Here is a 193,369-nt window from a genome sequence, read left to right as displayed (position 1 = left end):
GGAACAGTTTTGTCGTGTCCTTCCTCCTCCCCCCCTTGCCCCCCCCCCACGGCCCTCAACCGTGGTAGCGGGGACAGGATTTGAACCTGCGACCTCTGGGTTATGAGCCCAGCGAGCTACCGAGCTGCTCCACCCCGCGTCGGTAAACACGACACTACGGCATCGGGAGCGAATCACCGAATCGGCGGCCGAAGTCGACAGCCGCCCCCGACTCGACCCCGATGGAGTGCGTCAAGTATTGGTAAATATAAGATCAAGACATACCTATCCTTTGGGGGCTATTTTCGGATTACCCAGGAAGCAGGTTGAGCTGATGAAGTTGGCCCGTGTTTCGGCGGTCCTCGCCGCCGTCGCGATCGCGCCGGCCGTCCTCCTCCCGTCGGCCGCGCATGCCGCCGATCTCGGTCAGACCCCCGGCAGCTCGGCGCCCGACGCCACCCCGGCGACCACCGCAGAGCCCACCCCCGACGCGAAGCCGGGCCAGAGCGCCCAGGACCAGGCCGCCGAGGACGACCGGGTCGCCGTCCTGCGGATCCTCGCCGACAAGAGCACGGGCATCAGCGTCCGAGAGGCCGCGCAGAAGGCGCTGAACGGGACGCCGCAGGATGTCCGGCACTTCCTGGAAGTCGGTCAGAACGACGCCCGGGTGGTGGACAACCGGGTCCTGGCGACCCAGCTCTACGCCGCCGGCGGCCCCGGGGTGAAGGAGGCAGCCCTCGCCGCGCTCCACGGCACCCCCGAGGACGTCAAGCAGTTCCTGGAGGTCGGCCAGTTCAAGGCCCGCGAACAGGACAACCGCGTGCTGGTCACCCAGATCTACAGCGCCGGCGGCCCTGCGGTGCAGGCGGCGGCTCGGGCCGCGATCAACGGCAGCGCGGACGATATCAAGCGCTTCCTGGAGGTCGGCCAGTTCGAGGCCCGTGCGAAGGACAAGGCGGCCCAGGACGCGGCCACCAGCACGCCGTCCCCGAGCACGAGCACGAGCACGAGCGCGAGTCCGAGCACCGGCGGCAGCCCGGCCGTCCAGCCGACCCCGGTCACCCCGACCGCACCGGCCACCGTCGGCTCCGAGGTCAAGCCGGTGGCGGTGACGACCCCGCAGGCCGTCCCGTCCACGGGCGCCACGGTCACGGCCGCGCCCACCCCCGCGCCCACCCCCACGGCCACCGCCAGCGCTCCGTTCTCAGTCGCCGGTCACACCGTGCTCGCCTCCACCGGTGGCGGCTCCGAGCTCCCGTGGCTGGTGGGCGGCGCCGTCGTCGCCCTGGGCGCCGGCGCGGCGCTGGCCGGTACGGCGCGCCGCCGGTCCTCCTCCGAGGGCTGAGCGCCACCTCCCGGTGACTCCCGGTCGGGGCGCTGGCTCGTATGGTCGTACGGCGGGCGGCCGAAGCCAGTTGCGATGGCTTCTGTCGAACTATCGGGAGAGAGAAAAGAGGAGCGGAAGAGGAGAGGAGTTCCCTCCCCCCCCCCCCCCCCCTCCCTCCCCCCCCCCCCCCCCCCCCCCCCCCCCCCCCCCCCCCCCGCTGCCATCAGGCGAGCTTGCCGCGCAGCCACCACGTGCTGAAGCCGGCCAGACCGGCGGCGAGGACGAGGTAGAGCGCCGTTTCGTACCACTGGAACGTCCAGTAGCGGTCGGCGGGCTGGTAGGAGACCGTCACGTGCAGGTCGGCCTTGACGAGGCAGGCGCTGTGGGCGGCTCCGTCCGTGATCCCCGCGCACGGCTGGGTCGCCATGGTGAGCGCCTGGCCGGACGCGTTCCTGACCGGCTCGGCCCCCGAGAGGACCCACGCCCCGCCCGGCATGCCCAGGTCCGCGACGAACGGGGCCGTGGGACCGGTTCCGCCCGTGAAGCCGATGAGCGTGGCGGAGTCCATCGTCGTCTGGGTGAGCGCGACGTCCCCGCGGACCGGCGACTCCAGGTGCGGCCGGACCGCCACCGGCATGAGGAACTGGATGGCGGCGAAGGCCACCAGCGTGACGGCCATCGCGGGCACGGTGCGCCGGATCAGCATGCCGAGGCAGGCCCCGAGCGTCACCGCGAAGGCGGCGTAGCCGAGCGGCACGACGCCGCGGCCCGCGAAGAGCAGCGGCAGGAACCGGTTGTGGTTGATCTTGTCGAGCGGAGCGGTGGACCAGGAGACCAGCAGGCTCAGCAGCCCGGTCGTCACAACGGCGGTGAGGCCGACGAACAGGAGCTTGACCGCGAGCCAGCGGGTGCGGGTGATGCTCTGGTTCCAGACCAGCCGGTGGGTGCCCGCCTCCAGCTCCCGGGCGATCAGCGGCGCTCCCCAGAAGATCCCGATCAGGCCCGGCACCAGCAGCACGAGTGCGCTGGCCAGGTAGTACGGAAAGCTGTACTCAGTGGCCAGTTGGGACAGGCCCGAGCCACTGACCAGGTCGCTGTGGTAGGCGGTGCGCAGCTGCGTCCCCGACATCACGAGGTAGACCGCGACGGCGGCCAGTGCGGCTGCGGCGGCCAGTATCTGGATCCGGAATTGACGCCAGGTCAGCCAGGTCATCGCTGTGCCTCCAGCACGCGTCGGTGGTCGGTCCCGGCGGCGCCGTCGGCGGCCCGGGTCATGTAGGAGAGGACGAGGTCCTCCAGGGCGAGCGGCTCCATCACCCAGGAGGGATCGTCGATCGCCGCGTCGGCGCGCACGATGAAGGTGCTCTGCCGGTCGGTGTGGTCGGCCTGGAGGACCTGTATGCCCGCAGGCAGCGTGTCGGGCTCGCGGCGGCCCGTGGTGAGCCGGAAGTGGGTGGCCAGCAGGTCGTCCATCTCGCCGTCGGCCTGAACCCGGGAGGCGACCAGGACGATCAGGTGGTCACAGACCCGCTCCAGGTCGGAGACCAGGTGGGAGGAGAGCACGACGGTCGCCTCGGTCTCGGCCACGAACTCCATCAGGCTCTGCAGGAACCCGCGCCGGGCCAGCGGGTCGAGCGCCGCGACGGGCTCGTCGAGCAGCAGCAGCTCCGGGCGCTTGGCCACGGCGAGGGTCAGCGCCAACTGGGCGCGCTGGCCGCCGGAGAGCCGACCGGCGCGCTGCGCCGGGTCGAGGCCCAGCTGCTTGATCCGGCACTCCGCCAGCCCGGCGTCCCAGCGCGGGTTGAGCCTGGCGCCCAGCTGCAGGTGCTCGGCGATCGTCAGCGCGGCATAGGTGGGCGTGTCCTGGGCGACGAAGCCGACCCTGGCCATCTGCACGGTGCTGGACGCGGGGCGTTCGCCGAGGACTTCGATGCTGCCGGTGCTCGGGGTGAGCATGCCGCAGGCCAGTTGCAGCAGGGTGGACTTGCCCGCGCCGTTCGGGCCGACCAGCCCGACGACCCGGCCGGCCGGGATGCTCAGCGTGCAGTCGGACAGCGCCTGACGGCGGCCGTAGCGTTTGCCCAGCCCTCGGGCTTCGATGATCGCGGTCATTTCTCCTCTTCGGTGGAGTTGCGGAACGTGTTGAGGAACAGGGCCTCGATGCTCTCCTCGTCCAGCCCGGCGCCGCGTGCCTTGGCGAGCCAGCGCTGCAACTCCTGCCGCAGCGGCCCGTGTTCGGACGGCGAAGGGTCGCCGAGCGTGCCGGTGACGAAGGTGCCGACGCCGGGCTTGGGAGAGACCAGGCCCTCGTTCTCCAGTTGCCGATAAGCCTTGAGCACGGTGTTGGGGTTGATCGCGACCTTGGCCGCGACGTCCTTGACCTTCGGCAGGCGGTCACCCTCGGACAGCAGGCCCAACCGGAGGGCCTGGCGTACCTGGTGGACCAACTGCATGTAGGGCGCGACACCGGACCGTGCCTCGATGTGGAACTCGATCACCACAACCTCATTTATCTAGCTTCATAGCACTATAGAACTATGGTGCTGACGACCTGTCAAGCGAACTGATCAACGCCGATTCCGGACATGACGGATCATCAGGACGGTCCCGGGCGACACGGCGACACATGCGTGAGCCCTCGACCACGGTCACGTGATCGAGGGCTCCGGCGGACTCGGCGCTCAGACTGCTTCCTCTTCCACTCGCTCCGTCGCCGTCGGCAGGCAGCGGGGGCAGGCGCAGACCGGCCACATGTCGGTGATCGGGCGGGTGTACGGCTCACCGAGACGGACGGTCGAGCGGGAGAGCTCGATCCGCCGGCCGGTGTCGGTGAGCCGGTAGACGCGCAGGGTCATGGCGCTCTTGCGGCGCTGCTTCATCATCATTCGGTGCCTCAACTCATCGTGCAGCGTGCATGTCTGCATCTGTGCAGATCGGGCAGTCGGGCCAGCCCAGCGGACAGGGCTCGACCCGGTCGACGGCCCCGGGCGGACGGCGGCGCAGCCACTGAGCCGCCCAACCGGCCATCACTCTTCTCAACTCGTGTTCTCATGGCGCGAGTTCAAGCCATCGCGGAGCAGCCCGGCGATCATCCTGATGACATCGGCGCGGGCCCGGCCGAGGTCCACCAGCACTTCGCCGGTGAACCATCCGTTGTTCGAATCGACGCACGCCGACGGCAGGATGACCTCCGCCAGCGCGAGCAGGGCCACCAGCTCCTCCAGCGCGCCTGTGGCCTCCGCCCGCTTCTGCGCCGGGATCCGCGCGAGCCGCGAGCCCTCCTTGCGCTCCTCCACCACCACTCCTCTCATTGCAACCTGTTACCAAGCATCGGCACCGCGTAGTACGTTGGCGAGATCCAGCCCGTGACACCGGCTTCTCGTCAGGGAAATCCGAACCAGAGGTGGGGACTTGGCGACCGGACGTTCGAACGAGCACCTTCCGCTCACCCCCGAGGCGTGGGGCTGGATGCTGAGGGACTGGCGCACCTTCAGGGGCCTCAAGACCGCCGTGCTGGCGCGTCAGATCCCGTGCGACGCATCGCTGCTGTCACGCTTCGAGGCCGCCGAGCGGAACCCGCAGGAGGGGACGGTGCTGCGGCTGGACCAGCTACTCCAGGCGAACGATGCGCTGGTGCGGGCGTGGAAGGACGTGGACTGGGAGCGGGAGATCGTCCATCCGGACTGGTTCAAGCGATACGCCGGGCTGGAGGCGGCAGCGGAACTGATGAGGGGCTACCACGTCAAGCGTGTCTGGGGTCTGCTGCAGACTCCGGCCTACGCACGAGCGCTCTTCCGATTCGCGAAGCCTGACGCAAGCGAGGCGGAGATCGCCAACATGGTTGCGGCCCGCATGAGTCGGCAGAGGCGCTTCTTCAAGCCGGACGGACCCCAGCTCGTATCGATCCTTGACGAGGCCACGATCTGGCGTTCGGTCGGCGGCGCTGCTGTGATGCGCGAGGAACTCCAGCACCTTCTCGATGTCGGGCAGCGATACCCCAACATCGTGATCCAAGTGGCCCCATTCGCCCTGGGCGAGCGAACCGGCGCGACCGGCAGCAGCATGACCCTCCTGACCATGCCTGGTGGGGAGCACTGGGGTTATTCGGAGAGCATGAGCAAGGGCTACTTCGTAACCGATTCGCAAGCCCTCAGGGAGCGTTCACGGTTCTATGATCGGCTCAGGGCAGAGTCACTGTCCGCGCCGGACTCGGCGCGCCTGATCCGCCGTGTGATGAGAGGGCTCTACAACGTGACTACCACCAACCCTCCGAAGCCCGTCGCGTACTCGAACCGCAAGGCGGACTGGAAGACCAGCAGCTACAGCGAAGGCGACGGCGGAGACTGCGTCGAAGTCGCGCTCAACCTCGACAGCACCGTCCCTGTCCGCGACAGCAAAGACCGCCAAGGCCCGCAGCTCGACTTCACCTCCACCGCCTGGACCACCTTCATCCACGGCATCAACGACGGCGGCTTCGGCACCTCCTGAGAGGACACGCCAACATGGAGCAGTGGCAGACCAGCAGCTACAGCCAGGGCGACGGCGGGAACTGCATTGAGGTCGCGCTCAACCTCGACAGCATCATCCCCGTGCGCGACAGCAAGGACCGCCAAGGCCCACAGCTCGACTTCACCCCCACCGCCTGGTCCACCTTCATCCACGGCATCAACGACGGAGACTTCAGCACCTCCTGAGAGGACACGCCAACATGGAGCAGTGGCAGACCAGCAGCTACAGCGAAGGCGACGGCGGGAACTGCATTGAGGTCGCGCTCAACCTCGACAGCATCGTCCCTGTCCGTGACAGCAAGGACCGCCAGGGACCGCAGCTCGACTTCACCTCCACCGCCTGGACCACCTTCATCCAGGGCATCAACGACGGAGACCTCAGCACCTCCTGAGAGGACACGCCAGCATGGAGCAGTGGCAGACCAGCAGCTACAGCGGGGGTGACGGGGGTGAGTGCGTCGAGGTCGCGCTCAACGTCGACGGCGCAGTGCCCGTACGCGACAGCAAAGACCGCCAAGGCTCGCAGCTCGACTTCACCAGCAACGCCTGGACCACCTTCATCCAGGGCATCAACGACGGAGACTTCGGTACCACCTGAGAGGACACCTCAGCATGGAGCACTGGAAGACCAGCAGCTACAGCCAGGGTGACGGCGGAGACTGCGTCGAAGTCGCGCTCAACCTCCACAACACCATCCCCGTCCGCGACAGCAAGGACCGCCAAGGCCCACAGCTCGACTTCACCCCCACCGCCTGGACCACTTTCATCCACGGCATCGGCAACGGCGACTTCGGCACCGCCTGACGGTCACCCTGACCACTGCGCCCGGCGGAAGTCCCCCGGGGTGCAGCCGGTCTCGCGGGTGAAGAACTTGCCGAAGTTGGTGGCCTCGGTGAAGCCGAGTCCACGGCCGATCGCGGCCACCGGCAGGTCGGTATGGGCGAGCAGTCGCTGGGCCTGCAACGCGACGCGGGCGTTCGCGAGTTGCTTCGCGCTGCGCCCGGTGGCGGCGACGCACGCGCGGGACAGGGTTCGGGCGGAGTATCCGAGCCGCTCGGCGTACTCCTCCACCGAGCGCGTGGTGGCGAACGAGCGTTCCAGCTCCCGCCGGAAGGCGCGGTAGACCTCGACGCCCGGCGAGGCGGGCGCCGGGTGGCCGAACGGCGCGGCGAGGCGCGCCATGCGGATCAGCAGCGCGCCGAGGAGCTGACGCAGCAGCGCGCCGGTCAGCTCGACGTCAACGGCAGCAGCCCCGTCCCGCAGTGTCCGGTACTCCGCCTCCAGCTCCGACACTGCCCGATCGAAGGCGTCGAACTCGCCCGGCGGCAGCCGCCATCCGACCGACCCGAAGCCGTCGAGCACCTCGCCCGTCCCGTGCAGCGGCGGCGGGAAGTCGGCGGTGAACAGCACCAGCACGGCGTCGAGCTCCGCCGGACGCCCGTCCGCACCGGCCGGCAGGCGCTGCACCTGGCCCGGTCGCAGGTAGAGCAGCGTGCCACGGGCACACGGGTAGCTGACGAAATCGACCATCGCGGCACCCTCGCCACCTCGCACCAGCATGACCTGGTGGAAGTCGAGACGGCTCGGCCGGCGCGCGACCGAGCTCTTCAACCGCTGCTTCAACGCGTCGAAGGTCAGTACCTCGATGCCGGTGTGCACCCGGTCGGGGTTGTCGTAGGCGATGTCGATGACGTCGCGCTGTCCACTTTCGACCATCACAGGGCGCGACTCTACCTCGCCCGCAGAACAGCCGCAGGGGCATCGTGGACGCACGGCCGACCGGCCGTCACCACTCCCTCGTGAGGTAAGGACTCTCCACCATGCACCCTGTCGTCACCGCCCCCACCGAGCTGCCGATCCTCTTCCAGGACGCCCTGAACGCCGGCGACATCGACGCCGTGCTCGCCCTGTTCGCCCCGGGCGCGGGCATGCGCACGGTGACCGGCGAGCAGATCGCCGGCGCCGAGGCGCTGCGTGCGGAGATCACCGGAACCGTCGCCGCCCACGGCCGACTGACGAACGTCTCCCGGCACGCGCTCATCGGCGCGGACACCGCGCTCCTGGTCACCGACTGGACCCTGGAGATCGACGGCCCCGACGGCGAGCGGATCGCGCCGACCGGCACCACCGCCAACATCGCCCGCCAGGGCACCGACGGCGGCTGGCGCTTCACCCTCCTCAACCCGCTCGGCATCGCCTGAGCCGCCTGAACGGCCTGAACGGCCCGACCCGCCACGGTCAGCCGGAGTAGGACGCCCGCCGGGCCCGGATGACCCGCCGCAGCGCGGGCGCCGCCGGGCCGGTGAGCTGCGTCAACTCGTCGATCCGGAGCCGGTGTTCGCGGCGCCGGCGGCCGTCCAGCACCCGGCGCAGGTCGGCCGCCACGGCGAGGCCGACCAGAGCGGCCTCGCCCGGCCGCACGTCCGCCAGCGGGTCGGTGAGCGCCCGTCCGACGGCGGCGGTCAGGAGCTCGCGCGGCGCCGGATCGCACAACTGCGGGCGGAGCACCGGGAAGAGGCCGAGCACCCGGCGCTCCGCCAGCTCCAGCACGCCCCGCTCGACGAGTTGGTCACGCACCGCCTCGACGATGCCGCGGTTGTCGGCCTTGATCCAGTACTGCCAGCCGCGCGGCCTGGCGAGCGAGAGCTGCTCCAGCGCACCCGCGAGCACCGGGTCGAGCCGGGCCGGAGCCGGACGGTCGGTGAACAGCACGCCGTCCCGGTCGAGCAGCAGGCCGCGCTGGAGCAGGTCGGTCAGCGCCGCCGCGCGCAGCAGCGGCCCGAGCTCGGAGGTGTGAGGGACCCGGCCGTTGTCGGGCCGGTAGGCCAGCAGGTAGAGCCTGCCCGGCAGCGTGTCGGGGAGGTCCATGGGGTGTTCCTCTCGGTCGGGGCTACTCGATGGCGGGTGCTTCCGGGTCGGGGGTTTCACTGTCGGGCGCGTCCGCCTCGGTGGATTCCGTGTCGCCGACCGATGCCTCCCCCTTGGGCGGGCGCCCCCGGCGGGCGATGCCGGCGGCGTCCGTCGGCATCCGGCCGGCGGCGCCGAGTGCGCGCCGGAGCAGGAACTCGATCTGCGCGTTCGTACTGCGCAGTTCGTCGCCCGCCCACCGGGCCAGCGCGTCGTGCACTGCGGGGTCGAGCCGCAGCAGGATCTTCTTCCGTTCAGCCGCCACCAGGCGCGCTCACTGATAGAGCGAGCCGGTGTTGACCACCGGCTGCGTGCCACGGTCGCCACAGAGCACCACCAGCAGGTTGCTCACCATGGCGGCCTTGCGCTCCTCGTCGAGCTCCACGACGTCGTGCTCGGCGAGCCGGGCGAGCGCCAGCTCGACCATCCCGACCGCTCCCTCGACGATCCGCCGGCGGGCGGCGACGACCGCACCGGCCTGCTGGCGCTGCAACATGACCTGGGCGATCTCCGGCGCGTACGCAAGCCGGGTGATCCGGGACTCGACCACGTGGACGCCGGCCGAGGCGACCCGGGCGGAGATCTCCGCGGAGAGCTTGCGGGTGATCTCGTCGGCGCTGTCGCGCAGCGAGAGCTGGCCGTCCTGCCGGGCGTCGTACGGGTAGCTGTTCGCGATGTGCCGCACGGCGGTCTCGGACTGGATCGCGACGAACTGGCGGAAGTCCTCGACCTCGAAGACGGCCTTCGCGGTGTCCTCGACGTTCCACACCACGACGGCGGCCATCACGATCGGGTTGCCGTCGGCGTCGTTGACCTTGGCCGGCTCGGTCTCCAGGTTGCGGATCCTGGTGGACACCGTGCGACGGGTGGTGAACGGGTTGACCCAGGTCAGGCCGGGGGTGCGCAGCGTGCCGCGGTAGCGGCCGAGCAGCTGGACCACCCGGGCCTGGCCGGGTGCGACCGCGGTGAGGCCGCGCAGGCAGAGCACCCCGCTGAGCATGACCAGCAGGCCGCAGCCCATCACGGCGGCGGCGCCACCGCCGTGCGCGACGGCCGAGCCGACCGCGATCAGCGTGATGCCGCCGAGCAGCAGCAGCACGCAGACGCCGAGCATCGGCAGCCCGGGGGCGCCGCTGACGGTGCGCTCCTCGACCTTGGGCGCGGGCATGCTCGGGATGCCGGGGACGGGTGGTTGCTGGAGATCGCTCATGGCGAGCCTTCCTTCCGCAGCTTCCGCTGCCGCTTCTGCTGCTTCCATTGCTTCCGTTGGCACAGGACTAGCATAGTGATATCACTTTATCGAGCGACTCAAACCGGAGCCACCGAAAGCGGGAGGGACCCAACATGAGCGACGCAGAGCCGGGCGGCACGCGGCCGGACACACCAAGCAGGCCGCAGCCGGGCGGGCCGCGACTGGAGGTCGATCGGCTCTCCAAGCGGTACGGCGCGACCGTCGCGCTCGACGGGATGACCTTCGACGTCCGGGCCGGCGAGATCTTCGGCTTCGTCGGCAGCAACGGCGCGGGCAAGACCACGACCATGCGGATCGTGCTCGGGGTGCTCGCGGCGGACGCCGGCGAGGTCCGCTGGGACGGCGCGCCGGTCACCCGGGAGACCCGCCGCCGGATCGGCTACATGCCGGAGGAACGCGGGCTCTACCCCCGGATGCGGGTCGGCGAGCAGCTGGAGTACCTGGCCCGGTTGCACGGCCTCGACGCGGCCCGCGCCGCCCGGGCCACCCGGGAGTGGACCGAGCGGCTCGGCATCGCGGCCCGGATCGGCGACGAGGTGCAGCGGCTCAGCCTCGGCAACCAGCAGCGGGTCCAGCTCGCCGCCGCGCTCGTCCACCACCCGGACATCCTGGTGCTGGACGAGCCGTTCTCCGGCCTCGACCCGGTGGCCGTGGACGTGATGAGCGAGGTGCTCCGCGACAAGGCGGCGGACGGCGTGCCGGTGATCTTCTCCAGCCACCAGCTGGATCTGGTCGAACGGCTCTGCGACCGGGTCGGCATCATCCGCTCCGGCTCGATGCTCGCCTGCGGCACGGTCGGCGAACTCCGCTCCGGTGGAGCCGACTTGCTGGTGGTCGACGCGCCGCGGGCGGCGCCCGGCTGGGCCGACGGCCTGCCGGGGGTCACGGCCGCCGGCACCGAGGGCAGCCGCACGGTCCTCGAACTGGCCCCCGGCGCGGACGATCAGGCCGTTCTGGCGGCGGCCCTGGCCACCGGCCCGGTCCGGGAGTTCGCGCGCCGGCAGCGCTCGCTGACCGAGCTGTTCCGGCACGTGGTGAGCGAGCAGGGCGAGCAGCGTGCACAGGACGAGCAGCAGCAGCAGGAGGTGGCGGCATGAGCAGCGCAGAGAACACCGGCGCCGGCACACGTGACGCGATAGCCCTGGTCGCCCGGAGGGAGTTGACCACCCGGCTGCGCACCCGGGCGTACCGGATCGCGCTCGGTGTGATGGTGCTGCTGGTGGTCGCGAGCAGCGTGGTGCTGCACTTCGTGCACGCCGGCGGGCCGAGCACCGACACCGTCGGCCTGCTGCGCCAGGACGCCGCGCTGGCAGCGCCGTTGGAGGCCGCCGGCACCGCCACCGGGCAGCGCATCGTCACCCGGACCGTCCCCGATCAGGCGAGCGGCGAGGCGCAGGTGCGCAGCGGCGACCTGACCGCCCTGGTGGTGAGCGTCCCCCAGGGCTTCCAGGTGACGGTCGACAAGTCGCTGGACGCCACGCTGCGCGGGGTGCTCGGCGCGATCGCCCGCGAGCAGGTGCTGGACGCCCAGATCACCCGGCTCGGTGGCAGCCCGGTGCAGGTGGCCGAGGCCGAGCGCGCGGCGAGCGTCCAGGTGGCCGCACTGCAACCGCCCAAGGCCGAGCACGGCCAGCACATCGCGGTCGGGATCATCGCCGGCCTGCTGATCTACCTGACGCTGCTGACGGTGGGCCCGATGATCGCGCAGGGCGTGGTCGAGGAGAAGAGCAGCCGGGTCGTCGAGCTGCTGCTGGCCGCGATCCGGCCGTGGCAGCTGATGGCCGGCAAGGTGCTCGGGATCGGGCTGCTCGGGCTGCTCCAGGTCGCGCTGGTCAGCGGCGCCGGGGTTCTCGCGGCCCGGCTGACCGGCACCCTGACGCTGTCGTTCGGCGGCTCGGCGGGCGTCGCGCTCTGGGCGGTGGCCTGGTATCTGGGCGGATTCGCGCTGTACGCGCTGCTCTTCGCGGCCGCCGGTGCGCTGGTCTCCCGCCAGGAGGACCTGAGCAGCGTGCAGTTCCCGGTCATGATGCCGCTGATGGCGGCCTGGATCCTGGGCATCAGCGTGCTGCCGAGCCATCCGGACAACGCGCTGGTGGCGGCGCTCTCGATGGTGCCGCTGCTCGCCCCGGTGCTGATGCCGATCCGCATCGCGCTCGGCGTGGTGCCGCTCTGGCAGAGCGTTTCGGCACTCGTGCTGACGCTGCTGGTCGCGGTGGTGCTGGTCCGGTTCGCGGCGCGGATCTACCGCAACTCCGTGCTGCGCACCGGTGCCCGGGTCGGCTGGCGCGAGGCGCTCCGCGAGGCGTGAGGGGCGAGGCGTGACCGGTGCGGAAACGCGCGGGTGTCCCGCCGCCGGCATCGGCGGCCGGACACCCGCACTGCCCCGCCGATCAGCCCGAAGCGGGCACCAGCGCCGCGGTCTGGCGCCAGATCAGGCCGTCCCGCAGGACCCAGGTGCCGACGAGGCCCAGCCGGTTGCCGTCGATCTCGATCGTCGAGTGGTACACCACGCAGTCGCCGTCCTGCTCGATCGAGATGACCTCGATGATCTGCGGGTCGAGTGCGACGTACTCCTCCAGGAACGTGCGGATCTGCTCCTCGCCGTTGGCGACCACGTCGGGCAGCCGCAGGATGTGGGCGTCCTGGTGGTAGTTCCTGAGCATGCCGTCGATGTCACCGGCGCGCATCTGGTCGAGGTCCCGCCGGAACAGCTCGGGCAGTTCGGGCAGTTCGGTTGCTGACATGGCTCCCCCTTGTTGGAAATTCGGTTACGCCGTACCGCCGTTGACGCGGATGTTCTGTGCCGTCACCCACCCCGCGGCGTCGCTCGCCAGGAAGGCCACCACGGCGGCGATCTCCTCCGGCCGGCCGAGCCTCCCGAAGGCGCTCAACGCCTCCAGCCCGGCCAGGAACTGCTCGCTCTTGCCGTTGCGGTACGTCTCGGTCTCCGTCGCACCGGGGCTGACCGTGTTGACGGTGATCCGCCGGTGGCCGAACTCCTTGGACAGGATGTGGGTGAACTGCTCGACCGCCCCCTTGGTCGCGTCGTAGACCGCGTATCCGGGCAGCATCAGCGCGGTCGTCGAGCTGGAGATCGAGATGATCCGGCCCGCGTCCGCCAGGTGCTGCCAGGCCAGTTGGAGGCCGTGGAAGGCTCCCTTGACGTTGACCGCGAAGCTCAGGTCGAACTCGGCCTCGGACACCTCCGCGAACGGCTTGGTGACCGCGACGGCGGCGTTGTTGACCAGGACGTCCCAGCGGCCGAACTCGGCGAGCAGCCGTTCCACCATCGCCTGGTACTCGGCGCGGTTGCTGACGTCGGCCGCGATCGCGAGCGCCGTGCCGCCGGCCGCCTCGATCTCGGCGACTGCCTTGGCCGCGGGCTCCGGCGTGTGCGGGTGGTTGATCACCACCCGCGCGCCGGCCGTGGCCAGCGCGAGTGCGATGGCCTTCCCGATCCCGGTCGCCCCGCCGGTCACCAGGGCGGTCTTGCCGGTGAGTGATGTGGGCGTGTTCATCGTGAGCCCTCTCTCGATGGTTTCGGCTCGGTCCGGGTGCCCGGCCCGTACAACTCGCCTGCCGTACGGGCGTGCAGGCGTACGGCCGTGCGGGCCGGGCACCACGGGGGATCAACTCACTCGAACCAGTGGTCGAGCGTGATGTCGGCGCCCTCGCCCAGGTTCGCGCGGAAGCCGCCGGTACCGCGCAGGCCGGTCAGCTCGCCGGTGCCGGAGCCCGGCACCACGAACCACTCGCCGCTGACGACGTTGCCCTCGAGGGTTCCGGAGTCCTGCAGGAGGAACGTGCCCTCGCGGCCGTGCAGCTTGCCGGTCACCCGCTCCAGTCCGACGAAACTGGCCGTCCCGTCGGCGCGGTAGACCTGGAGGAACTCGACCACGCCCTCGCCCTCGATGTCGCCGCTGAAGCTCTCCTCGACGTGGATCCGGTTCAGGATCCCGCCCTCGGCCGGCGAGTCGTACGCCTCCGGCTCGTACTTGTGCACGGTGATCTTCGCGACCGCCTGCTTCTTCTCAGCACTCATGACTGCTTGCCTCTCGTTGCCGGTTGGTAGTCCTGACATGTCGGTCAGGTGGCTGTGATGGACATCGGGTGCCGGAAGACGTTCTGCGGGTCCCACTTCGCCTTGACCTGCTGGAGGCGGGGGTAGTTGCTCCCGTAGTAGAGCGTCTGCCAGGGCACGCCCGAGGTGTTGATGGCCGGGTCGGCGGCGTCCGGGTCCGGCAGGTTGATGACGCAGCCCTCGTAGGACTGGCCCGGCACCGGGAAGCCGCCGGTGCTCGCGAACGTCTGGCTGTAGAGGTCGCGCAGCCAGCCGATGTGCACGGCGTCGTCCGCCGGATCGGCCCAGTAGACCTGGTAGAAGGCCAGCATCGCCGAGTTGCGGTACGAGATGGCGGTGGCGTCCTGCGCGACCGCGTTGATCCGGCCGCCGGCCATGGCACCGAGCTGGAGCACCGCGGAGACCGGGTTCGAGTAGTCGGTCCGCGTCACGTTGGCGTAGAGCGCGGCGATCTGGTCGGGCGTGAAATTCACCTTGAGATTCGCGCTCTTCACCGCGTTGCGCAGGCTCGCGTTGGTCTCGTTCATCGGCATCGCGTTGTTGATGGTGTCCCACGCCTCGGCCCAGGCCAGCGTCCGGTAGGGCAGGTCGGGTGCGATTCCGGTGCTGGCGGTCAACTGGCCGTGGTAATTCCGGATCAGCTGCTGGGCATCCGGGACGGTGGCGTCGATGAAGGTGGTCAGCGCCACCGGGCCGGACGACACATGCGGAATCTGGAGTACCGAGGAGAGCGCCGTGTAGGGCGAGTCGGGCGAGCTGTTCGCGACGAAGAAATCGCCCAGATTGCTCACCAGATTGCCGAACTGGGTCTGGGTCAGCGAATCCCACGGAAAGATCGCGGTCGTCAGGAAAACACTCTCCGGCGGCCTCGGGAGTTGCCGGCCGGGATCGTTCCCGGTGGCACCCGGCGACTGGAACCAGTATTTGGTGATGATGCCGAAGTTGTTCCCGCCGCCGCCGCACAGCGCCCAGTAGAGGTCGCTGTTACACCCGTCCCGCTGCGCGATCACGGTACTGACGTTGTCGTACGCGTCGACGGTCACCACCTCCATGGCCTGGATGTGGTCGGTGATCAGGCCGAACTGCCGGGAGAGCAGACCGTGGCCGCCGCCGGTCGCGTGACCGCCGACGCCGGTTCCCGGGCAGTGCCCGCCCGGCAGCGTGACGCCGTACCCCCGGTACAGCGTGTCGTAGACGTCGCCGAGCTTGGCGCCGGCCTCCACCGCGAAGGCGTTCTGGCGGGTGTCGAAGTAGATCTTGTTCATCAGCGAGAGGTCGATGACCGTCTGCACCGAGCTGTTGTAGACGAAGTCCGCGTAGCAGTGGCCGCCGCTGCGGACCGAGAGGAACTGGCCGCTCCAGACCGCGCGCTGGACGGCCGCGGCGACCTGCTCGGTCGTGCTGACCAGCTGGACGCTCGACGGCGTCCCGACCCAGCGCCGGTTGAAGGCGGTGACCAGCTCGGTGAACCGCGGGTCGCCCGGCGTCACGACGACCGGGCCGTAGACCGGCGGCGGGCAGCTGAACGCCGCTCCGACGGAGCCGGTGGCGCCGGCGCCCGCCGCGGGCGCCGCTGCGGCCGGCGGCGTCGGCGCGGCCTGGGCGGGCAGCTGCCCCAGGCTGAGGATCCCGGCGGTACCGGCCCCGCCGAGGACGGCCGATCTGAGCACGAAGTTGCGTCTGGACACGTTGGCCATGACAGTTGTCCCCCGTCTGGTGAGCAGAACGTGACGTGCGACCCGGAGCCGGCCGGACTCACGGGCGGAAATCACAGGTGAAGTGGTGCGGAAACACTGCGTCCACTGGTCGCCGATATCGGCCGGGCCGCTGGGCAGCGGAGATCGCGGATCGGGAGGGAAAACACGATCCGCGCCGTGCCGCATACCTGCCGCGAATACGCGGCGCGAAATATGCGCGGGCGCTCCGGAACTCAGACCGCCCGCAGCCCCCCGCGGCCGGAATGCGCGCGGTTTCTCGACCGGCCGGACCGGCCGTCGCCTATTACCCGGTTCATGGTGCAGTCCCCCGACTGAGCCGACATTCAGGACCGGACGGACCAGTGGTCACATCGGGCCGATGGGGCGGAGCTCCCGCTGCCCATGGGTCACAGTATTGACCTTTGACTGCACTGGAGTCAATGCCGGTGATCAGACTGGGTCATGTTGCTATTGATCAATCACTGGAACTGTGTACAGAATTCTCAGATATCCGAAAACCGCAGGTCGCGAAACGACCCCGGGCGGAATTCTGTCCGGGGTCGTTCAATTTAGCGGAACCGATAGTCCTCAATTCCGGAACGGGTGCACCGGAGAACTCCGTCAGGCCCCGCCGAGTGCCGCCGCCACCAGCTCGCCGACCTGGCTCAGCGGCCGGATCAGCTCCTGCGGCACCTCGAAGCGCCGCCGGAGGTCGGCCGGGTCCTGGTAGCTGACCCAGACCCGCGAACGGTCGTCCGCCCAGACCAGCACGCGCAGCGGCAGCTCCAGCGCGAGCAGCGGGGCGGCCACCATCGCGGGCGTGCCGGCGACCGGATTGCCGAAGATCAGCACCTTGGTCTCGTTCATCGCCAACCCGACGCCCTTCGCGGCGCCGCTGTGGTCCACCGTCGCGAACAGGCCCAGCCCCTTGGCCTCGATGACGCTTTCGAGCCGGTCCACCGTCTGCGACACCGTGAGCGGGCTGGGCACGCTCACCGTTCCGGAGCCGGCCGCCGCCGGGGACGCGGGTGCGAAGTCGGCCATGAGCTGCGGCCTCCCTGATAGGTCCGATGGTTCCGCTGGGGCACCGGAGGATTCTGATCGGGCAACAGGTCTACCAGCCCGCAGCGGTGGCACGGGGGACGACACTCACGGCCTGTGTGCCGACCGAAATTCGCTCGCCCGTGCCGCGCGGCGGTCGATAGCTTGTGCCGCCCGCGCACATCACCCCACGGACACAGGATTCGAGGCCGCCGAATGACGTCGGAGCAGACCGCCGGGACCGAGCAGACCGAGCAGACCGAGCAGGGCCCCCAGATCGACATGGCTCGCAGCAAGGTCTTCGGAGAGGTGGCCGACCAGTACCACTTCGGCCGCACCGGTTACGCCGACGCACTCGTCGACGAGGTACTGGCCTACGCGGCACTGGGCGACCGGAGGGCCGTCGAGATCGGCGCGGGCACCGGAAAGGCGACCCGCCAGTTCGCCGCACACGGCATACCGGTGCTCTGCGTCGAGCCCGACCCCCGGATGGCCGAGGTACTCAGCCACACCACCGGTCGCTATCCCCATGTCCAGATCGAGGTCTCCGACTTCGAGGCGTGGCAGCCGGCCGGCCGGCGCTTCGGTCTGCTGTACGCCGCCACGGCCTGGCACTGGTTCGACCCGCAGCAGCGCTGGGACAAGGTGCACGAGGCGCTGGAGCCCGGCGGCACGGTCGCGCTGCTCTGGAACCCGCACGGCATCGTCGATCCCGGCCTGCGGGCCGAACTCGCCGAGATCGACCGCCGCCACGGCGTCGAGGACAGCCCGCACAGCGTGCTCGGCTCCGACTACGGGCCCGAGGCGGGCATGTGGGCCCGCGGGAAGGACGAGGTGGACGACGGCTGGCCGGCGGACGAGTGCCGCCGCGACGGCCGCTTCACCGACCTGCGTTCGGTCCGCTTCCGCGAGGACGTGCACTACAGCACCACTCGCTACCTCAACTACCTCACCTCGATCTCCACCTACCGCGTGCTGCCCGAGGAGCACCGCGAGCAGGCGCTGGCCGAGACCGCCGCGCTGCTCGACGCGCGCGGCGGCGGCATCGACATGCACCGGATCAGCGACGTCTTCCTCGCCCGCGCCATGGCCTGACGGCCTGCGCCCCAACTCGTCCACCGGGTGGTGAACCTGCCGAAGTACCAGCTGCGTGTGTTCGTTTGTAGGGCAGCTTGCAGAGTTGCCTTGCATCCGTCCAACCATCTGGAAACGAAAGGGAGATCCAAAGATGAAGATCCTGTTCGCCATCCGTGACGCGTCGTTCGCCAAGAAGAGCCTGAAGGCCAGCGCTTGGTACCACTGGTACTAGGCCGAACTGATCACGACCTCGGGTACCTCGCCTGACTCGGGTACCTGACCAGCTGATCCGTTCCCGCCCCCGGCCCCGTCCCGGCCTCCGTCAGGAGCCCGGGCAACGGGGACGGGGGCGGGGTCCGTCCGGCCCCCGGCAGAGTCTCGGAGACTTCACATGGCGCTCTCCCCCGCCCTCTCGCGTTCCCGAACCACCGTCTTCTCGCCCCGACTTGAAGCCCTGCTCCGGGACCACCGGGGCAAGGACGCCGTGCGGCTCGAACCCGACACGATCGGAGTCGCCGGACCCGAGCTCACCGACCGGATCCTCGCCGCCCGGCGCGCCACCGAGCTCGAACGGCCCACGTTCAAGCCGCTGCACGGGCGTTCGATCACCCGCACCGAGGCGTCCTCGGTGATGCGGACGATCGGCAGCGACGTACGCGAGGCGCTGAGCGCTCCGCTGCCGGAGCGGATCGACCTGTCCGGCCCGTGGCCGCTCACCGGCCACCTCTTCCTGCGCGACCTCATCCTCGGCCAGGACCCGTACCGGCTGCGCATCCTGATGAGCCGAAACCTCGAACTCACGCCCGTACTCACCTGGTTGGTGATCGCGGCCGGTGCCGCACTGCCCGGGCAGCCCAAGCCCGGCGACAAGCTGACCGAGCTCGCCAAGCTCACCGCCGAGGCGACCGGCTACCACGACCGGCGATACGCGATGGGCATCTACCGCCGGGCCGCCGCGCCGGTCTGCTTCACCGTCTCGACGCTGGTCGCGAACGCGCTCTGGCTCGGTGCGCCGTTCGACGACAGCACATCGAACCGGAACATCATCTTCGAGTCGCTGCGGATGCTGCCGCCGTCCTGGAACATCCTGCGCTACGCCTCGCCCGAGTACCCCGCGATCGATTCGCGGATCGGCGCGGGCGACGACATCCTCATCCTGCCGCTGCTCTCGCAGCGCGACCCGGCGCTGTGGGAGGACCCGGACGAGTTCCGCCCCGAGCGCTGGGACCACCTCGACCCGGACGACACCCCCGGCTACCTGCCGTTCGGCCACTCCTCCGAACGCTGCTGGGGCCGGCACATGGTGATGCCGTTCGCCGAGCTGCTGCTTGACCAGGTCCGCTCCGCCGGCCTGGTCGTCGACCCCGACCAGCGGACCGCCAAGGTGCCGCTGCTCGGCCTGCTCGGCGTCGACGAGGTCCGACTCGTGAAGGCACGCGGTGCACACTGAACCCGAGGCCGCAGGCATCGAGCTCGCCGACGGCCCGTTCTACGCCGATCCGCACGCCGCCTACCGCCGCTGGCACGCCGAGGGCGGCGTGCGCAGGGTCCGGTTCGGCGGCTCGGCCGGGCTCGAGGGCTGGGTCGTCACCGGCCACGCCGAGTGCCGGGCCGCGCTCGCCGATCCCCGGCTGAGCAAGCGCGCCGTCACCGAGGCGTTCGCCCGGCACGTCGGCAACGACGAGGGCGGCCCCGGCCGCGAGTTGACGACGCACATGCTCAACTCCGACCCGCCGGAGCACACCCGGCTGCGCAGGCTCGTCCAGCAGGCCTTCACCGGACGGCAGGTGGCAACCCTGCGGCCGATGATCGAGCGCCAGGTCGGCGAACTGCTCGACCAGCTGGCGGGGCTCGACTCGGCCGAGCTGATCAGCGAGTTCGCCCTACCGCTGCCGCTCTCGGTGATCTTCGAGCTGTTCGGCGCGCCGCAGGCCGAACGGGAGAACCTCCAGGTCCGGGGCAGTTCGGTGGACGGCGGCACGGCGGACGGGGAGGTCTCCGTCATGACCGCCGAGGGCATGGCCGAGTACCTGCGCGCGCTCGTCCGGCACAAGCGCGCCCACCCGGGCGACGACCTGATCTCCGCCCTGATCACCGCCCAGGCGGACGGCGACCGGCTGACCGAGTCCGAGATCACCTCGATGGCCTTCCTGCTCGCCATCGCCGGCCACCAGACCACCGCCAACCTGATCGCCAACACCGTTCACGCCCTGCTCGGCTACCCCGGACAACTCGCGGCGCTGCGCGCGGATCCGGCTCTGCTGCCCGGCGCGATCGAGGAAGTCCTGCGCCACGAAAGCCCGTTCGCCATCGCCTCGATGCGGCGCAGCACCGAGCCGGTGACCATCGCGGGCACCACGATCCCGGCCGGTGAGTTCGTCCAGATCGCACTGCTCGCCGCCAACCGCGATCCGGCCGTCTTCACCGACCCCGACCGCTTCGACATCACCCGCCCGGACGCCGCGCGACACCTCGCCTTCGGCCACGGCATCCACCACTGCCTCGGCGCACCACTGGGCCGTCTGCAGGCCGAAGTCGCGGTCGGCGAACTGCTGCGCCGTTTCCCGGCGTTGCGGCCGGCCGAGCCGACCGGTGCCGCGCCCTGGCAGGAGAATCCGCGGCACCGGGGGCTGCTCAGTCTGCCGGTGCTGCTGCGCTGACGGCGCTGACGGCCGGCGCGGGCGCCTGCTCGGCCACCACCGCCCGCTCGTGCTCGTGCTCGTGCCCCTGCCCGTGCTCGGCGGAGCGTTCACGGCGGCCGGCCTTGCCGACCCGGCCGGCGGCAGTGGCGACCCAGGCAACCAGCTGGACCAGGCCCGCCATGGCGAACAGCAGCGTCGGGCTGAGGTCGGTGGCCATCCAGCCGCCGAGCAGCGCGGCCGGCAGGATCGCCGAGAACGAGAGCGCGCGGTTGACCGCGACCACCCGCCCCATGAACTCGGCACTGACCACCTTCTGGCGGTAGGTGAACCAGCCCACGACGATGAGCGAGGTCGCGGCCCCCGCGAGCGCCCAGGCCGGCGCGAGCAGCAGCGCGTTCGCCGTGACGACCGGGGCGAGCAGGGCGATCGCCAGCGCGCCCATGCCGACCGACAGCATGGTGCCCTCGGTCAGGCGGTGCAGCAGGCGTGGGACGGCGGCGGCGCCGACCACCGCGCCGGCCCCCTGGGCGGCGACGATCAGCGCCAGGGCGAGTTTCGACTGGTGGGTGGCGTCGGTGACCACGTAGACCAGGTTCGCCTCGACGGCGTAGACGGCGAAGTTGGTGAGGGTCAGCAGAATGGTGCCCGAGCGCAGCACCGGGTCGGCGAAGAGCAGCCGGAACCCGGTCAGCAGGTCGGGAGCCATGCCGCGCACCGCCTGGCGCACCGTGGTGACCGCCTTGGTGGCCACCGCCGTCCTGGTGAGCAGCACGAGCAGCGCGGAGCCGGCGAACGAGACCGCGTTGACGGCGCTGGCCACCGCCGGGCCGAGGTAGGCGACGATGCTGATGCCGACGATCGGGCCGAGCATGTTGAGCAGGCTGTCCGAGCCCTGCACCCAGGCGTTCATCACCGCGCGGCGCCCGACAGGCACCCGGTCCATCAGGAAGCCCTGGAAGGCCGGGAAGTAGAGCGGGCGCACGCAGGCCAGCAGGAACGCGGCCGCGTACACGAGGGCGACCTGCGGATGGTGGAACAGGCAGATCAGCGCGATGCCGCCGACCACGACGGCCGAGGTGAGGTCGCAGCCGATCATGAGCCGGCGCCGGTCGGCCCGGTCGGCCAGCACGCCGCTGAACAGGCCGACCAGGACGTAGGGGACGAACTCCAGCGCGTAGGTGAAGGCGGCGAAGAACGCCGAGTTCGTCAGTTGCAGCACCAGCAGCGGCATGGCGAACCGGAACACCCAGTCGCCGGTGCTGGAGACGATGTAGGCGGTGCGCAGCAGGGTCTCGTCCCGGCGTTCAGACATCGCGGCCGCCCGCGGAGGTGGTGGGGGTGTCCAGGGCGGTGGGGGCGTCCAGCGGCAGCAGGGGGTCCTCGGCGGCCTTCTCCAGCAGATTGACCAGCGCGTCGAGCAGCGCGGTCACGAACTCGTCGGGCAGCCGGTCGGCCTGGTAGTAGGCGGACAGGGTGAGTTCACCCGGACCGGCCTCGCCGACCAGCATGAGCGCGCTGCGCGGGCGGAAGCCCTCGTCCGACAGCGGCAGCGCGGTGGTGACGGCGGGTGCCAGGTCCAGCCCGGAGCCGTGCAGTTGGGCGTACAGCATGTTGAGGACGACGCCGATGGGGGCGTCGGGGTCGGCGTACTCGTCGGGGTTGAACGCCTTGACCAGTTCGGCGAACGGCACCGCGCCGTGCTCCTGCGCGTCGAGGCTGGCGGTCCGGACCCGGGCGAGTGCGCTGCGGAAGCTGTCGGCGCCGGCCAAGTCGGTGCGCACCACCAGGAGTTCGGCCAGCGGGGCGACCAGGTGCTCGCGGCCGTCGGTCTCGCGGTTGTAGACGTTGACGGCCACCGCCTGGTCGTCCTCCCCGGTGTGCTCGCGCAGGGTCAGGTGCAGCGCGCACAGCACGAGCATGAAGAGCGTGACGCGTTCGCGGGCGGCCAGGCGCACGACGGCGGCGGCCAGGTCGGCGGGCAGCGGGCGGGCCTGGTAGCCGCCCCGGGGCGGGCGCGCCGGAGTGCCGGCGGTGTTCAGCGAGGGGATCTCCAGGCGTGGGATGGCGCCACTGCCGGCCAGCCGGGCCCGCCAGAAGTCCATCAGCTGCCGGCCGTCCGCGCCGTCCAGTAGCCGCTGCTGGTCCGCCACGTGGTCCTGGTAGGTGTAGTCGACCGGCGCCAGCTCCGGCTCCCGGCCGGCGGCCAACGCGCCGTAGACGGCGGACAGTTCGTCGAGCAGCACGCCCCGCGCCCAGCCGTCCACGATCAGGTGGTCGAAGACGACGACGACGAGGTGCTCGGCCTCGTCCACCCGCACGACACTGATCCGCCAGCGCTCGGGCGCCTCGGCGGGCAGCGGTCGGTCGGCCTCGGCGCGGACCAGCTCCAGCGCCGCGCCCTCGTCACCGTGGGCGTCGAACGACTCGACGCGGCTGGTGACGTGCGCCTGCACGCTCTGCCGGTAGGGGTCCGGGAAGCTCGTGCGCAGCGCCTGGTGGCGCTCGGTGAGCCTGGCCTGCGCCTGCTCCAGCAGCGACAGGTCGAGGGGGCCGCGCACGCGGTAGGCCTGGGCGATGGTGCGGATCGAGGGGACGCCCGAAGCGCGGGCGCGCTGGTCCATCAGGAGCCTGCCTTCCTGGTAGCTCAGGGTCGGCAGCGGCAGCGGTGCGGGCATGGCGCGGGCTCCTAAGCGCGAGGGGAGGCGGCGGTACCGGCGGGAGCGCCGGCGCGGGCGGTGACCAGGTCGGCGAACTCGCCGAACTCGGCGTTGTCGAGGACCTCGCGCATGGAGACCTTCACGCCCAGCGCACTCTCCAGCCGGGCCACCATCTGGGTGGCCAGCAGGGAGTGGCCGCCGAGCAGGAAGAAGTCGGACTCCTCGTCGATGTCGGTGCCCAGCACCTCGGACCAGATCCGGGCAACGGTCTGACGCACGGTCTCGCTCATCGGGACTCACTCTCTCCGGCCAGCAGCCGGACTCGGTCGATCTTGCCGTTGGCGGTCAACGGCAGGCGGTCGGTGACGATGTAGCGGGCCGGGACCAGGTAGGCGGGCAGCGCGGCGCGCAGGGACGCGCGCACGGCCTTGGCCAGCTCCTTGGCGCCGGGCCCGGACCCTGACCCGGACCCGGGCTCACCGGGCTCGCCGGGCTCCGGCGCGTCGGCGGCGATGTGGGCGGCGAGGCGCTTGCCGCCCAGCGGGTCGCTCTCGACCAGGACGCACGCGCCGCGCACGCCGGGCTGGGCGAGGATCGCCCGCTCGATCTCACCGGGTTCGATCCGGTGGCCGTTCACCTTGACCTGGCTGTCCTCGCGGCCGAGGAACTCCAGCGTGCCGTCCTGGCGGAAGCGCGCGAGATCGCCGGTGCGGTAGCAGCGCACCGAGCGCAGCCGGCCGTGCTCGGGCACCGGGAACCGCTCGCGGCTCAGCTCGGGCAGGCCCAGGTAGCCGGCGGCCAGGCCGTCGCCGGCCGTCCACAGTTCGCCGACCGCGCCGGGCGGCACCGGGTGGCCCGCCCGGTCGACGACGAAGACCCGGGTGTTGGCGACGGGCACGCCGATCGGCACGCTCGTCGCGGTCGCGGGCAGCGGCTCGCGCAGCAGCTGGCAGCAGGTGAAGGTGGTGTTCTCGGTGGGGCCGTAGCCGTTGACCAGGGTGAGCCCCGGGTGCCGGGTGAGCAGCGCGTTGACGTGGTGCGGGGAGACCACGTCGCCGCCGGTGAAGAGCCGGCGCACCCGGGCGAAGGCCTGCGGCTGGTGCTCGGCCATCTGGTGGAACAGGCCGGCGGTCAACCACAGCACGGTGACACCGCGTTCGGTGATCACCTCGGCCAGCTCGGCCAGGGTGAGCGGGCCGGGCGGAGCGATCTCCAGGCGGGCGCCGCGGGTCAGCGCGCCCCACACCTCCAGCAGCGCGGCGTCGAAGGTGGCGGGCGCCAGGTGCAGGGCGACGTCGCCGGGGCCGAAGTCGATGTGCCGGTCGCGGGTGAGGCGGGCGATGCCGCGGTGGGTGAGCTGGACGCCCTTGGGCTGCCCGGTGGAGCCGGAGGTGTACATCACGGTGGCGACCTCGGGCACGTCCTCCGCCACGGACGGCCCGGACGTGGACGGCTCGGTGGCGGACGGCCCGTCAACGGAGTCCACCAGCACGGTGGCACCGGTGGGGACGCGGTCGGCGAGGTCCGCGCTGGTCAGCGTCAGTCGCACCGCCGGCCCCGCCAGCATCGTGCGCAGCCGCGGCGCGGGGTAGTTCGGATCCAGCGGCACGGCGGTGGCCGCGGCGAGGGCGACGGCCAGCGTGGCGGTCACCGACGCGATGCCGCGCTCCAGCATGACGCCCACCGCCTCCCCCGGCCGCACGCCGCGTTCGCGCAGCTCTCGGGCGATCCCGCCGGCCCGCTCCAGCAGCTGACGGTAGGTCAACTGCCGCTTGCCGTCGGCCAGGGCCACCGCGTCGGGGGTGCGACGCGCCCAGTCGGCGACCATCAGGTGCACCGGCTCGCCGGCGGGAACCGTGGGGCCACCGGACCAGGCGGAGAGCCGCGCCCAGTCGGCGTCGTCGATCAACTCGACTTCGCCCAAAAGGGTTTGCGGAGCGGCGAGGGCGGCGGTGACGAACCGGGCGGCGTGTGCGTCCAGCTCCGGGCCGAGCAGGTCCGCGATGCCGACGGCCGAGCGCAGCAGGCACTGCGCGCTGCCGTCGGGCAGCAGCCGGGTGGGCAGCGCGTCGGCGGCGGCATCGGCGAGGGTGGCGGTCAGCGTCCGGCTGTCGGTGCGCAGCAGCCGGGCCGCGAGGGCGGCGCAGGCCGCGCCGAGGATGCGTTCGGTGGTGCTCCCGGCGGTGGCGGCGAAGGCCCCGGCGGCGGTGACCACCGGGGCGCCCAGACGGATGCTGGGGGCGCCGGGGGTGCTCGTCCCGTCCGGGACGCTGCGGCCGCTCATGCCGGGACCTGCCCGGCTGCGGTGAGCTGCTCGGCGACCGCGCCGCAGAGCCGTTCGAAGCGGCCGACGTCGGCGAGGTGGGCCGCCGGCAGCCGGATGCCGAACTCCTGCTCCACGGCCAGCACGATCTGGATCTGGCCGAGCGAGTCCCAGCCCGGGGTGAGCCCGACGCCGCCGCCGCGCACCTGGGCCTGGGGGCCGAGCACCCGGCGCACAGCGGCCTCGACACGGTCCTGAGGATCACCGGCAGCGGGCGCGGTCGGCGACGACCCGCCCGCCACCGGCGTCGCCCCGGCCGGGGTCGTCCCGGCCTGGGTCGCAGCGGACTGGGTCACAGCGGGCTGAGTCGCAGCAGCAGCCTGGGTGGACCCGTCGAGCGGAAGCCTGGTGACACCGTCGGTGGTCAGCCAGATCCGCCGCGCCGGTGCGTCCGGGTCGGCCAGCTCGGCCGCCACCACGTCGGCGACCTCCTCCGGCAGCAGACCCAGCTCGCCCGCCGGTCGCACCGCCGCGGAGTAACTGCCCTGTACGTAGCCGGGCTCCAGCAGCACCGCGCGCACCCCCGAACCGCCGTGGTGGCGCTCGATGCCGTGCAGCACGGTCACGGCGGCGGCCTTGGCGGCGACGTAGTCATCCCAGCCGTGCGGGTGGTAGCGCGAGGCCTGGGAGCCGAGCAGGACCACGCTGCCCCGCTGCCGCAGCAGCATCCCCGCCAGCACGGCATCGGTCAGCTCGCGGAACGCGGCGTAGCCGATCTCCAGGTGTTCCTGGTGTCCGGCCGCCAGCGGCGGTGCGGCGGCGTGCACCAGGGCGAGCGGGTCGAGCGCGGCGATCTTGCGGGCCGCGGCGGCGCGCTGCTCGGGTACGGCCAGATCGGCGGCGACGCTGTGCACGGTGGCGCCGGCCTGCTCGCAGTCCCGGGCCAGCTCGTCGATGCCGCCGCGCTGCAGCAGTGCCAGATCCCAGCCCTGCCGGGCGAGTTGACGGGCGACGGCGGAGCCGATGGCGCCGGCCGCGCCGGTGACCACGGCGAGCCTGGGCGCGTCCGCCGGGATCAGTCGGCCGCCGGTGGTCTCGTCCGGGCGCGGGCGTGGGGCTCGTACGGTGGTCTGGACCTCGCCGTCCAGCACGAGGCGGCGGTCCTGGTAGGCGACGACCCGGCAGCTGAGCACGCCGGTGGAGGCGCTGACCTGGCGCACCCGCAGCGAGTAGTCGACCGGGCGGTCGAAGGCGACCGCCCGGCGCGGGTGGAACGCGGTGTCGAGGATGACCGCCCCCGGGCCGGGCAGGACCATGCCGATCAGTGCGGAGATCGGGCCCAGCACCATCGCGAGCGGCACGATCGGCGCGCCGAACTCGGTCTCGGCGGCCTGCTGCGGGTCGTGGTGGATCGGGTTGTGGTCGCCGGTGGCCGCGGCGAAGGCGGCGAAGTCTGCCGGGGTGAAGGTACGGGTGCTCTGGGCGAGGTCGCCCGGTGCGAAGTCATGCACTGCGAAGTCATGCACGGTGCGTCTCCGATCCGATGAGGCCGACTGCGCTGTGTCCGACCGTGCTGCGTCCGACCGCCGTGTGCTCGACGGTCCGGAGCCAGCCGGGGGCGGTGCGGGCGCCACTGAGGTCCAGCTGCCAGCTGCCGTCCGCGTCGCCGGGGGTGAAGCCCGCATCGGCGAAGACCGTGCGGCACGGGGTGTTGCGCTCGGTGGGCAGCACCAGGCCGTGCAGCCGGGTGCGGCTGGCCGCGGCCAGGTGGGCGGCCAGCCACTCCAGCACGCCGGTCTCCACCCCTCGGCCCAGCACCCGGCAGGAGAGCAGGTAGGAGTCCACCGTGGTCTCGGCGCCCTGGTGGGTGAGCACCAGCAGGCCCAGGTCCTCGCGCTCGCTGAACTTGTCGGCCACGCCCAGCACCAGCACGTCGGAGTCGGCGGCGGCGGCCAGCCGGCGCAGCTCGGTGCGCTGCTGGCGGCGGGTCGTGGTGTTGAACTGGTTGGTCTTGGCGCAGAGTTGCTCGGCGCGGGCGGCGTTGGCCTCGGTCAGCGCGCTGATGTGCAGTTCGGTGCCGAGCGAGGCGTAGAAGTCCTCGATCCGCTCGAAGCCGGCCCGCTCGCGCTGGACCCGCTCGCGGGCCCGGTACTGCTCGGTGCGCCGGAGGTCGGCCTGGGTGACGTTGAAGACGGTGGTGAACGGATCCGCCAGCAGCAGGTCCGCGTAGCCGGCCGGGTCGGCGGGCAGTTCGGGGACGTGCACCTCGGGCAGGAACTCGCGGACCCGGGCGCGTTCGACCGGGTTGTCGTCCAGGAAGAGGACGTTGGCCAGGCCCACGTTCAGCCGGGCGGCGAGGTCGGCGATCGCCTCGGCCTTGGGGCGCCAGCCGATCTCGGTGGCGACGAAGTCGTCCTCGCGCAGCAGCATCCCCGCGTGTTCGCGGATCGCGCGCAGCGCGAGGTCCTCGTCGTTCTTGCTGCAGATCGCGAGTGCGACGCCGCGTTCGCGCAGCGACTTGAGGACGCGTTGCAGGCGCCGGTGCGCGTTGCCGGGGTGGTCGGTGCCGACCTGGATGCCCTCGATGCCGTCCTCGCCGACCACGCCGTGCCACAGCGTGTTGTCGAGGTCGGTGACGATCAGCCGGGCGGTGCGGCCCAGCGTGGCCAGGGTGAGCCCCCAGATCCGGCGGGCCAGCGCCGCGCTCAGGGCCGCGCTGTGCGGGATCCGGCCGACCAGCCAGAGCCGCTGGTCGACCAGCGGACCACCCGTGCCGGCCACCGCCTGGGCCAGGTCGAGCAGGTGGACGTGGTCGAGGCCGGCCAGGCCCTCGCCCAGCAGCCGGTTCGCCTCGCGCAGCAGCTCGCCGCTCTCGCCGACGGTGGGCTGGAGGGCCGCGAACGAGCAGACGAAGACCGGGCGGTCGGTGCTGCCCGCGTAGGCGGTCACCAGGGCGGCGTACCGGTCGACGGCCTCGGCGAGCCGGTCCGTGGCGGCGGCCTCGTCCAACTCGTCGACGCCGAGCACGTCCTCCAGGCGGTCGGTGAAGAAGCTCGCGTGCGCCTGGAAGCGGTGCAGTTCGGAGCCGGGATCGTGGATCTCGCGGGCGAGCATGCCGTAGGGCGGCACGTGCAGCCGGTGCGGCTCCAGGCCGAGCAGGCGTCCGCCCTCGGCGGTGAGCGCGCCGGCCAGCAGCTCCTGGTTGCGATTGCCGAGCACCGCCAACCGGACGCCCTCCCGGGCCAGTTGGCGCGCCCGGTGCTCGATCGTCCGCGGCTCGCGCAGCAGGACGTACGGGTCCTGGGTGATCAACTCGTCGCAGACCCGGGCCAGGTCGGTGGTGGCGACCGACTCCACCCGCGCACCCCACAGCTCGGCGCCCGCCAGCGCCCCGCGCTCGCGCAGCCGCTCGAAGACGGGCGCGAAGTCGAGGGTGGCGTCGAGCGCGGTGTCGCGCACGATCATCCGCAGGTCGAGCGGGACCGGACCAGCGCCGAAGTCGGCGGTACCGCTCACCTGCATCGGCTGCCGGTAGGGGACTTGAGCCAGCTCCTCGTAACGGTGCACCTGGGTGGTGGAGTTCCAGCTCGCGCCGAGGGTGACGATGCGAGCCCGCTCGCGCTCGAACACCTCGAAGACGGTGCCCTCGCCGAACGCGGTGTCGGACCGGCAGGCCATGAGCTCCTCGGTCAGCGGGCCCGCCACCGCGAAGGAGTAGACCGGGTGCGGAGTGCGGCGCACCTCGGGCAGCTCCAGGAACCATTCGACCAGCACGCCGGTGTTCGGCACCGAGCGCCGGTGGTGGTACTCCTTGGTGCGGCAGAACTCGAAGGTCACCGCCGGCAGCGCGAGGGTCAACCCGTCGGCCAGCAGGGCGCGCAAGGCGGCGAGCAGGTCGCCGCGCAGTCCCTCGGTGCCGCGCAGTCCCTCGGTGAGGGTGCGGAAGGCGAACAGCGAGGAGTGCAGCACCACCACCCGGTCGGCGGGGTCGAGGACGGCGCGCAGCGCGGCGTACAGCTCGTCGCGGCGGGCGCGGCGGGCAGGGGCGGAGGGGGTGAGTGCGCGCATCAGGAGGCCTTCGCGGCCGACGGGACGCCGCGCCGCTTCAGCACGGCGGCCAGCGCCGCGACCAGGCGCGCGTTCTCCAGCGGCGTGCGGCAGGAGAGCCGCAGGTACCGGTCGCCGTCGGGCATCGACTTGCCGAGGCAGCCCTTGATCAGGATGTTGTGCTCGGCGAAGGTGCGGTGCACCACGTCGCGGGCGGAGACGCCCGCCGGCAGCCGCACCATCACGTAGTTGGCGTCCGGCGGATAGACCCGGGCGCCGGGCAGCTTGTCGGCGAGCATCGCCACCATCTCGTCGCGGTCGCGGCGCACCCGTTGGCAGCTGACGGCCAGCGCGCCCTGGTAGCGCGGCAGCAGGCGCAGGAACGACTCGGCGAAGCCGTTGACGTTCCAGATCGGCAGCTCGGCGCGGACGTCGGCGACGAAGTCGAGGTCGGCCGAGAGCAGGTAGCCCAGGCGCAGGCCGCCGATGCCGTAGACCTTGCTCATGCTCTTGATCACGGTCAGGCCCGGCAGTTGTTCGAGGTCCGGCTCCAGGCTCTGGCCCGGGTCGCAGAAGTCGACGAAGGACTCGTCCACCACCAGGCGGATGCCCGCCTCGCCCAACTCGCGGGCCAGCGTGACCAGATCGGCACGCGGCACGGCCATCGAGGTGGGGTTGTTCGGGGAGGTGACGATGACCGCGGCGACACCGGCGCGCCGCGCCTCGCGGGCGACCTGGTGCGGGTCCATGGTGAAGTCGGGGGCGGGCAGCTGGATGCGGTGGATGTCGGCTTCGGCGAACACCGCCTCGTACTCGTTGAAGCCGGGCACCACCAGCCCGACCCGGCCGAGCAGACCGCCGAGGATCTTGATCAGCTCGGACGCGCCGTTCGCGACCACCAGCCGCTCGGGCGCCTGGTGCAGGACCGCGCCGAGCAGCCGCTGCAGCGTGTGGTGGCCGGTCGGGTAGTGCACCAGCGCGTTGCGGAACTCGCCCATCAGGTCCTGGACCAGTTGCTCGGGCGGGAAGTAGAGGTTGTAGAGCAGGCAGTGGTCGACCATCTCGTAGCGCCAGTAGCCGCCGTGCAGGTCCTGCAGCATGTCCAGCCGGCCCGCGGCGTCATGGAAGAGGTACTCGGCGGCGCCGTGGTCGGTCAGGTCGTCCACCTCGTACCAGCGCAGGTCCTGGCAGTTGACGCCGCGCACCGGGAACCGGCCGGCGGCCACCGTGTCGGCGATGACCAGCTCGTAGTAGGAGCCGTGGCCGCCATCGGCGATCAGTGTCTCCAGGCCGGGCACGAACTCCTTGCGCAGGTAGGCCTCACGCAGCAGGTGCACGTTGACGGTCTTGAACGTCCCGGTCAGGTCCAGGTCGGGACCGTGCCGGTCGGGCAGCAGCATCGCCTCGACCGTCCCGTCGCCCTGCAGCGTGACGACGGTGCCGTTCATCACCGACTGGTACGGCGCGACCGCGCTGACCACCTCGCCCTCGGCCGCGGCGAGGGCCTCGATCAGGTCCCGGTCGAAGACCACATCGCCCTCGACCAGGTAGAGGTCCTCGTCGAGGTGCTCGCGGGCCAGCCAGAGCGAGTAGGCGTTGTTGGTGGTGCGGTAGGCGTCGGACTCGACGTAGCGCACCGCCATGCCGGCGAAGTCGCCACCCACGGCCGCGCGGACGTCCTGTGCGCAGTGGCCGACGACCAGCACCACCTCGCTCACCCCGGCGGCGGCCAGGTTCTCCAGCGTGCGGATCAGGATCGGCTTGCCCGCCACCGGCGTGAGCGGCTTGGCCCCGCCCAGTCCGAGCCTGCGGCCCAGCCCCGCGGCCAGCACCACGGCCTTGGCGGGCGGGCGTGCCGATTTGCCTGCCCACGTCGGTATGCCTGCCAGTGTGCTCATGAGGCGGTCCCCCCTGTGGTCCGCGCACCGGCGGTCGGTGCGCTCTGCAACAGGTCGGCGAGCACGATGTCGCCGATGTCGTGCTGGTAGAGCCAGACCCCGTCGGCCCGGCGGGTGTAGCTCGGCTCGCCACCGATCTCGGCCGAGGGGGCCAGGCCCGCGCCCAGCCCGTAGCTGATCAGCCGCGGGTGGGCGGTGCCGGCGGTGTCGACCAGGTGCCCCTCGGCGGTGACCACCGTGCCGGTGGCACCGAGGGCCGCGGTCAGCACGGTGCCGTCGGCGTGGTGCAGCGGTGGCAGGTCGGCCTCGAAACCGTTGGCCATGATGACGACCTCGGCCTCGGCGAGCGCGCGCCGCGCAGCCTGCACGGCCTCGGCGGTCTCGGTCGGCTGCGGGTTGTCCAGCCGCAGCAGGCGCACCGGCCGCGGGCCCACAGCTGTGCCCGCGCCTGTGCCTGTGCCTGTGCCTGCCAACCCCAGGGCGGCCCGGGCGAGTTCGTGGGCCCGCCCGCGCAGTCCGCCGTAGCGGTTGACCCGTCCGTTGGCCGGGCAGACGTCGAGCACCGGGTCGAAGGCGTAGCCGTCGGCGCTCGCCTGGTCCGCGCTGTCGTAGAAGAGCCGGATCCCGCTGCGGTGGACGACGGTGAGCTGCGCCGCCTGGCCGGCCAGCAGGTCGGCGACCGACCAGGCGCTGTGCGAGCCGCCGACGATGACGACCTTCTTGCCGCGCACCTCGGGGCCCGCCTTGCGGGTGTCGACGAACGACTCGGAGTGCCAGACCCGGTCGCGGTACGGAGCCAGGCTCAGCCCGGGAACGATCTCGGCGCCGGCGAAGTCGCCGATCGGGCGCCCGCCGGTGGCGATCACCGCCCGGCGGGCCCGCAGCGGCTGCCCGCCCAGGCTGGTGAGCACCTCGACCGTCTCCTCCGCCGCCGCGCCGGAGGCACCGTCGCGCAGCCGGATCCCGACCACCCTGGCGGGGACCACGGCGCACCGCGGATGGGCCTCCAGCAGCTCGCGGACCACCGCACCGAGGCGGGCCAGGAACGGCGCGACCACCGAGAGCGGCGGGTTCTGGTCGGCCAGCGCCCGTAACCGCCGGGTCTCGGGCTCGTCGCGCAGCACGGCGAACGGTGTGTCGTCCGCCAGGCACTCCAGGAACGGCCCGCCCAGCGAGTTGGCGTTGATGCGGTAGTGCGCCAGGCCGCCGGGGCCGATCGGGCCGGGTTCGACGACGGCGACGCCCTGGTCCAGCAGTTCATCGAGCCGGCCGGTTCTGGCCGCGGTGACGATCGGTCCGAGTGCGGCAGGACCACCGCCGCAGAAGACGAAACCGAAGGAATCGTCGAAGGATTTATCGACGGAACTGTCGATGGACGGCAAGAAGATCCCCCCCTTCAGGAAAGCGGGCGCGGCCCGCTGACAGGTGACCGAGGAACCACATCCGGATGAAATCAGGTTTACCAGCGACCAAATGGGGCGTCCAGGGCAGCCGTATCGGTCACCGGACTCGATGATGTTCGTGCATCGACAGCATCACGTCGCGCCGTGCTGAACCGAATACGGATTTCCTTCTGCCACAGTTCACGCGAGCACTCTCGATATTGCCGCCCGCACGGCGGCGACCTGCGATCCTCTCTCCACGACAAGCACCTGCGGCCTCAATGAACAATCCGGAGAGAAAGGGTGTGGAAATGGCGAAGGTCAGTATCTGCGTGCCGGTGTACAACCGACCGCAGGAGGTGGAACGTGCGGTGCGCAGCGCACTCGAACAGACCTGGCGCGATATCGAAATCGTGATCGTCGACAATGCGAGCACGGACACCACCTGGGAGGTGGTCACGAAACTCGCGCAGTCCGATCCGCGCGTCCGGGCGTACCGGAACGAGATGTTGCTCCCGCGCGTGCAGAACTGGCGCCGCGCCGTCGAACTCGCCGGCGGCGAGTACGTGAAGCTGCTCTTCTCCGATGACTGGATCTCGCCGCAGGCCGTCGCCCGCTCGCTGGAGGTGCTCGACTCCTCCCCCGACGTCGGCTTCGTCTACACGGCGATGACGTGGCACTACGCGGTACCCGAGACCTGCTACCGCCGGCGTGCGGGGCGGCTGTCCTCGCTGGAGTTCCTGGCCCGCTCGGCGACCGTCGAGGACCAGGTCCCGGTCAGCGCGTCCTGCACGCTGATGCGGCGCACCGACCTGCTGGAAGCCATCCAGGACGAGGTCCCCAACCCACTGCCGTTCGAGTTCAGCCACGGCCTCGGCCTGGACGGCACACTGCTCTGGCGGGTGGCCGACCGCTACCGCAACGTCCACCACATCCCGGACGACCTCGCCCACTCCGCCGACCCGCACGCGGGCCAGCCGAACACGCGGATGGAGATCGGCGCGCAGCAGCAGGAGATGATGTGGTGGGCCTACCGCAACGCCTTCGCCCAGTCGCTACTGGCCTCGCGCCGGCCGGCCGCCGAACTGCGCGCGCTGCGCACGGCGCTGGCGGTGTCCTGCGTCCCGCTGCGGCCGACCGCCTTGGCGCGGCGCAACCTCGGGCTGTTCCGGCAGCTGTTCCCCGGGCAGTGGTGGGCGCTCGCGCCGCTGGCCGCTCCGGTGCGCGGCCTGGTCTGGCGACGGCTGCGCGAGCCGCTCGACCCGACGATCCCGCTATAGCGTCCAGCCCGCCGGTGAACTACTCCGCAGCGGTGGGCTCGTAGTCGAGGGTGATCGCCGACTCGATGGCGGCGATCACCGCTCGCAGCCGCTCGTGGTCGGCGGCGGCGCCGTGGATGGTACCCAGGTGCCCCTCGGTGCCGTCCCGCCAGTTCAGCGAACGGCCCGCCGCCGCATCGACCTTGACCTGCCACACCTCGTCCAGGGCGGCCACCTCGGCCAGCCCGCGGATGCCCGCCAGCGTCGCCCCGGCGTCCACCGGCGGCGTCACCAGGTAGACGAACTCCACGGCCGGGAACACCGGTTCCGGGATCTCCGGGGCCAACGACAGCGCCTCGCGCAGTGCGGCGCGCAGCAGGTCGAAGCGGGTCGAGCGACGCAGCAGCGCACCGACGTAGCCACCGAGGCGCCCGTTGACCTCGATCAGCCGCGGGCCGTCGGGTGTCAGCTTGATCTCCACGTGCGTGACGCCCGTGGTGATGCCCAGGCCGCGCACGGCCGAGCCGGCCAGCTCCAGCACCTGCGCGGCCAACGGCTCGGGCAGGGCCGCGGGCTGGAACATGCCCGTCTCTCGGAACGGCTCGGCCAGCGGCAGCTTGCCCGTCACGCAGACGTGGCGCACCACGCCGCCTGAGGTGAGCGACTCCACCGAGACGTAGTCGCCGAAGCCCTTCCCCGCCGCCTCCGGATCGCCGACCAGCAGCTCCTCCAGCACGAACTCCCCGTCGCCGTCGGCCATGAACTCCGCAGCCGCCGCCATCGCCTGCTCGGCCGTGTCCACCCGGCAGGTGTTGACGCTGCCCGCGCCGCTGCGCGGCTTGATCACCGCGGGCAGCCCGACACCCGCCAGCGCCGCCGGCACCTGCTCGGCCGAACTCACCGCCACGCACCGGGTCGACTCCACCCCGGCCTCGCGCAGCCGCGCGCGCTGGAGCTGCTTGTCCACCAACGCGGCCACCACCTGCGGGCTGTGGAAGACCAGCCCGCACTCCTGGGCCAACTCGGCCGTGGCTGCCAGCTGGTGCTCGCTGAAGGTGACGATCCCCGCCACCCCCAGCGCCGTCAGCGCCGCGCCGCGCTCGCGCGGCGACATGCCGGTGACGTCCAGGGTCCGGGCCAGCTCGCCCAACTCCCCCGGCTCCCCTGGCTCGGCGCCGGCCGTGACCGATCGGCTGTGCTCCCGGTCGTGGACGAACACGACCGAGCACAGCTTCCTGGCCGAGGCCAGGATCTCCACGGCACCGGCGGACCCACGGTCGTACACCACGGCGAGAAGCGGAAGCGTAGCCATGCACCGACGCTACGACACCCGTCGGCGCAGCCGTACGCTCAACTGCCCCGCGCGGCAATCATGGTGAACTCCGTCCCGGTACTACCGGAGTACCCGGCACGCGCGGCGGTACTGTGCGGCCTCCACCGCCCCGGTGTCCTCTACGATCGGGCCTGTTGGCGTTCGTGACCGAAGGAGCGACGCGTGGGCACCCTGATCGTCTTCGACATCGACGGCACGCTGCTGCGCAGTGTCGCCCCGCACCAGGAGGCGTTCGCCGGTGCGCTGGCCGACCTCGGGCTGGCCGAGGCCGACGACGCGTGGGGCGGATACGCGCACCACACCGACTCGTGGATCTTCGGCGAGGTCTTCCGGCGCGCGCGGGGCCGGCTGCCGCAGGACGGCGAGCGGCAGGCGTTCGCCGACCGGCTGCTGGCGCGGTTCGCGGCCGCCGTCGAGCGTGAGCCGCTGGTGCAGGTGCCGGGAGCGGGCGCGTTCGTGCAGGCGCTCGCCGGGTCGCCGCAGTACACGGTGGCGTTCGCGACCGGGGGCCTGCGCGAGGTCACCGCGCTGAAGCTGGCCGCACTGGGCGTGCCGCGGGCGAAGCCGGTGGGGCCGGTGTCCACCGGCAGTGAGCACACCTTCCGCGAGCACGTGGTGCGCGAGGCCGTCCACCGGGCGGGCACCGGCTTCGAGCGGGTCGTCTCGGTCGGCGACGGGCCCTGGGACGTCCGGGCGGCGGTGGCCACCGGCAGTCAGTTCATCGGGATCGGCTCCTCGACCGCGCCGTTCGGCGACTGGTTCCCGACCACGCAGCTGTTCGACTCGTTCGAGAAGCTCGACCCGTCGGCGGACTACAGCCTCACCCCGCCCGCCGGGCAGGTCGCCGCGGCACCGGACCAGGAGACGGCGTTCACCGCGGGCCCGGGGCGCTGCGCCTGCTGGGGGTAGCCATGGACTGTGCGACGCGGACCTGTCGCACAACCCCCGTTCCCTGCTACGATGTTCAGCACCAAATCAAGCACTCAAGCCTTCTCGGAGCGGACGCGGATCCGCCGAGGAGGCTTTTTTCATGCCCTCATTCAGACCTTCCCCGACACTGCGCCCCTACCCCCGAAGGATGTGCGGCCGACCATGACTCTGGAGACGAACCCCGCTGCAAGCGCCGGCACTTGGCAGCTCGGCGACCTGACCGTCAACCGGCTCGGATTCGGCGCGATGCGACTGTCCGGCAGCCCGGCCTTCGACCCCGGCCTGCCCTCCGCCGACCCGGAGCGGTCGGTCGGGGTCCTGCGGCGCGCGGTCGAGCTCGGCGTGAACCACATCGACACGGCCGCGTTCTACTTCTCGACTCAGGCGTCCGCCAACGAGTTGATCCGCCGGGCGCTGGCGCCGTACCCGGACGGGCTGGTCATCACGACCAAGGTGTGGCCGGCCCGGGACCCGTCCGGCGCGTGGTGGTGGGCCACACCGGAGCAGCTGCGCGGGCAGGTCGAGCAGAACCTGCGCCAACTCGGCCGCGACCGGCTGGACATCGTGAACCTGCGGATACCGCCGAGCCGCCGCACCGGCTCGATCGCCGAGCACTTCGGCGCGCTGGCCGAGCTGCGCGACGCCGGGCTCATCCGGCACCTCGGGATCTCCAACACCACGCCCGCGCAACTGGCCGAGGCCAGGTCGATCGCGCCGGTCATCTGCGTGCAGAACCGTTTCGGCGTCGGCGCGACGCGCGCGGAGCAGTCGTTCGTGCGCTCCTGCGGCGCGGCCGGGACGGCGTTCGTACCGTTCTTCGCGATCGCCGGCAGCCGGGGCGCGGCGGGAGCCGCCGGCCGGCAGAGCACAGAGAGCCGCAGCGCCGAGAGCGCGGCCGTGCTCTCCGTCGCCATGGCGCACGGCGCGACGCCCGCGCAGGTCCGGCTCGCCTGGACGCTCCAGCAGGGGCCGCACGTGCTCGCCATCCCGGGCACCAGCGACCCGGAGCACCTCGCCGAGAACGTCGCCGCCGGCGCCCTGCGGCTCTCCGAGGCGGAGCTGGCGCAGCTCGCCGACCCGGCTCTCGCCAACCCCGGCCCCACTAACCCAGCTTGAGCCCGGAGTGCATCTCCCAGAGCAGCAGCTCGGCGCCGTGCTCCCCGGCCATCGGCGCGGCGAAGGCCTCGCCGGTGATCCGCACGGCGTCGCCCGGCTCCATCGCGCGGCCCTGGCCGCGCGGGCCGGGGATCGTGCGGTAGCCGAGCGAGCCGGCCGTCAGGTGCGCGTAACGGTACGGCGCCTCGGGCAGCTCGGGCAGCGCCTCCCACGGGCCGGCGGTGACCAGGTGCAGCGCGGCGTCCGAGCGGCGCAGCCGCAGCGCGTCGGTGCCGGCGTGCCGCTCCATGCCGGAGGCCAGCAGCGTCACCTCGTCCACGGTCGGCGGCACCTTGCGCAGACCGTAGGCGGGCGGCGCGCCGAAGACGTCCGGCTGCAGCCACATCTGCACGAACCTGACCGGAACGTCAGCCCCGCCGACGTTGCGTTCCGTATGGGTGATCCCGCTGCCGGCGCTCTGGTGCTGGAGCATGCCGGGGCGCACCACGCCGGCGTGTCCGTCGGCGTCGCGGTGCGCGAGTGCGCCGTCGAGCACCCAGGTGAGCAGCTCGACATCGCGGTGGCGGTGCTCGGCGAAACCGGCTCCGGGGGCGAGGGTCTCCTCGTTGCAGGCCTGCAGCGCGCCGAAGTGGGTGTTCTTCGGGTCGTAGTGGCCGGAGAAGGAGAAGGCGTGCCGGGTCTGCACCCCGGGCTCGGGGGTGGAGTGGTAGCGCTCGGCGGCACGGCGCAGGTCGGCGCGGGGGCGGGCGGGGTCGATCACCCGACCCACCGTAGCGTGCCGCGTTGACGCGATGTGAGCAGCACCACCAGGGCCCGGCTGCGGGGGTCGGGCGCGAAGAAGGCGTGCCGTGAGGCAGCATGTCCCTGTGCCAGCCCCAGCAGCTCCATCCCCCTCAGCAAACTCGGCGAACTCGGCGAGCTCCGCGAATTCCGCGCACTCCGCGAACTCGCCGGGCGCGGCGAACCCGGCGAGCACCGCGAACGGCGAGGCCGCTCCGGCGCCCGCCAAGCGCGCGGTGCGCAAGTCGGCGACCTCCGGCGGTACCGCCTCGGAACGCAGACTCGCGGCCGAGCGCGCCGAGCTGCGCGCGGCCACCCTGAAGCGGCTGGAGAAGTCCGCCGGCAAGCTGGCCACCGCCGCGATCGCCCGGATGGACGACCAGCTCGGCTGGTACCGCCGGATGCCGCCGGAGCACCGCTCCTGGATCGGCCTGGTCGCCCAGGCCGGTATCGCCGCCTTCACCGAGTGGTACCGCCACCCGGAGGCACCGCAGGCGATCAGCACCGACGTCTTCGGCACCGCGCCGCGCGAGCTGACCCGGGCGATCACGCTGCGCCAGACCGTGGAGCTGATCCGCACCACGATCGAGGTGATGGAGGAGGCGATCCCCGAGGTCGCGGCGCCGGGCGACGAGGCCGGGATGCGCGAGTCGGTGCTGGTCTACGCCCGCGAGATCGCCTTCGCGACCGCCCAGGTCTACGCCCAGGCCGCCGAGGCGCGCGGCGCCTGGGACGCCCGGCTGGAGGCGCTGGTGGTGAACTCGCTGCTCTCCGGCGACGCCGACGAGGGCGTGCTCTCCCGGGCCGCCGCACTCGGCTGGGGCCAGCCGAGCCAGGTCCGGGTGGTGATGGGCAGCGCGCCGGACGGGGACAGCGAGGCGGTCGTCGAGGCGATCCGCCGGGCCGCCCGGTACGCCCGGCTGCACGTGCTGACCGGCGTGCTCGGCAAGCGGCTGGTGGTCGTGGTCGGTGGCGACAAGGAGCCGGTGCACGCCGCCCGCGCGCTGATCGGCCAGTTCGCGCCCGGCCCGGTGGTGGTCGGCCCGACCGTGGACGACCTGCTCTCGGCGACCCGCTCGGCCCACGCCGCCGCCGCCGGACTGCGCGCCTGCGCGGCCTGGCCGGACGCCCCGCGCCCGGTGCTCGCCGACGACCTGCTGCCCGAGCGTGCGCTGGCGGGGGATCAGGTGGCTCGCCATCAGCTGGTGGAGGAGATCTACACACCGCTGGACGAAGCCGGCTCGGCACTCCTGGAGACGCTCAGTGTCTATCTGGAGCAGGCCTCCTCCCTGGAGGGAGCCGCCCGGATGCTCTTCGTTCACCCGAACACCGTGCGCTACCGGCTTCGTCGTGTGACTGACGTCACTGGCTACGCGCCTTCGGACGTACGTTCGGCGTTCACGCTGCGCATCGCGCTGGCTCTGGGCAGGCTTGAGGCAGAAGCGGAATAAGCCGGGCACGCTGTAGAGATTCCACAAGACGACGTCGTTTTCTTCGTTACCGTCGCCTACCCGCCCCCGGGCGCCTGGCGAGAGAGGGTTGAACCGTGCTCGTAATCGTCGCCCCTGGACAGGGTGCCCAGACTCCCGGATTCCTCAGCCCCTGGCTGGAGCTGGACGGCGTGGCCGACCGGCTGCGCAAGTGGTCCGAGGTGGCCGGCATCGACCTGGTGCACTTCGGCACCGAGGCCGGTGCGGAGGAGATCAAGGAGACCGACGTCGCCCAGCCGCTGCTGGTCGCCGCCGGTCTGGTCACCGCCCGCGCGCTCTTCCCGGACGAGGAGGAGGCCCGCCGGCTGGTCGGTGCCGTCGCCGGCCACAGCGTCGGTGAGATCACCGCCGCGGCGTGCGCCGGCGTGCTCAGCGGCCCCGACGCGCTGAAGTTCGTCAGCGAGCGCGGCCGCGCGATGGCCGAGGCCGCCAAGGTGACCGAGACCGGGATGACCGCCGTGCTCGGCGGCGACCCGGAGGAGGTCGCGGCCAAGCTGGCCGAGCACGGCCTCACCCCCGCGAACAACAACGGCGGCGGCCAGATCGTCGCGGCCGGCACGCTGGACCAGCTGGCCGCGCTGAAGGCCGACCCACCGGCCAAGGCGAAGATGGTCGCGCTCAAGGTGGCCGGTGCCTTCCACACCGAGCACATGGCGCCCGGCGTGGCCCGGCTGGCCGCGCTCGCGCCGAGCCTGACCGTGCAGGACCCGGCCGTCGCGTACGTCTCCAACAAGGACGGCGAGGTCGTGCAGTCCGGCGCCGAGGTGCTGGCCCGGCTGGTCTCGCAGGTCTCCAACCCGGTCCGCTGGGACCTGTGCATGGAGACGCTGCAGCAGCTCGGCGCGACCTGCGTGATCGAGCTGTCCCCGGCCGGCACGCTGACCGGCCTGATCAAGCGGAACGTCAAGGGTGTCGCGACGCTGGCCCTGAAGACCCCGGCGGACCTGGAGAAGGCCCGTCTGCTGGTTGCCGAGCACACCGGTGAGGAGACCGCCGCATGACCGATCCGCAGACCGAGTCGCAGAACGCACCGCGGATCCGCCCGGCCACCGGCGCCGCGTACTCCCGCATCCACGGTGTGGGCGGCTACCGTCCGGTCCGGGTGATCCCGAACTCCGAGGTGCTGAACTGGATCGACTCCTCGGACGAGTGGATCCGCACCCGCAGCGGCATCACCGAGCGCCGCTGGGCCGGTCCGGAGGAGACCGTCACCGAGATGTCGGTGCAGGCGGCCGGCAAGGCGATCGCGCAGGCGGGCATCGACCCGTCGCTGATCGGCGGCGTGATCGTGGCGACCGTCTCGCACTTCAAGCAGACTCCGGCGGTCGCCACCGAGATCGCGCTGCGGCTCGGCTGCGGCACCGCGCCGGCCTTCGACATCTCCGCGGCCTGCGCGGGCTTCGGCTACGGCCTGAGCCTGGCCGACGGCATGATCCGCGGCGGCAGCGCCGCGTACGTGCTGGTGATCGGTGTCGAGCGGCTCAGCGACCTGACCGACGTGCATGACCGTTCCACCGCCTTCATCTTCGGTGACGGCGCCGGTGCGGCCATCGTGGGCCCGTCCGACACTCCCGGGATCGGCAAGGTCATCTGGGGTTCGGACGCCTCGCAGAAGGACGTCATCACGCAGACCGAGGCCTGGGACACCGCGTTCGGCAAGCCGGACGCGATCAACGGGCCCGGCACCGAGCCGAAGAAGTGGCCGGCGCTGCGGATGGACGGCCAGCCCGTCTTCCGCTGGGCGGTCTGGGAGATGGCCAAGGTGGCTCAGGAGGCGCTGGACGCCGCCGGGATCACCGCGGACCAGCTCGGTGCGTTCATCCCGCACCAGGCGAACATGCGGATCACCGACGCCATGATCAAGGCGCTCAAGCTGCCCACCTCGGTGCCGGTCGCCCGCGACATCGCCGAGACCGGGAACACCTCCGCGGCCTCGATCCCGCTGGCCATGGAACGCATGCTGGAGGCTGGTGAAGCCAAGAGCGGCGACCTCGCGCTGATCATCGGGTTCGGGGCGGGTCTGGTCTACGCCGCGGCAGTAGTTACCCTCCCTTAGGCACGATAAACGCCTTACGCATCATCAACCGGCGCTCCGCACCCGCGAGGCACCGGGCCAATACACCGAATCACCTTCACATGAGGAGCAGCCAGATGGCGGCCACGCAGGAAGAGATCATCGAGGGCCTCGCCGAGATCGTCAACGAGATCGCGGGCATCCCGGTCGAGGACGTTCAGATCGAGAAGTCCTTCACCGACGACCTGGACGTCGACTCGCTGTCCATGGTCGAGGTCGTCGTGGCCGCTGAGGAGCGCTTCGACGTCAAGATCCCGGACGAGGACGTCAAGAACCTCAAGACGGTCGGCGACGCCGCGGACTACATCCTCAAGCACCAGGCCTGATCCCTCCCGGTGGGAGCGGCAGCCAGCCGCTCCCACCGGAGCCCCACCCCTCCGTCCTTCCAGGTCGGCCGCACATCCCCCGCACAGTGAGAGAAGAACACCAGTGACCGCTGAAAACCGCACCGTGGTCGTCACGGGCATCGGCGCCTTCACGCCGCTGGGCGGCGACGCCGCCACCACCTGGGAGGGACTGCTCGCCGGCCGTTCCGGCGTCAGTGCGCTGACCGAGGAATGGGCCGCCGAGCTCCCGGTCCGGATCGCCGCGCGCACCGCGGTCGACCCGGGCGAGGTGCTGCCCCGGCCGCTCACCCGCAAGCTGGACCGCTCGGCGCAGTTCGCGCTGATCGCGGCCCGCGAGGCGTGGGCCGACGCCGGCTTCAAGACTTCCGCCACCGACGAGTCCTCCGAGCTCGCCCCCGAGCGCCTGGGCGCCGTGATCGCGTCCGGCATCGGTGGCGTCACCACGCTGCTCGACCAGTACGACGTGCTCAAGGAGAAGGGCGTCCGCAAGGTCTCCCCGCACACCGTGCCGATGCTGATGCCGAACAGCCCCTCCGCCAACGTCGGCATCGAGGTCGGCGCCCGGGCCGGTGTGCACACCCCCGTCTCCGCCTGCGCCTCCGGCGCCGAGGCGATCGGCTACGCGATCGAGATGATCCGCACCGGCCGCGCCGACGTCGTAGTGGCCGGCGGCACCGAGGCGGCGATCCACCCGCTGCCGATCGTGGCGTTCGCCAACATGATGGCGATGTCCAAGAACAACGACGAGCCGCAGCGCGCGTCCCGCCCGTACGACAAGGCCCGCGACGGCTTCGTGCTCGGCGAGGGCGCCGGCGTGGTCGTGCTGGAGTCGGCCGAGCACGCCGCCAAGCGCGGCGTCCGGGTCTACTGCGAGGCGGTCGGCCAGGGCCTCTCCTCGGACGCCCACCACATCGCCCAGCCCGAGCCGACCGGCTCCGGCGTGGCCCGCGCGCTGGCCCACCTGTTCGAGCAGACCGGCCTGGACAAGGCCGAGGTGGTGCACGTCAACGCGCACGCCACCTCGACCCCGCAGGGCGACGTCGCGGAGATCAAGGCGCTGCGCAAGGAGCTCGGCGAGCACCTGAACCACGTCGCGATCTCGGCCACCAAGTCGATGACCGGCCACCTGCTGGGCGGCGCGGGCGGCATCGAGACGGTCGCCACCGTGCTCGCGCTGCACACCCGGCTGGCCCCGCCGACGATCAACGTCGAGGACCTGGACGACGAGGTGGACGCCGACATCGTGCGCTTCGAGCCGCGTGAGCTGCCGGCCGGCCAGATCGCCGCGCTGAACAACTCGTTCGGCTTCGGCGGCCACAACGTGGTGCTGGCCTTCCGCACCGTCTGACCGAATGACCGAATGACCGTATGACTGAAGGGGCTCGCGCAGGCGGGCCCCTTCGGTGCGTTCAGACGACCTCGCGTTCAGACGACCTGGTGCAGCCAGCGCACCGGGGCGCCCTCGCCCGCGTAGCGGAACGGCTCCAGCTCGTCGTCCCACGGCTTGCCGAGCAGCCTGGACAGCTCGGCCTCCAGGTCGGTGCCCTCGCTGCGCGCCCGCAGCAGCACGGCGCGCAGCCGGTCCTCGGGGATCAGGATGTCCCCGTGGATCCCGGTCAGGGCGTGGAAGATGCCCAGCGCCGGGGTGCTGCTGAACCGCTCACCCTCGACGCCGGCGCACGGCTCGCTGGTCACCTCGTAGCGCATCAACTGCCAGCCGCGCAGCGCGGAGGCGAGCCGGGACGCGGTGCCCACCTCGCCCTGCCAGGAGAACTCCGAGCGCCACTGGCCGGCCGCGGCCGGCTGGCGGATCCAGTCGAGGCTGACCCGCACGCCTAGCACGCCCGCCACCGCCCATTCGACGTGCGGGCACAGCGCGCGGGGCGCGGAGTGGATGTACAGGACTCCACGTGTCGTCACCGGGACCTCCAGGCTGTGGACGAGGGTCGCCTTCCCCAGCTGCCTCGTGCCGGTGGCCGGTTGGTCCTGGGCGCCACTTGGCCGACTCCTGTCCGATGAGCACTCAAGTCAATCGACATTAGGTAACTAACTTGAGCAAAACGGACAGGCTTGAACCATGGTAGTCAGTTCCGCAGGGAGGTCTACCCCTGATCGGTATCTCTCCCCCGAACGGCCCCATCGTGGTGCGCTGCGGCGGTGCGGTCACGCTATCGCGCGGCGCGCCAACACGTCTGACGCTCCGTCGGAACCGGCTGGAATCAGCCAGTCGGGGTCGCGCACACAAGCCCGCGCGCCCCAACCGACCTTGCGGTCCGCCGGGGCGCGCGGTGTTCTGACGCTGCGTCAGCCGAGCCGTCAGTCGGCGAGGCGGACCACCATCTTGCCGGTGTTCTCGCCACCGAGCAGGCCGATGAAGGCCTCGACGGTGTGCTCCACGCCGTCCACCACGGTCTCGTCGTAGTGCAGGCTGCCGTCCTTCAGCCAGCCCGCGACCTCGGCGACGAACTGCGGCTGCAGCGCGGCGTGGTCGCCGACCAGCATGCCCTCCAGGCGCAGCCGCTTGCCGATCGCCATGGCCAGGTTGCGCGGAGCGGCCGGCGCCGTGGTGTCGTTGTACTGCGCGATCGCGCCGCAGAGCACCGCCCGGCCGTGCACGTTGAGCGCGCCGATCGCGGCCTCCAGGTGCTCGCCGCCGACGTTGTCGAAGTAGAGGTCGATGCCCTCCGGCGCCGCCTTCTCGAGCTGCTCGCGGACCGGTCCGTCCTTGTAGTTGAACGCGGCGTCGAAGCCGTAGTCGTCCACCAGCTTGGCCACCTTCGCCGCCGAGCCGGCCGAGCCGATCACCCGGGAGGCACCCTTGAGCCGGGCGATCTGGCCCACCAGCGAGCCGACCGCGCCGGCCGCGCCGGAGACGAAGACGACGTCGCCCTCCTTGATCCGGGCCACCGAGACCAGACCGGCGTAGGCGGTCATGCCGGGCATGCCGAGCACGCCGAGGTAGTACGAGAGCGGCGCGTGCGCCGGGTCCACCTTCACCGCGTGCTTGACCGCGACGGTCGCGTACTCCCGCCAGCCCTGGCCGTGCAGCACGGCGTCGCCGACCTCGAAGCCCTCGGCCGCCGAGGCCACCACGTAGCCGACCGCGCCGCCGTCCATCGGCGCGCCGAGCTGGTACGGCGGGGCGTAGGACTTCACGTCGTTCATCCGGCCGCGCATGTACGGGTCGACCGAGAGGAAGGCGTTGCGGACCACGACCTCGCCGGGCTCGGGGCGGCGGACCGGCGCCTCGACCAGGTCGAAGTCGGCGGGGACCGGCCAGCCGCTCGGGCGGGCCTTCAGGTGCCACTCGCGGGCTGCGGCGGGTACGGGCTGCTCTGCCATCGGACTGCTCCTTGCTGGGCTCTCTGTTGCCGGTGTCGCCGCTCCACCTGAAAGGTTGAGCCGCTGAAGCAACGATGGACATGAAAGGTTCAGGTTGTCAAATATTCAGGTAGACTGGACGCATGACGAGCCAAGCTGATCCCACCCAGGCCGCGCCCGCGGTCGGCGCCTCGGCCGACGACCTCACCCGAGAGGTCGTCGACCTGCTGGCGGGCCTGGTCGCGCTCTTCCACCGCGAGTACGAGGAGGCCGCCGCCGCCCGCTCGCTGACCGGCGCGCAGGCCAAGGTGCTCGCGCTGCTGCGCCGCGGCCCGATGCCGATGCGCCAGATCGCGCAGACGCTGAGCTGCGAGCCGTCCAACATCACCGGCATCGTGGACCGGCTGGAGGCGCGCGGCTTCGTCACCCGGCAGGCCGATCCGCAGGACCGCCGGGTCAAGCTGGTCGCCGCCACCGACGCGGGCCAGGTCGCGAACGAGGACCTGCGCGAGTCGCTGAACTTCGCCCGGGAGCCGCTCGCCGCGCTCGCCGAGGATGAGCGCACCACTCTGCGGGACATGCTGCGCCGGATGCTGACCGGCGCGAACGTCTGACGGGTCCGACCGCTCAGGGCTGAGCGGGCCCGCTCAGAGCTGGGTCCGCGCGGTGCGGCTCGTGTACAGCCGCCAGAGCGAGCGCCCGGCCCAGAGCAGGCCCGCGTAGCCGGAGACCACCAGGGCCAGCGGCCCGTACGCGCCCAGCGGCAGCTCCTCGAAGCCGAGCAGCTCGCCCAGCGGTGACGCCGGCAGCAGCAGCCCGACCAGCGCCAGCACGCCCGCCGCGCACCAGACCGCGCGCGGCGGGCGCGGCCGGGTGCGGCTCAGCCCGTACAGCACTGGCAGTGCGAGCGCCTGGGTGACCAGGTTCTCGGTGAACCACGCTGTGTGGAACATCGCCTCCGCGTCCGGCACCGAGAATCCGTGCGTCACCCCGCGCATGGTCGCGAACATCGCGAGGTCGGCGGCCGAGTTGAGCAGCCCGAAGACGACCGCGAAGATCGCCAGCGTGCCCCAGCGCAGCTTGACCGGCCGCGCCCCGGCCGGCGCCGCCCGCCCGCTCACCGCGAACGAGAGCTGGGCCGCGTCGAAGAAGAGGTTCTGCAGCAGCACCTGGGCGGGCTGCATCGGCAGGAACGGCAGCATCACACCGCCGACCAGCATCGAGACGGCGTTGCCGAGGTTGCAGGAGAGCGCGATCCGCAGATAGGCACCGACCCGGGTCACCGCGCCCCGGCCGACCGCCACCGCCCGGCCGAGCAGCGCCAGGTCCGGCCCCTCCAGCACCAGGTCGGCCCACTCGCGGACGGCGCCGACCGCACTGCCCGCGCTGATCGGCAGGTCGGCGGCGCGCAGCGCGGGGATGTCGTTGACGCCGTCGCCGAGGAACCCGACGGTCCGGCCGTCCGCCCGCAGCGCCCGCACCACGAGCGCCTTCTGCTCCGGGGTGCAGCGGGCGAAGAGCGCACCGTCGGCGGCCGCGGCGGCGAGCTGCGCCGCACCGAGCGCGGCCAGCTCGTCGCCGAGCAGCACCGGGCCGGGCGGCAGGCCCAGGCCGCGCGCCAGCCGCAGTGCGGTCTGCGGGTGGTCGCCCGTGAGCAGCGTGACGCCGACCCCGGCCTCGGCCAGCACGGCCAGCGCCTCGGCCGCCGAGTCGACCGCCTCGTCCTGCAGCGCCACGAAGCCGAGCAGCGTCATGGCGCACTCGTCGGCCGGGCGGTGCGGCCCGAGCCGGGCCGGGCCCTCGGCGCGGGCCACCGCGAGCAGCCGCAGGCCCTGGTCCGCGCGGTCGGCGACCAGGCGGAGCAGCGCGGCCCGGGTCGCGGTGTCGATCGGCAGCAGGTCCTCGCGCGGGTCGTCGCCCGCGACCCCACCCCGGGCCAGCGTCGTGCAACGGTCCAGGATCGCCTCGGGCGCGCCCTTGAGCACCAGCAGGCGCCGACCGCGCTCGCGCAGCACCGCGCCGGCCCGGCGCCGGACCGGGTCGAACGGGATCGCCGCGAGCACCGCGGGCAGCGGCCCGTCCAGCAGGCCGTCCGCGTCGGCGGCGGTCAGCAGCGCCTCGTCGGCGGGGTCGAGCAGGCCGGGCTCGGCCTCCAGCAGGACGGCCTCGGCGGCCAGCGCCGCCCAGCGCAACGGGCTCGGGTCCGGCTCGCCGAACGGATCGAGCGAACCGGCGACGATCGGCTCGCCGGTGGTCAGCGTGCCGGTCTTGTCGACGCAGAGCACGTCCAGCGCACCGATCTCGCTGACCGCCGGCAGCCGGCGCACCAGCAGGCCATCCGCCGCCAGCTGGTGGCTGCCGCGGGCCAGCACCGCGCTGAGCACCAGCGGCAGCAGCTCCGGGGTCAGGCCGACCGCCGACGCCACCGCGAACGGCAGTAGCCCGCCACTCCAACCGTGCAGCAGGGTGTCCGCGCCGACCGTCGCCGGGACGGCGGCGAGCATGAAGAGGACCAGTGCCAGCACCGCACGGCGCACCCCGCGCTCGACCGCCGAGCGGCCGCGCTCGGGCCGGCCGCCGGGTCCGGCGGGCTGGGTGCGGTGCGCGGCACCGAACCGGGTCGCGGCGCCGGTCGCCAGCACCACGGCGGTCGCGCTGCCGCTGACCACCCGGCTGCCGGCGTGGCAGAGCTGTGGCTGGTCGAACGGTCCGCGCGGTCGCGCCGCCGGGCCCACCGCGCCTGCCGTGCTCGCCGGGCCCGCTGACAGATGGCCGGGCAGATCGCCGGGCAGCCGCTCGACCGGCGTGCTCTCGCCGGTCAGCGCGGACTGGTCCACCAGCAGCCCCTCGGCGCGCAGCAGCCGCAGGTCGGCCGGGACGGCGTCACCGGCGACCAGGCGCACCACGTCGCCCGGCACCAGCTGCTCGACCGGGATCTCCCGGGGCTCCGGCAGCTCGGCGTCGTCGAACCGGCGCAGCACGGTCACGGTGCTCGGCACCAGAGCGCGCAACGCGCGCAGCGCGTGCGCCGTACGCCGCTCGCCGAGGAACCGGAGCAGACAGGCGGTCAGCACCAGGGTGCCGAGTATCGCCGCGCTACCGAAGGAGCCGATCAGCGCGCAGACCATGGCCAGGCCGGCCAGCAGCGCGGCGAACGGGTCGGTCAGCGGGACCAGCACCCGGTGCCGCCAGGCGGGCTCGGGCGGCGGCAGCACGGTGTTCTCGCCGTGCTCGGCCAGCCGCACCTCGGCCTCGGCCTCGGTCAGGCCGCGCGGCGAGGCGGCCAGCGCGCGCAGTGCCTGGAGCCGGGTCAGCGGCTGGAGCGCGAGCTGCGCCCGGAGCTCGTCGGCCTCGACCGGAGCCGTCGCGGCACCGGCGCCTGGCCTGGGCCGGCGCTCGGGGAACGGGAGCAGGCGTGCCCCGTCCTCAGGCACCGCTGCTCCGGAACCTGCGGATCTCGGCGCCACCGGAGAACCGGTCGCCGCCCGGCCCACCCTGACCGCTCACACCGTGACCGCTCACACCGCTCGTACCGTCGGCGCTGCTCGGGTAGCGGCCGGCGCCGGTGTCACCGCTGGAGGTGTCGAGCTTCTCGATCATCAGCCGGACCAGCGTCGCGACCTGCGGGTCGTCAACGCCGTACACCTGGCGGCGTCCCTCGCGGCGGTTGGTGACCATGCCGGCCAGCTTGAGCTTGGCCAGGTGCTGGCTGACCGCCTGGAGCGTGCCGCCGACCCGGTCCGCCAGCGTGCCGACGTCAGCCTCGCCCTGGGTCAGCACCCAGACGATGTGCAACCGCATCGTGGAGGCGAGCAGGCCGAAGGAGGCCGCGGCCTGTTGGAGGAGTGGCGGCGACGGGTCGTCGAGCCTGTTCCAGCCCGTCATCCTTATCGCCTTCTCCCTCGGGTGAGCTTGCGGTACCGGCGCCGCGCGGGGGCTTCACCGCCTGCCCCGCCCCGCGGAGCGGCTCAGTCTAACCGCGTCGCTCACGCGTGTGCAGGGGCATCGGCAGCTCGCCCGATCCAGGCCGGTGGCCTGCGCGCCATCGCGGACGTGCGAGAATTCGGCGGTCCATAGTGCCGTGCCGGTGGGGAGTTCGTGTGATAGGCAGCCAGCGGACCGAGGGGCGTCGCGGAGCCGACCGGCGCCGCAACCTGGAACTGGTCTTCCTGGCCTTCGCCCTCCTGGTCTGCCTCTTCGCGTACATCGCCGCCGACGAGGCGATGAACGACAAGCTCCCGCCGGGCCTGCTGGTCTACGGCGCGATGTTCGCCGCGCTGATCGGCGCCGCGCACCTCGCCGTGCGGCGGTGGGCGCCGTACGCCGACCCGCTGATCCTGCCGTCGGCGGTGCTGCTCACCGGGTTCGGCCTGGTGCTGCTGCACCGGCTCGACGAGTCCTACGCGATCGTGGACAAGGGCAACTACCAGGCCCTGCCGGCCGCCCCGTCGCAGGTGATGTGGATCTTCATCTCGGTCGCGGTCGCCGTCGCGCTGATCGCGCTGGTCAAGCACCACCGGTTCTTCCAGCGATACGTCTACATCCTGATGGTCGGCGCGCTGGTGCTGCTGATGGCGCCCGCGTTCTTCCCCGGCGACGCCGCCAACTTCGGCGCCAAGCGCTGGATCCGGCTGCCCGGCATCACGCTGGAGCCGGACGAGTTCGTCAAGCTCGCGATCTGCATCTTCTTCGCCGGCTACCTGATGGTCAGCCGGGACGCGCTGGCGCTGGTCGGCCGCAAGTTCCTCGGCCTGAGCCTGCCGCGCGGGCGCAACGCCGGGCCGGTGCTGGCGATCTGGGTGATCAGCCTGCTGGTGCTGATCTTCGAGCGCGACCTGGGCACCTCGCTGATCTTCTTCGGCGTCTTCATCGTGATGCTCTACGTCGCCACCGAACGGACCAGCTGGACGGTGCTCGGCCTGATCATGGCGGTCGGCGGCGCGGCGCTGGTCGGCACGCTGGAGCCGCACGTGCACGGCCGCGTCGAGGCGTGGCTGCACCCGCTGGACATCTACAAGCCGCACCACAACGCGGCGCTGATCTCCGACCAGCCGGCCCAGGCGCTGTTCAGCTTCGGCACCGGGCACCTGCTCGGCACCGGCCTCGGGCAGGGCCGGCCGTGGATGGTCGGCTTCGCCGGGCGAAGCGACTTCATCTTCACCACGGTCGGCGAGGAGCTCGGCCTGGCCGGCGTGACGGCGGTGCTGCTGGTCTACGTGCTCTTCATCCAGCGCGGCCTGAAGACCGCGCTGACGCTGACCGACCCGTTCGGCAAGCTGCTCGCGACCGGGCTCTCGGCGTCGATCGCGCTGCAGGTCTTCGTCGTGGTCGGCGGCGTCAGCGGGCTGATCCCGCTGACCGGCAAGGCGCTGCCGTTCCTGGCGGCCGGTGGGTCCTCGACGACCTCGAACTGGCTGCTGGTCGGACTGCTGATCAAGCTGAGCGACGCCGCCGGACGGACCCAGCTGGAGCCCGAGCCGGAACCGTCCGGCACGATCGCGCCGATCCCGCAGCCGGCCGCGGCGGTGCCCGGCCAGGTCGGCGCGGCCGCCGCCGAGGCGCCGGCGTACGGCGCGGCGACGCTGCACGGCAGCGCGACGGGGTCGTCGCGGCAGAGCGACGGGGCGGACGCCGCCGGCCCGAACGGCACGCTGGGCGGGCAGCCGACGGGCGGGCAGACGCTGGGCGGGCCGGGCGGACCCGACGAGGGCGCAGCCCCGGGTACAGGTGCGGGTGCGGGCGAGGCGGCGCCGGGCGTCGGCAACCTGTCGCTGACCGACACCTCGGTGCCCGAGTACCAGTCGGCCACCGAGACCGGGTTCACGGCCGAGCCGGGATACCCCCAGGCTTCGCCCTACCAGCAGCCCTCGCCGTACCAGGAAGGTGCCCCCTACGCCCAGGGCTCGCCGTACGCCCAGGACTCGTCCTACACCCAGGGGGCTCCCTACGGCGGCTCCCCGTACAGCCAGGGCGAGCAGAGCTACGGCGCCGGCCTGCCGTACCAGGCCGGGCAGCCCGGCCACCCCGGCCCGACCGACCAGCAGCAGCAGCAGCAGCAGCAGCAGCAGCAGCAGCAGCAGGGCAACGGCCAGCACTACTGACCCGACACGGCGGCTGAGCCAGCCGATCCGAGCCGATCCCGCGGCCGTCCGGTGGTCCACCGGACGGCCGTCGGCGTACCTCCCCGGCCCCGTCCGACTGCCGCCGTCCCACCCGGTTGGCGGTGTCCCCCGGGTTTGCACGCCGCGCAATACTTGCTAAATTGCGCAACTGTGCAACCGGACTGTTGGACCATCTGTCATATCTGAGCACGAGCCAAGGATCTGAGCAACGAGCCCCGGCCCGCCGGCGACCGCACGGAGACCCTGATGACCGACCCCGAGGCCGGCCCCAGCCTAGGGCCCGCGCCCGCCACGACGCCCGCCGTCACCCACCCGCGGCGGCGCCGTGTCGCGAAGATCGCCGGCCTGACCTGCGCCGCGCTGGTGCTGCTCACCGCCGGCACCGGCGCCTGGTTCTACCAGCGCCTGGGTGGCAACCTGAACGTCTTCGACCGTGCCGGCATCTCCGGCGACCGCCCACCGGCCGGCCCCGCCGACGCCGCCGGCGGCCGCCCCGTGAACGTCCTGCTGCTCGGCTCGGACAGCCGGGCGGCCGGCAACGAGGAGCTGGCCGGCGGCGGCATCGGCCCCGGCAACTCGGACACCGCGATCCTGCTGCACGTCTACGCCGACCACCGGCACGCCGTCGGCGTCTCGATCCCGCGCGACGCACTGGTGGACATCCCGCCCTGCCTGCTGCCGAACGGCAAGTGGACCAGCCCGCAGCACGAGCAGATGTTCAACTCCGCGTTCGGGATCGGCGCGGGCGCCCAGGGCAACCCGGCCTGCTCGCAGAACACCGTGGAGACGCTGACCGGCCTGCGGGTCGACCACACCGTGGTGGTGGACTTCAAGGGCTTCGCCTCGATCACCGACGCGGTCGGCGGCGTCCCGGTCTGCGTGCCGAACGACGTGGACGGCTACGGCATCCACCTGAAGCGCGGCCGGCAGACCGTGGCCGGCCAGCAGGCGCTGGACTACGTGCGGGCCCGGCACGGGATCGGCGACGGCTCGGACATCGGCCGGATGCGCCGTCAGCAGGCCTTCCTCGCGGCCCTGACCAAGAAGGTGCAGGACCAGGGCTTCGACCTCACCACGTTACTCCCGCTCGCCGACGCGGCGACCAGGTCGCTCACCGTCGACGCGGACCTGGGCACACCGATGAAGCTCGTCTCGTTCCTCCAGTCGCTCAGCGGCATCAAGCTCGCCGGCGTCAACTTCGTCACCGCGCCCTGGCGTTACGCCGGCGACCGGGTGGCCCTGATCCACCCCGACGTGGATACCCTGTGGACGCTGCTGCGCCAGGACCGTACCCTCGACGGCCGGAGCACCGGCACGGCGGCCTCGCCGTCCGCAGCCGCCTCACCGGCGGTCCCGCCGAGCGGTGACCTCGGCGCGGCGGTCACCGTGCAGAACAGCACCCGGACGTACGGCCTCTCGCTCAAGGCGGCGCAGCAACTGCGCGCGCTCGGCTACCAGGACGTCAGCGCGGGTGACGGCGCGATCGCCCACGCCGTCACCACGATCAGCTACCCGCCGGGCCGCCAGGCCGACGCCGCGCAGCTCGCGCTCGCCTTTCCCGGTGCGCAGACCCAGCCCGACCAGCAGGGTGAGGGCCTGACGGTGATCCTCGGCGAGGACTACGCGACGGCCGCCGCAGCCGCCGCCTCCCCCTCGGCACCGAGCGCTCCTCCGAGCGGGCTCCCGAGCGGGCTCCCGGGCGGGATCGCGCAGAACACCAGACCCGCCGACGCGGACCCCTGCACCGGCCTGACGTACGGCTCCTGACCACATGTCAAAGCCCGTACTCGACTGATCCGAACCTACGGAAGGAGACCCCGTCGATGCCTTCGGGGGAGCGCGAGACCGCCGCCCGACTGCGGCTGGCCGCCGCGGTGGCCGAGATCGAGGGCCTGCACACCGCCCTGCTGCACACCACCGACCCGGCCCGTCGCCGGCGACTGCTCGCACGGCTCTCCGAGGCCGCCCGCCGGCTGTCCGACCTGGCCCGCCCGAGCACCGCCGTGATCCCGCCGCAGACCCGGCTGGTCTCGGCCCGCCAGCGCCGCCGGGCCGCCTTCGCCCGCGGCGCCCGGTGGCTCAGCCGCGCGACCGATCCGACCGACCAACCCTGACGGCCCGCGCCGGCGCGCGGCGTCAGGGCTGGTCGTACCAGGAGAACGCGGCGATCCGCCAGCCCTCGGAGGTGCGGACGAACTGGATCGTCTGGGTCCCGCCGCCCTCGAACGGCTCACCGTCCAGGACCCCGGACTTGCGGTACTCGCCGAACCGGGAGGCGATGTCACCCACGATGTCGGTGCGCTCGGACGTCTCCCACTCGCTGAACTCGACCAGCCGGCCCTCGCTCAGCACCTGCTCACGCGGCGCGATGAACTCCTCCACGGTGTAGCTGGTGAACTGCGGGCCGGTCAGCACGATCACACCGCCCGGCAGCATCAGCCGCCGGATCCGGCCCACGTCGGCGGTCTTGCCGCCCCGGTTGTCGAAGGCGCCGAAGAAGTCGGCGGTCAACGCGTCTATCTCGCTCTTGGACATGGCGGGACAGTAACAGCGGCCTGATCGGGCGGGGGCTGCGGCGGACCCGGCCGTGCCGTGGGCGCCGAAGGCAGCCCATACGAGTGAATCCCGGCGAGGCGCCCTTGGTGCGCACCTGTCCATACTCTACGATCTGCGGCAGAGGCCGGGGCGTTTGCGCAGGTCAGGGCCCGGATTCCGGTGATGATCCATCAGGATTCAAAGTAGGGCGGGTGGGACTCGAACCCACGACCCAGGGATTATGAGTCCCCTGCTCTAACCGGCTGAGCTACCGCCCCGACTCGCCGCGTTGGACTTCCGGCCACCACCGTGGCCCTCCACCGCAGCACAGACGGCCCTGCTGGGCCGCCTCGGGCAGCATATCCGGTCGATCAGCCGTGGTGCGCGCCGGGGGGCGCACCACGAGTGCGCTCCCCGGGCCCTCCGCAGGTGGCGGCGGCCCGGGCGGGGGCGCGGGGGCTGGGTGGCGAGGCTGGGTGGCGGGGCGCTTTCGGCTGGGTGAGGCTGGGCCGAGGAGCGACGGAGGGAGCGGCATGGCAGCGCGCAGGCTGGCACTCGGGCTGGCGGTCGCCCTGGTGGTCCCGGCGGCCGTGGCGGGCTGCGGCTCCGGTGACGGCAAGTCGGCCGGGGCGCTCTGGCTGACCCCCTCGCCCGGTGCGAGCTCGTCCGCCGCGTCGAGTGCCGCCGCCGCGTCCGGTTCGCCCCTCTCGCACGTGTGGAACCGGGAGCGGTTCCTGAAGGCCTTCGACCGGCACCGGGACACCACCAGAACGGCCCCGCCGACCCCGCTCAACGGGCTGGTCGGCGCACTGTTCACGAACAGCGCCTCGGGCGACCACTTCTGCACGGCCAGCGTGGTGGACAGCGCGGGCCGGAACCTGATCGTCACCGCCGCGCACTGCGTCTACGACCCGGGCGTCGGGCAGCGCGGCGACCTGGTCTTCGTGCCCGGCTACCGCGGTGGTGAGACGCCGAACGGGGTGTGGCCGCTGGCCGCGATCACCGTGGACCAGAGCTGGGCGAGCAGCGGGAACCCGGATCTGGACGTGGCCTTCGCGGTCGTCCAGCCGCAGGGCGGCAAGCAGGTGCAGCAGGTGATCGGCGCGAACAAGCTCGGCATCAACCGGGGCTTCGAGCTGCCGGTGAAGCTGACCGGCTACCCGAGCAGCGCCGACGTGCCGATCACCTGCATGAACCAGACCACCCGGCAGAGCGCCACCCAGCTGCGGATCGACTGCCCGGACTACACCGGCGGCACCAGCGGCAGCCCGTGGGTGACCGACTTCGACCCGCAGACCCACACCGGGACCGTGGTCGGCGTGATCGGCGGCTACCAGCAGGGCGGCAACAGCGCGAACACGTCGTACACCAGCTACTTCGGCAATGCCGTGGCGGCGCTGTTCAACCGCGCGGCCGGCTGAGCCGGTCGCCACCGGGCCGTGAACACCGGCCCACGAATACCGGTCGGGTCTGGCGTCGAACCGTCCTGGCCTGGTAGATCTTGGTTCCGACGACCGGCGCGGCCCGCGCCGGACACGACCGAGAGGCGGCGCCGGATGGCCGGGCGGGGGCACCTTCGACGCTTCGCCGTGCCGGCGGGCGTCGTGGCGGCGCTGCTCGCGGCGACCGGCTGCGGGGGCGGACACCACCCGGCGAGGAGCGCGATGATCGCGCCGGCCGACGCCGCCGCCGACCGGATCGGCGTGCTCTGGCAGCCCGACGAGGGCGGCGCCCGGGGCTGCACGGCCAGTGTGGTGGACAGCCCGCAGCGCAACCTGCTGGTGACCGCCGCGCACTGCGTCTACCAGTCCGGCACCGGAGCGGTCGGCGGCCTGGCGTTCCAGCCGGGCTACCGGAACGGCAACGCGCCGCACGGAAGCTGGGCGGTGAACCAGATCACCGTGGACCCGCACTGGCGGGACGGCGCCGATCCGGAGTACGACGTGGCCTTCCTCACCGTCAGCCCGCAGAGCGGGGAGCAGATCGAGGACGCGGTGGGCGGCGGCAACGTGCTCGGCCTGAACCGCGGCTTCGACCTGGCCGTCACGGTCACCGGCTACCCGTTCGACCACGAGGAGCCGATCACCTGCTCGACCCGGACGCTGGCGCAGAGCTCCACCCAGGAACGGTTCGACTGCGGGGGCTTCACCGACGGCACCAGCGGCAGCCCGTGGCTGGTCGGGGTCGACCCGGTCACCGGGACCGGCACCGTGGTCGGCGTGATCGGCGGCTACCAGGCGGGCGGGGACACGCCGGACATCTCCTACAGCGTCAGCTTCGACGACCGGGTCGCCGCGCTGTACGACCAGGCGACCGCCTGAGCACTGGTCATCCGCTCGTTGGTCATCCACTCGTTCACGGCCGGCGCGTGCCCGGCCGGAAACGGCGAACGCCCCCCGGTGGACCGGAGGGCGTTCGACTGCTGAGCTCCCCCAATTGGACTCGAACCAATAACCTGCCGATTAACAGTCGGCTGCTCTGCCAATTGAGCTATGGGGGATCATCCGGACAAGCCGTGCACACCGGCCGAGACCGGGGCACTGCTTGAGCTCCCGCAATTGGACTCGAACCAATAACCTGCCGATTAACAGTCGGCTGCTCTGCCAATTGAGCTATGCGGGATTGAGTTGTCCGCTTCGGCGACACTGTGTGGCGCTTGCTGCGGGACATACATTAGCGCATCCAGGGGGGTGGTCCGCCAATCGCTTTCGCCGGGCGATCTCGGCCCCGGCCCCGAACCGCCTGCTGAGCCCGCTTCCGCCTCCCCCGCGCACCCCCTCGGGCGAGCTCCCGCGCCGCTCCTGCGCCGTCCCCGCGCCCCCGCGGAACCCCCGCCGCGCCCCTGCCGCGCCCCCGCCGGGCGCGTCCGGCGGGCGGCCGGGCGCGCGGCCGGGGATGCTGGGGAACGTGCCGAACGGTTCGCCGACGGCCGGGACGGGTAGGGCATCGCGGCAGAGCGCCACGAGAGAGGGTGGAGACCGAAAGATGTGGAAGCTGACGTTCGTCGTGGGGGCGGCCACCGGGTACGTCCTGGGGGCCCGGGCCGGCCGCGAGCGCTACGAGCAGATCGCGGCGGCCGCGCAGCGGTTCGCGCAGAGCCCCAAGGTCCAGGACGCCACCCAACGGGCCCGGGAGAGCGCGGGCTCGGCCGCCGGCAAGGCGGTCGGCGCGGTCACCGACCGGGTCGGTGACCGGCTGCCGAACGCGCTCACCGACCGGGTGCCGTACTTCAACCGGCCACGTGACGCGGACGACAGCTGGGGCACGGTGCGCCGCTAGCGCCCGTCGTCACCTCCGGCCTGCGGGCCGGAGCTGTACCGAGTGGGCAACACTTGGCCGGTGCGACACCGGCAGTGCCCCCGGCAGTGCCCCGGCTGCGGCATGATCTCCCCATGGCCATCGTCGCAGGCATCGACAGCTCGACCCTCCGCACCAGGATCGTCGCGTGCGACGCGGACACCGGCGCCGTGCTGCGCTCGGGCAAGGCCCAGCACCCGGCCTCCGAGGCGTCCCAGGCGCGCGCCACCGAGGCCGATCCGCAGTCCTGGCTGCACTCGCTCGGCGAGGCGGCCACCGGCGGCCTGCTGGAGAGCGTCCGGGCGATCGGCGTGTCCGCGCAGCAGCACAGCATGATCGGACTGGACGCCGGCGGTGTGCTGGTCCGCCCCGCACTGCTCTGGACCGACCCGCGCTCCTCCGGTGCGGCCGCCTCGCTGGTGGACGCGCTGGGCGGCCCGGCCGCCTGGATCGAGGCGATCGGTTCGGTGCCCGCCGCCAACTACACGATCGCCAAGCTGCGCTGGCTCGCCGAGTTCGAGCCGGCCAACGCCCGCCGGATCGCCGAGGTGCTGCTGCCGCACGACTGGCTGGTCTGGCAGTTGCTGGGCCACCCGCAGCGGCGCACCACCGACCGGGGCGACGCCTCCGGCACCGGCTACTGGTCGCCGATCACCGGGGAGTACCGCCAGGACCTGGTCGAACTCGCGCTCGGCCACGAGCTGCTGCGACTGCCCGAGGTGCTCGGCCCCGCCGAGCCCGCCGGGCACACCCCCGAGGGCCTGCTGATCTCGGCCGGCACCGGCGAGAACATGGCCGCCGCGCTCGGCCTGGGGCTGCGTCCGGGCGACGCGGTGGTCTCGCTCGGCGCGAACGGCACCATCTTCGCCGTGCACGAGCAGCCGGTGGTCGATCCGAGCGGCACGGTCTCCTCGTTCGCCGACGCGACCGGCCACCACCTGCCGATGGTCGGCACGCTGAACGCCGCTCAGGTGCTGCGCGCCACCGCCCAGTTGCTCGGGCGCGATCTGGAAGGCCTCAGCGAGCTGGCCCTGCAGTCCTCGCCGGGCTCGTACGGGCTGGTGCTGCTGCCCTACCTGGACGGCGAGCGCACGCCCAGACTGCCGCACGCGGCGGGCACCCTGACCGGGCTGCGGGCCGACGCGATGCGGGCCGAGCACCTGGCCAGGGCGGCCGTCGAGGGCATGCTGTGCAACATCGCGGACGCGCTGGACGCGATGCGGGCCAGGGGCGTCGCGGTGCGCCGGGTGGTGCTGCTCGGCGCGGTCGGGCGGCTCGCGGCGGTGCGCGAGATCGCGCCGATGGTCTTCGGCTGCCCGGTGGTGATACCGCCGCCCGGTGACCACGCGGCGCGCGGCGCGGCCCGTCAGGCGGCCTGGGCGCTGGCCGGCACGCCCGAGCCGCCGCAGTGGGAACTGCCCGACGCGGTCGTGCTGGAGGCCGACCCCGACATGCCATACGGCAACGCAATTCGGCAGCAATACGGCGCGGTTCGTGACCAGGTCCACCCTGAGATCGCTGAGAGGGCCTAGCTTGGGAGGATCGGTTCCCGATCGAAGGGCATTCCCGGCATGGCGCTGCACCACGGCAACGGCGGAGAACACCGACTGAGCGTCAATCCGCTGTTGGGCGAGGCGGATCCCATCGGGGCGATGCGGATGGCACCGCCGAAACACCGGCTGCACCACGTCCCGATCCCGCCGCGCACGGCTTACCAGTTGATCCACGACGAGCTGATGCTGGACGGCAACGCCAGGCTCAACCTCGCCACCTTCGTCACCACCCAGATGGAGCCCGAGGCCGACCGGCTGATGGCCGAGTGCTCCGACAAGAACATGATCGACAAGGACGAGTACCCGCAGACCGCCGAGCTGGAGAAGCGCTGCGTCTCGATCCTCGCCGACCTGTGGCACGCGCCGGACCCGGAGCAGGCGGTGGGCTGCTCCACCACCGGTTCCAGCGAGGCCTGCATGCTGGCCGGCCTCGCCCTGAAGCGCCGCTGGATGCGCAAGAACCAGGCCCGCTACGACGCCGGGGCCAAGCCCAACCTCATCATGGGCGTGAACGTCCAGGTCTGCTGGGAGAAGTTCGCGAACTTCTGGGAGGTGGAGATGCGCCTCGTCCCGATGGACGGCGAGCGCTACCACCTGGGCGCCGCCGAGGCGGTGGCGCTCTGCGACGAGAACACCATCGGCATCGTCGGCGTGCTGGGCTCCACCTTCGACGGCTCCTACGAGCCGATCGAGGAGATCTGCGCCGCGCTGGACGAGTTGCAGCGCAGCACCGGCCTGGACATCCCGGTCCACGTGGACGGCGCCTCGGGTGCCATGGTGGCACCGTTCCTCGACCCCGATCTGGTCTGGGACTTCCGGCTGCCGCGGGTCGCCTCGATCAACACCAGCGGGCACAAGTTCGGCCTGGTCTACCCGGGCGTCGGCTGGGCACTCTGGCGCGACCGCGAGGCGCTGCCGGAGGAGCTGGTCTTCAAGGTCAACTACCTGGGCGGCGACATGCCGACCTTCGCGCTGAACTTCTCCCGGCCCGGCGCCGAAGTGGTCGCGCAGTACTACAACTTCCTGCGACTGGGCCGCGAGGGCTACCGCGCCGTGCAGCAGTCCTGCCGCCACGTCGCCCAGCACATGGCCCTCGGCATCGAGAAGCTGGGCGCCTTCCGCCTGCTCACCCGGGGCGACGAACTGCCGGTCTTCGCCTTCACGGTGGCCGACGGGATCACCCACTTCGACGTCTTCGACGTCTCGCGGCGGCTGCGCGAGCGCGGCTGGCAGGTGCCCGCCTACACCTTCCCGGAGAACCGGACCGACCTGTCGGTGCTGCGGGTGGTCTGCCGCAACGGCTTCACGATCGACCTCGCCGACATACTGCTTGCGGACCTGGCCCGGATCCTGCCCGAGCTCCAGCTGCAGTCGGCGCCGCTGCAGGACCGTGGCATCGAACCGGAGAGCGCCTTCCACCACTGATCCACGGAAGATGAAGAGGGCATCCAACACCATCGACTGACGGTACGTCAACAGGTGGTGCGAGAACTGGTGCTGAACAGATGACTGATCCTCCGAGTTATCACGCTATGCGTGGGCACACTGACGTTGAGTCAGGAGGAGGGATCCCTTGCGCATCCTGCGACGCCAGAAAACCTCGCACCACCTGCGGCCCCCTCGGCCACCGCGCCCGCAGCGCCCGTCCCGCCCGTCGGCCCCGGCCCGCGCGCCACGCCCGCCACGCGCCACCGGCTCGTTCCAGCGCTCGCGACGCGCCGGCGGCGTCGCGCTGATGGCCTGTGCCGCACTGATCACCGCGAGTTGCGTGCAGGCCTCCGGCACGCCGCCGCACGGCTCGGCCGCGATGGCGTCGTCCGCCACGAAGGTGACCGTCAACGACCCGGCGCAGTACGTGAACCCGTTCATCGGGACCGAGCACGGCCCGTTCGACGACGGCAACGGCGGCGAGGCCGGCACCACGTTCCCCGGCGCGACCGCGCCACTGGGTATGGTCCAGTGGAGCCCGGACACCGTGGACTACCAGCCGGGCGGCTACAACCACGACGACAACCGGATCCGCGGCTTCAGCCTGACCCACATATCCGGCGCGGGCTGCGGTGCCTACCTGGACATCCCGTTCATGCCGGCACTCGGCTCCGGCCCGGTCGACTACTCGAGCTTCTCGCACGCGAACGAGACGGCCTCGCCGGGCCGTTACACGGTCACCTTCGACAACGGGCTGACCACCGACCTGGCCGCCACCCAGCGCACGGGCATCGCCCGGTTCGGCTATCCGGCCGGGCAGGGCGCCACGCTCAGCGTGGACGCGGGCTCGGCGGCCTACGGCGCCACCGGCAGCATCAGCATCGGCGGCAGCACGATCTCCGGCTACACCGACAGCGGTGGCTTCTGCGGGGCCGGCAACCACTACCGGATCTACTTCACGGCCGTCTTCGACCACGCGTTCACCGGTACGACCGGCAGCACCGGCTCGCGCGCGGTGGTCTCCTTCGACACCTCCTCGAACCGCACGGTGACCGCGCGCGTCGGCATCTCGTTCACCAGCGCGGCCGGCGCGGTGGCCAACCTCCAGGCCGAACAGGGTTCCGAGAGCTTCGACCAGATCGCGGCCGGCTCCCGCGCCACCTGGGACGGCATGCTGGGCCGGATCGCCGTCGCCGGCGGCAGCGCGCAGGACACCGGGACGTTCTACACCGCGCTCTACCACTCGCTGCTGCACCCCAGCGTGCTGAGCGACGTGAACGGGCAGTACGCCGGTTTCGACGGGCAGATCCACTCGGTGGCGGCCGGCCATGCCCAGTACGCCGACTTCTCCGGCTGGGACATCTACCGCTCACAGGCCCAGTTGCTCGCACTGCTCGCACCGCAACAGGCCTCGGACGTCGCCCAGTCGATCGTCAACCAGGGTGAACAGGGCGGCTACCTGGACCGCTGGACGCTGGCCAACGGCGGCACCGGCGTGATGATCGGCGACCCGATGCCGATCATCGCCGCCGACCTCTACGCCTTCGGGGCAACCGACTTCGACGCCCAGGGGCTGCTCTCGCTCGCCCTGGACGGCACCACCAAGGACAACGAACGCAGCGGGAACGAGAGTTACGACGCCGAGGGATTCGTCCCGCTCGGCAACGAGCCGTGGCCGGCCTCGGAGACCCTGGAGTACGCGAGCGCCGACTTCGCGATCTCACAACTCGCGCTCCGTCTGGGCGACTCCACGGTGCACGACACCTACCTGCACCGCGCGCAGAACTGGCGCAACGTGTTCAACATCGACAGCCGCTACATCCAGCCGCGTTTCGCCGACCACAGCTGGCAGCCGTTCTACCCGAGTTGGCCGAACGGCTTCGTCGAGGGCGACAGCTCGCAGTACACCTGGATGGTCCCGCAGAACCCGCGCGGCCTCTTCGACGCCATCGGCGGCAACGCGGCGGTGGTCAGCCGGCTGGACGCCTACTTCGGTCAGCTCAACGCCGGCCCCGAGGCGCCCAACGCCTACCTGGGCAACGAGCCTTCGCTCGCCGACCCGTGGCTCTACGACTACGCGGGCCGCCCGGACCGCACCCAGGCCGTGGTCCGCCAGGCGCTGACCACGCTCTTCTCCGACACCCCGAGCGGCGAGCCCGGCAACGACGACCTCGGCGAGATGTCCTCCTGGGCCGTCTGGGCGGCGCTCGGGATGTACCCGCAGGTGCCGGGCCGAGCCGAACTCGTCCTGTCCAGCCCGCTCTTCCCGGCAGTGACGATCACCCGCGGCAACGGAGTGGTGATCGACATCAGCGCCCCCGGTGCCTCGGACGGCACTCCGTACGTCACCGGTCTGAAGGTCAACGGCACGGCCTCGCAGCAGCCGTGGCTCGGCGAGGGCTTCGTCGGCTCCGGCGGGACCCTGGAGTACACGCTGAGCGGCAGCCCGGCGCCGTGGGGCTCGGCGGCGGCCGACGCGCCACCGTCCTTCGACGTCGGCCCGGCCACCCCGGTCACCGGGACGGTCACCGGGACCGGCGGCGTGTGCATGGACGTCGACCACAGCCAGACCTACAACGGCACCCCGGTGCAGGCCTGGTACTGCAACGGCACCGCCGCCCAGCAGTGGACGCTCGCCTCGGACGGTACGGTCCAGGCGCTCGGCCACTGCCTGGACCTCAACCAGAGCGGCAGCGGCAACGGCACGGCGGTGCAGTTGGTGACCTGCGACGGCACCGGCGCGCAGCAGTGGTGGCCGCGGCCGGACGGCACGCTGGTCAACCCACCGTCCGGACGCTGCCTCGACCTGCCCTACGACGGCGCCCCGGTCGGCACCCAGCTACGGCTCTGGGACTGCACCGGCAGCGCCACCCAGCGCTGGACCGTTCCCTAGGATCCATCGGGCCACCGTTCGTCGGGCTACGGTCCGTCGGGCTGCAGCCCGTCCGCCGCTCCCCCGTGCCAGCTGGACCAGAGCGCCGCGTACGCGCCGCCGTCGGCCACCAGCTGGTCGTGCGGGCCGAGTTCGACCAGGTGGCCGTCCGCCAGGACGGCCACCTGGTCCGCGTCGTGGGCGGTGTGCAGGCGGTGGGCGATGGCGATCACGGTGCGGCCGGACAGCACGGCGGCCAGGGCGCGTTCGGCGTGCCGGGCGGTGGCGGGGGCGAGCAGCGCGGTCGCCTCGTCCAGGATCACCGTGTGCGGGTCGGCCAACAGCACGCGGGCCAGCGCGAGTTGCTGGGCCTGGGCACCGTCGGGGCGGTATCCGGCGGGGCCCAGCTCGGTGTCCAGCCCGGCCGACGGCCCGTCGGACCCCTCCGCCCCGTCGGCCCAGTCGGCGCCGACGGCGGCCAGCGCCTGGGTGAGCTCGGCGTCGGTGGCGTTCGGTGCGGCGATCAGCAGGTTCTCCCGGACCGTGCCGAGGAAGACGTGCTGCTCCTGGGTCACCAGCACCACCTGGCGGCGCAGCTGATCCGGGTCCAGCTCGGCGATCGGCACACCGCCGACCGTCACCGAGCCGCTGCGCGGGGCCTCGACACCGGCCAGCAGCCGGCCCAGCGTCGATTTGCCCGCGCCGGACGGGCCGACCAGCGCGAGCCGCTCGCCGGGGCGGACCGTCAGGCTGACCCGGTGCAGCACGTCGGGCGCGCCGGCGCCGTCGTAGGCGAAGCTGACGTCGGCCACCTCGATCCGGTCGTCGGCCGGAACGCCCGCACGCCGGTCGGCGCTTGCGTCGGCATCGGTGTCGGCCAGGCCCACGTCGGTCTGGGCCAGGCCCGCCACCCGGGCGAACGCGGCCATACTGCTCTGGAGCCCCTCGACGCGGAACATCACCGCCTCCATCGGCCCGTCCAGCTGGCGCAGGTACAGCGCCACCGAGACCACCGCGCCCAGGCTCACCGAGCCGCGCGCGTGCAGCAGGCCGCCGAGCAGCAGCACGCCGACCACCGGCAGTGCGTAGCAGGTGTCCACGATCGGGAAGAGCACGTTGCGCAGGAAGAGGGTGCGCAGCCGGGCCGTCCTGGCGGTGTCGAGCACCCGGCCGCTGACCGCCAGGCGCTGCCGCTGGAGCCCGAGCGCCTCGACGGTGCGGGCGCCGCCGGCGGTCGCGGCGAGCATCTCGGCGAGCGCCGAGTTGCTCGCGCCCTCGGCGAGGTAGGCGGCGGGCGCGCGGCGCAGGTACCAGCGGGTGGCGAGCGTGATGCCGAACAGGCCGAGCAGCCCGCAGGCGCCGAGCCGGGGGTCGACGGCGAGCGCGGCGGCCAGGATGAACAGTGCCTGCACCAGCGCGATCAGCACGTCGGGGCCCAGGTCGCGCAGCGTCGCCGCGACGGCGTCCACATCGGCGGTGCCGCGGGTGGTCAGGTCACCGGTGCCGGCCCGCTCGACGGTCGCGGCGGGCAGCGCGAGTGCCCGGTCGAGGAACTGCTCGCGGATCCGGGCGGCCGTCCGCTCGCCGAAGCGGTGGGCCAGCAGGCGGGCGAACCGGGAGAGCAGCAGCTGGACGAGCGTGCAGCCGAGCAGGGCGAGCGCGAGCCGGTCCACCGGGCCGGTGCCGCCGTGCGCCTTGACGGAGTCGATGATCCGGCCGAGCAGCCACGGACCGGCCAGGCCGGTCGCCGCGGCGAGCGCGCTGAGCAGCAGCACGGCGGCGAACGCCCAACCGTCCAGCCGGACCAGGCGCAGTGCGGCCCGGCGGGTGACGGGCGGGGTGGCTATCGGGAGGTGACGGTTCATCGGAGCACCCCACTCTCGGACGACGTACTCCCGGACGACATACGGTCTGTCGGCTCGCCGGCGCCGCGGGCGACCAGGGCGCGATAGGCCGGTTCGGTGCGCAGCAGTTCGCGGTGCGTGCCGGCGACCGCCGGCTCGCCGTCCACCAGGAAGTACACGGTGTCCGCCCGCTCCAGCAGCAGCGGGGAGGTGCTGGTCACCAGCGTGGTGCGGCCGCCCCGGGCCGCGCGCAGCCGTTCGGCCAGCGCGGCCTCGGTGTGCGCGTCGAGCGCCGAGGTGGGCTCGACCGCCAGCAGCACCTCGGGCTCGGCCAGCAACGCCCGGGCCAGCCGCAGTCGCTGGCGCTGACCGCCGGACAGGTTGCGGCCCTGCGCCTCGATCAGCGTGTCCAGCCCGTCCGGCAGGCCGGTCAGCACGTCCTGCGCGACGGCCGCGTGCACGGCCCGCGCGATCGCCGGCTCGTCCGGCTCGCCGCGCCCGGCGAGCAGTTCGCGCAGCGGTCCGGCGAACAGGTCGGCCTCGTTGTCGGCGACCAGGATCCGCTCGCGCACGCGGGCCGCCGAGATCTCGCCGAGCCGGACCCCGCCCCAGCTCGCCGCCGACTCGGCGAACCGGCCGAGCCGCTCCACCACCGCCGCCGCGTCCGCCGGGCGGGCGGCGACGAGCGCGGTGAAGCTGCCCGGCACCAGCCGCACGCCCGTCTCCGGGTCGTCCAGCACCGCCGGTCCGGCCGGCGCCGGCGCGCTGCCCGCCGCCGACTCGGGTTCGAGCCCGAGGAACCGCACCACCCGGGCGGCCGCGACCAGCCCGCGGCTGATGTCGTAACCGCCCTCGATCAGCGCCGAGACCGGCACCACCAGCACCGCGACGTAGCCGTAGACGGCGACCAGCTGGCCCACCGTGATCTGCCCCTGAGCGGCCATCCGGGCCGCCGGCCAGGTGACCGCGGCCAGGAAGAGCGCCGGCAGGCCGATCCCGAGCGCCTGGATCCAGCTGGTCACCGTGCCGACCCGGTAGCCCTGCGCCCGCAGTTCCTGCGACTCGCGCCGGTAGCGGTCGGCGAACAGCTCCTTGCCGCCCAGGCCGTTCAGCACCCGCAGTCCGCCGACCAGGTCCGCCAGCCGGGCGGCCAGCGCGCCCTGCCGGCCGCGGTAGACGGTCTCGGCCCCGATCAGGCGGCCGAGCAGCGGGCCGACCAGCAACGCGAGCAGCGGCACGCCGACCAGGGCCAGCACGGCCAGCAGCGCCGAGATGCGCAGCAGCAGCGCGGCCACCACCAGGTAGGCCAGCACCGCGCCGACGCCGGGGCCGGTGGGGGTCAGCGCCATGCCGATGGTCCGGACGTCGGAGATGCCGATCGTGACCACTTCGCCCGCGGTGACCCGGCGGGGCAGCGTGGCGCCGAGCCGGACGGCCTGGCGGACCACCGCGTCGACCGTGCGCAGCAGCGCGTCGGTGCGCACCAGCGTCATGGTGCGGTGGCGCAGACCGGCCAGCAGGGCGTTGAGCACGCCGACGCCGAGCAGCGCGGCCGTCCAGCCGAACAGCGCGCGGGTGTCGCCGGGTTGCAGGCCCTGGTCGATCGCCCGGGAGAGCAGGTACGGCGGCAGCGTGAGACAGACCATCCACAGGCTGCCGAGCAGCCCGCCGGCCGCGACCCGGCCGCGCTGGCTGGTGATCAGCCACCACAGGTAGCGCCGGGCGCTGCGAGTGTCCGGGGCCGGCGGCGCCGGCGTCGGCGTCGGCGTCGGCGGACGCGGCACGTCACCGGGCCGCGAACTGTCCGATTCTGTACGTACGATCGTCACACTGCGGACTCTAGTAAGTGATCGTCAATCCAGATAGCCGCGCAGCTGGTCGGCGAACGCGTGGTCGCGCAGCTTCGCGAGCGTCTTGGACTCGATCTGCCGGATCCGCTCCCGGGTCACGCCGAACAGCACGCCGATCTCCTCCAGCGTGCGCGGCCGCCCGTCCACCAGGCCGTACCGCAGCTCGACCACCTTGCGCTCGCGCTCCCCCAGCGTGGCCAGCACCGCCTCCAGATGCTCGCGCAGCAGCAGGAAGGCGGCGCTCTCCACCGGTGAGGCGGCGTCGGCGTCCTCGATCAGGTCGCCGAGCGCGACGTCGTCCTCCTCGCCGACCGGGGTGTGCAGCGAGACCGGCTCCTGGGCCAGCCGCAGCACCTCGCGCACCCGGACCTCGGTCAGTTCCAGCACCACGCCGACCTCGGCGGGCGTCGGCTCGCTGCCGCGCTCCTGGAGCAGCCGGCGCTGCACCCGCAGCACCCGGTTGATCAGCTCGACCACGTGCACCGGGACCCGGATGGTGCGCGCCTGGTCGGCCAGCGCGCGGCTCATCGACTGGCGGATCCACCAGGTCGCGTACGTGGAGAACTTGTAGCCGCGGGTGTAGTCGAACTTCTCGACGGCGCGGATCAGGCCGAGGTTGCCCTCCTGGACCAGGTCGAGCATGGTCAGCCCGCGGCCGATGTAGCGCTTGGCGACCGAGACGACCAGCCGCAGGTTCGCCTCGATCAGGCGGCGTTTGGCGATCCGGCCGAGCACCACCAGGCGGTCCAGCTCGTCGGCGAGCCGGACCTGCTCGTCGGACAGCCCGGCGGACAGCCCGGCGGACGGGCCGGCGGACGGCGCTGCGGACAGCTCGCCGCCCGGCAGGCCGCGCTCGTTCAGCCGGGCCTCGGCGAACAGCCCGGCCTCGACCTGGCGGGCCAGCTCGACCTCCTCGGCCGCGGAGAGCAGCCGGATCCGGCCGATCTCGTGCAGGTACTGGCGGAACAGGTCGGCAGCCGGGCCGGTGGGCTCGTCGAGCAGCGCGACCGGGCGGAGCTCCTGCTCCAGCTCCTGCTTCAGCTCCTGTTCCAGCTCCGGGTCCTGCTCCAGCTCCGACGCGGCGGGGTCGCCCCCTGGTCCGGGTCCTGGTCCGGGGTCCGCCCCGGGGCCCCCGGTCGGCTCCACGCCGGGCCCGGGGTCGGAGTCGGGATCGGGCAAGGGCTCGAACTCGGGCACGAGCAGCGGCTCAAGCTCGGGCACGAGCGCGCCGGCAGGCGCTTGCTCGGGCGCTCTGGCCATCTCCAAAGGGGCCCACCTCCGCGGGCCGGCGGGCCCGCAATCCGACGGACTGATGCCCCTTCAGTGTGGGGTACGCCACACTCCGGCGCCGAGAGCCGTGCGGTGATTTTCCGTGGCCGCTGCCCGGGTCCGCCCGCAGCGCCGTGCCTCAGAGCCCGGCAGCGCCCCGGGTGCGCAGGTTGTCGTCGTACTGCTGGAGCGCCCAGAGCTCCTGCTGCACCGGCGCCAACTGCTCGGCGGTGGCCCGGTTCCCGAGTCGCTGCAGGTGCCCGCGGACCTCGTCCACCCGGCGCTTCACCGAGGCGCGGCGCAGGTTGACCAGGAACTCGCCCGCGTAGATCTCGTCCGGCTTGCGCCGGGTGCGGATCGGCTCCACCGTCAATTCCAGTACCAGCGAACGCACCTGGTCGTTCTCGGCAGCCTCGCGGACGGCCCCGACGAAGTCCGGCAGCCCGGTCCCGAAGAGCGTGCCGCCGGCCTTGCCGATCGCCCGCCGGACCGCCGCGTACGGCGGCGCCGGGAACTCCTCCTCGCCGTACTGGTCGAACGCCGGGCTGACCAACTCCGGATGCTGAAGCGCGAGTTTGAGCAGCTCGCGCTCGACGAACTGGACCGGATCGCGCGGGTCGAGGCGGAACTGCGGCCGCTGCTGGACCGGTTGGACGGCCTGCGGCTCGATCCGGCGCGGCGCCTGCCGCCCCTGCTGCGGCGACTCACGCTGCCAGCGGGCGATCTGCCCGACCCGGCGCACCACGAACTGCTCGTCCAGGATGCCCAGCAGGCCGGCCAGCTGCACGGCGTACTCGTGCCGGATCGACGGGTCCTTGATCTTGGCGACGATCGGCGCGGCCTCCTCCAGCGCCGCCGCCCGCCCCTCGGCCGCATCGACCCGGTGCCGGGCGACCGCCGAGCGCAGCGCGAACTCGAAGAGCGGGACGGGGTTCTCGATCAGCTCGCGGACCGCGTCGTCACCCTGGGCGAGCCGCAGTTCGCACGGGTCCATGCCGCCCGGGGTGATCGCGATCGAGGTGCGGGCGGCGAACTTCTGGTCGTCCTCGAAGGCGCGCAGGGCGGCCTTCTGGCCGGCCGCGTCGCCGTCGAAGGTGAAGACCGTCTCGCCGCGGTACTGACTGGTGTCCATCAGCAGCCGGCGGATGATCTTGATGTGGTCCTCGGCGAACGCGGTGCCGCAGGTGGCCACCGCGGTCGTCACGCCGGCCAGATGACAGGCCATCACGTCGGTGTAGCCCTCGACCACCACCGCACGGCCGGACTTGGCGATCTCCTTCTTCGCCAGGTCGATGCCGTACAGCACGTGCGACTTCTTGTAGATCGGCGTCTCGGGCGTGTTGAGGTACTTCGGCCCGTTGTCGTCCTCGCGCAGCCGGCGCGCGCCGAAGCCGACCACCTCGCCGGCCACGTCGCGGATCGGCCAGACCAGCCGGCCGCGGAACCGGTCGATCAGCCCGCCACGCTGCCCCTGCGAGGCCAGCCCGCCGAGCAGGATCTCCTTGTCACTGAAGCCCTTGCCGCGCAGGTAGCGGACCAGGTGCTCCCAGCCGGCCGGCGCGTAGCCGACGCCGAACCGGGCGGCCGCCTCCGCGTCGAAACCGCGCTCGGCCAGGAAGCCGCGGCCGATCTCACCCTCCGGCGACTGCAACTGCTCCTGGTACCAGGCGGAGGCCACCTTGTGCGCATCGACCAGCCTGGTCCGCTCGCCCTGCTGGGCGCGCGGCGAGTAGCCGCCCTCCTCGTAGCGCAGCGTGATGTTGGCCTGGGCGGCCATCCGCTCGACGGCCTCGGCGAACGAGAAGTGCTCGATCTTCATCAGGAAGGAGATCGTGTCGCCGCTCTCCTGGCACCCGAAGCAGTGGAACACGCCCTTGCTCGGGCTGACGTAGAAGGACGCCGACTTCTCGTCGTGGAACGGGCAGACGCCCTTCAGCTGGCCGCCGCCACCGTTCGTCAGCTGTACGTAGTCGCCGACCACCACGTCGATGGGCAGCGCGCTGCGCACCGCCTGCACGTCTTCATCCCGGATCCGCCCTGCCACTCGGCGAGTGTACGGGAGGAGGGGTGCCCGGCGGCGACCTCAGCGCCGGGCCTGGCACCGGGCCTGGCAGCCGGCCTAGGGCTTGTCTGACAATTCGCGTCGGATAGCGCGCGGCGTTGGGCGCCCGGCTGGGCGTGCCGGCGAAGCGTCCTCGTACTGGGCCGTACTTGGATGCTTCGCCGGTGCGTCCAGCCGGGATGCCCGGCGTCGCGCGCCCGGCGGGAATTGTCAGACAAGCCCTAGCGCCAGGCCTGGCCGACCAGCCGGGCGTGCAGCGCGAGCGCCGAGGCGTCGGTCAGGGTGGCGATCTGGTCGATCACCGCGCGCTGCGCCGCCCGGTCGTCCTCGGCCTCCTCGTACATCGTCCGGAAGACCTGGTCCAGGCCCTCCGGCGCGCGCTTGCCGAGCACGTACGCGAGCTCGGCGATCACGATCCGCTGGGTGGCCCGCAGCTGCTCCTGCTCGTCGCGCTGCATCACGTAGCGGACCGCGACCGCCTTGAGCACCGCGCACTCCAGCCGCACCGGCCGCGGCACCACCAGCTCGGCGGCGTACCGGGTGAGCCGGCCGGGTCCGTAGCGGGCCCGGGTGGCCTGTTCGGCGGCCAGGCAGAACCGGCCGATCAGCTGGCTGGTCAGATCCTTGAGCCCGGCCCGGCCACGGCTGGAGCCGTCGTACCCGCGCGGCCACCAGTCCTCGGCCTGGAGGCGGTCCAGCGCCTCGTCGAACTCCGCGGGCTCGGCGTCCGGCGCGTACCGCGCGGCGACCTCGAAGAGCCCGGCCCGCTCGGCCCGGCTGGCCAGCGCCGCCGGGTCGATGTGGCCGGCGAACAGGCCGTCCTCGACGTCATGGGTCGAGTACGCGACGTCGTCCGACCAGTCCATCACGGTCGCCTCGAAGCACTTGCGGCCCTGCGGCGCGCCGGACCGCAGCCAGCGGAAGACCGGCAGGTCGTCGGTGTAGACGCCGAACTTCGTGGACGCCGGGTCGCTCGGGTGGCCGCCCCTGGCCCACGGGTACTTGGTGGCGGCGTCCAGCGCGGCCCGGGTCAGGTTGAGGCCGACGCTGCGGCCCGGCCAGGGCGCGAGGCGCGCCGGCTCCTCGTCGAGCGGGGCGAACCGCTTCGGTTCGAGGCGGGTCAGGATCCGCAGCGACTGCGCGTTGCCCTCGAACCCGCCGCAGGCCTCGGCGGCCTGGTCGAGGGCCTCCTCGCCGGTGTGACCGAACGGCGGGTGGCCGATGTCGTGCGCCAGGCACGCGGTCTCCACCAGGTCCGGGTCGCAGCCCAGCGCGGCGCCCAACTCCCGCCCGACCTGCGCGCATTCGAGCGAGTGGGTGAGCCGGGTGCGGGGGAAGTCGCTGCGCATCGGGGCCACCACCTGGGTGGTGCCGGCGAGCCGGCGCAGCGCGGCGGAGTGCAGGACGCGGGCCCGGTCGCGCTGGAACGCGGTGCGGCCGGGGCGCTTGTCCGGCTCGGGCACCCAGCGGGCCTCGGCGAGCTCGGTGCGGCTCAGGTCGTCAACGGGTCCGTCGCTCGGGTTCGGCGTGGTGGCGTCCATAGAGCTGTCACGGTACGCCGCCGGTACGACGAATGGCCGGTGCCGCGCTCGAATGGGCGCAGTGGCCATGATGCAGAGAACTCTCTGCAGATTGTCCTATGCAGAGACTCCTCTGCAAGATAGAGTCCTCAGCATGAACCACGGCACGGACGACACCGAAGACAGCGACGGCCCCGAGGGCACCGAGCCCACCGACGCGCCCGACTCCCGGGTCGTGGATCCGCGCAGCCTGCGGGCGCTGGCCCACCCGCTGCGGATGCGGATCCTGGACCAGCTCACCGACCAGGGCCCGGCCACCTCCGCCCGGCTCGCCGCGAGCCTCGGCGAGAACACCGGCACCGTCAGCTGGCACCTGCGCCACCTCGCCGAGCACGGCTACATCGAGGAGGAGGAGGGGCGCGGCACCAAGCGCGAGCGCTGGTGGCGGCGCAAGAGCCGCAAGCTGGTCTTCAACCTCAGCGAGCTGACGGTGGACGAGCAGACCCGCGCGGCCATGTCGGTCTACCAGCAGCACTACCTGGAGCGGACCTTCCGCCGAGCCGCCCAGGCGCTGTCGGTGCCGGTCACCGGCGAGTGGGTCGGCGCCGGGAACATGTCCGACTGGGGCGACGTCAGGATGACGCCCGCGCAGCTCAAGGCACTCGGCACCGAGCTGCTGGCGGTGATCAAGCGGCACGTCCCCGATCCCGAGGCACCCGTCCCCGCCGACGCGCAGCCCGTACTGATCCAGTTCCAGGCCCTGCCGATGCTGCCCGCGTCACCTGCCGAGCCGCCCCTGCCGCTGCCCCTGTCCGAGTCACCGACGCCCGAGGACGACCGATGACGACCACCGCCGACACCGCCGACACTGCCGAAGCCCCCGACACCGCCGATATCGGCGACACCGCAGGCACCGCAGGCACCGTGCTCGACCCTGCCGCCGGCCGCCGGCGCAGCCTGCTGCTGCGCCACCGCGACTTCCGGCTCCTCTTCACCGGCGAGACGGCCGACAAGTACGGCTCCTCGGTCACCGGCCTGGCGTTACCCCTCATCGCGCTCGGCGTGCTGCACGCCGACGCCTTCCAGGTCAGCGCGCTGACCGCGGCCACCTGGGCGCCCTGGCTGCTGATCGGCCTACCGGTCGGCGCCTGGGTGGACCGGATGCGCCGGCGGGTCGTGATGCTGGTGGCGGCCGCCGTGCAGCTGCTGCTCTACCTGACCGTCCCGGTCGCCGCCGCGCTCGGCCTGCTGACGTACGGCCAGTTGCTCGCGGTCGCGCTCTGCGCCGGCACCGGCGCGGTCTTCTTCGAGACCGCCTACACCGCGTACCTGCCCAGCCTGGTCGCCGAGGCCGACCGCGCCGAGGGCAACGCGAAGCTCCAGGGCAGCGCATCGGCCGCCCGGATCGTCGGACTGGGCTCCGGCGGCACGCTGGCCCAGGTCTTCGGCCCGGTCAACAGCCTGCTCGCGAACACCGTGACGTTCCTGATCGCGCTGGCCTGCACCGCCTCGATCAAGCAGCGCGAGCCGGCTGCCGAACCGGCCGGCGCATCGACCGGCGCATCGGCCGAGCAGCCGCGACGCGAGCGGCGGCGGCTGCGCGACGAGGTCGGCGAGGGTCTGCGGATCGTCGCCCGGGACCCGTGGCTGCGCCCGTTCGCCATCTACGGCGCACTCGGCAACCTGGCCCTGACGGCGTACCAGTCGATCCAGGTGGTCTTCCTGATCGGCCGGGCCGGCCTGCCGGAGAGCGTCATCGGCACCCTGATCGGGGCCGCCGGCCTCGGCGGCATCCTCGGCGCGACGTTCGCCCGCCGGATCGGCAGGGCGCTCGGCACCGCCCGCGCGACGCTGCTCCTGCTGCTCGTGCTGCCGAGCCTCGCCGTGCTGATCCCGCTCACCGGCCGCGGCCCCGGCATGCTCTGCTACCTGGCCGGCGGCTTCTCGGTCTCCGCCGGCATCGTGGCCGGCAACGTGCTGCGCGCCACCTTCACCCAGAGTTACACCAGGCCCGAACTGCGCGGCCGGATCTCCGCGAGCACCGCGTTCCTCGTCTACGGCACCATGCCGATCGGCGCCCTGCTCGGCGGCGCCCTCGCCGCCACCCTCGGCCTGACCCCCGCCATGTGGCTCACCACGGCCGCGGTCCCGCTCGCGGCGGGCGTCCTCTGGTTCTCGCCGCTGCGCCACTGCCGCGACCTGCCGACCGGAGTGCTGATGCCGGCCCCCGCCGCGTGAAGCCCCCCGCTGGGACGCCGTCCCGCACCCATCGCGTTAGCAGAGTATGGATCGCTCACAACCGAGTACCGCGCCACCGGAGCCACTGGACTTCCGGGACTTCGCCGCGGCGCGCGGCCGTCATCTGATTCGCACGGCCTACCTGCTGACGGGTGGTGACGCCCACCTGGCCGAAGACCTCGCCCAGGAGGCGCTGGGGCGGATCTTCGGCAAGTGGCGGAAGATATCCCGCCTCGACAACCCCGCCGGCTACGCACAGGCCGTGCTGGTCAACACCTTCCTCTCGCACCGCCGCCGGCGCAGCGCGAGCGAACAGGTCACCGACAGCTTCGCCGAGGTGGCGGTCAGCGACCCCGACCCCTCGCTGCGGCTCGCCCTGCTCCGGGCCCTGGCCGAACTGCCCCCACAGGACCGCGCGGTCCTGGTCCTGCGGTTCTGGGAGGACCGCAGCCCCGAGGAGACGGCCACCCTGCTGCGGCTCAGCCCGAGCGGCGTCCGCTCACGCAGCAGCCGGGCCCTGGCGCGACTGCGCGAGGTGCTCGGCGAGGAACTGGACGAGCTCGCGCAGCACTGAGCGGCCACTCGGCGACACCGAGCGGCAGTCAGCCGCCGCAGCGTCAGGCACTTCGACCACCACGGACCAGGGGCTTCGCCACGATGTCTTCCTTTGACGACCGATTCACCCAACTGCTGCACTCCGCAGCCGATCTGGCACCGGACACCCCCGGCGAGCTGCTGGCCGACGCGGCCGAACGCCGCAGCCGCCGCCACACCGCCCGCCGCCGCACCGCCGTCGCCGCAGGCGTCGCGCTGGTGGCACTGGCCGGCCTGGCCGTCGGCGAACTCCGGCCGGGCAGCGCGACGACGGCTTCGAGCCAGGGCTGGACCACCACGGTCACCGGGCCGAGGATGGTCGAGCTCCTCACCTCGCTGCTCCCCTCCGGAGCGGTCAGCGAAGCGGGCGGAGCCGGCCTCAACCGCCAACTCAGCATGGGTCCGTCGGCCCACCTCGTCCTCGACGACGGCCACGGCGGCTCACTGATGGTCCTCACCACCGACCGGGTCGGCCTGCCGATCGGCCCGGGGAGCGAAGGCACCCAGTGCCAGGACTCGTTCCTGACGCCCACCGCGAGCTGCACCCGGTCCGTTCGGCCCGACGGCTCGATCCTGGTCATCGACAAGTTCGCGCCGCGGCCGCCGTCCCCGGTCACCCACTGGACCGCGACCTACACCGGCACGGACGGCCGGCAGGTGCGGCTGGACGAGTACAACGCCACGAGCGCGGGCAGCGCCGTCACCCGTGACGAACCCGCGCTGGACGGCGAGAAGTTGACCGCCGTGGTGACCAGCAGCGCCTGGGACCCGGTGTTCACCGGGTTCACCACCTCGACCAACCCGCCCGCGCCGCCGCAGGGCGCCGCAGGAGCGGCGCCGCTGCCGGCCGACATGCTGGCCGAGGCGGTCAAGTACCTCCCTGCCGGCGCCCGGCACGACGAGGGCAGCGGCGAGCAGACCACCCCGGGCAAGGCGCACATGTCGGTCACCTTCGGCGGGCACACCAGCCAGCTCTCGATCACCGTGTACCCGCAGTGGGACCAGGGCGGCGGCAGCACCCTGTCACCGCGCGCGATCTTCGAGGCCGGCGCCGCGTCGCGGGGCACGCTCACCCACACCGCGGACGGCACCAGCGTGCTGAACTCCACGTCCAAGCCGGGTGGTGGCAGCGGCAAGAGCGGCGGCTCCGTGAACGGCTACCAGTGCGACACCCTGCACCCGGACGGCACCCGCGTCGAGGTCGACGAGTGGAGCGGGCCGAACGGCTACCAGTTCACCGACGACCCGCCGGCACTCACACCGGACCAGTTGACGGCGATCGCCACCGCGCCCGGCTGGCTGCACTGACCGCCCCCGTGCGCCGGACCCGCAACTCCGGCCCGGCGCACGGCGGTACGGTCTTGGACCGTCTCAAACTGTCGGGCGCCCGCTCACCGTGGACTCCGGGACCTCCTCCGTGACGTCCCAGTGCTCGACGATCAGGCCGTCGACGATCCGGAAGACGTCCACCACCGCCAGGCCGCGCTGGCCGGGGACCGGAATGAAGTGCATGTGGGCGAAGGCCAGGTCGCCCTCGGCGGCGACCCGGAGCAGTTCGATGCGGGCCTCGGGGAACTGGGCGCGCAGGCCGTCCACGAGGGTGGCCAGGGCGGCGCTCCCGTCCAGGAGCTTGGGGTTGTGCTGGATCAGGTCGGCGGCGAGGTACTTGCCGGCCAGGTCGGTGCGACCCTGGATCCAGACGGTCTCCAGGTAGTCCCGGACCAGCGCTGAGTTCTGATTCATAGTCATAGTCCCTCCCGATCAAGGCAGTTGGCGCAACCACGGCAACCCCGGGGCGGACAGTCGGGCATGTCGCCGGGCGCACTGCGGCGGTACGCGGGTCGTGATCAGCCCCGGATGGTCTTCAGCACCGCGGCCGCCATCGCGCTCTCCCCCGCCGCGTTCGGGTGCAGCGGCGCGCGCCCGGCGGCGGGGATCGGCGGCTCGATCCACCGCTGCTGCTCGCCCGCGCACATGTCGTGGCCCATCGACGGGGTGTAGGTGTCGACGAAGGTGGCGCCGGCCGCGCCGGCCCCGGTGCGCAGCACATCGTTCAGTTGCCGCTCCTTCTCCGCCAGGTACGCCAGGTCCCCGGCGGTCACCGTGCCGCCCAGCACCGGCCGGCAGCTCGCCGGATCGGCGGGCAGCAGGGCGGGGTAGCCGACCACGTAGACCCTGGCCTGCGGGGCGCGCTGCCGGACCTGCGCCAGCACGCCGGTCAGCCGGGTGCCGACGGTCTCCAGCACGCCGTCCAGCCGGTCCGCTCCGGCGGCGTCCGTGTTGTGGGCCCGGCACGGCGAGTCCGCGGGCTGGGCGCTCGGGTCGGACCTGCCCAGCTTGTCGAGCGCGGAGCGCAGCGACTGCAGCACCCCCGCCTCCGCGCACTGCTCGACGACGTGCACGAAGTCCGCGTCGTTGCCGCCGATACCGACCGTGACCAGCCCGGTCCGGCCGTTCAGCGCGTCCAGCTGGGGCGGGTTCGAGCCGTCGTCGAGCGCCTGCGGCGCCGTCAGGTCGGCGGTCGTCGCGCTGGAGCAGCTGGCGTCGGTGAAGTCGGATCCGGTCAGGCCCAGGCCCTGGGCGACCAGTGCGGGGTAGTTGACCGCGGACCGGCCACAGCCGGCCGGACCGCCACCGGCCGGGGTGACCTGCAACCCGGCGGTGTAGGAGTCGCCGAGCGCCGCGTACGGGCCCTTCGGCGGTGCGGGCGGGGGTGTCGGCGCCGCCGAGGAGCCGTGCGAGGCCCGGACGGCAGGCGGCACGGAGGCGCCCGAGCAGCCGGCCAGCGAGAGTGCCGCGCTCAAACCGACGCAGTACGCGGCGATTTTCAGTCGGCCGGTCCCCTGTTCACCCCGCGAAGTCATACCGGCACCAACGAACGGACGTCCGCGAATGACTCCCGGGCTCGACTCACCACGCCGAGCCACGCCGCACAGAGCCGCTCCGCGCCGCTACTCCGCCTCGCGCTCCTGGTCGGCCAGGAACTTCTCGAACTGCCGCCCCAGCTCGTCCGCCGAGGGCAGCTCGGCCGCCTCGGCCAGCAGGCTCTCCCGGCTCTCCGCCCCGGCCACGGCGTCGTACTGCCCCTCCATGCCGCGGATCGCCGAGCTCAGCTCGCCGTCGCCCTGGGCCAGCTGCTCCTCGATGTCGGCGTAGACCTCGCCGACCTTGTCCCGCAGCTCCTGGCCGGGCAGCACCAGACCGGTGGCCGCCGTCACGGCCTCCAGAATCAGCACCGCCGCCGCCGGATAGGCCGAGCGGGCGACGTAGTGCGGCACGTGCACGGCGAAGCCGAGCACGTCGTGGCCGGCCTCGGCCAAGCGGTACTCGACCAGTGCCTGAGCGCTGCCCGGCACCTGCGCCTGCTCGAACCACTGCGGGTAGCCGGTGGCCAGGTCGAGCCGGTTGCCGTGTGGGGTCAGACCGACCGGGCGGGTGTGCGGCACGCCCATCGGGATGCCGTGGAAGTCCACCGCGAGGCGCACCCGGAAGCGCTCGACCAGGCCGCCGATGGCGGCCGCGAAGGCCTCCCACTCGACATCTGGCTCGGGCCCGGTCAGCACCAGGAACGGCGCGCCGGTCGCGTCCCGCACCAGCTGGAGCAGGATCTCCGGCGGGTCGTAGGACGTCCAGCTCTCGCGGTCGAAGGTCATCGCGGGCCGGCGGGCGCGGTAGTCCACCAGACGATCGTGGTCGAACCGGGCCACCACCACGGGGCTGCCCTGCTCCAGCAGGTGGGAGACCACCTGGCCGCCGGCCTCCCCGGCGTCCATGAAGCCCTCGAAGTGGTAGAGCAGCACCAGGCCGCCGGCCGGCTCGTCCTCGCCGGCCTGGCCGGTGGAGGTCAGCGCGGCATTGGCCGCGGACACCGCCGCCACACCCAGCGGCTCCAGCTCGTACAGCGCCTCGGGATCACGCACCGCGCAGCCCACCCGTTTCTCCTCGTCGGTCCCGACCGCCGCTCCCATCGATCGATCGGCGTCGATCACCCGGGTCCATCCTGCGGCAGTCAGGCGGTTCTCAAGCATTAGCGTGCCGCATGGTGCCGACATTCCCGCTCGCGCCCCCCTGGACTGGATCATCTCATCACCGGTTCGCCGAGCCGAGCGGTTTTCGGCGGCTGACCGGGCGGTGTCATCGCAGGTCAAAGGCCCTGCGACGGTCCCCGGCGGAGGGCGCCGACACGCCGGTGCACACGGTTGGCGCACCGCGAAGTGACGAGCGGGGCCAAGCCGGGTATCGTCCTCTCGCTGCCTCGCATCAGTCGCGTCGTCGCCACGTCGTCCGTCACGTCGTGGGCCGGTCCCGACATCATGTACGGTCAGCCACGACACGCACCTTGCCTTCATCTGGCCGCCTGCTTCCCTTCGCGCTCTCTTCCCCCTCACGGCCATCTCGCGGACGCACACTGTCCCCTCGCACTTCCCCGCCGGACCGGTCCATGTGAACCGTGCCCGCTCCGGCACCGCGCTGCCCGCCGTCGGGCCGCCCCCTCCCGCGTATGGCCGATGCTCCGGCGTACCCGCGAGCGGCGGACCTCCCCCGACGACGGGGCGACTGTCCTCCCGACCGCCCGCACCCTGGGCGCGAGGGCCCTCCGAAGCCGAAGGACCGAAGGTTCCGTGCCAGCACCTGTCACCCTCACCGGCCGCACCGTTCGGCTGGAGCCCCTCACCGAGCAGCACGCCGAGGCAATCGCCGAGGCCGCCGCCGGGGACCGGACCTCCTACGGCTTCACCGCCGTCCCGCAGGACCTGGACGCCGCCCGCGCGTTCATCGCCGCCGCGCAGGCCGACCAGGAAGCCGGCCGCTCGCTGGTCTTCGCCACGGTCCGCGCCGCCGACGGCCTCGTGGTCGGCTCGACCCGGTTCCTGGAGCTGGACTACTGGCAGGGCCCGGTGGTCTGGCCGCCGCTGCCCTCCGGCCCGATCGGGGACCCGGCCACCGCCACCCCGGACGCCGCCGAGATCGGCCGCACCTGGCTCTCGCCGGCCGCCCAGGGCACCGGGATCAACACCGAGGCCAAGCTGCTGATGCTCCGGCACGCCTTCGAGACCTGGGGCGTGCAGCGGATCTCGCTGCGGGCCGACGCCCGCAACCTGCGCTCGCGGGCCGCGATCGAGCGGCTCGGCGCCACCTCCGAGGGCGTCCGCCGGGCGCACAGCCGGGGGCTGGACGGCGTGGTCCGCAGCACGGCGTTCTACTCGATCCTGGCGGAGGAGTGGCCGGCCGTGCGCGACATCATCGAGCTGCGGATCGCCGCCGCGACCTCGCCGAGCGCCCCGGACCGCCGGCTGCCGCGCGGCATGGGCCGCGAACTCGACCAGGAGTGCGTCAGACACGCCGGCTCGCTGCTGCCGGTCTGAGCCGCTGCACGCGGCCTGAGCCGAGTCCGGCCGCCTGTCGGGACACCTGACAGGCCGGCCCGACACGTGGCTCGACGGCTGGTCAACCTGGTGCGCGAGTAGCCACCTCCGGGGGATATTTCGCATACTTACGGTCCGGAGGGGCACGCCCCCTCCATGACCGCTCTCACCTTCACCGCCCACGCGCCGACCGCACTCCAGTCCGTCCAGCTGCTCGGCGCCGACCAGCAGCACATCGTCACCCGTGCCCAGCTGATCGAACACGGTGTCCCGTCCGGGACCATCGCGCACCGGCTGCGCCCCGGCGGCCCCTGGCAACGGGTGCTGCCCCGGGTGATCTGCCTGCAGAGCGGGCGCCTGACACCGCATCAACGCCTGCGCGCCGCAATCGGCTACGCCGCCCCCAAGGGCCAGGGGCCGCAGCCCGGATCGGTGCTGCTGACCGGGCTCGCGGTGCTCGCCGACGCGGGCCTCGCCTCGGCCGGCCACCCGGCCGACGTCGAGGTGGTCGACGTGCTGATCCCGGCCGGTCGCCGGGTGGCCAGCCGGGACTTCGTCCGGGTGCACCGCGCGGCGGCGCTGCCCGGCGGCATGCCGGCCGGCTTCGAGCGGGACGACGGACTGTGGAGCGTCGGCGTGGCCCGCGCGCTCGCCGACCTGGCCCCGCACCTGCCCGGCACCCGGGAGTTCCGCGCGCTCTGCGCGGAGGCGGTCCAGGCGCGGCACTGCGAACGCGCCGAGCTGCTCACCAGACTCCTCGCCGGCCCACCCAGCACCGCGCTGCTGCCGCACGTCCAGCGGGTGGCCGACGAGCTGACCTGCGGCGTCTACTCGATCGCCGAGAGCGAGGCCCGCGAGGTGCTGCGCAAGGGCGGGCTGCCGGAGCCGCTGTGGAACCCGGTACTGCTGCTGGACGGCCGGTTCCTGGCGATCCCGGACGCGTTCTGGCCGGACGCCTGCGTGGCGCTGGAGATCGACTCGCGCGCCTGGCACCTGCGGCCCTCCGACTACGAGCGCACGCTGACCCGCGGCAACCGCCTGCAGGCCGCCCGGCTCGCGGTGGTCCGCGCGACGCCGACCCAGCTGCGCACCAACGCGGCGCCGATGCTGCAGGACCTGCGCACGCTGCTGGCCACCGGCCCGCACGGGCCGTACCACCGGATCACCTACCGCCCGGCGGCCTGACCGGGTGCGCCGGTCAGCAGCGCGGGTCGATCGACTGGAACGTGGCGTAGTGGTCGCCCGTCCAGTACTCCTCCCCCGCACCGCCGGTGACGATCCGCCGGGTGCCGCGGTCGCCGGAGCCCGGGGTGACCACCGTGTACTCGTGGTAGTAGCCGCTCGCGTGCTTGGGCAGCCGGCCCTCGCGGTTGTCGAAGACGATGCCGTCGGTGCGGTACGGGTACGGGCCGCCCTTGGCGATCAGCGCCAGGGTGTCCCTGGCCTGGCCGGGCAGCCCGCTCTGGCACACCCCGCCCGCACCTGCGGCCGCAGCCGCGGTGGCGGAGCGCCCGGCGGCGGTACGCCCGGCGGCGGCCGGTGCGGAGGTGTGCCGCGCCGCCAGCGCGTACACCCCGGCGGCGACGACCGCGCAGAGCAGCAGGGCGGCGACGGAGATCAGGCGGAAACGGCTGGTCGAACGACTGGTCATGGGCCTCAGCTTGCCGGTGCCGGAGATCCGGTGAACGGGCGGGGCCCGGCCTTCACCCGAAAAGCGCAGGGCCGGGGTGGTGCGGACGCCATTGTCCGCACCACCCCGGCCCCAGTACGTCCGGCGGTTCTCCTGCGCCGAGCACCGCCGGACGCCCCTCCCCGTCGGAGGGCGAGCGGTCAGCGAGAGTCGCTGGCCGCAGTCTCGATGGCGGCGCGACCGGCCTCCAGGCGCGCCACCGGGATCCGGAACGGCGAGCAGGAGACGTAGTCCAGGCCCGCCTCGTGGAAGAAGTGCACCGACTCCGGGTCACCGCCGTGCTCGCCGCAGACGCCGAGCTTGAGGTCGGGGCGGGTCGCCCGGCCCTCCTTCACCGCGTGCTTGACCAGCGCGCCGACGCCGTCCCGGTCGATCGTCTCGAACGGCGAGACACCGAAGATGCCCTTCTCCAGGTACGCGGTGAAGAACGAGGCCTCGACGTCGTCACGGGAGAAGCCCCAGACCGTCTGGGTCAGGTCGTTGGTGCCGAACGAGAAGAACTCGGCGGCCTCGGCGATCTGGCCGGCGGTCACGGCGGCACGCGGCAGTTCGATCATGGTACCGAGCTTGATGTCCAGCTGGACGCCGGTCGAAACGGCGACCTCGGCGAGAACCCGCTCACACTCGTCCCGGACGATCTCCAGCTCCTGGACGGTGCCGACCAGCGGGATCATCACCTCGGGGCGCGGGTCGCCACCGGCCAGCTTGCGCTCGGCGGCCGCCTCGGCGATCGCCCGTACCTGCATCCCGAACAGGCCCGGGATGACCAGGCCCAGACGCACGCCGCGCAGGCCGAGCATCGGGTTGGCCTCGTGCAGCTTGTGCACCGCCTGGAGCAGGCGCAGGTCGTTCTCGTTCGGGTCCTTGCGGGCCTCGGCGAGCGCGACGCGCACCGAGAGCTCGGTGATGTCGGGCAGGAACTCGTGCAGCGGCGGGTCGAGCAGCCGGACGGTGACCGGCAGGCCGTCCATCGACTGGAAGAGCTCGAGGAAGTCGCCCTTCTGCAGCGGCAGCAGGGTGGAGAGCGCCTGCTCGCGGTCCTTGTCGTTGTCCGCCAGGATCAGGTGCTCGACCTCCTTGCGGCGCTCCTCACCGAGGAACATGTGCTCGGTGCGGCACAGGCCGATGCCCTGGGCGCCGTAGCGGCGGGCGCGGTTCGCGTCCTCGGCGTTGTCCGCGTTGGCCCGCACGGCGAGCCGGCGGCGGCCGTCGGCGTGCGACATCAGCCGGTGCACGGCCTGGACCAGACCGCCCTGGACGTCGGCGCCGGCGTGCAGCGTGCCCTCGAAGTACTCGACGACCGGGGACGGCAGGACCGGGACCTCGCCCACGTAGACCTTGCCGGTGCCGCCGTCGACCGAGACGACGTCGCCCTCCTCGATGACCAGGCCGTCGGCGGTGGTCATCCTGCGGCGCTTGGTGTCGACCTCGAGCTCCTCGGCGCCGCAGACACAGGTCTTGCCCATGCCACGGGCGACCACGGCCGCGTGCGAGGTCTTGCCGCCGCGCGAGGTCAGGATGCCCTCGGCGGCGATCATGCCGTCCAGGTCGTCCGGGTTGGTCTCCCGGCGGACCAGGATCACCTTCTCGCCGGAGCGGGACCACTTGACCGCGGTGTACGAGTCGAAGACGACCTTGCCGATCGCGGCGCCGGGCGAGGCCGCCAGGCCGCGGGCGATCTGCTTGGAGCTCGCCTCGGGGGCGAACCGCGGGAACATCAGCTGGGCGAGCTGGGCGCCGGTGACGCGCTGGAGCGCCTCGTCCTGGTCGATCAGGCCCTGGTCCACCAGCTGGACGGCGATCCGGAACGCGGCCGCGGCGGTGCGCTTGCCGATCCGGGTCTGCAGCATCCAGAGCTTGCCGCGCTCGATGGTGAACTCGATGTCGCAGAGGTCGCGGTAGTGCAGCTCGAGCTTCTGCATGATCGCCATGAGCTCGTCGTACGACTTCTTGTCGAGCTGCTCCAGGTCGGCGAGCGTCAGCGTGTTGCGGATGCCGGCCACCACGTCCTCGCCCTGGGCGTTGGAGAGGTAGTCGCCGTAGACGCCGACCGCGCCGGTGGAGGGGTCACGGGTGAACGCGACACCGGTGCCGGAGTCCTCGCCGAGGTTGCCGAAGACCATGCTGCAGACGTTGACCGCGGTGCCCAGGTCGTTCGGGATCCGCTCCTGGCGGCGGTACAGCCGGGCCCGGTCGCCGTTCCAGGAGTGGAAGACGGCGTGGATCGCGAGGTCCATCTGCTCGCGCGGGTCCTGCGGGAACGCCCGGCCGGTCTCGCGCTGGACGATCGCCTTGAACGTCTCCACCAGACCCTGCAGGTCGGCGGCGTCCAGGTCCAGGTCGTTGACGGTGCCCTTGGCGTGCTTGGCCTCGTCGAGGGCGTCCTCGAACAGCTCGCCGTCCACGCCCAGCACGGTCTTGCCGAACATCTGGACCAGGCGGCGGTAGGAGTCCCAGGCGAAGCGCTCGTTGCCGGACTGGGCCACCAGGCCGAGCACCGAGGTGTCCGAGAGGCCGATGTTCAGGACCGTGTCCATCATGCCGGGCATCGAGAACTTCGCGCCCGAGCGGACCGAGACGAGCAGCGGGTTGTCGGCCTGGCCGAGCTTCTTGCCCATGTGCTCTTCGAGCGCCACCAGGTGCTCGCTGACCTCCTGGTGCAGCGAGTCCGGCTCGGCGCCGGTCTCCAGGAACACCTTGCAGGCCTCGGTGGTGAGGGTGAACCCCGGAGGGACGGGGAGCCCCAGGTTGGTCATCTCGGCGAGGTTCGCACCCTTGCCGCCAAGAAGGTCCTTGAGGTCCTTGTTTCCTTCGGTGAAGGAGTAAACAAACTTCTGCGTCGCCGCCACGGGTCGGTCTCCTCGCACGGGGTTGGCCCTGACGCCGGAGAACATACCCATTTCAAAGGCGGTTTTGCGCCCTCGATAGGCCGTCCGATCCCGGATAAGCGGGATGACCCACGAGATCAAAAGCTTGTGAAGGCGTTCACCTCTGTTGTCGAAATCGTCCGGTTGACGCTAGCGATCGTTCAAGTCTTGAAGGCAAGGAAACGTGAAGATCACATAGGTCGGACAGAGGGTAATGGCAGATGGACTGCCGTGTTGCTCCGGCTTGATTTCCTGCAGTCAGCGAGCCGGTTCCGCTCCGACGCCCGTTCGGGAAGCGATTTGGACATCATGGCGACTTAGGCACCCCTGACAGGCCGTCAGTCGCAGCTCGGTGTGGCCAGAGTCACGGACGCGGCTCGCTCATCGTACGTATCGGAACTCGTCCTCCTGTCGCTCAACGCGCCCATCTCTCTACGCAACGTGAGTATTTTCTGCCAAGAAGGAGCCCTCTTGGCCAGATTGTCCAAGAGGGCTGGGCCGGGCTGTCCCGGTGCCGTTCACGGCCTATTTCGCCGCAGTGGATGAATCAGCCGCCGGAGCTGTCCGATTCGGCGTCAACGCTCGGCACGGCGCAGTCGTACGGATCGTCCAACCAGCCTTCCGGCAGGACCACCCGTCCGTTGCCGCTGGTGCGCCCGCGCGGGCCGTCCGCGCCGGCCGGCCAGACCTGCTCCTGGCCGACCTGCGCGAGCAGACCGGACAGCTCGTCGAGCGAACCTGCCATCGCCAGCTTGACCCGCAGTTCAGAACCGACGGAGAACCCCTTGGTGTACCAGGCCACGTGCTTGCGGAAGTCCACCACGCCGCGGTGCTCGTCACCCATCCACTGCCCGAGCAGCTCGGCGTGCCGGTACATCGCGCGGGCCACGTCCGCGAAGGTCGGGCGGGCGTAGTCGGTGTCGCCCTCGAAGACGGCGACCAGGTCCTTGAAGAGCCACGGCCGGCCCAGGCAGCCGCGGCCGACCACCACGCCGTCGCAGCCGGTCTCGCGCATCATCCGCAGCGCGTCGCCGGCCGACCAGATGTCGCCGTTGCCGAGCACCGGGACGTGCGCCGGGACGGCCTCGCGCAGCCGGGCGATCGCCGACCAGTCGGCCGTGCCGCCGTAGTGCTGCGAGGCGGTGCGCCCGTGCAGCGCGATCGCACTGACCCCCTCCTCGGCGCCGATCCGGCCGGCGTCCAGGTAGGTCAGGTGGTCGTCGTCGATGCCCTTGCGCATCTTCATGGTGACCGGCAGCGCGCCGGCCCCGGCGACCGCCTCGCGCAGCAGCTCGCGCAGCAGGTTGCGCTTGTACGGCAGCGCGGAGCCGCCGCCCTTGCGGGTCACCTTGGGGACCGGGCAGCCGAAGTTGAGGTCGATGTGGTCGGCCAGGTTCTCCTCGGCGATCATCCGGGCCGCCTTGCCGACGGTCACCGGGTCCACGCCGTAGAGCTGGATCGAACGCGGCTTCTCGCTCGGGTCGAAGTGGATCAGCTGCATCGTCTTCGCGTTGCGCTCGACCAGCGCCCGGGTGGTGATCATCTCGCTGACGAACAGGCCCTTGCCGCCGGACTGCTCGCGGCAGAGCGTGCGGAACGGGGCGTTGGTGATCCCGGCCATCGGCGCGAGGACCACCGGCGGCCAGACCGTCATCGGGCCGATCGACAGCGGCGCGAACTCGCCGGCGGCCGCAGTGACCGCAGGGTCGGCGCCCGCGGGCTCGACGGGAGCCTCGGCGGCGGCCTCGGCAGCCGGCTCAGCGACGGAGACGGTGGCGGGCACGGTTGTCATGCGCGGCGGATCCTCACCGGAAGGGGACGGGTGGACAGACTCCCCATTCTCCCTCACCGCCCGCCCGCCCCCACCGGGACGCCGGTCACACCCGGACCGGTGACACCCGGACCGGTGACACCCGGACCGGGCCCGCCGGTCACGGCCCGCCGTCGTAGCCCAGGTTCGCGCTGCCCGATCTCACCGTCACCGCGATCGACCGCGACGCACCGGTGTCGGCCAGCCCCGGTGCCAGGTAGACGCTGCCCGAGTCGTGGACCGAGGTGACCCGGTAGCCGGTGCCCTGCGGCACCCCGACCGTGATCGTGCCCGAGCCCGCCGCGAGCGCCAGCCGGTCCGGCGGCGCCGTGAAGTGCAGTTCCACCGAGCCCGAATCGGCCTTGGCCTGGACGTTCGAGGAGGCCAGGTTCTTCCCGTTGACCGTCCCGCTGCCGACCTCCGCGGTGATCCGCCCGGAGTCGCCGTCCAGCAGGACGGATCCGGAGTTGCTGCGCAGCGCGAGCGGCCCGCTCAGATCGGAGACCTTCACGTAGCCCGAGGTGGTCTTGACCTTGAGGCTGGTGGCGCTCGGCACCCTGACGTCCAGATCGGCGGAGCAGCCCGGCTCACCGATGCCCAGCGCCAGCGCCGGGCAGCGCACCGTGATCTTCAGCGTCTGCCCGGTCAGCACCCGGGAGATCGTCGGCCGGCGCAGCAGCCAGCGGGTGAGCTGCTGGACCGTCACCTCACCGTCCGCGCCGGCGCTGACCGTCGCCGCGGTGTTCTGCAGGTCGAGCTCGACGCTGTTGATCGGCTCGTGGTAGCGGTACGGACCGCTGGCACCGCGCTGCTCGACCACCGTCGCCCAGGCCTCGCCGGCACCGATCACCACCGCCGCGAGCGCCACCAGCGCGGCCACCGCGCGCCACAGTCTGCGCGCCATGCCGGCTACCCCTCTCCCAGGTAGCGCAGCACCGCGAGCACCCGGCGGTGCGTGTCGTCGGCGTTCGGGAGGTCGAGCTTGCCGAAGATGCTGCTGATGTGTTTGGCCACCGCGCTGTCGCTGACCACCAGTGACTCGGCGATCGCGGCGTTCGAGCGGCCCTCCGCCATCAGGCCGAGCACGTCGCGCTCGCGCGGGGTCAGCCGCTCCAGCGGGTCCCTGTGCCGGCGCACCAGCAGCTGGGCGACCACCTCCGGGTCCAGCGCGGTGCCGCCGGCGGCCACCCGCTGCAGCGCCTCGACGAAGTCGTCGACGTTGGCGACCCGCTCCTTGAGCAGGTAGCCCACCCCGCTGGTGTTGGTGGAGAGCAGGTCGGCGGCGTACCGCTCCTCGACGTACTGGGAGAGCAGCAGCACGGCGACCTCGGGCCACTGCCGGCGGATCATCAGCGCGGCCCGCACCCCCTCGTCGGTGAAGCCCGGCGGCATCCGCACGTCCACCACGACCACCCGCGGGCGGTGCTCCTCGACGGCCACCAGCAGCGCCTCGGCGTCGCCGACCGCGGCGGCCACCTCGAAGCCCACCGCCTCCAGGACCTTGACCAGCCCGACCCGCAGCAGGACCGAGTCCTCGGCGATCACAGCTCGCACGGCAACTCCACAGTGATGGTGGTGGGACCCCCGAGGGGGCTGTCGATGGCCAGGGTGCCGTCCACCGAGGCGGCGCGCTTGCGCAGCCCGATCAGGCCGGTGCCCTTGGCGGGGTCGGCGCCGCCGACGCCGTCGTCGGTGAGCACGATCCGCAGCCTGGGGCCGCCCGCGGCGCGCGACTGCGCCGGGACCTGGCGGACCGACAGGTCGGCCCGGGAGGCCCGGGCGTGCTTGGCCACATTGGCCAGCGCCTCGGAGACCACGAAGTAGGCGACCGCCTCGACGGTCGGCGCCACCCGCTCCGGCAGGCTGACGTCGAGCCGGACCGGCAGCGGCGCGCGGGCGGCGATGCCGGAGAGCGCTGCGTCCAGCCCGCGGTCCTCCAGCACCACCGGGTGCAGGCCGCGGACCAGGTCGCGCAGCTCGACGATGGCCGCCTGGGCCTCCTCGTGCGCGTCGACGATCACCTGCATCGCCTCGGGCGGGACGTCCTTGAGCGTCTTGCGGGCCAGGCCGAGGTTCATCGCCAGCGACACCAGCCGCTGCTGGGCGCCGTCGTGCAGGTCGCGTTCGATCCGGCGGCGCTCGGCGTCGGCGGCGTCCACCACGCCGGCCCGGCTCTCCGCGAGGTCCTCGACCCGGCGCTCCAGCTCGCGGGCCCGGTTCGGCCCGAGCAGTCCGCGCGCCGCACGGCCGTCCAGCCGTCCGAGCCGGACCAGCAGCCAGGGCGTCAGCACCAGCAGCGCCACTCCGGCGACCAGGTACCAGACCTTGATGGGCGGCGCGGTGTGCACCGGCATCAGCAGGCGCCACAGCGGTGAGCCGGCCAGCAGCGCGCCGACGCCGAAACCGGCGATCGCGAGCAGGCCCAGGCAGGCCAGCAGTGGCCCGACCAGCAGGTGGTAGCCGAGCTGACGCCAGGTCGCCTCGTTGCCCAGCCCGAGCAGCGGACGCAGCAGCAGCGGCGTCCCGGTGGGCGCAGGCGGCCGCGGCGGGGGTATCTCCAGATCGCCGAGCGAGCGGAACCGGCTGCGCTGGAGCCGGGTCAGCAGCGGGAAGCAGACGATGCTCACCGGCAGCAGCACGAGGGTGGAGCTGTCGGTCGCCGCCAGGTACTCGGGCAGCGCGGGCAGCGCGCCCGCCGCCATCAGCAGCGTCGCCCGGCCGGGGCCGAGCCGGGCCGACTGCACCGGTATCCCGTGCCCGACCAGCCAGGCCAGGCCCGGATGCTCCGCACCCCGCCGGAGCCGTTCCCCCAGCCAGCTCTCCTTGATCACGCCGGACAGCTTAGGGCGCCGCCGGTCGGCCGGGCACTGGAGTGGGGTTCCCGCTTGGGGGTGTACCTACCTACACCCCCAAGACGGCAGCGAGGGCCAGAGACTTCGCGGGCCCGGCCCGGGAGGCTGGAGGTCATCAGGGCGGAACGGCGGGACGGGCCGGACGGGCCCTCAGCGATCGGGGTGGCGGAGATGAACGGGGTGGCGGGGATGAGCGGGGTTGCCGAGAGGGCCATCGGGCCGGCGGAGGGCACGACGGGGGCGGTGGCGGGCACGACGGCCGGCACGACGGCCGCGGTGGTGCAGCCGGCCGGGAGCAGCGTCGGACCGGCCGACGGGCCCTGGTCGGTACGGCTCTGCCCCGGGCGCGCCGGGCGTCGCGCACTGGAGGTCTACGAGCACGGGGAGCTGGTGGACGTGCTGGTGGCCAGCACCCTGACCGGCGAACTGCTGCGCGGTGCCCGCCGCACCAGCCGGGCCAGCCTGGCCTGGGGCCGCAGCTGCGCCGACGGCAGCGTCCCGGCGATCGCGTTCACCAGCGGCCGGCGGCGCTCGCTGTCCCGGCCCGCCTCGGTGGTCGCGGTCGGCGACGGCTTCTGGCTCGCCTGGTCGCCGGAGCCGGTCGCGGGTGTGCTGCTGCGCCACGGCGACGGGCGGGCCGAGCGGCTACGGCCGTCGCGGGCCCGCTGACGACGCGCCGCCGCTCTGCAACGGGTCCGACAGCACCGACAGCACCGACAGGTCCGACAAGTCCGACGGGGGGACGTCATGAACGCCATCGCCACGCACGCCACGGCCAGGCACGCCGCAGCCGCCCGGCTGCTGCTCGCCACCGGCCTCGCGCTGCTGCCGTGGATCATCGTCCTGGCCATGACCGAGCACGACGCGGCGCCGTGGGTCGTGCTGGATCTCGCGGAGGCCGGCTGCCTGCTCGGCGCCGGCCTGGCACTGCGCTCGGGCCGCGGCCGGCACCAGCCATTCGCGGCCGGCGCGGCGCTGCTGCTGGTCGGCGACGCCTGCTGCGACATCATGACGGCCGGCGCGGGGAGCGCGCTGCTGGTGGCAATGGCGATGGCGGTGCTGGTGGAGCTGCCGCTGGCCGCGCTCTGCGCGCGGCTGGCGCTGTCGGGACCGCCGAGCCAGCCGAGGCTGCCGGAGCTGCGGCGGGCCGGACCGGCGCCGGCACTCGCACTGGCGGCCTGACCCGGCGCCCGCACCACGCGCTGCTGCGACCCGCCGGGTGAGAGACCGCCGTGCGGCGGACCGCTCAGGCCACCCAGGCCGTGGTCGCCGTCTGGACCCGGGAGCCGTCCAGGTCCGCCAGCTTCGCGCCGACGAAGCCGCGGGCCACCTCCGAGGTCTGCACCCGGAACGCCGGGCGGTCGCCGGTGAGCGCCTCGATGATCGTCTCCGCCGCCGCCTGCGAGGTCTGGGCACCGGCGAACGCGGCGCGGGTGCGGCCGAGGTAGTTCGCCAGCGCCGGACCGTAGACGCCGGCCTCGGCCGCCGCGCCCTCGTCGATGCCCACGTTCGCGACGAACTCGCTGGCCACCGCGCCGGGCTCGATCACCGCGACCGTCACACCGACCGTGGCGGCGACCGGCGCCAGGCTCTCCATGAAGCCCTCGGCCGCGAACTTGGCCGCGCAGTACGCCTCGTTGAACGGCTGGCCGACCACGCCGCCGACGCTGGTGACGGTGAGCAGCCGCCCTCCGGTGGCGCGCAGGTGCGGCATGACGGCCTTGGTGACGGTGACCACGCCGAAGAAGTTGACCTCCATCACCTTGCGGACCTCCGCCACCGACTCGTTCTCGATGGTGCCGACGTGGCCCGCGCCCGCGTTGTTGACCACGGCGTCCAACCGGCCGTGGTCGGCGATCACACCGGCCACGCACTCCTCGACCGAGGCGGCGTCGGTGACGTCCAGCCGGCGGATGTCCAGCTCGACGCCGGCCTCCTCGGCCGCCTTGCGCAGCGCGTCGGCGCGGGCGGGGTCACGCAGCGTGGCGACCGTGGTGAAGCCCGCGCGGGCGGCGGAGACGGCGGCGGCGAGGCCGATGCCGGAGGAGGTGCCGGTGATCAGGACGACCTTGGTGGACATGGAGAGCCCCTCTCTGGGGTGGTGCTGGAGGTGTGGTGCTGGTGGCGCTGGTGGTGCTCGCGAGGAGTACATCCGGAGCGAAGTACTTATGGAGCCATGTAGTTATGAGCCATAACCACTTGCCTCCATAACTATGGGCCCGGATATTTGCCGTTGTCAAGCACCTGGCTACAGTGGGGGCATGACCTACCCCGCAGACGAGCTCGACGCGCGGGTGGTCGGCCTGTTCGCCGCCGTCAACCGCAGATACGCGCGCGAGTCCGAGGCCGCCGCCGCCGCGCAGGACCTGACCCCGCTCCAGGCCAAGGCGCTGCTCTACAGCAGCGAGCCGGTACCGATGCGGTCACTGGCGGACCGGCTGCAGGCCGAGCCGTCCAACCTCACGGCGCTGGTGGACCGGCTGGAGGAGCGCGGTCTGGTCGAGCGGCGACCGGGGGTCGAGGACCGCCGGGTCAAGCTGGTCGCCGCCACCGACGCCGGCCTGCAGGCGATCGCCGAGCTGCGCACGGCGATGCCGTTCGCCACCGACCCGCTCGGCGCGCTCGACCGGGAGCAGCGCGAGACGCTCGGCCGGCTGCTCTCCCTGATCGTGGACGAGCCCTGGCGCACCGACCTCCCGTAGGCATCGGCCCCCGGTAGGCATCGGCCTCCCGGGGCGGCCTCCCGTACCGCGTGCGCCGCGGCCGTCACAGGGCGGCGAGCCGCTCCAGCTTCTGCCGGGTCTCGGCGTCCGCCGGGGTGTACACCACGACCCGGGTGCCGTGCCGCAGGCCGAGCCACATGTTCGTGAAGTCCATCCGCAGCTCGCCCACCTCGCGGTTGCGGAAGAGCTTGTTCCCGTTCTCTCGGCCGGCCACGTCGTGCCGCTGCCAGGCCTGCTCGAAGTCCGGCGAGGCCTGGCGCAGCCGGGAGAGCAGCGCCTTCCAGGCGGGGTCCGCGACGTGGTCGGCCATCGCCGAGCGGAACCTGGCGACGAGGATCGCGCGGGCGTCCTCCGGTTCGACCCAGTTCTCCTGGAAGCGCTCGTCGGTGAACATCAGCCACAGCACGTTGCGCTCCTCGAACGGCAGCCGGTCGAAGTCGCCGAGCAGCCGGCCGTACGTCGCGTTGAACGCGAGGACGTCGTACCTGCTGTTGAGCACGCAGGCCGGCAGCGGCAGCAGCTGGTCCAGGATCAGCCGGACGGCGGGCGTGACCGTCGGGCAGTCGAGGCTCGGCGACGGGTCGCCGGCGCCGGCCAGGATGAAGAGGTGCGAGCGCTCGTTGGGGTCGAGCAGCAGCGCCCGGGAGACCGCCTCCAGCACCTGCCCGGAGACCTGGATGTCGCGGCCCTGCTCCAGCCACGTGTACCAGGTCACCCCGACCGCGGCGAGCAGCGCGACCTCCTCGCGGCGCAGGCCCGGCGTACGGCGGCGGCCGCTGCTGGGCAGGCCGACCTGCTCGGGCGAGATCCGCTCCCGGCGGCTGCGCAGGAACGCGGCCAGCTCCTGGCGGCGCACCTCGTCCTGCCGGTGCGCCTCGTCCTTCACGGCTTCGGTGGCCGTGGTGCGGGCTTCGGTGGTCGTGGGGTTCGCGGTACGCATGCCCTCAGCATGCGCCCTGGACGACACAGGTGCCAGGTAGTCCTTATAACAGGATAACCAAGCTCTGGTACCAGGGTATCGGCGCGCGGATCGTAGTACCCGTGACTCAGCAACTGGAACGCCCACAGGCCCTGTCCATCCGCTCAACTCACCGACGCCCGGCCCACGCCGCCCACACCCCCGGCGCCCCCGGTCTCCCCCGCACCCTGACCACGGCCGGCCTGGTCACCGTGCTGCTCGGTGCCTTCCTGCCGATGCTCGACTTCTTCATCGTCAACGTCGCGCTCCCCACCATCGACCAGAACCTGTCCGCCGGCCCGGCGGTGCTGGAGCTGGTCGCCGCCGGATACGGCATCGCCTTCGCCGTCCTGCTGGTGCTGGGCGGACGGCTCGGCGACAGCCTCGGACGGCGCAGGCTCTTCGTCATCGGCGCCGCCGCGTTCGCCGTCACCTCGCTGGCCTGCGGCCTCGCGCCGACCGCCTGGACGCTGGTGGCCGCCCGGGTGGCCCAGGGCGCCTCGGCCGCGCTGCTGATCCCGCAGGTGCTGGCCACCATCACCGCCGCCACCGAGGGCGCCCGCCGGGCCCGCGCGCTGAGCATCTACGGCGCGGTCGGCGGCATCTCGGTGGTGATCGGCCAGGTGCTCGGCGGGATGCTGGTGCAGGCGGACCTGTTCGGCACCAGCTGGCGCGCGGTCTTCCTGCTCAACGTGCCGTTCGCCCTGCTCACCGCCGTGCTCGCGCTGCGCTACGTGCCGGAGAGCCGCTCGAACCAGCCGAGCCGGGTCGACCTGCCCGGCACGCTGCTGCTCACCACCGCGCTGCTCACGCTCTTCGTGCCGCTGATGGAGGGCCGGGCGGTCGGCTGGCCGCTCTGGACCTGGCTGATGCTCGCCCTCTTCCCGTTCGCCGCCTGGGCGTTCATCGTGGTCGAGCGGCGCACCGAGCAGGCCGGCCGGATGCCGCTGGTGCCGCTCTCGCTGCTGCGGATCCCCGAGATGCGCCGGGGCCTGGGCATCGCGATCCCCTACTTCGGGAACTTCGGCGCCTTCATGTTCATCGTCGCGATCACGCTCCAGCAGGGCCTGCACCTGAGCCCGGTGGACTCCGGCTGGGCGCTGGTCCCGCTCGCGGTCGGCTACTTCACCTCCTCGCTGGCCGGCCCACGGCTGGTCGGCCGGTTCGGCAGCCGGGTGATCACGGCGGGCTCGGTGATCCAGCCGATCGGCACCATCGTGCTGATCACCACGGTGCTGACCGACTACCAGCACCTGAGCGTGCTGACCCTGCTCCCCGGCATGGCCCTGACCGGCCTCGGCAACGGCCTGATCGGCACCCCGCTGTTCCGGGTGGTCCTCTCCACCGTCCCGCTGGAGCGGGCCGGCGTGGGCAGCGGCGTCCTCGCCACCACCCAGCAGTCAAGCCTCGCCCTGGGCGTGGCCACCTTCGGAACCCTCTTCCTGGCCGTCCAGCCGAGCCTGGGCACCGGCCACGCACTGGCCCTGGTGCTGGCCCTCCAGCTGGTCGGCGCCGCAACGGTCGGCTACCTGAGCACCCGCCTGCCGCGCTCGATGGGGTAACCCGGCACAGTCACCGCTGAGGAACACCAGGGCGGCACCCGATTTCCGGGTGCCGCCCTGCGGCGTTGCGAGTCAGTAGTCCTGCACGCCGAGCTTGCCGTACTGATCGGGCACGGTCCGCACGATCGGATCGGACAGCACGGCCAGCGGGTCCGCGTAGTTCGGATAGGCGCCGGCCGGGACGGCCAGCTCGATGTACACCTCGCGTTGCGTGACGGTCTGCCGATAGCCGCCGTGGCCGTCCGGCTCCACGTACCACTGCACGCTGTCGACGTTCGGCCCGACCCTCTTGTTGTTGTCTCCCACGTCGAGCGACTTCGGCCGCACCACCCCGCAGCGCAGCACCGTGCGCGGCGAACTGCTCCACACCGCTACGTACGGCGAGCCGGCCGGCGCCACCCGGGCATGCCCGAGCAGCGTCTGCGGCAGCGCGGCGGCCAGCGCGCGGCAGTAGCCGGCCGCCGTCCCGGTCGGCGCGGGCGCGGTGGTCGGCGGCTGCCAGGTACCACCGGTGTTGGCGACCAGCAGCACGCCGGCGAGCAACCCGGCTGGCAGGCCCAGCCAACGCACCGCGGCGGGCAGGGCTCGGGCAGAGGCACGGGTCAGCTGCGAAGGTTCGGTCACTGTCTCAGGCTAGCCGCGCCGACGCTGCGTCAGGCCGCCGCCCGCTCGGCTACCGGGCGGCGGCGCAGGGCGGGCTGGGCGAGCACCGGGGCGGTCCAGGCGCCGTCGGGGTGGTAGGCGTTGGTGCCGGGCGGGATGATCTCGTCGATCCGGTCGAGTGCCGCGTCGTCCAGGGTCAGGCTCGCGCCGGCCAGCAGGCCGGTGAGCTGGTCCATGGTGCGCGGGCCGATGATCACCGAGGTGACGGCCGGGTGCGCGAGCGGGAACGCGACGGCCAGTTCGGGCAGCGTGCAGCCGATGCCGTCAGCGAGCTCGACGAGTTGCTCGACGATCTCCAGCTTCCGGGCGTTCTCCGCGAGCTTCGGGTCGAAGCGGTGCGGGGTGAGCGCGGCCCGGCCGGCGCTCAGGTCGATGGCGCTGCCCTTGCGGTACCGGCCGCTCAGGAAGCCGGAGGCGAGCGGCGCCCAGGTGAGCACGCCCATCCCGTACCGCTGGGCCACCGGCAGCACCGAGTTCTCGATGCCACGGGCGAGCAACGAGTACGGCGGCTGCTCGGTGCGAAAGCGCGGCAGTGCGCGCCGCTCGGCGGTCCAGTGCGCCTCGACGAGCTCCTCGGCCGGGAAGGTCGAGCAGCCGAAGGCCCGGATCTTGCCCTGGCGCACCAGGTCACCCAGCGCCGACAGCGTCTCCTCGATGTCGGTCGTGTGGTCGGGCCGGTGGATCTGGTAAAGGTCGATCCAGTCGGTGCGCAGCCGCCGCAGGCTCTCCTCCACCTCCTTGACGATCCAGCGCCGCGAGTTGCCGCCCCGGTTGGGGCCCTCCCCCATCGGGAAGTGCACCTTGGTCGCCAGCACGACGTCGTCCCGCCGCCCTTCCAGCGCCTTCCCGACGATCTCCTCGGACTCCCCCGCCGAGTACATGTCCGCGGTGTCCACGAAGTTGATGCCCGCGTCGAGCGCGGCGTGGATGATCCGGACGCTGTCGTCGTGGTCCCCGTTGCCCACGGCGCCGAACATCATGGTCCCGAGGCAGTGCGTGCTGACCTGGATGCCGGTGCCACCCAGAGCGCGGTAGCGCATGGTCGTCTCCCCCTTCTCGCCCACTGGTGATGCGCCGCACTCTATGAGCTGGAGTCGGCTCTAGATCAAGTTCTAGGCTGGGCCCATGGGGCCCATGGAGACAGCATCGGAGACAGCAGCAGCGAATCTGAGCATCGGTCAGGTCGCCGAACGGACCGGGCTGAGCGTGCACGCGCTGCGCTTCTACGAGCGCGAGGCCATCCTGCCCAACCCCGTGCAGCGCGCGGCCGGCGGCCGGCGGCGGTACAGCGAGGACGACGTGGCCTGGCTGACCCTGTGCGTCGTGCTGCGCGCCTCCGGCATGCCACTGCCCGAGATCCGCCGCTACACCGAGCTGGCCCAGGCCGGCGACGGCAACGAGCGCGAGCGGCTCGCACTGCTGCGCGAGCACGAGCAGCGGGTGCTGGGCCAGGTCGCCGAGCTGACCAGGTGCCTGGACATCGTGCGGTACAAGGCGGCGGTGTACGAGGACTTCCTCGACCAGGGCGCCACGGAAGAGCACGAGGTACAGGCAAATCCAGCGGCAGGGTGTCGGCCCCGGCTGCCATGATGCGGACCATGAACCACCCCGCCGACACCCGTACCCGCGCAGAACTCACCGCCCTCGTCGCCGCCGGCGCCGAGCCGAAGTACCTGTTCTTCTGGGGTCACCGCCCCACCCGTGACGGCTCGATCGGCACCGGGTCGCTCAGCCAGTGGTGGCCGGCCCCGTTCGAGATCGACGGCGTGACGTACCCGAGCGCCGAGCACTGGATGATGGCCGGCAAGGCCCGGCTGTTCGGTGGTGAGGAGCTGGTGCCGCGCATTCTCGGCGCCCGCACGCCGGCCGAGGCGAAGAAGCTGGGCAGGCTGGTGCCGGGCTTCGAGGAGGAGCGCTGGGCCGCCGCCCGGTTCGAGCTGGTGGTCGAGGGCAACGTCGCCAAGTTCGGGCAGGACCCGGCGCTGCGGGCCTATCTGCTCGGGACGGCCAACCGGGTGCTGGTGGAGGCGAGTCCGGTGGACCGGGTCTGGGGCATCGGCCTGGCCGCCGACGATCCGGCCGCCGCCGACCCCGCGACCTGGCGCGGGCTGAACCTGCTCGGCTTCGCGCTGATGGCGGCCCGGGAGCGACTGGCAGCCTGAGATGTATGACGCGAGGGCCCCGCTGCCGGAGCAGCGGGGCCCTCGCGTTCGTCATCGCAGCCGGATCAGCAGCCGATCAGACGGGCACCGAGGTAGCTCTTCACCTGGTCGAGCGAGACCCGCTCCTGCGCCATGGTGTCGCGCTCGCGGATCGTCACCGCGTTGTCCTCGAGGGTGTCGAAGTCGACGGTGACGCAGAACGGCGTGCCGATCTCGTCCTGGCGGCGGTAGCGCTTGCCGATCGCACCGGCGTCGTCGAACTCGACGTTCCACGCCTGGCGCAGGTCGGCGGCGAGGCCGCGGGCCTTCGGCGAGAGGTCGGCGTTACGCGAGAGCGGCAGCACCGCGACCTTGACCGGGGCGAGCCGGGGGTCGAGCCGCATGCCGACGCGCTTCTCCATGACGCCCTTCGCGTTCGGCGCCTCGTCCTCGAAGTAGGCGTCGAGCAGGAAGGCCAGCATCGCGCGGTTGAGGCCCGCTGCCGGCTCGATGACGTACGGGAAGTAGCGCTCGCCGGACTCCTGGTCGAAGTACTTGAGGTCCTGGCCGGAGGCCTCGCTGTGGGTCGCCAGATCGTAGTCGGTCCGGTTGGCCACGCCCTCCAGCTCGGAGAACTCGCTGCCACCGAAGTTGAAGCGGTACTCGATGTCGACCGTGCGCTTGGCGTAGTGCGAGAGCTTCTCCTTCGGGTGCTCGAAGTAGCGCATGTTCTCGGTCCGCAGGCCCAGGTCGGTGTACCAGTTCCAGCGCTGCTCGAGCCAGTACTCGTGCCAGGTCTCGTCCTCGCCCGGCTTGACGAAGAACTCCATCTCCATCTGCTCGAACTCGCGGGTGCGGAAGATGAAGTTGCCGGGCGTGATCTCGTTGCGGAAGCTCTTGCCGACCTGGGCGATGCCGAACGGCGGCTTCTTGCGCGAAGTGGTCTGCACGGCCTTGAAGTTGGTGAAGATGCCCTGCGCGGTCTCCGGGCGCAGGTAGGCCAGGCCGCCCGCGTCCTCGGTGACACCCAGGTGGGTCTTCAGCATGCCCGAGAACTCCTTGGGCTCCGTGAAGGCGCCCTTGGTGCCGCAGTGCGGGCAGTTGATGTCGGCCAGGCCGTTGGCGGGCAGCCGGCCGTGCTTGGCCTCGTAGGCCTCCTCAAGGTGGTCCGCGCGGAACCGCTTGTGACAGGAGGTGCACTCGGTCAGCGGGTCGTTGAAGGTCGCGACGTGGCCGGAGGCCTCCCAGACCTCGCGGGCCAGGATCACCGACGAGTCGAGGCCGACGACGTCCTCGCGAGCCGTGACCATCGCACGCCACCACTGGCGCTTGATGTTCTCCTTGAGCTCGACGCCCAGTGGCCCGTAGTCCCAGGCGGCGCGGGTGCCACCGTAGATCTCGCTGCAGGGGTAGACGAAGCCACGGCGCTTGCTCAGGCTGACAATCGTGTCGATCTTGTCGGCGGCCACAGTGCTCTCTTCAGGACGACGTCGCACTCGGTGCGACGGCACGGTCAAGGCGCGGCTGGTTGCACGCACCCGAGTACCTCAGGTTACCGGGCAGGTGGCAGGGCCATTCAAATCGATTAGCGCGCCGGGCCCGGGGGCGGGGAGGTTCGGCGAGGTCGGCACGCGGTCGGCAAAGCGGAGGTAAGTTGACAATCATTTCCACTTAATATGAGAATCATTGTCATGATGCTCAGCCGTTTCCGCACCCCGATAGCCCTGGCGGCCACCGCCGCGACCGGCGCACTGCTGCTCACCGCCTGTGGCGGCAGCGGCGGCGCGAAGAGCGCGGACGGCAAGCTCGACGTGGTCACCTCGTTCTATCCGCTGCAGTACCTGGCCGAGCAGATCGGCGGCAGCCATCTCAAGGTGACCGACCTCACCCCGAACGGCACCGAGCCGCACGACCTGGAGCTGACCGCCAGGCAGGTCGGCGCGGTCAAGGAGGCCGGCGCCGTGATCTACCTCAAGGGCCTGCAGCCCACGGTGGACAAGGCCGTCGCGCAGTCCGACAGCAAGCACGTGGTGGACGCGACCGTGGCCGCCCCGCTCGTCGACCACCACCTCGACGAGGGCAGCGAGGGCTCGGCCGGCTCGGCGAGCACCCTCGACCCGCACATCTGGCTCGACCCGACCCGGTACGCGGCGGTCGCCAAGGCGGTCGGCGCCGAGCTGGGCAAGGCCGACCCGGCGCACGCCGCCGAGTACCAGCAGAACGCCGAGGCGCTGGCCGGCAAGCTCGGCACGCTGGACCAGCAGTTCCAGGGTGGCCTGAAGAGCTGCCCGAACAAGGCCTTCGTGACCAGCCACGCCGCCTTCGGCTACCTCGCCGACCACTACGGCCTGGAGCAGATCGCGATCAACGGCGTGGACCCGGAGTCCGAGCCCACCCCGGCCCGGCTCGCCGACATCCAGAAGGCGGCCAAGCAGAACAACGTCTCGACGATCTTCTTCGAGACGCTGGTCAGCCCGAAGCTCGCCGACTCCGTCGCCAAGGACCTGAACCTGAAGACCGCCGTCCTGGACCCGCTGGAGGGCGTCAAGGACCCGTCGAAGGACGACTACTTCTCGATCATGCAGCAGAACCTGACCAACCTGCGGTCAGCGCTGGCCTGCGCGAACTGACGGGAGATCAGCAGACTCATGGGCATATCCAGCGGCACAACCGGCAGTGCGGACGTCATCGGCCTGCGCGGCGCACACGCCTCGCTCGGCGGCCGTCCGGTGCTGCGCGGCCTGGACCTCAGCGTCGCCGGCGGTGAGGTGGTCGCGCTGCTCGGCTCGAACGGCTCCGGCAAGTCCACCACGATCAAGACGGTGATCGGCTCGGTGCCGCTGGAGCGCGGCGAGCTGGAGCTGTTCGGCACCCCGCGGCAGAAGTTCCGCGCCTGGCACCGGATCGGCTACGTCCCGCAGCGCACCACGGCGGCCGGCGGCGTGCCGGCCACCGTCCGCGAGGTGGTCTCCACCGGGCGGCTCGCCCAGCACCGGATGCGCCCGTTCCGGCGCACCGACCGGGACGCGGTGGACCGTGCGCTGGACGCCGTCGGCATGCTGGAGCGGGCCTCGGACGGCGTCGCCGACCTCTCCGGCGGGCAGCAGCAGCGGGTGCTGATCGCCCGCGCGCTGGTCGGCTCGCCGGAGCTGCTGATCATGGACGAGCCGATGGCCGGCGTCGACCTGGCCAGCCAGCAGGTGCTCGCCGACACGCTGCGGCGCGAGGTCGCGCGCGGCGCGGCCGTGCTGCTGGTGCTGCACGAGCTCGGGCCGCTGGAGCCGCTGATCGACCGCACCGTGCTGCTGCGCGAAGGCCGGGTGGCACCTCACCAGGGCGCAGAGACGGACCCCCACCCTCACCACGCCGCACACACCGAGAACCGACTGGAGCTGCCGGCATGACCGAGATGCTCTCCTACGACTTCATGCAGCGCGCGCTGCTCGCCGCCCTGCTGGTCGGCATCACCGCCCCCGCCGTCGGGATCTACCTGGTCCAGCGGCGGCAGGCGCTGATGGGCGACGGCATCGGGCACGTCGCACTGACCGGCGTCGGGCTCGGGCTGGTCTTCCAGACCAGCCCGGTCTGGATGGCCGTGCTGGTCTGCGTCGCGGCCGCGGTGATCATGGAGCTGGTCCGCTCGCGCGGCAACCAGCGCGGCGACATCGCACTCGCGATGCTCTTCTACGGCGGGATGGCCTGCGGCCGGCTGCTGATCAGCAAGGCACCCTCGGCCAGCGGCACCGGCGGCAGCCTGGACAGCTACCTGTGGGGCTCGATCCTCGCGGTGGACGCCTCCGACCTGGCCACCATCGCGGCGCTCGGCGCGGTCGTGATCGCGGTGACGCTGGGCCTGCGCCGCCAGCTCTTCGCGGTCTGCCAGGACGAGGAGTTCGCCAAGGTCACCGGGATCCCGGTGCGGCTGCTCAACCTGCTGCTCGCGGTGATGGCCGCGGTGACCGTGACGGTCGCGATGCGGGTGGTCGGGCTGCTGCTGGTCAGCGCGCTGATGGTGGTCCCGGTCGCGGCAGCCCAGCTGCTGACCCGGTCGTTCCTGGCCACCCAGGTGCTGGCGATCGGGCTCGGGATCGCGGTCTCACTCGGTGGGGTGGTCACCTCCTACCAGGCCGACGTGCCGCCGGGTTCGGCGATCGTGCTGCTCGCCATCGCGGTCTTCGCGCTGTTCAGCGCCATCGCCGCGCCGCTGGCCCGACGCCGGCACCGGCGGTCCGGTCCGGGCGCGGACCGGCCCGGGGTGGTCGCGCAACGTACCGGCGAGCGGGACGCCCCGCTCAGCAGTACGGGACTGGCACAATGAGGTGTGCCCCACCCCGAACCCCTGGAGGAGTCCCGGTGACCACCGCAGGTCCGTCGCCTCGCGCCCGTTCCACTCGCCAGCGCGCCGCCGTCTCCGCGGCTCTGGACGAGATCGAGGACTTCCGCAGCGCGCAGGAACTGCACGACATGCTCAAGCACCGGGGTGACTCGGTCGGGCTGACCACGGTCTACCGCACGCTCCAGTCGCTGGCCGACGCCGGCGAGGTGGACGTGCTGCGCACCGCGGACGGCGAGGCGGTCTACCGGCGGTGCAGCAGCGGGCACCACCACCACCTGGTCTGCCGGCACTGCGGCAGCACGGTGGAGGTCGAGGGGCCGGCGGTCGAGCGCTGGGCGAACGCGGTGGCCGCGGAGAACGGCTTCAGCGACATCGCGCACACGCTGGAGATCTTCGGCACCTGCGCGGACTGCGCCGCCAAGCAGGCCCAGCAGCAGTTGCAGTCGCAGTAGCAGCACCAGCCCGGCCGTCAGGACCAGTCCCGCCACTGCCAGACGGCCGGCGGGAAGGCCGCGACGAACTCGGTCAACCGCTCCGCGAGTACGACGAGTTCGCCGTACTCGCGGCGCCGGTCGGTCCAGCCGAGCAGCCGGTTCGCATCGATCCGCCAGCCGCAGTCCGCCTCGACGGTCAGCCGCTTGAGCTCGTCGGTGACCAGTAGTTCGCCGAACTCGAAGTCGGCGCTCACCCGTTCGACGTGCGCGCCGGGCCCGCCGCCGGGCAGCAAGTGCTGTTGCCACAGGCCCGGCGGGATCGGCCAGGCCCGCTCGCCGCGCCAGCGTGCGGCCAGCCGGCGCGGGGTGACGGCGGTCGCGGGCAGCGCCCGGGGCAACTCGATCGCCGCCAGCGAGAAGTCGAGCAGGTTGCCGCCGCGGTTCGGCCCGGCCGCCCGCAGCACCAGGTGGGCCAGCGTGGCCGGGTGGCCGCGGACCGTCCCGTCCAGCAGGTTGGCGAGCACGCCGCGGCCGGTGCCGAGCGTGAACGGGAAGCCGCGCGGGTTGAAGCCGGCCTCCTCGATCAGCGCGCGCCGCCGGTAGACCCAGGCCGGGTCCTGGCGGTAGCGGCGGATGCTCCGGCGGACCTCGAACACCGTCCGCCCCCACGCACCGTCAGCGCTGCGCGGGCAGCTCGGCGGCGACCTCGTTCGGCAGTGCGCCGCCGAACCGCCGGTCGCGCATCGCGTACTGCTCGCAGGCGCGCCACAGGTCGCGCCGGTCGAAGTCCGGCCAGAGCACGTCCTGGAACACGAACTCGGCGTAGGCGGACTGCCAGAGCCAGAAGTTGGAGGTGCGCTGCTCGCCGCTCGGGCGCAGGAACAGGTCCACGTCCGGCATGTCCGGGTGGTACATGTACTTGGTCAACGTCTTCTCGTTGACCTTCTTCGGGTCCAGCTTGCCGGCCGCGACGTCGGCGGCGATCGCCGCGGCGGCGTCCGCGACCTCGGCCCGGCCGCCGTAGTTGACGCACATGTACATGGTGACCAGGTCGTTGCCCTTGGTCTGCTCCTCGGCCACCTGGAGCTCCTGGACCACGCTCTTCCAGAGCTTGGGCATCCGGCCGGCCCAGCGGATCCGCACGCCGAGCTCGTCCAGCTCGTCACGACGGCGGCGGATGACGTCGCGGTTGAAGTTCATCAGGAACTTCACCTCATCCGGCGAACGCTTCCAGTTCTCGGTGGAGAACGCGTAGAGCGAGACGTTCTTGACGCCGATCTCGATCGCGCCCTTCAGCACGTCCAGCACGACGCTCTCGCCGACCTTGTGGCCCTCGGTGCGGGGCAGCCCGCGCTCCTTGGCCCAGCGGCCGTTGCCGTCCATCACGATCGCGACGTGCTCCGGGACCAGCTCGCCCGGGATCTTCGGCGGCTTGGCGCCGCTCGGGTGCGGGTCCGGGGCGCGGTGCGTCCGCTGCTTGCTGCCACCGAAGAGCCGTCGCGCTGCCATGCTCACTTCTCCACGTATCTCATCGAGCGGATACCCCGCTCAAGGTGCCACTGCAGGTAGGCGGCGACCAGACCGCTGCCCTCCCGCCAGTACCTGGGTTCACAGGCGTCCGCCGTCTGCCAGTCTCCGGAGAGCAGCGCGCCGAGCAGAACCAGTGTCTCAGGGGAGGGTACGGCACAACCGGGCACTCGGCAGTCCGCGCAGAGCACGCCGCCGGCCTGGAGCGAGAAGAACCGGTTGGGTCCGTCGAGGCCGCACTTCGCGCAGTCGGTGAAGCTGGCGCCGTAGCCGTTGACGGCCAGTGAGCGCAGCAGGAACGCGTCCATCACCAGGTGCGACTCGTGCAGCCCGGCGGCGAGCGTGCGCAGGCCGCCGACCAGCAACAGGTACTGCTGGACGGCCGGCTCGCCCTCGTTCTCGGCGAAACGTTCCGCCGTCTCCAGCATGGCGGTGCCGGCGGTGTAGCGGCCGTAGTCGGTGACGATCCCGCCGCCGTACGGGGCGATCGTCTCGACCTGGGTGCAGAGCGGCAGCGAACGGCCGACCAGCTCGCTGCCCCGGCTGAAGAACTGCACGTCAACGTGGGAGAAGGGTTCCAGCCGGGCGCCGAACTTCGACTTGGTCTTGCGCACGCCCCGGGCCACCGCGCGGACCTTGCCGTGCTGGCGGGTGAGCAGCGTGATGATCCGGTCGGCCTCGCCGAGCTTCTGGGCGCGCAGCACGACGCCGTCGTCACGGATCAGACTCATGGGCCCATTCTCCCCTACCCGTGCGACCGCTCGGGGCAGCCGAGAGCCCGCACCAGTTGTACGGGGGCCGGTGCGGGACGCGGCGGGCCCGGAGGGGGGTCGGGCCCAGCTCAAGGGGTAGCCGTCGGTGCGGCGGGGCAGCCGTCAGTGCGGCGTGCGGGCAGCGCGTCAGTGCGGCGTGCGGGTGGCCGCCTCCAGCAGCCGGTCCACCGCCTCGGTGCTCAGCCGCAGGCAGCCGCCGACGGTGGCCAGGGCCGTGCGTTCCTGCGGCAGGTAGCGGCCGTCGGCCAGCGCGATCCTGGCTCCCTGCAGCAGCAGCCGTTCGCGGCCCTGCTGCGCCAGGTGCGGCGCCAGGGGTTCGAGTGCGGCGTGCAGTTCGACGGCCAGGCCGCTGCCGAGGCCGTGCAGGTCGAACGGCTCGCCCGCGGTGTATCCGCAGAGCGCGGCGAGCGCGGCCAGCACCTGGGCCTCGCCGCAGTCCTCGAAGCCGGCCGTGCGGATCAGCTCGCAGGCCTCGGTCCTGGCCGGTGCGGAACCGGTGCCGCCGGCCGCGAGCAGGGTCAGTGCGACGGTGTACTGCGCGTCGCGGAGCAGGCCGGTGAGCCGCACGCAGGTGGGCTGTTCCAGGCTCTCGATGCCGTAACGGCCGAGGCAGGCGGTGCACTGCACGCTGCCGAGCACCGGCCCGAGCGGCAGCAGCGGGGTGCCGAGCAACCGCAGCCACCGCCGGCCGTGCTGCCGGCGGTAGTTGCGGTCTCCACCGCAGCCCGGGCAGAAGAAGTCGCCGAGTACATCCGTTCGCCAGCGAGGGCGAACACCCCACAACCGTGTCACGGCGCCAACTCCCCAGACCTGGCAGGCGGCCTGCACGACTACGGGCAGGTCACGCGACCGGAAGTGGAGGCCGTCCCACCGACCCCGTTTCCGGTGCGTCGATGTTGCCACGGTTGCCGCCACGTGTCAGTACCCCGAACGGCTGTGGACGGCAAAAAATGTGGCCCAGGACACACTTCGTGATCCTGGGCCACCCGATCGAATTAGTTGCGCGCCGCCCGGTTGACGGCGCTGATGATCGCCTTCAGCGAGGCGCGCACGGTGTTGGCGTCGATGCCGACGCCCCACAGCACCCGGCCGTCCACCGCGCACTCGACGTACGCGGCGGCCTGGGCGTCGCCACCCTCGCTCAGCGCGTGCTCGGCGTAGTCCAGCACCCGCACGTCCACCCCGACGCCGGCCAGCGCGTCGGCGAAGGCGGAGACCGGGCCGTTGCCGGAACCGGTCAGCTCGACCGCGGCGCCGTCCACGCTCGCGGCCACCGCCAGCGCGTCCCGGCCGTCCCCGGTGGTCAGGCTCTGCTGCTCGCCCAGCGCGATCCGGCCCCACGGGTTCTGCGGGGTCGGCAGGTACTCGTCCTGGAAGACCGCCCAGATGTCGGCCGGGGTGACCTCGCCGCCCTCGGCGTCGGTCTTCGCCTGGATGATCCGGGAGAACTCGATCTGCATCCGGCGCGGCAGGTCCAGCTTGTGGTCGTTCTTCAGCACGTAGGCGATGCCGCCCTTGCCGGACTGGCTGTTGACCCGGATGACCGCCTCGTAGGAGCGGCCGACGTCCTTCGGGTCGATCGGCAGGTACGGCACGCCCCAGGTGTACGCGCCGACCGGCACGCCGGCCGCGGCCGCGTCGGCCTCCAGCGCGTCGAAGCCCTTCTTGATCGCGTCCTGGTGCGAGCCGGAGAAGGAGGTGTAGACCAGGTCACCGGCGTAGGGGTGGCGCTCCGGTACGTTCATCTGGTTGCAGTACTCGTAGGTGCGGCGGATCTCGTCGATGTTCGAGAAGTCGATCATCGGGTCGACGCCCTGCGAGAACAGGTTCATCCCGACGTTCACCAGGTCCAGGTTGCCGGTCCGCTCGCCCTGGCCGAACAGGCAGCCCTCGACCCGGTCCGCGCCGGCCATCACGGCCAGCTCGGCCGAGGCGACGCCGGTGCCACGGTCGTTGTGCGGGTGGGTGGACAGGCAGACGAACTCGCGGCGCGACAGGTGGCGCGACATCCACTCGATCTTGTCCGCGTAGACGTTCGGCGTGGACCGCTCCACCGTGGTGGGCAGGTTCAGGATGATCTCGCGGCCCTCGCCGGGCTGCCAGACGTCCATCACGCCCTCGCAGACCTCCAGGGCGAAGTCCAGCTCGGTGTCGATGAAGATCTCCGGCGAGTACTCGTAGCCGAAGGCCGTGTCATCGCCCAGCAGCTTCTCGGCGTACTCCATCACCAGGCGGGTGCCGTCCACGGCGATCGCCTTGATGTCCTCCTTGCTGCCGCGGAAGACCACCCGGCGGAACAGCGGCGAGGTCGCGTTGTACAGGTGCACGGTCGCGCGCGGCGCACCGATCAGCGACTCCACGGTGCGCTCGATCAGGTCCTCGCGGGCCTGGGTCAGCACCGAGATCGTGACGTCCTCGGGGATCGCGCCCTCGTTGATCAGCGAGCGGACGAACTCGAAGTCGGTCGCGCCGGAGGACGGGAAACCGACCTCGATCTCCTTGTAGCCCATCGAGACCAGCAGGTCGAACATCTTGCGCTTGCGGGCCGGCGACATCGGGTCGATCAGCGCCTGGTTGCCGTCCCGCAGGTCGGTGGAGAGCCAGCGCGGCGCCTTGGTGATCACCTTGCTCGGCCAGGTGCGGTCCGGCAGGTCCACGGTGCCGAACGGTACGTACCGGCCGAACGGCATGCCGGACGGCTGCTGGCGCACGGTGGCGGCGGTGATCGGGGTCGGACGGTCGATGAACGCGCGAGCGATCGAGGACTGCTCAGTCATGGGGAGGGACTCTCGTCTCTTCGGAGGCGGGCGGGTCGGGGGCGAATCACCCGACGGGCCGACTGGTGCGGCGCACAACAGCATTGGAATGCGCCCAGCACAGACCCCGCGGCGAGGGAGCCGGCCTCTGAAAGGTCTACAGGGCCTCGCCGCGGCAGCTAAGAAGAAGCAGCCCGTAACGCATGGGATCGAGCGTAGCCCAGGACCGGGCACCGCCGAAGTGATGCCGGTGACCTTTCCACCCCTTGAGACGGTGCGCGCACGTGACAGCGAGTCACCGATCGGTGACCCTGGACCGTATGACGCAGTTCTGCACGATCATCCCGCCGTACCTGCTGGACCGCCTCGCCGAGCGCGGCGACGAGGGCGCCCGCCGCTCGCTCGAACTCGACCGCCTGGTGCGCACCGGCCGCGCGGCCGCCGTCGAGACGCTGCGGGTGCTGCCCGCCGGCCGGCACGGGCGGACCATCGCGGACGCCGGCCACAGCCGGCAGCTACCCGGCCGCACGGTGCGCACCGAGGGCGGCCCGCCGACCGCCGACCCGGCCGTCAACCGGGCCTACGACGGCCTCGGCGCCACCCTCGCACTGCTGCTGGAGGTCTACGGCCGCCGCTCGGTGGACGGCGAGGGCCTGCCGCTGCACGCGAGCGTGCACTACGGGCGAGAGTACGACAACGCGTTCTGGGACGGCCGGCGGATGGTCTTCGGCGACGGCGACGGCGTGACCTTCGGCGACTTCACCGCCTGCCCCGAGGTGATCGGGCACGAGCTGACCCACGGGCTGGTGCAGTACACGGCGGCGCTGGAGTACCAGGGGCAGGCCGGCGCGCTGAACGAGTCGGTGGCGGACGTCTTCGGCACCCTGGTCAAGCAGTACGCGCTCGGCCAGCGGGTGGACGCCGCGGACTGGCTGATCGGCGCCGGACTGCTCGGGCCGGGCGTGCACGGGGTCGCGCTGCGCTCGATGAAGGCGCCCGGCACGGCGTACGACGACGTCCGGCTCGGCCGCGACCCGCAGCCCGGCTCGATGGACGGCTACGTCGAGACCGCGGACGACAACGGCGGGGTGCACATCAACTCCGGCATCCCGAACCGTGCGTTCCAGCTGCTCGCCTGCGAACTCGGCGGCGCCGCCTGGGAGAAGGCCGGGCAGATCTGGTTCGACACGCTGACCGGCGGGAAGCTGCGCCCGGACACCGACTTCGCCGGCTTCGCCCGGGCCACCCTCGCGGCCGCCCGCGCCCGGTACGGGGACGGGCCGGTCGCCGAGGCGGTGGCGGGGGCCTGGAAGCAGGTCGGCCTGCCGGCCGACTGAGCCCTGACACTGAGCCCTGACACTGAGCCCGACCGAACGCGTGTGGGCCCGGCAGCCGGGCCCACACGCGGAACAGGCCACGGGGACACGCCGTAGCGTGTGGCAGCCCGGCACGTTTGCGTAGCAGACTGACGACCATGCGTATACGGGTGACCAGGACCGGCGGCTTCGCGGGGCTCGCCGTGCGGGCCGAGCTCTACAGCTGCGATCGGGTCGACGCGCCGCACGTGCACGCGCTCGCGCGCGAGGCGGTCGCGGGCGCGTCCCGCTCACCCGCGTACGGCGTGCCGGACGGCTACCACTACGAGATCACCGTGGACGGGCGCACCGTGCACTGCGCCGACCCGAGGCTGACGGACTCCCAGCGGGAGCTGGTCTCCCTGGTGCTGCACCAGGGAACCCCGCTCCCGCCGGACTGACGGCCCTTGTTCTTCGTACTGTCTCGGCGTCAGAAACCGAGCTTGCGCAGCTGCTTGGGGTCGCGCTGCCAGTCCTTGGCGACCTTGACGTGCAGGTCCAGGTAGACCGGCATGCCGAGCAGCGCCTCGATGTGCTTGCGCGCGGTGGTGCCCACGTGCTTCAGCCGGGCGCCCTTGGCGCCGATCACGATCGCCTTCTGGCTCTGCCGCTCGATGTAGACGTTCGCGTGGATGTCCAGCAGCGGACGGTCGGCGGGGCGACCCTCGCGCGGGATCATCTCCTCGACCACCACGGCGAGCGAGTGCGGCAGCTCGTCCCGGACGCCTTCCAGGGCCGCCTCGCGGATCAGCTCGGCGACCATGATCTGCTCGGGCTCGTCGGTCAGGTCGCCGTCCGGGTAGAGCGGCGGGCCGGTCGGCAGCAGCGGGGTGAGCAGGTCGGCCAGCAGGTCGACCTGCTTGTCGCCGACGGCCGAGACCGGGATGATCTCGGCCCACTCGATGCCCAGCTCGGCGCCGAGCTGCGAGATCGCGATCAGCTGCTCGGCCAGGCGCTTGGAGTCGACCAGGTCGGTCTTGGTGACGATCGCCACCTTGGGGGTCTTCTTGACCTCGGCCAGTTCCTTGGCGATGAACTTGTCGCCGGGGCCGAGCTTCTGGTCGGCGGGCAGGCAGAAGCCGATCACGTCGACCTCGGCCCAGGTGCTGCGGACCAGATCGTTGAGCCGCTCACCGAGCAGGGTGCGCGGCTTGTGCAGGCCGGGGGTGTCCACCAGCACGAGCTGTGCCTCGGGACGGTGCACGATGCCGCGCACGGTGTGCCGGGTGGTCTGCGGGCGGTCGGAGGTGATCGCGACCTTCGTTCCCACCAGGGCGTTGGTCAGGGTCGACTTGCCCGCGTTGGGGCGGCCGACGAAGCACGCGAAACCCGAGCGGTAGGGGACTGCCGGGGCGGAGGAGGTGTCGCTCATGAGGACCATTCTCCCTGATCACCACTGTCCGCTCGCCCGCGCCGCCACCGGCGCGGGCCACGGTCGCTTCTGCGGCGACTTCTGCGGTCACTTCTTCCGCGAGGTCAGACCACCGATCAGGGTGACCACCAGCAGCGCCAGCGAGCCGCCCAGCCAGTACGGCGAGTGGGTCTCGTGCCAGCGCCCGAAGCCCATCACCACCAGCAGTAAGCAGCCGAAGAACCCGAGAACACCGATCATGCTTCCCCCTCCCCTTGGGAGTGAGATTATCGGCTTTTCGGATCTCCAGGCTTGAGCCCGCCTTTTGCCTCAGGCCTCCGCACGCAGGCGCAGCGTGCCATCCGGACCGGCCAGCAGCAGCGGGGTGCCGGCGCCACCGAGGTCCCGCACGGCCGCCAGGTCCGCATCCGCGGCGCTCTCGGCGGCGGACACCACGGCCGCAGCCTCCAGGCCCTTGGCGCCGCTGGCCACCGCCATTGCGACCGCCGTCTGCACGGCGGTCAGCCGCAGCGAGGCGAGCTCGACCGTGCCGGCGACATACGTGCGGCCGGTCTCGTCCCGCACGGCCGCACCCTCGGCGACACCGTTGCGGGCCCGGATCGAGCGGGCCAGCGTGAGGATCTTCTGGTCTTCGGGATCAAGGTCAGTCATGCCGCCGAGCATAGGCCGCCACCGGCCGAGCGCGCGGGCGGGCCCGCGCGCCGGGACACCCTTCTCGCGCGCTCGCGCGCTCGCGCGCTCAGCCGCCGAACATCGCGCCGCCCGCCGGCTCGAAGCCCGCGAGCGCCTCCGCGACCCGGGCCAGCGTCTGCGGGCTCAGCTCGACGGTCGCGGCGGCGAGGTTCTCCGCGATGTGCGCGGGCGTGCGGCTGCCGGGGATCGGCACCACACGCTCGTACTGGTGCAGCAGCCAGGCGAGCGCCAGCTGGCCGGGCGCCAGCTCCAGCTCGGCCGCGATCGAGCGCAGCGGCGCGTAGCGGTCGTTGTTGGTGCGCAGATTGGCGTCGTCGAAGCGGTTCAGGTTGCGGCGGAAGTCGTCTGCGCCGATCTCCTGGACGGTGCCGGTGAGGAAGCCGCCGCCGAGCGGGCTCCACGCCACCACGCCGACGCCCAGCTCACGGGCAGCGTCCAGCAGCTCGGCGTCAACCGGCCGCCACATCGACCACTCGGTCTGCACGGCCGCCACCGGGTGCACGGCATGAGCCTGGCGCAGCTGCGCGGCGGTGACGTTGGAGAGCCCGAGGTGGCGGACCAGCCCGTCCTCGACCAGCTCGGCGACCGCGCCGACGGTCTCCTCGAACGGGACCACGGGGTCCGGGAAGTGCGGGTAGTAGAGGTCGATCACATCGGTACCAAGGTTGCGCAGCGACTGCTCGGCATACCCACGGACGTACTTCGGGTCACAGTTGACGCCGAGCTCCTCGAACGCGGCATTCACGGGGAAGCGGTGCACCTCGGCACCGTCCGGGATCCGGAACCCGAACTTGGTAGCGACCACTACGTCGTCCCGCCGCCCCCGGATCGCCCGGCCGACCAACTGCTCGTTGTGCCCATCGACGCCGTAGCCATCAGCGGTGTCGATCATCGTCGCCCCGGCGTCCAACGCTGAGTGAAGGGCGGTCAGCCCGCGCTCCTCGTCGATGTCGCCATACATGCCGGGCGAGAGCACCATCGCCCCGAACCCGATGGCCGAGGTCGTCAGGGAGCCGAGCGAACGCGTGGGGAGAGAGGTCATGCAGCAAGGCATACAAGGAAACTGACACACCGTCCACTGATTTCGAACGGCTGGCCGTACGGCGCCACATTCACCCCCGTGGACTCATCGGCCAGGTTGGAACGTTGATCGGAAGCCGAGGCACGCATCAACGCGTCATGGACGGACTACTCCGTCTCTGTGATTGACTGCGCCGCCGGGCGAAGCAGGTCGAGGACGTGGGTCCAGCTGTAGCTGTCCCGCCCTCCGCCGGCCTTGGGCTTATGGGGCACGTAGTCGCCGATCAGGACGCCCATGGACCGGAGCCTGGCCAGGCTCTCGCCGTACGCCGGGTGTGCCGCCTGGGCCGAGTTGACGTACGGCTGGATGGCCACGGGGATGCCGAGTCCGTACGCCTCGCAGAGGATGCCGAGCGCGAGCGTGTCAGAGATGCCGGCAGCCCACTTGTTGATCGTGTTGAACGTCGCGGGCGCGACCGCAATGGCGTCGGCCGGAGGGAACGGCTGCGGGATGCTGGGCGTGCGCCAAGCCGAACGGATCGGGTAGCCCGTCTGAGCCTCGATGGCTTCCTGGTCTATGAAACCGAGCCCGTTGGGGGTGGCGATCACGCCGACCTTCCAGCCTTCGGCGTGGGCTGCTGTGATCAGCTCACTCACACCGTCAGCGATGCCTGAGGCGCAGACGACAACGTACAGGAACGGCTCGCGGTGCTCGGTCAAACCTGGACTCCCAGCTCCTGGCAGAAACGGCGAAGTTCCGGGACGGCGCCGCGCCGGTCGCGAGCGGCCATGTCACCGGCCAGCTCGAGCACGCTGGGCCGTCGGCGGATGTCCTCCGAGGCACAGCTCTCCGCGATCCTGAGCGCTTTGTATCCCTCGGCCAGTCTGCCCTGCTGGCTGTAGGCCCGTGCAGCCTCCACCCACAGTGCTGCCCGACGCTCGGGGACCGGGATACGCCTGCGCATCAGGGGCTGGGCGGCTTCCAGCGCCGTTCCCGCGTCGCCGAGGACGACCGAGGCGCTCACCGAGTGGAGCGCGACGTTGGTCGGGCTGAAGTTCGCCCAGGCTTCGGGACCGTCGAGGTCGACGTAGCGCGCGACCTCCTGGGCCTCTGCGAGGAACTCGGCGGTGGTAGCGCGGTCCCCGCCGGAGCTCGCGGCCGTAACCCCGCGAAGGAGCATGAGCCCCAGTGCAGCGAGGTACTCGGGTGGGCGCCGGTCATAGCTGCCGGAGAGCTGGTCGGCGGTGTGCCGGATGAGGGTGACGGCGGGCGCGGTGTGCCGGTCGCGCGCGAGGACGTGCGCCTGGACGCGGACGCTGGAGGCCATCACGACGGGGTCGGCGCTCCGTTCGGCCTCGGCCATGGCACGGCCGACGGCGAGCCAGGCGTTGCCGTGGTCGCCGAGCTTGAGTAACAGGCTGACCGCGGTCTGGTACGCCGTCGCGAGGAGCCCGGACAGGAGCTGATCCCCGCCGCGGGCAGCCTCCCGCGCCTGGCGGAGGTCGGCGATCAGCGGCGGTAGCGCGCCTTCGAGTTCGGCGTACTGGCAGGTGTAGAAGAGCCTCCGGGCCCGGGAGAGCCGGGCCGCGAGTGCGGCCTGGGGTTGTGGCGCGTGCTCGGCTGGAACGGCCCCAGGCAGCAGCGCCTGGACCAGCTCTGCTCCCACGCGGAGAGGAGGTGTCGGCGCCGCGAGCGCGACGACACTCGCGGCCAGGAAGTTGCGACGGTGCATGTCGTCCGTCCTGCTGTCCGCACTGGTACAGGAGGACAGGCCAAGGCTTCCCGGTGGGATGTCGAGCACGGCTGCGACAGCGCGCAGGACGTCGATGTCCTGCGTCCCCTTACCGCTCTCCAACCGGCTGATCTTCGACTGGTGGTAGCCCAGTTCGGTAGCCACGTCCGCCTGCGACCGTCCGCTCAACACTCGTGCGCGACGGATCACTTCTCCGATCCCACCCGCAGCGGAGTGTCCCTTGGCCGTCCGCGACATGGTTCCTCCTGCCAACGCTGATCCTGCCTGGCGAACCGGGCGTAGCCGCATCAGGACAACCCGTCATGCACGATCTGCATGGATCATGCACGCGGAGCCCATGCCCTAACCGCGCGCGATCGAGAGGAGTTGTCTGGTCGTCAACAGCTCGACCACCCTCGCAGCTTGCGGTCCCCCGCTCCCGCATGACCGAGACCCGTCCGCGGTCTCTCGCATGCACTGCTCCAGGAGAAGGATGGATGGATGAGTAACTGGGAGTTCGTGAAGGACAGAACGGCCACGCAGGGAGCTGTGTGGAGGTCCGCCGACGGCCTGCTCTACAAGCGGACCGGCGGCGAGGACCTGTGGAAGGAGAGCGAGTTCCAACGGCTGGCCGCCGGTCTCGGCTACCCCGTGCCGGAGATCGTCGGCACGGGGATCGAGAACGAGGGCTACTTCGTCATCGAGCGTTCCCTGGGCAACACCTCGCTGCACGAGGAGGCACTCGCTGACGCCCAACGGGACGGACAAGTCAGCTACCAGGTCATCGGCATGGCAGCCGCCGTCTCCTCCAAACTCCTGCAGGCCCAGGCCAGGCACCCGCTGCTCGCCTCTCCGTGGTTCGAAAAGGCCGCCTTCGCCAAGGAGGTCTTCGAGGAGAACCCGGACTTCGACACCCCGCGAGTCCGCAAGGCGGTCAAGCAGGCGCTCGACCGGATGGCACAGCTGCCCACCGTCCACGGACATCTGGACTACGGCCTGCCCAACGTGCTTGCAGCCGGGGTCATCGACTGGCAGCACCACGGACCGGTCCCGTTCGGCTACGACGTCTACCCCGCGCTCGACATCGTGGCGTTCAAGGGCGGTGGCAAGGGCTACAGCATCACCCCGGAACAGCGCGCCGCCTACACCGGCGCACTCGACGAGACCACCGCATCCCTGATCGGGCAGCGGGTGAGCGAGCACCTGGGCGATTTCCTGCTCGTCAAGTGCTTCTTCTTCCTCGCCCTCATGCGGCCCACCGACCCCACGCGGCACGACAAGCACATCAAGTGGCAGTACCGCCGCACCCTCTTCACGATGGGACTTGATCAGTATGAGTCGGCCAACACGATCGACACCGGCACCTTCCCCACTCTGGAACGGTTCACCGCTGAACACCGGTAGGCCGGTTCCCACCGTTCGCGACCGCGACTACCTGATGGACCACCACGGCGTCGTCTTCAAGGTCATCGGCGACAGCCACCCCGGCAGCCACTACCTCGGCTACGTCAAGTACCACCCTGACGAGAAGGGCGACCGGTGGCTCTTCGACCGGACCTACCGACAGAACAGCGTCGTGTCGAAGTCCTTCGGCATCCTGGCCGGCAGGCCGGAGTGCTACGTCTACTCCGACACCCTCGGCTGCGTCATCACCGGCATCCCGCGCGAGGACGTGGCCGTCCACTACTCCTGCCGCCAGGCCCTCGCCACCATCCACGAGGACCCCGGCGCGGTCGCCGACAACCCGGCTGGCAAGGACCTCCTGGCGATCACCGAGTGGATCACCGCGAACGACGCCCAGGGTCTGATCGGCGTCACCGGCTCCTTCCTCGTCGGCTGCTTCAACGAGCGCTCCGACATCGACCTCGTCTGCTACGGACCCGAGGGCTACCAGGCCGCACAGGAGCTCTTCCAACAGACCGAGCTGATCCGGCCGTACGACGGAGACGACCTCACCCGGCTGTACATCCGCCGGGCCAAGTACATGGAGGGCAGCTCGTTCGACGCCCTCATCAAGCAGGAACGCCGCAAGCTCCAAGGACTCACCGCCAACGCCGGCGCGCACATCAACTGCGAACCCATCCGCTCCGACCGCGACAAGACCTTCGCCCGGATCTCCTCCAAGGAGATCGGCGAGATCTCGCTCCTCGCCAAGATCACCGACCACGCCGAGGGCCTCACCACCCCGGCCGTCTACGGGATCAAGGTCAAGACCATCCTCAGTTCGACCATCGACGAGGCCGACTCCTTCGCCCGCCGGATCACCCACATGCGCTCGTACCTCGGCGCCTACACCGGTGCCTTCCGGTCCGGCGACAACGTGCACCTGTCCGGCAAGCTCGTCCACACCCAGGACGGCGAACACAGCGGCTTCGGCATCGAACTCACCCCCTGGACCGTCAGCGGCTCCTACGTCGCCAACCTCGCGGGATAGGAGCCTCGTCTTGCCCCTGCTCGTCATCCGACACGCCGAGTCCGTCGAGAACGCCGACAAGTACAACGGGTTCTACCAGGACCCCCGCCCTTACAGCGGAGCCGCCGCCCATGCCATCTCCCGCACCGTCGTCGGCCTGACCCCGCGCGGCTTCCGGCAGGCCCAGTGGCTCGCCGAGGTCCTCCCGCAACTCGCGGGCCCCGAACCGCATGTCTACACCTCGACCTACCGCAGGGCGATCGACACCGCCGCGATCGCCCTGCCGGCCCTCCCCGATGGCTGGCCCCGACAGACCGCGCTCCTGGACGAGCAGCACTACGGCGACGCCACCTACATGACCAAGCGCGAGCTCTACGACAGCTACCCCGCACTCGCCGAGGACCGCCGCCTGCGCAAGCACATCTGGACCGCGCCAGGCGGCGGCGAGTCACTCGCCGAGGGCGTCCTCAACCGGGCCGCCGAGTTCGCCGCCCTCGCCCAGGCCGAACTCCATGAATCGCGCACCGTCGTTGCCTTCACTCACCAGACCGCGGCGGTGGCCCTTCGATCCCTGCTCGAACTCCGCAGCCTGCTCGAGATCCTCGCCGAGGAACGGAAGGGCAAGATGCCCAACGCCGCGATCCTCCACTACCAACTGCACGACGGCCGGTTCACCCGAACAGGAACCACCACCCCGCCGATCTAGGAGGAGCCCGTGCGACACCTGTTCCTCAACGGGCCCGTCCAGAACGGACCCTTCACCTTCGCCACCCGGCCAGGCAAGGCCGTCGGCATTCGCCTCGCAGCCGCCCTCAACGCCATCCTCGGCTTACCGCCGGCACCCCACCTGTGGAACACCGTCACCCTCGCCGGAGACCTCCGCCACCGCCAGGCCGAGGGCCCGATGATCCCCCGCCAGCGGTTCGAGGCCGACCTGATAGCCGACAAGTACCCGTCAGGACAGTCCCCGGTGGGCGGCATCCTGACCGACACCGACGCGGAGGTCGCCAACCTCGCGCTGGAGATGATCGAGAACAACCTCCTCGCCGGCACCCTCACCATCAGCCGCGAGACCGTCCCCACCTGCCGGTCCTGCGGCCACATGACCGGCCCCGGCGGCCACCCCTGCAACGCCTGCGGCAGCACCGACACCCAGGACCGCACGGGCCTCCACCTCGTTGCCGAACTCGCGAAGGACCGCCCCGTCCTCGACCGCTCGGACATCCATGCCAGCCGCCGCCAGCAGCCCAAGCACCTCCAGCACACCGCCGCCAACGTCGCCGAGCGGCTGATCCTCTCCCGAACCCGCGACTACGGCATCGACCTCTCGCCGCTCGGCCTCAACGGCCTCGTCCTCGACCCGCGCGTCGGCATCCACGCCACCGTCCTCGCCGCAGCCCGCCGGCACGAAGCAGACACGGCCGTCATGACCATCACCCAGAACGCCGCCAACCACATCGCCGCCCACGGCCAACACTTCCGCGAAGCCGACGGCACCCGCCTCCAGTACGCTCTCCACGGCCATCTCCCGTACAACCACATCACGAGCCTTCAGCCGCTGTACGAGGCGTACCGAGCCACCCAGGCGATCAAGGACGGTTTTGAAGCGTGGTTCCTCCCGCTCTTCTCCCTGGGAGCCAAGACTGCAACTCGGCCAGACCAACTCCCTGCGATTCTCAAGCACTACATGCGGGCACACTTGCTCAAACCCGCCGAGGCCACCGAGGCCGCTCTCAGAGCCGTACAGCGCTCGATCTGTGCTGGTGACACCGAATGGATCACAAACAAGCAGGCGCTGGCCAGCGTGATGGCCGCCAGCGGGACAGTGGCCACCGCTGCAAAGAGCTGACAGGTCGCTCCAAGGCGCTGCTTTCGGCTTGACCACTGTGTGGAACAGCCGGGCCGGGTTGTGCCTCCAGGTAGCCGAACGCCGTCTGACCGCCGTCACTCGCGACGATCGCGCGCACCTCGGGATCGCGCAGCAGACCGTTGAGCTCCCCGGCGATCTCCGCCGGCGTGGCCGCGCTCCACCAACGGCAGCGTCCCGCTTCGAGAGGGTCACACGATTTTCGCGGTGGCTGGAGTCGGCGGCGAACGTCGGATCAGCCCCCGAGCACCGGCCGGGGAGCCTTCGTGATGGGATTCATTCCGGCTCCACATCCACGCGCAGAAGAGCACCGCCCCCTGCAACCGAAGCGGGCACTGGAACCATCCTGACCGACAGAACGCGCGTGGCGGATCCGCATGGCCCGCGTGCGTCCCCACACCAGCAGAGAGAGATCCGGCATGAACCACGAGCCCAGGCACGCCTTGAGCGAGGAGTCGTCCCTCAACGGCGAGGCACCGATCGGCGCCCCGGCCCGGACGGCCGCCCGCCGGAGTCGACGGCTCACGTTGGTCGGCGCCGCGGCGGTCGTGGTCGCGCTGCTGAGCGCCTGCTCCGGGCACACCAGCGCGCAGCAGAGCAGCTCAGCGGCGGCCGGCGCCGCCACGGTCAGCAGCCAGCCGAGCCCGACCGCCAGCCCGAGCACCGCCGCCCAGCCGAGCCAGACCGACAGCCCCTCCTCCCCCACCAGCAGCGCCGCGGCCAGCTCGTCGATACCCACCGCCGCCACCACCACCGCGCCCACCACCCCGCTGCCCAGCGACGGCCCGTTGGTCCCGGTCACCGCGCCGGCGCTCCTGGCCGCCGTGGTGCAGGCGCTGCCCGCCGGGCTGACGGCTGATCACTTCGAGGCCCGCCAGCCGTCCGCCGGCGACCCCTACCCCAGCGTGTTCGCCCAGGTGCACACCCCCGGCGGCACCGGACAGCTCGGGGTCAGCATGTACCCGAGCAACGGTCCGCTGAACTGCTCGGGCGGCGGCGGCGCCTGCCACACCGACTCGGCCGGCGAGCCGATACAGGTGCAGCACGAACCGGGCAACTGCATCCAGGACACCGTCGTCACGGTGCAGCGCAGCGACGGCCTCAACCTGGAGATCCAGATCTCCAGCTGCCTCTTCGCCGGCAACGTGCCGGCCGTCCCGGCGCTGACCCAGGATCAGGCCGTCACCCTGGCGGGCAATCCTGCGATCAAGGCCAAGATGCCGGCCTCCTACGTGCAGGCCGCCAAGACGCGGTACCCGGACCTCCCCCAGGTCTAGCGCCGGCGGTCAGCCCGCCGGTCGCATGGTGCCGCGCCGGCCCTCGGGGCTGGTCAGCCACTCCAGCTTCTCGGCGGTGTCGGTGCCCGGGAGCGGGTTGTGCAGCACGATGGTGAGGTCGGGCCGCTCCGGCACCCGCAGCTGGGTGGACTCGAAGGACAGCACGCCGACCACCGGGTGGCTGATCTCCTTGCCCAGCTGGCCGCCGGGGCGCACGTCGCCACGCGCCCAGAGCCGCGCGAACTCCTGGCTCTGCTCGGCGAGTTCGTCGACGATCTCCTGGTAGCGCGGGTCGCCGGGCTTCTCCGAGGCGGCGGAGCGGAACTGCGCGACCACCGCGGCCGCGTTCGTCTGCCAGTTGGCGTCCCGGGAGCGGTAGATCGGGTTCAGGAAGTAGTTCGCCAGGCAGTTGCTCTCCCCCTCGCCGTAGCCGAAGACCAGCCCGGCGGCGTCGTTGAACGCAACGGTGGTCCAGTACGGGTCCAGCATCTGCGCCGGGAACGGCATCCAGGCGTCGATCAGCCGGCGCAGCCCGTCCGGGAGCGGGGCGCGGACGGCCTCCGGCAGCGGCGGGTTGAGGCCGGCCAGCAGGTAGAGGTGGCGCCGCTCGGCGCCGGTCAGCAGCAGCACCCGGGAGACCGCGTCCAGCACCTGCGGGGAGACCGTGATGTCCCGGCCCTGCTCCAGCCACTGGTACCAGGAGACCCCGACGCCGGCGAGCACCGCGACCTCCTCCCGGCGCAGCCCGGGGGTGCGGCGCCGGGCGCCGCCGTCCGGCAGGCCGGCCTCGGTCGGGCTGACCCGGGCCCGGCGGTTCATCAGGAACTCGCGCAGTTCGCGGCGGCGACGGGCGTCCGGGTCCACCGGATCGGCCGATATCTCCTGGCGTTGCTGACTGGTGGTCATACCAACAGGATAAGTAGACACTCTCCACGGTGTCCGCGATCGCCGAAGTATGGACGCATGGCAGTCACCACCGCGGAAGCGGCCTCCGCACCGGCAGCGCTGAGCGTCCGGTCCAAACTCGTCCTCCTCGTCCTCTGCGCGGCCCAGTTCGCGGTCGCACTCGACTTCTCGATCCTGAACGTCGCGCTGCCCGCGCTCGGTGCCGACCTGCACCTGAGCCAGGCCAACCTCCAGTGGGGTGTCACCGCCTTCGCGCTGCCGTCCGGCGGGTTCCTGCTGCTCTTCGGCCGGATCGCCGACCTGCACGGACGGCGCCGGCTCTTCCTGACCGGCCTGGTCGTGTTCAGCGCGGCCTCCGCGCTCGCCACGCTGGCCTGGGATCCGGCGTCGTTCCTGACCGGCCGGGTGCTCCAGGGCATCGGCGCCGCGATGATCGTCCCGGCCGGCATGGCGCTGCTGACCACCACGTTCCACGAGGGGCCGGAACGCGACCGCGCGCTCGGCGTCTCCGGGATGGTGCTCTCGCTCGGCTTCACGGTCGGCATGCTGCTCGGCGGCGTGCTCACCCAGACGCTCGGCTGGCGCTCCACCATGGCGCTGAACGTGCTGATGGGCGCGGCCGTGCTGATCGGCGCGCCGAAGCTGCTGACCGAGAGCAAGCTGCCCGAGCGCCCGCGGATCGACGTGCCCGGCGCGGTGACCATCACCGGCGGCCTGCTGGCGCTGATCTACGCGCTCTCCACCGCTGCCCAGCGCGGCTTCGGCCACCCCGATGTGATCGTCGGCCTGGCCGCCGGTCTGCTGCTGCTGACCGCGTTCGCGGTGATCGAGTCGCGCACCGAGCAGCCGCTGGTCTCGCTGCGGGTGCTGCGGCGGCGCACGGTGGCCTGGGGCAACATCGGCGGGCTGGCCACCTTCGCGATGATGAGCTCGGTGATCTTCCTGAGCTCGCTCTACCTCCAGCAGGTGCTCGGCCTGAGCCCGGGCGCCAGCGGCCTGGTCTTCGGGGTGCTCGGCCTGGCCGCGGCGTTCGGCGGCTCGGTCGCGCCGAAGGTGATCGGACGGATCGGCGCACCGCGCACGCTGGTCGCGGGCCTGCTGATCCAGGCCGTCTTCACCGCCGCGATGGTGCTGATCGGCGCGCACGGCGGCACCTGGCTGGTCGTGCTGGCCGGCTCGGTGGCCTGCTTCGGTCACCTCTGGGCGATCGTCGGCTACAGCATCACCGCGACCTCGGGCCTGCCGGACGAGGAGCAGGGGCTGGCCACCGGTCTGGTGACGAGCACCCAGCAGGTCGGCCTCACGGTCGGCATCCCGCTGCTGAGCGCGCTGGCTTCGAGCCGGATCGACGGCCTGCGGTCGGCCGGCGCCTCCTTCGCGCAGGCCACGCTCGATGGGGTCCGGCTGGGGCTGGGCACGGACGCGGCGGTGGTAGCGGCGGTCGCGCTGCTGCTGGCGCTCGGCCTGCGGGCCTGGCGGCGGACGGGGTGACCGAGCCGCCAATCCGCCGAGCCGCCGTGGACGGGCCCAGCTGGGTCCGTCCACGGCGGCTCGGTTCAGTTCGGTAAAGCTTCAGTCCTCGGCGGCGCCGGCTCCCGAGGCGCGGCGGACCGGGGTGACCACCACGGTCCCGATCCGGTTGCGGCGGCCGGCCGAGCTCTCGGCGATCAGCCGGATCGCGGTTATCGCCGAGTCCGCCGCCTGGCCGTCCTCGGGGACCGGCAGCTCGCACGCCGAACCGGGGATCGGCACCCGGCCCAGGTGCTTGGCGAGCAGGCCGCCGACCGTCTCGACGTCCTCGTCCACCAGCTCCAGGCCGAACAGGTCGCCGAGGTCCTCGACCAGTAGCCGGGCGGTGATCCGGAAGGAGCCGTCGCCGAGGTCCTCGACCGGCGCGATCTCCCGGTCGTACTCGTCGGTGATCTCGCCGACGATCTCCTCCAGGATGTCCTCGATCGTGACCAGCCCGGCCGTGCCGCCGTACTCGTCGATCACGATCGCCACGTGCGAGCGCTTCTGCTGCATCTCGCGCAGCAGGTCGCCGGCCGGCTTGCTGTCCGGGATGAAGACCGCCGGCCGCATCACGGCGTCCACCTGCTCGGCCTCCGCCTCCCGGTTCACGTGGGTGCGCCGGACCAGGTCCTTGAGGTAGACGATGCCGACCACGTCGTCCTCGTTGTCGCCGACCACCGGGATCCGCGAGAAGCCGGACCGCAGCGCCAGCGTGAGCGCCTGGCGGACGGTCTTGTGGCGCTCGATCATCACCAGGTCGGTGCGCGGCACCATCACCTCGCGCACGATCGTGTCGCCCAGCTCGAAGACCGAGTGCACCATGCGGCGCTCGTCGTCCTCGATCAGGTCGTCCTTCTCGGCCAGGTCGACCAGCGCGCGCAGCTCGGCCTCGGAGGCGAACGGCCCCTCGCGGTAGCCCTTGCCCGGGGTGAGCGCGTTGCCGAGCAGGATCAGCAGCCGCGGGATCGGCCCGAGCACCCGGGCCAGCGGCAGCAGCACGTAGGAGGAGGCCGTCGCGGTGGTGAGCGGGTGCTGGCGGCCGATGGTGCGCGGCGAGACGCCGACCGCCACGTACGAGACCAGCACCATCACGCCGAACGCCAGCAGCACCGCCTGCCAGGTCTCGTGCAGGTTGCGCACGCAGACCACGGTGACCAGCACCGCCGCCGCCATCTCGCTGGCCACCCTGATCAGGGTGGCCAGGTTGAGGTAGCGGATCGGGTCACTGGCCAGCGTCAGCAGTCGGTCCGCGCCGCGGCGGCCGTTGCGGACCGCCTCCTCGGCGCGGAACCGGGAGACCCGGGAGATGCCCGCCTCCGCGCAGGCAGCCAGCCAGCCGAGCATGACCAGCAGGAAGGCGCCGACCAGGAAGCTCGTACTATCACCACTCATGACGGATCAGTGGGTGGTGGGCGCCGGGGAGATCCCGGACAGCCCCCGACCGGCCCGCCAGTCGTCGAGGATCCGCTTCTGGAGCGCGAACATGGTGCGCTCCTCCTCCGGCTCCTCGTGGTCGTAGCCGAGCACGTGCAGCACGCCGTGGACGGTGAGCAGCTGGAGCTCCTCGTCCGTCGAGTGCTGGGAGGGCGCCGCGGCACCCTGTGCCTTTGCTACCTCCGGGCAGAGCACGATGTCGCCGAGCAGACCCTGCGGCAGCTCCTCGCCCTCCTTGCCCGGACGCAGCTCGTCCATCGGGAAGGACATCACGTCGGTGGGACCGGGCAGGTCCATCCACTGGATGTGCAGCTGCTCCATCGCCTCGCTGTCGATGAGGATCACGGACAGTTCGGACTGCGGGTGGATCCGCATCTGGTCGAGGGCGTAGCGGGCGACGTCGAGGATGGACTCCTCGTCGACGTCCCAGCCGGACTCGTTGGCGATGTCGATGGACATGAAGGGGTCTGCGCTCAGCTTTCGGTGCGATGGGGCTGTCGGGGGGCGCGGCTGCGCGGACCCCGGGGGGCGGACTTGCGGGCGGCGACGGCGGTGTCCTCGCCGTTCTCGATGTCCCAGCGCTCGTAGGCGTCCACGATCCGGCCGACCAGCTTGTGGCGGACCACGTCGGTGCTGGTCAGGATCGAGAAGTGGATGTCGGGGACGTCGGCGAGGATCTCCTGGACCACCTTGAGACCGCTGCGGGTGCCGCCCGGCAGGTCGATCTGGCTGGTGTCGCCGGTGACCACGACCCGGGAGTTGAAGCCGAGGCGGGTCAGGAACATCTTCATCTGCTCGGGCGAGGTGTTCTGCGCCTCGTCGAGGATGATGAAGGCGTCGTTCAGGGTGCGGCCGCGCATGTACGCGAGCGGCGCGACCTCGATGGTGCCGGCCGCCATCAGGCGGGGGATCGAGTCCGGGTCCATCATGTCGTGCAGCGCGTCGTACAGCGGGCGCAGGTACGGGTCGATCTTCTCGTAGAGCGTGCCGGGCAGGAAGCCCAGCCGCTCGCCGGCCTCGACCGCCGGGCGGGTCAGGATGATCCGGTTGACCTCCTTGGCCTGCAGCGCCTGCACGGCCTTGGCCATCGCCAGGTAGGTCTTGCCGGTGCCGGCCGGGCCGATCCCGAAGGTGATCGTGTGCCGGTCGATCGCGTCGACGTAGTTCTTCTGGTTGACCGTCTTCGGCCGGATCGTGCGGCCGCGGTTCGACAGGATGCTCGCGGTGAAGACCGCGGACGGGCTGTCGGCGCTGCCGGACGGGTTCTCGGCGGCGCTCTTCAGCATCGCGATCGAGCGCTCGACGGCGTCCTCGGTCAGCGGCTGGCCGGTGCGCAGCACCAGCATCATCTCGCTGAACAGCTGCTTGACCAGGGCGATGTCGGCGCGGTCACCGGTCGCGGTGACCTCGTTGCCCCGGACGTGGATGTCGGTGTCCGGGAAGGACCGCTCGATCACCCGCAGGAGGGAGTCGGTGGCACCGAGCAGGGTGACCATCGGGTGCTTCTCGGGGATCACGATCCGGGCGCTGAAGCCGTCGCCGCCCTGGGCGCGGGTCTGTGCGGTGTCACTCATCGGTTCGCTCATGGGTCGGCGCTGGGCCTGCCTCATCCCATCCGTGGTCTCGGGGTGCCGCTCGGTCGGTTCCGGGGTCACCAGGGTACGCCGCGCAGGTGTTCGCCGTGGCGTGGCCCGATCGATGGTGGGCCACGCCCCGGGGGTCACGCCAGCCCTTTTCGCACCTGCCGGGCCGGGGATACGGGCCTGACTCAGGACGGCCGTCGCGGCGGCACCGGGATCCGGGCCAGGTCCTCGGCGATCACCAGCTCGCCGTCGAAGTGCGCCCGGGCCTCGGCGAGGTGGCCGGACAGGTCCGGGTAGCGCTGCGAGAAGTGCGTGAGCACCAGCATCCGCACCCCCGCCTTCGCGGCGACCTGGGCGGCCTGCGCGGCGGTCAGGTGGCCGTGCTCCTCCGCCAGGCCCGCCTCGGCGTCCAGGAAGGTCGCCTCGATCACGAGCAGGTCGGCGCCCTCGGCCAGCGCGTGCACGCCCGCGCAGAGCCGGGTGTCCATCACGAACGCGACTCGCTGGCCGCGCCGCAGCTCGCTGACCTCGTCGAGCGTGATCCGGCGCCCGGCCAGCTCGACGGCACCGGTGCGCTGCAGCTCGCCGACCGCGGGCCCGCGCAGGCCCAGCGCGGCCAGCCGCCCGGGCAGCAGCCGGCGGCCGTCCGGCTCGGTGAGGCGGTAGCCGAAGGCCTCCACCGGGTGCGAGAGCCGCACCGCCTCCAGCGTGAACGGCGCGCCCGGCGCCTCCAGCGGGCCGTCCGCGGTGATCGGGTGCGGGCGCAGCTCGGCACTCTGGTGGAACGCGGTGGCCTGCCGCAGCCGGTCGTAGAAGACCTGGCCGGAGCCCGGGTAGTAGGTGTGCACCGGGTGCGGGACCTTGTCCAGGTTGATCCGCTGGACCACCCCGGCCAGGCCCAGGCTGTGGTCGCCGTGGAAGTGCGTGACGAAGATCCGGGTCAGGTCGGTGGCCGAGACGCCGGCGTGCAGCATCTGGCGCTGGGTGCCCTCGCCCGGATCGAAGAGCAGGCCCTCGCCGTCCCAGCGCAGCAGGTAGCCGTTGTGGTTGCGGTGCCGGGTCGGCACCTGGCTGGCCGTGCCGAGGACGACGAGTTCGCGCTGCGTCACCGGATCAGACCATGCCCTCGCGCAGCGGCATGCCGCCGAGCACGTGGATGTGCGCGTGGAAGACGGTCTGGCCGGCCCCGGCCCCGGTGTTGAAGATCAGCCGGTAGGCGTCGAGGCCCTCGTCGGCGGCGACCGCGGCGGCCTCGGTGAGCAGCTCGGCGGCGATCAGCGGCTCGGCGGCGGCCAGCTCGGCGGCGTTCGGGTAGTGCACGTGCGGGATCACCAGGACGTGCGTCGGCGCCTGCGGACGGATGTCCCGGAACGCCAGGGTGCGCTCGGTCTTGCGGACCACGGTGGCCGGGATCTCGCCGGCCACGATCTTGCAGAAGAGGCAGTCGGGGTTGGTCTGGTCGGCCATCGGGCGCACTCCGAAAAAAGGTCGGCGGGGCTGGCGGGGCGTCGGATCATCCCGTCGGGTGATCTGACGCCCCGCCAACCTACCGGACGCGTCTTTACCGCTGCGGAGTGGTCGGCAGCGGCGGCGCCGTCCGGGCCGGGGTCTCGGCCAGCCGCGCCAGGGCGATCCGGACGGCCTCGGCGAGCTGCGGGTCCTCCCCCGCCGCCCACTGGTGCGGGGCGATCACCACCTCCACGTCCGGCGTGACGCCGCGGTTCTCCACCCCCCAGCCGTAGCCCTCCAGCCAGGTCGCGTACTTCGGCTGGGTGACCAGCGTGCCGTCGACCAGGCGGTAGTTGCTGTCGATGCCGATCACGCCACCCCAGGTGCGGGTGCCGACCACCGGGCCGATGCCGAGCGCCTGGATCGCGGCGTTGATGATGTCGCCGTCCGAACCCGAGTGCTCGTCGGCCAGCGCGACCACCGGGCCGCGCGGGGCGTCGCCCGGGTACGGGTCGGCGGTGGCCAGGTCGCGGCCGCGGCCCCAGCCGACGATCCGGCGGCCGAGCTTCTCCAGGATCAGCTGCGAGGTGTGCCCGCCGCGGTTCTCCCGCAGGTCCACCAGCAGGCCCTCCCTGGCCATCTCCACCCGCAGGTCGCGGTGGAGCTGGGCCCAGCCGGCGCTCAGCATGTCCGGCACGTGCAGGTAGCCGAGTCGTCCGTCGGAGAGCTCGCGCACGGCCGCCCGGCGCCCGGCCACCCAGTCGTGGTAGCGCAGCGGCTCCTCGTCGGCCAGCGGGACGGCGACCGGGTGGCGGGTGCTGCCGTCGGCGTGCCGGACCGTCAGCTCGACCGGCTGCCCGGCGGTGCCGGCCAGCAGCGGCGCCGGACCGGTGACCGGGTCGACCGGCCGTCCGTTCACCGCGAGCAGCGCGTCGCCGGGGCGGATCGCCACGCCCGGGGCGGCCAGCGGCGAGCGGGCCCGCGGGTCGGAGGACTCGCCGGGCAGGATCCGGGCGATCCGCCAGACGTCGCCGTCGCGCTCCAGGTCGGCGCCGAGCAGGCCCTGGCGGCGGGCCGCCGCGGTCGGACGGCCGGGCGGCACCACGTAGGCGTGCGAGGTGCCGAGCTCGCCGACCACCTCCCAGAGCAGGTCCACCAGGTCGTCGTGCGAGCCGAGCCGCTCGACCAGCGGGCGGTAGCGCTCCAGCGCGCCGTCCCAGTCGAAGCCGCCGAGGTCGGCCAGCCAGTAGTTGTCGCGCATCAGGCGGCCGTTCTCCTCGAACATCTGCCGCCACTCGGCCGCCGGGTCCACGGTGACCCGCAGCCGCTCCAGGTCGACCCGGATCTCCTCGTCCTCGCCGGCCTTGTGGTCGGCCGGGACGATCCGCAGCTCGCCGCCGTCCAGCACCGCGAGCCGGCTGCCGTCGCCGCAGACCGAGAACGAGTCCAGGCTGTCCACCAGCTGCTCGGCCCGCAGCTTGCGCAGGTCGAAGCGCTCCAGCACCGGCCCGGGGCGCTGGTCCTCGGGCGTGGCCGCGTCGTCGCCCAGCTCGCCGACCTGCGGGTACCTGGTCCAGAGCACGCCGCCGCCGGCGGTGCGCAGCGCGCCGAACCGGCCGCCCTCGACCGGGAAGGCGACGATCCGGTCGGCCAGCCCCTCCAGGTCGATCACGGTCGTCGGGGTCGCATCGGCCTCGGCAGCCTTCTCGCCGCCGTCGGCGGCCTTCTCCTCGGCGCCGTCGAACGAGCGCCCGGCCCGCTGCGGACCGAACGGGGACGGCGTGTCGGCGGCCAGCGTCAGCAGGTACGGCCGGCTGCCGGTGGGGAACCCGAGGTCGAACGAGTGCGCGTCGTAGACCGGGTCGAAGTTGCGCTGGGACAGGAACGCCAGGTGCTTGCCGTCCGCGGTGAACGCGGGCGAGCTGTCGACGAACCGCTGCGGGGTCGCCTCGCTGACCGTGCCGCCGGCCAGGTCGGCGAGCATGATCTGGCGCAGCGACCAGGGGCCGAGCGTCGGCTGCGACCAGGCCAGCCAGGCCGAGTCCGGCGCGAAGGCCAGGCCGGTCACCTCGCCGTCCGCGCTGCGGGCCAGCTCGCGCACGCTGCCGTCGGCGAGCGTCACCAGCAGCACCCGGCCGTCGTGCGCGGCGACGGCGGCCCGCTTGCCGTCCGGCGAGACCAGCAGGCCGAGGACCCGGCCCAGCTGCCCGGCGGCGAGGCGCCGGCGCTCGGCGCCGAGCGCGTCCGGGGCGTACTCCAGCGCGTCGTCACCCTCGGCGTCGGTCACCCAGAGCGCGCCCTGCGCCGCGTCCTCGGTGGCCGGCGGGACCACCCGGGGCAGCCGGCCGCGCACGCCCGGGGTCTCGTCCAGCACCCGGGCCGGACCCTCCCGGTTGGTCAGCCAGTGCACGGTGCCGCGCACCGCGACGGCGGCGGCGCGGGCGGTGGCGTCCGGCGCGGCGGTCTCCAGCCAGCCGGCCACCGGGGCCGGGAACGGTCGGCGGCCGGTGCGCGGGCCGGCCGGGCGGACGTCCAGCCGGCGCGGCGCGGCGTCCCCGGTCACGGCGTCGAGCAGCCAGAGGTCGCCGCCCGCGTGCCAGACGATCCGCCGGCCGTCGGTGGCGGCGTTGCGGGCGTAGAAGGGCAGGCCGGCCGGGCTGATCGCGCGCAGCTCGGAGCCGTCCGGGCGGCTCGCGTAGAGCCGGCCGGTGCCCTCGTGGTCACTGAGGAAGGCGACGTGGCCGCCCGGCTCGCCGCCGGCCAGCCACATCGGGGACTCGATGTGCCCGTCGAGCTGCTCGTGCAGCCGGTGGAACTCTCCGCCCTCGGCGCCGATCCAGAGCTTGCCGGCGGTGCCGCCGCGGTACCGCTTCCAGCGGGCCGGCTCGGTGCTGTAGTCGGAGACCAGCAGCGTGCGCTCGCCGTCCGGCTCGAAGGCCAGGCCGCCGACCGGGCCGAACGGCAGCCGGCGCGGCCGGCCGCCGTCCAGCGGGACCGCGAAGGCCCAGGTGTGCCGGGCGGTGGACTGACCCGCGTTGGTGACCACGACCGGCTCGCCCTGCGGGGTCCAGCCGCGCAGCTGGGCACGGCCGGCGCGGCCGAAGTGGGTCAGCCGGCGGGCCTCGCCGCCGTCGGCCGCGGCGACGAACACCTCGGGGGCGCCCTCCCGGGTGGAGGTCCAGGCGATCAGCTGCCCGTCCGGGGAGAACCGCGGGTACGAGACCGGGGTGCGGTCGGCGCTCAGCCGCCAGGCCCTGCCGCCGGCCAGCGGGGCGAGCCAGACGTCGTCCTCGGCGATGAAGGTCACCAGGTCGCCGTGGACGTGCGGGTGGCGCAGATACGCGCCGGCGGGGATGTTGTCGGGTTCCGTCACTGCGTCAGGTTACGCAGCGTCAGCCGGTGAGGCCAGTGTCAGCCGGGGGCACGCGGACGGGTGGGGCGCCTGCTGCCAGGCGTGCTTCCGGCCCCTCCGGGGAACGGCGCCGGGCGGGCGCCGGCGGGCCCTGGAACGCTCAGTCGGTGCTCAGGACCAGCGGCCGGTGCGGCCGAGCAGCAGCGCGCCGGCCGCCACCCCCGCGGTGGAGGTGCGCAGCACGGACGGGCCCAGCCGGTACGGCTTCGCGCCGGCCTCGGCGAAGGCCGCGAGCTCCTCCGGGCTCACTCCGCCCTCCGGCCCGACGATCAGCAGCAGCTCACCGCTCGCCGGCAGCTCGGCTGTGGCGAGCGGCTCGGCGCCCTCCTCGTGCAGCACGGCGGCGAACGCGGCGGCGGCGAGCAGCGGCACCAGCTGGCGGGTCGTCATCGGCTCGCGCACCTCGGGGAACCGCAACCGACGCGACTGCTTGCCCGCCTCGCGCGCGGTGGCCCGCCACTTGGCCAGCGCCTTGGCGCCGCGATCGCCCTTCCACTGCGTGATGCAGCGGGACGCGGACCACGGGATCACGGCGTCCACGCCGACCTCGGTCATGGTCTCGACCGCGAGCTCGCCGCGGTCGCCCTTGGGCAGCGCCTGGACCACGGTGATCCGCGGGCTCGGCGCGGGCTCGGCGCGCAGCTCGGCCAGCGTCACGTCGAGCGCGTCCTTGCCGTGCACGGCGCTCACCGTGCCGTGACCGCCCAGGCCCTCGCCGTCGGTGAGGGTCACCGCCTCGCCGACCTCGAGTCGCTTGACGGCCGCGGCGTGCCGGCCCTCGGGCCCGTCGAGGCGGACCACGGAACCGGGCGCGGCGGCGCTCAGCCGGGCGGTATCGACGACGAAGACGGGTGCGGTCATGGTGCGGGCTCCTGGTGCGGCTTCCTGGGAGGGTGGTGAAAAGGCGGGTGGGGAGCCGAGGACTTCCTCGGCTCCCCACCCGCCCGGGACTGCGGACGGCTCAGCGGCCGTTGAACGCGTCCTTCAGCCGGGAGAAGAGGCCCTGCTGGCCCGGCGCGAAGTGGCCGGAAGGCCGCTCCTCGCCGCGCAGCACGGCCAGCCGGCGCAGCAGATCCTCCTGCTCGGGGTCGAGCTTGGTCGGCGTCTGCACCTCGACATGCACTATCAGGTCGCCCCGGCCGCCGCCGCGCAGGTGCGTGACACCGCGGCCGTGCAGCGGGATGGACTGGCCGGACTGGGTGCCGGGCCGGATGTCCACCTCCTCGAGGCCGTCCAGCGTCTGCAGCGGCACCTGGGTGCCGAGCGAGGCGGCCGTCATCGGGATGGTGACCGTGCAGTGCAGGTCGTCGCCGCGGCGCTGGAAGGTCGGGTGGCTGGTCTCGGCGATCTCCACGTAGAGGTCGCCGGCCGGGCCGCCGCCGGGGCCGACCTCGCCCTCGCCCGCCAGCTGGATCCGGGTGCCGTTGTCGACACCGGCCGGGATCTTGACGGTGAGCGTGCGGCGGGCGCGGACCCGGCCGTCGCCCGCGCACTCCGGGCACGGGGTCGGGACCACGGTGCCGAAGCCCTGGCACTGCGGGCAGGGACGCGAGGTCATGACCTGGCCCAGGAAGGACCGGGTGACCTGGGAGACCTCGCCCTTGCCGCGGCACATGTCACAGGTCTGCGCGGAGGTGCCGGGAGCGGCGCCCTCGCCGTTGCAGGTGGTGCAGGTGACGGCGGTGTCCACCTGGAGTTCCTTGGTGGTGCCGAAAGCGGCCTCCTCCAGGGTGATCTCCAGCCGGATCATCGCGTCCTGACCGCGCCGGGTCCGCGACCGCGGGCCGCGCTGGCCGGAGGCCGCGCCGAAGAACGCGTCCATGATGTCGGAGAAGCCGAAGCCCGCCGCGCCCGCGCCGAAGCCGCCCGCGCCACCGCCGCCGTTCGGCGACAACGGGTCGCCGCCGAGGTCGTAGACCTGCCGCTTCGCGGGGTCGGAGAGCACCTCGTAGGCGGCGTTGATCTCCTTGAACCGCTCCTGAGTCTTCGGGTCCGGGTTGACGTCCGGGTGCAGTTCACGCGCCAGGCGCCGGAACGCCTTCTTGATCTCGTCCTGCCCCGCATCCCGTCGGACGCCGAGTACCGCGTAGTAGTCCGTGGCCACCAAATGCTCCGCTTGTTCCGCCTCTAGAAGTGCTGCGACTGGATCACCCGCCGGTGTCGGCGGGTGCTTCTCTTACGACTCGGCCAGGATCTGACCCACGTACCTTGCCACCGCCCGCACTGCTCCCATCGTGCCCGGATAGTCCATCCGGGTCGGGCCGATCACCCCGAGTTTGGCCACGCTCTCATCGCCCGAACCGTAACCGACCGAGACGACGGACGTGGAATTCAGGCCCTCGTACTCGTTCTCCCGGCCGATCCGGACGGTCATCCCCGCCTCCGCCGTCTCGCCGAGCAGGCGCAGCAGCACCACCTGCTCCTCGAGGGCCTCCAGCACCGGCTGGATGGTCAGCGGGAAGTCATGGCCGAAGCGGGTCAGGTTGGCCGTGCCGGCCAGCATGATCCGCTCCTCGTTCTGCTCCACCAGCGACTCGAACAGGGTGGACAGGACGGTGGTCACCATCGGCCGCTCGGCCGGGTCGAAGGAGGCGGGCAGGTCCTCCACCAGGGCCGGCACGTCCGGGAACCGGCGGCCGCCGGCCCGGGCGTTCAACCGGGCACGCAGGTCGGCCAGCGTGTTCTCGCCCGCCGGGCTCGGGCAGTCGACCATCCGCTGCTCGACCCGGCCGGTGTTGGTGATCAGCACCAGCATGACCTTGGTCGGGGCCAGCGCGACCAGCTCGATGTGCCGCACGGTGGATCTGGTCAGCGACGGGTACTGGACGACGGCGACCTGCCGGGTCAGCTGCGCGAGCAGCCGAACGGTACGGGCCACCACGTCGTCCAGGTCGACCGCGCCGTCCAGGAAGTGCCGGATCGCGCGGCGCTCGGGGGCGCTCATCGGCTTGACCTCGGCCAGCCGGTCGACGAAGAGGCGGTAGCCCTTGTCGGTCGGGATCCGGCCGGCGCTGGTGTGCGGCTGGTGGATGTAGCCGTCCTCCTCCAGCGTCGCCATGTCGTTGCGCACGGTGGCCGGCGAGACGCCGAGGTTGTGCCGTTCGACCAGCGCCTTGGAACCGACCGGCTCCTCGGTGCCGACGTAGTCCTGCACGATCGCGCGCAGCACGGAGAGTTTGCGTTCGTCCAACTGACGGACCTCCAGCCGGCTCACCTCGGCCGCGGTGGCGGCCCGCACCGTCGCCGGACGGGCGACCGCGGGACGCCCGCCCCGGGCGGTGGGCCCCGCGGCGGCGGGCTTCCTGGAGGCGGCCTTGACCGGGCCTGCCTGCGGCGCAGCGGGCGTGGGGGTGTCGGCCGCTTCGGCCCCGGGCGCGGGGGCGGGCGCGGCCGCCGGCTCGCGGCCGGTCGGGCGCGGATCGGAATCCGGTTCGTCGAACATGGCACGCACCTCCCTCTTCGCGCGTTGTCCTGGGTACCAGGTCTTGCGGTGTCCGTTGATCGGCTTGGCACTCTGGTCTCCAGAGTGCCAAAACCGTACCTGCCAGTGTAAGGCCCGGGTCCGACAGCAGGAACGCCCTGGCTCGGGATGCCGCACGGATCACGTTTTGCCCCCTCCCCGGCCGGCCGGGTGCGGTGGGTGCACGACACGCCCCCGGCAACCGCATCCGGCCGGGGTAGTGCCCGCGGTCGGACGAAGTGGCAGCATCGATATCGACCGAGACTGATCGGTCCTACCGACGTACTTAGGAGCAGCCATGTCGGCGTCAGGCCACCAGACCCGCTTCGCACCCGACCGTGGTCTGTCCGTGCGGATGGTCACCACGATGTTCCTGATCGGGCTGCTGTACGTCGGGTTCACCGGTGTGCTCATCGTGCTGCTGAAGGGGGCCTGGCCGCTGATCGTGCTGCTCGCCGGCGGCCTCTTCATCGCGCAGTTCTGGTTCAGCGACAAGATCACCGAGCGCGCGATGGGCGCCCGCGCGGTCACCCCCGAGCAGTACCCGCAGCTGCACGGGACCATCGACCGGCTCTGCGCACTGGCCGACATGCCCAAGCCGCGCGTCGCGGTCGCCGAGAACGACATGCCGAACGCCTTCGCCACCGGCCGCAACCCGGAGAACGCGGTGGTCTGCGTGACCACCGGCCTGCTGCGCCGGCTGGAGCCGGAGGAGCTGGAGGGCGTGCTCGCCCACGAGCTCTCGCACGTGGCGCACCGCGACGTCGCGGTGATGACGGTCGCCGGCTTCCTCGGCGTGCTCGCCGGTGCGATCACCCGGATCGCGCTCTACAGCGGCATGATGGGCGGCAACAACCGCAACAACAACGACCAGAACGCCGCGATCGCGATGCTGGTCATCCCGCTGGTCAGCATGGTCGTGTACGCCATCAGCTTCCTGCTCACCCGGCTGCTCTCGCGCTACCGCGAGCTGGCGGCCGACCGGGCCGCGGCCCAGCTGACCGGCCGGCCGAGCGCGCTCGCCTCGGCGCTGACCAAGGTCACCGGCCAGATCGGCGCGATCCCGACCAAGGACCTGCGCCAGGCCCAGCCGTACAACGCCTTCTACTTCGCCCCCGCGCTGAGCGCCAAGGAGACCGCCTCCCAGCTGCTCTCCACCCACCCGTCGCTGGAGCAGCGGCTGGAGCAGCTGGGCAAGATCTCCGCCGAGCTGGGACGCTGACGGTCGGCCCGAGCCGCACGGGCCGGCGCCGGAACGAAAGGAACGACACGTGGGATTCCTGGACGCGCTGCTGGGCCGGAGCAAGCCGGTCCGGCCGGACCTCGACCAGCTCTTCGGTGTGCCCTCGGCCGCCCTCACCCTGGAGGCCGCCGCGGGCTTCACGCCCACCGGCGTCGGCTCGGTCTGCTTCGCCGCCGTCGAGGGCGGGGCGTTCGGCGAGGTGGAGCGGCAGGTTCGCGCGCTGCTGGACGCCGACACGCCGAACGGCGGGGTGCCGGTGGAGGCCAGCCGGGACGGCTACGGCTACTCCTGGCTGCTCGCCCGGCACACTCCGGAGGAACTGCCGGACCTGGTCAACGACCTGCACGCGGTCAACAGCGAGCTGGAGGCGAACGGCTTCGGGCCGCAGCTGCTCTGCTCGCTGGTCGGCTTCCGGAACGAGGCCGGGCAGTCGCTGGCGCTGGTCTACCTGTACAAGCGCGGCACGTTCTACCCGTTCGCCCCGATGCCCGGCGGCGGCGAGCGGCGCAACAGCCCGCTGGAGCTCCAGGTGAAGGCGATGCTCGGCAACGACCTGCGGGTGGAGTCGGACCTGAGCCGCTGGTTCCCGGTCTGGGGCGCGCCGGGGCTGTAGGACGGCTCGGGGCTGTAGGACGGGTCGGCGGCTCTCTGACGGGCCGTCGATTTTTCCTATAGTTCCTCCCATGCGCAGCACTCAGTACGGTCCCGACCTCACTCCCCCCTGGAAGCGGCAGCAGCCGGCTCCCGAAGTGGCCGCCGAGCGCGACCTGGTGGTGGAGGAGGTCGGCACCGGCTTCTGCGGGGCCGTGGTGCGCTGCGAGAAGACCGCCGAGGGGCCGACCGTCACGCTGGAGGACCGGTTCGGCAAACACCGGGTCTTCCCGCTGGAGCCGCGCGGGTTCCTGCTGGACGGCAAGGTGGTCACGCTGGTCCGCCCGACCGCGGCGGCCCCGGCGAAGGCGCCCGCGCGCACCGCCTCCGGCTCGGTGGCGCTGCCCGGCGCCCGGGCCCGGGTGGCCAGGGAGTCGCGGATCTACGTGGAGGGCCGGCACGACGCCGAGCTCGTCGAGCGGGTCTGGGGCGACGACCTGCGGATCGAGGGCGTCGTGGTGGAGTACCTGGAGGGCATCGACGACCTGCCCTCGATCGTCGCCGACTTCGCCCCGGGCGGCGGCCGGCGGCTCGGCGTGCTGGTGGACCACCTGCTGCCCGGCACCAAGGAGCACCGGATCGCCTCCGCCGTCACCGGCGAGGCGGTCCTGGTGGTGGGCCACCCGTTCATCGACGTCTGGCAGGCGGTCAAGCCGGCCTCCGTCGGCATCCCCGGCTGGCCGGACGTGCCGCGCGGCGAGGTGTGGAAGGAGGGCATCTGCCGCCGCCTCGGCTGGCCGGTGGACCCGCCGGCCGCCTGGAAGCGGATCCTGGCCTCGGTGAACTCCTTCCGCGACCTGGAGCCGAGCCTGTTGGGACGGGTCGAAGAACTGATCGACTTCGTCACCCAGCCGGGGCACTGAGGCCCACCAGGGCCCGGTCAGTGGGGCCCTGGTCAGTCCACCAGGTCCCGGACCACCGCGTCCGCCAGCAGCCGGCCGCGCAGGGTCAGCGCCGCCCGTCCGGCGGCGAACTCCTGCGGGCGCAGCAGGCCGTCCGCGAGGGCCTGCTCCGCGGCGCGCAGACCGGCCGGGGCGAGCAGGTCGAGCGGGCAGCCGTCGACCAGGCGCAGTTCGAGCAGGATCCGCTCGACCCGCTGGTCCTCGGCCGGCAGCACCTCGCGGCCCTGGGCCGGGGTGCGGCCCTCGGCGATCGCCTGCGCGTAGGCGGCCGGGTGCTTGGCGTTCCACCAGCGCACGCCGCCCACGTGGCTGTGCGCGCCAGGACCGGCGCCCCACCAGTCGGCGCCGGTCCAGTACAGCTCGTTGTGCCGGCAGCGCCCGGCCTCGCTGGTGGCCCAGTTGGAGACCTCGTACCAGCTGTAGCCGGCGGCGGCCAGCGCCTGCTCGGCGATCAGGTACCGGTCGGCGTGCACGTCGTCATCGACCATCGGCAGTTCGCCGCGCTTGATCCGGGCGGCGAGGCGGGTACCGTCCTCGACGATCAGCGAGTACGCCGAGACGTGGTCGGGCCCGGCGCCGATCGCGGCGTCCAGCGAGGCCCGCCAGTCGTCGTCGGTCTCGCCCGGGGTGCCGTAGATCAGGTCCAGGTTGACGTGCTCGAAGCCGGCCGCGCGGGCCTCGGCGACGCAGGCCTCGGGGCGGCCGGGGGTGTGGTGGCGGTCCAGCACCTGCAGCACGTGCTTGCGCGCGCTCTGCATGCCGAAGGAGATCCGGTTGAAGCCGCCCTCGCGCAGTTCGGCCAGGTACGCCGGGGTGACCGACTCCGGGTTGGCCTCGGTGGTGATCTCGGCGTCCGCGGCGAGCCCGAACTCGGAGCGGATCGCGGCCAGCATCGCGACCAGGTCGGCGGCCGGCAGCAGGGTGGGCGTGCCGCCGCCCAGGAAGACCGTGCGCACCGGCAGCTCGGCCTCGCCCAGCACCGTGCGGGCGTGGCGGATCTCACCGATCAGGTTGGCCGCGTAGGTCTCCTGCGAGGCCACCGTGCCCGCCGAGCGCAGCTCGGTGGCGGTGTAGGTGTTGAAGTCGCAGTAGCCGCAGCGGCTGGCGCAGTAGGGCACGTGCAGGTAGAAACCGAACGGACGCTCGCCGAGGCCGGTCAGCGCGTGGGCGGGCAGCGAGCCGTCGGACGGCACGGGTTCGCCGTCGGGGAGTGCGGAGGGCATGCGTCCATTGTCCGGTACGGCCGCGGTGATCCCGACGGCCGTACCGGAGCAGCGGGCGTCAGGCCTCGTTCGAGCCCGCGTACATCTCGGTCACCGCGTCGGCGTAGATCCGCTCGACCACCGGGCGCTTGATCTTCAGGCTCGGGGTGAGCTCGCCGTGCTCGACGTCCAGGTCGCGCGGCAGGATGGTGAACTTCTTGATCGTCTGCCAGCGCTGCAGCTCGGCGTTGACCTTCTGCACGTAGCCCTCGATCAGCTTGCGCACCTCAGGCGAGCCGACCACCTCGGCGTACGTCTTGCCGCCGACCGAGCGCTCGGCCGCCCACGGCATGATCGCCGTCTCGTCCAGCGCGATCAGCGCGGAGCAGAAGTTGCGCCCGTTGCCGATCACCAGGACGTTGCTGACGAACGGGCAGAGCGCCTTGAACTTGCCCTCCACCTCGGTGGGCGCGACGTACTTGCCGCCCGAGGTCTTGAACATGTCCTTCTTGCGGTCGGTGATCCGCAGGTAGCCGTCCTTGTCGAGCTCGCCGATGTCGCCGGTGTGGAACCAGCCGTCCGACTCCAGCACCTCCTCGGTCTGCTCGGGCAGGTCGTGGTAGCCGCGCATCACGCCGGGGCCGCGCAGCAGGATCTCGCCGTCCTCGGCGATCCGCACCTCGGTACCGGGCAGCGCGCGGCCGACGGTGCCGATCCGCACGTCCTCGGCCCGGTTGACCGCGGAGCCGGCGCTGGTCTCGGTGAGCCCGTAGCCCTCCAGGATCGGCACGCCGGCGCCCATGAAGAAGTAGCCGATCTCGGGCGCCAGCGCGGAGGCGCCGGAGACCGAGCCGCGCAGCCGGCCGCCGAACGCCGCGCGGATCTTGGCGTAGACGAGCTTGTCGGCGATCGAGTGCTGGATCGAGAGCGCGAGCGGCGCGCTGTCCTGCCCGGTCGCGATCCGGTTCGCCTGGGTGACCTGCGCGTGGGTGCGGGCGACCTTCGCCGCCCACATGAAGATCTTGTACTTGGCGCCGCCCTCGGCCCGGGCCTTGCCCGCGATGCCGTTGTAGACCTTCTCGAAGATCCGCGGCGCGGAGGCCATCAGGGTCGGCCGGATCACCGGCAGGTTGTGGATGATCCGGTCGACCCGGCCGTCCACCGCCATCACGTGGCCGGTGGCGATCTGGCCCGAGATCAGCGTCTTGCCGAAGACGTGGGACAGCGGCAGCCACATGAACTGCACGTCGTCGGAGCGCAGCAGACCGCTCTCCTGCTGCGCCAGGCCCTCGTAGGCCCAGCAGTCGTGCACGAGTCTGACGCCCTTGGGGCGGCCGGTGGTGCCGGAGGTGTAGATCAGGGTCGCGAGCTGCTCGCGGTCCAGGGCGGCGACCGCCTGCTCGACCGCGTCCGGGTGCTCCTTGAGGTACGCTGCACCGCGCTCCTCCAGCTCGGCCAGCGTGATCACCTCCAGGCCGGGCGCCTCGGGGCGCTGCTCCGGGGCGTCGAAGAGGATCACCGTGGTCAGCTCGGGCAGCTTGTCCCGCTGCTCGACGGCCTTGGCCAGCTGCTTGGCGTTCTCGGCGAAGAGCGCGCGGCTGCCGGAGTTGCCCAGGATGAACGCCGTCTCGTCGGCATTGGTGCTCGGGTAGACCGTGGTGGTGGCCGCACCGGCGCACATGTTGCCCAGGTCGGCCAGGATCCACTCGATCCGGGTCGAGGCGGCGATCGCCACCCGGTCCTCGGACCGGACGCCGAGCGCCATCAGGCCGGCCGCCACGTTCTTGACCCGCACCGAGGTCTGCGCCCAGGTCAGCGAGCGCCACTGCTCGGCCCCGGGCGCGCCATCGGCCGCATGCTCGTCGACCGGAACGGGGAACCTGTATGCCTCGCCGTCGGGTGTGGCCTCTACCCTGCTAAGGAAGAGGTGTGCCACTGAGGCTGGGCGCCCGGCGATCTTGTCGGAGCCGATGACGGACTGCGCTGAACTCAACGAGACCTCCGGGGAACCAGGTGGCCGAGGGTGGACGCCGGGCGGGGGTGGGGGGAGGGCCGCACGGCGGGCTTGTCAAAGACGGGCTTGTTAACCGGCAAGTAACAAGGCATTCGACAGCCTAGGGGCAAGCGGGCGCGGATGTAAGAGGCAAGCGGTGTCTGGCACACCACCCCCGGGACAGTGCAAAGGACAGTACAAGTCGCATGGACGGATCACGGTAGACCCGTGCGGCAAACGGGGGAAGACCGAAAATGGGGATGCGAATCCTCCTGTCGACAACGAGAGTGTCCGAGTGCTGATCAGACTTCTCAGGGCCCATCTGGGGCCCTACTCCAAACCGATTACCCTGCTGGTCCTGCTCCAACTCGTCTCCACCATCGCCACGCTCTACCTGCCGACGCTGAACGCGGACATCATCGACAGCGGCGTGGTCAAGGGCGACACCGCTTACATCATGCGGGTCGGCGGGGTGATGATCGCCGTCACCTTCGTGCAGCTGATCTGTTCGATTGCGGCCGTGTACTTCGGCGCCCGCACCGCGATGTCGGTCGGCCGGGACATCCGCGCCTCGGTCTTCGACCGGGTGCAGCTGTTCTCCGCCCGTGAGCTGGGCCAGTTCGGTGCACCTTCGCTGATCACCCGCAACACCAACGACGTCCAGCAGGTCCAGATGCTGGTGCTGATGTCGTTCACGCTGATGGTCGCCGCGCCGATCATGTGCGTCGGCGGCATCGTGATGGCGCTCAACCAGGACGTCCCGCTCTCCGGCCTGCTGGTCGTGGTGGTCCCGCTGCTGGGCGCCATCGTCACGCTGCTGGTGCGCCGGCTGCGCCCGGCGTTCCGCGGCATGCAGACCCGGATCGACGCGGTGAACCGGATCCTGCGTGAGCAGATCACCGGTATCCGGGTGATCCGCGCGTTCGTCAAGGACGGTCACGAGCAGGCCCGGTTCGGCACCGCGAACGACGAACTCACCGAGTTCTCGCTGCGCACCGGCCGGCTGATGGCCTTCATGTTCCCCGCCGTGATGCTGGTCGTGAACGTCTCCAGCGTCGCCGTGATGTGGTTCGGCGCGCACCGGATCGAGAACGGCGGCATGCAGATCGGCGCTCTGACGGCATTCCTGTCGTATCTGATGCAGATTCTGATGAGCGTCATGATGGCGACGTTCATGTTCATGATGGTGCCGCGCGCCGAGGTCTGCGCGGAGCGCATCGTCGAGGTGCTCGACACCGAGTCCAGCGTGGTGGCGCCGAGCGCGCCGGTCCACGAGCTGCGCTCGCACGGGCACCTGGAGCTGCGCGGGGTGGACTTCCGCTACCCGGGCGCCGAGGCGTCCGTGCTGCGCGGGATCGACATCACCGCCCGTCCCGGCGAGACCACCGCCGTGATCGGCAGCACCGGCAGCGGCAAGAGCACGCTGCTGGGCCTGATCCCCCGGCTGATCGACGCGAGCGAGGGCCAGGTCCTGGTCAACGGCGTGAACGTGCGCGAGATCGCTCCCGAGTTGCTCGCCGAGAAGGTCGGCCTGGTGCCGCAGAAGCCGTACCTGTTCAGCGGCACGGTCGCCAGCAACCTGCGCTACGGCCGGCCGGACGCGACCGACGAGGACCTGTGGCGGGCGCTGGAGACGGCACAGGCCCGCGACTTCGTCGAGCGGATGGACGGCGGCCTGGAGGCGACGATCGCCCAGGGCGGCGGCAACGTCTCCGGTGGCCAGCGCCAGCGGCTCGCGATCGCCCGCGCGCTGGTCCGCAAGCCGGAGATCTACCTCTTCGACGACTCCTTCTCGGCGCTCGACTACGCCACCGACGCGCGGCTGCGCGCGGCCCTGGCCGACGAGACCGCCGAGGCCACCGTGGTCATCGTCGCCCAGCGGGTCAGCACCATCCGGGACGCCGACCGGATCGTGGTGCTCGACGAGGGCGCCGTGGTCGGCACCGGGACGCACCAGGAGCTGATGGCCGACAACCCGACGTACCGGGAGATCGTGCTCTCCCAGCTCACCGAGCAGGAGGCGGCGTGACCACCCCAGAGAAGACCGCCGGGCCGCGGCCCGGCGGCGGACCCGCCGGCGGCGGACCGGCTGATGGCGCACCGGCCGGTGACGCACCGGCTGGTGCCAAGGCCGGCGGTTCGCAGGAGGCGGCCGCCCGACGCGGGCCGGCCGGCCCCGGCCGGTTCATGGGCGGGCAGGGCGCCGAGAAGTCGATGGACTTCAAGGGCTCGGGCCGCCGGGTGCTCGGGCTGCTGCGCCCGGAGCGGGCGCTGATCGGCGGCGTGCTGCTGCTCGGCGCGCTCAGCGTGGGCTGCGCGGTGATCGGGCCGAAGGTGCTCGGCCACGCGACCGACCTGATCTTCGCCGGCGTGATCGGCCGCCAGTCCCCGGCCGGCGCGACCCACCAGCAGGTGATCGACGGCCTGCGCGCGCAGGGCAAGGGCGGCATCGCCGACGTGCTCAACGGCGTCGCGTTCACCCCCGGCCACGGGATGGACTTCGGCGCGATCGGCAACGTGCTGCTCTGGGTGCTGCTGATCTACGTCGCCTCGACCGTCTTCGGCGTCGTGCAGGGCCGGCTGGCCGCGCTCGCGATCAACCGGGCCGTGAACCGGCTGCGCACCCAGGTGGACACCAAGCTGTCCCGGCTGCCGCTGAGCTACTTCGACCGCCAGCCGCGCGGCGAGGTGCTCAGCCGGGTCACCAACGACATCGACAACATCGGCCAGTCCATGCAGCAGACCATGGGCCAGGTGGTGAACTCGCTGCTCACCATCGTCGGTGTGCTGGCGATGATGTTCTGGATCTCCTGGATCCTCGCGCTGATCGCGCTGGTCTCGGTGCCGCTCTCGGTCGTGGTCGCCACCCGGGTCGGCAAGAAGGCGCAGCCGCAGTTCGTCGCCCAGTGGAAGACCACCGGGCAGCTGAACTCGCACATCGAGGAGATGTTCACCGGCCACGCGCTGGTGAAGGTCTTCGGCCGGCAGAAGGAGGCCGCCGAGACCTTCCGCCAGGAGAACGAGGCGCTCTTCGCGTCCAGCTTCAAGGCGCAGTTCATCTCCGGCATCATCCAGCCCGCGATGATGTTCATCGGCAACCTGAACTACGTCGCGGTCGCGGTGGTCGGTGGCCTGCGGGTGGCCAGCGGCTCGCTGTCGATCGGTGACGTGCAGGCGTTCATCCAGTACTCGCGCCAGTTCAGCCAGCCGCTCACCCAGGTGGCCAGCATGGCGAACCTGGTGCAGTCCGGCGTGGCCTCGGCCGAGCGGGTCTTCGAGCTGCTCGACGCCGACGAGCAGTCGCCCGAGCCGCTGCACCCCGAGCGGCCGGCCGAGCTGCGCGGGCTCGTCGCGTTCGAGGACGTGGCGTTCCGCTACGACCCCGAGAAGCCGCTGATCGAGGAGCTCTCGCTCAAGGTCGAGCCCGGCAACACGGTCGCCATCGTCGGCCCGACCGGCGCCGGCAAGACCACGCTGGTCAACCTGCTGATGCGGTTCTACGAGGTGAGCGGCGGGCGGATCACGCTGGACGGCGTGGACATCGCCGCGATGTCCCGCGAGGAGCTGCGCTCCGGCATCGGCATGGTGCTCCAGGACACCTGGCTGTTCGGCGGCACCATCGCCGACAACATCGCGTACGGCTCGACCGGGGCGACCCGCGAGCAGGTGATCGAGGCGGCCAAGGCGGCGCACGTGGACCGCTTCGTGCGCACGCTGCCGGACGGCTACGACACGGTGATCGACGACGAGGGCACCGGGGTCAGCGCGGGCGAGAAGCAACTGATCACGATCGCCCGGGCGTTCCTCGCCCAGCCCAGCATCCTGGTGCTGGACGAGGCGACCAGCTCGGTCGACACCCGCACCGAGGTGCTGATCCAGCGCGCGATGGCCCGGCTGCGCAGCGGCCGGACCAGCTTCGTGATCGCGCACCGGCTCTCCACCATCCGCGACGCCGACGTGATCCTGGTGATGGAGAACGGCTCGATCGTCGAGCAGGGCTCGCACGACCAGCTGATAGCGGCGCACGGCGCGTACGCCCGCCTCTACCAGGCGCAGTTCGCGCAGGCCGTGGCCGAGATGGACTAGCGGTCCCACAGCCGCGCTTCGAGGCCGGCCGGGGTGTGACGGGCATCACTGTCACACTCCGGCCGGCCTCGCTGTCTCCTCTGCGAAAAGCGAACGCGAAAGCGAAATCCCGCAGCGGTGGAGGAACGAGATGAACGAGCAGCAGCACATCGTCGTGGTGGGCGCCGGATACGCCGGCATCGCGGCGGCGACCCGGGCGGGCCGGCGCCACCGGGTGACGCTGGTGGCGCCCGAGGCCAGGTTCCTGCAGCGGATCCGCCAGCACGAGACGGCGGCCGGCCACCCCGAGCACCGGCCGCCGCTGGCCGAGCTGATCCGCGGCCGGCAGGTGACGCACTGCCAGGCCGCCGCCACCTCGATCGACCTGGCGGGCCGCAAGGTCTTCCTCTCCGACGGAGCGGCGGTCGGCTACGACACCCTGGTCTACGCGCTCGGCAGCCGGACCGCCTGGCACGGCGTGCCCGGCGCCGCCGAGCTGGCCTACCCGGTCGAGCGGGCCGCCGAGCTGCGCGAGCGGCTGCGCGGGGCCGCCCGTCCGGGGACGGTGGCGGTGGTCGGCGGCGGCTCGACCGGGATCGAGCTGGCCACCGAGCTGGCCGAGGCGTACCCGGCCTGGCAGGTCCGCCTGGTGGCGGCCGGGCAGGTCGGCGGCTGGTTCTCGGTGAAGGGCCGGGCCCATGTGCTGCGGGTGATGGAGCGGCTCGGCGTGCGGGTCGAGGAGCAGGCCGAGGTGACCGAGGTGACGGCCCAGGGCCTGCAGACCTCGCGCGGCCCGATCGAGGCGGACGTGGTCGTCTGGGCCGCCTCGATGGCGGCGCACCCGCTGGCCGCCGAGGCCGGGCTGACCGTCGCGGCCGACGGGCGGGCCATCGTGGACGAGCGGCTGCGGTCCGTCTCGCACCCCGAGGTGCACGTGATCGGCGACGCGGCGCACGTGACCGTCCCCGGCACCGGCACGCTGCGGATGGGCTGTGCGACCGCCCTGCCGATGGGCCAGTACCTCGGCAAGCTGCTCGCCGGGAAGACCGACAAGCCGTTCGCCTACCGGTACGGGGTGCAGTGCCTGAGCCTGGGCCGGCGCGACGGGCTGCTCCAGCTGATCCACGGGGACGACTCGATGCGGCCGACCGCCTTCACCGGACTGGCCGGACGGCTGGGGAAGGCGGCGATCGTCCGCGGTGTGGCGGCCGTGCTGCGGTGAGTCCGGGAACGCCCGGGAACGCCCGGAGGCCGCCACCCGATCCGGGTGGCGGCCTCCACGCACTGCACGCCGTGCTTACTGTGCCGTGACTACTTCTTGGCGTCCTTCGGGGCGTCCGCGTCGGTGGACAGCGCGGCGATGAAGGCCTCCTGCGGGACCTCCACGCGGCCGACCATCTTCATCCGCTTCTTGCCCTCCTTCTGCTTCTCGAGCAGCTTGCGCTTACGCGAGATGTCACCGCCGTAGCACTTGGCGAGGACGTCCTTGCGGATCGCGCGGACCGTCTCACGGGCGATCACCCGGGAGCCGATGGCGGCCTGGATCGGCACCTCGAACTGCTGGCGCGGGATCAGCTTCTGCAGCTTGCCGGCCATCATGACGCCGTAGTTGTAGGCCTTGTCCTTGTGCACGATCGCGGAGAAGGCGTCCACCGCGTCGCCGTGCAGCAGGATGTCGACCTTGACCAGGTCGGCGCTCTGCTCGCCGATCGGCTCGTAGTCGAAGGAGCCGTAGCCGCGGGTCTTGGACTTCAGCTGGTCGAAGAAGTCGAAGACGATCTCCGCGAGCGGCAGCGTGTAGCGCAGCTCGACCCGGTCCTCGGAGAGGTAGTCCATGCCCTGCAGGTTGCCGCGGCGGGCCTGGCAGAGCTCCATGATCGCGCCGACGAAGTCGTTCGGCGCCAGGATGGTGCCGCGCACCACCGGCTCGTAGACCTCGGCGATCTTGCCGGTCGGGAACTCGCTCGGGTTGGTGACGGTGTGCTCGGTGCCGTCCTCCATGACCACCCGGTAGATCACGTTCGGGGCGGTGGAGATCAGGTCGAGGTTGAACTCGCGCTCCAGCCGCTCCCGGATGATCTCCAGGTGCAGCAGGCCGAGGAAGCCACAGCGGTAGCCGAAGCCGAGCGCGACCGAGGTCTCCGGCTCGTAGACCAGCGCGGCGTCGTTCAGCCGCAGCTTGTCGAGCGCGTCGCGCAGCAGCGGGTAGTCCGAGCCGTCCAGCGGGTAGAGGCCGGAGAAGACCATCGGGCGCGGGTCCTTGTAGCCGCCCAGCGCCTCGGTCGCACCCTTGTGCATCGAGGTGATGGTGTCACCGACCTTGGACTGCCGGACGTCCTTCACACCGGTGATGATGTAGCCGACCTCGCCGACGCCGAGGCCGTCGGCGACCTTCGGCTCGGGCGAGATGACGCCGATCTCCAGCAGCTCGTGGGTCGCGCCGGTGGACATCATCGCGATCCGCTCACGCTTGGTGAGCTGGCCGTCGACCACTCGGACGTAGGTGACCACGCCGCGGTAGGAGTCGTAGACCGAGTCGAAGATCATCGCGCGGGCCGGGGCGTCCTTGACGCCGACCGGCGCGGGGATCTTCGCGACCACGTGGTCGAGCAGGTCCTCGACACCGAGGCCGGTCTTCGCGCTGACCTTCAGCACGTCCTCCGGGTCGCAGCCGATGATGTGCGCGAGCTCGGCCGCGTACTTCTCGGGCTGCGCGGCCGGCAGGTCGATCTTGTTGAGGACCGGGATGATCGTGAGGTCGTTCTCCAGCGCCAGGTACAGGTTGGCGAGGGTCTGCGCCTCGATGCCCTGGGCCGCGTCGACCACCAGGATGGTGCCCTCACAGGCGGCCAGCGAGCGGGACACCTCGTACGTGAAGTCCACGTGGCCGGGGGTGTCGATCATGTTGAGGATGTGGGTCGTGCCCTGGTCCTCACCGGTCCTCGGCGCCCAGGGGAGGCGGACCGCCTGCGACTTGATGGTGATGCCGCGCTCGCGCTCGATGTCCATCCGGTCGAGGTACTGGGCACGCATCTGCCGGGGGTCGACGACACCGGTGATCTGCAGCATCCGGTCGGCGAGGGTCGACTTGCCGTGGTCGATGTGGGCGATGATGCAGAAGTTGCGGATCAGCGCCGGGTCGGTACGGCTGGGCTCTGGCACGTTCGTAGGGGTCGCGGGCACCTTGGTCCGATTCTCCGTTGGTCCGGGGGCCGGACGCTGTCGTCCGATCGAGGAGCCCTGAGAACAGGGCTTCTACCATTCTCCCACGAGCCCGCCCGCGCCTCGCCGTCCCGCTCGGTGGTCAGCGGGTCCGCCGGCCGCGCGCGCTTCGTACGATGCCCTGCATGATCGTGGAGAACGCACTTCTGGACGTGCTGTCCGGGCACGAGGACGAGTTCCTCGCCGCCTTCGCGCAGGCCAAGCCGCTGATCGCGCGGCAGCGCGGGTTCCGCGCGCTGGAGCTGCGCCGCTGCCTGGACGAGGGGCGCGGTTCGCGGTTCCTGCTGCGGGTGGAGTGGGAGCAGCTGACCGACCACACCGAGGGCTTCCGCGGCTCGGCCGACTACCAGCAGTGGCGCGAGCTGCTGCACCGGTTCTACTCCCCGTTCCCCGAGGTCGAGCACTACGGCGAGGCGCTGCTCACGGCCTGATGGCCGACCGGCGGCCCGACCGGTGGCTGGCCGGTCACGCCCGAGCCGGTTTGGGTGCCGGGGACGGCCCTGGTAGCGTGGGGCGCTGCACCTCACTCCGTCATGCCCTCTCAGCAGGACCGGAGCGACGGCGCACTGTCAGACTATTCACCTGATAAGACACTGAGGCACTTTCGTGGCGAACATCAAGTCCCAGATCAAGCGCAACAAGACCAACGAGAAGGCGCGCCTGCGTAACAAGGCCGTCAAGTCCTCGCTGAAGACCGCCCTGCGCAAGGCCCGCGAGGCCTCTGCCGCCGGTGACGTCGAGAAGGCCGGCGTGCTGGCCCGCGAGGCCGCCAAGGCTCTCGACAAGGCCGTGAGCAAGGGCGTCATCCACAAGAACCAGGCCGCCAACAAGAAGTCCGCGATCACCAAGCAGGTCGTGGCCACCCAGGCCTGAGCTTCTCCGGCTCTTCGCAGTAACCGGTAGTACGCAGTATCTGCAGTACACCAGTACTTCGCTTGACCCCTCGGGTGTCCCCGGCCCTCTACCCGGAGCCCCGAGGGTGCACGACACGTACCGCACGCGGCCTGCGTTCGCCACGCGGGTGCGGTGCACAGCTTTGAACGGCAGGCGCCGTGGCAGTCCTTCGGGACGGCCGCGGCGCCTGTCGGCGTTTCCGGTGCTTCCGGCGCTTCTGGTGTCTCAGGGCCGGTGTCTCAGGACGTTCGCGGTTGCTTCAGTACGAGCGGCTGCCGGCCCGGGCTGCGCGGGCCACCGTCACGACGGCGCGCTCCAGCGCGTAGGCCGGGTCGTCCGAGCCGCCCTTGACGGCGGCGTCGGCCTGGGCGATCGCGGTCAGCGCGGTGGCGACGGCGTCGCCGGTCCAGCCGCGCATCTGCTGGCGGACCCGGTCCACCTTCCACGGCGGCATGCCCAGCTCCCGGGCCAGGTCGGCCGGGCGCATCGAGCGGTCGGCGGTGGCCAGCCGGCCGATGCTGCGCACGCCGGAGGCCAGCGCGAAGGTGATGCCGGTCGGCGGCTGGCCGACGGCGAGCGCCCAGCGCAGCCGCTCCAGCGCGTCGGCGGCCCGGCCGGTGACCGCGAGGTCGGCCACCTCGAAGCCGGTCGCCTCGGCCCGGCCGCTGTAGTAGCGGGCCACCACGCGCTCGTCGATGGTGCCCTCCACGTCGGAGGTCAACTGGCTGCAGGCGGCCGCCAGCTCGCGCAGGTCCCCGCCGAGCGAGTCCAGCAGCGCCTGGCAGGCCTCGGGGCTGGCGGACCGGCCGAGGGTCTTGAACTCGCCCCGAACGAACGCGATCCGCTCGCTCGCCTTGGTGAGCTTGGGGCAGAGCACCTCGCGCGCGCCGGCCTTGCGGGCCGCGTCCAGCAGCCCCTTGCCCTTGACGCCGCCCGCGTGCACCAGCACGATGATCACTTCCTCGGCCGGCGACTCCAGGTAGGCCTTGACCTCCTTGACCGAGTCGGCCGCGAGGTCCTGGGCCGCCCGTACCACGATCACCTTGCGCTCGGCGAAGAGCGAGGGCGTGGTCAACTCGGCCAGCCCACCGGCCTGGAGACCACCGGGAGCGACGTCCCGCACGTCCGTGTCGGGGTCGGCCGCCCTGGCCGCCGCCACCACCTGGGCGACGGCACGGTCGAGCAGCAGCTCCTCCTGACCGACCGCGAGGGTCAGCGGGGCGAGCAGGTCGTCGGGTGCACTCTTCCTGGCCATCGCCTACCAGCATCCCACGCCCCGCCGACACCTCCGCCGTCAGTCGGGGAGACCGTGAGGGGACACCGTGAACAGCGCCGGACGGCATTGGGCAGAATGGTGCGGTGAACGATCACGTCATCAACGAACCGAACGGAATGAGTGCACGCCCCGTGGACGCCGACCGCCTGCTGCTCGTCTTCGCCGACCGCGACACCGCCGGGGAGGCCGCCGACGAACTGGCCGAACGACAGCCGGACCTCGGCCCGTTCGAGTTCGTCCGCGACTCGCTGGCCGGTGAGGACGACGCCGAGGACGCCCAGTGGCTGGTGATCCTGGAGGCCCCCGAGGACGGCTGGACGCCCGAACTCCTGGCCGACATCGACGCGGTGGCCACCGAGTACGACGGCTGGCGCGAAGAGGACTGAGCCGCGAGCCGCCCCCGCCCACGCGCCGGTGGGGGCGACGCACGGGCGGGGCGGTCCGAGGAATGCCTTCCGAGCCACCGGGAAAGCCACGCGACCGCTGTCGGCATGCGGTGCCAGACTCGGCCCCATGAAGCCCAATGACCCCAAAGGCGACCTGCACAGCTACCTCAAGGCGGCCCGCGAGGCCGTCGTCTGGAAGCTGGACGGACTCTCCGAGTACGACAGCCGGCGCCCCCTGACGCCGACCGGCACCAATCTCCTCGGCCTCGTCAAGCACCTCGCCAGTGTCGAGCTCGAGTACTTCGGCCCGACCTTCGGCCGCCCGCACACCGAGTCGCTCCCCTGGCACGACGAGGACGCCGAGCCCAACGCGGACATGTGGGCAACCGCCGACGAGTCGCGCGAGTCCATCCTCGGCCTCTACCGCCGCGCCTGGGCGCACGCGGACGCGACGATCGAGACGCTGCCGCCCGATGCGATGGGCCACGTCGCGTGGTGGGGCGACACCGGCGACGTGACGCTTCAGCGCATCATGCTGCATGTGACGGCCGAGACGAACCGTCACGCGGGTCACGCCGACATCGTCCGCGAGCTGGTCGACGGCAGGGCCGGCCTGCGGGAGACCAACAGCAATGTGTACGGCGGCGACGAGGCCTGGTACCAGGAGTACCGGAACAGGCTGGAGGCGTCCGCCAAGGAGGCCCAGGCCAAGTCGAGCTGAGGCGACGCACGAGCCGTCGTGCGGTGCGGACGTGGTGGTCGCCGGTTCCGCCGGACTGCGGTGAGCGGCCCAGCTGCGAGCGGTGCGACCGTGAGCGCTGCGGGGGTCTCCCTTGGGGCGGAGGTGAGTTGGCCGCCGGGTGGGTTGTCAGGCGCGGTCTCCGTTTCGGGGTGGGGGTGGACCAGGGCGTGCAGGTCGGCCGGGCCGGTGCCGAGGACGGCGACGTCGCCGGAGCGGTCGGTGCGCAGCACGGTGGCGCCGAGGGTGCGCAGGTGGGCGACGGTGCGGGGGGACGGGTGGCCGTAGGGGTTGCCGGCGCCGACCGAGATCAGGGCCAGGCGGGGGTGCAGTGCCTCGGCGAGCGACCAGTCCTGGTTGGCCGAGCCGTGGTGGGCCACCTTGAGGACGTCCACCGGTCCGGGGTGGGAGTGGGTGAGCAACTCCTCCTGGGCCGGCGGCTCCAGGTCGCCGAGCAGGGCGAGGTGCAGGCCGGCGGCGGTGACCAGCAGGGAGACGCTCGCGTTGTTCGGCCCCGGGGTGCGCGGTCCGAGCGGGCCGGCCGGCCACAGCACGTCCCAGGACAGCTCCGGCCCTGCCGTGCGGTGCTCCCCCGGCGACACCCGGAGCATCGGCACCCGCGCCTCGGCGGCCCAGCCCCGCACCTTCGCCTCCTCCCCCGCCGGGACGTCCAGCGTGGTCGTCTCGATCGCGCCGACCGAGCGATCGCGCAGCACGCCGGGCAGGCCCTCGCTGTGATCCGCGTGGAAGTGCGTCAGGATCACCAGCGGCACCTTGGTGATCCCCAGGTCACGAAGGCAGTGGTCGGCGGCCGCCGGGTCGGGGCCGGTGTCGACGACCACGGCACTGTCCGGCGTGCCGCTCGCTGCGGGCAGCACCAGCAGATCGCCCTGGCCCACCGAGCACATGACGAGGCGCCAGCCGGTCGGTGGCCACCCGGTGGCGATCCTGACCAGCGTCACCGGGCGGAGCAGCAGCACCAGGAGCCCGAGTAGCAACAGACCCGGGACGAGGACCCGGCGGCGCCGGCCGCGTCGGCGGTGGCCGCGCGAGTCGGGCGGTTGCAGCAGCGAGGCGGGCCCGGCGGCGGACTCGGGACCAGGTGCAGGGTGTCGGGCGAGGAGCAGCGGCGCGGCCTGGCAGACGGCCAGGACGGCGACCGCGAGCGCGACCGTGCCCGGCCAGCCGGGGGTCCAGGCGATCTCGGCGCCGGGCAGCGCCGCACCGTACCGGGCGACGGCGGCGAGCCACTCGGTCGGCAGCGCGGCCAGCCCGGCGAAGAACTGCGCCGCCGAGGCGGAGAGCGGGGCCGCCACGAGGGCGGCGAAGCCGAGCAACGTGGTGGGCGCGACCGCGAACTCGGCGAGCAGGTTGCACGGGATGCCCACCAGGCTGACCCGCGGCGCCAGCAGCACAGTGGCCGGTGCGCAGAGCGCCTGGGCGGCCGCTGCGGTCGCCAGCGCGTCGGCGAGGTGGTGCGGCCAGCCCCGGTCGTGCAGGGCTGCCGACCAGCGCCGGCCCACGGTCAGCACGCCGGCGGTGGCGAGCACCGAGAGCAGGAACCCGTAGGACCGGGCCAGGTAGGGATCCACCAGGAGCAGCACCAGCACTCCCCCGGCCAGCGCCGGGACGGCCTGTCTCGGCCGCCCGGTCGCGAGTGCCAGCAGGCCGACCAGGCCCGTCGCGGCCGCACGCAGGACGCTCGGATCGGGGCGGCAGAGCGTGACGAAGGCGAGTGTGAGCACCGCCCCACCGATCGCCGCGGCCCGCAGCGGGACGCCGACCAGCGCCGCCAGACCACCGCGCTCGGCCGTGCCGGACCGGGCGGGCGCGCCGAGCAGGACGGCCAGGATGATCGAGAGGTTGGCTCCACTGACGGCGGTCAGGTGGATCAGGTCGGTGGTGTGGAACGCCTCCTCCAAGTCCTCCGGCATGGCCGAGGTGTCGCCGACCACCAGGCCGGGCAGCAGCGCCCGGACGTCCGGCGCGAGGCCCGCGCAGGCCCGCCGGAGGCCCTGGCGCAGCCGACCGGCCAGCCGTTGACCCCAACCCGCCGGGGCCAGCTCGCGCGGTGGACTCTGTGCCAGCAGCACGGCCCCGGTGTCGGAGCTGTGGCCCGAGGCGGGGAGCACCCGGACCTCGGCGGCCACGCGGACGGAGGGCAGGAGGGGTTCCCACTCGGCGGAGTCGGGGGACTGGACGAGCACGGTGACGGGTGTGTGGGTGCGGATGTGGGTGCGGGAGGGAGGCGCCGGGCGGGATGGCGAGGGGGCAGGGGCGGGGTCGGGCGCGAAGGCAGGGGCGGTGGCAGGGGCGGGCGGGAGGGTGATCTGGTCGGCGGTGGCATCGATGGTCAGGATCGGGCGGCCGGGGGCTGATCCACGAGCGCGGGAGGTGCGGGTGTGCGGGTCGCCGGTGATCGTCAGCTCGACGCCGATGGTGCGGTGCGCCGGTTGTGCGGGGCCGACGGGTCGGGGCCCGTCGGGGGTGCTGGTGAGCGCGGCCTGCCGGGCGAGGACCGGCAGCGGGCCGCGATGCAGGTCTGCGGTGTGCAGGACGGTGCAGGCGGTGGCGGCCGCGCCGGTCAGCAATGTGGCCGCCACCAGCGCGCCGCCCGTGCGTAGCGGCCGGCGGCTGCCGGCGAGCAACAGGCCAGCGGCGAGCAGCGCGATCAGGCCCGCGCCCAGGAGCAGCAACGGCGCGCGGCCGGAGTCGGCATCCAGCAGGACGGCAGCGGTGCACCAGGCGGTGACGGTCGGCAGCAGGAGGCGCAGGTCTGCCGTGGCCTGTGGCTGAACCGAAGGTCCGCCGGTACCGCTGTGCGCCGGGCGAGGCGACGTCATGCGGGTCGTCCCCTCAGAGCGTGAGCATCGGCTTCAGCTCGGCGTACTTGCGATCGCCGATGCCGCTGATCTGGCGGAGCTGGTCGAGGGCGCGGAACCCGCCGTGGTTGTTCCGGTAGTCGAGGATGTGCTGGGCGAGCGATGGCCCGACACCCGGCAGCGTGTCCAACTGCTCCAGGCTCGCGCGGTTGAGACTGATCGGAGCCTTCGGCCCCGGGGTGGTCGCCGCAGCCACCGCGGCGGGTACGCCGACCAGGATCTGCTCGCCATCGACGAGCACCCTGGCGAGATTGAGCGGGTCGGTGTCGGTCCCCGGCAGCGGTCCGCCGGCGGCCTGCACGGCGTCGGCGACCCGGGAGCCGCCGCGGAGCGTACGCAGGCCCGGACTGGGCACCCGGCCCGCGACGTCCACCACCACGGTGGCGAGCGGGCTGCCTGCCGACTCGGTGGGTTCGGCTGCGGACGAAGCAGCGGAGGTGGAGGAGAGGGAGGAAGTGGAGGAAGCCGAGGATGCGGACCCAGCGGAGAGCCAGGTGCCGGAGGCGCTCTCGGCGGCTGCCGGACGGGCGGACGCCACCGGCACGGCGACCGCCTGCGGGCGACCGAGCCAGAAATGCTGGACCGCGTAGGCCAGCGCGAGCAGGAGCAGCACCGCCAGACCGAGCACGGCCTTGCGGTCGGCCCAGAGCAGTGGCTGCAACGCGGATTTGAGTCCGCCGGGCCGGGAAGCGTGCACAGGCAGCACGGGGACAGGCTCAGCGGAATCGGACTCGGAATCGGACTCGGGATCGTGGGCGGCGGCAGGAGCGGGAGAGGCAGCGGCTGCGGCAGGTGGGTCCGGCGGATCCAGAGAGTCGTACAGGCCTGCCAGGTCGGACGGATCGGGCAGGTCAGCCGGTCCGGGGACGGCGGTGACCGTGCCGCTGCCGCGCCGCTGCCCGTACCCTGCGGGCCAGCCGTCGGGCAGCGCGGCTCCCGCATCGTCCGCCACGGCGAAGAGGTGCGTCATCCGGTGCCGGACGAGGTCGGTGGTCTCCCGGCGACGGGCCGCGACCGGGTTCAGGGTGCTCAGGTTCGTCATGCGGCCGAAGGTACGAGCCCCCGCACCCAGCCGGCCGACTCAGTCGGAATCCTGTGGATAACCCTGCGCCTGTGGACAATTGACAGCCCATTTCTGAACCCTGACGGGCTACTCGCAAGGTGATACGACAACCGCCAGCAGCCCCGGCCCCACGTGCGCCCCGATCACCGCGCCGACCTCGCCGACGTACAGCTCACGCAGTCCCGGCACCCGCTCGCGCAGCCGCTCGGCCAGCGGCTCCGCGCGCTCGGCGGCGGCGAGATGGTGCACCGTGATGTCCACCGCGCCCTCCCCCGCCTGCTCGACGGCGATCTCCTCCAGCCGCGCGATCGCCCGTGAGGCCGTCCGGACCTTCTCCAGCGGTTCGATCCGCCCGCCGGTCAGGTGGAGCAGCGGCTTCACCGCGAGCGCCGACCCGAGCAGCGCGCGTGCGGTACCGATCCGGCCGCCGCGCCGCAGGTGCTCCAGCGTGTCGACGTAGAAGAAGCCGCGGGTCGCCTCGGCCCGCCGCTCGACGGCCGCCACCACCTCCGCCGGCCCGAGCCCGGCGTCCCGCGCCGCCACGGCGGCCAGCACCGGGTAGCCGAGCGCCATGCCGACCAGCCGGCTGTCCACCACCCGCACCGGCACCGGCGCCTCGGCGGCGGCCAGCCGGGCCGCCTCGCAGGTGCCGGAGAGCTCGGCCGAGAGGTGCACCGAGACGATCTCCCGCGCACCCGCCTCGGCGGCGGCCCGGTAGGCGGCAGCGAAGGTCTCGGGGTTGGGACGGGAGGTGGTCAGCCGTTGCTTGGCCCGCAGCGCCTCGCCGACGTCCTTGGGAGAGACCTCCACGCCCTCGATCAGCACCTGGTCGCCGACCGCCACGCTCAGCGGGACCACCGAGATCCGGTGCCGGTCGACGGCGTCCTCGGGCAGGTAGGCCGTGGAGTCGGTGACGATCGCGAGCTGGGCGGACATGAGCCGGAGGTTACTCCTCCCGAGGTCACCGGGCACATCCGAGCCCACCACGACCATCGAGCCCACCACGGCTGTGAGGAGCACGGCGAGCGACCCGGGAGGGGAGAGCACGCCGGAGAGCTGCGGCAGGTCGTCAGCCTGCCGAGGAGTTCGACGCACCCGTGGCCGGCTTGCGCAGCCGGTCGGCGAACCGCCCGAGCACGTCCTCCGCGCTGATCCGCCCGGCCGACGAGCCGAGCCCCGGCCGCGACGGCTGCTCGGCCGTGGCACCGGTAGCCGCACCAGCAGCCGCGCCCGGCGCGTCCGTCGCACCCGGCGCGTCCGTCGTGTCCCAGTGCCGCAGCGCGCCCGCCTCGCTCTCGCACTCCGCGCTCAGCCGGCTCAGCTCGTCCGCCGCGAAGCGGTGCATCCGGTCCTGCGCCGCCCAGCGCATCGACTCCGCGGAGTGCGTGATCCGCTCGGCCCGCTCGCGCAGCTCGGGCAGCTTCGCGGCGACCCGGGCGCCGGCCGGCTCGCGCTCCAGCATTCGCAGCTCGGCATCGAGTTCGGCGGCGTGCGCGTCCAGCCTGGTCAGCAGCCCGAGCGACTCGGCCAGCGAGCCGTCGGCCGCCAGGCCGCCCTCCAGCACCTCGCGGGTACCGGCCAGCGAAGTCCGCAGTCCGAGCCGGAGCGCGGCGATCTGGCCCGGCGCCCCCGGCTTGGTGTACGTCCTGGCCTTCAGCGCGACGTTCTCCACCGCCCGGCGGGCCTGCACCTCGGTCTGCTCGACCTTGGCGGCCACCGCACGGCCCGCCTTGACCGCGCCGATCACCAGCATCACGGTCACGGCGACACCGAAGAGCGCCAGCAAGGCGACGAATACGCCGATCGCTTCCATAAGGGGTTGCCACCTTCCGTGGACCGGGCCGGGCTCCGTGTGAATTCAACGGTAGCGCCCGAACCGCCCCTCGAAGGCCCGAAACAGGGATGGATCAGGGGCAGCTCAGGGATGTCCCTGACGAACCCGGGCCGGCCGGATCGGAGCCGCTGAGCCGGAACGATCGGAGCCACCCGGCGCCACCCGGCGCCTTCTGGAGCCGTCCAGTGGCCGTCCAGAGCCCGCCCGGTGCCGCCACCACCGCACACCCCCCGAATGCGGCCGGCCGCCCCGCGAACGGGACGGCCGGCCAGACGAGTTGACGAAGCGTCAGCCCGTGACGATGTTCACCAGCTTCGGCGCCCGGGCGATCACCTTGCGCACCGGCGCGTCGCCGATCGCCGCGACCACCGCGGGGTCGGCCAGCGCCAGCGCCTCCAGCTCGGCGTCCGAGATCGACGGCGCCACCTCCAGCCGCGCCTTCACCTTGCCCTTGATCTGCACGACGCAGGTCACGCTCTCGTCGACCACGTAGGCCGGGTCGGCCACCGGGTAGTCGGCGAAGGCCAGCGAGTCACGGTGGCCCAGCTTGCGCCACAGCTCCTCGGCGACGTGCGGCGCCAGCGGGGCGACCAGCAGCACCAGCTGCTCGGCCACCTCGCGCGGCGTCGAACCGCGCTTGACCAGGTAGTTGTTCAGCTCGATGGCCTTGGCGACGGCGGTGTTGAAGCGCAGCCCGGCCATGTCGCCGCGGATGCCGTCGATCGCCTTGTGCAGCGCGCGCAGCATCGGCTCGTCGGCCGGCTCCTCGGTGACCACCAGCTCGCCGGTGTCCTCCGAGACGACGTTGCGCCACAGCCGCTGCAGGAAGCGGTACGAGCCGACCACGGCACGCGGGTCCCACGGGCGGGAGACGTCCAGCGGGCCCATCGACATCTCGTACAGGCGCAGCGTGTCGGCGCCGTACTCCGCGCAGATGGTGTCGGGCGCGACCGCGTTCTTCAGCGACTTGCCCATCTTGCCGGCCTCGCGGGTGACCGCCTCGCCCTGCCAGAAGTAGCCGCCGTCGCGCTCCTCGACCTCGACCGCGGGGACCGGGAAGCCGCGGTCGTCGCGGTAGACGTCGGCGGTGATCATGCCCTGGTTGAACAGCTTGTGGAACGGCTCGACCGAGGAGACGTGGCCCAGGTCGTGCAGCACCTTGTGCCAGAAGCGCGCGTACAGCAGGTGCAGCACCGCGTGCTCGGCACCGCCGACGTACAGGTCGACGCCGCCGGCCGGCTTCCCGGCCGTCGGGCCCATCCAGTACGCCTCGTTGGTCGGGTCGACCACCTTGGCGGAGTTCTCCGGGTCCACGTAGCGCAGCTCGTACCAGCAGGAGCCGGCCCAGTTGGGCATGGTGTTGGTCTCGCGGCGGTAGCGCTTGACGCCCTCGCCCAGGTCCAGCTCGACGTTGACCCAGTCCTCGTTGCGCGACAGCGGGGTCTTCGGGGTGCTGGTGGCGTCGTTCGGGTCGTAGGTGTGCGGCGAGTAGTCCTCCACCTCGGGGACCTCGACCGGCAGCATCGACTCGGGCAGCGCGTGCATCACGCCGTCCTCGTCGTAGACGATCGGGAACGGCTCGCCCCAGTACCGCTGACGGCTGAACAGCCAGTCGCGCAGGCGGAAGTTGACCGTTCCCTCGCCGATCCCGCGCTCGGTCAGCCAGGCGGTGGCCGCGGCCTTGGCCTCGGCCACGCCCAGGCCGTTCAGCGACAGGCCGTCGTTCGCCGAGTTGACGATCACCGAGTCGTAGGTGTCGAACGCGTCGTCCCAGCCGTGCGGGTCCTCGCCACGGCCGTCGGTCGGCTCGACCACGCAGCGCATCGGCAGGTCGAAGGCGCGGGCGAACGCGAAGTCGCGGTGGTCGTGCGCCGGCACGGCCATGATCGCGCCGGTGCCGTAGCCCATCAGCACGTAGTCGGCGATGAAGACCGGGACCTGGGCGCCGCTGACCGGGTTGGTCGCGTAGGCGCCGGTGAAGACGCCGGTCTTGACCTTCGCGTCGACCTGGCGCTCGACGTCCGACTTGGCCGCGGCCTCGGCGCGGTAGGCGGCGACCGCCTGCGCCGGGGTGGCGGCGCCACCGGTCCAGTCCGCGTGCGTCTCGGCCGGCCAGGCGTCCGGCACGATCGAGTCGACCAGCGCGTGCTCGGGGGCCAGCACCATGTAGGTGGCGCCGAACAGCGTGTCGGGACGGGTGGTGAAGACGGTGATCGCCTCATCGCCCGCGACCTTGAAGTCGACCCGGGCACCCTCGGAGCGGCCGATCCAGTTGCGCTGCTGCTGCTTGATCGCGTCCGGCCAGTCCAGCGAGTCCAGGTCGGCGATCAGCCGGTCGCCGTACGCGGTGATCCGCATCATCCACTGGCGCAGCTTGGACTTGAAGACCGGGAAGTTGCCGCGCTCGGAGCGGCCGTCGGAGGTGACCTCCTCGTTGGCCAGCACGGTGCCCAGGCCGGGGCACCAGTTGACCGGCACCTCCTTGCTGTACGCCAGCCGGTACTCGCCCAGCAGCTCGTCCCGCTCGGCGCCGGACAGCTCGGCCCAGGCGCGGCCGTCCGGGGTCGGGCGGGTGCCGTCGGCGAACTGCGCGATCAGCTCGGCGATCGGGCGGGCCGCGTTCGCCGCCGGGTCGTACCAGGAGTTGAAGATCTGCAGGAAGATCCACTGGGTCCAGCGGTAGTACTCCGGGTCGATCGTGGAGATCGACCGGCGGGAGTCGTGGCCCAGGCCCAGCCGGCGCAGCTGGCCGCGCATGTTCGTGATCGCGGCCTCGGTGGAGACCCGCGGGTGCACGCCGGTGGCCACCGCGTGCTGCTCGGCCGGCAGGCCGAAGGCGTCGTAGCCCAGCGTGTGCAGCACGTTGTGGCCGGTCATCCGCTGGTAGCGGGCGTAGACGTCGGTGGCGATGTACCCCAGCGGGTGGCCGACGTGCAGGCCGGCGCCGGACGGGTACGGGAACATGTCCATGATGAAGCTGTGCGGCTTGGCCGACACCTCGCCGGCCATCGGGTCGGCCAGTGGCCCGGCCGGGTTGGGGGCGTTGAACGTCCCCTCCTTCTCCCAGGTGTCCTGCCAGCGTGACTCGATGTCAGCGGCCAGCACGGCCGTGTACCGGAACGGCTCCGTGGCGGCCTCGGGGGCTGGGGTCGTCTCGCTCATGGTCTCTTCTGCTCCATCTGGTCAGATTGCGAAGCGTCAACAGGGCGGTCGCGCGGGCAGCGTCAGGGCTCTGAGCCCGGCAGGCTCCGTGACGTGCGGAGCTCCGGAAACAAAAAAGCCCCTCGCAGGAGGGGACGCCACGCTGACTCCGGCGTGGCCCGCTCGGGCTCGGCCGGTCCTGGTCAGCGCGGCCGGCTAAGGAGCAGGCGCACGGTTCGCATGGGCTCAGGGTACCAAAGGGCGTGGCCGGGCCTCGGGTGAGTCCCGGCCGCGCCCCGTGCGCCGACTACAGTCCGAGCCGCTGGTCGCGGACCTCCACCCAGCGCAGCGAGTCGCGGATGCCCTCGGCGAGGGTCAGCTGCGGCTCCCAGCCGAGCAGCCGCTTGGCCCGGTCGCTGCGGGTGTACGCGCCGGCCACGTCGCCCGGCCGCGTCTCGGTCTCGGCCACCGCGACCGGCGGGGTGACCACGCTGTTGAACGCCGCGACCAGCTCGTTCACGGTGGTGCCGGTGCCGGTGCCGAGGTTGATCACCGAGGAGCGGACTCCCTCGCCCAGCGCCTGCTCGAACTGGCGCAGCGCGGCGACGTGCGCGGCGGCCAGGTCCCAGACGTGCACGTAGTCGCGGATGCCGGAGCCGTCCCGGGTCGGCCAGTGGGTGCCGGTGATCTGGAAGACCCTGCCCTCGTCCTGCGCCTCGATCAGCTTGCCGAGCGCGTGGCTGGGCCGGCGCACCTGCAGGCCGGTGCGCAGCTCGGGGTCGGCGCCGATCGGGTTGAAGTAGCGCAGCGAGAGGATTCGGATCGGCTGGGTCGCGGCGATGTCGGCGAACATCCCCTCGCAGACCGCCTTGGTGCGCGCGTACGGGCTCTGCGGCGCGATGGCCGAGTCCTCGTCCACGCTGAAGTCCTCGCCGGGCTCGTAGATCGAGCCGGAGGAGGAGAAGATCATCTTCTCGCAGCCGTTGCGGATCAGGTGGCCGACGAAGTCCAGGCTCTTGGACACGTTCGCCCGGTAGTAGCCGATCGGGTCGCCGACCGAGTCGGGCACCACGATCAGCGCGGCGCAGTGCACGACGGCCTCGATCTCCGGGTGCTCGGCGAAGATCCGGTCCACCAGCTCGCCGTCCGCGATGTCGCCCTCGTAGAACGCGCGACCCTCGGTGAACTCCCGCCGGCCCGTCACCAGGCTGTCCAGGATCACCGGGGTGATGCCGGCGTCCAGGCAGGCGGAGCCCACGGTGCTGCCGATGAAACCGGCACCGCCGGAGATCAGTACCTTCATGAGCTGCGTGGGCCTTCCCGTTCGTCCGATGTGCCGCAGGCAGCGTAGCCCAGCGCCTCGGCGCGGAGAGCACCCGAACGGCCCAGTCCCGGCTCAGTCCCAGCCCAGTCCCAGCTCAGCCGCAACCCCACCGTCGCTCAGCCACCGTCGCGCAGCGCGGCGTCGATGTCCCGCAGCGCCCGGGCCACCCGGCCCGACTGCATGCCGGCGGCCAGCCGGCGGGCCTGGTCGGCGGTGCGCACCGCCTGCTCCCGCTCCCCGGTCCGGCGGTAGGAGTCGGCGAGCCGGACCAGCAACAGCGCGGAGCCGCGGGCCCGTATGACGGTCAGGCCCTGGACCGCCTCGGCCAGCAGCGGACGGGCCCGCCGGTGGTCGTCGAGGAACAGGTACGCCTGCCCGAGCAACCCGGCCAGCTCGGCCGCGTCCTCCGCCCCCACCTGCCCGGACGGCCCCGGTGCAGACAGCCCCTCCCCGCACGGTGCCCGCTCCGCCAGCGCCGCACGCGCCCGGGTCGCCGCCGCCTCGGTGGCCGCGCCCTCCCCCTTGCGCCCGTGCGCCATCGCGATCCGCCCGAGGTGACGCACCCGCTCGCTCGGCCCCAGCCGCCCGCCCGCCGCGTCCAGCGCGGTGCCGAGCAGCTCGACGGCGTCCAGCCCGCGCCCGGCCGAGTGCACCGCCTGCACCGCCAGGCAGCCGACCACGCTCGCCCCGAGCCGCGGATCGCCCGAGACGTGCGCCGCCCGCAGCGCCGCGACGAAGGCCCGCTGGGCCGCCGCCTCGTGGCCCATGTCGTGGTTGGCCCAGCCGACCAGCCGGGCCAGCCGCCCGGCCGCGCCGTACAGCCCACGGCCCAGCGGCTCGTCCCCGGCGTAGCCGCCGAGCTCCAGCAGCTTGCCCGCCATCGCCAGCTCGGCCCGGGCCGGCTCCAGCACCAGCCCGCCGCCGAAGGCCCGCTCCAGCCGACGCTTGCTGTCGTGCCCGATCCGAAGGTCCGTCAGCTGCCACGGCGAGATCCGCATCGAGCCCTCGCCGCCGGTGACCGGGGGCGGCGGCGAGGCCCAGTGCCGGGCGGCCAGCGTCAGCTCGTCGCCGCGGAACAGGTCGGTCAGCCGCACCGGCGCGGCGTCCGCCCCGGCCTCGTGCAGCGCGGTCAGCGCGGTGTCGGCGGTCCAGGGGTCGGTGAGCAGCCGGGCCGAGAGCACCTTGGCGCCCCGGCCGCGGCCCATCCGGCTCCAGAGCTGCTGGTACGTCACCGCGATCCCGACCGCCCGGCTGAGCACCTCGCAGACCGCCTGATCGTGCGGGGCCCGGGGCACCATGCCCCGGTCGCGCCACTTGTACGGCGCGGTCTGACTGATCGCCAGCCCCTCGGGCAACAGCAGGTTGACCTCCCGCGCCAGCCGCTCGGGACTCCAGGCGAGCTGATGGAGTATCCGGGCCAGCTCTTCGTTGCGCTTGCGTGCCAGGTCCGCCATGAGCCCGACCGTAGCTGGCTACCGGACGGTACCGACAGCAGCGCCTCGGCCAGTCACTTTCCGTCACCGGCAGGGCCGATCGGACCAGCGCGATCACCAGGTTTGGGGCCGTAACCCCTCTTTGGCCGTAACCCGAGGTGGTCACCGAGCGTAGGACAGCCCGCAATCCTCCGACCTTGGAAGCGGTGACTCCTCTTGCTGTCAGTCCCCCTGCTCTCCCGTCCCAGCGCCGCGCCGCCGGGCCTGTCCCGGCCCGGGCTGCGCCGGCGGATCGGGCGCCGCCGCGGCCTGGTGGCCGCGGCCGTGGTGCTGAACCAGCTCGCGTACGGCTCGGTGTACTCGTGGAGCATCCTGTCGGCCGGACTCCAGTCGCCGCACAGCCGGTGGGCGCTCGGCCGGGACGAGGCCGGCTGGCCGTTCGCCGCCGCGCACGCGCTGGTCTTCCTCGGCACCGTGCTGGGCGGCATGCTGCTGAGCCGGCGGCCGCCGCGCGGGATCGCGATGCTGGCCGGCCTGCTGTACGCCGGCGGGTTCCTGCTGGCCGGCTGCGCGGACGGGCGCGGCGACTTCTGGCTGGTACTGCTCGGCTACGGCGGGGTCAGCGGGATCGGCCTGGGCCTGGGCTACATCATCCCGACCACCATGCTGCAGCGCTGGTTCCCCTCGCACCGGGCGCTCGCGGCCGGAGTGGCGACCGGCGGCTTCGGGCTCGGCTCGGTGCTCAGCGCGCCGCTGACCCGGCTGCTGGTGGCGCACTTCCCGGCCGACCCGGCCCGCGCGCTGCTGGTGCTCGGCGGGCTCTTCCTGGTCACCACGCTGACCGGCGCGGCGTTCTTCCGCAATCCGCCGCGGCTCTCCACGGTGCCCGCACAGGGCGCGGTGCGCGGCTACCGTCCGGCCCAGGCGCTGCGCACCTGGCAGTGGTACCTGCTGACGCTGATCCTGTTCTGCAACACCGCGGCCGGGATCAGCATGCTCTCGGTGGTGGCGCCGGCGGCGACCGGCCTGACCGGGCTGAGCGCGACCAGCGCGGCGCTGCTGACCGGCGTGCTCGGCGTCTTCAACACGGTGGGCCGCCCGCTCTGGGGCTGGCTGTCGGGCCGGACCGGGCTGATGAACGCGTTCGTCCTGATGCTCACCACCCAGGGGCTCGGCCTGATCGCGCTCTCCCGGGTCGGCTCGCCGGTGCTGTTCCTGCCGCTGGCGGCGCTGGTCTGCCTGTCGTTCGGCGGCGGCTTCGCGACCATGCCCGCGGTCGCCTCGGAGTTCTTCGGGCTGGCGCACGCCGGCGCGGTCTACGGGCTGATGCTGATCGGCTGGAGCCTGGCCGGGATCCTCGGCCCGCTGCTGGTCGCCCGGCTCGCGGCCGACTCCTCGTACGGGACGGCGTTCCTGGTGCTCGGCTCGGCCACCCTGATGGCGGCGGCGCTGCCGCGCCTGACGTCCCGTCCGAAGCCGCTGCACAACGCGGCATAGGCCCGGCATGGCAGAAGGGCACCTACGAAATTTCGTAGGTGCCCTTCGTCACTGTGGAGCTACGGGGAATTGAACCCCGGACCTCTTGCATGCCATGCAAGCGCTCTACCAACTGAGCTACAGCCCCAAGATGCATTTTTTTGCCGCCCCCGGTTTCCCGCGGCGACATGTCTTACTTTACACGGTCTGCAGGGTGCTTCACGAATCCGTTCCCGGCGCCGCCCCCCGAGGGGCGGCGCCGGGCGACAACGGACCCGTCGGCCGGCTACCCGAGGACCGCCGCCCGCCGGGTGCGGAACGCGAAGACCGCGCTCACCAGGAACCCGATCCCGACCGCCGTCATGGTGACCACCAGCGCGTGGCCGGACGCGGCGGCCTTCGCCGGGTAGTCCACCGAGCTGAGGAAGACCGTGCCGAGCAGCGCCACGCCGACCACCTGGCCGAGCTGCACCACGGTCACCATGACGCCGCTCGCGTCCGCCGCGTCCTTCGGGTCGACCCGGCTGAGCGCGCGGGCGAAGAGCGGGCTGTACGCGCAGCCGGCCGCCAGGCCCAGCAGCACCAGCAGCAGCTCGGTGCCCAGGCCCGGCTCGCCACCGCCGTGCAGCAGCAGACCGAGCGAGAGGTAGCCCGGCGCGGCCACCAGCAGGCCCAGCACCGGCAGCGGCAGGTGCAGCCGCTTCGGCAGCCGGTGCCAGTGCAGGCCCGAGACGCCGAAGCCGACCGCGATCGGGCCGAACATCAGACCCGCCTTCAGCGCGCTGTTGCCCAGGCCGGCCTGAAGGTGCAGCGCGAACGCGAACATGAAGCCGGAGAAGCTGAACATGATCAGGAACATCGCCACCGCGGCCGGCGCCAGGCCCGGCGAGCGCAGCACCCGGTGGTGGATCAGCGGCTGGCCGCCGCGCGCCGCGATGCCGCGCTCGACCAGCACGAAGGCGACGAAGGCCGCCGCCGAGCCGGCCAGCATCAGCCAGCCCCAGACCGGCCAGTGCAGCTCGTGCCCGAGCACCAGCGGGACCACCAGCAGGCCGATCGCGGCCGCCAGCACCAGCAGCCCGACCACGTCGAAGCGGCGCTCCCGGTCCACCGGCAGGTGCGGCAGCAACCGGTGGCCGGCCGCCAGCAGCAACAGGCCGATCGGCACGTTGACCAGGAAGACCGGCCGCCAGCCGGAGCCGAACAGGTCCGCGCTGACCAGCACCCCGCCGACCACCTGGCCGACCACGCTGCCACCGGCGATCACCGCGGTGTAGATGCCGAGCGCCCTGGTCCGGGCCTGGCCGGTGTAGGTGCGCTGGATCAGGCTCATCACCTGAGGCACCATCAGCGCCGCGCCCAGCCCCTGGAGCAGCCGGAAGCCGATCAGGCTGGCGGTCCCCGGCGCCAGCCCGCAGGCCAGCGAGGCGCCGGTGAAGACGGCCAGGCCGAGCTGGAAGAGCTGCCGGTGACCGAACCGGGCGCCGAGCCGGGCGCCGGTGATCAGCAGCACGGCGTACGCGATGGTGTAGCCGGCGATCACCAGTTGCAGCGCGGCGCCGGAGGCGTGCAGGTCGGTGCGGATGGTCGGCACCGCGACATTGACGATCGAGACGTCGAGGATGGCCATGAACTGGCCGGTCAGGATGAGCAGCAGGAACAGCCCGGGGCGTCCCGAGGGAGCCTGCTCGGGTATCGGGGGCCGGTCTGCGGCGAGTGGCCGTGCGATCTGAAGGTCCGTCATGAAACCAGCTTGCGCCGCCGCGGATACTGGTGGTTAGAGCCTGCTGATCCTGGTACCGGCAGTACCTGCCTCGGCGTGCCGGGCTGCGTCACCATGGGGGGATGACCGTGCTGGAGAGACCGCCCATCACCCCCGCCCGTCGCGAGCCGCAGCCGCAGCCGCAGCCCCTGGGAGCCGACTCGGCCCGGGTGCGCCGCACCGAGCTGGCGGCCTTCCTGAAGGCCTGCCGGGCCCGGGTCACCCCGCAGGACGTCGGCCTGCCGCCGGGCCTGCGGCGACGCACCCCCGGCCTGCGCCGCGAGGAGGTGGCGCAGCTCGCCAACGTCGGGGTGACTTGGTACACCTGGCTCGAACAGGGCCGGCCGATCAACGCCAGCGAGCAGGTGATGAGCTCCGTCGCCCGCGCGCTGCTGCTGGACGACTTCGAGCGCGGGCACCTGCTGCGCCTCGCGGGCCTGCCCGCCGAGGAGCTGGACGGGACGCTCTGCCCGACCGTGGACCCGGCGATGCAGGTGATCCTGGACAGCCTGGCCCCGCTGCCCGCCGCGATCTTCAACACCCGCTTCGACGTGCTCGGCTTCAACCCCGCGTACCGCCACCTCTTCCCCGGCGCGATCCGCGGCACCGCGCCGAACGGGCGGCGCAACGCGCTCTGGTGCGCGTTCACCATCCCGGACTGCTGCAACCCGTTCGTGAACCGGGCGGCCGAGCTGCCGCGGATGGTCGGGGTGCTGCGGGCCGCCTACGGCCGGCACGTCGGCGAGCCGGTGTGGGAGGAGTACATCCGGGCGCTGTCCGCGGCCAGCCCGCAGTTCCGGCAGCTCTGGGGGCGTCAGCAGGTGGCCCCGGCCGGGACGGTGCTGAAGGTGTTCCGGCACCAGGCCGTGGGCGACCTGCGGCTGAAGGTCTCGCACCTGACCATGCCGGGCGCTCCGGAGCTGTACATGGCGGTCTACACGCCGGACACCCCGCACGACCGGGAGCGGCTGGAGTGGCTCGCCGCGCAGCCGCGCACCCTGGCGCCGGCCCACACGCACGAGGACGACTGACGCCGGGATCGTCCCGGCTCGGACCCACCCCGACTCAGACCCACCCCGACTCGGACCTACTCCGGCCGGGCCCGGAAACGCCGAGAGGCCGGTACTCGTGGAGTACCGGCCTCGGCCGTTCTGTGGAGCTACGGGGAATTGAACCCCGGACCTCTTGCATGCCATGCAAGCGCTCTACCAACTGAGCTACAGCCCCGCGACACACGCGGTCCTGATGGACCTCGGGTGCGGAGTGGAGCTACGGGGAATTGAACCCCGGACCTCTTGCATGCCATGCAAGCGCTCTACCAACTGAGCTACAGCCCCGCACTCGGAGGATCTCCCGCCGCCCTTGCGGGCCGCGTTCTTTCCTGCGAACGAGGAAGACTCTAGCTGGTCAGGGCCGGAACTACGAAATCCCGGCCTCCGGGGCCCCGCCCGACCGGCTCCCGGGAGCCGGTCCGCGTCGCCGTCCTCAGGTGTCGTCGCCGATCACCGGCTCGGGCAGGGTGCCCGCGTTGTGCTCCAGCAGGCGCCAGCCACGGGCGCCGCGGCCGAGCACCGACCAGCAGCAGTTCGACAGGCCGCCGAAGCACTCCCACTGCGTGGGGTCCAGGTCGAGCAGCCGGCCGAGCATGGTGCGGATCGTCCCGCCATGGCTGACCACCACGAGCGTGCCGTCCTCGGGCAGCTTCTCGAAGGCGTCCAGCACCACCGGGACGGACCGGTCGGCGACCTCGGTGACCAGCTCCCCGCCGCCGCGCCGGACCGGCTCGCCGCGTCCGAAGGCCGCGTACTCCTCCGGGTGGCGGGCCCGGATCTCGTCGTGGGTGAGGCCCTGCCAGGTGCCCGCGTACGTCTCCCGCAGGCCCTCGTGGTGCTGCACGTCCAAGCCGGTGAGCCTGGCCAGCTCCGCAGCGGTGTCGGCGGCCCGCTGGAGGTCGGAGGAGATCAGCAGGTCCGGGTGCAGCCCCGCGAGCAGCCGGGCGGCCCGCCGGGCCTGGCCCAGGCCGGTCTCGGTGAGCGGAATGTCGGTACTGCCCTGGAACCGGGACTCCAGGTTCCAGGAGGTCTGGCCGTGCCGCCAGAAGACGATCCGCGGTCCCCCCGCGCGGCTCATCAGCTGAAGTCCTCGATGTAGCCGACGACGTTGCCGGCCTCGTCCGAAGCGGCGTCCTCGGGACGGTTGCGGGTGGCCATCGCGTCGGCCGGGACGGGCAGCTCGGGGCAGTCCTTCCAGAGCCGGTCCAGCGAGTAGAAGGAGCGCTCCTCGGAGTGCTGGACGTGCACGACGATGTCCAGGTAGTCGAGCAGGATCCAGCGGCCCTCGCGCTCGCCCTCGCGGCGCACCGGCTTGACGTCGAGCTGCTCGCGCAGCTGCTCCTCGATGGCCTCGGCGATCGCCTTCACCTGGCGGTCGTTGGCCGCCGAGGCGATCAGGAAGGCGTCGGTGATCGACAGCACGTCGCTGACGTCGAAGGCGATCACGTTGTGCGCAAGCTTGTCCGCCGCCGCCTGAGCGGCGACGGTGATCAGTTCCTGCGAGCGTTCTGTAGCGGTCACGGTGTTCTTCCGGCTTGGTGACATGGGTTTCCCATCAAGGATCTCACGCCGCCCACCGGTGCCGGACGGATCGCCGTCCGGCCGCTACTGCGCGGGCGGCTGGTAATCCTTGCCGAGCACCACCACGATGTCGGCGGTCTGCGCGTCGGTGACCTTCTTCACCACGGTGGCCGGCAGACCGAGGCTGGTGGCCAGCGAGGTCGCGGCCGCCTGCCGGGCGTCGTCGGTGTAGCGGATCTCGGTGGTCGGCTGCACGGGGGCGGTACCGCCACCGGGCACCAGGTTGAGCCCGCCGTCGACCACCTGGATGCCGGCCGCGTTCGCGCCCGCCGGGTTGCCGCTCGCGTCCACGATGCTGACCCGGGCGGTCGCGGCGACCGCCTGCGCGGTGTGCACGGTGCCGCCGAGCACGTCCTTGACCAGCGGTCCAGCGGTGGCCTGGTCGAGCGTGCCGTCCGGCTTGACCGGCAGCTCGCTGGTGCCGAAGTGGCCGTTCTTGGCCTGCTGGGCCAGCTGCGCGAGCAGGCCGGCCAGCGCCTTCTCGGGCAGCGAGGGGTCCAGCACGGCGTTCATCCGGTGCACGTCGTCGGTCGCGTCGGAGAGCGTGGTGGGCATCGTCGCGATCACCGCGGAGAGCACCTGGCCGAACCGCTTGAGCTGCGCGTCCCGGCTCTCGCCCGGCGCCTGGTACGTCGCGTAGGCCACCGCGGCGTCGCCGGTCAGGGTGCGCTGCGAGCCCTTCTCGACCAGCGTCTTGCCGTCCGGCCCGGCGATCTGCGCGTCGGTGTCCACCTTGACGCCGCCGAGCTGGGCGACCAGCAGCTTCAGGTACGGGGTGTCCAGCCGCCAGGTGCCGGCCACCGGCGCGCCGAGCAGCGCGTTCAGCGCGTCCCGGGTCGGGGCCGCGCCGAGCGAGTCCATCGCACTGCCGAGCGGGGTGGCCGGCGTGTCACCGGAGGCCGGCAGCGAGAGCGTGTCCGGCAGCAGCAGGATCGAGCCCTTGTGGCCGGACGCGTCGTTGACCAGCAGCGCCGTGCTGACCTTGCCCTGAAGGTCGCGCAGGTGCACCACGACCACGTTGCGCGGACCGGCCGCGGCGGCCGCCGACTGCGAGTTGCCCAGGCGACCGGTGAACCAGAGGTAGCCGACGCCGCCGCCGGCCACCAGCGCCAGCGCGACCGCGCCGCCGACCAGCCGGGTGCGCAGCTTGCGCCGGCGCTCGTCGCGGCGCTCGGTGCGCGACTCGGCGAACTTCAGCCAGTCGATGACGTCCTCGGTCTCCTCCGCCTCCTCGTCGACGAAGGTGAACTCGCCCGTCTGGTACGGGTCCTGGTCGGCGCGCCCGGCCCTGGCCGGGGCCTTGCGGCCGCCGACCTGCTCGGACGGCTCGTCCGGCTTGGCGGCGGCCGGCGCCGGCTCGGCCGCCGGCCGGCGCGGGCGCGGCGGGCGCACCGGGGACTCGGCGGGCGCGGGCGGCGCGGCCTGCGGGGCGGGCGGAGCGACGGGCGGCGCCTGGTAGACGGCCTGCTGCGGGACCGCCGGGGCCGGTGGGACGGGCGCCTGCTGCTGGTACGGGTCGTACGGCTGGTACGGCTGCTCCTGGTACGGGCTGTACGACTCGTACGGCTGCCCGTACTGCGGCTGCTGCTGGGGCGGCTGCGGTGCGTGTGGCGCCTGCGGATACGGCTGCTGTGCCTGCTGCGGCTGGTACACCCGGCCGTACTCGTCCTGGTACGGCTGCGCGTACTGCTGGTCCTGGTACTGCGCGGGCGCGGGGTACGGCTGCTGCTGCTCGTACTGACCGTACGGCTGCTGCTGCGGTGGCTGCTGCTGCTCGTAACCGGGCTGTGGCTGGTACGCGTGCGGATACTGCCCGGCGGACCAGTCGCCGTCCTCGGGTCCCCTGCTGCCGTCTGCAGTTCCGGTCACGCCGTGCCTCAAGGTCTTCCGTGTGGGCCGGGCACTCGCCCCGCCGTCGTACGTAGTCGGCGACCGGCTCAGCCGGCTGCCACGTAGAGCGCGCGCTTGTCGATGTAGCGCACCACCCCGTCCGGGACCAGGTACCAGACCGGCTCGCCCTTGGCGACCCGGATCCGGCAGTCCGTGGAGGAGATGGCCAGGGCCGGCACCTCGACCAGCGAGACCCCGCCGGCCGGCAGGCCCGCGTCCGACAGGGTGTGCCCCGGCCGGGTGCATCCGATGAAGTGGGCGAGTGAGAAGAGCTCCTCCGCGTCGCGCCAGGTCAGGATCTGCGAGAGGGCGTCGGCGCCGGTGATGAAGAAAAGGTCGGCGTCCGGGTGCAGTGCCCGCAGGTCGCGCAGGGTGTCCACGGTGTACGTCGCGCCACCGCGGTCGATGTCGATCCGGCTGACCGAGAACTGCGGGTTCTCGGCGGTGGCGATCACCGTCATCAGGTAGCGGTCCTCGGCCGGCGAGACGGTGCTCTCGCTCTTCTGCCAGGGCTGACCGGTCGGCACGAAGATCACTTCGTCGAGGTTGAAGGCGCTGGCCACCTCACTGGCGGCCACCAGGTGGCCGTGGTGGATCGGATCGAAGGTCCCACCCATCACGCCGAGGCGCTTGCGTCGCTGCCCGGCCACCACCGGCCTGCTCTCTCCCATGCCGCCACACCTTACGCGACCCGGATGTGGGCCCTTCCGGGGGCGGCGGCCCGCCGCCGGTCACCGGGTACGCCGAAGGGAGCGACCCGCGACCGCGAGGCGCTCCCTGACCGGCCGAGCGGGCTCAGCGGTCCCGGTTGAAGCGGGTGACGATGAAGAGCAGCAGCAGCAGGATGAACAGCGCGCTGCCACCGGTCAGCAGGGGGTTCAGGCTGGAGTGGTTGCTGCCCTCGGCAAGGGTGCTCAGGGCGGGCAGGGCGTTCGTCATGGTCGGCAGGCCTTCTCGACTCGGTGGGTGCCAGGACGCGGGTCCCGGCGACCGGGGCGGCCCGCGCGCTCATCGTACGGGTCGCTTACGCGCAACCGCGCGGCGGCTCCCCGCGTCTGACTGCAGGTGAGGAGTGGGTCGCAACTTCCCCAAGTTTACTGCGTCGGCTGTGACACCGGTCAGTTGTCGCGCCGGTCGGTTGTCGCACGGCTCAGTTGTCGCACAGCTCAGTTGTCACGGTGGGCGCGCACCATGATCCACGCCAGCAGGAAGACGCCGATGATCGAACCGCCGACGATCAGACGCAGGAAGAGGCCCGGGCCGGGACCGCTGGAGATCGGGGTGGCCAGGTTCACCAGGCTGACGGGGGACATCGGCAGGCTCCTACAGGTGTGGTGTTCGCTCGGGCAGCCAGCGTAAGCCCGGGCGCCCCGGGCAGCGCGCACCACCCCCGCCGGCGGCCGCGCCGGGCGCCCGTACGCTGAGCCCGGGGACGAGTACACGCAGGCGGGCGTTGAAGAGTTCGAACCATGCGGGGGCCGGCACAGTGCCGGGACCGGCGTCGAGCAGGAGGTACTCAGCAGAATGACCGATTCCCACCAGTGGGGCCCGTCGCTCGGAAAGTCCGGCACGCCCGGCACGCCGAGCCGTCGCCGTCGGCGCTTCCCGGACATCTCCACCCGCGCCTGGGAGCACCCCGCCGACCGCTCGGCGCTGGTCGCGCTGCGCAAGCTGAGCGGTTTCGACGACATCCTGAAGAAGCTGGCCGGTCTGGTCTCCGAGCGCAGCGTGCGGCTGATGTTCCTGGCCACCGCCGTGAAGACGTCCGAGCGGCAGTACCCCGAGCTCTTCGACATGGTCCGCGACGCGGCGTACGTCCTCGACCTGGAGCAGGTCCCGGACCTGTTCGTCACCCAGGACCCGAACGTCAACGCGATGTGCATCGGGATGGACACCCCGGTGATCGTGGTGACCACCGGCCTGGTCGAGCTGCTCGACGAGGAGGAGCTGCGCGCGGTGATCGGCCACGAGGTCGGCCACGCGATGTCCGGCCACGCGGTCTACCGCACGATGCTGCTGATCCTCACCAACCTGGCCAGCAAGGTCGGCTGGATCCCGCTGGGCAACATGGCGGTGATGGCCCTGGTCACCGCGCTCAAGGAGTGGTTCCGCAAGGCCGAGCTCTCCTGCGACCGGGCCGGCCTGCTGGCCGGGCAGGACCCGCAGGCCTCGATGCGCGGCCTGATGAAGCTGGCCGGTGGCCACAACCTCGGCGAGATGAACGTCGACGCGTTCCTGGAGCAGGCCGAGGAGTACGAGAAGGCCGGCGACCTGCGCGACAGCGTGCTGAAGCTGCTTCAGCTGCTGCCGCAGACCCACCCGTTCGCGGTGGTGCGGGTGGCCAAGCTCAAGCAGTGGTCGGAGAGCGAGGAGTACCGCTCGATCATGGCCGGCGCCTACCCGCGCCGCTCGGACGACCAGGACGCCAAGGTGTCCGACCAGTGGCGGGCGGCGGCGGACTCCTACAGCAAGTCGATCAAGGAGAGCAAGGACCCGCTCTTCGGTCTGCTGAAGGACATCGCGGACGGCGCCGGCACGGTCGGCGGCAAGCTGCGCGACACCTTCACCGGGAGCCGCAGCGGTGGCACCAACGGCGGCGGCAGCGACAGCGGCGAGGAGTAGGCCGGGAGCAGCGGCGCACTGCCGGGCATTTCCTTTCTGAAAAAACCTCAGAAAGGAAATGCCCGGCATTTCTTTGCCCCCCGGCATTGTCCCTGAGGAAAATTTCAGCACGGACCTTACCGGCACATCGGTCAACCGGCTTTACCTTTACCGAAATATAATTACGCTGGCCCAATGCGCCTACTCATGGTGGAAGACGAGGAGCGGCTGGCACAGTCGCTCAGCCAGGGCCTACGGGCCGACGGATACGCGGTCGACGTGGTCGGCGACGGCCTGCTCGGCCTGGACCGGGCCCGCACCGGCGACTACGCGGCGATCGTGCTCGACCTGATGCTGCCCGGTCTCAACGGGTACCAGGTCTGCCGGGAACTGCGCCGCGAGGAGAACGCGGTGCCGATCCTGATGCTGACCGCCAAGAACGGCGAATGCGACGAGACCGAAGCGCTCGACTGCGGCGCGGACGACTTTCTCGGCAAGCCGTTCTCGTACCTGGTGCTGACCGCCCGGCTGCGCGCCCTGCTGCGCCGTGGCGCGGCGTCCCGCCCGTCCGTCCTGACCGTCGCCGATCTGCGGATCGACCTGACGGCCCGGCGCTGCACGGTCGCCGGAAAGGCGCTGCGGCTCACCGTGAAGGAGTTCGGCGTGCTGGAGTGCCTGGCCCGGCGCCCGCAGCAGTCGGTGCCGAAGACCGAGATCCTGGACGCGGTCTGGGACGCGGCGTTCCGCGGCGACGTCAACATCGTCGAGGTCTACATAGCCGCGCTGCGCCGCAAGTTGCACGAGGCCGGCGCGCAGTGCGCGATCGAGACCGTCCGCGGCGTCGGCTACCGGGTGGTGCCCGATGCGAACTGACGACACCTCGCAGAACGAGCCGTCACAGGGCGGACCGTCACAGCAGAAGCCGCCGCGCCGCTCGCTGCGACCCGGCGTGCGGATGCGGGCCGCGCTCGCGGCGCTGGTGGCCTCGCTGCTGGCCTTCGCGGTCGCGTCGGTCTGGGTCGGCGGCGCCGTGCACGACACCCTGATGGACAAGGCGCGCAACCGGGCCTTCACCGAGCTGGAGAACATCGGCACCAAGATCCCGAACAGCCCGCAGGAGGCCTACCAGGACGCCACCTACGTGGTGATGGCCCAGGACGGGCGCTGGCTGCGATCCGACAAGCTGCTCGACGTCTACCAGAACCCGCAGTACCGCTCGGCCCTGGTGCCGTTCACCCCGGAGCAGGAGCAGAAGCTGGCCGAACAGCTGGTGGCCCACCCGGACCAGCCCGACCCGGAGTGGGCCCCGGTCACCTTCACCCCGCCGCACAACCTGGCGCCGGGTCCGGAGTCCTCGTCGCTCAAGGGCCGGTCGGTCCAGTTCTACCGCAGCACCACCGAGAAGCTGACCAGCGCGCAGATCGCGCAGTACTCCGGCGTCACCGGGCTGCCCGACCAGGAGCTGACCGAATACGTGATGATCGACCCGCAGGAGGCCGACTCGGCCGCCGCCACCGTCACCCGGATGCTCGGCGAGTACCTGGCCCCGGCCGCCGCGCTCTTCGTCGCGCTCACCGCCTGGGTGGTCACCGGCCTGGCGCTGCGCCCGGTGGAGTCGATCCGGCGGCGGATGGCCGAGATCGGCGACGGCGCGTTCCACGAGCGGGTCCCGGTGCCCAAGGCGCGCGACGCGATCGCCCGGCTGGCGACCACCACCAACGTCACGCTCGGCAGGCTGGAGCGGGCGCTGTCCGAGCAGAGCCGCCTGGTCGCGGACGCCTCGCACGAGCTGCGCAGCCCGCTGGCCGCGCTGCGCAGCTCGCTGGAGGTCCCGCTGGCCCACCCCGAGCAGGCCGACTGGCCCGCGGTGGTGGCCGGCGCGCTGACCGACACCGAGCGGCTCCAGGAGCTGGCCGACGACCTGCTGCTGCTCGCCCGCACCGAGCAGGCCGCGCAGACCGGCACCGTCGAGCTGCACGACCTGATCGCCGAGCAGCTCGCCGAGCGGCGGCACGCCGACCCACTGCCGGTCTTCCACGAGGAGCTGGCCGAGGCCACCGTGCCGGGGCGGGAGGTGCTGGTCGGACGGCTGGTGCGCAACCTGCTGGACAACGCGGCCCAGCACGCCGCCGGCGCCGTCACCGTCCGGCTGCGCACCGCCGACGGCTGGGCCGAGCTCAGCGTGGACGACGACGGCCCCGGCATCCCCGCCGAGGACCGCGAGCGGGTCTTCGACCGGTTCGTCCGGCTGGACGGCGCCCGTGACCGGGCGGCCGGCGGGGCCGGGCTGGGCCTGGCCCTGGTCCGCACGATCGCCGGCTCGATCGGCGGCGCCGTGGCCGCCGGGGACCCGCCGAGCGGAACCGGCGCGCACCTCGTGGTCCGGCTGCCGCTCGCGACCGAGCCGCAGCCCGAGCCGCAGCCCTGGCTCTTCGGCGATCAAGAGCAGAGCTAGCTCTTGGGAGCTGCCAGCACCGCGCACTGCTGCCAGGCCGGCTGCGAGCGGTCGGCCGGGTTGACGACACCCGGCTGACCGGCCGGCGGCCCGCTGACGCCGGGCGGGAGCGGCTGGAGGTACTCGGCCTGGTTGCTGCCGCAGGCGGTCGGGCCGGCCTGCTCGACGGCGTCCACCAGCCGGACCTGGGCGGCCAGGATGTCGCCGCGGTCCAGGTCGAAGCGCAGCTCGCGGCGCACGGTGTAGAGCGTGACCGGGCCGTTGGTGGACAGGCCCGCCGGGCGCAGCGCGTAGACCAGCGTGTGGTCGGTGGTGATCTCCAGCGTGGACGGGTCGAACTCGGCGACCTTGACGCTGCCGGCGACCTTCACGGTGTCACTGGCCAGCGCCACCTTCTGCGGGTCGAAGCGGACCATCCAGCCGGTCACCGCGTGGATCTGGTCGTCGCCGGGCGCGGTCAGGCTCTGGTCGAACTGGGTCTGCTCGACCGGCGAGAGCAGCCCGCGCACCGGCGCGGTGTCGCCGTCCCCGAGCACCGCCGGGGCCAGCGAGGAGGCGGCCAGGTAGCGTTGCACGGTGTCCAGCGCCTCGCTCACCTGGGCCTGGCTGAAGTGGCTGGTGGCCGTCCGGGCGGGCAGCCCGAGCCCGGCGCTGCCGTCGGCGTAGCCGGCGCTCGCGGGGAGCGAGGCGAACGGGGCCTTGGGATCCACCGGCTGGACGCCGCCGGTCGCCGGGGCCAGCGCGGTCAGCTCGGTGGTCAGCTCGGTGCCGCCGCCCTGGCCGGTCTCGCGCTGCGGCGCGGTGACGCCGAAGTACACGGCGGCGCCGAAAGCCAGCACGATCAGCAGCAGCAGAGTGAGCGCCTGGCGCGGCAGCGAGGCCAGCTGGCCCAGGCCGCTGCGGTGCCGGATGCCGTCCGGGGCACCGCCGAGCCGCTCCATCGCCGAGAGCTCGGTGATCCGGGCAGCCCGCACGAAGGATTCGTCGAAGACGACGGATCGGTACTCGTCATCGCTTCCGGAACCGCCCTCGGGCACACCCTCCGGAGGCTCACCCGGGTCACCCATGAATCAAGAGTAGAGCCGGGCAGCCGCCCGGTACGAGGCCCGTGACGCAACTTCCGCGGCCGGCGGCCGGCGCCGGGCTCACCCCGCGGGCTGCGGGACCGCGGGCGGACCGACCAGGCCCGCCGAGACCGCTTGGGGCGCCGGGGACTGCGGGGTCGCCGGGCTGCTGGTGCGGGTGTCGGGGCGCCGTCCCGGTGCGTTGCCGGAGCCCCGGTAGACCGCCGCGACGGCGACCGCGACCAGGCTCACGCCCATCACGATCACCAGCACCCAGGCCAGCGGCCGGTGCCAGCGCTGCTGTGCGACCTGGCCACGGCCGGCCGGCCCGCGGGCGGCCGTACCCGGCCAGCGGACCGCGCGGCGACGGCCGATCCGGCCCGCGCCGACCCAGGGGTCGGTGTAGATCCGGTCGTCGTCCAGCCCGAGCGGGTGCGGGCGCAGCTCCAGCGGCAGCCCGTCGTACCGGTCCGCGCCCAGGTCCTGGCGCCGGCCGGGCGCGCCCGGCTCCGGTTCCAGCCGGGCCTCGGCCGCGGCGAGCCGGCGTTCCCTGGCACTGGGCTCGTGCACGGCGGCCGAGCGGACGAAAGCCTCGTCAAGGACCACGGTGGCGAACTCGTCGTCCGCATCACCGTGGTCGGCGCCGTCGGAGTACGGCGAGCCCCCCACATCCTCAGCCACGGGGATCAGCGTATTACCGGGCGCGCGATTTGTCTGTGGCTCCCGGTACTTGGAGCCGAACGGCGCTACCCGTGTCACCCTCCGACGGTCTGCTCCCGCTCACCCCGGACGTGTCCGTCACCAGTGACGATGTACTTGGTGGAGGTCAGTTCCGGCAGGCCCATCGGGCCGCGGGCGTGCAGCTTCTGGGTCGAGATGCCGATTTCGGCGCCGAAACCGAACTCACCCCCGTCGGTGAACCGGGTGGAGGCGTTGACCGCGACCGCGGCGGCGTCCACCAACTGGGTGAACCGGCGGGCGGCCGGCTGCGAGGTGGTCACGATCGCCTCGGTGTGACCGGAGGACCAGCGCCGGATGTGCTCGACGGCGGCGTCCAGCGAGGGCACCACCGCCGCCGCCAGGTCCAGCGAGAGGTACTCGGCCGCCCAGTCCTCGTCGGTGGCCGGCACCGCGGTGGCGGGCCCGCCGGCCGCCGCCTTCAGCACCGCCTCGTCGCCGTGCACGGTCACCCCGGCGTCGGCGAGGGCGGCCAGCACGAGCGGCAGGAACTCGTCGGCGACGTCCTGGTGGACCAGCAGCGTCTCCGCCGAGTTGCAGACGCTGACCCGCTGGGCCTTGGAGTTGAGCACGATGCCGACCGCCATCGCGAGGTCGGCCTGCGCGTCCACGTAGACGTGGCAGTTGCCCGTGCCGGTCTCGATCACCGGCACGGTGGAACCCTCGACGACGGCCTTGATCAGCGAGGCGCCGCCGCGCGGGATCAGCACATCGACCAGGCCGCGGGCCCGCATCAGCTCGGTCACCGAGTCGCGGCTCTCCCCCGGCACCAGCTGGATCACGTCGGCCGGCAGCCCGGCTGCGGCGACCGCGTCGCGCAGCACCGCGACCAGCGCGGTGTTCGACCGGTAGGCGGAGGCCGAACCGCGCAGCAGCACCGCGTTACCGGACTTCAGGCAGAGCGCGGCGGCGTCCACCGTGACGTTGGGGCGGGCCTCGTAGATGATGCCGACCACGCCGAGCGGCACCCGGACCTGGCGGACGTCCAGGCCGTTCGGCAGCGTGTAGCCGCGGACCACCTCACCGACCGGGTCGGGCAGCGTGGCCACGCTGCGCACGTCGTCGGCGATCGCGGCGATCCGCTCCCCGGTCAGCGTGAGCCGGTCGATCACCGACTCGGCGGTGCCGGCCGCCCGGGCCCGCGCCACGTCCTCGGCGTTCGCGGCGGTGATCTCGCCGGCCCGCGCGGTCAGCGCGTCGGCGATCGCCAGCAGCGCGGCGTCCTTGGCCGAGCGCGGCAGCGGGGCGAGTGCGGCGGCGGCCGTACGAGCGCGGCGCGCGGTGGCGAGGACGGGGCTGTCGACGTTGCTCATGCTCAGAGGGTATCGACTGCGCGAACCGGCCCCGCGGCGGTTTCACCCGGTGAGACACATTGAGTCAGGAGTACGGATGGACGCCGCCGAGTTGCGGGGTCGGCTCGCCGAAGCCCTCGGCCATCCGCTGGTGGTACGTCGCCCGGTCCACCACCTCCAGACCGACGATCTCCCACGGCGGCAGCTGCGCGGTGGACTTGTGCTCGCCCCAGAGCCGCAGCGCGATGGCCGCCGCGTCGTGCAGGTCGCGGGCCTGCTCCCAGTAGCGGATCTCGGCGTGGTCGGCGGCGTAGCGCGCGGTCAGGAAGAACGAGTGGTCGTAGGCGAGCCGCTCCAGCGCGGCCCGCAGCGGGGCCAGCGGGGTCACCTCGCCGGCCACGCTGAGCACCACGTGCCAGAGCCGGCCCTCGGCCTCGGTCTCGGCCTCCCGTTCGGGTTCCCGCCGTGAGAACTGCTGCGGGACCTGCGGGAGCTGTTGTGGGAGCTGCTGGGCGAACTGCTGCGGGCGCAGTTGCCGCACGGTCGCCCCGGCGCCGTCGCCCGCTGCCGTTGCTCCGTCGCGCCTGCGTGCCACCGACGGCCTCCTGTTCGAACGCTGGTCCCTGCCCCGGGCCCCGGCCGGGCCTCTCGGGCAGTGCTGCCCCACCGCTGCCCCACCGTCCCCGGCGGATCGTCAGCCGCGCAGCACGACCAGGTCGTCCCGGTGGACGACCTCGCGCTCGTACGCGGCGCCGAGCTCCTGGGCCAGGTCGCGGGTGGACCGGCCGAGCAGGCGGGGCAGCTCCCTCGCATCAAAGTTGACCAGTCCACGAGCCACGATGTGGCCGTTTTCGGCAAGAAGGTCCACCGGATCACCGGCGGTGAACTCACCGTCCACCTGGGTCACACCGGCGGGCAGCAGTGATTTGCCGCCGTCGACGACCGCGCGCACCGCGCCGTCGTCCAGGTGCAGGGCCCCGCGCGGGCTGCTCGCGTGGGCCAGCCAGAGCAGCCGGTCGGAGGTGCGCGAGCCGGTGCGGGTGAAGAGCGTGCCGGTCTGCCGGCCGGCCAGCGCGTCGGCCGCGTGCCGGGCCGCGGTGAGCACCACCGGGATGCCGGCGCCGGTCGCGATCCGGGCCGCCTCGACCTTGGTCACCATGCCGCCGGTGCCGACGCCCGCCTTGCCGGCGCTGCCGATCTCGATGCCTTCGAGGTCGTGCGGGCCGTGCACCTCGTCGAGCCGGTGGGTGCCCGGCTTGCTCGGGTCGCCGTCGTAGAGGCCGTCCACGTCGGAGAGCAGGATCAGCAGGTCGGCCCGGACCAGGTGCGCGACCAGCGCGGCGAGCCGGTCGTTGTCACCGAACTTGATCTCGGCGGTGGCCACCGTGTCGTTCTCGTTGACGATCGGGACCGCGCCCATCGCGAGCAACTGGTCCAGCGTGCGGTAGGCGTTGCGGTAGTGCGCGCGCCGGCTGGCGTCCTCGGCGGTCAGCAGCACCTGGCCGACCCGCAGGCCGTAGCGGGCGAACGAGGCGGTGTAGCGGGCCACCAGCAGGCCCTGGCCGACGCTCGCGGCGGCCTGCTGGCGGGCCAGGTCCTTGGGGCGCCCCTCCAGCCCGAGCGGGGAGAGGCCGGCCGCGATGGCGCCGGAGGAGACCAGCACGATCTCCGGTGCGGCGGGCTGCGCGAGCGTCTTGGCGAGCGCGTCCACCAGGGCGTCCACCCGGTCGGCGTCCAGGCCGCCGGCCGCGGTGGTGAGCGAGGAGGAGCCGACCTTGACCACGATCCGACGCGCCGTCAGGACGTCCTGGCGCAGCGTCTGCTCCGCCTCGGGGGTCTGCTCGCTCATGATCTGCCCTTCACACGCCGTCCGGTCCCGGTTTCCCGCGCAATCTACGCGAAAACCGGGACCGGACCGTACCCGTCACCGGTCTGTGGACGGGTACTGCGTGGGTTGGGGCGTGAACTAGTAGTCCTCGTCGTCGCTTTCGTCGATCGCCGCCGGACGGCCGGAGGAGAGCGCCTCGAACGCGCGGAACTCGTCCTCGACGGCGTCCCGGTTCTTCGCCTTCTCGCGGCGGCGGTCGACGGCCGGGCGCGGGGCCTCGAAGCGGTGGTCCTCGCCACGGCGGCCGAGCATCTCGGCGCCGGCGGCCATGGTCGGCTCCCAGTCGAAGACGACCGCGTTCTCGTCCGGGCCGATGATGACCGTGTCGCCCTCCTGGGCACCGGTCTTCCACAGCTGGTCCTCGACGCCGAGGCGGGCCAGCCGGTCGGCCAGGTAGCCGACGGCCTCGTCGTTGGAGAAGTCGGTCTGGCGGACCCAGCGCTCCGGCTTGATGCCGCGCACCCGGTAGGCGCCGTCCTCCTCGGTGACCGTGAAGCCCTGGTCGTCCACGGCGGTGGGCCGCAGGATGATCCGGGTGGACTCCTCGACCGGCTTGGCGGCGCGCGCCTCGGCGACGATGCCGGCCAGCGCGTAGTTCAGCTCGCGCAGGCCGGAGCGGGAGGCGGCGGAGACCTCGAAGACGCGGTAGCCGCGCTCCTCCAGCGAGGCGCGGGTCAGGTCGGCGATGTCCTGGCCGTCCGGGACGTCCACCTTGTTGAGCGCGGCCAGGCGCGGCCGGTCGTCCAGACCGCCGTACTGGGCCAGCTCCTCCTCGATCGTCTCCAGGTCGGAGAGCGGGTCGCGGCCGGGCTCCAGCGTCGCGCAGTCCAGCACGTGCACGAGCACGCTGCAGCGCTCGACGTGGCGCAGGAACTCCAGGCCCAGGCCCTTGCCCTGGCTGGCGCCCGGGATCAGGCCCGGCACGTCGGCGATGGTGTAGACCGTGTCGCCGGCGGTGACCACGCCGAGGTTCGGGATCAGGGTGGTGAACGGGTAGTCCGCGATCTTCGGCTTGGCGGCCGAGAGCACCGAGATCAGCGAGGACTTGCCGGCGCTCGGGTAGCCCACCAGCGCCACGTCGGCGACGGACTTGAGCTCCATCACGATGTCGCGGGCCTCGCCCGGCTCGCCGAGCAGCGCGAAGCCGGGGGCCTTGCGGCGGGCCGAGGAGAGCGCCGAGTTGCCCAGGCCGCCGCGGCCGCCGGCGGCGGCGATGAACGTGGTGCCGTGGCCGACCAGGTCGGCCATCACGTTGCCCTGCTTGTCGAGCACGACGGTGCCGTCCGGCACCGGCAGCACGATGTGCTCGCCGTTGGCGCCGGTGCGGTGGCCACCCGCACCCGGCTTGCCGTTGCCGGCCTTGCGCTTGGGCGAGTGGTGGTACTCGAGCAGGGTGGTGACCTGCGTGTCCACCACCAGGGTGACGCTGCCGCCCTCACCGCCGTTGCCGCCGTCCGGGCCGCCGAGCGGCTTGAACTTCTCCCGGTGCACGGAGGCGCAGCCGTGGCCCCCGTTACCCGCGGCGACGTGCAGTTCGACGCGGTCCACGAAGGTGGTCATGACGGGTGCCTCCAGATGGCGGTGGTAATGCGGGGTACTGAGAAAAGCGTGCAGGGTGGACCGGAGATACCCGACCCACCCTGCACAGGATCCAGCGGAAGAGCCGGATCAGGCCTCGACGGCCACGATGTTGACGACCTTGCGGCCGCGACGGGTGCCGAACTCGACCGCACCCGCGGTCAGCGCGAACAGGGTGTCGTCGCCACCGCGACCGACGCCCGCACCCGGGTGGAAGTGGGTGCCGCGCTGGCGGACCAGGATCTCGCCGGCGCTGACGACCTGGCCGCCGAAACGCTTCACGCCGAGGCGCTGGGCGTTCGAGTCACGACCGTTGCGGGTAGAGCTTGCGCCCTTCTTGTGTGCCATCTCGCTATCCCCTTACTTACTTCGCGGTGTCGATGCTGGTGATGCGGATGGCGGTGTGGCGCTGGCGGTGACCCTGGCGCCGACGGTAGCCGGTCTTGTTCTTGTAACGAAGGATGACAATCTTGTCGCCCTTGGTGTGGTCGACGACCTCGGCGTGAACCTTCACACCGGCGAGGACCCACGGGTCGGAGGTGACGGCCTCGCCGTCAACGACCAGGATGGTCGAGAGCTCCACCGAGTCACCCGGCTTGACGTCAACACGGTCGATCTCCAGCACGTCGCCGACGGCGACCTTGTGCTGGCGGCCGCCGGCGCGAACGATCGCGTACATGCGGTACCTGCTTTCACTACTCGGTTCGGAACTCTCGATGCCAGCCCCTGGGTATGGACACAGGGGCCTCCCCCACCGCTTCTCGCGAAGACGAAGGGAGGTGATGTGCTCGGGAGCGTGGCGTAGACACGCCGAGGGTCAAGAATACGGACCGGGCGCCGCCAGGGCAAACTGGACAGTCTGCCTGGCGGCGGACCGGGCCGTACACGGTGGCGGGGGGGGGGGGGGGGGGGGGGAGGGGGGGGGGAAGAGGGGGAAAACAACCATCAGCACGGTAAAACGACTAGGGAGGCGTCTGGGGGGGGGGAGGGAGCGGTGGCCTGGGGGGGGGACCCCCCCCCCCCCCCCCCCGCCACCCGGGTCACTCCGCCGCCGAATCACCCTCGGCAGCGGCTGCCTTCTTGGCCGCCGCGCTGGTCCGCTTGGTAGCGGTCTTGCGGGCGGTGGTCTTCTTGGCCGTCGTCGTCTTCTTGGCGGCGACGGCGGTGGTCTTCTTCGCGGCGGCCTTGCGCGGCGCCCGCTTCTTGGGGGCCGGAGCCTCCTCCTCGGCGGGCTGCTCGGCGGCCGCGGGCTCCTCGACGGCCTCGGCCGTGGCGGCCTCGGTCTCGACGGGCTCGGTCTCGGCAGCCTCGGTCACGACGGCAGCGGCGGCCTCGGCCTGGTCGCTGGCGACCTGGGCGGCGGTGGCCAGCGCGGCCTCCATCACGGCCTCGGCACGCGACTGGAGCACCACGATCTCGGCCTCGGCCGGCGCGCCCGCCGGAGCGGTGGCCTTGCGGACCGCGCGACGGCGGGTCCGGCCGACCGGCTTCTCCGCCACGGCCGGCAGCTCGACCAGGCTCGGCTGCTCGGGCGCCGCAACCTCGGCCTCGGTCTCCACCTCGGCCACGGCCTCGACCGCTGCGGGCTGCTCGACCTCGGCCACCGGGACCTCGATCGCGAGCTGCTCGGCCGGCTCGTCCTTGGAGACCAGCTCGAACTCCTCGTGCTCGTGCTCCTGCTCCAGCTCGGCCGCCTCGTCCTCGATCAGGTGCGGCTGCGGCTCCTCGTGCCCCGCCCCGCCCTTGCCGCGGCGCCGGCGCTTGCCGGAGCCGGCCGCCTCGCCGGACGTGCCGACCGGGCCGCCACCGCCACCGGGGGCGGTCGGCTGCTCCATGTGCACGATCACGCCGCGCCCGTTGCAGTGCACGCAGGCCTCGGAGAAGGACTCCAGCAGGCCCTGGCCGACCCGCTTGCGGGTCATCTGCACCAGGCCGAGCGAGGTGACCTCGGCCACCTGGTGCTTGGTCCGGTCCCGGCCCAGGCACTCCAGCAGGCGGCGCAGCACCAGGTCGCGGTTGGACTCCAGCACCATGTCGATGAAGTCGATCACGATGATGCCGCCGAGGTCGCGCAGCCGCAGCTGGCGGACGATCTCCTCGGCCGCCTCGATGTTGTTGCGGGTGACGGTCTCTTCGAGGTTGCCGCCCTGGCCGACGAACTTGCCGGTGTTGACGTCGACCACGACCATCGCCTCGGTCCGGTCGATCACCAGCGAGCCGCCGCTGGGCAGCCAGACCTTGCGGTCCAGCGCCTTCATCAGCTGCTCGTCGATCCGGTAGGTGGCGAAGACGTCGACGTTGGACGTCCACTTCTGCAGCCGGTCCACCAGGTCCGGGGCCACCCCGCCGACGTACTCGTGGATCGTGTTCCACGCCTCGTTGCCGGAGACGATGACCTTGGTGAAGTCCTCGTTGAAGATGTCGCGGACCACCCGGACGGTCATGTCCGGCTCGCCGTACAGCAGCGCCGGCGCGTTGCCGGTGGCCGCCTTCTTCTGGATCTCCTCCCACTGCGCCTGCAGGCGCTGCACGTCGCGGGTCAGCTCGTCCTCGCTCGCGCCCTCGGCGGCGGTGCGCACGATGACGCCCGCGTCGTCCGGGACGATCTTCTTGAGGATCTGCTTCAGGCGGGCGCGCTCGTTCTCCGGCAGCTTGCGGCTGATGCCGGTCATCGAGCCCTCGGGCACGTAGACCAGGTAGCGGCCGGGCAGCGAGATCTGGCTGGTCAGGCGGGCGCCCTTGTGGCCGATCGGGTCCTTGGAGACCTGCACCAGCACGGACTGGCCGGACTTCAGCACCGACTCGATCCGGCGCGGGCCGCTGTGGCCGAGCTGGCCGAAGTTGACCTCACCGGCGTACAGCACCGCGTTGCGGCCCTTGCCGATGTCCACGAACGCGGCCTCCATCGACGGCAGCACGTTCTGGACCTTGCCCAGGTAGACGTTGCCGACGTACGAGGTCGCCTGCTCCTTGTTGACGTAGTGCTCGACCAGGACGCCGTCCTCCAGGACGCCGATCTGGGTGCGCTCGCCGTTCTGCCGGACCACCATCACGCGCTCGACCGACTCGCGGCGGGCCAGGAACTCGGCCTCGGTGATGATCGGCACCCGGCGGCGGCCCAGCTCGCGGCCCTCACGGCGGCGCTGCTTCTTGGCCTCCAGGCGGGTGGAGCCCTTGATCGACTGCACCTCGTCCGGGTCGAACGCGGGCTCGGTCGAGCGGCGGCGCGGCTCGCGCACCTTCACGACCGTGCGGACGCCGTCCTCGGCGGACTCGGCGGCGGCCGGCTCGGCACCGCTCTCGCCGCTGCGACGGCGACGGCGACGACGGCGACGGGACGAAGCCAGGCCACTGGCCAGCTCGTCGTCCTCCTCGTCCTCGTCGGGCTCCTCGGCCTCGACCTGCTGGGCGATCTGCGGAGCGGCCTGCGGCTCGGTCTCCTGCGCCTCGGTCTCGAACTCCTCGGCCTCACCGCGGCGACGGCGACGGCCACCACGACGACGGCGGCGCGAGGACGGACGACCGTCCTCCTCCCACTCGGCCTCCTGCTCGGGACCGGCGGTGGGCTGCTCGGGCTCGACGGCGACCGGCGCGGGCTCGGCGACCGGCGCCTCGACGACGGCCGGGCGGGCCGGAGCCTTCGGCGCGGCGGTCTTCGCGGTCTTGGCCACGGCGGCCTTCGCGCCGGCGCCCTTCTGACCACCGGTGCTGACCCGGACCGAGGTGCGGGTGCGACGGCGGCGGCCGACGCCGCTGTACTCGAACTCGTCCTCGTCCTCGCTGGCGGCAGCGGCGGGCGCGGACACCGGCGCGGCGGCCGGAGCGGCAGCGGCGGGGGCCGCCGGGGCCTCGGCGGCGGCCGGGCTCGCGGCGGGCGCGACGTAGGCGGTCGGCTCCTGGAAGACCGGGGCCTGGAAGATCGCGGTGGACGGGCGGACCGCGCGACGGCGGGCCCGCGGGGCCTCGGCGACCGGCTCGGCGACCGGAGCGGCCGCGGCAGGCGCAGCGGCAGGCTCCTCCTCGGCGACCGGCTCCTCGACGGCCGGGGTGGTGGTCACCGGCGCCTCGGCACGCTTACGGGTCCGGCGCGCCCGCACCGGCTTCTCCTCGGCCACGGGCTGCTCCGCCACCGTCTCCTCGACGGCCGCGGGCTCCTCGACGGCGGGCTCCTCGACGACCGCGGTCGCGGTCACCGGCGCCTCGGCACGCTTACGGGTCCGGCGCGCCCGCACCGGCTTCTCCTCGGCGACAGGCTGCTCCGCCACCGTCTCCTCGACAGCGGCGGGCTCCTCGACGACCGCAGTCGCGGTCACCGGCGCCTCGGCACGCTTACGGGTCCGGCGCGCCCGCACCGGCTTCTCCTCGGCAACGGGCTGCTCCGCCACCGTCTCCTCAACGGCCGCGGGCTCGGCCGGCACAACGGTCTCGGCGCTCTGCGCGGCGGCGCCCTGCGGCGCTCCGGCCGGGCGGGAGACCGCGCGGCGCCGGCGGCGCGGCGGGGCGGCGTCGCCGTGGGTTTCGCCGTCCGTGGTGTTCTGCGGTTCAGTGTTCTCAGGCATGCGGGTGGATCTCCCGTCAGGCCCCCGGGCTCCGCATCCGGGCACGGCCGGGCACCGGTGGCCGGCCTAGAGCGCTTCGGCGCTCCGGCCGACTCTCCACGGTGCCGCCGCGGGACGCGAGGCCGCACAGGGGCTCGTAGTCTCGCTCGGCGCCCCGCACGGTGCGGGGTGTCGAAAGTCTTCTGGCATGACCAGTGTTCTCAGGTTTTCCCAAGCTGCGCGGCCCCACAACCCAGGGTGGCTCCCGGGGCGGGCCGCGCCGGCCCCGAGGGGCGGCGCGGTTCTCCTGGGGCCGACCGGCCATGGGGCCGGGCAGCCACCGCAGGAATGGCCAGTGCGCGACGACGCTCGCTCCCCTGGGGAGCCGCGGCGGCCCGGAGTGCGAGGAGCCGGGTGGTAAATCCGGCTCTCACCTCCGCCCGCTAGGCGGACGCTGCGGCCTGCGGCTCGACGGCCGTCTCCGATGGGACGGCCGGGGCCGCAGCGCGGTCGAGCGCCAGCGGGTCGGTCACCGTGCCGGTCTCCTCATCGAGCGGCCCCTGCGCCAGCCTGGTCACCTCAGCGGGGACCGGCAGCGCCAGGTCGGCCGTCGCACGGAGACCGGACAAGACGTCGTCTGGTCGTACGGCGGGTGTGGCGTGTCGTACTACCAGGCGCAGTATCGCACAGGCGCGACCGGTCCGAACATCGGAGGTCGTCTCCGATTCCCCGACCGGAGCAACGCCGACCTGCGACGGGACCAGCTCGAGGCGGGAAACCGCCCCGCGCGCGTCGAAGACCCGTAGTCCGTTCTTCGTCTGACGTTCGACCTGCACCTCGTCGGCCGCGAGGAAGAGCGCAACCGCACGGGCCGCGTCCTGCTCGGCCACCTCGGGGAGCCTGAGCTCCCAGAGCGAGGCCTCCAGCCGCTCGACGAAGTTGGGCGTGCGCACCTCGACGGCGTCCACGATGTCCAGCCCGGTCGGCAGCGACTCGTCCAGCAGCGCACGCAGCGCCTGCGGGTCCCGAACGTCGGCCAAGCCGATCTCCAGGTACTCCGCCTCGCTGGCCACCCCGGTCGGAGCGGCATTGGCGTACGACACCTTCGGGTGCGGCGTGAAGCCGGCCGAGTACGCCATCGGAACGGCGGAACGGCGCAGCGCCCGCTCGAAGGCTCGCTGGAAGTCACGGTGGCTGGTGAAGCGCAGACGGCCCCGCTTCGTGTAGCGCAGTCGAATGCGCTGCACGGTGGGCGCGGGGGGCGGACCGTCGGGCGTGCGGCGTGCCAGGGTCGCTCAGTCCTTCGTGAGATTCCGCGTCCTGGTCGGGGTGAGGGGTTACCGGGCCGCCGGTCAGGACTCTGTCAATGTCAAAGGGTACGCGCTCACCCGAAGAGCCCCCGCCACACCTCGCGCACGCTCTCCCCCGCTGGCCGGTTCCAAGATCGTGGCCGCAGCCGAAAAATGCCCCCTCCGCTGGGCGGAGGGGGCATTTCCTGGCTGCGGCCAGGCCTTCGGTGCTAGGCCTTCAGCACCGTCAGGGGGAGCAGCTTCTTGCCGGTCGGGCCGATTTGGATGGTCGTGTCCATCTGCGGACAGACCCCGCAGTCGAAGCACGGCGTCCAGCGGCAGTCGTCGACCTCGACCTCCTCCAGGGCGTCCTGCCAGTCCTCCCAGAGCCAGTCCTTGTCGAGGCCGCTGTCCAGGTGGTCCCAGGGCAGCACCTCCTCGTAGGTGCGCTCGCGGGTGGTGTACCACTCGACGTCGACGCCGGTGCCGGCCAGGCCCTTCTCGGCGGCCTGCATCCAGCGGTCGAAGGAGAAGTGCTCGCGCCAGCCGTCGAACCGGCCGCCGTCCTCGTAGACCGCGCGGATGATCTTGCCGGTGCGGCGGTCGCCGCGGGAGAGCAGGCCCTCGACGATGCCGGGCTTGCCGTCGTGGTAGCGGAAACCGATGTTCTTGCCGTACTTGCGGTCGCCGCGGATCGCGTCGCGCAGCTTGCCGAGCCGGGCGTCGGTGGCCTCGGCGCTCAACTGCGGCGCCCACTGGAACGGCGTGTGCGGCTTGGGCACGAAGCCGCCGATCGACACCGTGCAGCGGATGTCGTTCTGGCCGGTGACCTCGCGGCCCTTCTGGATGACGTTCTTCGCCATCTCGGCGATCTGCAGGACGTCCTCGTCGGTCTCGGTGGGCAGGCCGACCATGAAGTACAGCTTCACCTGGCGCCAGCCGTTGCCGTACGCGGCGGCGACGGTGCGGATCAGGTCCTCCTCCGACACCATCTTGTTGATCACCTTGCGGATCCGCTCCGAGCCGCCCTCGGGAGCGAAGGTGAGGCCGGACCGGCGGCCGTTGCGGGTCAGCTCGTTGGCCAGGTCGATGTTGAACGCGTCGACCCGGGTGGAGGGCAGCGAGAGACCGATCTTGTCCTCGGTGTAGCGGTCGGCCAGGCCCTTGGCGATGTCACCGATCTCGGTGTGGTCCGCCGAGGAGAGCGACAGCAGGCCGACCTCCTCGAAGCCGGTGGCCTTCAGGCCGCGCTCCACCATCTCGCCGATGCCGGTGATGCTTCGCTCCCGCACGGGGCGCGTGATCATGCCGGCCTGGCAGAAACGGCAGCCGCGGGTGCAGCCGCGGAAGATCTCGACGGACATCCGCTCGTGCACCGTCTCGGCGAGCGGGACCAGCGGCTGCTTGGGGTACGGCCACTCGTCCAGGTCCATCACGGTGTGCTTGGAGACCCGCCACGGCACGCCGGGGGCATTCGGGACGACGCGCGCGATCCGGCCGTCCGACAGGTACTCGACGTCGTAGAAGCGCGGGACGTACACGCCACCGGTCTTGGCCAGGCGCAGCAGCAGCTCGTCCCGGCCACCCGGGCGGCCCTCGGCCTTCCAGGCGCGGATGATCGTGGTGATGTCCAGCACGGCCTGCTCGCCGTCACCGACCACGGCGCAGTCGATGAAGTCCGCGATCGGCTCGGGGTTGAACGCGGCGTGGCCGCCGGCCAGCACGATCGGGTCCTCGTCGGTGCGGTCCGCGGCCTCCAGCGGGATGCCGGCCAGGTCGAGCGCGGTGAGCATGTTCGTGTAGCCGAGCTCGGTGGAGAAGCTCAGGCCGAACACGTCGAAGGCCTTGACCGGGCGGTGCGCGTCCACCGTGAACTGCGGCACGCCCTGCTCGCGCATCAGCGCCTCCAGGTCCGGCCAGACGCTGTAGGTCCGCTCGGCCAGCACGCCCTCGCGCTCGTTGAGCACCTCGTACAGGATCATGACGCCCTGGTTGGGCAGCCCGACCTCGTACGCGTCCGGGTACATCAGCGCCCAGCGGACGTCACAGGAGTCCCACTCCTTGACGGTCGAGTTGAGCTCGCCGCCGACGTACTGGATCGGCTTCTGGACGTGCGGGAGGAGGGCCTCCAGGCGTGGGAAGACCGATTCGACTGGCATGCGGCGAACCCTTTGCGTTTGCGGGAGGGGGGATGACCCTCAAGGGTAGCCTGACGCGCACGGTCCCCCGGAACGCGCGCAGCCCCGGCGGTCGCCGGGGCTGCGCATCGGTGCTCGTCAGCGTGCTGTCGGTCAGCGCGCGGTCAGCCCGCTATCGGCCGCTGGGTGCGGACCGCCTGGAGCAGCCCGATCGCGATCCAGCCGGCGAACATCGAGGATCCGCCGTAACTCACGAAGGGCAACGGGATGCCGGCGACCGGCATGATGCCGAGCGTCATGCCGATGTTCTCGAAGGACTGGAACGCGAACCAGGTGACCACACCGCCCGCGACCACGGTGCCGAAGAGGTCGGTGGCCTGCCGGGCGATCCGGCAGCCGCGCCACAGGATCACGCCGACCAGCAGGATGATCGCCAGCCCGCCGATGAAGCCGAGCTCCTCCCCCGCCACCGTGAAGACGAAGTCGGTCTGCTGCTCGGGGACGAACTGCCCTATGGTCTGGGTGCCGTGGAACAGGCCCTTGCCGGTCAGCCCGCCGGAGCCGATCGCGATCCGGGCCTGCGCGGTGTTGTAGCCCACACCGGCCGGGTCCAGCTTCGGGTTGGCGAACGCGGCGAAGCGGTCGATCTGGTACTTGCTCAGCACCCCGAGCTTCCACACGGCCGCCGCGCCGAGCCCACCGACCGTGATCAGGCCGAACAGCCAGCGGTTCGGCGCACCGGCGGCCAGCAGGATGCCCAGGATGGTCACCGCCATCACCATGACCGAGCCCAGGTCGGGCATCAGCAGCACGACGCAGATCGGGATCCCGCCCAGCGCCAGCGCCTGGATCACCGTGCGGTCGGTCGGTATGGCCCGCTCGCCGGTGTCGACCCGGGAGGAGAGCACCATCGCCATCCCGAGCACGATCGCGAGCTTGGCGAACTCGGCGGGCTGGATCGAGAAGCCGCCGCCGAACTGGATCCACGAGTGCGCGCCGTTGATGGTCGAGCCGAGCGGGCTGAGCGTCGCGAGCAGCATCAGCATCGCCATCGCGTAAAGGATCGGCACCGCGGCGCGGATCCGGTGGTGCCCTATCGCGACGGCGGCGCCGAACAGCACCAGGCCGATCAGCAGGTTGGTCAGGTGCCGGTACAGGAAGTACTGCGGGTCGCCGTGGGTAAGCGAGTCACGGCCCCGGGTCGCCGACCAGACCAGCATCGAACTGCCGAGCGAGAGCACCAGCGCGGCGAGCACCAGTATCCAGTCGATCCGGCGCAGCGGGGCGTTCTTCGCCAGGGCCCGGCCCAGCAGGCTGCGTTGCGGGCTGAACCGCAGCGGCCGGTAGGCACTGTAGGAGGAGGTCATGCCCGGCTCCTTCCGTCGCTGCGCTGGGCGGGTTCCAGGGCCATCAGGTCGCCGCCCGCGCCGGGCAGTCCGGGGACCGGATCCGGGTAGTAGAGGCCGGCCTGTTGGGCCTGGGTGGGACCGGCCGCCCCCGGGCTCGCCTGCGCGGGATCGGGCAGCGCGGGACTGGCTTGGGCAGGACTCGCCTGAGCCGGGCTGGCCTGAGCCGGGCTGGCACCCGCGCTGGCGCCCGCGCTGGCACTGGCGCCCGGGCTGGGCGGCGCCGTGACGAGCGGCGGCACGCTGGCCAGCGTGCTGGGGATCTGGGCCGTGCCGTCCGGGTTGAACTTCGGCAGGTCGGTCTGCGGGGTCGGCAGCAGCGCCTTGCTGTTGTCGATGTTGCCGCCGGCGTCCACGCCGTACAGCGCCTGGTAGATCCGGCGGACCGCATCGCCCGAGCCGCCGGAACCGGTGCCGCCCTGGCTGATCGTCATGACCACCGCGTAGTCCTTGCTGTAGGTGGTCAGCCAGGAGGTGGTCTGCTTGCCGTAGACCTCGGCGGTACCGGTCTTGGCGTGCAGCTGGATCTTGTCCTGCGGCCAGCCGGCCCCGGTGAACTTCCAGGCCGCGGTGCCCTCGGTGATGACGCCCGCGGTGGCCTGGTCGATGTACTGCAGCGTCTTCTGGTCGTCCGGCAGCCTGCCGTCCACCTGCGGCGCGATGTCGCGGACCAGCTGGCCGCTCGGCGTGACGACGGCCTTCGCGACGGTCGGGCGGTACAGCGTGCCGCCGTTGGCGATCGCGGAGTAGATCCGGGCCATCTGGATCGGGGTGACCAGCGTGTCGCCCTGGCCGATCGCGTAGTTGACCGAGTCACCGGCGCGCATCACGTTGCCGTCCACGCAGTTCTCGCGGGCGATCTCGGTCGCGAAGTCGGTGCCGCCACCGGCCGCCTGCTTGCACCAGGCGTCCTTGTTCGCGGTGTAGAAGTCCTGCTTCCACTGGCGGTCCGGCACCCGGCCTGCCACCTCGGAGGGCAGGTCCACGCCGGTCTTGGCGCCCAGGCCGAACTGGTGGGCGGTCTTGTAGAACCAGTCGGCCGGGTTCTTCGGGTGGATCCCGCCGTCCTTCATCCACTGGTCGTAGGCCAGGCCGTAGAAGACGGTGTCGCAGGAGATCTCCAGCGCCTTCTCCAGCGAGATGTCGCCGAACTGCTCACCCTCGAAGTTCTTGAACTCGCGGCCGCCGATGGTCATGCTCTGCGGACACGGGTAGTGGCCGTCCAGCGAGTAGCCGGCGGCCACGGCGGCGGTGGTGGAGATGACCTTGAACGTCGAGCCGGGGGCGGACTGACCCTGTATGGCCCGGTTGAGCAGCGGGTAGTTGCTGTCCTGGCTGGTCAGGCCCTGGTAGTCCTTCGCCGAGATGCCGCCGACCCACAGGTTCGGGTCGTAGGTCGGCGCGCTGGCCATCGCGATGATCCGGCCGGTGTGCACGTCCATCACTATGGCCGCGCCGGAGTCCGCGACGTACGGCTTCTGGGTCTCGGTGTCGATCTGGGTGCGGGCGTCGGCCATGGCCTGGACCAGGTTCTGCTCGACCACCTTCTGCACCCGCGAGTCGATGCTGGTGACCACGTTGTCGCCGGGCTGGGCCGGCGTGGTGCCGGCGCTGCCGATCACCCGGCCGAGGTTGTCCACCTCCAGCCGGTCCACACCGGTGCTGCCGCGCAGGTCGTTGTCGTAGACCGACTCCAGCCCGGCCCGGCCGATCTGGTCGGACGGCAGGTACTTGGCCCGCCCGGTGAGGTTGGCCGTCTTGCTGACCTCGTCGTCGGTGACCGGGGAGAGGTAGCCGAGCACCTGGGCCGCGTTGGCACCGTTCGGCTCCGGGTACTGGCGCAGCGCGGTGGGCTGCGCGGTGACGCCGGGGAAGTCCTCGCCGCGTTCCATTATCTGCATCGCCTGCTGCGTGGTCGCCGAGTTGGTGACCGGGATCGGCTGGTACGGCGAACCGTTCCAGCACGGCTGCGGCGTCTTCGCGTCGCAGAGCCGGACCTTGTCCTGGACGTCCTTCGGGTTCATCCCGAGCACATCGGCGAGCCGGCCGAGCACCGCCTTGCCGTGGTCCTTCTGCTGGAGCAGCGAGGTGCGGCTGACCGAGACCACCAGCTTGGTCTGGTTGCCGGCCAGCACCTGCCCGGAGGCGTCCAGGATCTCGCCGCGGACGGCCGGCTCGACCACCTCGCGGATGTGGTTGCTGGACGCCTCGGCGGTGTACTGGCTGCCGTTGCGGATCTGCAGGTACCAGAGCCGGCCGCCGAGCGTGGCGAGCAGCGAGAGCACCAGGATCTGCAGCACCACCAGACGGATCGTCACCCGGCGGGTCCGGCCGGTCTCCGGGATGTTGCTCACGGGACGGAAACTCCCCTGGTCGATTGAGTCGTCTGGGCTCGGGACGTCAGATACCGCTGGAGCGCTTCTTGCGGCCCGACGGGCCGGCCGCCGAGACCTCACGGGTGGTCCGGTAGCGCGCGATGGTGCCCAGGCCGGGGCCGATCACCTCGCCGCCCAGCGCGCCCGGGTCCACCCGGCGGGCCAGCAGCATCACCACCGGCACCACGAACGGCGCGAGCAGCAGGTCGTACAGCAGCGCGCTGAACATCAGCCCGGGCAGGCCGACGTGCCGGGCGGCGGTGTCGCCGACCAGCGCGCCGACCCCGGCGTACAGCGCGGTGGAGACCAGCGCGGCGCCGGCCACCACCATCAGCGGCACGCTGACCGAGCGGCGCCGGCCCGGCTCGGCGCGGAACAGACCGGCCGCGTAGCCCATCACGCAGAGCACCATCGCGTAGCGGCCGATCGCGTGGTCGGAGGGCGGCGCGAGGTCGGTCAGCAGACCGGCGGCGAAGCCGACCAGGCAGCCACCGGTCGGGCCGAAGACCAGGCCCAGCCCGACCACCACCAGGAGCAGCAGGTCGGGCGTGGCGCCGGGCAGTTGCAGCCGGCCGAGCACGCTGACCTGGATCACCAGGGCGAGCAGCACCAGCACGGTGGAGAGCAGGAGGCGCTTGATCACCACGGGTCAGTTCCCCCCGGTCGGCGAGGCGGCGGGCTGGACGGGCTGCGCGGGCTGGACGGCCTGGTCGGTGGGCTGCCCGGCCGCCTGGGCCGTCGCGGGCTGCTGCGGCGCGCCACTGGGCTGCGGGCCCGGGGTGGCGGCCGGCGGCTGCGGGGCCGGGGTCGGCGAGGGCGTCGGCACCGGCGGCAGCACCGAGTCGCGCGGGTCGGTGCGCGGCGGCACCACGACGACGCCGACCAGGTCGAGCCGGGTGAACGAGACGAACGGCTCGACCAGCACGGTCTTGGTCAGCTCGCCCGGGGTGGCCTGCACCGAGAGCACCTTGCCGACCGGCACCCCGGGCACGAACGGGCGACCGCTCTGCGAGCCGAAGGTGACCAGCCGGTCGCCGGCCTTGACCTGTGCCTTGCCGTTCAGCAGCTGGACCTTCATCGGCCCCGCGCCGCCGCCGGCCGCGAAGCCGATCTCGTCGCTGCCCTCCATCCGGGTCCCGGCGGTGAAGCCGGGGTCGTTGGCGAGCAGCACGGTCGCGGTGGTCGGGCCGACCGTGGTGATCCGGCCGACCAGGCCCTGACCGTTGATCACCGTCATGTCCCGCTGCAGCCCGTCGTCGCTGCCGGCGTCGATGGTGATGGTCCAGGAGAACGCCTGGGCCGCGCCGATGGCGATCACCTGCGCGGCCTTGACGGTGTATCCGCCGGTGCCGGCCGTGCGCAGCATGTCGTCCAGCTGCTTGGTCCGGCCGGTGGCGGTGTCGGAGGAGGCGAGTCGCTGGCGCAGTTCGGTGTTCTCGGCGCCGATCTGGTCGAGCCGC

At 72.2% G+C, this 193,369-nt stretch carries 170 protein-coding genes, 7 tRNA genes and 2 pseudogenes (1 of these 179 running past the window's edge); 70 read left to right on the top strand and 109 right to left on the bottom strand.

What is annotated here, in order from left to right:
- Positions 1-62: 62 nt before the first annotated feature.
- Positions 63-139, bottom strand: a tRNA-Met gene (locus AC060L_RS13530).
- A gap of 174 nt (positions 140-313) precedes the next feature.
- Here AC060L_RS13530 and AC060L_RS13525 point away from each other — a divergent pair.
- Positions 314-1,324 carry an ALF repeat-containing protein gene (locus AC060L_RS13525; protein WP_483798923.1) on the top strand — a complete coding sequence of 337 codons (1,011 nt, stop codon included), beginning with the start codon at positions 314-316 and terminating at the stop codon, positions 1,322-1,324.
- A gap of 205 nt (positions 1,325-1,529) precedes the next feature.
- Here AC060L_RS13525 and AC060L_RS13520 read toward each other — a convergent pair whose 3' ends face one another.
- From AC060L_RS13520 to AC060L_RS13500, 5 genes are all read right to left on the bottom strand, one after another.
- Complete coding sequence (locus AC060L_RS13520; RefSeq protein WP_483798922.1) at positions 1,530-2,519, bottom strand: transporter; 990 nt, start codon at positions 2,517-2,519, stop codon at positions 1,530-1,532.
- Positions 2,516-3,418: an ABC transporter ATP-binding protein gene (locus AC060L_RS13515; protein ID WP_483798921.1), complete on the bottom strand. Its 903-nt coding sequence runs from the start codon at positions 3,416-3,418 to the stop codon at positions 2,516-2,518. The genes AC060L_RS13520 and AC060L_RS13515 overlap by 4 nt, the downstream gene beginning before the upstream one ends.
- Positions 3,415-3,804 (bottom strand): GntR family transcriptional regulator, encoded by a 390-nt coding sequence (locus AC060L_RS13510; protein WP_483798943.1) that lies wholly within the window; start codon positions 3,802-3,804, stop codon positions 3,415-3,417. Before AC060L_RS13510 ends, AC060L_RS13515 begins: the two co-directional genes overlap by 4 nt.
- Before the next feature lie 183 nt (positions 3,805-3,987).
- The gene (locus AC060L_RS13505; protein ID WP_483798920.1) at positions 3,988-4,191 is read right to left on the bottom strand and encodes a hypothetical protein; all 204 of its coding nucleotides are present in this window, start codon (positions 4,189-4,191) and stop codon (positions 3,988-3,990) included.
- 150 nt (positions 4,192-4,341) lie between these two features.
- The gene (locus AC060L_RS13500) at positions 4,342-4,602 is read right to left on the bottom strand and encodes a hypothetical protein (RefSeq protein ID WP_483798919.1); all 261 of its coding nucleotides are present in this window, start codon (positions 4,600-4,602) and stop codon (positions 4,342-4,344) included.
- A gap of 115 nt (positions 4,603-4,717) precedes the next feature.
- Here AC060L_RS13500 and AC060L_RS13495 point away from each other — a divergent pair, with 115 nt between their 5' ends.
- From AC060L_RS13495 to AC060L_RS13475, 5 genes are read left to right on the top strand one after another with little or no spacing between them, the layout of a single operon-like run.
- Positions 4,718-5,794 carry a Scr1 family TA system antitoxin-like transcriptional regulator gene (locus AC060L_RS13495; protein ID WP_483798918.1) on the top strand — a complete coding sequence of 359 codons (1,077 nt, stop codon included), beginning with the start codon at positions 4,718-4,720 and terminating at the stop codon, positions 5,792-5,794.
- 14 nt (positions 5,795-5,808) lie between these two features.
- Positions 5,809-6,000, top strand: coding sequence for a DUF397 domain-containing protein (locus AC060L_RS13490; protein WP_483798917.1), 192 nt, complete (start codon positions 5,809-5,811; stop codon positions 5,998-6,000).
- Positions 6,001-6,014: 14 nt separating this feature from the next.
- Entirely contained in the window at positions 6,015-6,206 is a 192-nt protein-coding gene (locus tag AC060L_RS13485; protein ID WP_483798916.1) for a DUF397 domain-containing protein, read from the top strand.
- Positions 6,207-6,220: 14 nt separating this feature from the next.
- Positions 6,221-6,412 carry a DUF397 domain-containing protein gene (locus tag AC060L_RS13480; RefSeq protein WP_483798915.1) on the top strand — a complete coding sequence of 64 codons (192 nt, stop codon included), beginning with the start codon at positions 6,221-6,223 and terminating at the stop codon, positions 6,410-6,412.
- Positions 6,413-6,426: 14 nt separating this feature from the next.
- Positions 6,427-6,618 carry a DUF397 domain-containing protein gene (locus AC060L_RS13475; protein WP_483798914.1) on the top strand — a complete coding sequence of 64 codons (192 nt, stop codon included), beginning with the start codon at positions 6,427-6,429 and terminating at the stop codon, positions 6,616-6,618.
- 3 nt (positions 6,619-6,621) lie between these two features.
- Here the strand turns inward: AC060L_RS13475 and AC060L_RS13470 are convergent, their stop codons facing one another.
- A complete protein-coding gene (locus tag AC060L_RS13470) occupies positions 6,622-7,530 on the bottom strand; it encodes an AraC family transcriptional regulator (RefSeq protein ID WP_483798942.1) in 909 nt (302 codons plus the stop codon).
- Between the two features lie 104 nt (positions 7,531-7,634).
- Between AC060L_RS13470 and AC060L_RS13465 the strand changes: the two genes are divergently transcribed.
- Positions 7,635-8,015 carry a YybH family protein gene (locus tag AC060L_RS13465; protein WP_483798913.1) on the top strand — a complete coding sequence of 127 codons (381 nt, stop codon included), beginning with the start codon at positions 7,635-7,637 and terminating at the stop codon, positions 8,013-8,015.
- A 37-nt stretch (positions 8,016-8,052) separates the two neighbouring features.
- Here the strand turns inward: AC060L_RS13465 and AC060L_RS13460 are convergent, their stop codons facing one another.
- The 3 genes from AC060L_RS13460 to AC060L_RS13450 are packed head-to-tail and all read right to left on the bottom strand — an operon-like array spanning position 8,053 to position 9,931.
- Positions 8,053-8,682 (bottom strand): GOLPH3/VPS74 family protein, encoded by a 630-nt coding sequence (locus AC060L_RS13460; protein WP_483798912.1) that lies wholly within the window; start codon positions 8,680-8,682, stop codon positions 8,053-8,055.
- 22 nt (positions 8,683-8,704) lie between these two features.
- A complete protein-coding gene (locus AC060L_RS13455; RefSeq protein ID WP_483798941.1) occupies positions 8,705-8,989 on the bottom strand; it encodes a type II toxin-antitoxin system antitoxin in 285 nt (94 codons plus the stop codon).
- A gap of 6 nt (positions 8,990-8,995) precedes the next feature.
- A complete protein-coding gene (locus AC060L_RS13450; RefSeq protein ID WP_483798911.1) occupies positions 8,996-9,931 on the bottom strand; it encodes an SPFH domain-containing protein in 936 nt (311 codons plus the stop codon).
- 134 nt (positions 9,932-10,065) lie between these two features.
- On the opposite strand from AC060L_RS13450, the gene AC060L_RS13445 reads away from it, so the two are divergent.
- Both AC060L_RS13445 and AC060L_RS13440 read left to right on the top strand, forming a co-directional pair.
- Positions 10,066-11,070, top strand: coding sequence for an ABC transporter ATP-binding protein (locus AC060L_RS13445; protein ID WP_483798910.1), 1,005 nt, complete (start codon positions 10,066-10,068; stop codon positions 11,068-11,070).
- Positions 11,067-12,281: an ABC transporter permease gene (locus tag AC060L_RS13440; RefSeq protein WP_483798909.1), complete on the top strand. Its 1,215-nt coding sequence runs from the start codon at positions 11,067-11,069 to the stop codon at positions 12,279-12,281. The genes AC060L_RS13445 and AC060L_RS13440 overlap by 4 nt, the downstream gene beginning before the upstream one ends.
- Positions 12,282-12,363: 82 nt before the next feature.
- Here AC060L_RS13440 and AC060L_RS13435 read toward each other — a convergent pair whose 3' ends face one another.
- The 5 genes from AC060L_RS13435 to AC060L_RS13415 all read right to left on the bottom strand — a co-directional run bounded on the left by AC060L_RS13435 (position 12,364) and on the right by AC060L_RS13415 (position 16,795).
- A complete protein-coding gene (locus AC060L_RS13435; protein ID WP_483798908.1) occupies positions 12,364-12,717 on the bottom strand; it encodes a nuclear transport factor 2 family protein in 354 nt (117 codons plus the stop codon).
- A gap of 24 nt (positions 12,718-12,741) precedes the next feature.
- Positions 12,742-13,491, bottom strand: coding sequence for an SDR family oxidoreductase (locus AC060L_RS13430; RefSeq protein ID WP_483798907.1), 750 nt, complete (start codon positions 13,489-13,491; stop codon positions 12,742-12,744).
- 116 nt (positions 13,492-13,607) lie between these two features.
- Entirely contained in the window at positions 13,608-14,015 is a 408-nt protein-coding gene (locus AC060L_RS13425) for a DUF3224 domain-containing protein (protein ID WP_483798906.1), read from the bottom strand.
- A 44-nt stretch (positions 14,016-14,059) separates the two neighbouring features.
- On the bottom strand, positions 14,060-15,742 hold the full coding sequence (locus AC060L_RS13420) for an FAD-binding oxidoreductase (RefSeq protein ID WP_483798905.1): 1,683 nt from the start codon (positions 15,740-15,742) through the stop codon (positions 14,060-14,062).
- Between the two features lie 630 nt (positions 15,743-16,372).
- Positions 16,373-16,795 (bottom strand): DUF302 domain-containing protein, encoded by a 423-nt coding sequence (locus tag AC060L_RS13415; protein WP_483798904.1) that lies wholly within the window; start codon positions 16,793-16,795, stop codon positions 16,373-16,375.
- A 213-nt stretch (positions 16,796-17,008) separates the two neighbouring features.
- On the opposite strand from AC060L_RS13415, the gene AC060L_RS13410 reads away from it, so the two are divergent.
- The 4 genes from AC060L_RS13410 (at position 17,009) to AC060L_RS13395 (ending at position 20,529) form a co-directional block, all read left to right on the top strand.
- Positions 17,009-17,887 (top strand): class I SAM-dependent methyltransferase, encoded by an 879-nt coding sequence (locus AC060L_RS13410; RefSeq protein WP_483798903.1) that lies wholly within the window; start codon positions 17,009-17,011, stop codon positions 17,885-17,887.
- 133 nt (positions 17,888-18,020) lie between these two features.
- A complete protein-coding gene (locus AC060L_RS13405) occupies positions 18,021-18,101 on the top strand; it encodes a tryptorubin family RiPP precursor (RefSeq protein ID WP_483798940.1) in 81 nt (26 codons plus the stop codon).
- Positions 18,102-18,260: 159 nt separating this feature from the next.
- Positions 18,261-19,319, top strand: coding sequence for a cytochrome P450 (locus tag AC060L_RS13400; RefSeq protein ID WP_483798902.1), 1,059 nt, complete (start codon positions 18,261-18,263; stop codon positions 19,317-19,319).
- Positions 19,309-20,529 (top strand): cytochrome P450 family protein, encoded by a 1,221-nt coding sequence (locus tag AC060L_RS13395; protein WP_483798901.1) that lies wholly within the window; start codon positions 19,309-19,311, stop codon positions 20,527-20,529. Before AC060L_RS13400 ends, AC060L_RS13395 begins: the two co-directional genes overlap by 11 nt.
- Here the strand turns inward: AC060L_RS13395 and AC060L_RS13390 are convergent.
- Genes AC060L_RS13390 through AC060L_RS13355 form a run of 8 tightly spaced genes read right to left on the bottom strand, consistent with a single transcriptional unit; the run spans position 20,504 to position 32,758 of the window.
- Entirely contained in the window at positions 20,504-21,823 is a 1,320-nt protein-coding gene (locus tag AC060L_RS13390; RefSeq protein WP_483798900.1) for an MFS transporter, read from the bottom strand. The genes AC060L_RS13395 and AC060L_RS13390 overlap by 26 nt on opposite strands.
- The gene (locus tag AC060L_RS13385; RefSeq protein ID WP_483798899.1) at positions 21,816-23,186 is read right to left on the bottom strand and encodes a condensation domain-containing protein; all 1,371 of its coding nucleotides are present in this window, start codon (positions 23,184-23,186) and stop codon (positions 21,816-21,818) included. Before AC060L_RS13385 ends, AC060L_RS13390 begins: the two co-directional genes overlap by 8 nt.
- 11 nt (positions 23,187-23,197) lie before the next feature.
- A complete protein-coding gene (locus tag AC060L_RS13380; RefSeq protein ID WP_483798898.1) occupies positions 23,198-23,458 on the bottom strand; it encodes a phosphopantetheine-binding protein in 261 nt (86 codons plus the stop codon).
- Positions 23,455-25,452: an amino acid adenylation domain-containing protein gene (locus AC060L_RS13375; RefSeq protein ID WP_483798897.1), complete on the bottom strand. Its 1,998-nt coding sequence runs from the start codon at positions 25,450-25,452 to the stop codon at positions 23,455-23,457. The genes AC060L_RS13380 and AC060L_RS13375 overlap by 4 nt, the downstream gene beginning before the upstream one ends.
- Positions 25,449-26,957 carry an SDR family NAD(P)-dependent oxidoreductase gene (locus AC060L_RS13370; protein ID WP_483798896.1) on the bottom strand — a complete coding sequence of 503 codons (1,509 nt, stop codon included), beginning with the start codon at positions 26,955-26,957 and terminating at the stop codon, positions 25,449-25,451. The genes AC060L_RS13375 and AC060L_RS13370 overlap by 4 nt, the downstream gene beginning before the upstream one ends.
- Positions 26,950-29,499, bottom strand: coding sequence for an HAD-IIIC family phosphatase (locus tag AC060L_RS13365; protein WP_483798895.1), 2,550 nt, complete (start codon positions 29,497-29,499; stop codon positions 26,950-26,952). The genes AC060L_RS13370 and AC060L_RS13365 overlap by 8 nt, the downstream gene beginning before the upstream one ends.
- Positions 29,499-31,376 (bottom strand): aminotransferase class I/II-fold pyridoxal phosphate-dependent enzyme, encoded by a 1,878-nt coding sequence (locus AC060L_RS13360; RefSeq protein WP_483798894.1) that lies wholly within the window; start codon positions 31,374-31,376, stop codon positions 29,499-29,501. The genes AC060L_RS13365 and AC060L_RS13360 overlap by 1 nt, the downstream gene beginning before the upstream one ends.
- Entirely contained in the window at positions 31,373-32,758 is a 1,386-nt protein-coding gene (locus AC060L_RS13355; RefSeq protein WP_483798893.1) for an FAD-dependent oxidoreductase, read from the bottom strand. The genes AC060L_RS13360 and AC060L_RS13355 overlap by 4 nt, the downstream gene beginning before the upstream one ends.
- Before the next feature lie 311 nt (positions 32,759-33,069).
- Here AC060L_RS13355 and AC060L_RS13350 point away from each other — a divergent pair, with 311 nt between their 5' ends.
- Complete coding sequence (locus tag AC060L_RS13350; RefSeq protein WP_483798892.1) at positions 33,070-34,038, top strand: glycosyltransferase family 2 protein; 969 nt, start codon at positions 33,070-33,072, stop codon at positions 34,036-34,038.
- A gap of 19 nt (positions 34,039-34,057) precedes the next feature.
- On the opposite strand, the gene AC060L_RS13345 is transcribed toward AC060L_RS13350, so the two are convergent.
- On the bottom strand, positions 34,058-35,329 hold the full coding sequence (locus AC060L_RS13345) for an ATP-grasp domain-containing protein (RefSeq protein ID WP_483798891.1): 1,272 nt from the start codon (positions 35,327-35,329) through the stop codon (positions 34,058-34,060).
- Positions 35,330-35,512: 183 nt separating this feature from the next.
- Here AC060L_RS13345 and AC060L_RS13340 point away from each other — a divergent pair, with 183 nt between their 5' ends.
- Together AC060L_RS13340 and AC060L_RS13335 are read left to right on the top strand one after the other, a co-directional pair.
- Complete coding sequence (locus tag AC060L_RS13340; protein WP_483798890.1) at positions 35,513-36,259, top strand: HAD family hydrolase; 747 nt, start codon at positions 35,513-35,515, stop codon at positions 36,257-36,259.
- A 183-nt stretch (positions 36,260-36,442) separates the two neighbouring features.
- Positions 36,443-37,396, top strand: a complete 954-nt coding sequence (locus tag AC060L_RS13335) for an aldo/keto reductase (protein ID WP_483798889.1) — start codon at positions 36,443-36,445, stop codon at positions 37,394-37,396.
- Here the strand turns inward: AC060L_RS13335 and AC060L_RS13330 are convergent.
- A complete protein-coding gene (locus AC060L_RS13330; RefSeq protein WP_483798888.1) occupies positions 37,383-38,156 on the bottom strand; it encodes a pirin family protein in 774 nt (257 codons plus the stop codon). The two genes, AC060L_RS13335 and AC060L_RS13330, sit on opposite strands and share 14 nt — an antisense overlap.
- A 322-nt stretch (positions 38,157-38,478) precedes the next feature.
- On the opposite strand from AC060L_RS13330, the gene AC060L_RS13325 reads away from it, so the two are divergent.
- The 5 genes from AC060L_RS13325 (at position 38,479) to fabF (ending at position 43,435) form a co-directional block, all read left to right on the top strand.
- Positions 38,479-39,627 carry a PucR family transcriptional regulator gene (locus AC060L_RS13325; protein WP_483798939.1) on the top strand — a complete coding sequence of 383 codons (1,149 nt, stop codon included), beginning with the start codon at positions 38,479-38,481 and terminating at the stop codon, positions 39,625-39,627.
- 95 nt (positions 39,628-39,722) lie between these two features.
- Positions 39,723-40,667, top strand: a complete 945-nt coding sequence (locus tag AC060L_RS13320; RefSeq protein ID WP_483798887.1) for an ACP S-malonyltransferase — start codon at positions 39,723-39,725, stop codon at positions 40,665-40,667.
- Positions 40,664-41,722 (top strand): beta-ketoacyl-ACP synthase III, encoded by a 1,059-nt coding sequence (locus tag AC060L_RS13315; protein WP_483798886.1) that lies wholly within the window; start codon positions 40,664-40,666, stop codon positions 41,720-41,722. The genes AC060L_RS13320 and AC060L_RS13315 overlap by 4 nt, the downstream gene beginning before the upstream one ends.
- A gap of 95 nt (positions 41,723-41,817) precedes the next feature.
- Entirely contained in the window at positions 41,818-42,066 is a 249-nt protein-coding gene (locus AC060L_RS13310) for an acyl carrier protein (protein WP_483798885.1), read from the top strand.
- Positions 42,067-42,169: 103 nt separating this feature from the next.
- Positions 42,170-43,435, top strand: a complete 1,266-nt coding sequence (gene fabF, locus AC060L_RS13305) for a beta-ketoacyl-ACP synthase II (RefSeq protein ID WP_483798884.1) — start codon at positions 42,170-42,172, stop codon at positions 43,433-43,435.
- Positions 43,436-43,512: 77 nt separating this feature from the next.
- On the opposite strand, the gene AC060L_RS13300 is transcribed toward fabF, so the two are convergent.
- Complete coding sequence (locus tag AC060L_RS13300; protein WP_483798883.1) at positions 43,513-44,007, bottom strand: DUF3145 domain-containing protein; 495 nt, start codon at positions 44,005-44,007, stop codon at positions 43,513-43,515.
- Between the two features lie 396 nt (positions 44,008-44,403).
- Positions 44,404-45,429, bottom strand: coding sequence for an NADP-dependent oxidoreductase (locus tag AC060L_RS13295; RefSeq protein ID WP_483798882.1), 1,026 nt, complete (start codon positions 45,427-45,429; stop codon positions 44,404-44,406).
- Positions 45,430-45,551: 122 nt separating this feature from the next.
- Here AC060L_RS13295 and AC060L_RS13290 point away from each other — a divergent pair, with 122 nt between their 5' ends.
- Positions 45,552-46,022: a MarR family winged helix-turn-helix transcriptional regulator gene (locus AC060L_RS13290; RefSeq protein ID WP_483798881.1), complete on the top strand. Its 471-nt coding sequence runs from the start codon at positions 45,552-45,554 to the stop codon at positions 46,020-46,022.
- Between the two features lie 33 nt (positions 46,023-46,055).
- Here AC060L_RS13290 and AC060L_RS13285 read toward each other — a convergent pair whose 3' ends face one another.
- Together AC060L_RS13285 and AC060L_RS13280 are read right to left on the bottom strand one after the other, a co-directional pair.
- Positions 46,056-48,842, bottom strand: coding sequence for an HAD-IC family P-type ATPase (locus tag AC060L_RS13285; RefSeq protein ID WP_483798880.1), 2,787 nt, complete (start codon positions 48,840-48,842; stop codon positions 46,056-46,058).
- Positions 48,843-48,966: 124 nt separating this feature from the next.
- Positions 48,967-49,293, bottom strand: a pseudogene (locus tag AC060L_RS13280) (ArsR/SmtB family transcription factor); the annotation flags it as partial.
- Positions 49,294-49,508: 215 nt separating this feature from the next.
- On the opposite strand from AC060L_RS13280, the gene AC060L_RS13275 reads away from it, so the two are divergent.
- The 3 genes from AC060L_RS13275 (at position 49,509) to AC060L_RS13265 (ending at position 53,644) form a co-directional block, all read left to right on the top strand.
- Positions 49,509-51,509: an FtsW/RodA/SpoVE family cell cycle protein gene (locus tag AC060L_RS13275; RefSeq protein ID WP_483798879.1), complete on the top strand. Its 2,001-nt coding sequence runs from the start codon at positions 49,509-49,511 to the stop codon at positions 51,507-51,509.
- A 267-nt stretch (positions 51,510-51,776) separates the two neighbouring features.
- A complete protein-coding gene (locus tag AC060L_RS13270; protein ID WP_483798878.1) occupies positions 51,777-53,297 on the top strand; it encodes an LCP family protein in 1,521 nt (506 codons plus the stop codon).
- A 56-nt stretch (positions 53,298-53,353) separates the two neighbouring features.
- On the top strand, positions 53,354-53,644 hold the full coding sequence (locus AC060L_RS13265) for a hypothetical protein (RefSeq protein ID WP_483798877.1): 291 nt from the start codon (positions 53,354-53,356) through the stop codon (positions 53,642-53,644).
- Between the two features lie 22 nt (positions 53,645-53,666).
- Here the strand turns inward: AC060L_RS13265 and AC060L_RS13260 are convergent, their stop codons facing one another.
- Positions 53,667-54,065 (bottom strand): Cif family virulence factor, encoded by a 399-nt coding sequence (locus tag AC060L_RS13260; RefSeq protein WP_483798876.1) that lies wholly within the window; start codon positions 54,063-54,065, stop codon positions 53,667-53,669.
- A 204-nt stretch (positions 54,066-54,269) separates the two neighbouring features.
- A tRNA-Ile gene (locus tag AC060L_RS13255) sits at positions 54,270-54,343 on the bottom strand.
- A 255-nt stretch (positions 54,344-54,598) separates the two neighbouring features.
- Here AC060L_RS13255 and AC060L_RS13250 point away from each other — a divergent pair.
- Both AC060L_RS13250 and AC060L_RS13245 read left to right on the top strand, forming a co-directional pair.
- Positions 54,599-55,486, top strand: a complete 888-nt coding sequence (locus tag AC060L_RS13250) for a trypsin-like serine peptidase (RefSeq protein WP_483798875.1) — start codon at positions 54,599-54,601, stop codon at positions 55,484-55,486.
- A gap of 135 nt (positions 55,487-55,621) precedes the next feature.
- The gene (locus AC060L_RS13245) at positions 55,622-56,386 is read left to right on the top strand and encodes a trypsin-like serine peptidase (RefSeq protein ID WP_483798874.1); all 765 of its coding nucleotides are present in this window, start codon (positions 55,622-55,624) and stop codon (positions 56,384-56,386) included.
- A 106-nt stretch (positions 56,387-56,492) separates the two neighbouring features.
- On the opposite strand, the gene AC060L_RS13240 is transcribed toward AC060L_RS13245, so the two are convergent.
- Together AC060L_RS13240 and AC060L_RS13235 are read right to left on the bottom strand one after the other, a co-directional pair.
- Positions 56,493-56,565: transfer RNA gene (locus tag AC060L_RS13240), tRNA-Asn, on the bottom strand.
- A gap of 49 nt (positions 56,566-56,614) precedes the next feature.
- A tRNA-Asn gene (locus AC060L_RS13235) sits at positions 56,615-56,687 on the bottom strand.
- A 363-nt stretch (positions 56,688-57,050) separates the two neighbouring features.
- Here AC060L_RS13235 and AC060L_RS13230 point away from each other — a divergent pair.
- The 4 genes from AC060L_RS13230 (at position 57,051) to AC060L_RS13215 (ending at position 63,236) form a co-directional block, all read left to right on the top strand.
- Positions 57,051-57,344: a hypothetical protein gene (locus tag AC060L_RS13230; protein WP_483798873.1), complete on the top strand. Its 294-nt coding sequence runs from the start codon at positions 57,051-57,053 to the stop codon at positions 57,342-57,344.
- 113 nt (positions 57,345-57,457) lie between these two features.
- Positions 57,458-58,894, top strand: a complete 1,437-nt coding sequence (locus tag AC060L_RS13225; RefSeq protein ID WP_483798872.1) for an FGGY family carbohydrate kinase — start codon at positions 57,458-57,460, stop codon at positions 58,892-58,894.
- A 39-nt stretch (positions 58,895-58,933) separates the two neighbouring features.
- Entirely contained in the window at positions 58,934-60,340 is a 1,407-nt protein-coding gene (gad, locus tag AC060L_RS13220; protein ID WP_483798871.1) for a glutamate decarboxylase, read from the top strand.
- Positions 60,341-60,488: 148 nt separating this feature from the next.
- Complete coding sequence (locus AC060L_RS13215) at positions 60,489-63,236, top strand: GH92 family glycosyl hydrolase (RefSeq protein WP_483798870.1); 2,748 nt, start codon at positions 60,489-60,491, stop codon at positions 63,234-63,236.
- A 26-nt stretch (positions 63,237-63,262) separates the two neighbouring features.
- Here the strand turns inward: AC060L_RS13215 and AC060L_RS13210 are convergent, their stop codons facing one another.
- The 5 genes from AC060L_RS13210 to AC060L_RS13190 form a co-directional block, all read right to left on the bottom strand.
- Positions 63,263-65,080 (bottom strand): ABC transporter ATP-binding protein, encoded by a 1,818-nt coding sequence (locus tag AC060L_RS13210; protein ID WP_483798869.1) that lies wholly within the window; start codon positions 65,078-65,080, stop codon positions 63,263-63,265.
- The gene (locus tag AC060L_RS13205) at positions 65,077-66,843 is read right to left on the bottom strand and encodes an ABC transporter transmembrane domain-containing protein (RefSeq protein WP_483798938.1); all 1,767 of its coding nucleotides are present in this window, start codon (positions 66,841-66,843) and stop codon (positions 65,077-65,079) included. Before AC060L_RS13205 ends, AC060L_RS13210 begins: the two co-directional genes overlap by 4 nt.
- A 69-nt stretch (positions 66,844-66,912) precedes the next feature.
- Complete coding sequence (locus tag AC060L_RS13200) at positions 66,913-68,169, bottom strand: RNA polymerase sigma factor (protein ID WP_483798937.1); 1,257 nt, start codon at positions 68,167-68,169, stop codon at positions 66,913-66,915.
- A 148-nt stretch (positions 68,170-68,317) separates the two neighbouring features.
- Positions 68,318-70,222 carry a DNA primase gene (dnaG, locus tag AC060L_RS13195; RefSeq protein ID WP_483798868.1) on the bottom strand — a complete coding sequence of 635 codons (1,905 nt, stop codon included), beginning with the start codon at positions 70,220-70,222 and terminating at the stop codon, positions 68,318-68,320.
- Between the two features lie 239 nt (positions 70,223-70,461).
- Positions 70,462-71,781: a deoxyguanosinetriphosphate triphosphohydrolase gene (locus AC060L_RS13190; protein ID WP_483798867.1), complete on the bottom strand. Its 1,320-nt coding sequence runs from the start codon at positions 71,779-71,781 to the stop codon at positions 70,462-70,464.
- Between the two features lie 133 nt (positions 71,782-71,914).
- Here AC060L_RS13190 and AC060L_RS13185 point away from each other — a divergent pair, with 133 nt between their 5' ends.
- From AC060L_RS13185 to AC060L_RS13170, 4 genes are all read left to right on the top strand, one after another.
- Positions 71,915-72,604 carry a helix-turn-helix domain-containing protein gene (locus tag AC060L_RS13185; RefSeq protein ID WP_483798866.1) on the top strand — a complete coding sequence of 230 codons (690 nt, stop codon included), beginning with the start codon at positions 71,915-71,917 and terminating at the stop codon, positions 72,602-72,604.
- Complete coding sequence (locus tag AC060L_RS13180; RefSeq protein ID WP_483798865.1) at positions 72,601-73,998, top strand: MFS transporter; 1,398 nt, start codon at positions 72,601-72,603, stop codon at positions 73,996-73,998. The genes AC060L_RS13185 and AC060L_RS13180 overlap by 4 nt, the downstream gene beginning before the upstream one ends.
- 46 nt (positions 73,999-74,044) lie before the next feature.
- Entirely contained in the window at positions 74,045-74,572 is a 528-nt protein-coding gene (locus AC060L_RS13175; protein WP_483798864.1) for a SigE family RNA polymerase sigma factor, read from the top strand.
- An 83-nt stretch (positions 74,573-74,655) separates the two neighbouring features.
- Complete coding sequence (locus AC060L_RS13170) at positions 74,656-75,900, top strand: hypothetical protein (protein WP_483798863.1); 1,245 nt, start codon at positions 74,656-74,658, stop codon at positions 75,898-75,900.
- 63 nt (positions 75,901-75,963) lie between these two features.
- Here AC060L_RS13170 and AC060L_RS13165 read toward each other — a convergent pair whose 3' ends face one another.
- The 3 genes from AC060L_RS13165 to AC060L_RS13155 form a co-directional block, all read right to left on the bottom strand.
- Positions 75,964-76,335, bottom strand: a complete 372-nt coding sequence (locus tag AC060L_RS13165; RefSeq protein ID WP_483798862.1) for a nuclear transport factor 2 family protein — start codon at positions 76,333-76,335, stop codon at positions 75,964-75,966.
- A 104-nt stretch (positions 76,336-76,439) separates the two neighbouring features.
- The gene (locus AC060L_RS13160) at positions 76,440-77,396 is read right to left on the bottom strand and encodes an SGNH/GDSL hydrolase family protein (protein WP_483798861.1); all 957 of its coding nucleotides are present in this window, start codon (positions 77,394-77,396) and stop codon (positions 76,440-76,442) included.
- A 147-nt stretch (positions 77,397-77,543) separates the two neighbouring features.
- Positions 77,544-78,512, bottom strand: a complete 969-nt coding sequence (locus tag AC060L_RS13155) for a PAC2 family protein (RefSeq protein WP_483798936.1) — start codon at positions 78,510-78,512, stop codon at positions 77,544-77,546.
- A 702-nt stretch (positions 78,513-79,214) separates the two neighbouring features.
- Here AC060L_RS13155 and AC060L_RS13150 point away from each other — a divergent pair.
- Positions 79,215-79,958, top strand: a complete 744-nt coding sequence (locus AC060L_RS13150; protein ID WP_483798860.1) for a GNAT family N-acetyltransferase — start codon at positions 79,215-79,217, stop codon at positions 79,956-79,958.
- Between the two features lie 156 nt (positions 79,959-80,114).
- Complete coding sequence (locus AC060L_RS13145; RefSeq protein WP_483798859.1) at positions 80,115-81,143, top strand: hypothetical protein; 1,029 nt, start codon at positions 80,115-80,117, stop codon at positions 81,141-81,143.
- 13 nt (positions 81,144-81,156) lie between these two features.
- On the opposite strand, the gene AC060L_RS13140 is transcribed toward AC060L_RS13145, so the two are convergent.
- The 6 genes from AC060L_RS13140 to AC060L_RS13115 all read right to left on the bottom strand — a co-directional run bounded on the left by AC060L_RS13140 (position 81,157) and on the right by AC060L_RS13115 (position 89,075).
- Positions 81,157-81,609, bottom strand: coding sequence for a ribonuclease (locus AC060L_RS13140; protein ID WP_483798858.1), 453 nt, complete (start codon positions 81,607-81,609; stop codon positions 81,157-81,159).
- Positions 81,610-81,788: 179 nt separating this feature from the next.
- The gene (ppdK, locus tag AC060L_RS13135) at positions 81,789-84,542 is read right to left on the bottom strand and encodes a pyruvate, phosphate dikinase (RefSeq protein ID WP_483798935.1); all 2,754 of its coding nucleotides are present in this window, start codon (positions 84,540-84,542) and stop codon (positions 81,789-81,791) included.
- 520 nt (positions 84,543-85,062) lie between these two features.
- Positions 85,063-86,169 carry a tRNA dihydrouridine synthase DusB gene (dusB, locus tag AC060L_RS13130; RefSeq protein WP_483798934.1) on the bottom strand — a complete coding sequence of 369 codons (1,107 nt, stop codon included), beginning with the start codon at positions 86,167-86,169 and terminating at the stop codon, positions 85,063-85,065.
- Positions 86,170-86,446: 277 nt separating this feature from the next.
- A complete protein-coding gene (locus tag AC060L_RS13125) occupies positions 86,447-87,229 on the bottom strand; it encodes a DUF4097 family beta strand repeat-containing protein (protein ID WP_483798857.1) in 783 nt (260 codons plus the stop codon).
- A 5-nt stretch (positions 87,230-87,234) separates the two neighbouring features.
- On the bottom strand, positions 87,235-87,879 hold the full coding sequence (locus tag AC060L_RS13120; protein WP_483798856.1) for a response regulator: 645 nt from the start codon (positions 87,877-87,879) through the stop codon (positions 87,235-87,237).
- On the bottom strand, positions 87,867-89,075 hold the full coding sequence (locus tag AC060L_RS13115) for a sensor histidine kinase (protein WP_483798933.1): 1,209 nt from the start codon (positions 89,073-89,075) through the stop codon (positions 87,867-87,869). Before AC060L_RS13115 ends, AC060L_RS13120 begins: the two co-directional genes overlap by 13 nt.
- A 291-nt stretch (positions 89,076-89,366) precedes the next feature.
- Between AC060L_RS13115 and AC060L_RS13110 the strand changes: the two genes are divergently transcribed.
- Both AC060L_RS13110 and AC060L_RS13105 read left to right on the top strand, forming a co-directional pair.
- On the top strand, positions 89,367-89,846 hold the full coding sequence (locus AC060L_RS13110) for a hypothetical protein (protein ID WP_483798855.1): 480 nt from the start codon (positions 89,367-89,369) through the stop codon (positions 89,844-89,846).
- 78 nt (positions 89,847-89,924) lie between these two features.
- Positions 89,925-90,359, top strand: a complete 435-nt coding sequence (locus AC060L_RS13105; RefSeq protein WP_483798854.1) for a hypothetical protein — start codon at positions 89,925-89,927, stop codon at positions 90,357-90,359.
- A 64-nt stretch (positions 90,360-90,423) separates the two neighbouring features.
- Here the strand turns inward: AC060L_RS13105 and AC060L_RS13100 are convergent, their stop codons facing one another.
- Complete coding sequence (locus AC060L_RS13100) at positions 90,424-91,257, bottom strand: SDR family NAD(P)-dependent oxidoreductase (RefSeq protein WP_483798853.1); 834 nt, start codon at positions 91,255-91,257, stop codon at positions 90,424-90,426.
- Positions 91,258-91,438: 181 nt separating this feature from the next.
- Here AC060L_RS13100 and AC060L_RS13095 point away from each other — a divergent pair, with 181 nt between their 5' ends.
- Entirely contained in the window at positions 91,439-91,879 is a 441-nt protein-coding gene (locus AC060L_RS13095) for a MarR family winged helix-turn-helix transcriptional regulator (RefSeq protein ID WP_483798852.1), read from the top strand.
- 64 nt (positions 91,880-91,943) lie between these two features.
- Here the strand turns inward: AC060L_RS13095 and AC060L_RS13090 are convergent, their stop codons facing one another.
- Positions 91,944-92,840 carry a helix-turn-helix transcriptional regulator gene (locus AC060L_RS13090; protein WP_483798851.1) on the bottom strand — a complete coding sequence of 299 codons (897 nt, stop codon included), beginning with the start codon at positions 92,838-92,840 and terminating at the stop codon, positions 91,944-91,946.
- 254 nt (positions 92,841-93,094) lie between these two features.
- Here AC060L_RS13090 and AC060L_RS13085 point away from each other — a divergent pair, with 254 nt between their 5' ends.
- Entirely contained in the window at positions 93,095-94,420 is a 1,326-nt protein-coding gene (locus tag AC060L_RS13085) for an MFS transporter (protein WP_483798932.1), read from the top strand.
- Positions 94,421-94,492: 72 nt separating this feature from the next.
- On the opposite strand, the gene AC060L_RS13080 is transcribed toward AC060L_RS13085, so the two are convergent.
- Positions 94,493-95,044, bottom strand: coding sequence for a DUF3515 domain-containing protein (locus tag AC060L_RS13080; RefSeq protein ID WP_483798850.1), 552 nt, complete (start codon positions 95,042-95,044; stop codon positions 94,493-94,495).
- 29 nt (positions 95,045-95,073) lie between these two features.
- Positions 95,074-96,123: an aldo/keto reductase gene (locus tag AC060L_RS13075; protein ID WP_483798849.1), complete on the bottom strand. Its 1,050-nt coding sequence runs from the start codon at positions 96,121-96,123 to the stop codon at positions 95,074-95,076.
- 94 nt (positions 96,124-96,217) lie between these two features.
- Between AC060L_RS13075 and AC060L_RS13070 the strand changes: the two genes are divergently transcribed.
- Entirely contained in the window at positions 96,218-96,673 is a 456-nt protein-coding gene (locus AC060L_RS13070) for a MerR family transcriptional regulator (protein ID WP_483798848.1), read from the top strand.
- Between the two features lie 8 nt (positions 96,674-96,681).
- The gene (locus AC060L_RS13065; protein ID WP_483798847.1) at positions 96,682-97,245 is read left to right on the top strand and encodes an NADAR family protein; all 564 of its coding nucleotides are present in this window, start codon (positions 96,682-96,684) and stop codon (positions 97,243-97,245) included.
- A gap of 65 nt (positions 97,246-97,310) precedes the next feature.
- On the opposite strand, the gene AC060L_RS13060 is transcribed toward AC060L_RS13065, so the two are convergent.
- Positions 97,311-98,693 (bottom strand): glycine--tRNA ligase, encoded by a 1,383-nt coding sequence (locus AC060L_RS13060; protein ID WP_483798846.1) that lies wholly within the window; start codon positions 98,691-98,693, stop codon positions 97,311-97,313.
- A gap of 222 nt (positions 98,694-98,915) precedes the next feature.
- Here AC060L_RS13060 and AC060L_RS13055 point away from each other — a divergent pair, with 222 nt between their 5' ends.
- Genes AC060L_RS13055 through AC060L_RS13040 form a run of 4 tightly spaced genes read left to right on the top strand, consistent with a single transcriptional unit; the run spans position 98,916 to position 102,012 of the window.
- Complete coding sequence (locus AC060L_RS13055) at positions 98,916-99,854, top strand: metal ABC transporter substrate-binding protein (RefSeq protein WP_483798845.1); 939 nt, start codon at positions 98,916-98,918, stop codon at positions 99,852-99,854.
- 18 nt (positions 99,855-99,872) lie between these two features.
- Positions 99,873-100,628: a metal ABC transporter ATP-binding protein gene (locus AC060L_RS13050; protein ID WP_483798844.1), complete on the top strand. Its 756-nt coding sequence runs from the start codon at positions 99,873-99,875 to the stop codon at positions 100,626-100,628.
- Positions 100,625-101,542, top strand: a complete 918-nt coding sequence (locus AC060L_RS13045) for a metal ABC transporter permease (RefSeq protein WP_483798843.1) — start codon at positions 100,625-100,627, stop codon at positions 101,540-101,542. The genes AC060L_RS13050 and AC060L_RS13045 overlap by 4 nt, the downstream gene beginning before the upstream one ends.
- Positions 101,543-101,577: 35 nt before the next feature.
- On the top strand, positions 101,578-102,012 hold the full coding sequence (locus AC060L_RS13040; protein WP_483798842.1) for a Fur family transcriptional regulator: 435 nt from the start codon (positions 101,578-101,580) through the stop codon (positions 102,010-102,012).
- Between the two features lie 17 nt (positions 102,013-102,029).
- Here the strand turns inward: AC060L_RS13040 and AC060L_RS13035 are convergent, their stop codons facing one another.
- The 5 genes from AC060L_RS13035 to leuA form a co-directional block, all read right to left on the bottom strand.
- Positions 102,030-102,650, bottom strand: a complete 621-nt coding sequence (locus AC060L_RS13035) for a hypothetical protein (protein ID WP_483798841.1) — start codon at positions 102,648-102,650, stop codon at positions 102,030-102,032.
- Between the two features lie 19 nt (positions 102,651-102,669).
- A complete protein-coding gene (locus tag AC060L_RS13030) occupies positions 102,670-103,503 on the bottom strand; it encodes an isoprenyl transferase (RefSeq protein ID WP_483798840.1) in 834 nt (277 codons plus the stop codon).
- Between the two features lie 2 nt (positions 103,504-103,505).
- Positions 103,506-104,252, bottom strand: a complete 747-nt coding sequence (gene recO, locus AC060L_RS13025) for a DNA repair protein RecO (protein ID WP_483798839.1) — start codon at positions 104,250-104,252, stop codon at positions 103,506-103,508.
- A 168-nt stretch (positions 104,253-104,420) separates the two neighbouring features.
- Entirely contained in the window at positions 104,421-105,086 is a 666-nt protein-coding gene (locus AC060L_RS13020) for a TerB family tellurite resistance protein (protein ID WP_483798838.1), read from the bottom strand.
- A 203-nt stretch (positions 105,087-105,289) separates the two neighbouring features.
- Complete coding sequence (gene leuA, locus AC060L_RS13015) at positions 105,290-107,071, bottom strand: 2-isopropylmalate synthase (RefSeq protein ID WP_483798837.1); 1,782 nt, start codon at positions 107,069-107,071, stop codon at positions 105,290-105,292.
- Between the two features lie 299 nt (positions 107,072-107,370).
- On the opposite strand from leuA, the gene AC060L_RS13010 reads away from it, so the two are divergent.
- A complete protein-coding gene (locus AC060L_RS13010; RefSeq protein ID WP_483798836.1) occupies positions 107,371-108,387 on the top strand; it encodes a M4 family metallopeptidase in 1,017 nt (338 codons plus the stop codon).
- Between the two features lie 137 nt (positions 108,388-108,524).
- The gene (locus AC060L_RS13005; protein ID WP_483798835.1) at positions 108,525-108,806 is read left to right on the top strand and encodes a protealysin inhibitor emfourin; all 282 of its coding nucleotides are present in this window, start codon (positions 108,525-108,527) and stop codon (positions 108,804-108,806) included.
- A 29-nt stretch (positions 108,807-108,835) separates the two neighbouring features.
- On the opposite strand, the gene era is transcribed toward AC060L_RS13005, so the two are convergent.
- The 6 genes from era to AC060L_RS12975 all read right to left on the bottom strand — a co-directional run bounded on the left by era (position 108,836) and on the right by AC060L_RS12975 (position 113,481).
- Positions 108,836-109,777, bottom strand: coding sequence for a GTPase Era (gene era / locus AC060L_RS13000; RefSeq protein ID WP_483798834.1), 942 nt, complete (start codon positions 109,775-109,777; stop codon positions 108,836-108,838).
- Between the two features lie 87 nt (positions 109,778-109,864).
- A complete protein-coding gene (locus AC060L_RS12995; protein ID WP_483798833.1) occupies positions 109,865-110,017 on the bottom strand; it encodes a hypothetical protein in 153 nt (50 codons plus the stop codon).
- A 69-nt stretch (positions 110,018-110,086) separates the two neighbouring features.
- Positions 110,087-110,440 carry a cytidine deaminase gene (locus AC060L_RS12990; protein ID WP_483798832.1) on the bottom strand — a complete coding sequence of 118 codons (354 nt, stop codon included), beginning with the start codon at positions 110,438-110,440 and terminating at the stop codon, positions 110,087-110,089.
- Between the two features lie 76 nt (positions 110,441-110,516).
- Complete coding sequence (locus tag AC060L_RS12985; protein ID WP_483798831.1) at positions 110,517-111,512, bottom strand: aldo/keto reductase; 996 nt, start codon at positions 111,510-111,512, stop codon at positions 110,517-110,519.
- 146 nt (positions 111,513-111,658) lie between these two features.
- On the bottom strand, positions 111,659-112,210 hold the full coding sequence (locus tag AC060L_RS12980) for a flavoprotein (protein ID WP_483798830.1): 552 nt from the start codon (positions 112,208-112,210) through the stop codon (positions 111,659-111,661).
- The gene (locus AC060L_RS12975) at positions 112,207-113,481 is read right to left on the bottom strand and encodes a helix-turn-helix domain-containing protein (protein ID WP_483798829.1); all 1,275 of its coding nucleotides are present in this window, start codon (positions 113,479-113,481) and stop codon (positions 112,207-112,209) included. The genes AC060L_RS12980 and AC060L_RS12975 overlap by 4 nt, the downstream gene beginning before the upstream one ends.
- A 243-nt stretch (positions 113,482-113,724) precedes the next feature.
- On the opposite strand from AC060L_RS12975, the gene AC060L_RS12970 reads away from it, so the two are divergent.
- From AC060L_RS12970 to AC060L_RS12950, 5 genes are all read left to right on the top strand, one after another.
- Entirely contained in the window at positions 113,725-114,627 is a 903-nt protein-coding gene (locus AC060L_RS12970; RefSeq protein ID WP_483798828.1) for a phosphotransferase, read from the top strand.
- A 34-nt stretch (positions 114,628-114,661) separates the two neighbouring features.
- The gene (locus AC060L_RS12965) at positions 114,662-115,657 is read left to right on the top strand and encodes a nucleotidyltransferase domain-containing protein (protein WP_483798827.1); all 996 of its coding nucleotides are present in this window, start codon (positions 114,662-114,664) and stop codon (positions 115,655-115,657) included.
- 10 nt (positions 115,658-115,667) lie between these two features.
- Positions 115,668-116,342 carry a phosphoglycerate mutase family protein gene (locus tag AC060L_RS12960; protein WP_483798826.1) on the top strand — a complete coding sequence of 225 codons (675 nt, stop codon included), beginning with the start codon at positions 115,668-115,670 and terminating at the stop codon, positions 116,340-116,342.
- 9 nt (positions 116,343-116,351) lie between these two features.
- Positions 116,352-117,485 (top strand): hypothetical protein, encoded by a 1,134-nt coding sequence (locus AC060L_RS12955; protein ID WP_483798825.1) that lies wholly within the window; start codon positions 116,352-116,354, stop codon positions 117,483-117,485.
- A gap of 437 nt (positions 117,486-117,922) precedes the next feature.
- Positions 117,923-118,780: a hypothetical protein gene (locus AC060L_RS12950; protein WP_483798824.1), complete on the top strand. Its 858-nt coding sequence runs from the start codon at positions 117,923-117,925 to the stop codon at positions 118,778-118,780.
- A gap of 9 nt (positions 118,781-118,789) precedes the next feature.
- Here AC060L_RS12950 and AC060L_RS12945 read toward each other — a convergent pair whose 3' ends face one another.
- The gene (locus tag AC060L_RS12945; protein WP_483798823.1) at positions 118,790-119,686 is read right to left on the bottom strand and encodes a helix-turn-helix transcriptional regulator; all 897 of its coding nucleotides are present in this window, start codon (positions 119,684-119,686) and stop codon (positions 118,790-118,792) included.
- A 57-nt stretch (positions 119,687-119,743) separates the two neighbouring features.
- Here AC060L_RS12945 and AC060L_RS12940 point away from each other — a divergent pair, with 57 nt between their 5' ends.
- Positions 119,744-121,177 carry an MFS transporter gene (locus tag AC060L_RS12940; protein WP_483798822.1) on the top strand — a complete coding sequence of 478 codons (1,434 nt, stop codon included), beginning with the start codon at positions 119,744-119,746 and terminating at the stop codon, positions 121,175-121,177.
- An 81-nt stretch (positions 121,178-121,258) separates the two neighbouring features.
- On the opposite strand, the gene AC060L_RS12935 is transcribed toward AC060L_RS12940, so the two are convergent.
- From AC060L_RS12935 to hrcA, 9 genes are all read right to left on the bottom strand, one after another.
- On the bottom strand, positions 121,259-122,590 hold the full coding sequence (locus AC060L_RS12935; protein WP_483798821.1) for a hemolysin family protein: 1,332 nt from the start codon (positions 122,588-122,590) through the stop codon (positions 121,259-121,261).
- 6 nt (positions 122,591-122,596) lie between these two features.
- The gene (gene ybeY, locus AC060L_RS12930) at positions 122,597-123,091 is read right to left on the bottom strand and encodes an rRNA maturation RNase YbeY (protein WP_483798820.1); all 495 of its coding nucleotides are present in this window, start codon (positions 123,089-123,091) and stop codon (positions 122,597-122,599) included.
- 14 nt (positions 123,092-123,105) lie between these two features.
- On the bottom strand, positions 123,106-124,206 hold the full coding sequence (locus tag AC060L_RS12925; protein WP_483798819.1) for a PhoH family protein: 1,101 nt from the start codon (positions 124,204-124,206) through the stop codon (positions 123,106-123,108).
- Positions 124,207-124,400: 194 nt separating this feature from the next.
- On the bottom strand, positions 124,401-125,324 hold the full coding sequence (locus AC060L_RS12920; RefSeq protein ID WP_483798818.1) for a ribonuclease Z: 924 nt from the start codon (positions 125,322-125,324) through the stop codon (positions 124,401-124,403).
- Positions 125,325-125,328: 4 nt separating this feature from the next.
- Positions 125,329-125,682 carry an HIT domain-containing protein gene (locus tag AC060L_RS12915; RefSeq protein WP_483798817.1) on the bottom strand — a complete coding sequence of 118 codons (354 nt, stop codon included), beginning with the start codon at positions 125,680-125,682 and terminating at the stop codon, positions 125,329-125,331.
- A 94-nt stretch (positions 125,683-125,776) separates the two neighbouring features.
- Complete coding sequence (locus tag AC060L_RS12910) at positions 125,777-129,037, bottom strand: S41 family peptidase (RefSeq protein ID WP_483798816.1); 3,261 nt, start codon at positions 129,035-129,037, stop codon at positions 125,777-125,779.
- 150 nt (positions 129,038-129,187) lie between these two features.
- Positions 129,188-129,937: a 16S rRNA (uracil(1498)-N(3))-methyltransferase gene (locus AC060L_RS12905; protein ID WP_483798815.1), complete on the bottom strand. Its 750-nt coding sequence runs from the start codon at positions 129,935-129,937 to the stop codon at positions 129,188-129,190.
- Between the two features lie 100 nt (positions 129,938-130,037).
- Positions 130,038-131,180: a molecular chaperone DnaJ gene (gene dnaJ, locus AC060L_RS12900; protein ID WP_483798814.1), complete on the bottom strand. Its 1,143-nt coding sequence runs from the start codon at positions 131,178-131,180 to the stop codon at positions 130,038-130,040.
- A 72-nt stretch (positions 131,181-131,252) separates the two neighbouring features.
- Positions 131,253-132,518 carry a heat-inducible transcriptional repressor HrcA gene (gene hrcA, locus AC060L_RS12895; protein ID WP_483798813.1) on the bottom strand — a complete coding sequence of 422 codons (1,266 nt, stop codon included), beginning with the start codon at positions 132,516-132,518 and terminating at the stop codon, positions 131,253-131,255.
- Between the two features lie 316 nt (positions 132,519-132,834).
- Between hrcA and htpX the strand changes: the two genes are divergently transcribed.
- The 3 genes from htpX to AC060L_RS12880 all read left to right on the top strand — a co-directional run bounded on the left by htpX (position 132,835) and on the right by AC060L_RS12880 (position 135,293).
- Positions 132,835-133,758 carry a zinc metalloprotease HtpX gene (gene htpX / locus AC060L_RS12890; protein WP_483798812.1) on the top strand — a complete coding sequence of 308 codons (924 nt, stop codon included), beginning with the start codon at positions 132,835-132,837 and terminating at the stop codon, positions 133,756-133,758.
- A 49-nt stretch (positions 133,759-133,807) separates the two neighbouring features.
- Positions 133,808-134,392, top strand: coding sequence for a PspA-associated protein PspAB (pspAB, locus tag AC060L_RS12885; protein ID WP_483798811.1), 585 nt, complete (start codon positions 133,808-133,810; stop codon positions 134,390-134,392).
- A 70-nt stretch (positions 134,393-134,462) separates the two neighbouring features.
- On the top strand, positions 134,463-135,293 hold the full coding sequence (locus tag AC060L_RS12880) for a DUF3097 domain-containing protein (protein ID WP_483798810.1): 831 nt from the start codon (positions 134,463-134,465) through the stop codon (positions 135,291-135,293).
- 32 nt (positions 135,294-135,325) lie between these two features.
- Here the strand turns inward: AC060L_RS12880 and hemW are convergent, their stop codons facing one another.
- The gene (hemW, locus tag AC060L_RS12875; RefSeq protein WP_483798809.1) at positions 135,326-136,555 is read right to left on the bottom strand and encodes a radical SAM family heme chaperone HemW; all 1,230 of its coding nucleotides are present in this window, start codon (positions 136,553-136,555) and stop codon (positions 135,326-135,328) included.
- Positions 136,556-136,613: 58 nt separating this feature from the next.
- Positions 136,614-138,527, bottom strand: coding sequence for an AMP-dependent synthetase/ligase (locus AC060L_RS12870; RefSeq protein ID WP_483798808.1), 1,914 nt, complete (start codon positions 138,525-138,527; stop codon positions 136,614-136,616).
- A 295-nt stretch (positions 138,528-138,822) separates the two neighbouring features.
- Between AC060L_RS12870 and AC060L_RS12865 the strand changes: the two genes are divergently transcribed.
- The 3 genes from AC060L_RS12865 to AC060L_RS12855 all read left to right on the top strand — a co-directional run bounded on the left by AC060L_RS12865 (position 138,823) and on the right by AC060L_RS12855 (position 143,814).
- On the top strand, positions 138,823-140,556 hold the full coding sequence (locus tag AC060L_RS12865; RefSeq protein WP_483798807.1) for an ABC transporter ATP-binding protein: 1,734 nt from the start codon (positions 138,823-138,825) through the stop codon (positions 140,554-140,556).
- Between the two features lie 158 nt (positions 140,557-140,714).
- A complete protein-coding gene (locus AC060L_RS12860; RefSeq protein WP_483798931.1) occupies positions 140,715-142,613 on the top strand; it encodes an ABC transporter ATP-binding protein in 1,899 nt (632 codons plus the stop codon).
- Positions 142,614-142,743: 130 nt separating this feature from the next.
- The gene (locus tag AC060L_RS12855; protein WP_483798806.1) at positions 142,744-143,814 is read left to right on the top strand and encodes an NAD(P)/FAD-dependent oxidoreductase; all 1,071 of its coding nucleotides are present in this window, start codon (positions 142,744-142,746) and stop codon (positions 143,812-143,814) included.
- A gap of 89 nt (positions 143,815-143,903) precedes the next feature.
- Here AC060L_RS12855 and lepA read toward each other — a convergent pair whose 3' ends face one another.
- Positions 143,904-145,775, bottom strand: a complete 1,872-nt coding sequence (gene lepA / locus AC060L_RS12850; RefSeq protein WP_483798805.1) for a translation elongation factor 4 — start codon at positions 145,773-145,775, stop codon at positions 143,904-143,906.
- Positions 145,776-145,939: 164 nt separating this feature from the next.
- Between lepA and AC060L_RS12845 the strand changes: the two genes are divergently transcribed.
- Together AC060L_RS12845 and rpsT are read left to right on the top strand one after the other, a co-directional pair.
- The gene (locus AC060L_RS12845) at positions 145,940-146,245 is read left to right on the top strand and encodes an antibiotic biosynthesis monooxygenase family protein (RefSeq protein ID WP_483798804.1); all 306 of its coding nucleotides are present in this window, start codon (positions 145,940-145,942) and stop codon (positions 146,243-146,245) included.
- Between the two features lie 175 nt (positions 146,246-146,420).
- Positions 146,421-146,687, top strand: coding sequence for a 30S ribosomal protein S20 (gene rpsT / locus AC060L_RS12840; protein ID WP_483798803.1), 267 nt, complete (start codon positions 146,421-146,423; stop codon positions 146,685-146,687).
- A 280-nt stretch (positions 146,688-146,967) separates the two neighbouring features.
- Here rpsT and holA read toward each other — a convergent pair whose 3' ends face one another.
- A complete protein-coding gene (gene holA, locus AC060L_RS12835; RefSeq protein ID WP_483798802.1) occupies positions 146,968-147,963 on the bottom strand; it encodes a DNA polymerase III subunit delta in 996 nt (331 codons plus the stop codon).
- A gap of 137 nt (positions 147,964-148,100) precedes the next feature.
- On the opposite strand from holA, the gene AC060L_RS12830 reads away from it, so the two are divergent.
- Both AC060L_RS12830 and AC060L_RS12825 read left to right on the top strand, forming a co-directional pair.
- A complete protein-coding gene (locus AC060L_RS12830) occupies positions 148,101-148,370 on the top strand; it encodes a hypothetical protein (RefSeq protein ID WP_483798930.1) in 270 nt (89 codons plus the stop codon).
- Positions 148,371-148,497: 127 nt separating this feature from the next.
- On the top strand, positions 148,498-149,091 hold the full coding sequence (locus AC060L_RS12825; protein WP_483798801.1) for a DinB family protein: 594 nt from the start codon (positions 148,498-148,500) through the stop codon (positions 149,089-149,091).
- Positions 149,092-149,501: 410 nt separating this feature from the next.
- Here the strand turns inward: AC060L_RS12825 and AC060L_RS12820 are convergent.
- The 7 genes and pseudogenes from AC060L_RS12820 to AC060L_RS12790 all read right to left on the bottom strand — a co-directional run.
- A pseudogene (locus AC060L_RS12820) lies at positions 149,502-151,043 on the bottom strand (ComEC/Rec2 family competence protein); the annotation flags it as partial.
- A 922-nt stretch (positions 151,044-151,965) separates the two neighbouring features.
- The gene (locus AC060L_RS12815; protein WP_483798800.1) at positions 151,966-153,033 is read right to left on the bottom strand and encodes a ComEA family DNA-binding protein; all 1,068 of its coding nucleotides are present in this window, start codon (positions 153,031-153,033) and stop codon (positions 151,966-151,968) included.
- Positions 153,034-153,141: 108 nt separating this feature from the next.
- Complete coding sequence (locus AC060L_RS12810) at positions 153,142-153,990, bottom strand: DegV family protein (RefSeq protein WP_483798799.1); 849 nt, start codon at positions 153,988-153,990, stop codon at positions 153,142-153,144.
- Between the two features lie 133 nt (positions 153,991-154,123).
- Positions 154,124-154,867, bottom strand: coding sequence for a hypothetical protein (locus AC060L_RS12805; protein ID WP_483798798.1), 744 nt, complete (start codon positions 154,865-154,867; stop codon positions 154,124-154,126).
- Positions 154,868-155,176: 309 nt separating this feature from the next.
- The gene (gene leuS, locus AC060L_RS12800; protein WP_483798797.1) at positions 155,177-158,050 is read right to left on the bottom strand and encodes a leucine--tRNA ligase; all 2,874 of its coding nucleotides are present in this window, start codon (positions 158,048-158,050) and stop codon (positions 155,177-155,179) included.
- 286 nt (positions 158,051-158,336) lie between these two features.
- Positions 158,337-159,332 carry a UDP-glucose 4-epimerase GalE gene (gene galE, locus AC060L_RS12795; RefSeq protein ID WP_483798796.1) on the bottom strand — a complete coding sequence of 332 codons (996 nt, stop codon included), beginning with the start codon at positions 159,330-159,332 and terminating at the stop codon, positions 158,337-158,339.
- Between the two features lie 137 nt (positions 159,333-159,469).
- Positions 159,470-160,807, bottom strand: a complete 1,338-nt coding sequence (locus tag AC060L_RS12790; protein ID WP_483798795.1) for an NsdA family TPR-like regulatory protein — start codon at positions 160,805-160,807, stop codon at positions 159,470-159,472.
- Between the two features lie 195 nt (positions 160,808-161,002).
- Between AC060L_RS12790 and AC060L_RS12785 the strand changes: the two genes are divergently transcribed.
- A complete protein-coding gene (locus AC060L_RS12785; protein WP_483798794.1) occupies positions 161,003-162,283 on the top strand; it encodes an OFA family MFS transporter in 1,281 nt (426 codons plus the stop codon).
- Between the two features lie 54 nt (positions 162,284-162,337).
- On the opposite strand, the gene AC060L_RS12780 is transcribed toward AC060L_RS12785, so the two are convergent.
- Positions 162,338-162,410, bottom strand: a tRNA-Ala gene (locus AC060L_RS12780).
- A gap of 138 nt (positions 162,411-162,548) precedes the next feature.
- Positions 162,549-164,006 (bottom strand): MFS transporter, encoded by a 1,458-nt coding sequence (locus AC060L_RS12775; protein ID WP_483798793.1) that lies wholly within the window; start codon positions 164,004-164,006, stop codon positions 162,549-162,551.
- A gap of 101 nt (positions 164,007-164,107) precedes the next feature.
- On the opposite strand from AC060L_RS12775, the gene AC060L_RS12770 reads away from it, so the two are divergent.
- Positions 164,108-165,055 (top strand): helix-turn-helix transcriptional regulator, encoded by a 948-nt coding sequence (locus AC060L_RS12770; protein ID WP_483798792.1) that lies wholly within the window; start codon positions 164,108-164,110, stop codon positions 165,053-165,055.
- A 123-nt stretch (positions 165,056-165,178) separates the two neighbouring features.
- On the opposite strand, the gene AC060L_RS12765 is transcribed toward AC060L_RS12770, so the two are convergent.
- The 8 genes from AC060L_RS12765 to AC060L_RS12730 all read right to left on the bottom strand — a co-directional run bounded on the left by AC060L_RS12765 (position 165,179) and on the right by AC060L_RS12730 (position 169,860).
- Positions 165,179-165,251, bottom strand: a tRNA-Ala gene (locus AC060L_RS12765).
- Positions 165,252-165,288: 37 nt separating this feature from the next.
- Positions 165,289-165,361 (bottom strand) — tRNA-Ala (locus AC060L_RS12760).
- Between the two features lie 148 nt (positions 165,362-165,509).
- Entirely contained in the window at positions 165,510-166,154 is a 645-nt protein-coding gene (locus tag AC060L_RS12755; protein WP_483798791.1) for a histidine phosphatase family protein, read from the bottom strand.
- Positions 166,154-166,597, bottom strand: coding sequence for a ribosome silencing factor (gene rsfS, locus AC060L_RS12750; protein ID WP_483798790.1), 444 nt, complete (start codon positions 166,595-166,597; stop codon positions 166,154-166,156). Before rsfS ends, AC060L_RS12755 begins: the two co-directional genes overlap by 1 nt.
- A gap of 84 nt (positions 166,598-166,681) precedes the next feature.
- Entirely contained in the window at positions 166,682-168,526 is a 1,845-nt protein-coding gene (locus AC060L_RS12745; RefSeq protein ID WP_483798789.1) for an LCP family protein, read from the bottom strand.
- Positions 168,527-168,594: 68 nt separating this feature from the next.
- The gene (gene nadD, locus AC060L_RS12740) at positions 168,595-169,218 is read right to left on the bottom strand and encodes a nicotinate-nucleotide adenylyltransferase (RefSeq protein WP_483798788.1); all 624 of its coding nucleotides are present in this window, start codon (positions 169,216-169,218) and stop codon (positions 168,595-168,597) included.
- Between the two features lie 124 nt (positions 169,219-169,342).
- Positions 169,343-169,486 (bottom strand): hypothetical protein, encoded by a 144-nt coding sequence (locus AC060L_RS12735; RefSeq protein WP_483798787.1) that lies wholly within the window; start codon positions 169,484-169,486, stop codon positions 169,343-169,345.
- 227 nt (positions 169,487-169,713) lie between these two features.
- On the bottom strand, positions 169,714-169,860 hold the full coding sequence (locus AC060L_RS12730; RefSeq protein WP_483798786.1) for a hypothetical protein: 147 nt from the start codon (positions 169,858-169,860) through the stop codon (positions 169,714-169,716).
- A 211-nt stretch (positions 169,861-170,071) separates the two neighbouring features.
- Here AC060L_RS12730 and AC060L_RS12725 point away from each other — a divergent pair, with 211 nt between their 5' ends.
- From AC060L_RS12725 to AC060L_RS12715, 3 genes are all read left to right on the top strand, one after another.
- Positions 170,072-171,169, top strand: a complete 1,098-nt coding sequence (locus tag AC060L_RS12725) for a M48 family metallopeptidase (protein WP_483798785.1) — start codon at positions 170,072-170,074, stop codon at positions 171,167-171,169.
- A gap of 174 nt (positions 171,170-171,343) precedes the next feature.
- Entirely contained in the window at positions 171,344-172,021 is a 678-nt protein-coding gene (locus AC060L_RS12720) for a response regulator transcription factor (protein ID WP_483798784.1), read from the top strand.
- Positions 172,011-173,603 (top strand): sensor histidine kinase, encoded by a 1,593-nt coding sequence (locus AC060L_RS12715; RefSeq protein WP_483798783.1) that lies wholly within the window; start codon positions 172,011-172,013, stop codon positions 173,601-173,603. Before AC060L_RS12720 ends, AC060L_RS12715 begins: the two co-directional genes overlap by 11 nt.
- Here AC060L_RS12715 and AC060L_RS12710 read toward each other — a convergent pair.
- From AC060L_RS12710 to mreC, 15 genes are all read right to left on the bottom strand, one after another.
- Positions 173,600-174,670 (bottom strand): SCO2583 family membrane protein, encoded by a 1,071-nt coding sequence (locus tag AC060L_RS12710; RefSeq protein ID WP_483798782.1) that lies wholly within the window; start codon positions 174,668-174,670, stop codon positions 173,600-173,602. The genes AC060L_RS12715 and AC060L_RS12710 overlap by 4 nt on opposite strands.
- Before the next feature lie 78 nt (positions 174,671-174,748).
- The gene (locus tag AC060L_RS12705; protein ID WP_483798781.1) at positions 174,749-175,348 is read right to left on the bottom strand and encodes an SCO2584 family spore wall biosynthesis protein; all 600 of its coding nucleotides are present in this window, start codon (positions 175,346-175,348) and stop codon (positions 174,749-174,751) included.
- A gap of 74 nt (positions 175,349-175,422) precedes the next feature.
- Positions 175,423-176,718 (bottom strand): glutamate-5-semialdehyde dehydrogenase, encoded by a 1,296-nt coding sequence (locus AC060L_RS12700; protein WP_483798780.1) that lies wholly within the window; start codon positions 176,716-176,718, stop codon positions 175,423-175,425.
- Positions 176,719-176,782: 64 nt separating this feature from the next.
- Positions 176,783-177,292, bottom strand: coding sequence for a hypothetical protein (locus AC060L_RS12695; RefSeq protein WP_483798779.1), 510 nt, complete (start codon positions 177,290-177,292; stop codon positions 176,783-176,785).
- Between the two features lie 99 nt (positions 177,293-177,391).
- Positions 177,392-178,546 carry a glutamate 5-kinase gene (gene proB / locus AC060L_RS12690; RefSeq protein WP_483798778.1) on the bottom strand — a complete coding sequence of 385 codons (1,155 nt, stop codon included), beginning with the start codon at positions 178,544-178,546 and terminating at the stop codon, positions 177,392-177,394.
- 117 nt (positions 178,547-178,663) lie between these two features.
- Positions 178,664-180,145: a GTPase ObgE gene (gene obgE, locus AC060L_RS12685; RefSeq protein WP_483798777.1), complete on the bottom strand. Its 1,482-nt coding sequence runs from the start codon at positions 180,143-180,145 to the stop codon at positions 178,664-178,666.
- A 108-nt stretch (positions 180,146-180,253) separates the two neighbouring features.
- Complete coding sequence (gene rpmA / locus AC060L_RS12680; protein WP_344445696.1) at positions 180,254-180,511, bottom strand: 50S ribosomal protein L27; 258 nt, start codon at positions 180,509-180,511, stop codon at positions 180,254-180,256.
- 16 nt (positions 180,512-180,527) lie between these two features.
- Complete coding sequence (rplU, locus tag AC060L_RS12675) at positions 180,528-180,842, bottom strand: 50S ribosomal protein L21 (RefSeq protein WP_327069218.1); 315 nt, start codon at positions 180,840-180,842, stop codon at positions 180,528-180,530.
- Positions 180,843-181,203: 361 nt separating this feature from the next.
- Positions 181,204-184,722 carry an Rne/Rng family ribonuclease gene (locus AC060L_RS12670; RefSeq protein ID WP_483798776.1) on the bottom strand — a complete coding sequence of 1,173 codons (3,519 nt, stop codon included), beginning with the start codon at positions 184,720-184,722 and terminating at the stop codon, positions 181,204-181,206.
- A 422-nt stretch (positions 184,723-185,144) separates the two neighbouring features.
- Positions 185,145-185,948 (bottom strand): TIGR03936 family radical SAM-associated protein, encoded by an 804-nt coding sequence (locus tag AC060L_RS12665; RefSeq protein WP_483798775.1) that lies wholly within the window; start codon positions 185,946-185,948, stop codon positions 185,145-185,147.
- A 272-nt stretch (positions 185,949-186,220) separates the two neighbouring features.
- Positions 186,221-188,149: a TIGR03960 family B12-binding radical SAM protein gene (locus AC060L_RS12660; protein WP_483798774.1), complete on the bottom strand. Its 1,929-nt coding sequence runs from the start codon at positions 188,147-188,149 to the stop codon at positions 186,221-186,223.
- Between the two features lie 143 nt (positions 188,150-188,292).
- On the bottom strand, positions 188,293-189,495 hold the full coding sequence (rodA, locus tag AC060L_RS12655) for a rod shape-determining protein RodA (RefSeq protein ID WP_483798773.1): 1,203 nt from the start codon (positions 189,493-189,495) through the stop codon (positions 188,293-188,295).
- Entirely contained in the window at positions 189,492-191,888 is a 2,397-nt protein-coding gene (mrdA, locus tag AC060L_RS12650) for a penicillin-binding protein 2 (RefSeq protein ID WP_483798772.1), read from the bottom strand. The genes rodA and mrdA overlap by 4 nt, the downstream gene beginning before the upstream one ends.
- Positions 191,889-191,934: 46 nt before the next feature.
- Positions 191,935-192,555 (bottom strand): rod shape-determining protein MreD, encoded by a 621-nt coding sequence (gene mreD / locus AC060L_RS12645; protein WP_483798771.1) that lies wholly within the window; start codon positions 192,553-192,555, stop codon positions 191,935-191,937.
- 3 nt (positions 192,556-192,558) lie between these two features.
- Positions 192,559-193,369: the 3' portion of a rod shape-determining protein MreC gene (mreC, locus tag AC060L_RS12640; RefSeq protein ID WP_483798770.1), read on the bottom strand. The gene runs 221 nt beyond the window's last position; 811 of the gene's 1,032 nt are visible here — the last part of the coding sequence; the start codon falls outside the window, past its right edge; it ends in the stop codon at positions 192,559-192,561.

It is taken from the genome of Kitasatospora sp. NEAU-69 (genome assembly GCF_057158765.1).
This window is presented reverse-complemented; position numbering and strand designations above follow the sequence as displayed.

Bases quoted from the DNA above. Each gene is read 5' to 3' on its own strand.
- AC060L_RS13525 (WP_483798923.1), top strand. From the start codon at position 314: ATGAAGTTGGCCCGTGTTTCGGCGGTCCTCGCCGCCGTCGCGATCGCG.
- AC060L_RS13520 (WP_483798922.1), bottom strand. From the start codon at position 2,519: ATGACCTGGCTGACCTGGCGTCAATTCCGGATCCAGATACTGGCCGCC.
- AC060L_RS13515 (WP_483798921.1), bottom strand. From the start codon at position 3,418: ATGACCGCGATCATCGAAGCCCGAGGGCTGGGCAAACGCTACGGCCGC.
- AC060L_RS13505 (WP_483798920.1), bottom strand. From the start codon at position 4,191: ATGATGATGAAGCAGCGCCGCAAGAGCGCCATGACCCTGCGCGTCTAC.
- AC060L_RS13490 (WP_483798917.1), top strand. From the start codon at position 5,809: ATGGAGCAGTGGCAGACCAGCAGCTACAGCCAGGGCGACGGCGGGAAC.
- AC060L_RS13485 (WP_483798916.1), top strand. From the start codon at position 6,015: ATGGAGCAGTGGCAGACCAGCAGCTACAGCGAAGGCGACGGCGGGAAC.
- AC060L_RS13480 (WP_483798915.1), top strand. From the start codon at position 6,221: ATGGAGCAGTGGCAGACCAGCAGCTACAGCGGGGGTGACGGGGGTGAG.
- AC060L_RS13475 (WP_483798914.1), top strand. From the start codon at position 6,427: ATGGAGCACTGGAAGACCAGCAGCTACAGCCAGGGTGACGGCGGAGAC.
- AC060L_RS13470 (WP_483798942.1), bottom strand. From the start codon at position 7,530: ATGGTCGAAAGTGGACAGCGCGACGTCATCGACATCGCCTACGACAAC.
- AC060L_RS13465 (WP_483798913.1), top strand. From the start codon at position 7,635: ATGCACCCTGTCGTCACCGCCCCCACCGAGCTGCCGATCCTCTTCCAG.
- AC060L_RS13460 (WP_483798912.1), bottom strand. From the start codon at position 8,682: ATGGACCTCCCCGACACGCTGCCGGGCAGGCTCTACCTGCTGGCCTAC.
- AC060L_RS13450 (WP_483798911.1), bottom strand. From the start codon at position 9,931: ATGAGCGATCTCCAGCAACCACCCGTCCCCGGCATCCCGAGCATGCCC.
- AC060L_RS13445 (WP_483798910.1), top strand. From the start codon at position 10,066: ATGAGCGACGCAGAGCCGGGCGGCACGCGGCCGGACACACCAAGCAGG.
- AC060L_RS13440 (WP_483798909.1), top strand. From the start codon at position 11,067: ATGAGCAGCGCAGAGAACACCGGCGCCGGCACACGTGACGCGATAGCC.
- AC060L_RS13435 (WP_483798908.1), bottom strand. From the start codon at position 12,717: ATGTCAGCAACCGAACTGCCCGAACTGCCCGAGCTGTTCCGGCGGGAC.
- AC060L_RS13430 (WP_483798907.1), bottom strand. From the start codon at position 13,491: ATGAACACGCCCACATCACTCACCGGCAAGACCGCCCTGGTGACCGGC.
- AC060L_RS13425 (WP_483798906.1), bottom strand. From the start codon at position 14,015: ATGAGTGCTGAGAAGAAGCAGGCGGTCGCGAAGATCACCGTGCACAAG.
- AC060L_RS13415 (WP_483798904.1), bottom strand. From the start codon at position 16,795: ATGGCCGACTTCGCACCCGCGTCCCCGGCGGCGGCCGGCTCCGGAACG.
- AC060L_RS13410 (WP_483798903.1), top strand. From the start codon at position 17,009: ATGACGTCGGAGCAGACCGCCGGGACCGAGCAGACCGAGCAGACCGAG.
- AC060L_RS13405 (WP_483798940.1), top strand. From the start codon at position 18,021: ATGAAGATCCTGTTCGCCATCCGTGACGCGTCGTTCGCCAAGAAGAGC.
- AC060L_RS13400 (WP_483798902.1), top strand. From the start codon at position 18,261: ATGGCGCTCTCCCCCGCCCTCTCGCGTTCCCGAACCACCGTCTTCTCG.
- AC060L_RS13390 (WP_483798900.1), bottom strand. From the start codon at position 21,823: ATGTCTGAACGCCGGGACGAGACCCTGCTGCGCACCGCCTACATCGTC.
- AC060L_RS13385 (WP_483798899.1), bottom strand. From the start codon at position 23,186: ATGCCCGCACCGCTGCCGCTGCCGACCCTGAGCTACCAGGAAGGCAGG.
- AC060L_RS13380 (WP_483798898.1), bottom strand. From the start codon at position 23,458: ATGAGCGAGACCGTGCGTCAGACCGTTGCCCGGATCTGGTCCGAGGTG.
- AC060L_RS13375 (WP_483798897.1), bottom strand. From the start codon at position 25,452: ATGAGCGGCCGCAGCGTCCCGGACGGGACGAGCACCCCCGGCGCCCCC.
- AC060L_RS13365 (WP_483798895.1), bottom strand. From the start codon at position 29,499: ATGCGCGCACTCACCCCCTCCGCCCCTGCCCGCCGCGCCCGCCGCGAC.
- AC060L_RS13360 (WP_483798894.1), bottom strand. From the start codon at position 31,376: ATGAGCACACTGGCAGGCATACCGACGTGGGCAGGCAAATCGGCACGC.
- AC060L_RS13350 (WP_483798892.1), top strand. From the start codon at position 33,070: ATGGCGAAGGTCAGTATCTGCGTGCCGGTGTACAACCGACCGCAGGAG.
- AC060L_RS13345 (WP_483798891.1), bottom strand. From the start codon at position 35,329: ATGGCTACGCTTCCGCTTCTCGCCGTGGTGTACGACCGTGGGTCCGCC.
- AC060L_RS13335 (WP_483798889.1), top strand. From the start codon at position 36,443: ATGACTCTGGAGACGAACCCCGCTGCAAGCGCCGGCACTTGGCAGCTC.
- AC060L_RS13315 (WP_483798886.1), top strand. From the start codon at position 40,664: ATGACCGATCCGCAGACCGAGTCGCAGAACGCACCGCGGATCCGCCCG.
- AC060L_RS13310 (WP_483798885.1), top strand. From the start codon at position 41,818: ATGGCGGCCACGCAGGAAGAGATCATCGAGGGCCTCGCCGAGATCGTC.
- AC060L_RS13295 (WP_483798882.1), bottom strand. From the start codon at position 45,429: ATGGCAGAGCAGCCCGTACCCGCCGCAGCCCGCGAGTGGCACCTGAAG.
- AC060L_RS13290 (WP_483798881.1), top strand. From the start codon at position 45,552: ATGACGAGCCAAGCTGATCCCACCCAGGCCGCGCCCGCGGTCGGCGCC.
- AC060L_RS13270 (WP_483798878.1), top strand. From the start codon at position 51,777: ATGACCGACCCCGAGGCCGGCCCCAGCCTAGGGCCCGCGCCCGCCACG.
- AC060L_RS13265 (WP_483798877.1), top strand. From the start codon at position 53,354: ATGCCTTCGGGGGAGCGCGAGACCGCCGCCCGACTGCGGCTGGCCGCC.
- AC060L_RS13260 (WP_483798876.1), bottom strand. From the start codon at position 54,065: ATGTCCAAGAGCGAGATAGACGCGTTGACCGCCGACTTCTTCGGCGCC.
- AC060L_RS13250 (WP_483798875.1), top strand. From the start codon at position 54,599: ATGGCAGCGCGCAGGCTGGCACTCGGGCTGGCGGTCGCCCTGGTGGTC.
- AC060L_RS13245 (WP_483798874.1), top strand. From the start codon at position 55,622: ATGGCCGGGCGGGGGCACCTTCGACGCTTCGCCGTGCCGGCGGGCGTC.
- AC060L_RS13230 (WP_483798873.1), top strand. From the start codon at position 57,051: ATGTGGAAGCTGACGTTCGTCGTGGGGGCGGCCACCGGGTACGTCCTG.
- AC060L_RS13225 (WP_483798872.1), top strand. From the start codon at position 57,458: ATGGCCATCGTCGCAGGCATCGACAGCTCGACCCTCCGCACCAGGATC.
- gad (WP_483798871.1), top strand. From the start codon at position 58,934: ATGGCGCTGCACCACGGCAACGGCGGAGAACACCGACTGAGCGTCAAT.
- AC060L_RS13210 (WP_483798869.1), bottom strand. From the start codon at position 65,080: ATGAACCGTCACCTCCCGATAGCCACCCCGCCCGTCACCCGCCGGGCC.
- AC060L_RS13200 (WP_483798937.1), bottom strand. From the start codon at position 68,169: ATGGCCAGAGCGCCCGAGCAAGCGCCTGCCGGCGCGCTCGTGCCCGAG.
- AC060L_RS13190 (WP_483798867.1), bottom strand. From the start codon at position 71,781: ATGGACGCCACCACGCCGAACCCGAGCGACGGACCCGTTGACGACCTG.
- AC060L_RS13185 (WP_483798866.1), top strand. From the start codon at position 71,915: ATGAACCACGGCACGGACGACACCGAAGACAGCGACGGCCCCGAGGGC.
- AC060L_RS13180 (WP_483798865.1), top strand. From the start codon at position 72,601: ATGACGACCACCGCCGACACCGCCGACACTGCCGAAGCCCCCGACACC.
- AC060L_RS13175 (WP_483798864.1), top strand. From the start codon at position 74,045: ATGGATCGCTCACAACCGAGTACCGCGCCACCGGAGCCACTGGACTTC.
- AC060L_RS13170 (WP_483798863.1), top strand. From the start codon at position 74,656: ATGTCTTCCTTTGACGACCGATTCACCCAACTGCTGCACTCCGCAGCC.
- AC060L_RS13165 (WP_483798862.1), bottom strand. From the start codon at position 76,335: ATGAATCAGAACTCAGCGCTGGTCCGGGACTACCTGGAGACCGTCTGG.
- AC060L_RS13145 (WP_483798859.1), top strand. From the start codon at position 80,115: ATGACCGCTCTCACCTTCACCGCCCACGCGCCGACCGCACTCCAGTCC.
- AC060L_RS13140 (WP_483798858.1), bottom strand. From the start codon at position 81,609: ATGACCAGTCGTTCGACCAGCCGTTTCCGCCTGATCTCCGTCGCCGCC.
- ppdK (WP_483798935.1), bottom strand. From the start codon at position 84,542: ATGTTCTCCGGCGTCAGGGCCAACCCCGTGCGAGGAGACCGACCCGTG.
- dusB (WP_483798934.1), bottom strand. From the start codon at position 86,169: ATGACGGTCTGGCCGCCGGTGGTCCTCGCGCCGATGGCCGGGATCACC.
- AC060L_RS13125 (WP_483798857.1), bottom strand. From the start codon at position 87,229: ATGGCGCGCAGACTGTGGCGCGCGGTGGCCGCGCTGGTGGCGCTCGCG.
- AC060L_RS13110 (WP_483798855.1), top strand. From the start codon at position 89,367: ATGAGCGGGGTTGCCGAGAGGGCCATCGGGCCGGCGGAGGGCACGACG.
- AC060L_RS13105 (WP_483798854.1), top strand. From the start codon at position 89,925: ATGAACGCCATCGCCACGCACGCCACGGCCAGGCACGCCGCAGCCGCC.
- AC060L_RS13100 (WP_483798853.1), bottom strand. From the start codon at position 91,257: ATGTCCACCAAGGTCGTCCTGATCACCGGCACCTCCTCCGGCATCGGC.
- AC060L_RS13095 (WP_483798852.1), top strand. From the start codon at position 91,439: ATGACCTACCCCGCAGACGAGCTCGACGCGCGGGTGGTCGGCCTGTTC.
- AC060L_RS13090 (WP_483798851.1), bottom strand. From the start codon at position 92,840: ATGCGTACCGCGAACCCCACGACCACCGAAGCCCGCACCACGGCCACC.
- AC060L_RS13085 (WP_483798932.1), top strand. From the start codon at position 93,095: ATGCTCGACTTCTTCATCGTCAACGTCGCGCTCCCCACCATCGACCAG.
- AC060L_RS13075 (WP_483798849.1), bottom strand. From the start codon at position 96,123: ATGCGCTACCGCGCTCTGGGTGGCACCGGCATCCAGGTCAGCACGCAC.
- AC060L_RS13070 (WP_483798848.1), top strand. From the start codon at position 96,218: ATGGAGACAGCATCGGAGACAGCAGCAGCGAATCTGAGCATCGGTCAG.
- AC060L_RS13065 (WP_483798847.1), top strand. From the start codon at position 96,682: ATGAACCACCCCGCCGACACCCGTACCCGCGCAGAACTCACCGCCCTC.
- AC060L_RS13055 (WP_483798845.1), top strand. From the start codon at position 98,916: ATGATGCTCAGCCGTTTCCGCACCCCGATAGCCCTGGCGGCCACCGCC.
- AC060L_RS13050 (WP_483798844.1), top strand. From the start codon at position 99,873: ATGGGCATATCCAGCGGCACAACCGGCAGTGCGGACGTCATCGGCCTG.
- AC060L_RS13045 (WP_483798843.1), top strand. From the start codon at position 100,625: ATGACCGAGATGCTCTCCTACGACTTCATGCAGCGCGCGCTGCTCGCC.
- AC060L_RS13030 (WP_483798840.1), bottom strand. From the start codon at position 103,503: ATGGCAGCGCGACGGCTCTTCGGTGGCAGCAAGCAGCGGACGCACCGC.
- recO (WP_483798839.1), bottom strand. From the start codon at position 104,252: ATGAGTCTGATCCGTGACGACGGCGTCGTGCTGCGCGCCCAGAAGCTC.
- leuA (WP_483798837.1), bottom strand. From the start codon at position 107,071: ATGACTGAGCAGTCCTCGATCGCTCGCGCGTTCATCGACCGTCCGACC.
- AC060L_RS13010 (WP_483798836.1), top strand. From the start codon at position 107,371: ATGACGCAGTTCTGCACGATCATCCCGCCGTACCTGCTGGACCGCCTC.
- AC060L_RS13005 (WP_483798835.1), top strand. From the start codon at position 108,525: ATGCGTATACGGGTGACCAGGACCGGCGGCTTCGCGGGGCTCGCCGTG.
- era (WP_483798834.1), bottom strand. From the start codon at position 109,777: ATGAGCGACACCTCCTCCGCCCCGGCAGTCCCCTACCGCTCGGGTTTC.
- AC060L_RS12995 (WP_483798833.1), bottom strand. From the start codon at position 110,017: ATGATCGGTGTTCTCGGGTTCTTCGGCTGCTTACTGCTGGTGGTGATG.
- AC060L_RS12990 (WP_483798832.1), bottom strand. From the start codon at position 110,440: ATGCTCGGCGGCATGACTGACCTTGATCCCGAAGACCAGAAGATCCTC.
- AC060L_RS12985 (WP_483798831.1), bottom strand. From the start codon at position 111,512: ATGACCTCTCTCCCCACGCGTTCGCTCGGCTCCCTGACGACCTCGGCC.
- AC060L_RS12975 (WP_483798829.1), bottom strand. From the start codon at position 113,481: ATGTCGCGGACGGCCAAGGGACACTCCGCTGCGGGTGGGATCGGAGAA.
- AC060L_RS12970 (WP_483798828.1), top strand. From the start codon at position 113,725: ATGAGTAACTGGGAGTTCGTGAAGGACAGAACGGCCACGCAGGGAGCT.
- AC060L_RS12965 (WP_483798827.1), top strand. From the start codon at position 114,662: ATGGACCACCACGGCGTCGTCTTCAAGGTCATCGGCGACAGCCACCCC.
- AC060L_RS12950 (WP_483798824.1), top strand. From the start codon at position 117,923: ATGAACCACGAGCCCAGGCACGCCTTGAGCGAGGAGTCGTCCCTCAAC.
- AC060L_RS12945 (WP_483798823.1), bottom strand. From the start codon at position 119,686: ATGACCACCAGTCAGCAACGCCAGGAGATATCGGCCGATCCGGTGGAC.
- AC060L_RS12940 (WP_483798822.1), top strand. From the start codon at position 119,744: ATGGCAGTCACCACCGCGGAAGCGGCCTCCGCACCGGCAGCGCTGAGC.
- AC060L_RS12935 (WP_483798821.1), bottom strand. From the start codon at position 122,590: ATGAGTGGTGATAGTACGAGCTTCCTGGTCGGCGCCTTCCTGCTGGTC.
- ybeY (WP_483798820.1), bottom strand. From the start codon at position 123,091: ATGTCCATCGACATCGCCAACGAGTCCGGCTGGGACGTCGACGAGGAG.
- AC060L_RS12925 (WP_483798819.1), bottom strand. From the start codon at position 124,206: ATGAGTGACACCGCACAGACCCGCGCCCAGGGCGGCGACGGCTTCAGC.
- AC060L_RS12915 (WP_483798817.1), bottom strand. From the start codon at position 125,682: ATGGCCGACCAGACCAACCCCGACTGCCTCTTCTGCAAGATCGTGGCC.
- AC060L_RS12905 (WP_483798815.1), bottom strand. From the start codon at position 129,937: ATGACCGCACCCGTCTTCGTCGTCGATACCGCCCGGCTGAGCGCCGCC.
- hrcA (WP_483798813.1), bottom strand. From the start codon at position 132,518: ATGTTCGACGAACCGGATTCCGATCCGCGCCCGACCGGCCGCGAGCCG.
- htpX (WP_483798812.1), top strand. From the start codon at position 132,835: ATGTCGGCGTCAGGCCACCAGACCCGCTTCGCACCCGACCGTGGTCTG.
- AC060L_RS12880 (WP_483798810.1), top strand. From the start codon at position 134,463: ATGCGCAGCACTCAGTACGGTCCCGACCTCACTCCCCCCTGGAAGCGG.
- hemW (WP_483798809.1), bottom strand. From the start codon at position 136,555: ATGCCCTCCGCACTCCCCGACGGCGAACCCGTGCCGTCCGACGGCTCG.
- AC060L_RS12860 (WP_483798931.1), top strand. From the start codon at position 140,715: ATGGGCGGGCAGGGCGCCGAGAAGTCGATGGACTTCAAGGGCTCGGGC.
- AC060L_RS12855 (WP_483798806.1), top strand. From the start codon at position 142,744: ATGAACGAGCAGCAGCACATCGTCGTGGTGGGCGCCGGATACGCCGGC.
- AC060L_RS12845 (WP_483798804.1), top strand. From the start codon at position 145,940: ATGATCGTGGAGAACGCACTTCTGGACGTGCTGTCCGGGCACGAGGAC.
- holA (WP_483798802.1), bottom strand. From the start codon at position 147,963: ATGGCCAGGAAGAGTGCACCCGACGACCTGCTCGCCCCGCTGACCCTC.
- AC060L_RS12830 (WP_483798930.1), top strand. From the start codon at position 148,101: ATGAGTGCACGCCCCGTGGACGCCGACCGCCTGCTGCTCGTCTTCGCC.
- AC060L_RS12825 (WP_483798801.1), top strand. From the start codon at position 148,498: ATGAAGCCCAATGACCCCAAAGGCGACCTGCACAGCTACCTCAAGGCG.
- AC060L_RS12815 (WP_483798800.1), bottom strand. From the start codon at position 153,033: ATGACGAACCTGAGCACCCTGAACCCGGTCGCGGCCCGTCGCCGGGAG.
- AC060L_RS12810 (WP_483798799.1), bottom strand. From the start codon at position 153,990: ATGTCCGCCCAGCTCGCGATCGTCACCGACTCCACGGCCTACCTGCCC.
- AC060L_RS12805 (WP_483798798.1), bottom strand. From the start codon at position 154,867: ATGGAAGCGATCGGCGTATTCGTCGCCTTGCTGGCGCTCTTCGGTGTC.
- leuS (WP_483798797.1), bottom strand. From the start codon at position 158,050: ATGAGCGAGACGACCCCAGCCCCCGAGGCCGCCACGGAGCCGTTCCGG.
- galE (WP_483798796.1), bottom strand. From the start codon at position 159,332: ATGAAGGTACTGATCTCCGGCGGTGCCGGTTTCATCGGCAGCACCGTG.
- AC060L_RS12790 (WP_483798795.1), bottom strand. From the start codon at position 160,807: ATGGCGGACCTGGCACGCAAGCGCAACGAAGAGCTGGCCCGGATACTC.
- AC060L_RS12775 (WP_483798793.1), bottom strand. From the start codon at position 164,006: ATGACGGACCTTCAGATCGCACGGCCACTCGCCGCAGACCGGCCCCCG.
- AC060L_RS12770 (WP_483798792.1), top strand. From the start codon at position 164,108: ATGACCGTGCTGGAGAGACCGCCCATCACCCCCGCCCGTCGCGAGCCG.
- AC060L_RS12755 (WP_483798791.1), bottom strand. From the start codon at position 166,154: ATGAGCCGCGCGGGGGGACCGCGGATCGTCTTCTGGCGGCACGGCCAG.
- nadD (WP_483798788.1), bottom strand. From the start codon at position 169,218: ATGGGAGAGAGCAGGCCGGTGGTGGCCGGGCAGCGACGCAAGCGCCTC.
- AC060L_RS12735 (WP_483798787.1), bottom strand. From the start codon at position 169,486: ATGACGAACGCCCTGCCCGCCCTGAGCACCCTTGCCGAGGGCAGCAAC.
- AC060L_RS12730 (WP_483798786.1), bottom strand. From the start codon at position 169,860: ATGTCCCCCGTCAGCCTGGTGAACCTGGCCACCCCGATCTCCAGCGGT.
- AC060L_RS12725 (WP_483798785.1), top strand. From the start codon at position 170,072: ATGACCGATTCCCACCAGTGGGGCCCGTCGCTCGGAAAGTCCGGCACG.
- AC060L_RS12720 (WP_483798784.1), top strand. From the start codon at position 171,344: ATGCGCCTACTCATGGTGGAAGACGAGGAGCGGCTGGCACAGTCGCTC.
- AC060L_RS12715 (WP_483798783.1), top strand. From the start codon at position 172,011: ATGCGAACTGACGACACCTCGCAGAACGAGCCGTCACAGGGCGGACCG.
- AC060L_RS12710 (WP_483798782.1), bottom strand. From the start codon at position 174,670: ATGGGTGACCCGGGTGAGCCTCCGGAGGGTGTGCCCGAGGGCGGTTCC.
- AC060L_RS12700 (WP_483798780.1), bottom strand. From the start codon at position 176,718: ATGAGCAACGTCGACAGCCCCGTCCTCGCCACCGCGCGCCGCGCTCGT.
- proB (WP_483798778.1), bottom strand. From the start codon at position 178,546: ATGAGCGAGCAGACCCCCGAGGCGGAGCAGACGCTGCGCCAGGACGTC.
- obgE (WP_483798777.1), bottom strand. From the start codon at position 180,145: ATGACCACCTTCGTGGACCGCGTCGAACTGCACGTCGCCGCGGGTAAC.
- rpmA (WP_344445696.1), bottom strand. From the start codon at position 180,511: ATGGCACACAAGAAGGGCGCAAGCTCTACCCGCAACGGTCGTGACTCG.
- rplU (WP_327069218.1), bottom strand. From the start codon at position 180,842: ATGTACGCGATCGTTCGCGCCGGCGGCCGCCAGCACAAGGTCGCCGTC.
- AC060L_RS12670 (WP_483798776.1), bottom strand. From the start codon at position 184,722: ATGCCTGAGAACACTGAACCGCAGAACACCACGGACGGCGAAACCCAC.
- AC060L_RS12660 (WP_483798774.1), bottom strand. From the start codon at position 188,149: ATGCCAGTCGAATCGGTCTTCCCACGCCTGGAGGCCCTCCTCCCGCAC.
- rodA (WP_483798773.1), bottom strand. From the start codon at position 189,495: ATGACCTCCTCCTACAGTGCCTACCGGCCGCTGCGGTTCAGCCCGCAA.